Origin of the sequence: Streptomyces sp. NPDC002088 (genome assembly GCF_040296605.1) — a bacterium.
Classification (GTDB): Bacteria; Actinomycetota; Actinomycetes; order Streptomycetales; family Streptomycetaceae; genus Streptomyces.
In genome coordinates this window covers 345,891-574,670 of the sequence record NZ_JBEOXO010000002.1, presented here as the reverse complement: position 1 = coordinate 574,670, position 228,780 = coordinate 345,891, and the positions used below count along the sequence as shown (strand labels likewise).

The 228,780-nt window shown below is 70.4% G+C and carries 206 protein-coding genes, 4 tRNA genes, 7 pseudogenes and 1 riboswitch (2 of these 218 running past the window's edge); of the genes and pseudogenes, 119 read left to right on the top strand and 98 right to left on the bottom strand.

All coding sequences use genetic code 11. The features are described 5' to 3' along the window. A protein-coding gene (locus ABT114_RS06350) for an MFS transporter (RefSeq protein ID WP_351139181.1) crosses the window boundary here: on the top strand, positions 1-312 show its end. It extends 951 nt beyond the left edge of the window; the window shows 312 of its 1,263 coding nt (coding positions 952-1,263); the start codon falls outside the window, past its left edge; it ends in the stop codon at positions 310-312. A 117-nt stretch (positions 313-429) separates the two neighbouring features. Further along, positions 430-936 carry an LppU/SCO3897 family protein gene (locus ABT114_RS06345; RefSeq protein WP_351139179.1) on the top strand — a complete coding sequence of 169 codons (507 nt, stop codon included), beginning with the start codon at positions 430-432 and terminating at the stop codon, positions 934-936. 111 nt (positions 937-1,047) lie between these two features. Here the strand turns inward: ABT114_RS06345 and ABT114_RS06340 are convergent, their stop codons facing one another. Beyond that, positions 1,048-2,490 (bottom strand): CCA tRNA nucleotidyltransferase, encoded by a 1,443-nt coding sequence (locus ABT114_RS06340; RefSeq protein ID WP_351139177.1) that lies wholly within the window; start codon positions 2,488-2,490, stop codon positions 1,048-1,050. Positions 2,491-2,748: 258 nt separating this feature from the next. Between ABT114_RS06340 and ABT114_RS06335 the strand changes: the two genes are divergently transcribed. The 7 genes from ABT114_RS06335 (at position 2,749) to trxA (ending at position 12,463) form a co-directional block, all read left to right on the top strand. Next, positions 2,749-5,148, top strand: coding sequence for a DUF6049 family protein (locus tag ABT114_RS06335; RefSeq protein ID WP_351139175.1), 2,400 nt, complete (start codon positions 2,749-2,751; stop codon positions 5,146-5,148). 44 nt (positions 5,149-5,192) lie between these two features. Further along, positions 5,193-7,442, top strand: a complete 2,250-nt coding sequence (gene murJ / locus ABT114_RS06330; protein ID WP_351139173.1) for a murein biosynthesis integral membrane protein MurJ — start codon at positions 5,193-5,195, stop codon at positions 7,440-7,442. Between the two features lie 117 nt (positions 7,443-7,559). Next, on the top strand, positions 7,560-9,278 hold the full coding sequence (locus ABT114_RS06325) for a protein kinase family protein (RefSeq protein WP_351139171.1): 1,719 nt from the start codon (positions 7,560-7,562) through the stop codon (positions 9,276-9,278). Positions 9,279-9,305: 27 nt separating this feature from the next. Further along, positions 9,306-10,031, top strand: coding sequence for an RNA polymerase sigma factor SigM (sigM, locus tag ABT114_RS06320; protein WP_351139169.1), 726 nt, complete (start codon positions 9,306-9,308; stop codon positions 10,029-10,031). After that, on the top strand, positions 10,028-10,942 hold the full coding sequence (locus ABT114_RS06315) for an anti-sigma factor family protein (protein ID WP_351139167.1): 915 nt from the start codon (positions 10,028-10,030) through the stop codon (positions 10,940-10,942). The genes sigM and ABT114_RS06315 overlap by 4 nt, the downstream gene beginning before the upstream one ends. Before the next feature lie 180 nt (positions 10,943-11,122). Beyond that, complete coding sequence (trxB, locus tag ABT114_RS06310; protein WP_351139165.1) at positions 11,123-12,091, top strand: thioredoxin-disulfide reductase; 969 nt, start codon at positions 11,123-11,125, stop codon at positions 12,089-12,091. 39 nt (positions 12,092-12,130) lie between these two features. Next, on the top strand, positions 12,131-12,463 hold the full coding sequence (trxA, locus tag ABT114_RS06305) for a thioredoxin (protein ID WP_351139163.1): 333 nt from the start codon (positions 12,131-12,133) through the stop codon (positions 12,461-12,463). Between the two features lie 92 nt (positions 12,464-12,555). Here trxA and ABT114_RS06300 read toward each other — a convergent pair whose 3' ends face one another. The 9 genes from ABT114_RS06300 to rpmH form a co-directional block, all read right to left on the bottom strand. Then, positions 12,556-13,173, bottom strand: coding sequence for a GNAT family N-acetyltransferase (locus ABT114_RS06300; RefSeq protein ID WP_351139161.1), 618 nt, complete (start codon positions 13,171-13,173; stop codon positions 12,556-12,558). A 331-nt stretch (positions 13,174-13,504) separates the two neighbouring features. Further along, positions 13,505-14,605 (bottom strand): ParB/RepB/Spo0J family partition protein, encoded by a 1,101-nt coding sequence (locus ABT114_RS06295; RefSeq protein ID WP_351139159.1) that lies wholly within the window; start codon positions 14,603-14,605, stop codon positions 13,505-13,507. After that, positions 14,602-15,675, bottom strand: coding sequence for a ParA family protein (locus tag ABT114_RS06290; protein WP_351139157.1), 1,074 nt, complete (start codon positions 15,673-15,675; stop codon positions 14,602-14,604). Before ABT114_RS06290 ends, ABT114_RS06295 begins: the two co-directional genes overlap by 4 nt. 333 nt (positions 15,676-16,008) lie before the next feature. After that, positions 16,009-16,725: a 16S rRNA (guanine(527)-N(7))-methyltransferase RsmG gene (gene rsmG / locus ABT114_RS06285; protein WP_351139155.1), complete on the bottom strand. Its 717-nt coding sequence runs from the start codon at positions 16,723-16,725 to the stop codon at positions 16,009-16,011. Positions 16,726-16,843: 118 nt separating this feature from the next. Next, entirely contained in the window at positions 16,844-17,356 is a 513-nt protein-coding gene (locus ABT114_RS06280) for a Jag family protein (protein WP_351139153.1), read from the bottom strand. Positions 17,357-17,371: 15 nt separating this feature from the next. Next, complete coding sequence (gene yidC, locus ABT114_RS06275) at positions 17,372-18,649, bottom strand: membrane protein insertase YidC (protein WP_351139150.1); 1,278 nt, start codon at positions 18,647-18,649, stop codon at positions 17,372-17,374. Between the two features lie 3 nt (positions 18,650-18,652). Further along, the gene (yidD, locus tag ABT114_RS06270; protein ID WP_351139148.1) at positions 18,653-19,018 is read right to left on the bottom strand and encodes a membrane protein insertion efficiency factor YidD; all 366 of its coding nucleotides are present in this window, start codon (positions 19,016-19,018) and stop codon (positions 18,653-18,655) included. Next, on the bottom strand, positions 19,015-19,386 hold the full coding sequence (gene rnpA, locus ABT114_RS06265) for a ribonuclease P protein component (RefSeq protein ID WP_351139146.1): 372 nt from the start codon (positions 19,384-19,386) through the stop codon (positions 19,015-19,017). Before rnpA ends, yidD begins: the two co-directional genes overlap by 4 nt. A 20-nt stretch (positions 19,387-19,406) precedes the next feature. Continuing rightward, on the bottom strand, positions 19,407-19,544 hold the full coding sequence (rpmH, locus tag ABT114_RS06260; RefSeq protein WP_005482975.1) for a 50S ribosomal protein L34: 138 nt from the start codon (positions 19,542-19,544) through the stop codon (positions 19,407-19,409). A 375-nt stretch (positions 19,545-19,919) separates the two neighbouring features. Here rpmH and dnaA point away from each other — a divergent pair, with 375 nt between their 5' ends. The 10 genes from dnaA (at position 19,920) to ABT114_RS06210 (ending at position 33,718) form a co-directional block, all read left to right on the top strand. Next, a complete protein-coding gene (gene dnaA / locus ABT114_RS06255; RefSeq protein WP_351139143.1) occupies positions 19,920-21,857 on the top strand; it encodes a chromosomal replication initiator protein DnaA in 1,938 nt (645 codons plus the stop codon). Between the two features lie 927 nt (positions 21,858-22,784). After that, positions 22,785-23,915, top strand: coding sequence for a DNA polymerase III subunit beta (dnaN, locus tag ABT114_RS06250; RefSeq protein WP_351139529.1), 1,131 nt, complete (start codon positions 22,785-22,787; stop codon positions 23,913-23,915). 208 nt (positions 23,916-24,123) lie between these two features. Continuing rightward, the gene (gene gnd / locus ABT114_RS06245) at positions 24,124-24,999 is read left to right on the top strand and encodes a phosphogluconate dehydrogenase (NAD(+)-dependent, decarboxylating) (RefSeq protein WP_351139141.1); all 876 of its coding nucleotides are present in this window, start codon (positions 24,124-24,126) and stop codon (positions 24,997-24,999) included. 39 nt (positions 25,000-25,038) lie between these two features. Continuing rightward, on the top strand, positions 25,039-26,163 hold the full coding sequence (gene recF / locus ABT114_RS06240; protein ID WP_351139139.1) for a DNA replication/repair protein RecF: 1,125 nt from the start codon (positions 25,039-25,041) through the stop codon (positions 26,161-26,163). Next, entirely contained in the window at positions 26,160-26,708 is a 549-nt protein-coding gene (locus ABT114_RS06235; protein WP_351139137.1) for a DciA family protein, read from the top strand. Before recF ends, ABT114_RS06235 begins: the two co-directional genes overlap by 4 nt. A 386-nt stretch (positions 26,709-27,094) precedes the next feature. Then, positions 27,095-29,179 (top strand): DNA topoisomerase (ATP-hydrolyzing) subunit B, encoded by a 2,085-nt coding sequence (gene gyrB / locus ABT114_RS06230; protein ID WP_351139135.1) that lies wholly within the window; start codon positions 27,095-27,097, stop codon positions 29,177-29,179. Positions 29,180-29,221: 42 nt separating this feature from the next. Beyond that, positions 29,222-31,816: a DNA gyrase subunit A gene (gene gyrA / locus ABT114_RS06225; RefSeq protein WP_351139133.1), complete on the top strand. Its 2,595-nt coding sequence runs from the start codon at positions 29,222-29,224 to the stop codon at positions 31,814-31,816. A gap of 18 nt (positions 31,817-31,834) precedes the next feature. Next, a complete protein-coding gene (locus ABT114_RS06220) occupies positions 31,835-32,584 on the top strand; it encodes a DUF3566 domain-containing protein (protein WP_351139131.1) in 750 nt (249 codons plus the stop codon). Positions 32,585-32,720: 136 nt separating this feature from the next. Beyond that, positions 32,721-32,794 (top strand) — tRNA-Ile (locus ABT114_RS06215). A gap of 69 nt (positions 32,795-32,863) precedes the next feature. Then, positions 32,864-33,718 (top strand): alpha/beta hydrolase, encoded by an 855-nt coding sequence (locus tag ABT114_RS06210; RefSeq protein ID WP_351139129.1) that lies wholly within the window; start codon positions 32,864-32,866, stop codon positions 33,716-33,718. A 148-nt stretch (positions 33,719-33,866) separates the two neighbouring features. Here the strand turns inward: ABT114_RS06210 and ABT114_RS06205 are convergent, their stop codons facing one another. Then, positions 33,867-34,217, bottom strand: coding sequence for a DUF6344 domain-containing protein (locus tag ABT114_RS06205; RefSeq protein ID WP_351139127.1), 351 nt, complete (start codon positions 34,215-34,217; stop codon positions 33,867-33,869). Between the two features lie 371 nt (positions 34,218-34,588). Between ABT114_RS06205 and ABT114_RS06200 the strand changes: the two genes are divergently transcribed. Together ABT114_RS06200 and ABT114_RS06195 are read left to right on the top strand one after the other, a co-directional pair. Beyond that, positions 34,589-34,717 (top strand): DLW-39 family protein, encoded by a 129-nt coding sequence (locus ABT114_RS06200; RefSeq protein ID WP_003999697.1) that lies wholly within the window; start codon positions 34,589-34,591, stop codon positions 34,715-34,717. Between the two features lie 165 nt (positions 34,718-34,882). Further along, positions 34,883-36,331 (top strand): hypothetical protein, encoded by a 1,449-nt coding sequence (locus ABT114_RS06195; protein ID WP_351139125.1) that lies wholly within the window; start codon positions 34,883-34,885, stop codon positions 36,329-36,331. On the opposite strand, the gene ABT114_RS06190 is transcribed toward ABT114_RS06195, so the two are convergent. Next, on the bottom strand, positions 36,295-37,731 hold the full coding sequence (locus ABT114_RS06190) for a serine/threonine-protein kinase (protein WP_351139123.1): 1,437 nt from the start codon (positions 37,729-37,731) through the stop codon (positions 36,295-36,297). The genes ABT114_RS06195 and ABT114_RS06190 overlap by 37 nt on opposite strands. A 265-nt stretch (positions 37,732-37,996) precedes the next feature. After that, entirely contained in the window at positions 37,997-38,545 is a 549-nt protein-coding gene (locus ABT114_RS06185; protein ID WP_351139122.1) for a DNA-binding protein, read from the bottom strand. Positions 38,546-38,728: 183 nt separating this feature from the next. On the opposite strand from ABT114_RS06185, the gene ABT114_RS06180 reads away from it, so the two are divergent. Both ABT114_RS06180 and ABT114_RS06175 read left to right on the top strand, forming a co-directional pair. After that, positions 38,729-38,801: transfer RNA gene (locus ABT114_RS06180), tRNA-Ala, on the top strand. 139 nt (positions 38,802-38,940) lie between these two features. Next, positions 38,941-39,105: pseudogene (locus ABT114_RS06175) on the top strand (ATP-binding protein); the annotation flags it as partial. A gap of 396 nt (positions 39,106-39,501) precedes the next feature. Here the strand turns inward: ABT114_RS06175 and ABT114_RS06170 are convergent. The 4 genes from ABT114_RS06170 to ABT114_RS06155 all read right to left on the bottom strand — a co-directional run bounded on the left by ABT114_RS06170 (position 39,502) and on the right by ABT114_RS06155 (position 43,586). Continuing rightward, the gene (locus ABT114_RS06170) at positions 39,502-40,200 is read right to left on the bottom strand and encodes a 4'-phosphopantetheinyl transferase family protein (RefSeq protein WP_351139120.1); all 699 of its coding nucleotides are present in this window, start codon (positions 40,198-40,200) and stop codon (positions 39,502-39,504) included. A 14-nt stretch (positions 40,201-40,214) separates the two neighbouring features. Next, entirely contained in the window at positions 40,215-40,988 is a 774-nt protein-coding gene (locus ABT114_RS06165) for an SDR family oxidoreductase (protein WP_351139117.1), read from the bottom strand. After that, positions 40,988-41,971, bottom strand: coding sequence for a DMT family transporter (locus ABT114_RS06160; RefSeq protein WP_351139115.1), 984 nt, complete (start codon positions 41,969-41,971; stop codon positions 40,988-40,990). Before ABT114_RS06160 ends, ABT114_RS06165 begins: the two co-directional genes overlap by 1 nt. Positions 41,972-42,116: 145 nt before the next feature. After that, positions 42,117-43,586, bottom strand: coding sequence for a PqqD family protein (locus ABT114_RS06155; RefSeq protein WP_351139113.1), 1,470 nt, complete (start codon positions 43,584-43,586; stop codon positions 42,117-42,119). 357 nt (positions 43,587-43,943) lie between these two features. Here ABT114_RS06155 and ABT114_RS06150 point away from each other — a divergent pair, with 357 nt between their 5' ends. The 6 genes from ABT114_RS06150 to ABT114_RS06125 all read left to right on the top strand — a co-directional run bounded on the left by ABT114_RS06150 (position 43,944) and on the right by ABT114_RS06125 (position 51,557). After that, positions 43,944-44,957: a hydroxymethylglutaryl-CoA lyase-like TIM-barrel protein gene (locus ABT114_RS06150; RefSeq protein ID WP_351139112.1), complete on the top strand. Its 1,014-nt coding sequence runs from the start codon at positions 43,944-43,946 to the stop codon at positions 44,955-44,957. Positions 44,958-45,044: 87 nt separating this feature from the next. Then, positions 45,045-45,872 (top strand): fumarylacetoacetate hydrolase family protein, encoded by an 828-nt coding sequence (locus tag ABT114_RS06145; RefSeq protein ID WP_351139111.1) that lies wholly within the window; start codon positions 45,045-45,047, stop codon positions 45,870-45,872. A gap of 44 nt (positions 45,873-45,916) precedes the next feature. Beyond that, positions 45,917-47,647: a non-ribosomal peptide synthetase gene (locus tag ABT114_RS06140; RefSeq protein WP_351139110.1), complete on the top strand. Its 1,731-nt coding sequence runs from the start codon at positions 45,917-45,919 to the stop codon at positions 47,645-47,647. 4 nt (positions 47,648-47,651) lie between these two features. Beyond that, the gene (gene asnB, locus ABT114_RS06135) at positions 47,652-49,430 is read left to right on the top strand and encodes an asparagine synthase (glutamine-hydrolyzing) (RefSeq protein ID WP_351139108.1); all 1,779 of its coding nucleotides are present in this window, start codon (positions 47,652-47,654) and stop codon (positions 49,428-49,430) included. Next, complete coding sequence (locus ABT114_RS06130) at positions 49,427-50,119, top strand: thioesterase II family protein (RefSeq protein ID WP_351139106.1); 693 nt, start codon at positions 49,427-49,429, stop codon at positions 50,117-50,119. Before asnB ends, ABT114_RS06130 begins: the two co-directional genes overlap by 4 nt. A 256-nt stretch (positions 50,120-50,375) precedes the next feature. Next, positions 50,376-51,557, top strand: a complete 1,182-nt coding sequence (locus ABT114_RS06125; protein WP_351139104.1) for an IS701 family transposase — start codon at positions 50,376-50,378, stop codon at positions 51,555-51,557. An 81-nt stretch (positions 51,558-51,638) separates the two neighbouring features. Here the strand turns inward: ABT114_RS06125 and ABT114_RS06120 are convergent, their stop codons facing one another. Continuing rightward, positions 51,639-53,687: a helix-turn-helix domain-containing protein gene (locus tag ABT114_RS06120; protein WP_351139102.1), complete on the bottom strand. Its 2,049-nt coding sequence runs from the start codon at positions 53,685-53,687 to the stop codon at positions 51,639-51,641. Between the two features lie 252 nt (positions 53,688-53,939). Here ABT114_RS06120 and ABT114_RS06115 point away from each other — a divergent pair, with 252 nt between their 5' ends. Both ABT114_RS06115 and ABT114_RS06110 read left to right on the top strand, forming a co-directional pair. Beyond that, complete coding sequence (locus ABT114_RS06115; protein WP_351139100.1) at positions 53,940-54,686, top strand: methyltransferase domain-containing protein; 747 nt, start codon at positions 53,940-53,942, stop codon at positions 54,684-54,686. Positions 54,687-54,803: 117 nt separating this feature from the next. Beyond that, positions 54,804-56,360, top strand: a complete 1,557-nt coding sequence (locus ABT114_RS06110; RefSeq protein ID WP_351139098.1) for a glutamine amidotransferase-related protein — start codon at positions 54,804-54,806, stop codon at positions 56,358-56,360. Here the strand turns inward: ABT114_RS06110 and ABT114_RS06105 are convergent. The 12 genes from ABT114_RS06105 to ABT114_RS06050 all read right to left on the bottom strand — a co-directional run bounded on the left by ABT114_RS06105 (position 56,296) and on the right by ABT114_RS06050 (position 70,115). Next, a complete protein-coding gene (locus tag ABT114_RS06105; RefSeq protein ID WP_351139096.1) occupies positions 56,296-57,594 on the bottom strand; it encodes an aminotransferase class I/II-fold pyridoxal phosphate-dependent enzyme in 1,299 nt (432 codons plus the stop codon). The two genes, ABT114_RS06110 and ABT114_RS06105, sit on opposite strands and share 65 nt — an antisense overlap. A 62-nt stretch (positions 57,595-57,656) precedes the next feature. Next, entirely contained in the window at positions 57,657-59,486 is a 1,830-nt protein-coding gene (locus ABT114_RS06100) for a 2-isopropylmalate synthase (RefSeq protein WP_351139094.1), read from the bottom strand. A gap of 43 nt (positions 59,487-59,529) precedes the next feature. After that, positions 59,530-60,321 carry a thioesterase II family protein gene (locus tag ABT114_RS06095; protein WP_351139092.1) on the bottom strand — a complete coding sequence of 264 codons (792 nt, stop codon included), beginning with the start codon at positions 60,319-60,321 and terminating at the stop codon, positions 59,530-59,532. Beyond that, the gene (locus ABT114_RS06090; protein ID WP_351139090.1) at positions 60,305-60,646 is read right to left on the bottom strand and encodes a helix-turn-helix domain-containing protein; all 342 of its coding nucleotides are present in this window, start codon (positions 60,644-60,646) and stop codon (positions 60,305-60,307) included. The genes ABT114_RS06095 and ABT114_RS06090 overlap by 17 nt, the downstream gene beginning before the upstream one ends. A 133-nt stretch (positions 60,647-60,779) precedes the next feature. After that, positions 60,780-61,772 carry an NADPH:quinone reductase gene (locus tag ABT114_RS06085; protein WP_351139088.1) on the bottom strand — a complete coding sequence of 331 codons (993 nt, stop codon included), beginning with the start codon at positions 61,770-61,772 and terminating at the stop codon, positions 60,780-60,782. Between the two features lie 38 nt (positions 61,773-61,810). Then, a complete protein-coding gene (locus ABT114_RS06080; RefSeq protein ID WP_351139086.1) occupies positions 61,811-63,757 on the bottom strand; it encodes an anthranilate synthase family protein in 1,947 nt (648 codons plus the stop codon). Between the two features lie 27 nt (positions 63,758-63,784). Next, the gene (locus ABT114_RS06075; RefSeq protein ID WP_351139084.1) at positions 63,785-64,456 is read right to left on the bottom strand and encodes an isochorismatase family protein; all 672 of its coding nucleotides are present in this window, start codon (positions 64,454-64,456) and stop codon (positions 63,785-63,787) included. A gap of 35 nt (positions 64,457-64,491) precedes the next feature. Continuing rightward, positions 64,492-65,265: a 2,3-dihydro-2,3-dihydroxybenzoate dehydrogenase gene (locus ABT114_RS06070; RefSeq protein WP_351139082.1), complete on the bottom strand. Its 774-nt coding sequence runs from the start codon at positions 65,263-65,265 to the stop codon at positions 64,492-64,494. Positions 65,266-65,311: 46 nt separating this feature from the next. Then, the gene (locus ABT114_RS06065) at positions 65,312-66,868 is read right to left on the bottom strand and encodes a class I adenylate-forming enzyme family protein (RefSeq protein ID WP_351139080.1); all 1,557 of its coding nucleotides are present in this window, start codon (positions 66,866-66,868) and stop codon (positions 65,312-65,314) included. 50 nt (positions 66,869-66,918) lie between these two features. Beyond that, positions 66,919-67,656 (bottom strand): SRPBCC family protein, encoded by a 738-nt coding sequence (locus ABT114_RS06060; protein WP_351139078.1) that lies wholly within the window; start codon positions 67,654-67,656, stop codon positions 66,919-66,921. Positions 67,657-67,702: 46 nt separating this feature from the next. Next, entirely contained in the window at positions 67,703-68,926 is a 1,224-nt protein-coding gene (locus ABT114_RS06055) for an MFS transporter (RefSeq protein WP_351139076.1), read from the bottom strand. Between the two features lie 205 nt (positions 68,927-69,131). Further along, positions 69,132-70,115: a hypothetical protein gene (locus ABT114_RS06050; protein ID WP_351139073.1), complete on the bottom strand. Its 984-nt coding sequence runs from the start codon at positions 70,113-70,115 to the stop codon at positions 69,132-69,134. Between the two features lie 490 nt (positions 70,116-70,605). Here ABT114_RS06050 and ABT114_RS06045 point away from each other — a divergent pair, with 490 nt between their 5' ends. From ABT114_RS06045 to ABT114_RS05995, 11 genes are all read left to right on the top strand, one after another. After that, positions 70,606-70,974 (top strand): cupin domain-containing protein, encoded by a 369-nt coding sequence (locus ABT114_RS06045; RefSeq protein WP_351139070.1) that lies wholly within the window; start codon positions 70,606-70,608, stop codon positions 70,972-70,974. Between the two features lie 47 nt (positions 70,975-71,021). Next, complete coding sequence (locus ABT114_RS06040) at positions 71,022-72,572, top strand: amino acid adenylation domain-containing protein (RefSeq protein WP_351139068.1); 1,551 nt, start codon at positions 71,022-71,024, stop codon at positions 72,570-72,572. After that, positions 72,556-72,966 carry a hypothetical protein gene (locus ABT114_RS06035; protein WP_351139066.1) on the top strand — a complete coding sequence of 137 codons (411 nt, stop codon included), beginning with the start codon at positions 72,556-72,558 and terminating at the stop codon, positions 72,964-72,966. The genes ABT114_RS06040 and ABT114_RS06035 overlap by 17 nt, the downstream gene beginning before the upstream one ends. Next, on the top strand, positions 72,957-74,123 hold the full coding sequence (locus tag ABT114_RS06030) for a cytochrome P450 (RefSeq protein ID WP_351139064.1): 1,167 nt from the start codon (positions 72,957-72,959) through the stop codon (positions 74,121-74,123). Before ABT114_RS06035 ends, ABT114_RS06030 begins: the two co-directional genes overlap by 10 nt. 60 nt (positions 74,124-74,183) lie before the next feature. Beyond that, complete coding sequence (locus ABT114_RS06025; RefSeq protein ID WP_351139062.1) at positions 74,184-74,447, top strand: hypothetical protein; 264 nt, start codon at positions 74,184-74,186, stop codon at positions 74,445-74,447. Continuing rightward, complete coding sequence (locus ABT114_RS06020; protein WP_351139059.1) at positions 74,440-75,198, top strand: SDR family NAD(P)-dependent oxidoreductase; 759 nt, start codon at positions 74,440-74,442, stop codon at positions 75,196-75,198. The genes ABT114_RS06025 and ABT114_RS06020 overlap by 8 nt, the downstream gene beginning before the upstream one ends. Positions 75,199-75,255: 57 nt before the next feature. Continuing rightward, positions 75,256-76,086 (top strand): hypothetical protein, encoded by an 831-nt coding sequence (locus ABT114_RS06015; protein WP_351139057.1) that lies wholly within the window; start codon positions 75,256-75,258, stop codon positions 76,084-76,086. Between the two features lie 72 nt (positions 76,087-76,158). Next, the gene (locus ABT114_RS06010; protein ID WP_351139055.1) at positions 76,159-77,541 is read left to right on the top strand and encodes an MFS transporter; all 1,383 of its coding nucleotides are present in this window, start codon (positions 76,159-76,161) and stop codon (positions 77,539-77,541) included. Beyond that, entirely contained in the window at positions 77,534-79,651 is a 2,118-nt protein-coding gene (locus ABT114_RS06005) for a molybdopterin oxidoreductase family protein (RefSeq protein ID WP_351139053.1), read from the top strand. Before ABT114_RS06010 ends, ABT114_RS06005 begins: the two co-directional genes overlap by 8 nt. Beyond that, positions 79,648-81,081 carry an FAD-dependent oxidoreductase gene (locus tag ABT114_RS06000; protein WP_351139051.1) on the top strand — a complete coding sequence of 478 codons (1,434 nt, stop codon included), beginning with the start codon at positions 79,648-79,650 and terminating at the stop codon, positions 81,079-81,081. The genes ABT114_RS06005 and ABT114_RS06000 overlap by 4 nt, the downstream gene beginning before the upstream one ends. Beyond that, positions 81,078-82,298, top strand: coding sequence for an NAD(P)/FAD-dependent oxidoreductase (locus ABT114_RS05995; protein WP_351139049.1), 1,221 nt, complete (start codon positions 81,078-81,080; stop codon positions 82,296-82,298). The genes ABT114_RS06000 and ABT114_RS05995 overlap by 4 nt, the downstream gene beginning before the upstream one ends. 69 nt (positions 82,299-82,367) lie before the next feature. Here the strand turns inward: ABT114_RS05995 and ABT114_RS05990 are convergent, their stop codons facing one another. Beyond that, entirely contained in the window at positions 82,368-83,576 is a 1,209-nt protein-coding gene (locus ABT114_RS05990) for an MFS transporter (RefSeq protein WP_351139047.1), read from the bottom strand. 212 nt (positions 83,577-83,788) lie between these two features. Here ABT114_RS05990 and leuA point away from each other — a divergent pair, with 212 nt between their 5' ends. Beyond that, on the top strand, positions 83,789-85,543 hold the full coding sequence (gene leuA, locus ABT114_RS05985; protein WP_351139045.1) for a 2-isopropylmalate synthase: 1,755 nt from the start codon (positions 83,789-83,791) through the stop codon (positions 85,541-85,543). A gap of 90 nt (positions 85,544-85,633) precedes the next feature. Here the strand turns inward: leuA and ABT114_RS05980 are convergent, their stop codons facing one another. Further along, the gene (locus ABT114_RS05980) at positions 85,634-86,350 is read right to left on the bottom strand and encodes a DUF5324 family protein (protein WP_351139043.1); all 717 of its coding nucleotides are present in this window, start codon (positions 86,348-86,350) and stop codon (positions 85,634-85,636) included. A gap of 364 nt (positions 86,351-86,714) precedes the next feature. Here ABT114_RS05980 and ABT114_RS05975 point away from each other — a divergent pair, with 364 nt between their 5' ends. Both ABT114_RS05975 and ABT114_RS05970 read left to right on the top strand, forming a co-directional pair. Continuing rightward, positions 86,715-87,248, top strand: a complete 534-nt coding sequence (locus ABT114_RS05975; RefSeq protein ID WP_351139041.1) for a peptidylprolyl isomerase — start codon at positions 86,715-86,717, stop codon at positions 87,246-87,248. Between the two features lie 103 nt (positions 87,249-87,351). Continuing rightward, positions 87,352-88,206: a rhomboid family intramembrane serine protease gene (locus ABT114_RS05970; protein WP_351139039.1), complete on the top strand. Its 855-nt coding sequence runs from the start codon at positions 87,352-87,354 to the stop codon at positions 88,204-88,206. A 255-nt stretch (positions 88,207-88,461) separates the two neighbouring features. Here ABT114_RS05970 and crgA read toward each other — a convergent pair whose 3' ends face one another. Further along, entirely contained in the window at positions 88,462-88,716 is a 255-nt protein-coding gene (gene crgA, locus ABT114_RS05965; protein WP_351139037.1) for a cell division protein CrgA, read from the bottom strand. 141 nt (positions 88,717-88,857) lie between these two features. Here crgA and ABT114_RS05960 point away from each other — a divergent pair, with 141 nt between their 5' ends. The 6 genes from ABT114_RS05960 to ABT114_RS05935 are packed head-to-tail and all read left to right on the top strand — an operon-like array spanning position 88,858 to position 93,001. Continuing rightward, on the top strand, positions 88,858-89,637 hold the full coding sequence (locus ABT114_RS05960; RefSeq protein WP_351139035.1) for a DUF881 domain-containing protein: 780 nt from the start codon (positions 88,858-88,860) through the stop codon (positions 89,635-89,637). A gap of 39 nt (positions 89,638-89,676) precedes the next feature. Further along, complete coding sequence (locus ABT114_RS05955; RefSeq protein ID WP_351139033.1) at positions 89,677-90,396, top strand: class E sortase; 720 nt, start codon at positions 89,677-89,679, stop codon at positions 90,394-90,396. Between the two features lie 16 nt (positions 90,397-90,412). Next, positions 90,413-90,610 (top strand): hypothetical protein, encoded by a 198-nt coding sequence (locus ABT114_RS05950; protein WP_351139031.1) that lies wholly within the window; start codon positions 90,413-90,415, stop codon positions 90,608-90,610. Then, complete coding sequence (locus ABT114_RS05945; RefSeq protein ID WP_351139029.1) at positions 90,607-91,245, top strand: aminodeoxychorismate/anthranilate synthase component II; 639 nt, start codon at positions 90,607-90,609, stop codon at positions 91,243-91,245. The genes ABT114_RS05950 and ABT114_RS05945 overlap by 4 nt, the downstream gene beginning before the upstream one ends. After that, complete coding sequence (locus ABT114_RS05940; protein ID WP_502987832.1) at positions 91,164-92,237, top strand: class E sortase; 1,074 nt, start codon at positions 91,164-91,166, stop codon at positions 92,235-92,237. Before ABT114_RS05945 ends, ABT114_RS05940 begins: the two co-directional genes overlap by 82 nt. A 14-nt stretch (positions 92,238-92,251) precedes the next feature. Then, positions 92,252-93,001, top strand: a complete 750-nt coding sequence (locus ABT114_RS05935; RefSeq protein ID WP_351139025.1) for a class E sortase — start codon at positions 92,252-92,254, stop codon at positions 92,999-93,001. Positions 93,002-93,103: 102 nt separating this feature from the next. On the opposite strand, the gene ABT114_RS05930 is transcribed toward ABT114_RS05935, so the two are convergent. From ABT114_RS05930 to ABT114_RS05900, 7 genes are all read right to left on the bottom strand, one after another. Then, a complete protein-coding gene (locus ABT114_RS05930) occupies positions 93,104-94,135 on the bottom strand; it encodes a restriction endonuclease (RefSeq protein ID WP_351139023.1) in 1,032 nt (343 codons plus the stop codon). A gap of 204 nt (positions 94,136-94,339) precedes the next feature. Continuing rightward, positions 94,340-96,340, bottom strand: coding sequence for a Stk1 family PASTA domain-containing Ser/Thr kinase (pknB, locus tag ABT114_RS05925; RefSeq protein WP_351139021.1), 2,001 nt, complete (start codon positions 96,338-96,340; stop codon positions 94,340-94,342). Positions 96,341-96,510: 170 nt separating this feature from the next. After that, positions 96,511-97,977 (bottom strand): peptidoglycan D,D-transpeptidase FtsI family protein, encoded by a 1,467-nt coding sequence (locus ABT114_RS05920; protein ID WP_351139019.1) that lies wholly within the window; start codon positions 97,975-97,977, stop codon positions 96,511-96,513. After that, a complete protein-coding gene (locus ABT114_RS05915) occupies positions 97,974-99,413 on the bottom strand; it encodes an FtsW/RodA/SpoVE family cell cycle protein (protein ID WP_351139017.1) in 1,440 nt (479 codons plus the stop codon). The genes ABT114_RS05920 and ABT114_RS05915 overlap by 4 nt, the downstream gene beginning before the upstream one ends. Before the next feature lie 27 nt (positions 99,414-99,440). Then, positions 99,441-101,015 carry a Stp1/IreP family PP2C-type Ser/Thr phosphatase gene (locus tag ABT114_RS05910; protein ID WP_351139527.1) on the bottom strand — a complete coding sequence of 525 codons (1,575 nt, stop codon included), beginning with the start codon at positions 101,013-101,015 and terminating at the stop codon, positions 99,441-99,443. 98 nt (positions 101,016-101,113) lie between these two features. Continuing rightward, complete coding sequence (locus ABT114_RS05905; RefSeq protein WP_351139015.1) at positions 101,114-101,632, bottom strand: FHA domain-containing protein FhaB/FipA; 519 nt, start codon at positions 101,630-101,632, stop codon at positions 101,114-101,116. 10 nt (positions 101,633-101,642) lie between these two features. Further along, on the bottom strand, positions 101,643-102,509 hold the full coding sequence (locus tag ABT114_RS05900; RefSeq protein WP_351139013.1) for an FHA domain-containing protein: 867 nt from the start codon (positions 102,507-102,509) through the stop codon (positions 101,643-101,645). 447 nt (positions 102,510-102,956) lie between these two features. Between ABT114_RS05900 and ABT114_RS05895 the strand changes: the two genes are divergently transcribed. Next, positions 102,957-103,043: transfer RNA gene (locus tag ABT114_RS05895), tRNA-Leu, on the top strand. 102 nt (positions 103,044-103,145) lie between these two features. Here ABT114_RS05895 and ABT114_RS05890 read toward each other — a convergent pair. Together ABT114_RS05890 and ABT114_RS05885 are read right to left on the bottom strand one after the other, a co-directional pair. Next, positions 103,146-105,590, bottom strand: a complete 2,445-nt coding sequence (locus ABT114_RS05890; RefSeq protein ID WP_351139011.1) for an FtsX-like permease family protein — start codon at positions 105,588-105,590, stop codon at positions 103,146-103,148. Beyond that, positions 105,584-106,357, bottom strand: coding sequence for an ABC transporter ATP-binding protein (locus ABT114_RS05885; protein ID WP_351139009.1), 774 nt, complete (start codon positions 106,355-106,357; stop codon positions 105,584-105,586). The genes ABT114_RS05890 and ABT114_RS05885 overlap by 7 nt, the downstream gene beginning before the upstream one ends. Before the next feature lie 219 nt (positions 106,358-106,576). On the opposite strand from ABT114_RS05885, the gene ABT114_RS05880 reads away from it, so the two are divergent. The 5 genes from ABT114_RS05880 to ABT114_RS05860 all read left to right on the top strand — a co-directional run bounded on the left by ABT114_RS05880 (position 106,577) and on the right by ABT114_RS05860 (position 111,470). After that, positions 106,577-107,842 (top strand): sensor histidine kinase, encoded by a 1,266-nt coding sequence (locus ABT114_RS05880; protein ID WP_351139525.1) that lies wholly within the window; start codon positions 106,577-106,579, stop codon positions 107,840-107,842. Further along, entirely contained in the window at positions 107,842-108,474 is a 633-nt protein-coding gene (locus ABT114_RS05875; RefSeq protein WP_351139007.1) for a response regulator, read from the top strand. The genes ABT114_RS05880 and ABT114_RS05875 overlap by 1 nt, the downstream gene beginning before the upstream one ends. A gap of 151 nt (positions 108,475-108,625) precedes the next feature. Next, positions 108,626-110,152 (top strand): DUF2252 domain-containing protein, encoded by a 1,527-nt coding sequence (locus tag ABT114_RS05870; protein ID WP_351139005.1) that lies wholly within the window; start codon positions 108,626-108,628, stop codon positions 110,150-110,152. Between the two features lie 128 nt (positions 110,153-110,280). Next, complete coding sequence (locus ABT114_RS05865; RefSeq protein ID WP_351139003.1) at positions 110,281-111,078, top strand: hypothetical protein; 798 nt, start codon at positions 110,281-110,283, stop codon at positions 111,076-111,078. A 62-nt stretch (positions 111,079-111,140) separates the two neighbouring features. Next, a complete protein-coding gene (locus tag ABT114_RS05860) occupies positions 111,141-111,470 on the top strand; it encodes a rhodanese-like domain-containing protein (RefSeq protein WP_351139523.1) in 330 nt (109 codons plus the stop codon). A 12-nt stretch (positions 111,471-111,482) separates the two neighbouring features. Here ABT114_RS05860 and ABT114_RS05855 read toward each other — a convergent pair whose 3' ends face one another. Further along, positions 111,483-112,676 carry an acyl-CoA dehydrogenase family protein gene (locus ABT114_RS05855; protein WP_351139002.1) on the bottom strand — a complete coding sequence of 398 codons (1,194 nt, stop codon included), beginning with the start codon at positions 112,674-112,676 and terminating at the stop codon, positions 111,483-111,485. A 466-nt stretch (positions 112,677-113,142) separates the two neighbouring features. Between ABT114_RS05855 and ABT114_RS05850 the strand changes: the two genes are divergently transcribed. Genes ABT114_RS05850 through ABT114_RS05840 form a run of 3 tightly spaced genes read left to right on the top strand, consistent with a single transcriptional unit; the run spans position 113,143 to position 115,987 of the window. Beyond that, complete coding sequence (locus ABT114_RS05850; RefSeq protein ID WP_351139521.1) at positions 113,143-113,964, top strand: DUF5819 family protein; 822 nt, start codon at positions 113,143-113,145, stop codon at positions 113,962-113,964. Next, complete coding sequence (locus tag ABT114_RS05845; protein WP_351139000.1) at positions 113,961-115,178, top strand: HTTM domain-containing protein; 1,218 nt, start codon at positions 113,961-113,963, stop codon at positions 115,176-115,178. Before ABT114_RS05850 ends, ABT114_RS05845 begins: the two co-directional genes overlap by 4 nt. Beyond that, on the top strand, positions 115,175-115,987 hold the full coding sequence (locus ABT114_RS05840; protein ID WP_351138998.1) for a TrmH family RNA methyltransferase: 813 nt from the start codon (positions 115,175-115,177) through the stop codon (positions 115,985-115,987). The genes ABT114_RS05845 and ABT114_RS05840 overlap by 4 nt, the downstream gene beginning before the upstream one ends. 4 nt (positions 115,988-115,991) lie before the next feature. Here the strand turns inward: ABT114_RS05840 and paaN are convergent, their stop codons facing one another. Continuing rightward, positions 115,992-117,710 carry a phenylacetic acid degradation protein PaaN gene (paaN, locus tag ABT114_RS05835; RefSeq protein WP_351138996.1) on the bottom strand — a complete coding sequence of 573 codons (1,719 nt, stop codon included), beginning with the start codon at positions 117,708-117,710 and terminating at the stop codon, positions 115,992-115,994. A gap of 159 nt (positions 117,711-117,869) precedes the next feature. Here paaN and ABT114_RS05830 point away from each other — a divergent pair, with 159 nt between their 5' ends. Both ABT114_RS05830 and ABT114_RS05825 read left to right on the top strand, forming a co-directional pair. Further along, positions 117,870-119,384 (top strand): 3-hydroxyacyl-CoA dehydrogenase, encoded by a 1,515-nt coding sequence (locus ABT114_RS05830; RefSeq protein WP_351138994.1) that lies wholly within the window; start codon positions 117,870-117,872, stop codon positions 119,382-119,384. Next, positions 119,381-119,971 carry a TetR/AcrR family transcriptional regulator gene (locus ABT114_RS05825; protein ID WP_351138992.1) on the top strand — a complete coding sequence of 197 codons (591 nt, stop codon included), beginning with the start codon at positions 119,381-119,383 and terminating at the stop codon, positions 119,969-119,971. Before ABT114_RS05830 ends, ABT114_RS05825 begins: the two co-directional genes overlap by 4 nt. A gap of 13 nt (positions 119,972-119,984) precedes the next feature. On the opposite strand, the gene ABT114_RS05820 is transcribed toward ABT114_RS05825, so the two are convergent. Further along, the gene (locus ABT114_RS05820; protein ID WP_351139519.1) at positions 119,985-120,470 is read right to left on the bottom strand and encodes an Lrp/AsnC family transcriptional regulator; all 486 of its coding nucleotides are present in this window, start codon (positions 120,468-120,470) and stop codon (positions 119,985-119,987) included. A 190-nt stretch (positions 120,471-120,660) separates the two neighbouring features. Between ABT114_RS05820 and pdhA (ABT114_RS05815) the strand changes: the two genes are divergently transcribed. From pdhA (ABT114_RS05815) to ABT114_RS05790, 6 genes are read left to right on the top strand one after another with little or no spacing between them, the layout of a single operon-like run. After that, a complete protein-coding gene (gene pdhA / locus ABT114_RS05815) occupies positions 120,661-121,806 on the top strand; it encodes a pyruvate dehydrogenase (acetyl-transferring) E1 component subunit alpha (protein WP_351138990.1) in 1,146 nt (381 codons plus the stop codon). Then, positions 121,803-122,807, top strand: a complete 1,005-nt coding sequence (locus ABT114_RS05810) for an alpha-ketoacid dehydrogenase subunit beta (RefSeq protein WP_351138988.1) — start codon at positions 121,803-121,805, stop codon at positions 122,805-122,807. Before pdhA (ABT114_RS05815) ends, ABT114_RS05810 begins: the two co-directional genes overlap by 4 nt. Then, positions 122,807-124,156 (top strand): dihydrolipoamide acetyltransferase family protein, encoded by a 1,350-nt coding sequence (locus ABT114_RS05805; RefSeq protein WP_351138986.1) that lies wholly within the window; start codon positions 122,807-122,809, stop codon positions 124,154-124,156. The genes ABT114_RS05810 and ABT114_RS05805 overlap by 1 nt, the downstream gene beginning before the upstream one ends. 54 nt (positions 124,157-124,210) lie before the next feature. Further along, on the top strand, positions 124,211-125,212 hold the full coding sequence (locus ABT114_RS05800; RefSeq protein WP_502987626.1) for an NTP transferase domain-containing protein: 1,002 nt from the start codon (positions 124,211-124,213) through the stop codon (positions 125,210-125,212). Further along, positions 125,209-126,603: a molybdopterin molybdotransferase MoeA gene (locus ABT114_RS05795; protein ID WP_351138984.1), complete on the top strand. Its 1,395-nt coding sequence runs from the start codon at positions 125,209-125,211 to the stop codon at positions 126,601-126,603. Before ABT114_RS05800 ends, ABT114_RS05795 begins: the two co-directional genes overlap by 4 nt. Next, positions 126,600-127,697: a potassium channel family protein gene (locus ABT114_RS05790; RefSeq protein WP_351138982.1), complete on the top strand. Its 1,098-nt coding sequence runs from the start codon at positions 126,600-126,602 to the stop codon at positions 127,695-127,697. The genes ABT114_RS05795 and ABT114_RS05790 overlap by 4 nt, the downstream gene beginning before the upstream one ends. Here the strand turns inward: ABT114_RS05790 and ABT114_RS05785 are convergent. Further along, complete coding sequence (locus tag ABT114_RS05785; RefSeq protein WP_351138980.1) at positions 127,630-127,818, bottom strand: ALF repeat-containing protein; 189 nt, start codon at positions 127,816-127,818, stop codon at positions 127,630-127,632. The two genes, ABT114_RS05790 and ABT114_RS05785, sit on opposite strands and share 68 nt — an antisense overlap. A gap of 178 nt (positions 127,819-127,996) precedes the next feature. On the opposite strand from ABT114_RS05785, the gene ABT114_RS05780 reads away from it, so the two are divergent. Beyond that, positions 127,997-128,989, top strand: coding sequence for an NAD(P)H-quinone oxidoreductase (locus ABT114_RS05780; protein WP_351138978.1), 993 nt, complete (start codon positions 127,997-127,999; stop codon positions 128,987-128,989). Between the two features lie 26 nt (positions 128,990-129,015). Here the strand turns inward: ABT114_RS05780 and ABT114_RS05775 are convergent, their stop codons facing one another. Next, positions 129,016-129,660 carry a hypothetical protein gene (locus ABT114_RS05775; RefSeq protein WP_351138976.1) on the bottom strand — a complete coding sequence of 215 codons (645 nt, stop codon included), beginning with the start codon at positions 129,658-129,660 and terminating at the stop codon, positions 129,016-129,018. A 141-nt stretch (positions 129,661-129,801) separates the two neighbouring features. On the opposite strand from ABT114_RS05775, the gene ABT114_RS05770 reads away from it, so the two are divergent. Beyond that, entirely contained in the window at positions 129,802-130,347 is a 546-nt protein-coding gene (locus ABT114_RS05770) for a bacterial proteasome activator family protein (protein ID WP_351139514.1), read from the top strand. Positions 130,348-130,625: 278 nt separating this feature from the next. Here the strand turns inward: ABT114_RS05770 and ABT114_RS05765 are convergent. Beyond that, a pseudogene (locus ABT114_RS05765) lies at positions 130,626-130,892 on the bottom strand (protein kinase domain-containing protein); the annotation flags it as partial. A gap of 332 nt (positions 130,893-131,224) precedes the next feature. Between ABT114_RS05765 and ABT114_RS05760 the strand changes: the two are divergent. Then, complete coding sequence (locus ABT114_RS05760; RefSeq protein WP_351138974.1) at positions 131,225-132,796, top strand: protein kinase domain-containing protein; 1,572 nt, start codon at positions 131,225-131,227, stop codon at positions 132,794-132,796. Positions 132,797-132,899: 103 nt separating this feature from the next. On the opposite strand, the gene ABT114_RS05755 is transcribed toward ABT114_RS05760, so the two are convergent. Further along, complete coding sequence (locus ABT114_RS05755) at positions 132,900-133,916, bottom strand: phosphotransferase (RefSeq protein ID WP_351138972.1); 1,017 nt, start codon at positions 133,914-133,916, stop codon at positions 132,900-132,902. A gap of 286 nt (positions 133,917-134,202) precedes the next feature. Further along, a complete protein-coding gene (locus ABT114_RS05750; protein ID WP_351138970.1) occupies positions 134,203-134,862 on the bottom strand; it encodes a response regulator in 660 nt (219 codons plus the stop codon). Positions 134,863-135,183: 321 nt separating this feature from the next. Here ABT114_RS05750 and pdhA (ABT114_RS05745) point away from each other — a divergent pair, with 321 nt between their 5' ends. From pdhA (ABT114_RS05745) to ABT114_RS05735, 3 genes are read left to right on the top strand one after another with little or no spacing between them, the layout of a single operon-like run. Continuing rightward, positions 135,184-136,392, top strand: coding sequence for a pyruvate dehydrogenase (acetyl-transferring) E1 component subunit alpha (pdhA, locus tag ABT114_RS05745; RefSeq protein ID WP_351138968.1), 1,209 nt, complete (start codon positions 135,184-135,186; stop codon positions 136,390-136,392). Position 136,393: 1 nt separating this feature from the next. Next, on the top strand, positions 136,394-137,386 hold the full coding sequence (locus tag ABT114_RS05740) for an alpha-ketoacid dehydrogenase subunit beta (protein ID WP_351138966.1): 993 nt from the start codon (positions 136,394-136,396) through the stop codon (positions 137,384-137,386). Positions 137,387-137,396: 10 nt separating this feature from the next. After that, positions 137,397-138,824, top strand: a complete 1,428-nt coding sequence (locus ABT114_RS05735; protein ID WP_351138964.1) for a dihydrolipoamide acetyltransferase family protein — start codon at positions 137,397-137,399, stop codon at positions 138,822-138,824. Between the two features lie 86 nt (positions 138,825-138,910). Here ABT114_RS05735 and ABT114_RS05730 read toward each other — a convergent pair. Both ABT114_RS05730 and ABT114_RS05725 read right to left on the bottom strand, forming a co-directional pair. After that, positions 138,911-139,785 (bottom strand): annotated as a pseudogene (locus ABT114_RS05730) (BRO family protein); the annotation flags it as partial. Positions 139,786-139,965: 180 nt separating this feature from the next. Next, on the bottom strand, positions 139,966-140,868 hold the full coding sequence (locus ABT114_RS05725; RefSeq protein ID WP_351138962.1) for a D-alanyl-D-alanine carboxypeptidase family protein: 903 nt from the start codon (positions 140,866-140,868) through the stop codon (positions 139,966-139,968). Positions 140,869-141,078: 210 nt separating this feature from the next. Here ABT114_RS05725 and ABT114_RS05720 point away from each other — a divergent pair, with 210 nt between their 5' ends. Further along, positions 141,079-141,729 carry a GntR family transcriptional regulator gene (locus ABT114_RS05720; protein WP_351138960.1) on the top strand — a complete coding sequence of 217 codons (651 nt, stop codon included), beginning with the start codon at positions 141,079-141,081 and terminating at the stop codon, positions 141,727-141,729. Next, positions 141,726-143,036: an MFS transporter gene (locus ABT114_RS05715; protein ID WP_351138958.1), complete on the top strand. Its 1,311-nt coding sequence runs from the start codon at positions 141,726-141,728 to the stop codon at positions 143,034-143,036. The genes ABT114_RS05720 and ABT114_RS05715 overlap by 4 nt, the downstream gene beginning before the upstream one ends. Positions 143,037-143,195: 159 nt before the next feature. Here the strand turns inward: ABT114_RS05715 and ABT114_RS05710 are convergent, their stop codons facing one another. Continuing rightward, positions 143,196-144,020 (bottom strand): maleylpyruvate isomerase family mycothiol-dependent enzyme, encoded by an 825-nt coding sequence (locus ABT114_RS05710; protein WP_351138956.1) that lies wholly within the window; start codon positions 144,018-144,020, stop codon positions 143,196-143,198. A 179-nt stretch (positions 144,021-144,199) separates the two neighbouring features. Here ABT114_RS05710 and ABT114_RS05705 point away from each other — a divergent pair, with 179 nt between their 5' ends. After that, positions 144,200-144,997, top strand: a complete 798-nt coding sequence (locus ABT114_RS05705; RefSeq protein WP_351138954.1) for a carbon-nitrogen family hydrolase — start codon at positions 144,200-144,202, stop codon at positions 144,995-144,997. Positions 144,998-145,060: 63 nt separating this feature from the next. Here the strand turns inward: ABT114_RS05705 and ABT114_RS05700 are convergent, their stop codons facing one another. Continuing rightward, positions 145,061-145,555 carry an LURP-one-related/scramblase family protein gene (locus ABT114_RS05700; RefSeq protein ID WP_351138952.1) on the bottom strand — a complete coding sequence of 165 codons (495 nt, stop codon included), beginning with the start codon at positions 145,553-145,555 and terminating at the stop codon, positions 145,061-145,063. After that, positions 145,552-146,058: pseudogene (locus ABT114_RS05695) on the bottom strand (helix-turn-helix domain-containing protein); the annotation flags it as partial. The pseudogene ABT114_RS05695 and the gene ABT114_RS05700, both read right to left, overlap by 4 nt. A gap of 105 nt (positions 146,059-146,163) precedes the next feature. Between ABT114_RS05695 and ABT114_RS05690 the strand changes: the two are divergent. Genes ABT114_RS05690 through ABT114_RS05680 form a run of 3 tightly spaced genes read left to right on the top strand, consistent with a single transcriptional unit; the run spans position 146,164 to position 149,735 of the window. Then, on the top strand, positions 146,164-146,490 hold the full coding sequence (locus tag ABT114_RS05690) for a cupin domain-containing protein (RefSeq protein ID WP_351139512.1): 327 nt from the start codon (positions 146,164-146,166) through the stop codon (positions 146,488-146,490). 57 nt (positions 146,491-146,547) lie between these two features. Further along, positions 146,548-147,879, top strand: a complete 1,332-nt coding sequence (locus ABT114_RS05685) for a recombinase family protein (RefSeq protein ID WP_351138950.1) — start codon at positions 146,548-146,550, stop codon at positions 147,877-147,879. A 29-nt stretch (positions 147,880-147,908) separates the two neighbouring features. After that, on the top strand, positions 147,909-149,735 hold the full coding sequence (locus tag ABT114_RS05680) for an NHL domain-containing thioredoxin family protein (RefSeq protein ID WP_351138948.1): 1,827 nt from the start codon (positions 147,909-147,911) through the stop codon (positions 149,733-149,735). Positions 149,736-149,739: 4 nt separating this feature from the next. On the opposite strand, the gene ABT114_RS05675 is transcribed toward ABT114_RS05680, so the two are convergent. The 5 genes from ABT114_RS05675 to ABT114_RS05655 form a co-directional block, all read right to left on the bottom strand. Continuing rightward, the gene (locus tag ABT114_RS05675) at positions 149,740-149,904 is read right to left on the bottom strand and encodes a hypothetical protein (protein ID WP_351138946.1); all 165 of its coding nucleotides are present in this window, start codon (positions 149,902-149,904) and stop codon (positions 149,740-149,742) included. Positions 149,905-149,949: 45 nt separating this feature from the next. Beyond that, the gene (locus ABT114_RS05670; protein ID WP_351139510.1) at positions 149,950-150,987 is read right to left on the bottom strand and encodes a glycosyltransferase family 2 protein; all 1,038 of its coding nucleotides are present in this window, start codon (positions 150,985-150,987) and stop codon (positions 149,950-149,952) included. A 266-nt stretch (positions 150,988-151,253) separates the two neighbouring features. Next, complete coding sequence (locus tag ABT114_RS05665) at positions 151,254-151,508, bottom strand: DUF6458 family protein (RefSeq protein ID WP_351138944.1); 255 nt, start codon at positions 151,506-151,508, stop codon at positions 151,254-151,256. A gap of 117 nt (positions 151,509-151,625) precedes the next feature. Continuing rightward, on the bottom strand, positions 151,626-152,921 hold the full coding sequence (locus ABT114_RS05660; RefSeq protein WP_351138942.1) for a M18 family aminopeptidase: 1,296 nt from the start codon (positions 152,919-152,921) through the stop codon (positions 151,626-151,628). A gap of 108 nt (positions 152,922-153,029) precedes the next feature. Further along, on the bottom strand, positions 153,030-154,871 hold the full coding sequence (locus tag ABT114_RS05655) for an acyl-CoA dehydrogenase (RefSeq protein ID WP_351138940.1): 1,842 nt from the start codon (positions 154,869-154,871) through the stop codon (positions 153,030-153,032). Between the two features lie 123 nt (positions 154,872-154,994). On the opposite strand from ABT114_RS05655, the gene ABT114_RS05650 reads away from it, so the two are divergent. The 4 genes from ABT114_RS05650 to ABT114_RS05635 all read left to right on the top strand — a co-directional run bounded on the left by ABT114_RS05650 (position 154,995) and on the right by ABT114_RS05635 (position 157,953). Continuing rightward, positions 154,995-155,468, top strand: a complete 474-nt coding sequence (locus ABT114_RS05650) for an SseB family protein (protein ID WP_351138938.1) — start codon at positions 154,995-154,997, stop codon at positions 155,466-155,468. 53 nt (positions 155,469-155,521) lie between these two features. Continuing rightward, positions 155,522-155,686 (top strand): hypothetical protein, encoded by a 165-nt coding sequence (locus ABT114_RS05645; RefSeq protein ID WP_351138936.1) that lies wholly within the window; start codon positions 155,522-155,524, stop codon positions 155,684-155,686. A gap of 177 nt (positions 155,687-155,863) precedes the next feature. After that, positions 155,864-156,841, top strand: a complete 978-nt coding sequence (locus ABT114_RS05640; protein ID WP_351138934.1) for a pirin family protein — start codon at positions 155,864-155,866, stop codon at positions 156,839-156,841. A gap of 65 nt (positions 156,842-156,906) precedes the next feature. After that, positions 156,907-157,953, top strand: coding sequence for an AI-2E family transporter (locus ABT114_RS05635; protein WP_351138932.1), 1,047 nt, complete (start codon positions 156,907-156,909; stop codon positions 157,951-157,953). Between the two features lie 37 nt (positions 157,954-157,990). On the opposite strand, the gene ABT114_RS05630 is transcribed toward ABT114_RS05635, so the two are convergent. After that, positions 157,991-160,111 carry a SpoIIE family protein phosphatase gene (locus ABT114_RS05630; RefSeq protein ID WP_351138930.1) on the bottom strand — a complete coding sequence of 707 codons (2,121 nt, stop codon included), beginning with the start codon at positions 160,109-160,111 and terminating at the stop codon, positions 157,991-157,993. A 235-nt stretch (positions 160,112-160,346) separates the two neighbouring features. On the opposite strand from ABT114_RS05630, the gene aspS reads away from it, so the two are divergent. Next, a complete protein-coding gene (gene aspS / locus ABT114_RS05625; protein WP_351138928.1) occupies positions 160,347-162,110 on the top strand; it encodes an aspartate--tRNA ligase in 1,764 nt (587 codons plus the stop codon). A gap of 261 nt (positions 162,111-162,371) precedes the next feature. After that, positions 162,372-163,337, top strand: coding sequence for an intradiol ring-cleavage dioxygenase (locus ABT114_RS05620; protein WP_351138926.1), 966 nt, complete (start codon positions 162,372-162,374; stop codon positions 163,335-163,337). Between the two features lie 61 nt (positions 163,338-163,398). Here the strand turns inward: ABT114_RS05620 and ABT114_RS05615 are convergent, their stop codons facing one another. Together ABT114_RS05615 and ABT114_RS05610 are read right to left on the bottom strand one after the other, a co-directional pair. Further along, positions 163,399-164,328 carry a hypothetical protein gene (locus tag ABT114_RS05615; protein ID WP_351138924.1) on the bottom strand — a complete coding sequence of 310 codons (930 nt, stop codon included), beginning with the start codon at positions 164,326-164,328 and terminating at the stop codon, positions 163,399-163,401. 79 nt (positions 164,329-164,407) lie between these two features. Further along, positions 164,408-164,587: pseudogene (locus ABT114_RS05610) on the bottom strand (ATP-binding protein); the annotation flags it as partial. Between ABT114_RS05610 and ABT114_RS05605 the strand changes: the two are divergent. Genes ABT114_RS05605 through ABT114_RS05595 form a run of 3 tightly spaced genes read left to right on the top strand, consistent with a single transcriptional unit; the run spans position 164,505 to position 165,343 of the window. Then, positions 164,505-164,960, top strand: a complete 456-nt coding sequence (locus ABT114_RS05605; RefSeq protein WP_502987594.1) for a Scr1 family TA system antitoxin-like transcriptional regulator — start codon at positions 164,505-164,507, stop codon at positions 164,958-164,960. The pseudogene ABT114_RS05610 and the gene ABT114_RS05605 overlap by 83 nt on opposite strands. Positions 164,961-164,962: 2 nt before the next feature. Next, positions 164,963-165,145 carry a DUF397 domain-containing protein gene (locus tag ABT114_RS05600; RefSeq protein ID WP_351138920.1) on the top strand — a complete coding sequence of 61 codons (183 nt, stop codon included), beginning with the start codon at positions 164,963-164,965 and terminating at the stop codon, positions 165,143-165,145. 18 nt (positions 165,146-165,163) lie between these two features. Continuing rightward, positions 165,164-165,343: a DUF397 domain-containing protein gene (locus ABT114_RS05595; RefSeq protein WP_351138918.1), complete on the top strand. Its 180-nt coding sequence runs from the start codon at positions 165,164-165,166 to the stop codon at positions 165,341-165,343. A gap of 5 nt (positions 165,344-165,348) precedes the next feature. Here the strand turns inward: ABT114_RS05595 and ABT114_RS05590 are convergent, their stop codons facing one another. Next, positions 165,349-165,714, bottom strand: coding sequence for a PH domain-containing protein (locus ABT114_RS05590; protein ID WP_351138916.1), 366 nt, complete (start codon positions 165,712-165,714; stop codon positions 165,349-165,351). A gap of 284 nt (positions 165,715-165,998) precedes the next feature. Between ABT114_RS05590 and ABT114_RS05585 the strand changes: the two genes are divergently transcribed. After that, on the top strand, positions 165,999-166,967 hold the full coding sequence (locus ABT114_RS05585) for an intradiol ring-cleavage dioxygenase (protein ID WP_351138913.1): 969 nt from the start codon (positions 165,999-166,001) through the stop codon (positions 166,965-166,967). 236 nt (positions 166,968-167,203) lie between these two features. On the opposite strand, the gene metG is transcribed toward ABT114_RS05585, so the two are convergent. The 7 genes from metG to ABT114_RS05550 form a co-directional block, all read right to left on the bottom strand. After that, positions 167,204-168,922: a methionine--tRNA ligase gene (metG, locus tag ABT114_RS05580; protein WP_351138911.1), complete on the bottom strand. Its 1,719-nt coding sequence runs from the start codon at positions 168,920-168,922 to the stop codon at positions 167,204-167,206. A gap of 180 nt (positions 168,923-169,102) precedes the next feature. Beyond that, on the bottom strand, positions 169,103-171,058 hold the full coding sequence (locus tag ABT114_RS05575) for a VWA domain-containing protein (protein ID WP_351138909.1): 1,956 nt from the start codon (positions 171,056-171,058) through the stop codon (positions 169,103-169,105). A 358-nt stretch (positions 171,059-171,416) separates the two neighbouring features. Continuing rightward, positions 171,417-173,360 carry an FUSC family protein gene (locus ABT114_RS05570; RefSeq protein ID WP_351138907.1) on the bottom strand — a complete coding sequence of 648 codons (1,944 nt, stop codon included), beginning with the start codon at positions 173,358-173,360 and terminating at the stop codon, positions 171,417-171,419. A gap of 31 nt (positions 173,361-173,391) precedes the next feature. Continuing rightward, the gene (locus tag ABT114_RS05565) at positions 173,392-174,405 is read right to left on the bottom strand and encodes an endonuclease/exonuclease/phosphatase family protein (RefSeq protein WP_351138904.1); all 1,014 of its coding nucleotides are present in this window, start codon (positions 174,403-174,405) and stop codon (positions 173,392-173,394) included. A 110-nt stretch (positions 174,406-174,515) separates the two neighbouring features. Continuing rightward, a complete protein-coding gene (locus ABT114_RS05560) occupies positions 174,516-175,310 on the bottom strand; it encodes an alpha/beta fold hydrolase (RefSeq protein WP_351138902.1) in 795 nt (264 codons plus the stop codon). A gap of 96 nt (positions 175,311-175,406) precedes the next feature. Continuing rightward, complete coding sequence (locus ABT114_RS05555; protein ID WP_351138900.1) at positions 175,407-176,333, bottom strand: hypothetical protein; 927 nt, start codon at positions 176,331-176,333, stop codon at positions 175,407-175,409. 325 nt (positions 176,334-176,658) lie between these two features. Next, positions 176,659-177,087, bottom strand: a complete 429-nt coding sequence (locus ABT114_RS05550; RefSeq protein WP_351138898.1) for a hypothetical protein — start codon at positions 177,085-177,087, stop codon at positions 176,659-176,661. Between the two features lie 136 nt (positions 177,088-177,223). On the opposite strand from ABT114_RS05550, the gene ABT114_RS05545 reads away from it, so the two are divergent. Both ABT114_RS05545 and ABT114_RS05540 read left to right on the top strand, forming a co-directional pair. After that, positions 177,224-178,432, top strand: coding sequence for a PP2C family protein-serine/threonine phosphatase (locus ABT114_RS05545; RefSeq protein ID WP_351139508.1), 1,209 nt, complete (start codon positions 177,224-177,226; stop codon positions 178,430-178,432). A 62-nt stretch (positions 178,433-178,494) separates the two neighbouring features. Then, a complete protein-coding gene (locus ABT114_RS05540) occupies positions 178,495-179,556 on the top strand; it encodes a hypothetical protein (protein ID WP_351138896.1) in 1,062 nt (353 codons plus the stop codon). Between the two features lie 27 nt (positions 179,557-179,583). Here ABT114_RS05540 and ABT114_RS05535 read toward each other — a convergent pair whose 3' ends face one another. Next, positions 179,584-181,581, bottom strand: a complete 1,998-nt coding sequence (locus tag ABT114_RS05535) for an Ig-like domain repeat protein (RefSeq protein ID WP_351138894.1) — start codon at positions 181,579-181,581, stop codon at positions 179,584-179,586. A gap of 78 nt (positions 181,582-181,659) precedes the next feature. Beyond that, positions 181,660-181,845: a hypothetical protein gene (locus ABT114_RS05530; RefSeq protein ID WP_351138892.1), complete on the bottom strand. Its 186-nt coding sequence runs from the start codon at positions 181,843-181,845 to the stop codon at positions 181,660-181,662. 116 nt (positions 181,846-181,961) lie between these two features. On the opposite strand from ABT114_RS05530, the gene ABT114_RS05525 reads away from it, so the two are divergent. After that, a complete protein-coding gene (locus ABT114_RS05525) occupies positions 181,962-183,305 on the top strand; it encodes a helix-turn-helix domain-containing protein (RefSeq protein ID WP_351138890.1) in 1,344 nt (447 codons plus the stop codon). Between the two features lie 34 nt (positions 183,306-183,339). Here the strand turns inward: ABT114_RS05525 and ABT114_RS05520 are convergent, their stop codons facing one another. Next, positions 183,340-184,122 carry a hypothetical protein gene (locus ABT114_RS05520; protein WP_351138888.1) on the bottom strand — a complete coding sequence of 261 codons (783 nt, stop codon included), beginning with the start codon at positions 184,120-184,122 and terminating at the stop codon, positions 183,340-183,342. A 313-nt stretch (positions 184,123-184,435) separates the two neighbouring features. Here ABT114_RS05520 and thrS point away from each other — a divergent pair. Beyond that, positions 184,436-185,659, top strand: a pseudogene (gene thrS, locus ABT114_RS05515) (threonine--tRNA ligase); the annotation flags it as partial. Between the two features lie 46 nt (positions 185,660-185,705). After that, a complete protein-coding gene (locus ABT114_RS05510) occupies positions 185,706-186,671 on the top strand; it encodes a nucleoside hydrolase (protein ID WP_351138886.1) in 966 nt (321 codons plus the stop codon). 45 nt (positions 186,672-186,716) lie between these two features. Here ABT114_RS05510 and nicT read toward each other — a convergent pair whose 3' ends face one another. Beyond that, positions 186,717-187,844, bottom strand: a complete 1,128-nt coding sequence (nicT, locus tag ABT114_RS05505) for a Nickel transporter NicT (RefSeq protein WP_351139506.1) — start codon at positions 187,842-187,844, stop codon at positions 186,717-186,719. Between the two features lie 29 nt (positions 187,845-187,873). After that, a riboswitch (cobalamin riboswitch) is annotated at positions 187,874-188,056 on the bottom strand. Positions 188,057-188,136: 80 nt separating this feature from the next. On the opposite strand from nicT, the gene ABT114_RS05500 reads away from it, so the two are divergent. Both ABT114_RS05500 and ABT114_RS05495 read left to right on the top strand, forming a co-directional pair. Further along, positions 188,137-188,496 carry an ArsR/SmtB family transcription factor gene (locus ABT114_RS05500; RefSeq protein ID WP_351138884.1) on the top strand — a complete coding sequence of 120 codons (360 nt, stop codon included), beginning with the start codon at positions 188,137-188,139 and terminating at the stop codon, positions 188,494-188,496. A gap of 141 nt (positions 188,497-188,637) precedes the next feature. Beyond that, positions 188,638-190,296 (top strand): glycoside hydrolase family 13 protein, encoded by a 1,659-nt coding sequence (locus ABT114_RS05495; RefSeq protein WP_351138882.1) that lies wholly within the window; start codon positions 188,638-188,640, stop codon positions 190,294-190,296. 12 nt (positions 190,297-190,308) lie between these two features. On the opposite strand, the gene ABT114_RS05490 is transcribed toward ABT114_RS05495, so the two are convergent. Beyond that, complete coding sequence (locus tag ABT114_RS05490; RefSeq protein WP_351139504.1) at positions 190,309-191,004, bottom strand: DUF4142 domain-containing protein; 696 nt, start codon at positions 191,002-191,004, stop codon at positions 190,309-190,311. 283 nt (positions 191,005-191,287) lie between these two features. Between ABT114_RS05490 and ABT114_RS05485 the strand changes: the two genes are divergently transcribed. Next, a complete protein-coding gene (locus ABT114_RS05485; protein ID WP_351138880.1) occupies positions 191,288-191,971 on the top strand; it encodes a DUF6445 family protein in 684 nt (227 codons plus the stop codon). Positions 191,972-191,992: 21 nt separating this feature from the next. Here ABT114_RS05485 and ABT114_RS05480 read toward each other — a convergent pair whose 3' ends face one another. Continuing rightward, positions 191,993-192,508 (bottom strand): FxLYD domain-containing protein, encoded by a 516-nt coding sequence (locus tag ABT114_RS05480; protein WP_351138878.1) that lies wholly within the window; start codon positions 192,506-192,508, stop codon positions 191,993-191,995. 178 nt (positions 192,509-192,686) lie between these two features. Here ABT114_RS05480 and ABT114_RS05475 point away from each other — a divergent pair, with 178 nt between their 5' ends. Further along, positions 192,687-193,856, top strand: a complete 1,170-nt coding sequence (locus ABT114_RS05475; RefSeq protein WP_351138876.1) for a M23 family metallopeptidase — start codon at positions 192,687-192,689, stop codon at positions 193,854-193,856. Positions 193,857-193,868: 12 nt separating this feature from the next. Here ABT114_RS05475 and ABT114_RS05470 read toward each other — a convergent pair whose 3' ends face one another. Next, positions 193,869-194,966 carry a glycoside hydrolase family 26 protein gene (locus ABT114_RS05470; protein WP_351138874.1) on the bottom strand — a complete coding sequence of 366 codons (1,098 nt, stop codon included), beginning with the start codon at positions 194,964-194,966 and terminating at the stop codon, positions 193,869-193,871. A gap of 402 nt (positions 194,967-195,368) precedes the next feature. Here ABT114_RS05470 and ABT114_RS05465 point away from each other — a divergent pair, with 402 nt between their 5' ends. Next, on the top strand, positions 195,369-195,572 hold the full coding sequence (locus ABT114_RS05465) for a cold-shock protein (protein WP_351138872.1): 204 nt from the start codon (positions 195,369-195,371) through the stop codon (positions 195,570-195,572). Between the two features lie 102 nt (positions 195,573-195,674). Here ABT114_RS05465 and ABT114_RS05460 read toward each other — a convergent pair whose 3' ends face one another. The 6 genes from ABT114_RS05460 to ABT114_RS05435 form a co-directional block, all read right to left on the bottom strand. Beyond that, the gene (locus tag ABT114_RS05460) at positions 195,675-195,989 is read right to left on the bottom strand and encodes a hypothetical protein (RefSeq protein ID WP_351138870.1); all 315 of its coding nucleotides are present in this window, start codon (positions 195,987-195,989) and stop codon (positions 195,675-195,677) included. Positions 195,990-196,059: 70 nt separating this feature from the next. After that, complete coding sequence (locus ABT114_RS05455) at positions 196,060-196,437, bottom strand: GvpU-like protein (RefSeq protein WP_351138868.1); 378 nt, start codon at positions 196,435-196,437, stop codon at positions 196,060-196,062. Between the two features lie 173 nt (positions 196,438-196,610). Next, positions 196,611-196,862: an SCO5918 family protein gene (locus ABT114_RS05450; protein WP_351138866.1), complete on the bottom strand. Its 252-nt coding sequence runs from the start codon at positions 196,860-196,862 to the stop codon at positions 196,611-196,613. Positions 196,863-196,935: 73 nt separating this feature from the next. Further along, positions 196,936-198,486 carry a DEAD/DEAH box helicase gene (locus ABT114_RS05445; protein WP_351138864.1) on the bottom strand — a complete coding sequence of 517 codons (1,551 nt, stop codon included), beginning with the start codon at positions 198,484-198,486 and terminating at the stop codon, positions 196,936-196,938. Between the two features lie 152 nt (positions 198,487-198,638). After that, on the bottom strand, positions 198,639-198,842 hold the full coding sequence (locus tag ABT114_RS05440; RefSeq protein WP_007383480.1) for a cold-shock protein: 204 nt from the start codon (positions 198,840-198,842) through the stop codon (positions 198,639-198,641). 294 nt (positions 198,843-199,136) lie between these two features. Continuing rightward, positions 199,137-199,481: a helix-turn-helix domain-containing protein gene (locus tag ABT114_RS05435; RefSeq protein ID WP_351138862.1), complete on the bottom strand. Its 345-nt coding sequence runs from the start codon at positions 199,479-199,481 to the stop codon at positions 199,137-199,139. A 207-nt stretch (positions 199,482-199,688) separates the two neighbouring features. Here ABT114_RS05435 and ABT114_RS05430 point away from each other — a divergent pair, with 207 nt between their 5' ends. Further along, the gene (locus ABT114_RS05430) at positions 199,689-200,219 is read left to right on the top strand and encodes a GNAT family N-acetyltransferase (protein ID WP_351138860.1); all 531 of its coding nucleotides are present in this window, start codon (positions 199,689-199,691) and stop codon (positions 200,217-200,219) included. A 270-nt stretch (positions 200,220-200,489) separates the two neighbouring features. Next, positions 200,490-200,693 (top strand): cold-shock protein, encoded by a 204-nt coding sequence (locus ABT114_RS05425; RefSeq protein WP_037915390.1) that lies wholly within the window; start codon positions 200,490-200,492, stop codon positions 200,691-200,693. A gap of 252 nt (positions 200,694-200,945) precedes the next feature. On the opposite strand, the gene ABT114_RS05420 is transcribed toward ABT114_RS05425, so the two are convergent. Next, entirely contained in the window at positions 200,946-201,284 is a 339-nt protein-coding gene (locus ABT114_RS05420; RefSeq protein WP_351138857.1) for a helix-turn-helix domain-containing protein, read from the bottom strand. Positions 201,285-201,742: 458 nt separating this feature from the next. On the opposite strand from ABT114_RS05420, the gene ABT114_RS05415 reads away from it, so the two are divergent. Both ABT114_RS05415 and ABT114_RS05410 read left to right on the top strand, forming a co-directional pair. Then, positions 201,743-202,099, top strand: a complete 357-nt coding sequence (locus ABT114_RS05415) for a PRC-barrel domain-containing protein (protein ID WP_351138855.1) — start codon at positions 201,743-201,745, stop codon at positions 202,097-202,099. 63 nt (positions 202,100-202,162) lie between these two features. Continuing rightward, positions 202,163-202,336: a hypothetical protein gene (locus tag ABT114_RS05410; RefSeq protein WP_351138853.1), complete on the top strand. Its 174-nt coding sequence runs from the start codon at positions 202,163-202,165 to the stop codon at positions 202,334-202,336. A gap of 24 nt (positions 202,337-202,360) precedes the next feature. Here ABT114_RS05410 and ABT114_RS05405 read toward each other — a convergent pair whose 3' ends face one another. Both ABT114_RS05405 and ABT114_RS05400 read right to left on the bottom strand, forming a co-directional pair. Then, positions 202,361-203,938, bottom strand: a complete 1,578-nt coding sequence (locus ABT114_RS05405; protein ID WP_351138851.1) for a right-handed parallel beta-helix repeat-containing protein — start codon at positions 203,936-203,938, stop codon at positions 202,361-202,363. 172 nt (positions 203,939-204,110) lie between these two features. Beyond that, positions 204,111-205,523 (bottom strand): hypothetical protein, encoded by a 1,413-nt coding sequence (locus tag ABT114_RS05400; protein WP_502987537.1) that lies wholly within the window; start codon positions 205,521-205,523, stop codon positions 204,111-204,113. A 336-nt stretch (positions 205,524-205,859) separates the two neighbouring features. Here ABT114_RS05400 and ABT114_RS05395 point away from each other — a divergent pair, with 336 nt between their 5' ends. Then, positions 205,860-207,119 carry a molybdopterin-dependent oxidoreductase gene (locus tag ABT114_RS05395; protein ID WP_351138847.1) on the top strand — a complete coding sequence of 420 codons (1,260 nt, stop codon included), beginning with the start codon at positions 205,860-205,862 and terminating at the stop codon, positions 207,117-207,119. Further along, positions 207,119-207,583, top strand: coding sequence for a hypothetical protein (locus tag ABT114_RS05390; RefSeq protein ID WP_351138845.1), 465 nt, complete (start codon positions 207,119-207,121; stop codon positions 207,581-207,583). Before ABT114_RS05395 ends, ABT114_RS05390 begins: the two co-directional genes overlap by 1 nt. A gap of 105 nt (positions 207,584-207,688) precedes the next feature. Here the strand turns inward: ABT114_RS05390 and ABT114_RS05385 are convergent, their stop codons facing one another. The 4 genes from ABT114_RS05385 to ABT114_RS05370 form a co-directional block, all read right to left on the bottom strand. Further along, the gene (locus ABT114_RS05385) at positions 207,689-208,306 is read right to left on the bottom strand and encodes a TIGR04282 family arsenosugar biosynthesis glycosyltransferase (RefSeq protein WP_351138843.1); all 618 of its coding nucleotides are present in this window, start codon (positions 208,304-208,306) and stop codon (positions 207,689-207,691) included. Then, the gene (locus ABT114_RS05380; protein WP_351138841.1) at positions 208,303-209,073 is read right to left on the bottom strand and encodes a glycosyltransferase family 2 protein; all 771 of its coding nucleotides are present in this window, start codon (positions 209,071-209,073) and stop codon (positions 208,303-208,305) included. The genes ABT114_RS05385 and ABT114_RS05380 overlap by 4 nt, the downstream gene beginning before the upstream one ends. A 99-nt stretch (positions 209,074-209,172) precedes the next feature. Continuing rightward, positions 209,173-210,180 carry an NAD-dependent epimerase/dehydratase family protein gene (locus ABT114_RS05375; protein WP_351138839.1) on the bottom strand — a complete coding sequence of 336 codons (1,008 nt, stop codon included), beginning with the start codon at positions 210,178-210,180 and terminating at the stop codon, positions 209,173-209,175. 146 nt (positions 210,181-210,326) lie between these two features. After that, positions 210,327-210,941 carry a TetR/AcrR family transcriptional regulator gene (locus ABT114_RS05370; protein ID WP_351138837.1) on the bottom strand — a complete coding sequence of 205 codons (615 nt, stop codon included), beginning with the start codon at positions 210,939-210,941 and terminating at the stop codon, positions 210,327-210,329. A gap of 110 nt (positions 210,942-211,051) precedes the next feature. Here ABT114_RS05370 and ABT114_RS05365 point away from each other — a divergent pair, with 110 nt between their 5' ends. Both ABT114_RS05365 and ABT114_RS05360 read left to right on the top strand, forming a co-directional pair. Then, positions 211,052-211,615 (top strand): peroxiredoxin-like family protein, encoded by a 564-nt coding sequence (locus ABT114_RS05365; RefSeq protein WP_351138835.1) that lies wholly within the window; start codon positions 211,052-211,054, stop codon positions 211,613-211,615. Between the two features lie 243 nt (positions 211,616-211,858). Next, entirely contained in the window at positions 211,859-212,320 is a 462-nt protein-coding gene (locus ABT114_RS05360; protein ID WP_351138834.1) for a DUF7144 family membrane protein, read from the top strand. Between the two features lie 183 nt (positions 212,321-212,503). On the opposite strand, the gene ABT114_RS05355 is transcribed toward ABT114_RS05360, so the two are convergent. Beyond that, positions 212,504-214,075, bottom strand: a complete 1,572-nt coding sequence (locus ABT114_RS05355; protein ID WP_351138831.1) for an amidohydrolase — start codon at positions 214,073-214,075, stop codon at positions 212,504-212,506. A 35-nt stretch (positions 214,076-214,110) separates the two neighbouring features. Continuing rightward, positions 214,111-215,643, bottom strand: coding sequence for an APC family permease (locus ABT114_RS05350; RefSeq protein WP_351138830.1), 1,533 nt, complete (start codon positions 215,641-215,643; stop codon positions 214,111-214,113). Between the two features lie 164 nt (positions 215,644-215,807). On the opposite strand from ABT114_RS05350, the gene ABT114_RS05345 reads away from it, so the two are divergent. The 4 genes from ABT114_RS05345 to ABT114_RS05330 all read left to right on the top strand — a co-directional run bounded on the left by ABT114_RS05345 (position 215,808) and on the right by ABT114_RS05330 (position 219,353). Continuing rightward, positions 215,808-216,443: a TetR/AcrR family transcriptional regulator gene (locus ABT114_RS05345; RefSeq protein WP_351138829.1), complete on the top strand. Its 636-nt coding sequence runs from the start codon at positions 215,808-215,810 to the stop codon at positions 216,441-216,443. A 327-nt stretch (positions 216,444-216,770) separates the two neighbouring features. Beyond that, positions 216,771-217,136 carry a hypothetical protein gene (locus ABT114_RS05340; RefSeq protein ID WP_351138828.1) on the top strand — a complete coding sequence of 122 codons (366 nt, stop codon included), beginning with the start codon at positions 216,771-216,773 and terminating at the stop codon, positions 217,134-217,136. Positions 217,137-217,259: 123 nt separating this feature from the next. Then, entirely contained in the window at positions 217,260-218,438 is a 1,179-nt protein-coding gene (locus ABT114_RS05335; RefSeq protein ID WP_351138826.1) for a magnesium transporter CorA family protein, read from the top strand. Between the two features lie 237 nt (positions 218,439-218,675). Next, complete coding sequence (locus ABT114_RS05330) at positions 218,676-219,353, top strand: HNH endonuclease family protein (protein WP_351138824.1); 678 nt, start codon at positions 218,676-218,678, stop codon at positions 219,351-219,353. A gap of 404 nt (positions 219,354-219,757) precedes the next feature. Here ABT114_RS05330 and ABT114_RS05325 read toward each other — a convergent pair whose 3' ends face one another. Continuing rightward, a complete protein-coding gene (locus ABT114_RS05325) occupies positions 219,758-220,684 on the bottom strand; it encodes a DUF8832 domain-containing protein (protein ID WP_351138822.1) in 927 nt (308 codons plus the stop codon). Between the two features lie 102 nt (positions 220,685-220,786). Next, the gene (locus ABT114_RS05320; protein ID WP_351138820.1) at positions 220,787-221,200 is read right to left on the bottom strand and encodes a hypothetical protein; all 414 of its coding nucleotides are present in this window, start codon (positions 221,198-221,200) and stop codon (positions 220,787-220,789) included. Positions 221,201-221,442: 242 nt separating this feature from the next. Here ABT114_RS05320 and ABT114_RS05315 point away from each other — a divergent pair. After that, positions 221,443-221,613: pseudogene (locus ABT114_RS05315) on the top strand (tyrosine-type recombinase/integrase); the annotation flags it as partial. 50 nt (positions 221,614-221,663) lie between these two features. Here ABT114_RS05315 and ABT114_RS05310 read toward each other — a convergent pair. Then, positions 221,664-221,737 (bottom strand) — tRNA-Gly (locus ABT114_RS05310). 533 nt (positions 221,738-222,270) lie between these two features. Between ABT114_RS05310 and dcd the strand changes: the two genes are divergently transcribed. The 6 genes from dcd to ABT114_RS05280 all read left to right on the top strand — a co-directional run bounded on the left by dcd (position 222,271) and on the right by ABT114_RS05280 (position 226,824). Then, positions 222,271-222,846 carry a dCTP deaminase gene (gene dcd, locus ABT114_RS05305; protein WP_351138818.1) on the top strand — a complete coding sequence of 192 codons (576 nt, stop codon included), beginning with the start codon at positions 222,271-222,273 and terminating at the stop codon, positions 222,844-222,846. Further along, on the top strand, positions 222,843-223,358 hold the full coding sequence (locus tag ABT114_RS05300) for a phosphoribosyltransferase (RefSeq protein WP_351138816.1): 516 nt from the start codon (positions 222,843-222,845) through the stop codon (positions 223,356-223,358). The genes dcd and ABT114_RS05300 overlap by 4 nt, the downstream gene beginning before the upstream one ends. Before the next feature lie 833 nt (positions 223,359-224,191). Next, positions 224,192-225,682 (top strand): ALF repeat-containing protein, encoded by a 1,491-nt coding sequence (locus ABT114_RS05295; protein ID WP_351138814.1) that lies wholly within the window; start codon positions 224,192-224,194, stop codon positions 225,680-225,682. A gap of 3 nt (positions 225,683-225,685) precedes the next feature. Further along, positions 225,686-226,084, top strand: coding sequence for a hypothetical protein (locus ABT114_RS05290; protein WP_351138812.1), 399 nt, complete (start codon positions 225,686-225,688; stop codon positions 226,082-226,084). Positions 226,085-226,147: 63 nt separating this feature from the next. Beyond that, a complete protein-coding gene (locus ABT114_RS05285; RefSeq protein WP_351138810.1) occupies positions 226,148-226,351 on the top strand; it encodes a hypothetical protein in 204 nt (67 codons plus the stop codon). After that, positions 226,348-226,824 carry a hypothetical protein gene (locus ABT114_RS05280; RefSeq protein WP_351138807.1) on the top strand — a complete coding sequence of 159 codons (477 nt, stop codon included), beginning with the start codon at positions 226,348-226,350 and terminating at the stop codon, positions 226,822-226,824. The genes ABT114_RS05285 and ABT114_RS05280 overlap by 4 nt, the downstream gene beginning before the upstream one ends. A gap of 85 nt (positions 226,825-226,909) precedes the next feature. Here the strand turns inward: ABT114_RS05280 and ABT114_RS05275 are convergent, their stop codons facing one another. Both ABT114_RS05275 and ABT114_RS05270 read right to left on the bottom strand, forming a co-directional pair. Then, positions 226,910-227,965 carry a Yip1 family protein gene (locus ABT114_RS05275; protein WP_351138804.1) on the bottom strand — a complete coding sequence of 352 codons (1,056 nt, stop codon included), beginning with the start codon at positions 227,963-227,965 and terminating at the stop codon, positions 226,910-226,912. Positions 227,966-228,034: 69 nt separating this feature from the next. After that, a protein-coding gene (locus tag ABT114_RS05270) for an FG-GAP-like repeat-containing protein (RefSeq protein WP_351138802.1) crosses the window boundary here: on the bottom strand, positions 228,035-228,780 show its 3' portion. Its footprint extends 727 nt past the window's final position; the window shows 746 of its 1,473 coding nt (coding positions 728-1,473); its start codon lies beyond the right edge, outside the window; the stop codon is at positions 228,035-228,037.

Sequence of the window (228,780 nt, the reverse complement as noted above, 5' to 3'; positions counted from 1 at the left end):
GCCGTTCTGGTGCTCGCGCTGTGCCTGCCCTTCGCCGAAGTCCCCATGTTCGCCGCGGCATTCGTCCTGGGGCTCGTCACCCAGGGGGCGAAGATCGCCACGGACACGGTGGTGCAGTCCTCGGCCGAAGACGGCTTCCGTGGCCGGATCTTCTCCGTGTACGACGTCCTGTTCAACGTCGCTTTCGTCGGCGCCGCCGCGGTGGCCGCCGTGATGCTGCCACCGGACGGCCGCTCGGTACCGCTGGTGGTCTTCGTTGCCGTGGTCTACGGAGTGGTTGCTATGACTATGGCCCGCTTTGAGCGCCAGTAAGTGTCACATCAAAGCCACAGAGTGCTCTCGGGAGAGCAAAGTGGCCAGTGGGGCCGGATAACTTACGTGCGTCTTATTTCGCGCCAAGCGCATCCATGTTCTAGGGGGACCCCCAACGTGACAACTCCGCCGCCACCCCAGGGCCAGAACCCGTACGCCCAGACGCCTCCTCCGCCAGTGGGGCAGCAGGCCGTCCAGCCTGGGGTTCCGCCGCAGGGCGCTCCGTACGCCCCGTTCCCCGCCCAGGGGGCTCCGGTTCCTCCGCCCCCGGCCCCGGCCAAGCGCGGAGGCAAGAAGCCGCTGCGTATCATTGCCGGCATCCTCGTCGCCATCATCATCGCCCTCGTGAAGTTCGGCGGGGCGTGGGGGCTGGGCTGGTTCTTCAGCCGCAGTGACGCGGAGACGACCTCGGTCGGCGCGTGCATGCACAACGACGGCACGGACTCCAATGCCGACCTCAACGAGGTCGACTGCTCTTCCAGCGGGGCCCAGTACAAGGTCGTCGAGAAGTTTGACGACACCAGCGACGACACCAAGTGCGAGACCGTCACGGACGCGACGATCTACTACGTCCAGTCCGGCAACGCCCACGACGTGGTGCTCTGCCTCAAGGAAGTCAAGTAAGACCTAGCTCGGCGCAGATGTCAGGGGCGGTGTTTCACGTGAAACACCGCCCCTGACATCTGCGGAACGGGGGCATGTTTCACGTGAAACATGCCCCCGTTTCACGCCCTCTCAGCTCTGCTCGGCCCACCACTCCTTGAGCGCCGCCACCGCAGCGTCGTGCCCCATCGGCCCGTTCTCCAGCCGGAGCTCCAGGAGGTGCTTGTACGCCTGGCCGACGGCCGGGCCCGGGCCGACGCCCAGGATCTCCATGATCTGGTTGCCGTCGAGGTCAGGCCGGATGGAATCCAGCTCCTCCTGCTCCTTCAGCTGCGCGATGCGCTCCTCCAGACCGTCGTACGCCCGCGAGAGCGCGGCCGCCCTGCGCTTGTTGCGCGTGGTGCAGTCCGAGCGGGTCAGTTTGTGGAGACGGTCAAGGAGGGGGCCGCCGTCACGGACGTAGCGGCGGACGGCAGAGTCCGTCCACTCGCCGGTGCCGTAGCCGTGGAAGCGTAGGTGGAGTTCGACCAGACGTGAGACGTCCTTCACGAGCTCGTTGGAGTACTTGAGCGCCGTCATGCGCTTCTTGGTCATCTTCGCCCCGACCACTTCGTGGTGGTGGAACGAGACCCGGCCGTCCTTCTCGAAGCGGCGCGTGCGCGGCTTGCCGATGTCGTGCAGCAGCGCGGCCAGACGGAGGGTGAGGTCGGGGCCGTTCTCTTCCAGCTCGATCGCCTGCTCAAGGACGATCAGGGTGTGCTCGTAGACGTCCTTGTGCCGGTGGTGCTCATCACTCTCCAGGCGCAGCGCGGGCAGCTCGGGGAGCACATGGTCGGCGAGGCCGGTGTCAACCAGCAGACTCAGTCCCTTGCGGGGGTGTGCGGACAGGATCAGCTTGTTCAGCTCGTCCCGCACCCGCTCCGCCGAGACGATCTCGATGCGGCCGGCCATCTCCTTCATCGCGGTGACGACCTCGGGGGCGACCTCGAAGTCGAGCTGGGCGGCGAAGCGCGCGGCCCGCATCATCCGCAGCGGGTCGTCCGAGAAGGAGTCCTCCGGGGTGCCCGGGGTGCGCAGCACTCGTGCGGCGAGATCCTCGCGCCCGCCGTGCGGGTCGATGAACTCCTTCGCCGGCAGCGCCACGGCCATCGCGTTCACCGTGAAGTCACGCCGGACGAGGTCCTCCTCGATGGAGTCGCCGTACGAGACCTCGGGCTTGCGCGAGGTCCGGTCGTACGCCTCGGAGCGGTAGGTGGTCACTTCGATCTGGTAGCCGTCCTTCTGCACCCCGACCGTGCCGAAGGCGATCCCGACCTCCCAGACGGCGTCCGCCCACGGCCGCACGATCTTCAGTACGTCCTCGGGGCGGGCGTCGGTCGTGAAGTCCAGGTCATTGCCGAGCCGGCCGAGCAACGCGTCCCGGACCGAACCGCCGACCAGGGCGAGTGAGAACCCGGCCTCCTGGAAGCGGCGGGCGAGGTCGTCGGCGACAGGGGCGACCCGCAGCAGCTCACTGACCGCGCGGTGCTGCACCTGACTCAGGGCACTGGAGGTGTCTTCGTTGGCGTTCGGCACAACAGAAGAGGGTACGTGGCCCGGACGGGCGGGAGCGCCTCCATTAAGCATGCACGGACATATGCATGGATACATGCACAAGATCTGCCCTTGTGACGTACATCGCTGCTCCTCTTTATACGGGCATATACGGGGCGGCCCGCCGATGTCCTCCGATCTTGTGGAGCAGTCCGCGGCACTTCCCCTCAGCGGACATCGTTACCATGCGTGGACGCACATTCCGACGACCACTGACGACGACGAGGGACGGGCGAGCGCGTGGCCGAGGCGGCAGACTTCCAGGGGATGACTCCCTCACCTGCCCGCCGGTGGCTGCGGCGCACCGGAGCGCTGCTTGCCGGTGCGCCTCTGCTGGCCGGTCTGCTCCAGCTGCCCACCGTCCCGACCGCGCAGGCAGCCGGACAGGACTCCGCACAGGCCGCCTCAGGCTCCCGCACGGTGTCCGTCTCCCTCGACACACTCACCCCGTCCGTGCCCACCGACGGAGACACCGTGACCGTCTCCGGCACGGTGACGAACAACGGCAAGCAGACGGTCAGCGACGCCCATGTCGGCGTGCGGGTGGGGTCTGTACTGACCACCCGCTCGGCGATCGACACCGTCGCCGAACGCACCGGATACCTCCCCGGCACGGACGGCTCGGAGGTCGGCGGTAAGTACGTCGAGGAGTTCTCCAAGCTCACGCCCGGTGTCGCAGAGCACTTCAGCATCTCCGTACCGGTCGACAAGCTGGACCTCGGCGAGGACGGGGTCTATCCCCTCGGCGTCTCGCTCTCCGGGCAGACGGCCGCACAGCCGTGGGAACAGGTGCTGGGCATCCAGCGGACGTTCCTGCCGTGGCAGCCGGACGAGGCGGACACGAGGACGAAGACGACGGTCCTGTGGCCGCTCATCTCGACCGTCCATATGACGGCGGAGACCGGCTCGAACGAGCAGCAGACGCCGGTCTTCCTCAACGACGACCTGGCCAAGGAGATCTCCCCCGGTGGCCGTCTCGACCAGCTCCTGTCCCTGGGGAAGAACCTCGACGTCACGTGGGTGATCGACCCGGACCTGCTCGCGTCCGTCGACGCGATGACGCGCAGCTACCGGGTCCGGGGCGCGGGAGACACCACCACGGCGGGCACCCACCAGGCGGTCGCCAAGCAGTGGCTCGCGGAACTGCAGAAAGCGGTGGCGGACAAGGAGGTCGTGGCCCTGCCCTTCGCCGACCCGGACCTGGCCTCCCTCGCCCACAACGGCACGAGCGTCACCGGCTCGCTCAGCCACCTCAAGGCGGCCTCCGACGTCGTCGCCAACACGGTGGAGCCGATTCTCCACGTGACACCGACCACGGACTTCGCCTGGCCCGTGGAGGGCGCCGTCGACCCCTCGATCGTCAAGGTGGCCACCTCCGCGGGTGCCGACAAGGTGATCGCGCGCAGCGACAGCCTGGTGGAGACCGGTGGCCTGTCCTACACGCCCTCGGCAGCCCGCCCGATCGGGGGCGGCACCACGGCGGTGGTCGCGGACGCGCGGCTGTCCACGGCGTTCCAGGGCGATCTGACGAAGGCCACGGACTCCACGCTCGCCGTGCAGCAGTTCCTCGCCCAGAGCCTCACGCTCAACCTCCAGACGGACAATCAGCGCAGCATCGTCGTAGCCCCGCAACGCATGCCGACCGGAAGCCAGGCCCAGGTGATGGCCGAGGCGCTGACCGCCCTCCAGGGCGGGAACTGGTCCCAGTCCCAGGGGCTCACGGCGGCCGCCAAGGCCAAGCCGGACCCGGGTGCCACCACAAAGATCCCGTCGGCGTCGAAGTACCCCTCCTCGCTGCGCAAGAAGGAGCTGCCGCGGTCGGCCTTCGAGCAGATCGCGAACACGCAGGACAAACTCGACAACTTCCAGGTGATCCTCACCGACGAGTCCCGTGTCGTGACGCCCTTCGGGCGGGCCCTGAACCGTGAGATGTCCACGTCGTGGCGCGGCCGGACGACCGAGGCGAGCATCTTCCGCCAGGAAGTGGAGGCCTATCTCGACACGCTCACCGGCCAGGTCAAGCTGATCGACAAGTCCGACACCAAGCTCTCCGGCCGCAGCGCCACGATCCCTGTGACCGTGCAGAACAACCTGGTTCAGGGCGCCGACCACCTGGTTCTGCGGCTCACCTCGACCAACCCGACCCGCCTCAAGATCGGCGGCAACGCCTACGACGAGCAGCCCATCGCTGTATCCGGCGGGCACAGCCAGACGGTGAAGTTCACCACGTCCGCCAACGTCAACGGCCAGACCACGGTGGTCGCCCAGCTGTACACGGAGGACGGCCAGGAGTACGGCTCGCCGGTGACCTTCGACGTGAAGGTCACGGAGATCACGGCCACGGTGATGCTGGTCATCGGGGGCGGTGTCCTGCTGCTGGTCCTGGCCGGGTTCCGGATGTACACCCAGCGCAAGCGCGCGGCCGCCCGGGAGGACGAGGAGAACGGCCCCGACGAGAGCGGCGAGGCCGGCGAGGCGACGGACGGCCCGGGGAACCCCGATGGCCCCGGGGACCATCTCAAGGAAGAGTCCGGCACCCGGTCCGGGGCAGACGACCCGGAGCAGCCGAGTGACCCGACGCCGGACACCGCAGCGGAAAGCACGGACCCGTCCGGCACGGGTGAGAGAGTGGACCGTTGAGGATGTCGTGGCCGGTGGGCCCGGGACGATGAGGTGGGGTAACCATGAACGCGCCGTACGACGGTGCCCGCGGCCAGGCCGCGGGCAGCTCGGGTCACCACCCCGAGGGCCCGCCGCCCGAGCACGGCCAGGTGCCGCCGCAGCACCCGGCGGACATGTACCTCCAGGACGCCTACGACCAGGATCCCTACCGGGCGCAGGACCTCTCCGCCCAGGACCCGGTCGCCGAGGCGCTCTACGACCGTGCCGCACATCCCCCGCCGCCCCCGGGCACGTACCAGCCGCAGCAGCCGCTGTACGCCCAGCCGCCCCAGTCGCCGTACGCCCCCGACCCGCGCGTGTGGGCGCAGACCCCGGCACCGGAGCCTGCGGGCCCGACCCAGTACCTGCCCTACGGCGAGGACCCTCGTACGACCCAGTTCGTGGGCGTCGACGACCTGGTCACCCAGACCGGTGACGAGCGCTACGAGCCGGACGCCTTCGCCCACCTTTTCCGGGACCAGCAACAGGGCGCCGTACGCCCGCCGATGGAACCTGTGGCCGTGCCTGAGCCGGCCACCGCAGCCGGCGCGGATCTGGGGCGCTTGGGGCAGTACCAGGCCCCCACGCCGCCTCCCGCAGCCGAGGCACCCGCCCCGGCTCACGCTCCCGCCGCGAAGAAGGGCGGGCGGGCGTCGGGCCTGCTGAAGTCGAGCGCCGTCATGGCCGCCGGCACGATGGTCTCCCGCCTCACCGGCTTCGTCCGCTCGGCGCTGATCGTCTCCGCCCTCGGCCTCGGCCTCCTCGGCGACTCCTTCCAGGTCGCCTACCAGCTGCCGACGATGATCTACATCCTCACCGTCGGCGGCGGCCTCAACTCCGTCTTCGTGCCGCAGCTCGTGCGGGCGATGAAGGAGGACGAGGACGGCGGCGAGGCCTTCGCCAACCGGCTGCTGACCCTCGTGATGGTGGCGCTCGGCGTGCTCACCGCACTGGCGATGTACGCCGCGCCCCTCCTGGTGCGCATGCTGTCGGTCGGGGTCGCCAACGACCCCGCGGCCAACGAGGTCGCCGTCACCTTCACCCGCTACTTCCTGCCCTCGATCTTCTTCATGGGCGTTCATGTGGTGATGGGGCAGATCCTCAACGCCCGGGGCCGGTTCGGCGCGATGATGTGGACCCCGGTCCTGAACAACATCGTCATCATCGTGACGCTGGGCATGTTCATCTGGGTGTACGGCACCGCCGGCAACTCCGGGATGACGGCCGGCAACATCCCGCCGGAGGGCCAGCGGCTCCTCGGCATCGGCGTCCTGCTCGGCCTCGTCGTCCAGGCCCTCGCGATGATCCCGTATCTGCGCGAGACGGGATTCCGGCCGCGGCTGCGCTTCGACTGGAAGGGCCACGGCCTCGGCAAGGCCGCGATGCTCGCCAAGTGGACCGTGCTGTTCGTCCTCGCCAACCAGGCGGGCGCCATGGTCGTCACCCAGCTGTCTACCGCCGCCGGCAAGGACTCGCACGTCGAGGGCACCGGCTTCGCCGCCTACGCCAACGCCCAGCTGATCTGGGGTCTGCCACAGGCCATCATCACCGTCTCCCTGATGGCAGCGCTGCTGCCGCGGATCTCCCGCTCTGCGGCCGAGGGCGACGGTGGCGCCGTCCGCGACGACATCTCCCAGGGGCTGCGCACCACGGCCGTCGCGATCGTGCCCATCGCCTTCGGCTTCCTCGCCCTCGGTATCCCGATGTGCACGCTGATCTTCGGCTCCTCCGGCACCAGCGAAGCCACCAACATGGGCTTCATGCTGATGGCCTTCGGCCTGGGCCTGATCCCCTACTCGGTGCAGTACGTCGTGCTGCGCGCCTTCTACGCCTACGAGGACACCCGGACCCCCTTCTACAACACGGTCATCGTGGCCGCGGTCAACGCGGGCGCCTCGGTTCTGATCTATTTCCTGGTCCCGGCCCGGTGGGCCGTGGTCGGCATGGCCGCCGCGTACGGCCTCGCCTACGCGATCGGCGTCGGTGTCGCGTGGCGCCGGCTGCGCAAGCGGCTGGGCGGCGACCTGGACGGCACGCGCGTGCTGCGCACCTACGCGCGGCTCTGCATCGCCTCGGTACCGGCCGCGCTGCTGGCCGGCGCGGCCTGCTACGGCATCGGCCACACGCTCGGCCAAGGGGTCGCCGGCTCCTTCGCCGCGCTGCTGGCCGGAGGTGCCGTCCTGCTCGGGATCTTCTACGTCGCCGCCCGCCGCATGCGGATCGACGAACTGAACTCCCTCGTCGGTATGGTGCGCGGGCGCCTGGGTCGCTGAGACGGGGGTAGGCGCACAACCATCGTCCGCCATCGTGTGTCGTGCATAGCGGCGGACTGTGGGCACAATTGGATCGGCGTCGGACGGCGCGCAACAGATGGGGAGGCAGGGACGACGGTGGCGGAACGGAGCACGGCTGCCGTCGACGTGGCAGACAACAGCGGCGATGAGCCGCTGACCGCACAGGCGGACCAGTCCACGGCCGACGGGGTGGCCCAGAACCGGGAGCGGGACACGGACATCGACGAGGCACAGGGGAGTGGCGGGACTGAGCATCCCGGGAAGGCCTCACCACCCGAGCTGCACAGCGGCCACAAACTCGCCAGACGCTATCGCCTCGAGGAGTGCGTCACCCGTCTGGACGGATTCAGCAGTTGGCGTGCGGTCGACGAGAAACTCCGTCGCGCCGTCGGCGTGCACGTACTGCCCGCGGACCATGCGCGGGCCCGTTCCGTACTGGCCGCGGCCCGCTCCTCTGCGCTGCTGGGCGATCCCCGCTTCGTCCAGGTCCTGGACGCCGTCGAGGAGAACGACCTCGTCTACGTCGTCCACGAGTGGCTGCCCGACGCCACCGAGCTGACCACACTGCTGTCCTCCGGCCCGCTGGAGCCGCACGACGCCTACCAGATGGTCAGCCAGATCGCCTCCGCCATGGCCGCCGCCCACCGCGAGGGCCTCGCCCATCTGCGCCTGAACCCCAACGCAGTGCTGCGTGCCTCCACCGGTCAGTGGCGGATCCGTGGCCTCGCCGTGAACGCCGCGCTGCGCGGCATCAGTTCCGACACCCCGCAGCGCACCGACACCGAGGCGATCGGCGCCCTGCTGTACGCGGCACTCACCCAGCGCTGGCCGTACGAGAACGACGCGTACGGCCTGTCCGGCCTGCCCAAGGACGTCGGCCTCATCGCCCCCGACCAGGTCCGTGCCCACGTCCACCGGGGCCTGTCCGAGCTGGCCATGCGTGCGCTCGTCAACGACGGCGCCACGGCCTCCCGCCACGAAGCCCCGTGCACGACGCCCGAGGAACTGGTGAAGGCCATCGGCGAGATGCCCCGCATCCGCCCGCCGGAGCCCGCGTTCACGGCACCGCCCGAGTACCAGCGCACGACCTACCAGCAGGGCACGTACGGCCGTCCCGCACCGCGTCCCGGTGCCACGCAGCCGGTGCCGACCCCGCCACCCCCGCTGCAGAGCCGTACCGGCAAGGCGCTGAAGTGGGCCGTCTCGGCGCTCCTGATCGCCGCCCTCGGCCTCGGCAGCTGGCAGCTCGCGGACGCCCTGATGGATCAGGGCAACTCGTCCGACGACACAAACCAGACGCAGACGACGGACGACAACGACAAGAACAGCGAGCAGACCAAGCCGGTCAAGACACTGAGCATCCAGGACGCGGCGGAGTACTACCCGGACGGCAAGCCCCAGCACGCCAACGACGTGAAGCTCACCTACGACGGTGACAGCTCCACGTACTGGCGGACGTACTCCTTCAACGGCGGGCCCGTGCTGGCGCCTTACAAGCAGGGCGTGGGCATCGTCTACGACCTCGGCTCCGCACAGGACGTGTCGGCGGCCTCGATAGGGCTGAACTACGGCGGCGACCACACGACGGTGGCCCTTTACGCCGCCGATTCGCTCTCGTCGTCAGCTCCTCTCAGTTCCATGACGCAGATCGCCGAGGCCACGACCTCGGGCAAGGAACTGAAGATCTCCGCCAAGAAGGCGGTGAAGACCCGGTACGTACTCATCTGGCTGACCGCGGCGCCCTACTCGGGCGAGGACGAGTACAGCGGCGCCGGCTACAAGCAAGCCATCACCGACGTGAAGTTCACGGGCTGACGTCTCACCGGAGGGGGAGGGGGTCCGATGGCGGATGGCGCCGGATACGACGGGGTGAGCGACCAGGATCTGCTCGCCCGCCATGTTGAAGGCGACCCGGACGCCTTCGGCGAGCTCGTGCGACGGCATCGCGACCGTCTTTGGGCGGTCGCCCTGCGCACGCTGGGCGACCGCGAGGAGGCCGCTGACGCGGTCCAGGACGCCCTCGTCTCCGCCTACCGGGCCGCCCACACCTTCCGCGGTCAGTCGGCCGTCACAACGTGGCTGCACCGCATTACCGTGAACGCCTGCCTGGACCGCGCCCGTAAGGCCGCCTCCCGTAAGACCTCGCCGGTCGACGACACCGAGCGCCTGGAGCAGCTGCTGGAGCCGCACGAGTCGGCCTCGGCTCCTGCCGAGCGCAACGATCTGCACCGTGAGCTCGTGGAGGCGCTCGGCACCCTCCCGCCCGATCAGCGGGCCGCCCTCGTCCTGGTGGACATGCAGGGCTACCCCGTCGCCGAGGCAGCACGCATGCTCGACGTGCCGACCGGGACAGTGAAGAGCCGCTGTGCCCGGGGCAGAGCCAGACTCCTGCCGCTGCTCACCCATCTACGGCCGGAAAAGGCCGGTGAGAGCGGCGGTCCGGGCGAGGGACGGAACCGGGCGCAGGGGACATCCGTCCCACCGGCAGCGGGACCGCAGGACGCGGATTCCCGCGATCCAGAATCAAGCGACTCAGCTGCTGTGAAGGGCGGAGGTGGGCGAGCGTGACATCCACGACGGACATGGCCGGGCACCCGGACGTCGCGGAGATCTCCGACCTCACCGAGGGCCTGCTCCCGCCGTCCCGTACCTCGGAGGTGCGACGGCATCTGGACGAGTGCGAGCTCTGCGCGGACGTGTACGCGTCGCTGGAGGAGATCCGGAATCTGCTCGGGACGGTCCCCGGCCCGTCCCGCATGCCGGCCGAGGTCGCCGGCCGTATCGACGCCGCCCTCGCCGCGGAGGCTCTGCTCAGCGCCACGGCACCCGATGCCGTGGGCGCCTCGGTGTCGGTGGCTTCGACCCGCTCCCCCTCCGGCGCGGACGACAGCGCGCATGTTTCACGTGAAACACCGACCGCGACGGATCGCCCCGCCGGCCATGCGCGTAACTCCACCGGCCCGGGCCGCAAGGACGGCCGACGGCGTGGGCGCCGCAAGGTGGCCGTCCTGGGTGCCGCCTTCACGGCTGCCGCACTGGGGCTGGGTTCGGTATTGCTGTCCTCGCTGTGGAACGGCACGTCGCCCGGGAACACGGCACAGGGGCACCAGTCCACCGCAGCGGACACCTTCTCCGAAGGAAAGCTGGAGCGGCAGGTCGCGACTCTCCTCGTTCAGGCCTCCGGCGGCTCTCGAACTCCCAACGGCCTGGGCGCGGAGACCGCCCCCGGCACCATCAAGCCGAAGGTCTTCAAGCAGCCCACGGTCCCGGCCTGCATCCAGAAGGGCATCGGCCGCGACGACGCGGCGCTCGCGACCGAGAAAGGCATCTACAAGGGGACGGACGCACTCCTCGTGGTGCTCCCCAGCACTTCCGACAGCACGCGGGTCACCGTCTACATCATGGATGCGACCTGTGTGGGCCACCCGTCGTCCACCACGGCCAAGGTGCTGCTGACCCACTCCTACACGCGTTCCTGAGCACGCACGACGCGTCCGCGGCTTCGTCTCCGTCCTGCGCGGTATCCCGTACGGTGTCGCCTCTGCGTGTGCCCGGACACAGCGGGAATGCGCGCCCCTTAGGATCCGTTGGGTGGGGTGAGAGCTCCGAGAGGGGCTCCCCCGGCCGTTCGACACAGTCCAGAGACGAGGAATCAAGCCGTGAGCGACGTCCGAAACGTGATCATCATCGGCTCCGGGCCCGCCGGCTACACGGCGGCGCTCTACACCGCACGCGCGTCGCTGAAGCCTCTGGTGTTCGAGGGCGCCGTCACCGCGGGTGGCGCGCTGATGAACACCACCGAGGTGGAGAACTTCCCGGGCTTCCGCGACGGCATCATGGGCCCCGAGCTCATGGACAACATGCGCGCCCAGGCCGAGCGCTTCGGCGCCGAGCTCATCCCGGACGATGTCGTCTCCGTCGACCTGGCCGGTGAGATCAAGACCGTCACGGACACCGCGGGCACGGTCCACAAGGCGAAGGCCGTCATCGTCACCACCGGCTCGCAGCACCGCAAGCTCGGCCTGCCCAACGAGGACGCTCTCTCCGGCCGCGGCGTCTCGTGGTGCGCCACCTGTGACGGCTTCTTCTTCAAGGACCAGGACATCGCCGTGATCGGTGGCGGTGACACCGCGATGGAGGAGGCCACCTTCCTCTCCCGGTTCGCCAAGTCCGTGACGATCGTCCACCGCCGGGACACCCTGCGCGCCTCCAAGGCGATGCAGGAGCGTGCCTTCGCCGACCCGAAGATCAAGTTCGTCTGGGACAGCGAAGTCGCCGAGATCCAGGGTGACCCGAAGCTGGCCGGCCTGAAGCTGCGCAACCTCAAGACCGGCGAGCTGTCGGACCTGGCGGTCACCGGCCTGTTCATCGCGATCGGCCACGACCCGCGCACCGAACTGTTCAAGGGCCAGCTCGACCTGGACGACGAGGGCTACCTCAAGGTCGCCGCGCCCTCCACGCGGACCAACCTGACCGGTGTCTTCGCCGCCGGTGACGTGGTCGACCACACCTACCGCCAGGCGATCACCGCAGCCGGTACCGGCTGCTCCGCCGCCCTCGACGCCGAGCGCTTCCTCGCCGCCCTTGCGGACGAGGCGCAGGCCGAGCCCGAGAAGACCTCTGCCTGACCCCCATCCGCCCCACGCATAACCAGTAAGGAGCCCGCTGTGGCCGGCACCCTGAAGAACGTGACCGACGACTCCTTCGAGCAGGACGTCCTCAAGAGCGACAAGCCCGTCCTGGTGGACTTCTGGGCCGCCTGGTGCGGTCCGTGCCGTCAGATTGCGCCCTCGCTCGAGGCGATCGCCACCGAGTACGGCGACAAGATCGAGGTCGTCAAGCTCAACATCGACGAGAACCCGGACACGGCCGCCAAGTACGGTGTCATGTCGATCCCGACCCTGAACGTCTACCAGAACGGCGAGGTCGCCAAGACCATCGTCGGTGCGAAGCCGAAGGCCGCGATCGTCCGCGACCTCGAGGACTTCATCGCTGAGTGACGTTCGGAGCCGTCGAGCCGACGGCACATGTTTCACGTGAAACACGAATGGGCCAACCCGGATGGGTTGGCCCATTCGCATGACAGCCGTCGCTAGAGCGGCCGGAGCGCCGGTTCCTTCTGCACGGCTCCCAGCAGCCGGTCCAAAGCCATCTCGACGTCTTCCTTCCAGGAGAGCGTCGTGCGCAACTCCAGGCGCAGCCGCGGATACGTGGGATGCGGCCGGACCGTCTTGAAGCCCACGGCCAGCAGATGGTCGGCGGGCAGCACGCAGGCGGGCTCTTTCCAGTGAGCGTCACCGAAGGCCTCGATCGCCTTGAAGCCCCGACGCAACAGATCCTTGGCCACCGTCTGCACCATCACACGGCCCAGCCCCTGCCCCTGGTAACCAGGCATGATGAACGCGGTCATCAACTGAACCGCGTCCGGTGAGACGGGGCTTGTGGGAAAGGCTGTGGAGCGAGGGACGTAGGCCGGAGGAGCGTAGAGCACGAACCCCACCGGCACATCGTCGACGTAGACGACCCGGCCGCACGATCCCCAGTCCAGGAGGACGGCGGAAATCCAGGACTCCTTCTCCAAGGCGGGTGTGCCCGCCTTTACCGCGGCCTCACCGCTGACAGGGTCCAGCTCCCAGAAGACACACGACCGACAGCGCCTGGGAAGATCCTGAAGGTTGTCCAGCGTGAGCGGTACGAGCCGACGCCCCATGAAGGCTGTTCCTCGCTTCCCTCGCCCACAGCGTCGCGGGCGGCTGTCAGAGCGCTCCGTTCCCTGAGCAGGCTGCCGACGAAGCCGCCAACCGCGCCCAGCCCCAGTCCCGCGCTCACCAGTCCGGTGCGCCCCATCGTTCGCATGGCCCCCGCCTCCCACCCAGAGGTGCTGCCAGCTGGATGCGCCATATCCCACCCGCATCGTATCCACGATGCGATTCCATCGATACCGCCAGAAAGCAAAGAGCAGGCCGTGTTCCGGTACACACCGGACACGGCCTGCCCTGTCGACGGCCGAGCTCAAATGCCCTGTGCCGACCCAAGGAGGCTCAGTCCTCTGACTCCACGGAGTCGTCCTCCTGAAGGACCTTCTGCAGGACCGGGCCCTCGCCCGGAGCGAGCGTGCCCAGGATCCGTTCGAGGTCCTCCATGGAGGCGAACTCGACGGTGATCTTGCCCTTCTTCTGACCCAGGTCGACCTTCACCCGAGTCTCGAAACGGTCCGAGAGACGGGTCGCAAGGTCAGTCAGCGACGGCGATACCAGGGCGCCGGCCCGGGGCCCCTTGGAACGCGGGGCCTTCTGGGGACGCGAGCCCATGAGGGTCACGATCTCCTCGACGGCCCGCACCGAGAGTCCCTCGGCCACGATGCGATGGGCCAGCCGATCCTGCTCTTCCGAGTCCTCGACGGAGAGCAGCGCACGGGCGTGTCCCGCCGAGAGCACTCCGGCGGCCACCCGCTTCTGGACCGCCGACGAGAGCTTCAACAGACGCAACGTGTTGGAGACCTGCGGGCGGGATCGTCCGATGCGGTCCGCCAGCTGGTCGTGCGTGCAATTGAAGTCCTTCAGCAACTGGTCATAGGCAGCTGCCTCTTCCAGCGGGTTCAGCTGCGCCCGGTGCAGGTTCTCCAAGAGCGCGTCCAGGAGGAGCTTCTCGTCATCCGTGGCCCGCACGATCGCCGGGATCGCCTCGAGCCCCGCCTCACGGCAGGCCCGCCAGCGCCGCTCGCCCATGATGAGCTCGTAGCGTGCGGGACCCAGCTGCCGTACGACGACCGGCTGGAGGAGACCGACCTCCTTGATGGAGGTGATCAGCTCCTGGAGGGCGTCCTCGTCGAATACTTCACGCGGCTGCCGGGGGTTCGGCGAGATGGAGTCGAGGGGGAGCTCGGCGAAGTGTGCGCCCATGGGAGGCGCGGGCGACTCCAGGGCGCCGTTCACCGACAGATCCTCGGTTTCACGTGAAACAGGCGGCAGGGTAGCCACCTTGGCCGCGGCCACCCCACGCTCGGCCGCCAACAGTGGAACCGCAACGGGGGACACGGAGGCCGCGCCCCCCAAAGCGGCCGGAGGCGGCGCCTTCTCCGTCGGTGCAGCAGGGATCAGTGCGCCGAGCCCACGGCCCAACCCCCTCCGTCGGTCACTCACTGGATCCCCTCCACCATGCTTGGATCGCTCTGGGCGCCGATGTGGGCGTGCGTCGCGTCGTAGCTGACACCGACACCCTTCAGCGCGATTTCACGTGCCGCCTCAAGATAGGAGAGGGCACCGCTCGATCCTGGATCGTAGGTCAGCACCGTCTGCCCATAGCTCGGCGCCTCGGAGATACGGACCGAGCGGGGAATGCTCGTCCGTAGCACCTCGTCACCGAAGTGGGTGCGCACCTCGTCCGCGACCTGGGACGCCAGGCGTGTCCGGCCGTCGTACATGGTGAGCAGGATGGTCGACACATGCAGGACGGGGTTGAGGTGCCCCCGCACCAGGTCGACATTGCGCAGCAGCTGACCCAGGCCCTCCAGCGCGTAGTACTCGCACTGGATCGGGATGAGAACCTCCTGGCCCGCAACCAGCGCGTTGACCGTCAGCAGGCCGAGCGAGGGCGGGCAGTCGATGAGGATGTAGTCCAACGGCTGCTCGTACGCCTGGATCGCCCGTTGCAGACGGCTCTCCCGTGCCACCAGGGACACCAGCTCGATCTCCGCACCGGCGAGATCGATCGTGGCGGGGGCGCAGAAGAGACCCTCGACATCAGGAACGGGCTGGACGACTTCCGCGAGAGGCTTGCTGTCGACCAGCACGTCGTAGATGGACGGGACCTCGGCGTGATGATCGATCCCCAGCGCGGTGGACGCGTTGCCCTGCGGGTCAAGGTCGATCACGAGGACTCGGGCACCATGCAGGGCCAGCGAAGCGGCAAGGTTGACGGTGGTCGTTGTCTTGCCCACACCGCCCTTCTGGTTGGCCACCACCATGACGCGGGTCTGGTGGGGCCTCGGCAGACCCTCACCGGCGCGGCCTAGCGCCTCCACCGCCAATTGGGCAGCACGACCGATCGGGGTGTCGTCCATCGGAGGCGGTGTTTCACGTGAAACATCACCCCCCATCGACTCGGTACGGGGACCGGGGACCGGATCGGTCATCGGTCCCGCGATGTTGGCGTCGGACCGCAAGGATTCACTCTCCTCGACTTCAGGCTCGCAATGAACAGAGCCTCCCATGTCTTCGGGGTCGTGAACCAGTGAGCCCTGGGGTTCTGTGGAGAAATCCACCTCTGTGGACAACTCCGTGCCCCCCGCGGGGGACATCTCCACCCCGAAAGCAGGGGTCTCACCGAGAGATCCAAGGGGTTTGCGGTCGCGGGGTTCGGCCGCAGCGCGGCCACGGCTGATGATTCCATGCAGCAGGGAGCGACGTTTCACGTGAAACACGATGCACAGCGGTTGCGGCCGGACCTTCGCGACACTCCGGGTTACGTAGGTTGGGAAGCTTGTGTGGAGTACGTCTCGTCGTCAGGACGGATCAGAGACATCCATCACAGTCGCTCCCCACCATCACCGACGACGACGCGTTCGGCCCGTCCGGGCTGCCTTCGCCCGCTTCGCCGCGAACCGCACACCTCCAGGGCTCTCCCCGACCTCGACCCGGACCACCGTGGACAACGGATCCACCACGCCCTCACCCACATGGAGGATGGATGTCTCGACCGCGCCGAGCTTGCTCAGGGCGGCGGCAGCGCTCTTCAGTTCCTCCTCCGCGGTGTCACCCTTGAGGGCGAGCATCTCCCCGTACGGGCGCAACAGCGGGATACCCCAGGTGGCCAGTCGGTCCAGCGGAGCCACTGCCCGGGCCGTGACCACATGGACCGGCTGCAGTGTGCCCATGACCTCCTCGGCACGGCCACGGACGACGGTCACATGGTCCAGGCCCAGGAGTTCGACGACCTCGGTCAGGAAGTTCGTGCGCCGCAGCAAGGGCTCCAGCAGGGTGATCTTCAGGTCCTCCCGGACCAGCGCCAGCGGGATACCGGGCAGGCCCGCGCCCGAGCCCACGTCGCACACCGTCACCCCCTCGGGGACGACCTCGGAAAGCACCGCGCAGTTCAGCAAGTGCCTCTCCCACAGGCGGGGCACCTCTCGCGGACCGATGAGCCCGCGCTGCACTCCTGCCTCGGCCAGGAGCTCGGCGTACCGGACCGCATCCTCGAAGCGATCACCGAATACGTCACGCGCCACTTCGGGCGCAGGGGGGAGCTCCGTTGCCTCCGTCACGGGGACCGTCCTTCCGTACCGCATCGGCGCTCCGAGCGCCGACCACCAGAACTACCAGGCTGACAAAGATCGGCCCCGTCTGCGCAACAGACGGGGCCGGAGGAACGTTCGTACCGAATCAGTTGGGGAGGACGACGACGAACCGCTGCGGCTCCTCGCCCTCGGACTCGCTGCGCAGGCCCGCCGCCTTGACCGCGTCGTGCACGACCTTGCGCTCGAACGGAGTCATCGGCTTCAGCTTCACCGGCTCACCGGTGCTCTTGGCCTCGGCCGCGGACTTGGCGCCCAGCTCGGAGAGCTCGGCGCGCTTCTTGGCGCGGTAGCCGGCGATGTCCAGCATCAGCCGACTGCGGTCTCCGGTCTCCCGGTGGACGGCCAGACGCGTGAGCTCCTGCAACGCCTCCAGCACCTCGCCGTCCCGGCCGACCAGCTTCTGGAGGTCCCGGGTGCCGGCGTCGCTGATGATCGAGACAGAGGCTCGGTCGGCCTCGACGTCCATGTCGATGTCGCCGTCGAGATCGGCGATGTCCAGCAGACCCTCGAGGTAGTCCGCCGCGATCTCGCCCTCCTGCTCCAGGCGGGTCAGGGTGTCTGCACCCTCGGCAGCGGCGGAGGTGGTGCCTTCCGTCACGGGATGGGCTCCTTCTTACTTCTTGGACGGGGACTTGGGGCGCTGCGGGCCCTTGCGCTGGCCTGACTGGGCCTTGCTGCGGGTGCCGCCGCTAGGCTTCGAGGCGGCGTTCTTCGCAGCGGGGGCGGGCTTGGCGTCCTCCGGCTCGTCGTCGGACTTGCTCAGCGACGTGGTCGGCTGCTCGGTCTCGTCTGCGATCTTCGAGCTGCCGGTCTGACGCTGGGCCTTGGTCTGGCGCTTGGGCTGCTGACGCTTGGGAGCAGCCGCGGGCGCACCGTCCTCGGTCTGAACAGCGACCTGGCTCTCGCCCTTGATCACGGTGCCGTCAGCCTGCGCCGCGAGACCCGCCTTGGTCAGGCCGTTGATGAACTTGCGCTCGAACTCGTTGCGGTCGCGACCCTTCGCCACGATGGCCTTGACGATGGTCTTCTCACTGCGGCGGCGGGTCATGCCGTGGTGCGTGACGTGCTTGTACAGGCGCTCCAGGTACGCAGCCTGAGCCTTGGAACCCGGGGTCGGGTTGTTGCGGATGACGTACATCTGCTGGCCCATGGTCCACACGTTGGTGGTCAGCCAGTAGACGAGGACACCGACCGGGAAGTTGATGCCGAAGACGGCGAACATGACGGGGAAGACGTACATCAGCATCTTCTGCTGCTGCATGAACGGCGTCTTCACCGTCGTGTCGACGTTCTTCGTCATCAGCTGGCGCTGCGTGTAGAACTGCGACGCCGACATCAGGACGATCATGATCGCGGTGACGACCCGGACGTCGGTGAGGGAAGCGCCGAGCGCCTCCACCTTCGACGAGCCGTCGGTGAACTTCGCGGCGAGCGGGGCACCGAAGATGTGCGCCTTACGGGCGCTGTTGAGCAGCGACTCGTTGATGACGCCGATCGTCGAGCCCGTCGCGATGCCGTTGAGCACGTGGTACAGAGCGAAGAAGAACGGGGACTGCGCCAGGATGGGAAGGCACGAGGAGAGCGGGTTCGTACCCGACTCCTTGTACAGCTTCATCATCTCTTCGGACTGGCGCTGCTTGTCGTTCTTGTAGCGCTCCTGGATCTTCTTCATCTCGGGCTGCAGCGTCTGCATGGCCCGGGTCGCCTTGATCTGCTTCACGAAGAGCGGGATCAGGCAGATGCGGATCAGAATCACCAGGGACACGATGGACAGGCCCCAGGCCCAACCCGTGTCGGGACCGAAGACCTCCCCGTACACCGAGTGGAACTGGACGATGACCCAGGAAACGGGTGTCGTGATGAAGCTGAAGAAGCTGGCAATCGTGTCCACTAATCATGCTCCTTGGACATGGGACGGGGTCTCTGCGGCCGGGCTCGAGGGACGGTCTGGCATCCCCTGTCCCTCGGTGGCCGGTTCGGCGGCGGAGGGCCCGCCCTTGCGTGCACGCCAGGCGTTGCGCAGCACTTCGTGCCACCGCGGACGCTTGCGCGGCGGAACATGGTCCACCCCGCCGAGCGACCACGGATTGCACCGCAGAATCCGCCAGGCGGTAAGTGCCGTTCCCTTGATCGCGCCGTGCCGATCGATGGCCGTGTAGCCGTAGTGAGAGCACGACGGGTAGTACTTGCAGACCGGCCCCAGCAAAGGACTGATCGTCCACTGGTACAGCTTGATCAGAGCCAGCAGCGGGTACTTCATCGCGCGCCCCCTCCCAGCAGCCGTTGAAGGGCGGCATCCAGGTCTCGGGCCAGCTGTGCATGGTCGGCGTCACCCGCTCCGGGCAGCGCTCGTACGACTACCAGGCTACCGGGGGGAAACAGGGCGACTCGGTCACGCATCAGATGGCGCAGTCTGCGCTTCACTTTGTTGCGCACGACCGCGCCACCCACGGCCTTGCTCACGACGAAACCCGCACGCGTCGGGGGAGCGCTCTCCCCAGGCGCGTGCGGGTCCGTGGCACCGCTACGAAGGTGGACGACGAGGAGCGGGCGTCCAGCCCGGCGACCTCGTCGTACTGCGGTCGCGAAGTCCTCGCGCCGCCTCAGCCGATGCTCGGTAGGCAGCACGACGTCATGACCTGTGAGATTCAGGCGGACAGGCTGGCGCGACCCTTGCTGCGGCGGTTCGCGAGAATCGCGCGGCCGGCACGGGTGCGCATCCGCAGGCGGAAGCCGTGGGTCTTGGCGCGACGACGGTTGTTCGGCTGGAAGGTGCGCTTGCTCACTCGGGGGCTCCAGAAATAAATCGGTGGTTGCGGGGTGCCGTCCTGGCTGTCACCGTGCGCCCACGAGTAGCTCGCGTTACGCCCCAGTGCACCGCTTTCCGATCACCGGTACGCGATCTGTGCCCATCGGAGGCAGGCGGCAGCAGCCATCGACAACTCGACCTGGTTACGGTACGCGGGGCTACGCCATCCGGTCAAACCAGGAGTCACGGAGAGACACTATCCACAGGCTGGGGACAACAACTTGAACCGCAGCCGTTGCCCTGACTACCGTGGATGAACTCCGATTCGTTCCTTTGTCCCTGCCCGACCCGATGTGAACCCCGACCCGTCCCACAACCACACGTTCGTGGGACCCGTGAGAGAGCGTGCCCTGTGGCTGACGTACCTGCCGATCTTGCCGCAGTGTGGCCACGAGTACTCGATCAGCTTCTCGGCGAAGGCCGCGGACAGGGCGTCGAGGGCAAGGACGAGCACTGGATCCGGCGCTGCCAGCCGCTCGCGCTCGTCGCGGACACCGCACTGCTCGCCGTGCCGAACGAGTTCGCGAAGGGCGTGCTGGAAGGCCGCCTCGCCCCGATCGTCAGCGAGACCCTGAGCCGCGAGTGCGGCCGTCCGATCCGCATCGCGATCACCGTCGACGACTCCGTCGGCGAGCCCCCGGCCCCGCCGACGCCTCCCTCCCAGCCCCAGCCGCGCTACGAGGAGCCCGAGCTCCCCTCCGGCCAGTACGAGGGTTACGGCCGCCACCGCGCCGACCCGTCTCCCGGCACACAGGGCGACCAGCGTCCCCACGCTCGCGGTGACCAGATGCCCACCGCCCGACCCGCGTATCCGTCCGAGTACCAGCGCCCCGAGCCCGGCGCCTGGCCGCGCCCCACGCAGGACGAGTACAACTGGCAGCAGCAGCGCCTCGGTTTCCCGGAGCGCGATCCGTACGCGTCGCCGTCCCGTGACGCCTACGGCTCTGGATCCCAGGACTCCTACGGCCCCACGGGACCGGACGCCTACGGCTCGTCGCAGGACTCGTACGGCCCGCCGTCGCAGGACTACCGCCCGCAGGCCATGGAGCGGCCGTCGTACGACCAGCAACGTTCCGACTACGAGTCGTCACGCGCGGACTACGACCAGCGCGACCCCGTCCGCCGCGACCTGCCCGAGCCGCCCGCCGGCTCCGGTCATGTGCACCGCGGCGGCCCGGTCGGACCCAACCTGCCCACCACCGGCGCGCCCGGCCCGCTGGCCGCGAAGCCCGCGCCGGCGGCCGGCCCTGGCGAGCCCACCGCACGCCTGAACCCGAAGTACCTCTTCGACACCTTCGTCATCGGCGCGTCCAACCGTTTCGCGCACGCGGCGGCGGTCGCCGTCGCCGAGGCGCCCGCGAAGGCGTACAACCCCCTGTTCATCTACGGGGAGTCGGGCCTGGGCAAGACGCACCTGCTGCACGCGATCGGGCACTACGCGCGCAGCCTCTACCCGGGCACCCGCGTGCGGTACGTGAGCTCCGAGGAGTTCACCAACGAGTTCATCAACTCCATCCGCGACGGCAAGGGAGACAGCTTCCGCAAGCGCTACCGCGAGATGGACATCCTGCTCGTCGACGACATCCAGTTCCTGGCGGACAAGGAGTCGACACAGGAGGAGTTCTTCCACACCTTCAACACGCTCCACAACGCCAACAAGCAGATCGTGCTCTCCAGTGACCGGCCGCCCAAGCAGCTGGTGACCCTGGAGGACCGGCTGCGGAACCGTTTCGAGTGGGGGCTGATCACCGACGTCCAGCCGCCCGAGCTGGAGACGCGTATCGCGATCCTGCGCAAGAAGGCGGTCCAGGAGCAGCTCAACGCCCCGCCGGAGGTGCTGGAGTTCATCGCCTCGCGGATCTCGCGCAACATCCGCGAGCTGGAGGGCGCGCTGATCCGGGTGACGGCGTTCGCCTCGCTCAACCGGCAGCCGGTGGACCTGGGCCTGACGGAGATCGTCCTCAAGGACCTCATCCCCGGCGGCGAGGACTCGGCACCCGAGATCACCTCGACGGCCATCATGGGCGCCACCGCCGACTACTTCGGGCTGACCGTGGAGGATCTCTGCGGTACCTCGCGCGGCCGCGCGCTGGTGACGGCCCGGCAGATCGCCATGTACCTGTGCCGGGAGCTGACGGACCTCTCGCTGCCGAAGATCGGGGCGCTGTTCGGCGGCCGTGACCACACGACGGTGATGCACGCAGACCGCAAGATCCGCAATCTGATGGCCGAGCGGCGCTCCATCTACAACCAGGTGACCGAGCTGACCAACCGCATCAAGAACGGCTGAAGGACCCCCTGCCGGAACGGCTGGGGGTCGGCTGTACAACGGCCGGCAGGGCCGCAGACGACGCGTCGAGGGCGCCTCAGGGAGCAGATCCCGGGGGCGCCCTCCGTCGTTCCCGGTGCATGGCCCGCCAGCCTCGAGCCACCCGCTGTTCGATTACCTGCCGGGTTACGGCCACTCTCCACAGATTGGGCAACTTTCTCCCGTCCACACCCTGGGGACTGCGGAGTTGTCCAGATCGTTTCCACAGGGAGCCCTGTTGAAAGACCATCACACCAGGTCAGGTGGTTGTGGATTCGTGGACGAAGGATCTCCACAGGCTGTGGACGGCGAGATGATCCACAAGCTGTGCACGGAGTTGTCCACCGGCAACCCACAGGACCGGGCCTGTTGTCCCCAATGATTCCCGGCTTCTCCACATGCCTGTCCACTGTTCGGCAACGCGACGCGCCTCCTCACTGCGTCGAGTGAAAGGCGTCACACGAAGGTGCCGGGTTGGGCTGTGGGAAAGGCGGGTAAAGCTGGGGACGACGCTGGGGAGAAGTCGCCCCCGTCTGTGCATGGGGTGTGCAGAACTTTCCGTTCTCCACAGAAACCCCGAGTTGTCCACCGCCGTCACCCACAGGGCCCGTGGACAAAAAACCGCCTCTGAGCTGGGAAAACAGGGTTATCCACGGTATCCACAGGCCCTACTACTACTCCCAACTAGAGAGAGCGAAGAATCCGTTTCGAAGGGGGCCCTGTGCACAACTGGCTCCTCGGCGCCCGGCTGCCCCTCGTCACGACTTGACCCCGAGAGGCACCTACTGTCAGTGCCGTGCGTCAGACTGTTCCCCGGTGTCCTTCCCGTCACAGGGGCTGACGACACCGAGACAGACGACGAAGGCCAGGCAGGGCGAGAAGCGCCGGCAACAGCAGGAGGCGGCAACAGTGAAGATCCGGGTGGAACGCGACGTACTCGCGGAGGCAGTGGCCTGGGCGGCGCGCAGCCTCCCGGCCCGTCCGCCGGCGCCTGTCCTCGCCGGCCTTCTGCTGAAGGCCGAGGACGGCCAGCTGAGCCTGTCCAGCTTCGACTACGAGGTCTCCGCACGCGTGTCGGTGGAGGCGGAGGTCGAGGAGGAGGGCACGGTCCTGGTCTCCGGCCGCCTGCTCGCCGACATCTCCCGCGCCCTCCCCAACCGGCCGGTGGAGATTTCCACAGACGGTGTACGGGCGACGGTGGTCTGCGGTTCCTCGCGGTTCACACTCCACACGCTGCCTGTGGAGGAGTACCCGGCACTGCCCCAGATGCCGAACGCGACGGGCACCGTCCCCGGCGAGGTCTTCGCCTCCGCCGTGCAGCAGGTCGCCATCGCGGCCGGCCGCGACGACACGCTCCCGGTGCTCACCGGTGTGCGCATCGAGATCGAGGGCGACACCGTCACGCTGGCGTCCACCGACCGCTACCGCTTCGCGGTCCGCGAGTTCCTGTGGAAGCCGGAGAACCCGGACGCGTCCGCGGTCGCCCTGGTGCCCGCCAAGACGCTCCTGGACACCGCCAAGGCACTCACGAGCGGCGACAGCGTCATCCTGGCGCTGTCCGGCTCGGGCGCGGGCGAGGGCCTGATCGGTTTCGAGGGCGCAGGGCGTCGCACGACGACCCGGCTGCTGGAGGGCGACCTCCCGAAGTACCGCACGCTGTTCCCGACGGAGTTCAACAGCGTGGCCGTCATCGAGACCGCCCCCTTCGTGGAGGCCGTCAAGCGCGTGGCCCTGGTCGCCGAGCGCAACACCCCGGTGCGGCTCAGCTTCGAGCAGGGCGTGCTCATCCTGGAGGCCGGCTCCAGCGACGACGCACAGGCTGTGGAAAGGGTCGACGCCCAGCTCGAGGGCGACGACATCTCCATCGCCTTCAACCCGACGTTCCTGCTGGACGGCCTGAGCGCCATCGACTCCCCGGTGGCCCAGCTGTCCTTCACGACGTCCACGAAGCCCGCCCTGCTCAGCGGCAGGCCGGCGGTGGACGCCGAGGCGGACGACGCCTACAAGTACCTGATCATGCCGGTGCGGCTGAGCGGCTGAGGCGCCGAGAGACCGCGCGTCCCGGCGGCCGACGGTTGTCCACAGCGTCCCCGGTCCCGGTGGAGCACCGGGACCGGCCGCTGAAGCCGCAGGGCGGGGCGTACGTTTGAGCGCGTATGCCCACAGGTGTGCGTGAGCGTCCGGGTTTAGGCTCGGACACAGGTACGAAAGTGCCCCTCACGCCACACCGCAACCTAAGGAACAACTGATGGAGCTCGGTCTCGTCGGCCTCGGCAAGATGGGCGGCAACATGCGCGAGCGGATACGCCGCGCAGGCCACACCGTCATCGGATACGACCGCAACCCGGACCTCGCCGATGTCCACAGCCTGGAAGAGCTTGTGGGCAAGCTCAAGGGCCCGCGCGTGGTGTGGGTGATGGTTCCGGCCGGTGCCGCGACCCAGTCCACCGTCGACGAGCTCGGCGAGCTGCTGGAGCCCGGCGATGTCGTGGTGGACGGCGGGAACTCGCGCTGGACGGACGACGAGAAGCACGCCGAGGAGCTCGCTGCCAAGGGCATCGGCTTCGTCGACTGCGGCGTCTCCGGCGGCGTCTGGGGCCTGCAGAACGGCTATGCGCTGATGTACGGCGGCGACGCCGAGAACATCGCCAAGGTGCAGCCGGTCTTCGACGCGCTCAAGCCCGAGGGCGACTTCGGCTCGGTGCACGCCGGCAAGGTCGGCGCCGGCCACTTCTCGAAGATGGTCCACAACGGCATCGAGTACGCCATGATGCAGGCCTACGCCGAGGGCTGGGAGCTCCTGGAGAAGGTCGACTCCGTCACGGACGTGCGCGAGGTGTTCCGCTCCTGGCAGGAGGGCACGGTCATCCGCTCCTGGCTGCTCGACCTCGCGGTGAACGCCCTCGACGACGACGAGCACCTGGAGAAGCTGAAGGGTTATGCACAGGACTCCGGCGAGGGCCGGTGGACTGTGGAAGCCGCCATCGACAACGCCGTGCCGCTGCCCGCGATCACGGCCTCGCTGTTCGCCCGGTTCGCCTCCCGCCAGGAGGACTCGCCGCAGATGAAGATGATCGCCGCGCTGCGCAACCAGTTCGGCGGCCACGCGGTCGAGACGAAGTAATCAGCACCCGAAGGATCTGGGGGAGGTCGGTTCACGACCATGCACGTCACGCATCTGTCGCTGGCCGACTTCCGCTCGTACGCCCGGGTCGAAGTTCCGCTCGACCCGGGCGTCACCGCTTTCGTCGGCCCCAACGGCCAGGGTAAGACGAACCTCGTCGAGGCCGTCGGCTATCTGGCCACCCTGGGCAGCCACCGTGTCGCCTCCGACGCCCCGCTGGTCCGCATGGGCGCCGACCGGGCGATCATCAGGGCGCAGGTGAAGCAGGGCGAGCGGCAGCAGCTCGTCGAGCTGGAACTCAATCCCGGCAAGGCCAACCGTGCCCGCATCAACAGGTCGTCGCAGGTCAAGCCCCGTGACGTGCTGGGCATCGTACGGACGGTGCTGTTCGCCCCCGAGGACCTTGCCCTGGTCAAGGGCGACCCCGGGGAGCGCCGCCGCTTCCTCGACGAGCTGATCACCGCGCGCTCCCCGCGCATGGCCGGCGTGCGTTCCGACTACGAGCGGGTCCTCAAGCAGCGCAACACCCTCCTGAAGACGGCTGCGCTGGCCCGCCGCCACGGCGGCCGTGCCATGGACTTGTCCACACTCGACGTCTGGGACCAGCACCTCGCGCGCGTGGGCGCGGAACTGCTCGCCCAGCGTCTCGACCTGGTCGCCGCGATCCAGCCGTTGGCCGACAAGGCGTACGAGCAGCTGGCACCGGGCGGCGGGCCGGTCGCCCTCGACTACAAGGCGTCCGCGGCCGTCATCACCGGCCACACGCGCGAGGAGCTCCACGATCAGCTGATGGCCGCGCTCGCCGGGGCCCGCAAGCAGGAGATCGAGCGGGGCGTCACCCTCGTGGGGCCGCATCGGGACGATTTGATTCTCAAACTCGGTCAGCTGCCCGCCAAGGGATACGCGTCCCACGGCGAGTCCTGGTCCTACGCGTTGGCGCTGCGCCTGGCGTCGTACGACCTGCTGCGGGCCGAAGGCAACGAGCCCGTGCTGGTCCTTGACGACGTCTTCGCCGAGCTGGACGCCCGCCGTCGCGAGCGACTGGCCGAACTGGTCGCGCCCGGGGAGCAGGTCCTGGTGACGGCCGCGGTCGACGACGACGTACCGCACGTGCTGACGGGTGCGCGCTATGCGGTGTCCGACGGGACGGTGGAGCGCGTATGAGCGCCGACGGACCGGCTGGGAAGAAGGACCCGAAGAAGGCGCCCGAGCCCTCCGGCGTGGACCTCGCGCGCGTGGCGCTGCGGGCGGCGCGGGAACAGGCACGCGCGCGTGGGGACGCCGCGCAGCAGAAGAAGCAGGCGCGCCGCGGTGGCGGCCTGCGCTCGGGCGCGCGGGCCGACGGCCGCGACCCCATGGCGCTCGGCGCCGCGATCAACCGGCTCCTCACCGAGCGCGGGTGGGAGACCCCGGCGGCGGTGGGAGGTGTGATGGGCCGCTGGCCGGAGATCGTCGGAGAGGACGTGGCCAAGCACTGCGTCCCGGAGAAGTACGACGAGGACGAGCGCGTCCTGGTCGTGCGCTGCGATTCCACGGCCTGGGCGACGAACCTCCGGCTGCTCGCCCCGACCCTGGTGGCCCGCCTGAACGAGGACCTCGGCCACGGCGCGGTGAAGCTGATCAAGGTGTACGGCCCCAACGGTCCCGCCCGTCGCTACGGCCCCCTGCGTGCTCCGGGCAGCACCGGACCCGGTGACACCTACGGGTGACGTGGGGCTGTCGGACGTGGCTGACGTGGGGTGACGTACCTCACGTGACAGGGGCGTGTGGTGGTTCCGTCGTACGACCGCACGCGGTTGCGAATCCTGATCTGACCCCGGAGTAGCGAGGGGTTGACACCCCGAAGCGCTGAGTGCCTCCGTGAGCCTCTTGGAGCCCCCATCCACATATCGGGACCCGGCAGAGACCGGTTCAGGGCGGCACATGCGGACTCAGGTACCGGCAAACCCCCATCACTGTCGGCGCTACCGGTAGACTGGAAGCCAATCCCGCCCCAAACGTGGGGACCGCCCGGGAAAAGCTGAGCAACGCTGATCAAGGCTTACCAACGCAACATGCCGCAGCCGCTCCGGCAACCCGCCGACGAGCCTGGCTCGTGCTGTGCCAGAAAGGGCGCTTCGTGGCCGATTCCGGCAACCCCAACGAGAACATCCCGTCCACCGACGAAGGCGCGAACGACGTGTCCGACACCTCGAACGGCGAGGTCACGGCCTCGTACGACGCCAGCGCCATCACCGTCCTCGAGGGTCTGGACGCGGTCCGCAAGCGACCCGGTATGTACATCGGCTCGACCGGTGAGCGCGGCCTGCACCACCTCGTGTACGAGGTGGTCGACAACTCCGTCGACGAGGCGCTGGCGGGGCACGCCGACACCATCGATGTGACGATCCTGGCCGACGGCGGCGTGCGTGTCGTCGACAACGGCCGTGGCATCCCGGTGGGCATCGTCGCTTCCGAGGGCAAGCCGGCCCTCGAAGTGGTGCTGACCGTGCTGCACGCGGGCGGCAAGTTCGGCGGCGGCGGCTACGCGGTCTCCGGTGGTCTCCACGGTGTCGGCGTCTCGGTCGTGAACGCCCTGTCGGGCAAGGTCTCCGTCGAGGTCAGGACCGACGGGCACCGCTGGACGCAGGACTACAAGATGGGCGTCCCCACGGCGCCGCTCGCCAAGCACGAGGCCACGGACGAGACCGGCACTTCGGTCACCTTCTGGGCCGACGGCGATATTTTCGAGACCACGGAGTACTCCTTCGAGACGCTTTCGCGGCGCTTCCAGGAGATGGCGTTCCTCAACAAGGGTTTGACGATCAAACTCACTGACGAGCGCGAGTCGGCGAAGGCCACGGCCGGGGCGGACGAGGCGGGTGCGGACGAGAAGGACGAGGTCAAGGCCGTCACGTACCACTACGAGGGCGGCATCGTCGACTTCGTGAAGTACCTCAACTCCCGCAAGGGAGACGTGGTGCACCCCACCGTGATCGACCTCGAGGCCGAGGACAAGGAGAAGAGCCTCTCCCTTGAAGTCGCGATGCAGTGGAACAGTGGTTACAGCGAGGGCGTGTACTCCTTCGCCAACATCATCCACACGCACGAGGGCGGTACGCACGAAGAGGGCTTCCGCGCGGCGCTGACGAACCTGGTCAACAAGTACGCGCGCGACAAGAAGCTGCTGCGGGAGAAGGACGACAACCTCACGGGCGACGACATCCGCGAGGGTCTGACCGCGATCATCTCGGTCAAGCTGAGCGAGCCCCAGTTCGAGGGCCAGACCAAGACCAAGCTGGGCAACACGGAGGCGAAGACCTTCGTCCAGAAGGCGGTCTACGAGCACCTCAACGACTGGCTGGACCGTAACCCGGTCGAGGCGGCGGACATCGTCCGCAAGGGCATTCAGGCGGCCACCGCGCGCGTGGCGGCACGCAAGGCCCGCGACCTCACCCGCCGTAAGGGCCTGCTCGAGTCGGCGTCCCTGCCGGGCAAGCTCTCCGACTGCCAGTCGAACGATCCCACCAAGTGCGAGATCTTCATCGTCGAGGGTGACTCCGCCGGCGGTTCGGCCAAGTCCGGCCGTAACCCGCAGTACCAGGCGATCCTCCCGATCCGCGGCAAGATCCTCAACGTGGAGAAGGCCAGGATCGACAAGATCCTGCAGAATCAGGAGATCCAGGCGCTGATCTCCGCCTTCGGCACGGGCGTGCACGAGGACTTCGACATCTCCAAGCTCCGCTATCACAAGATCATCCTGATGGCGGACGCCGACGTCGACGGCCAGCACATCAACACCCTGCTGCTGACCTTCCTGTTCCGCTTCATGCGGCCGCTGGTCGAGGCGGGCCATGTGTTCCTCTCCCGTCCCCCGCTCTACAAGATCAAGTGGGGCCGGGAGGACGCGGAGTACGCGTACTCCGACCGTGAGCGCGACGCGCTGCTCGAGCTCGGCCGCCAGCGTGGCAAGCGCGTCCGGGAGGACTCGATCCAGCGCTTCAAGGGTCTCGGCGAGATGAACGCCGAGGAGCTGCGCATCACCACGATGGACCAGGAACACCGCGTCCTCGGCCAGGTCACCCTCGACGACGCGGCCCAGGCCGACGACCTGTTCTCGGTCCTCATGGGCGAGGACGTCGAAGCACGCCGCGCCTTCATCCAGCGCAACGCCAAGGACGTCCGCTTCCTCGACATCTGAGTCGGTCTCAGCTGACCGCACCAGGAAGGATCCCCACCAGCAATGACCGACGAAAACACTCCCGCCACGCCTGAAGAGGGCGGCGAGATCACCCTTCGCGTCGAGCCCGTCGGGCTCGAGACGGAGATGCAGCGTTCCTACCTCGACTACGCGATGTCCGTCATCGTGTCCCGCGCGCTGCCCGACGTCCGGGACGGTCTCAAGCCCGTCCACCGCCGTGTCCTGTACGCCATGTACGACGGGGGCTACCGCCCCGAGCGCGGCTTCTACAAGTGCGCCCGCGTCGTCGGCGACGTCATGGGCAACTACCACCCGCACGGCGACTCCTCGATCTACGACGCGCTGGTCCGCCTCGCGCAGCCGTGGTCGATGCGGATGCCGCTGGTGGACTCCAACGGCAACTTCGGCTCCCCGGGCAACGACCCGGCGGCCGCCATGCGCTACACCGAGTGCAAGCTGGCGCCGCTGTCGATGGAGATGGTCCGCGACATCGACGAGGAGACCGTCGACTTCACGGACAACTACGACGGCCGCTCCCAGGAGCCGACCGTCCTGCCGGCCCGCTTCCCGAACCTGCTGATCAACGGCTCGGCGGGCATCGCGGTCGGTATGGCCACCAACATCCCGCCGCACAACCTCCGCGAGGTCGCGGCCGGCGCGCAGTGGTGCCTGGAGCACCCGGAGGCGACGCACGAGGAGCTCCTCGACGCCCTCATCGAGCGCATCAAGGGCCCCGACTTCCCGACCGGCGCCCTTGTCGTGGGCCGCAAGGGCATCGAGGAGGCCTACCGCACGGGCCGCGGCTCGATCACCATGCGCGCGGTCGTCGAGGTCGAGGAGATCCAGAACCGCCAGTGCCTGGTGGTCACGGAGCTGCCGTACCAGACCAACCCCGACAACCTCGCGCAGAAGATCGCCGACCTGGTGAAGGACGGCAAGGTCGGCGGCATCGCCGACGTGCGCGACGAGACGTCGTCCCGTACGGGCCAGCGGCTGGTCATCGTCCTGAAGCGTGACGCGGTCGCCAAGGTCGTCCTGAACAACCTCTACAAGCACACGGACCTGCAGTCGAACTTCGGCGCCAACATGCTGGCGCTCGTCGACGGCGTCCCGCGCACCCTCTCGCTGGACGCGTTCATCCGCCACTGGGTGACGCACCAGATCGAGGTCATCGTCCGCCGTACGCGCTTCCGGCTGCGCAAGGCCGAGGAGCGGGCGCACATCCTGCGCGGCCTGCTGAAGGCCCTGGACGCCATCGACGAGGTCATCGCGCTGATCCGGCGCAGCGACACCGTCGAGATCGCGCGCGGGGGCCTGATGGAGCTCCTGGAGATCGACGAGATCCAGGCCAACGCCATCCTCGAGATGCAGCTGCGCCGCCTGGCCGCCCTGGAGCGCCAGAAGATCGTCCAGGAGCACGACGAACTCCAGGCGAAGATCACCGAGTACAACGCGATCCTCGCCTCCCCGGTCCGCCAGCGCGGCATCGTCAGCGAGGAGCTGGCCGCGATCGTCGAGAAGTACGGCGAGGACCGCAAGACCATGCTGGTGCCCTACGACGGTGACATGTCCATCGAGGACCTCATCGCCGAGGAGGACATCGTCGTCACCGTCACGCGCGGGGGCTACGTCAAGCGCACCAAGGCGGACGACTACCGGGCGCAGAAGCGCGGCGGCAAGGGCGTACGCGGCGCGAAGCTCAAGGAAGACGACATCGTCGACCACTTCTTCGTGTCGACGACGCACCACTGGCTGCTGTTCTTCACCAACAAGGGCCGCGTCTACCGCGCGAAGGCCTACGAGCTGCCCGACGCCGGCCGGGACGCGCGCGGACAGCACGTGGCGAACCTGCTCGCCTTCCAGCCGGACGAGACGATCGCCGGCATCCGCGCCATCCGCGACTACGAGGCCGCGCCGTACCTCGTCCTGGCCACCAAGAGCGGCCTGGTCAAGAAGACGCCTCTGAAGGATTACGATTCGCCCCGCTCCGGCGGCGTCATCGCGATCAACCTCCGACAGCTTGAGGACGGTTCCGACGACGAACTGATCGGCGCCCAGCTGGTCTCGGCCGACGACGATCTGGTTCTGATCAGCAAGAAGGCCCAGTCGATCAGGTTCACCGCCTCTGACGACACCCTGCGTCCCATGGGCCGTGCCACCTCGGGCGTCAAGGGCATGAGCTTCCGCGAGGGCGACGAGCTGCTCTCGATGAATGTTGTTCGACCCGGTACGTTCGTGTTCACTGCCACCGACGGCGGGTACGCGAAGCGGACCGCCGTCGATGAGTACCGCGTCCAGGGTCGCGGCGGCCTCGGCATCAAGGCTGCCAAGATCGTTGAGGACCGTGGGTCGCTCGTCGGTGCGCTGATTGTCGAGGAGAGCGACGAAATCCTCGCCATCACGCTGTCCGGCGGTGTGATTCGTACGCGAGTCAGCGAGGTCAGGGAGACAGGCCGTGACACGATGGGCGTCCAACTGATCAATCTGGGCAAGCGCGATGCCGTCGTCGGTATCGCACGTAACGCCGAGGCGGGACGCGAGGCGGAGGAAGTCGACGGCGACGTGGCCGTGGACGAGACCGCCGAGGGTGCCGTGACCACCGGCACGGACGAGGGCGAGGCGCCCTCGGCCGAGTAGCACGAGGAGTGAGTCATCGTGAGCGGAGCCACGGGCGCCGGATCGGCCGGTACCTCGACTGGTACGGAAACGGACGGCGGCCGTGGCTCCGCCGCGAATGCGACAGACTCGCACTCGCCTGACACTCATGGATCCCAGGGGGGAACTGTGACGGACACCCGAGGCCCGCAGACCCAGCAGCACGCGGCTGGAGCGGGCCCGTCCGCTCCGGGCGCGCCGGTGCAGTCGCCGGGCCAGCAGGCGGCGCCTGCCGCGCAGCCGGGCTCGCCGCTGCCCGGAGAGCGCCAGCCCCAGCAGCCCGCCGGGCCCTACCACCCGCCGCAGGCCTACCAGACGACGCCGCCCGCTCCGGCCGCCACCGTGCGTCGGCCCCGCACGGGCGCCCGTACGACGCCCCGCGTCCGTAAGGCCCGCCTGCGCGTGGCCAAGGCCGACCCGTGGTCGGTGATGAAGGTCAGCTTCCTGCTCTCCATCGCGCTGGGCATCTGCACGATCGTCGCCGCCGCCGTGCTGTGGATGGTCATGGACGCGATGGGCGTCTTCTCGACGGTCGGCGGCACCATCTCCGAGGCCACCGGCTCGAACGAGTCGAACGGCTTTGACCTCCAGTCGTTCCTGTCCCTGCCGCACGTCCTGATGTTCACGACGATCGTCGCGGTCATCGACGTCGTCCTGGCGACGGCGCTCGCGACCCTCGGCGCGTTCATCTACAACCTCTCCGCGGGCTTCGTGGGCGGCGTCGAGCTGACACTGGCCGAAGACGAGTGACCTTTGCCGACGGCACGGTTTCAAACCTCCGTCGGCGGTCCTCCTCAGCGGTTCCCGACTATCGATTTTGGGACTGCCCATGTCGTGCGCTAATCTTCAGGAGTCAGCGCGCGGGACACACACCGCAGAGCGCGGCGGGGCTATAGCTCAGTTGGTTAGAGCGCATCCCTGATAAGGATGAGGCCACAGGTTCAAATCCTGTTAGCCCCACAGCAAGAAGACCCCCGGTCCGTCAGGGCCGGGGGTCTTTGCCGTTCACGGACCCGTCAGTATGAGCCCATGCCCATGCCCGAGCCGTCGCCCGCACCCCACGACCTGATCGTCCGACTGCGTGCCGCCGCGAGCGAGCGACGTGCCGGCCGCCCCAAGGGCCCGGAACTACCGCACGTGGCCGACGCCTTCGTCGCCTCCGGGGCCCGGCGCATTCGCGTGCGCCGCTACCGACCCGGCGACGGTCCGCGCCCGCTGCTGGTGTATTTGCACGGCGGCGGATTCGTCTTCGGTGACCTCGACACCCACGACCGGACCTGCCGCCGTATCGCCCACGCGTGCGACCTGGACGTCCTCGCCGTCGACTACCGGCTGGCTCCCGAGCACCCCTACCCGGCCGCCGTCGAGGACGCCGCCGCGGTCCTGCGCCTCGCGCAGCCCGATGCCGTGGCCGGCGACAGCGCCGGCGGGTTTCTCGCCGCCGCGGCGTGCCTCTCGCTCCGCGACGAGGGCGGCCCCCTGCCCGCGGTCCAGGCCCTGATCTGCCCGAACACCGACCTGTCGCTCGAGTACCCGTCCATCGCCGAGAAGGGCACCGGCTACGGCCTGGACGCGGACGCGCTCGCCGTCTTCGTCGACCAGTTCGTCCCGGCCCCAGCCGACCGCCGCGCCGCCTCCCCGCTCCACGCCGACGACCTGTCGGGACTGCCCACCGCCCTGATCGTCACCGCCGAGCACGACGCGCTGCGCGACGAGGGAGGTGCCTACGCCCACCGCCTCGCGGAGGCGGGCGTGGCGGTCCGCCATCGCGTCGAACCCGGGCTCGTCCATGGCTTCATCCAGGGCATGGACCTCACCGACCCGGCCGCGGCGGCCGCCCACACCCGCCTGTTCGCCGACCTGCGGGAGCTGATCCCGCGCTGATCCCGCGCTGATCCCGCGCTGATCCCGCGCTGAGCGGCCGGTCGGCCGTGAAGGAGGGCGACCACAGACGACAGGAGGCCCTCGACCTGATCAGGTCGAGGGCCTCCGCGCTTTCTCGCTGGCGTACGCAAGTTCGCCGGCTGCGCCGTCAGAGCTGCGAGGGCGTGGGCGGTTCGTCCGGAGTGAGGGGGGCGCAGGAGGACGGGGCCGACGCGGCCGCCTCCCTGTCCGTCGTCGGGCGGTGACGGCAGCTGGGGGACTTGCCGTGGGCCTCGGCGTGGATGCGCTGCTTCATCGTGGGGGGCAGGGACCGGGCATGGGACCAGAGCCAGGGGGCCGGTGCCGGAGCCGTCATGTGCGAGGCGCTGCTGTTGCGGGCCGACTCGGGCTGGGCTACGGCCGCGGTGGCGGTCGTCGTGATGAGTCCGAGCGCCGTGCACAGCGCGAGGAAGGCGGTGACGATGGCGGTCCACAGCTTCATGACCTGGTTGCGGGCCATGGCCCCTCACTTTCGGGTTCGGCGATTTGCGTACTTTCCTCATGATGTGTATGGGGATCGCGAAGTGGTGGACCAACGCCCGTGGCGCGTCGATCTTCCGATCAACATCACACGGATGGGTGCAAAGGTCCCGAAAAGCGGAGAAAAGTGGCGAAAAGCTGAGGAGGAGGGAGCAGAAGGGGCGAAGTTGCTGTCCGTCAGGGTGTGATCACCCTCCGATCGGAACAGTCGTCGGAGCGGCTCCATCCGCTTCTATTGCGCAGTCCGGGCAGGGAGTTGGGGGCCCCGACACAGGTCACCGATCGATATCGGTCGGTGTGTATAGTCGGGCGCCAGAGGTCCCCTACGTCAAGGAAAGACGAGGTCGCGCGGTGAAGAAGCTTCTCCTGGTCGCACTGGCCGCCATCGGCGGGCTCCTCGTGTACCGCCAGATCCAGGCGGATCGCGCCGAGCAGGATCTGTGGACGGAGGCGACTGACTCCGTGCCCACGGGTTCGTGAGTCCCGACACCGGATTCTGAACAGACCCCGGCCGCCCTTGCGGTCGGGGTTTTGCGTTGTCTGCGGCCGGGTGTTTCGGACGCTCGTGCGCATTGGCCGGATGACGCGCCGCCCGGCGGGGCAGGATGGGCCACGTTCCGGTCCGCAGCGGCGAGGGGGCGCGTGATGGGGCGGCGTACGACGGGGTGGTGGCGCACCGTGGCCCGGCGGGGGCGTCCGTCGGCACCGGCGCGTGCGGCCGCCGCGGGAGCAGTGCTGTGGACCGTGGTTACGGCCGCGTCGGGACAGGGAGCGGCAGCCGCCCCCCTGACGTCCTCCGCGACCGCCGCATCGGCCTCTGCGACCGCCGCATCGGCCTCCGCGGGCTCGGCATCGGCGTTTGCGGCCTCGGTATCGGCCTCCGGGGGCTCGGCTCCTGGCTACGCCTTCGCGGCCGACGCCCGGACCGTCACGGGCACGACGAGCACCGCCGACGCGGCGCGCCTGGATCCCGGGGAGACGTATCGGAGCACGCTCCCGAAGAGTGGCAAGGTCTACTACCGCCTCGAACTCGACGCCACATCGAGCGCGTACGTCTCCGCCACCGCCGTCCCTGCCCCGGACGCCGCCATCTCCGCCGTCGACGGGATCAGGGTGTCCGTGCAGGACTCCGACAGCCACTCCTGCTCGTACGACTCGGCGATCTTCGGAGCCGCCCGCAGCCCGCATCCCATCGCGGCGTGGGGCGCGCGCGAGGTGTCCCCGGCGAAGACCCTGTGCCAGGAAGCGGGCATGTACTACGTGGTCGTCGAGCGGATCGGTACGACGGGGTCCGCGCCGCAGGACTGGGGCCTGGAACTCGCCGCGTTCTCGGAGCCGCGCCTGGAGAAGGCCGGCGCGACGAGTGCGCCCGAGGCCTGGAACTCCGCCTCCCCCACACCCCTCGCGGACGAGCCCGAGGACCGCAAGGGCGGCGCGGGCTTCGACACGGCCACGACCGTGGGGCAGGGCGTCTGGAGTGCCGACATCGCGCCCGGGCAGACGCTCTTCTACAAGGTGCCCGTCGACTGGGGCCGGCAGCTGTACGCCACCGCCGATCTGGGAAGTGCGAGCAAGGGCAGCGGCTACGCCGTCGGAGCCCTGGCCATGTCGCTGTACAACCCCGTGCGTGCCCACGTCGAGGACGTGGGCACCAACTACGACGGCAGCCAGAAGTCGGCAGCGCTCGCTCCCCTGCCACCGGTCCGGTACGCCAACCGCTACGACGTCGCCGACGCGGTGAGCACCATGAGGTTCGCCGGCTCCTACTACCTGGTGGTGCATCTCGCCGCGCAGGTGGCCGACCGGTTCGGCGAGGGGCCGTTCGGCCTGACGCTGCGCGTGCGGGTCGGCGGCGCGGGGGAGTCGGGGCCTGGGTACGCGGGCCAGTCCCTGCCGCGGGGCGTCTTCGACGTCACGGCGGGGGACCGGGCGGCCGCGGGCGGCGCGGCGGGCGGGGACACCGTGATGAAGGCGGTTGCCGTAGGCGGGATCGGCACGGGCAGCGTGCTGCTGCTGGTGCTCGGGATGTGGACGGCGACAGCCCGGCGCAGGGCCGCTCAGATGCGGGTCAACGCCCAGAACCCCACGGCGTAGCAGGCCAGCGCGAGGAGAAGCAGCGGGACGGCCACCTTCGCGGGCGGGCCGGGGCTGCGCCGGGCACGGTGCCGTGAAATCTCCCGCGCCGATGGTGGAACCTGCGGGACCTGAGCGGTGTACGAAGCAGTAGAGGCATCAGCACGCGGCGGGCGCGAGCGGGAGTGCAGGGCGTGCGTGGGCTCGTAGGGGGAGGCGTGTACGGAGTGCTGGGGCGTGGGTGGTTCAGGTGTTTCAGGCGGAGGAAGGTGGAAGCTGCCGGTGTCCGACATGGACGTCGGGCGGGGTGGGGTGAGGAACGGGGCCGTGGGAGGAGCCTGTGTGGGCTGCGGCGCGGCGCCGTGCGCTGTCGGGTTCGCAGGCGGAGGCGGAGGGAGTGTCGGAGTCGGGCTCAGGCTTTGGCGTGGATCGGTGGGTACGGCGCCCGTACCGGCCCCGGGGGCCACGGTGCCGGTGCTCTGTTCGCCGGTCGGCATACCGGTGTGCGAGCCGGTCTGCGGCGTCTGCGGTGGCTGTGGCGACTGAGGCCCGTCCGGTCCGAACCCCGGGGGGAGAGGGCCGACTTGGTCGAAGATCTCGATCTGGTCGTCGTCGGGGCCGGGTTCCGGCAGCAGCTCGGCGGCTGCGACGAGCGCCTTGCGCGCCCCCGTGGCCGTGCGGAAGCGGGCCTGCGGGTCGGGTTGCAGCAATGTGGCCACGACCTGCCACAACGGCTCCGGTATGCCCTTGGGCGCCCCCGGCGTCCCGTGTTCCGCGAAGTACTGCACGAGGGCCTTGGCGTCGGGCTTGGCGCCCTCCAGCAGATACAGGGCGACCAGTCCTACAGCGAACAGGTCGGCCGTGAAATCCGGTTCCGCGCCCATCATCTGCTCGGGAGCGAGGTAACCGGGCGTCCCCACCACAAGGTTGGTCTCCGTCAGGCGGGGCTCACCCAGCCGCATGGCGATGCCGAAGTCCGACAGGCGCAGCCGGGGCCGGCCCGTCCCGGTGGCTTCCAACAGCACGTTGGCGGGCTTGATGTCGCGGTGCATGACGCCTTCCGTGTGCACCGCGGCCAGTCCGGCCAGAAGCTGATCGAGCAGGGTGCAGACGAAAGCCGGCGGCAGGGGGCCGTAGTCGCCGATCAGGTGAACCAGCGAACCGCCCGCGACCAGGTCCATGGTGAACAGGACCTTGTCGTCGTCGGCGGCCCAGCTCGCCGGCGCGAGTACATGCGGGTGGTCGATCCGCAGCGCCTGCTCACGCACGAAACGCAGCAGCGAGTGCGCGTCGCTCTGCTGGAGGACCTTGGCGGCCACGTAGCGGCGACGGCGGTGGTCCCACGCGCGCCAGACGGCGCCGACCCCTCCGCGTCCGATCGGGTCGACCAGTTCGTACCGGCCGGCGAAGACCTCACCCATGGCTGTGCGCTGCTCCTCCCCCTGCGGCGTCCCCCCTTGCCTCCCCCTCGGCGAGCGTTACGACTCCTCCCGCGCCCCTCTCCTGCCCCCTCTTCTGCCCCTTCTCCTCGGGCCTTTTCGCCTCAGGCCCCTCCTCGTCAGGCCCCTTCTCTACAGGCCCCTGCTCGAGCTCCGGCGAGCAACGCGACCCCCTCGCGCTTCCCTCGCGCCCCGTCGGCAGGTGGCCCGGCTCCCGAACCCCCCGTCGGTGACCGGGCCGTCGGCTTCAGTTCTGGTGGGACTGGTAGTGCGTGACCGCGTCGGAAGTGCGGCCCGCGCCGTAGACCCGGAGGAACTCTGCCAGTTCCGGGTGGGTCGGGGCGAGGGTGTCCGCGGCCTCGATGATGTCGCCGGCGGCGGCCACCGACCGCAGCAGCGACTGGATCTCGCGGACCACCCGCTTGACCGTGGGCGCACCCGAACTACTGGTCGTCTGCGTGGTGTTGCTGAGCACCGAGCCCCCCTGCGACCTCTTGATCTCGTCCATGCGCTCGGTCGCCTCGGCCGCGCTGACGCTGCCGTCCGCGACCTGTCCCGCCAGCTCCTGCAGCAGCTGCACCCGCTGGACCACGGCCGGATTGCCGATCTTCGCCCGCTGACCGCTCATCAGCTGGGACAGCATCGGCGCGGAAAGGCCCAGCACCCCCGCGAGACGAGCCTGGTTAAGACCAAGATCCTCTATGAGCTTACGGAAGAGCGTCCCCAAAGGCTCTCCGTACCAGTTCCGCTGCAGTTCCCGCGCTCTCGCGGTCGCTTCCTGCTGTGCGGCGTCCATTGCGTCTCCCCATCGCTTCCCCAAAAAAAACGGCGGTTCGCTGTAGCGAACCACGTCGAGCATCTTACGGAGAGTGGTCGTCCGGGGGGACCCCCCATTTCTTGCGAGATACCCGGGGCGACCAGGTAGTCTGGTCTGCGGCGCCCACCGGGATGCGGTTCTCCGGTCGGACGCCTTGCTTCCGGGGCCTTAGCTCAGTTGGTAGAGCGCTGTCTTTGCATGGCAGATGTCAGGGGTTCGACTCCCCTAGGCTCCACTTGTGAAATGCCCTCTGACCTGCGGGAACGCAGTTCCAGAGGGCATTTTTCGTGCCCATCGGTGGGCACGCCGGTGCGCACCGGGAGTGGGCGTGGACCTGGATGTCGAGGGTTTACTCGCTCGTGGCATCCCTTGGCTTGTGTGGTTCCGCGATGAGTGTCATGCGCGAGCTGTTGTCGGGTAGGAAGCCGCTGCGCGGTCGGGCCGTGGTCGATCTGCGCCTCGGCCTCTTCGACTACCGGGACAGCCGCGCCTTGTGTCGGATCGCCGACCTGCTGACCGCGTTGAAGGTGCACGCGGTCGACACTGTCCACCTCGTCCAGTTCGTACGGAGTGGTCGGCTTCGTGCGGAGTGGTCGACGCATGGTCCGGGACGCGTGTGGCGTCGGTTGCCGCGAGCCAGACCGTAGGCAGTCCCGGTGGCGCCAGGACGCTGGACACACCGTGCTCGGTGAGCAGCCGGGCCCGTAAGGCCGGCAGTCCGTCGGCGCCGGTGCGGTACACCCGCGCGACGGCGACCAGGTCGGGGCACGGCGGCCGCCCCGCGAAAGCGGTGGTGAGCAGGGTGATCAGCACGACGGCGACCACCACGGGCAGACGGCGGCGCGGGCCGCGACGCAAAGACGTGCACCTGCAACTCCCCTCGCGCGCCCCGCGCCACACCCACCCACCCGCCGTTCGGCCGAGACCCCGGCCGGTCAGCTCCGGCGTACGACCAGGCCTGCGCGGTAGCCCTCAGGTGCGTCCAGGTCGACGACCCGCCAGCCGTCGGGGGGACGGCCCACATCGCTGAGGTCGTCCAGGTCGAGCGGGCGGTGCAGCCCGGCCCCTATGGCCTTGACGTACGCCTCCTTACGGGTCCACAGGCGGGCGAACGTCCCCGGCCGGTCCTCGGTGCGGGCCGCCGCGAGGTGCTTCTGTTCGGCGGGGTGCAGCACCTGGGCGATGTCCTGCACGGAGTCCGGGGACGAGGGCACCCCCTCGATGTCGACGCCCACCGGGTGCGGCGCGAGCGCGATCAGTACGTGCGGGGCGCTGTGGGAGAGCGAGAAGTGCAGGCTCGGATGGCCGTCGAGCACCGGCTTGCCGTGCGGCCCACCGCACCCGACGCAGGGCAGCCGGGACAGCGGTACGGCGCCGGGGTGACCGCCGAGCACCTGCGCGAGCAGCAGCCGCAGCGACACATGGGCGGTGAGGTACGTGTCACGGTCCCGGTCACGTTGGAAGGACGCCGCCCGCCGCCGCTCCTCCTCGTCGAGGAGAAGCGGTGCGTGGCGGGCGGCATGCCGGTGCTCGTCGCGGGCGTCGGCGTGCCAGGTCTCCCAGGGCGAGGCGAGCGCGCGCGGCGGGCAGGGCGCGGCGAGCGCCTCGGGCACGTGGAAGGTGCGGGACGCCATCGCCTGGTCCCCGCTCACAGCCCGCGCACGAGGCCGCCGTCGCAGCGCACCGCGGTCCCGGTGATGTACGAGGCGGGCGCGCCGCACAGGAACGCGGCGGCCGCGGCGAACTCCTCGGGGCGGCCGTAGCGCCGGGCCGGGATCGAGGCGACCGAGGCCTGCTCGACCTCGGCGGCCGTGCGGCCCGAGCGCTCGGCGTTCGCTGCGTCGAGGGCGGCGGTACGGGCGGTTCTGATGCGGCCGGGCAGCAGCAGGTTGACGGTCACGCCGTCCGCGGCGACCTCGGCGGCCAGCGTCTTGAGGTAGCCGGCCAGGGCCGCGCGGCCGAGATTGGACAGCGCGAGGTTCTCCAGCGGGGCGGCGATCCCGCTGGATCCGACGGCGAGGATGCGGCCCCAACCCCGCTCGCGCATGCCGGGCAGGACCTGCGAGATCAGCCGGATGTGCGGGTGGAGCAGGGTGTCGAGTGCCTCTTCGGCGTCGGTGGCGTCGAGGGCGGATGCGGGGGCGGGCCTCGGGCCCGGGCCGTTCAGTACGAGGACGTCGGGGGCGCCGAACGCGGCGGTCGTCGCCTCGTAGAGCCGTGCGGGACCGTCGTCGGCGAGCAGGTCCGCCTCGACGCCGACGGCGCTCGGCAGCTGCGCGGCGATCTCGGCGGCCCGCTCTCCCCGGCGGCCGCAGACCACCGTGTCGGCGCCTTCCGCGGCCAGCGTCCTGGCGATGGCCTCGCCGATGCCACCGGTCGAAGAACAGACCAGTGCGGTACGGCCGTTGAGACCGAGGTCCATCAGCTGACCTCCGTCTCGGTGCGGCTGGGCGCTGATGCGTCAGGGGCGTTTTCGGGGGCCTTGCGACGCCGGAACAGTGTGTGGCCGACGACCGCGAACAGCGCCCCGCCGAGCATGACCAGTGTGCCGACGAGCTGGATTCCGGTGAACGATTCGTCCAGGAACACGGTCGAGAAGAAGGAGCCGAACACCGGGACCGAGAACATCATCACGGTCGCCGACGACGGGCTCACACTGCGCAGTCCGCGGTAGTAGAAGAGGTAGGCGACGGCAGTCGGACCGACGGCGAGGAAGACGACGTTGGCCCAGGTGGTGCCGGGCACCGTCTGCCAGTCCAGGTCGGCCGCGCCCGGTATCGCGAGCACGATCAGCGCGAGGCCGCCGACGCCCGTGCCCCATGCGGTGGCGCGCAGCGGATCGATCCCCGCGACGAGCGACTTCGACAGAATGCTGTACGCGGCCCAGCAGCCCGCGCCCGCCACGAACACGAGGTCGCCGGCGAGCCGCGTCGACCCGGCCGTCTGGCCGCCGAGCCCCAGGAAGAAGATCACCGCTCCGGCCGCGCCCACCGCGAGCCCGGCGACCCGCGTCCAGGACGCCGTCTCCCGGCGCAGCAGGATCAGGGTGGCCGTGGTCAGGATCGGGCTGAGGACGGGCACGATGATGCTGCCGTCGAGCGAGGGCGCGAGCGAGAGCCCCCAGAAGAAGAAGATGTTGTAGCCGGTCACGCCGAGGAGCCCGGCCAGGCCCGCCCGTACGGCGGCGGCGCGGCCGATCGGCTGCGAGCGGTGCCTGAACAGCACGGCGAGGACGATCAGGAGCAGTCCGCCGCCGCCGAAGCGCAGCGCCGCGGCGACCGCGTGCGGCATGTCCTCCACGACCACCTTGGAACTGGCGAAGGCGCTGCCGAACATCACCATGGTGACGAGCAGGTTCAGATACGGCACGGCCGCGGCGCCTGCCGACGCGCTCTGGGTGGTCAACTCCCCTGCTGTCTGGGCTTTTTGCCGTTTGCTTTCCATAACCACGCACCTTACGAGATCACTTGCCGTTGGTAGGGCCGCCGGCCTCCCCGCTCTCGCGTCACCGCCGTGGCGGGGAGATCGACGGCTTGCGCCAGGACAGGTCCTAGCGCCCGGCGACCCGGTCCAGAACCTCCTCGCCCTCGGGATTGCGCTTCACGCGGATGATCTTCTTGTGCGGGTCGCTGTCCATGACGAGCGGCAGGACGCCGGCCTGGGTGCCGAGCTCCGCGGACGGCGACCACAGCGGGCCGTTGTACAGGGCCTGCAGATCGGTCACGCTCAGCCCGCTGATCCGCTCCAGGCGCGCGGCGACGCCCTCGTCCCGGCCGCCGGCCAGCAGGGTCCTGATCTTCTCCTCGTCCTGCAGCAGCTCGGGGTGCTCGGCGGCGAGGTACTCGTGCAGGTTGGCGGCGCGGCCGGCGAAGGGCGAGTACACCACGCAGACCATCTGCTCGGTGTTGATGCCGAAGGCGACCTCGCCGTACTCGGTCGCGGCCGCGCGCATGGCCTCGACGCCCTCGCCGGTGCGGTAGCGGCGCTCCATCTCCTCGACGAGGTGGTCGGGGAAGTGCTTCTTGCGCATCAGCTCGATGGCGAAGTCGACGTACTGGGCGATGCCCTCCCCGTACGTGCGCCCGTACGCGTGCTCGGTGCGCAGGCCGCGCAGATGGGCCATGAGGGCGGGGTTGGCACAGTCGGACTCGGTGAAGTTGAAGGCGATCTCGTCGAACACGAAGTTCAGGAAGTCCGTCAGGAGCCGCCAGTGGGCCCCCGAGGCGTAGCTCGTGTAGTCGTAGATCGAGAAGAACTCCAGGGCGGGGATCTCGGAGGTGACGCCGCGCTCCTGGACCCGCTCCACGTTCTGCGAGCCGTGGACGTCCTCGAAGTACGCCTGGGCCAGGCCGTTCAGGGTCTCCAGGGTGCCCTTGAATCCCTTCCTGGCGTCGGCCGGCTTCTGCCCCGCGCCGCGGGCCAGCTTGCGGATCCACAGGGCGTAGTCGCGCTGCTCCTGCGGGGAGTCGCCAGTGATGATCAGGTCGACGCCGCCGTCGTGGCGGGCGGCCACGCCGAAGGAGTCGGCGACATTCAGGTTGCAGGCGTTGCAGAAGGTGGCGCGGCCGTCGCCGTAGGAGCGGTGACCGCCCATCAGCATGTCGACCCGGTTGAAGTCGATGAGCTTGTGCGGCATGGCGCGGTCCCGGTCGAAGGGGACGACGGCGTCCCGCTCCACGAGGATCAGCTCGACGTCCGGGTCGTCGTAGAGGCCGAGCGCGGCGTAGCTGCGGTCGATGTTCTGCATCACCTGGTACGGCATCCCGCCGTGGCGCATGGTCGTCACGCGCATCCGGAAGGTCTGGCCGTGCCGCTCGGCGAGGGCCAGGTGGACCGCGCGGACGAAGGCGAGGGCGTAGGCGCTGTCCTTGCCGCCGCCGTACGCGACCATCACCGTGTTCGCGCGCAGTTCGTCCTTGTTCGGCAGGGCGTTGTAGAGCGTGGTGGCACACTCCTGGACCGCCGGCACATCGTTCTCGGGAAGCGCTTTTCGCAGGTTATCCAGTATTTCCGTACGCATCGATATCCTTCCTGACTCCGCGGAGCAGGAGCCGGGGGCTTGTTGCGGTGAGAGAGGGTTTCTTCGGGACTCAAACACCCGGGGTTTCTCCTTCCAAGCCCCCGTCGGGAAATCCGTCAAGTGTGCCCAAAAGTAGGTCTCAAGGCGTCCAGAAAACCGCCTCAAGGGAATCTGTCAGGTTTGTTGGCCGATTCTGAAATGCGGCTCTGACCTGGGGATTCATACCCTTGGATGCAATGCGCGGGCATGGGTCACAAAGGGTGAAACGGACAGTGAATCCGGGGCCTGTTGACCGTGTGAGCGGCCACATGCTTTGTTTCTGCCGGTCACGATAAATTGAGCTTCCTGGGACGGAATATGTCTGCTGCACAGAAACTGCTGCCCGAACCACTGAAGGCAGAAATCCTCGACGCGACGCTGCGCGACGGCTCGTACGCCGTCGACTTCCAGCTCGAGGAGAAGTTCGTGTCCGAGCTCCTCAGCCGCCTCGACGGCACCCCGATCCGGCGGATCGAGATCGGTCACGGCATCGGGTACGAGGCGGAACGCGCCGGCATCAAGGCCTGCAACATCAGCCTTGACCGGTGGTGCGAGATCGCCCGCTCGGAGGTGAAGAAGTCCTCCTGGGGCATGTTCGCCCAGCCCGAGTTCAGCCGGCTCACGACCCTGGAGGACCTGGTCGGACAGGGCATGTCGTTCGTCCGGATCGGCGTGGAGGCGGAGCGCGTCGGGGAACACCTCGACTACATCGAGCGCGCCACCGAAATCTGCGGCGAGGTCTATCTGAACCTGATGAAGACGAGCGCCACCCCGGCCGACGACCTGCTCCCGCTGCTCGACGGTGTCACGACCGGCATCGCGGGCCTGTACGTCGTCGACTCCTACGGCTCGATGCTCCCCGACGACGTACGCCGCTACGTGAGCACCGTCAAGGACTCCTTCCCGGTCATCGGTTTCCACGGCCACGACAATCTCGGTCTGGCGAACGTGAACAGCATCGCCGCGATCGAGGCGGGCGCCACGATCGTGGACGGCTGCCTCAACGGAATCGGCCGCGGTTCCGGAAACGCGGAGACCGAGTCGCTGGCCGGAATCATCAGCCGCGGCGAGGGCGACCGGTTCGACTACAAGGAGCTGGCCCGGCTCGCGGAATTCTGCCGCACCGGTATGCAGGTCATCCCGGAGGACCGGAACCTGCATGTGCTCGGCGGCGTGATCGGAATTCACTCCGGATACTTCCCGCTCATCCGTGAGCTCTCCGCCGAGATCGGTGTCGATGTCGCCCACCTCATGCAGACGGCCTCCGACATCGCGGCGCAGAGCGTGGGCAAGGACGACATCCGCGCCGCTGCACGGCAGCTGGCCGCCTGAGCAGTCTCGTACGGAAGTTACGGGAATTGCGAAAGTCCCGGAATTCACTGCAATCGAATCGACACTTGCGACACTGGGAGAGACACGGTGCGACTCGCACGGTTCAAGAAAGACGGCGGCTACCGGATCTTCGCGGCGGACTCCGCGGGCTGGGTGGCGCTGAGCGACATCGAGGGGTTCGAGGACGTCCGTGGCATCACCGAGCTGCTGGCCGGGGCCCGCATTCAGGAGCTGGCCGCGCGGCTGGCGGACGCGGCGCGCGTAGAGGTCCGGATCGAGGACGCCGCGACCATCGTCGACGGCGGTGACATCTGGGGCGCCGGGCTCAACTACCGCGGCCATGCGGGCGACTTGGAGACGCAGCAGCCGACGTCGGGCCCGGGCTCGTATCTGCGTCCCGGCAACTGCCTCATCGGCAACGGCGGCTGGATCGAGCTGCCGACGCAGAGCAAGAGGGTCACGGCGGAGGCGGAGCTGGGCCTCGTCATCGGAAAGGAGTGCAAGAACGTCCGGCGCGAGAACTGGCGGGACGTCGTGGCCGGTGTCACGGCCGTGCTCGACATGACCGCGGAGGACGTCATCCGCGAGAACCCCCGCTACATCCCGTGGGCCAAGGGGTTCGACACGTTCGCCAGCGTGGGTCCGCAGCTGGTGACGCTCGACGAGTTCGACGACGAGCAGCTCGCGTCGCTGCGGGTGTCGACCGTCCGTAATGACGAGGTCGTCGCCTCCGCGCAGGTCTCCGACATGAAGTACGACCTCGGCTATCTCGTCGAGTACTTCACGGCGGGCCGGACCTTCGCGCCGGGCACAGTCATCTGCACCGGCACGCCCGGGGCCGCCGTGATCACTGCCGGGGACTCCATCACGTCGGTGGTCGAGGGTGTGGGCGTGCTCGCCCACACCGTGAAGTGAACGGCGAAGTGACGGGCAGTGACAGGCGAGGGACAGCACGCAATATGAGCGCACAGCAGCAGATATCAGTCGCCGAGGCGATCGAGCGCGTCATCCGGGACCACCCCACGCGCCCGGCCGTGGAGTCCGCGAACGGAGTGCTCGACTACCGCGCATTCGGCGATCACATCGAGAAGTTCACGGCACAGCTCGACGAGTTCACCGCACCCGGCGAGTTCATCGGCATCGAGGCCGTACGGACCTCGGGCTCCGTCATCGCCATGGCGGGCGCGCTGCGGGCCGGCCGCCCCTTCGTCTTCGTCGACCCGCGCGACAGCGTCGCCTCGAACCAGACCAAGATCTCCGCGCTCGGCGTCCGCATGGTCGCCACCACCCCCGCCGGATCCGATGTGCCCGAGCTGATGGTGGCGCGCGAGGAGTGGCGTACGGGCGGGGTGGAGAACCGGATCGCGGCCGCCGGGGATCTCACCGGGGACACGGACCGGATCGGTTACGCCATCCACACCTCGGGTTCCACGGGCGAGCCCAAGTGCGTGCTCGTCCGCGTCGGTCCGCTGGCGGCGGTGATCCGTGACCATGTCCGCGTCCTGGAGGTGGACACCGACACCCGCACCCTTCAGTTCGCCCGCCTCACCTTCGACGGCTGCCTCACCGAGATCCTGTGGACCCTGACCGGGGGCGGGTGCCTGGTGGTGCTCGACGAGTCCCTGCTCGGACCGGGTCCCGTCCTGCGGAACACCCTTGAGCAGTACGGCATCACGCATCTGAAGACGACCCCGTTCGCGCTGACCGCGACCGAGCCGACCGACGCCATGAGCCTGCGGCACGTGATCAACGGCGGTGGCGCGTGCCGGCAGGCCGTGGTGCAGAAGTGGTCTCAGCGGACGGCGTTCCACAACGCGTACGGGACCACCGAGACCACCATCTGCACCTTCCTCACCGGTGTCCTGGACCCCGCGGACTGTGCCGAGTCGGTGCCGCTGGGCGACGTGGTGGGCGACTGCGGCTACGAGATCGCCGCACTGCCCGCCGAGGACGGTGACGCGGCCACCACGGCGGCCACCTCCCGTGGTGAGCTCGTCATCACCGGTGAGAGCGTCGCCGTCGGCTATCTGACCGCGCAGGGTGTGCGACGCTTCGTCGACGAGCGTGGCAACCGCGTCTACCACACCGGCGACATCGTCGAACTCCGCGACGGGCAGGTGCACTTCGTCGAACGCCTCGACCGGCAGCTGAAGGTACGGGGCTACCGCATCGACCCCGGCGAGGTGGAGATCGCGGCCTGCCGGCTGCCGTCCGTCGTGGAAGCGGTGGTGACCGCCGAGGCGTACGAGAGCACCGCGGACGGCGGCGCGGACGCGCTGGTCTGCTACTACCTGGGCTCCGCAGGGCCGCGCGAGGTGCGCGCCCACCTCGCGGCCGTCCTCGACACCTACAAGGTGCCGTCGGTGGTCAAGCAGATCGAGACGGTGCCCTACACCCGCAACGGAAAGGTCGACCGGGACGCCCTGCGGGCGACGCGCACCGGCTCCGCCGAGGCGCCCGCCGCCGCGGACCCGCAGGAACAGATCCTCGCCCTGGTACGGCAGCTGACCGGCGCGGACGACGTCGTCCTCGACGACAACTTCTTCGAGGTCGGAGGCGACTCGGCCTCCACGGTGATCCTCGTCAAGAAACTGAAGGCGCTCGGCTGGATGGACGCCGGTGTCGGCGACGTACTGCGCGCGGACGACCTGCGGACCCTCGCCGACCAACTGCGTGATCGGAGCGTGTGACGCAATGTGTGGAGTGTGCGGGACCTACGCCCCCGATGGCCGGCTCGACCGCGGTGTCGCCGTCGACATGCACGACCGGCTCATCCACCGCGGGCCCGACGAGACCTATTCGCTCAACACCGACGTACTGTCGGCCAAGCTCGTCCGCCTCGGCATGAACGGCATCACGGACGGCTGGCAGCCGGCCGAGGACCGCAGCGGACGCTACGTCGCCATGACGAACGGCGAGATCTACAACGCCCAGGCCCTGCACGCCCGGCTGGGCTCCGCCGGGGGCGCGAACCGGGTGGACGTCGCTGTCGTCCCCGAGCTCGTGGCCCGGTACGGAGTCCAGGGGCTCGGCCTGATCGACGGCCAGTTCGCCACGATCGTCCTCGACCGCGCCGAGAACGATGTGTTCCTGGCCAGGGACCGGTTCGGCATCTGCCCGCTGTACTACGCGGTGACCGGCTCCCAGCTGCACTTCTGCTCGGAGATCAAGCCGCTCGTGCAGTCGGTCCCCGAGGCGTGGAAGGTGGATCTCGGGGCGGTGGACCAGTACTTCTCGCTGGGGAACATCGTCGCGCCGCGCACCCTGGTGCAGGGCGTCGCCGCGGTGCCGCCGGGATCCGCCGTACGGTTCGGGCCCGGCCTCGAGCCTCGTACCGAACGCTATTGGCGCTACGGAGACTTCGCGGCCACCGCCGAACCCATACCGGACGAGGAGATCCGGGACACGCTGCGGCAGGCGGTCAAGGACCGGCTGCACGCCGACGTGGAGATCGGCGCCTACCTCAGCGGCGGCTTCGACTCCACGGCGATCGTCACCGAGGTGTCAGGACTTCGCTCCTCGCCGCTGCGCACCTTCTCCGCGGTCTTCGACGACCCGGCGCTCGACGAGGGACGTTTCCAGCGGGAGGTGGCGGCGACCGTCGGCAGCAAGCACGAGCAGGTGCTGGTCAGCCGGGCCGACATCACCGAGAAGTTCGAGCAGATGGTCCGGCACTGCTGCTACCCGCAGCGTGAGACGTACAACGTGGCCGCCATGATGCTGGCGGACACCGTGCGGGCCACCGGGATCAAGGGCGTCGTCTCCGGCGAGGGCGCCGACGAACTGTTCTTCGGCTACGACTCGTACGCCTTCGACAGCGCGGCACGGACCGGCCGTGGAGCCCGCGCGGAGAACGAACAGGCCTGGGGCCGGGCCGACTTCGGCTGGGAGGTCGACTGGCGCAGACTGGCCGGGCGGCGTACGGACTATCTGACCCCGCAGGTGCGGGAGGCCCTGGTCGGGCAGGAGTTCTGGCGGACCCGGCTCATCCCGTTCTCCGACGAGGAGGTCGCGTCGCTGTCGCGGATGCAACTGCGCTCGGTGGCCGACGTGTACGTCCAGCTGTCCGGGCATCTGCTCGGTGACCACGGCGACTCCATGCTGATGGGCAGCTCGGTCGAGGGACGCTATCCGTTCCTCGGCAACGGCATCGTCGCGCTCGCCCAGCGCACCGGCGACGGGCAGAAGATGGTCGACTTCGAGGGCAAGGCGTGCCTGAAGTCGGCGTACGAGGGCATCGTCCCCGAGTCCGTTCTGCGCCGAGGCAAACACGGGTTCACCGCGTACGACCTGCGCGATGTCACGGACCGGCGCACCTGGGACCGCTGGCGCGACCTCGTCGAGGCCGGGGGGATCTTCCCCACCGGCTGCCTGGACACCGATCCGCGCTCAAGGGCCGCGGAGAAATGGGACTTCAGGCTCAGCGCCATCAGCATCGCCATCGTGATGGACGAACTCGGGCTGGCCCTGTGATCCCCGATGTGGCCGTCTTCCCGGGCGCAGGATCGTTCGGCGGCGAGTTCAAGGAGCTGCTCGCCGGGGTGGGGCGTCCGGCCTGGCTGGTGCGCTACCCGGGGCGGTTCGGCAGGGACTTCGGCCGGCCCGCCGGGTCGTTCGAGGAGGCGGTGACCGCCTGCGCCGACCAGGTGCGGCGCAAGGCGGGGGCCGCACCCCTGCTCGTCGGCCACAGCTACGGGGCGTACCTGGCGTACGCCACGGCCGCTCGCCTGGTGGACCAGGGGCAGGCGGTGGCGGGCCTGGTGGTCATCGGCGCCGACGCACCCCAGGTGGTCTCGGTGGACGAGGCGGCGACCCGGGGCCTGCCGGAGACCGCCGCCTACCTGGAGAGCATCGACCCGGGCCTGCTGCCGCCGGAGGATTCGTCCGACGGGTGGCGGGAGGTCGTGGTGGAGGCCGCGCGAGCGGATCTGCGGTTGCTCAAGGAGTTCACGACGGCGCCGCACCGGGACGTCAGCTGTCCGGTGGCCGTGGCACACGGCGCGTCGGACCCGCTGGTGTCCGAAGCCGGTACCGCGGCGTGGGCGGCGGCCACCAGCGGCGGCTGCACCCGGCAGGTCTTCCCCGGCGGCCACGCCGACCTGCTGGTTTCGCCCCGACTCACCACCTGGATCCGGGAGGTGAGGCAACGGACGGGCGACTGAGCGGGACGGGCGGCCGGTGCGTCCCGTCGGCGCTTCTCCACGCCGGTGCAAGGACAGGGGACCGGGAGAGGTGAGCGCCGCGTCACCTCCCCGAAACATCTCGGCTCAGCGGATCCGCCGGCTGTCCGACGGGTCGTGCGGCGCCACCGGCCGGAGCCCAAGCGGTGTGGTCAGGTCCGCTTGTCCGGGCATCACGCCCGACGGGAAGGTCGGAGCACTGCAAGCCGACCGACCACACGGCAGGGGACGACACCCGATGATTCCGACCGTCACCCACGACAACGAAGCTGTGATCGCCGAGCTGGGCGCGGAGGTGTTCGCCCCGCTGCGTAGGGCGGACCAGCGCAGAACGGCCATGGAGTATCTCCGCGCCATGCTGAGCGTCAACGGCCGCAAGAACGCCCGCAATCTCGCCACCTCCGTCGCGAGCCCGGCGGCGGAACAACGGTTCCACCACTTCGTCGCCAGTTCCTGCTGGGAGTGGCAACCCGTCCGCGAGGCACTGACCGGCTTCCTGGAACGGGTCGCACCTCCCAGGTCCTGGGTCACGCGCCCGCTCGTCCTGCCCAAGACCGGCGACTGCTCGGTCGGCGTGGAGCGCCGGTACGTACCGGAGGCGGGGCAGAGCATCAACGCCCAGCTGGGATGGGGGCTCTGGCAGGTGTCCAACGGGTTCGAGGTGCCCGTGAACTGGTACCTGGACCTGCCCACCAGCTGGCTGTGCGACCCGGTCCGCCGGGAACGCTCCCGCATCCCGGACGACTACGTTCCGCCGGCGACCCTTGAGGACGGGGCGGTGCGCATGGTCCTGGAGACCGTGGGGCGCCGTCCCTCGCGGCTGCGCCCGGTGATCTCGGACGCACGGCACACCGCACTCCCGGCGCTGGTCCGCGGCCTCGGTACGGCGCGCGTCCCCATGCTCCTGCGCATCAACGGCTCGGTGCCTGTCGTACTCGCCGACCGGATGCTGCGCGGCTTCAACTGCTCCCCGCTCCCCGCCCATCAGCTGCTCTGCACGGCGGGCAGCCAAGTCAGGACCTCGCTCAGGCCCGGCGGGAGGGGCTCGGTGGCCGCACTGCGGGTGCTGCTGCCCGGCTACACCGACGCCCCCGGCGGCCGCGGTGCGCTGACCCTGGTCGGCCAGTGGTCCGGCGCCGACCGCTGGCCCGACCAGATGTGGCTCACCGACATCGCGGCCCCCTCCCCCGTACTCCATGAGGCGAGCCGGCTGCCCGAACCGCATGCCGCGGCGCTGGAGCGGGCCGCCGATCTGGGGCTGCGCGACTACGGCGGCCGCTCCTTCCAGGGGTGGCACCGGCACATGACGATGGTGTCGGTGGCCCTGGCCGCCCGGGCCCTGACCACGGCCCCCGGAGCCCCGGCCCCCGAGGTCCCGGTGCCGGGCCTGCCGGGGCAGGGCCGCTTGCTGGCGGCCTGATCCGGGACTCCGCTGCCCGAGGTCCCGGTGACCGGCCTGCCCGGTCAGGGGCGCCGAGGTCCCGGTGACCGGCCCGCCCGGTCAGGGGCGCTTGCTCACCGCCTGGTCCGCCCGCTGCCATGCCGGGTCCGGGTCGTCCGTGGCGTTGGCCGCGTCCGGGAGGTCCGCGGCAGCCAGGAGGGCCACGGCAGTCGGGGTGTCCAGGTGGCCCGGTGCGTCCTTGGGGCCCAGGGACTGCCTGATCCGGTGGATGCGCAGGGCCAGTTGTATCTCCAGGGACCTGGCCTGCTCCTGCCAGCCCGCGCCGAGCAGTTCGGTCACCCGCTCCAGGCGCCGGGACACGGTGTTGGGGTGGATGAAGAGCTGTTCGGCGGCGCGGGTCGGACTGCCGCCGGACAGGAAGTACGCGTCCAGCGTGACGGCGAGATCCGCCGAGCGCTGGGTGTCGAAGTCCAGGACCGGGCCGATGGTGTGGCGGACGAACCCGTCCACGTCCCGCTCCTCGGTGAGCAGCATGGTCAGCGAGCCCAGATCCCGGGCGGAGGCCACACAGGACGTGGCGCCGAGGGTGGCGAGCGCACCCAGAGACCGCAGCGCACGCCGGTACGCCCGGGTCACCGGCTCGGGCCCGGTCACCGGACCGTCGACACCCACGGTCATCGGGCAGCGGGCGGCCGTCGCCTGCTCGATGGTGGCCTGCCCGGCCGCCATGGCGTCCTCGCCCGCGAGGAGCAGGACCACATGGTCGTCGCGGCACACGTGCAGACCCTGCCGGTCGCGGGCGTACGCCCGGGCCCAGGCCCGTACCCGGTCGGTCATCCCGTCCGCGGGCCGGGCCGCGAGCACCACGTACGGCTCCCCCAGGTCGAGGCCTGCCGTGCGGGCCCGGTTCCGCAGTCGGCCGACCGAGCCGGGTCCCGGCGTGAGCAGCGCCTCGAGGAGTTCCTCATGGACCGCCGGGTCCTCGGGTCCGCCGCGGCGCCGCATCACCAGGGCGGTGACACGCGCACAGGCGTACAGGAGCCGGGACGTGTCCTCGTCCAGGGGCTCGTTGCGGTGCAGCACGAGCTGCCCGAGCTGGGCGCGGTCCGAGAAGACCGGGGCCACCCAGTGGTCCGTACCGCAGGCGACGACCCGCCGGTCGGCGTGTGCCTCCAGCGCCGATGCGCGCAGCGTGGCCGGCTCGGGCGGGGTCTGCGGGGGGAGGCCTGCGGTGCTGCGGGTCTTGCCGTCGGCGTCCTCCAACAGGACGCTTCCGTCGAGGAGTTCGGCGATCACGGTCAGCAGCTGCTGTGGTCCCGCGCCGTCGGCCACCTCGTCGAGGAGCGCCGACTGGGCGCGGGCCAGGCGCTGGGCCACCCGCAGTTGCCGTTCCACGGCATGGGCGTCCTGCGCGATGGAGCGGGCCTCGGTGCGGACGCCCTCCATCGATTTCATGGTGTCGAGCGCGGCCGCCGCCATCTCGCCGAGCGCACCCATCTGTGCCACTTCCTCGGGCGTGAAGTGGCGTACGGCGCGGTGTCCCGCGTAGAGGGAGCCGAGGTAGGTGCCGTTGCTGCTCAGGGGTACGACGATGATGGCCCGCAGCCCCTCCGCCTGTACCGTCTCGTCGATCGCCGGGGAGTGCGTGATGGTGCTGTCGTTCAGATAGTCCGGAGTCCAGTAGGGGGCGCCGGTCGAGCTCGCGGCGTTGCCGAGACCGCCCTTGCCCGGCACGATGAAGCCGGGGGTGAGGGCCGAGCAGTGGCCGTCCACGGCCTGCACCGTGCCCGTGCCGGTGGCGGGGTTGTACAGGCTGATGTACGCCATGTCGAGGCTGAACAGGGTGCGGGCGCGGCGGCACGTCAGCCGGAGCAGCTCGTTGAACTCGTGCGGGCGGATGAACTCGCGGGCGGCGTCGAGCAGGGCCGCGTGCCGGGTGTCCCGCTCCTGCCGCCGCTGGAAGTTGCCCTGGATGTCCCAGGCGAGCCGGCGGACCTGTTCGAGCGCGGCCAGGGTCTCGGGGGCCGCGCCTGCTCTGCGGGCGGACGCCACGGGTTCGTCGAACCGGGCGGGGTGGGCTTCGGCCGCCAGCAGCTCCAGATACTCGAGAGCGCCGGCGAAAAGTTTCTGCTCCTGTCGTTCACCCACGGTCGCCCCACCAACCTCTCCGCAAAAACGATCTAGGCAGAGGCCGATGCTAATGCGGGAGTGGTGACCTGAGCACGGCGTCCCAATGGGCGGAACAGATAAGGGAATCGAGATCGGCTCCGGTGTGATCCGGTCACTGTCAAAGCCCTCGAAGAGGTGGCGGGACCGCCTCGACCGGGCCCTTCGCTCTCCTCCAATGTGATGCCCCGGTGCCGACGTCCCGTTCCCCCGTTCTCTCTCAGCGAGGTTCTCGTGCAGCAGGCGCAGCAGACCCAGCAGACCCAGCAGGTTCGGAGCTACGAGCGTTCCCTCGCCCGGTGTGCCGAGTCCCGGACCCGGGCCGACCGCCCCCGTGTCTTCACGATGGAGGGACGCGAATGGGACCTCTTGGACGGGGTGTTCGCCCCCGTCCACTCGCCGTCCACCCGCGTCGGCCTGGAGTTCCTCGGCATGACGGGCCCCGCCGCACCGGCCGTGGCCGACCGTGGCAGCTTCCTCGAAGTGGGCTGCGGTACGGGCCTCATCGCGGTGCTCGCCGCGCTGCGCGGCCACGACCGGGTGGTCGCCACCGACATCAACGCCGAGGCGGTCCGGAACGCGGAGCTCAACATCGCCCGGCACGACGTCGGGGGCCGGGCGCGCGCCGTGCACAGTGACCTGTTCGGCGCCCTGCCGGAGGGCGATCGGTTCGACACCGTCTTCTGGAGCTCCAACTACGTTCTCGCTCCAGCCGGTTACCGCTACCAGCACGACCACGAGCGCGCCTACGTGGACCCCGGATACCTCACTCACAGCCGCTTCCTGGCGGAGGCACCGCACTGGACCACCCCCGGCGGCCGGGCGCTGCTGCACTTCAGCAGCCGCGGCGACATGAGCCAGTTGCGGCGCATCGCGGAGGAGACCGGCAGGGACCTGGTGGAGCTCGGTGTGTCGATCGTCATGGAGAACGACGAGCCCGTGTCGCACTACCTGTTCCAGATCACGGAGCAACTTGACTGACTCTGACCCGACTTGACGGTCATTAGGGCATCGAATCGTCGTCTTCGTACCGCGTGGACATACTCGGCTCCATTCCCACGGCACACCGCCGAAGGAGCGGACCGAGAGGAGACGGACATGGCGCAGGGGAGCCTGCTGGATCGGCTGCTCGGACCGTGCCCGCCGCCGTTCGCCCTGCTGTACCGGCCGGTGTCGGGGTCCCGCGACCACATCGATGTCCTGCTCGTGGGTGACATCACCACCGTGGCGTCCCCGTCCGGCATCCCCCTGCCCGCTCCTTCGGTCGCCGCGGACGGCGGCGAGGGCACCGTCCGGCACGACGTACTGGTCCTGGCGCCGCCCGGGCAGGACGGTGCCGGGCTGCTCGCGCTCACCGTCACCGGCCGGGCCGTACTGCCCCTGCTCGCGCTCGGGGCGCGCGGAGCGCTCCCCGAACTCGACGTGTTCCGGCGTCTGGCGGAGAACGGGAGGGGAGCGTACTGGACGTACCTCATCCACACCGGCGACCGCACACTGGTCGGCACGGGGGTGGCGCCGCACCTCACCCTGCGCGCCGGTGCCGCCGTGCTGCACAGGCTCGGCGGTACCTACCGCGCCACCGGCGAGGACCCGCCCGGCCGCGCCGGGATGCTCGGCCCGCTCGCCGACCGCGCCGACCGCGCCGACACCGACCGGGCCCGCCTGGCTCTCGACGAGGGACTGATGGCGCTGGCCCGGCTCTGCCTTGACGGGGTGCGGGTGCGCGGACCCTGGCTCAGGGAGACGGCGACAGCTGCCAGGACGGAATACGCGGTCGAGGGCCGCTGTCACCGCGATCCGCGTGAGCTGCTCGATGCGGCCCTGCCCGCGCCGGGCTTCGCCGCACTCATCGGACGCGACCGGCACGGCGCCGCAGCGATCGACTCCACTGTCCTCACGCCCGGGGCCGAGAGCACGGCCCGCACGGGCGGTCTCGCCGCGCACCCCCGGGTCAGGGCGGAGCTGGAGGCACGTAACAGCGCACTCGCCGGATTCTGGTTCGGGGACAGGGACGGTCTGCCCCACCGCGGTCTGGCCGGCCGCCGGGCGCTGGTGATCGACGCCGGTGACCGCTTCACCCCGATGCTCGTTCATCAGTTCACCGCGCTCGGGCTCGACCCCAGCGTGCGGCGCCTGGACGAGCCGCACCGCACGACCGGCTACGACCTGCTGGTCCTCGCGGGCGGCCACGGCGACCCGCGGCTGACCAGCCGCCCGGGCATCGCCCGGCTGCGCGACACCGCCGGGCACCGACTGGCCGAGCGCCGCCCCCTCTTCGCCGTCGGCCTCGGCCATCAGGTGACGGCGGGGCTGCTCGGCCTCGGCCTGTTTCGCCGGGACACGCCACGGCGCGGCCTCCAGCGCACCATCGAGCTGGACGGGCGCCGCGAACAGGTCGGCTTCCACGACACGTTCGCCGTGCGCGGCGGCAGCGACCGGTTCGTCGTCCCCGAGCTCGACCGTCCGGTGGAGGCCGACCGCGATCCGCTGACGGGTGAGGTGTACGCGCTGCGCGGAACGTTCTTCGCCTCCGTGCAGTTCCGTCCCGAATCCGTCCTCACCCGTCACGGCGTCCGCATCATGGGCTCGCTCATACAGGATCTGCTTCGTGGCAGCGGTCCCGCAGCAGGGCCAGGAGCGCCCCGATCCGCGTGAACCCGCGCTCCAGGTCCGGGAGCGCGCCGCTGAGGCTCAGCCGGAAGCAGCGGGTGGCGTGACCCGGCAGGCCGGGGACGCCGGCGGTGCCGAAGAAGTGGCGCCCGGGAACGATGAACACCCCTTCTTCCTTCAGCAGCCGATAGAAGTCCAGGTCGTCGAACCACTCATGGTCGACCCAGAGCCAGCAGAACATGCCGCCGTCGCCCTCGTGCAGCCGCCAGTCCACGTCGTCCGGGAGCAGGCTGTGCAGCAGCGCCTCGGCCGCCTGGCGCTTGTCGCGGTAGTAGGGGCTGATCACCTTCTGGGTGAGGACGTCGAGTTCGCCGCTGTCCAGCGCCCGCTCCACGACCGCCTGTATGGTCTGCGGCGCGTGCAGCACGGTGTTGGCCATGAAGGACACCATGGCCGAGACGGCGTCGGCGGGGCCGATCGCGAAGGCGATGCGCTCGCCCGGCAGACCGGCCTTGGAGAGTGTGAAGCAGTTGATCACGCGCGGGTGGTGGACCGGGTCCAGGGCGTCGCCCGTCAGCATCGGGAAGGGCCGCCCGTAGGCGTGGTCCACGACGAGCAGGGCGTCGTGCCGCTCGACCGTGTCGATGAGGTTGTCCAGCTCCGCCGCGGTCAGGCTGCGTCCGGTGGGGTTGCCCGGGCTCGACACCAGCATCATGCCCATGTCCGGAACCTGCTGGAGGGCGTCGGCGTCCAGGGCGTACCGGAAGGACCGCTCACCGTGCGGCACGACGGTCGCGCCGACGCCGACGGTCGCGGAGCCGACCAGGTTGAGGCCCTGGTAGCCGGTGTAGTCGGGGACGCAGGGCAGAACCAGGGGCCGGTGCCCGCTTCCGGCCGGCCCGGTCGGTCCGGTCGGCCCGGTGAACAGGGTGGTGGCGACGAAACACAGCATCTGGCTGCCGGGTCCCACCACGACGTTCTCGGGGCCGATGGACCAGCCGTAGGCGGCGTTGAAGTAGCGCACGACGGCGTCCACCAGGGAGTGCGTACCGCGCGACGGGCCGTAGTGCCCGCCGGACTCGGGGAAGTCCGTGGCCAGGGCCGCGGCCGACAGGCGCTGCCAGGTCTCGAGCACCTCGGGGATGGGTGAGGGGTTGCCCACGCTGAGGTTGGCTCCGGTGCCGTCGCCGGAGGAGCCCGTCGTGGTGGCGATGTCCTCCATGAGGCTGCGGATGCCGGAGGGGCGGGACATCTGGTGTCCCCAGGTGGAGAGCTGCACGGGAGGTACCTCTTTCTCGGGGTCTCGCAGCGGAACGAAGGTCTCGCAGTCGGATCAGGTCCTCAGGCGGATCGGTTGAAGGCCGTGAGGACGGCTCGCAGGGCGGCGGTGTCGGGATCGGCGTCGAGGCCCGCGCCGTGGACCACCCGCTCCGCCAGGCCGAGCTCGGCGAACGCCATTCGCTTCGCGCCCCCGTCGCGCAGGACAGCTCCGGCCGTCAGCGACCGGAGCCGCACGGGGTGGCCGGCCCGGGCGAGGGCGTCCACGAGGGCGGCGGCGGGAGTGTCGCCCGCGCCCTCCAGCTGGAGCAGATCGCCGCCGGCCTGCTCCAGGTCCACGACGGCCAGGACCTCCGGTGTCCGGCCCGCCGAAGGCCCGGTCTTCAGCCGGTGGTCGTGCAGCGTGAGCTGCGGGCGTGCGGGACGCAGATAGGCGGCCTCGAAGATCTCCCACAGCCGGTCGCCGGTGAGTTCGGTGCCGTCCCGGTCGGCGGCCTCCTGCACCAGGCGGGCGAGTTCGGGTCGCAGGGCGCGGGGCACCGTGATCCCGTACAGCTGGTGCAGCACATGGGCCACACCGCCCTTGCCGGACTGGCTGTTGATGCGGACCACGGACTCGTAGGTGCGGCCGATGTCCCGCGGGTCGACGGGCAGGTACGGGACGTCCCAGGGCAGGCTGCCCGGCTCCCGTCCGGTGTCCGCCGCTCGCCGGGCCAGGGCGGCGAACCCCTTGGCGATGGCGTCCTGGTGGGTGCCGGAGAACGCGGTGTGGACGAGGTCTCCGGCGTACGGGTGGCGGGGGTGCACCGGGAGCCGGTTGCAGTACTCGACCGTGGTGCGGATCTCGTCCAGGCGGGAGAGGTCGAGCTGCGGGTCGGTGCCCTCGCGCAGCAGGTTCAGGGCGAGCGTGACCAGGCATACGTTGCCGCAGCGCTCCCCGTTGCCGAACAGGGTGCCCTCCACCCGGTCCGCCCCGGCGCGCAGCGCGAGTTCCGCGGAGGCGACGGCGGTGCCGCGGTCGTTGTGCGGGTGGACGGAGAGGATGACCCCGTCGCGCAGGTCCGCGGCGCGCAGCTGCCGGTCGAACCATTCGACCTGGTCGGCGAAGACGTTGGGCGATGCGGCTTCGACGGTGGTCGGCAGGTTCAGGGTGACCGGGAGCTCGGGGCGTGCGTCCCATACGCGGGACACGCCGAGCGCGAGCCGCAGCGCGAAGTCCGGCTCGGTCACGTTGAAGGTTTCGAGGGTGTACTCGAACCGCACTCGGGTGCCGGGCAGTTCGGCGGCCCTACGGGCGATGTGCGCGGCCGAGTCGAGGGCGAGGCGCTCCAGTTCGTCCGCGCTCATGCCGAAGACGGTCTCCCGCCACTGGCAGGCGGTGGCGTGACACAGGTTCACCATCACGCGCGGCGCGCCCTCGACGGCCTCGAAGGTGCGGTCGATCAACTCCGGCTTGGCGGGCGTGAACACGGAGATCGTCACGTCGTCCGGGATGCGCCGGTGTGTGATCAGATCCCGTACGAAGTCGAACTCGACCTCGCTCGCGGAGGGGTAACCGACCTCGATCTCCTTGAAGCCCATCCGCACCAGGAGATCGAACAGGGTGCGCTTGCGGTGCAGGTCCATCGGCTCGGGCAGCGACTGGTTGCCGTCGCGCAGATCGACCGGGCACCACAGCGGGGCGCGCTCCACGGTCCGCGAGGGCCAGTCGCGGTGCTCCGGCTCGGGCGGCTGCGGGGTGGTCCCGATGTACCGGTGCACGGGCAGCGCGGAGCCGGCCTGCGGATTCCACCAGGGCTGGCCGCAGGCGGGCGGCCCGGTGGGGGTGTGCAGGAGGGTGTGCTCGGGCGGGGCGGGAAAGGGTTCGGGGCAGGGGTCGGCCAGACGGTTCACAGCGGGTTTCTCCAGCCTTGTGGCAGTTGAGGGCGGAGCGGGATCAGCGCGCGGGCAGTGCGGCCGCGGCGGCGATACGGCCGAGCTCGGCTGCGGGTTCCTGTCCCGTGAAGAGGAAGAAGTGCCCGCCGGGGAAGGCCCGGATCTCGGCGCGGGCGCCCGCGCGGGCGGCGGAGTCGGCGGAGCGGCTCAGTACGCCGGGCACGTGGGTGGGGTCCTCGTCGCCGTACCAGAGGTGGTGCGGTACGGGCAGGTCGGGACCGCCGGGATAGGTGTCGGTGAGGTGCATGTCGAGGCCGAGCAGCCGTACGGCAGCGGAGAGCCGGCCGGGATCATCGAACAGGGAGTCCGGCGAACCGCCGAACAGCCGTAGATCGGCGATGAGTTGGGCCTCGGTGCGGCGCGCGAAGGGGGCGTCCGGGCGGCGTTCGGGCGAAATGCCGTCCTGCGGGGCGAACGGCGACGCGGAAAGTACCAGGCCGCGGACGAACCGCTGTTGGCGGGCGGGCAGCGAGGCCGTCACCGAGTGCGCGAACAGCGCGCCCAGGCTGTGCCCGAGCACCACGGTCGGCCGGTCCACCAGCGGATGGGCCCGCGCCTGAAGTCCGCGTAGCGCATCCTCGAAGTCGGTCGGCGGCAGCTCCAGCTTGCCTGCCCGATCGGGCAGTTCGAGCAGGACGAGTTCGCAGTCGGCGGGCAGCTGTGACAGCAGGGGCAGGAAGGCCGCGGCGGAGCCTCCCGCGTGGTGGAAGGCGAGGACCCGTACGGCGGGGTCCGCGGGACCGATGCGCAGCGGCTTCGGGGCGACGGCGCGGTGCTCAGGCGGCGCGGACATCGGCGGCCCTCCGCTCCGGCCACGGGTCGGTCCCGCCTGCCTGCGCCCAGGCGCACGCGACCAGGCCCGCCTGGAGCCGGGACTCGACTCCGAGCTTGACGAATATCTGGCTCATGTGCGACTTCACCGTGCGCTCGGAGATGTCGAGGCGCCGCGCTATCGAGCGGTTCGAGCAGCCGATGCCGAGCAGTTCGAGAAGGGTCCTCTCACGCGCCGACAGCAGGTCGACACGGTCGACCGCGGCGCTCCAGCGGTCCGGGTCGAGAAGGTTCGGGAGGCGTTCGCTCCCGGGGTCCAGGGCGGTCTCCGCAAGGCGGACGATCATCTGTCGCTCCGGTTACATGCGTGTGTAGGGGGTGGTTGGGGCAGGTCACAGCGGTACGTACCGTCGCGACGTGGCCCGTCCGTGATCGTGCCGGGTGCACATATCTGGAGGCCAGCAGGTGGCTGGCGGTCTGTCAGGTACCGTGCCTGTCCATCACGTCGAGGAGGAGTCGCCGGCCGTGGGTCTCCCCCCGCTCCACCCGGCGATGGGCCTCGGCGGCCGCGCTCAGCCGGAGGCGTTCCAGGGAGCGCGGGCGGAGCAGGCCGGCGACGAGGAGGCGGTTGACGGCGGTGGCCGCCTCGGAGAGTTCGGCCGTGGTGGCGTGTGAGATGACGAACCCGCGGATGCTGCACTCCTTCATGTAGAGGGCCCCTGCCGGGAGTGCGGGGCGCGAGGCGGAACCGGCAAGGAGGACGATGCGGCCGCGCGCGGCGAGCAGCGGGACGGCCAGGTCCAGGTCGTTGGTGCCGCTGGTGTCGACGTAGAGGTCGACCCCGTGCGGGGCGTGGGCGCGCAGGTCCTGTGCGAGGCGGTCCGAGCGGTAGTCCACGGCCGCGTCGGCGCCCAGGGCAAGGCAGTACTCCGTATCGCGGGCGGCGGCGGTCGAGATGACCCGGGCCCCTGCCTGGACGGCGAGTGCGACGAGCGCGCTGCCTACGTTGCCGGCGGCCCCGGCCACGACGACGGTCTCGCCGGGGCGCAGCGCACCGTGCGTGAACAGGCCCAGGTAGGCGGTGGCTGCCGGGTGCAGGACGGCGACCGCCTGGTGCGGGTCGACGCCGGACGGCAGGTGGTAGAGGCGGTCGGCGGGCACGAGCGCCTGCTCGGCCGCGGCCCCCTGCCGCCCCTCGTGGCCCAGGCTGTTGCACCACACACTGTCCCCGGCGGCGAACCCATGGGCGCCGGGACCCGCCTGGGCGACCGTGCCCACCAGGTCGCGGCCGATGACGAACGGGAACGGCAGCGGCGTACGGAAGACGCCCGACCGTACGAAGGTGTCGACGGGGTTGACGGTGGTGGCGGTGACGTCCACGAGGACGTCGGTGGGGCCCGGGCGGGGCGAGGGCAGTTCGCCGTAGCGGATGGCGTCCGGGGTGCCGAGCTGTTCGATGTACGCGGCGCGCATGGCCGACGGCTTCCTTCCAGGAGTCGTGAAAGAGCGGGTCAGCCGGTGGCCGACGCCAGGGCTGGGGTGAGGAGCCGGCCCAGGGCGTCGGCGAGGATCCGTGGGCCGTCCGGGGTGAGCAGGGACTCGGGGTGGAACTGGACGGAGGCGAAGGCGGGGCCGCGCAGCGCGTGCACCTCGCCGCTTTCCGCGTCACGGCAGACCTCGACCGGTCCTGCGGCGAGCGGATGCGTGAACAGCTCGCCCTGGTGCACGGCGGCGAAGGTGTTGTAGAAGCCGACCGGCCTGCGCTGCCCGAAGTGGTCGATGGTCTCCTGGCGGCCCTGGCCCGGGCGTTCCTTGCGGATGAGGGGGAGCCCGAGGAGGGAGGACAGCACCTGGTGGCTCAGGCAGACTGCGAACGTGGGTCGCTGCGCGGCGAGTTGGCGGGCGGTCGTCCGGCGCAACGCCGCGATCTTCGGGTGGTCGGTGCGGCGCGGGTCGCCCGGGCCCGGCCCCAGGACGGTGAGGTCGTATGCCGAGGTGTCGAAGGACGTGTCGTACTCGCGGACGGTCACCTGTGCGCCCAGCGAGCGGATCTGCTGCGCGAGCATCGAGGTGAAGGCGTCCTCCGCGTCGACGACCAGGACGCTGCGACCGGCCAGCTCGGCCTTGGGATCGGTGCGTTCACCGGTCCTGGCGAACCAGTACGGGGCCAGGCGGTCGTTGCGTCGCTGAAGGGCCTGGCGCACCTCGGGGTGCGCGGCGAAACGGGCCCGCGGCGCGGGCCCGGTCCGCACGGCGTCCGGGGCGGCCGCGGGGTCGAACGCCCGCCACAGCGTCTGCGTCTTGGCCCGTGTCTCGGCGGCCTCCGCCGCCGGGTCCGAGTCGCGTACGAGCGTGGCGCCCGCGCCGATCTCCAGGCGCCCCTTCGCATCGATGTCGGCGGTGCGGATGAGGATGGCCGAGTCGAGCGTCGGCCCGTCCGCGTCCCGGCCGAGCAGCGCGATGACGCCGCTGTAGTAGCCGCGGCCGCGCTCCTCGTGGCGGGCGATGACCCGGCAGGCGCTGGCCAGCGGGGATCCGGTGACGGTCGGGGCGAAGAGGCTGGCCCGCAGGATGTCGGCGGGCTCGGCCGGGCTGCGGCCCTCGATGAGGTACTCGGTGTGCGCGAGGCTGGACATCTCCTTGAGGAACGGGCCGCGGACGGTGCCGCCTTCGGGGCAGACCCGGCCCATCATCTTCAGTTCCTCGTCGACCACCATGTACAGCTCGTCGCGCTCCTTGGCGTCGCCGAGGAAGGACAGCATGCCGGGCAGGTCGGGGCCGGCCGCCGGATAGCGGTAGGTGCCGCTGATGGGGTTCATGGAGACGATGCCGCCGCGCTGGGTGATGTGCCGCTCCGGGGTGGCCCCGACAAAGGTCCGCTTCCCGGTGTGGACGAGGAAGGTCCAGTACGAGCCACGTTCGTTCTCCAGCAGCCGCCGGAAGGCCGCGGTGACGGGCCGCAGCGAGGACGTGCCCAGTTCGGCGACGAGGCTGCGGCGGATGACGAAGTTGGCGCCCTCGCCCTCGCCGATCTCGTCCTCGACGACGCGCCGCACGGTCTGCGCGTATGTCGCGTCGTCGGGTTCGAAGCGCGGCGCGGACGGCTTCGGGGCGTCCTGGGGCAGGCAGGCGATGACGTCTTCCAGCGGGAGCCGGTGATGGGCGCGGGGCACCAGGGCGAGCAGTGGTTCGCCGTCGTCCCGGCAGTCGTAGCCGCGTTCGGTGATCTGCCGGTAGGGGATCAGCGCGAGCGCGTCGATCACCGGGGCGGCACAGGCGTCGCTCGGCCCTTTCGGCAGGTCCTGGAGCCGGTCCAGGCGTTCGACGTCGCCGATCAGGAGGTCCACGAGCCCGGCGGCGCCGGTCTGCGGGCGGTACAGGAGGGCGAACGGGGGAAGGGCGGCGTGGAGCAGGTCCGCGAGCCCTCCTTCGGCGACCGGCGCCGGGTGCGGAGTCATGGCACATCCTTTGTGTGACAGGCGAGGTCAGTGCGCCGCGGACGCGAGAGCGGGTACGGGTACGGGCAGCAGGGCGTCGAGCACCTCGGCCGTCGCGGGAGTGGCGGCGCAGCGCTCGGCGGCGTACGTCAGTGCCTGTACGTGGTAGTCGCGGGAGAAGTCGGCCAGCGCGTCGGCGACCAGGAACGGCTGGATGTCCCGGGTGAACGCGTCGCAGGCCGTCATCAGACAGCCGACATGCGCGTACACGCCGCAGACGATCAGCTGGTCGCGGCCCGCGGCGGCGAGCCGGTCCGCCAGGTCGGTGCGGGCGAAGGCGCTGTAGCGCCACTTGGTGAGCACCGTCTCGCCGGGCGCGGGCGCCAGCGGGGCCACGATGCTCCGGTCCGCCTCGTCGGCCCGCATCCCCGGCCCCCATACGTCCATCAGGAGCCCGCGCTCGGCGGAGGTCATGCTGCCGGGCTGCGCGGTGTAGTAGACCGGCATCCCGGTGCGGCGGGCGGCGTCCAGCAGGGCGGCGGCGTTGGCGGTGACCGAGCGGCGGGGCTCGGCCTGTGCGGCGTACGGCGCGAGGAAGTACTCCTGCATGTCGTGGACGAGCAGGGCCGCGCGGGACGGTTCGGGCCGCCACCGCACGGCGTCGGCGGGCCAGTCCGCACGCCGGGGCAGCGGATAGGCGGCGATGGGGGAGATGGGCATGGGTTTCCTTTGTTCGTAAGCCGGTCGGGGGGCCGTCAGGCGCGCAGTGACTGGCCGCCATCGACGTAGATGTCCTGCATCGTGATGTGCCGGCTGCGCTCACCGGCGAGGAAGGCGACGGTCTCGGCGACGTCCTCGGGGTCGGCGAGCCGGCCCAGTGGGATGCCGAGCCGGTACGTGGACGGGTCGCCGTCGATCACCTTCTGCCGGGCGTCGGGGCCGTGCCACAGCGCGTACTGCATGGCGGTTTCGACGGATCCCGGCGCAACGACGTTGCACCGCACACCGCTGGCCGCCAGTTCCAGGCCGAGGCACTTGGTGAAGATGGTCGAGGCGGCCTTGGAGGCGGCGTAGGCGGCCATGCCGATACGGGGCAGCGCGGCCGCGTTGGAGGCGACGGTGACGATGCTGCCCCTGCCGCGGGCCGCCATCCGGCGGGCTGCCGCGCGGGAGACGAGGAAGACGCCGGTGGCGTTGATGCGCAGGACTTCCTCCCAGGTCTCCTGGGTCAGCTCGGCGATCGGTCCGGTACGCAGGATGCCCGCGCCGTTCACCGCGACGGTGATCGGTCCGAGTTCGGCCTCGATGCGGTCCGCGGCGGCCTCGACGGCGGCGGCGTCACGTACGTCCAGGGCGAGCGCCAAGTGCCGTTCGTAGCCCGGGAGGTCGGCAACGGCGTCGATGAGCGTGGCGGCGTCGGTGTCGGTGGCGGCGATACGGGCACCGTCCTCGGCGAGCCGGCGGATGACGGCGCGGCCGATGCCACCCGCCGCGCCGGTGACCCAGGCGACGCGTCCTTCAAGTTCCATCTGTGCTCCAGGAGTGGGCAGGTGAGGAGTGCGGGGGTCAGGCCGGTCAACCGGCGAGGAGGCGTCCCAGCTCCAGCCTCTTGATCTTGGTGGTGGCGGTCTGCGGCAGGTCCTCCACGCGCCACTGCACGGGCTCCGCCATGTCCGGCAGCCCGGCTGCCGCGGCCTGCCAGGCCGCCCGGTCCAGTGGGCGGTCCTGCCGGGTGCAGACCACCGGCACCGGCCTGCCCTGCGGGCCCCGCACGATGATGACCTCGGTCAGTTCGGGCAGCTTCGCCAGGAGTGTGTCCTCGGCGGTCAGCGTGGAGCCGAAGCCGTCGATCACGTCGACCTCACGGTCCAGGAGGTACAGGCGGCCGAGGCGGTCGCGGTAGCCGACGTCGCCCATCCGCCACCAGCCGTCCGCGGTGAGCTGCTTCGCGTACCGCTCCGGTTCGTCGAGGAAGGTCACCGCGCGCCCGCCGCTGCGTACGTCGATGAAGCCAGGGTTGTCGGGAGTGACGGGCCTGCCGTCGCGGCTGACCACCCGTACGTCGGTCATGCCGGGGAAGGGGATGCCCACGCGGCGCCCGTTCGCGTCGGCGGTCTGGCGGCGGGTGAAGGCGGAGGCGACGACCGGGCCGGTCTCGCTCTGTCCGTAGAGCTGCACGAACAGCGGGGCCCTGCGGCGCGAGGCGTGCAGCAGGCGGTGCACGGTGCGCGGGTGGATCGCGTCGAACGTACTGGAGAAGTACTTCACCTGGGCCAGCGGAGCGCGCGGGTCGTCCGCCAACTCCTCCCATTCCATGAAGGAGTTGGGATGTGCCTCCAGGATGCCGGGCCGCAGCCGCGCGAACAGGTCGGCGGTGTGCCGCGGCGCGGAGTCCTTGAGGACGAGCAGCGGGAAGCCGCGGTACAAGGAGATGGCGATCGCGCTGATGACCCGGGAGTGGACGAAGGAGACGTGCATGGCCACCGTCTCGCGCCTGCGGACCAGGGCGACCGCGCCGGCCTGCGGCCGGTAACGCGCCTCGAGGGTGCGGCCGGTGTGCACGGCGAGCTTGGGCAGGCCGGTGGTGCCGGAGGTGTGGGTCACCAGTGCCGGGTGGTCGGTGGGCAGGGCGACGGGCGCGACCCGTGCCGTGCCGGCCAGGTCCGCGAGTGCGGTGGCGTCGGGGTGGTGGCCCGTGGCGAGCAGCACGCTGGTGGCGTACTCGTGGACCGTGTCCGGGAGTTCCTGCTCCAGCTTGGTCTGGTCGGTGAGCAGATGGGCGGGGGTGGCACGGCGCAGCAGTTCGGCGACCGAGGCCCCGTCGAGCTGCGGCGACAGCAGGACGGGGACGCCGCCGGCCCGGGCGATGGCGAAGGCCAGGAGCGGGATGTCGAAGCCGTCGCCTTTGTGCAGCACGACGCGTTCGCCGAAGCGCACGCCGGCTGCCGCGAGCCGGGAGGCGAAGTCGTCGACCAGATCGGCGAGCTCGGCGACGGTGACGCGGCGGCCGAGCCCCGGGGCGATGTCCAGATCGTGGTCGAGGGCGACGAGGTTCGCCGGGTGCCGGGCAGCGGCCCGCTCCAGGATCGTGCCGAGGCCGATTCCCTTGTTGCCGATGCGCTGGAGAAACATGATGCTGCCTTTCTCGGGGTGGTCAGCGGATTTTCCGTACGGCTTCACGGCTACTGACCGGAGATGACCTCGGCGATACGCTCAACGGTCTTCCGAAGATCCCGCTCGATCTTCACCTGCCATTCGCGGATGAATTGCGCCCGCTCGGCCCGGCCCATGTCCGCGGTGATGTGCTCGATGCCCTCGGTGGCCCGGCCCATCCGGAAGTGGTGGGTGAGGAGCGTGCCGCCCGGGGCCTCGGCGAGGTCGAAACCCCAGCTGCTCTCCTGCTTGCGGCCCGCGCCGTCGCGCATCGCCCAGCGGAAGGTGCGGCCCGGTTCGGCGGCCGTGACCTCGGCTTCCGTGGTCCATTCGCCGCGGACGACGGGGGCCCAGCCGACGACGTCGGCGGCTCGGTGGTTGGTGCCGCGGAACACGGCACCCACCTCGGCCGCGCGGCCCGCCACCCAGGTTCCGCCGGTGCATTCCGGGCTCCACTCGCCGCTTCGGGGAAGGTCGCTCACCGTGCGGTAGACCTCGGCGGGAGCGGCCGGGACAAAAATCTCCGCACTCGCCAGAAAGAGTTCCTTGTATTCGAACGTCGTGTTCGCATTCGTCATGTGGAGAAGGCTTACAGCTTTTTCCGGGGGGCGCGATGCTTTCGTTCCAGCGTCCAAATGAGGGAAACAGCTCGGGAATCCGTACGGTGCCGCGTCGAAAGGTTCGGCGGAATAAGGGGAGTTCGGGGCCCCGGCGACACGGTCCAGGTCGTCGAGCATCAGGCCGAGGGCCTTGACGAGGCCGGCCACCGGGTTGGCAATCTCCCGTGCCGCGAGGGCCGGTTCCCGCAGGCCTTCAGCGGGCTGACGGGCCCTGGGCCTTACGGGCCGTCGCCGTCAGGAACGCCAGGGCGACGACGGCCAGCGCCGCGCCCAGGCCGTAGGCGGCCGTGGGCCCGTGGGCCAGGGCCAGGCCGCCCGAGGCCGTGCCCGCGCTGATGCCCAGGTAGATCGCGGAGGAGTTGAGCGACACCAGGAGCGGGGCCTGCTCCGGGGCGGCGCTGATCAGCCGGTGCTGCTGCGGTGGGGTCTGCGACCAGCTGCCGCCGCCCCACAGCGCGACGAGGACGCCGACGGCCCAGGCGGGGGCGTCGCCGCGGGCCGCGATCCAGGCCAGCAGCGCCAGCGACCCGGCCATCGCGACATACGCCCCGGTCAACAGGGGCGCGGCGCCCCAGCGGTCGGTGACCACGCCGGCCAGCAGGTTGCCGAGTACGGCCCCGAGGCCGTACAGGAACAGCATCAGGGAGACGTCGCCGGCGTCGACGCCGACCGCGTGCAGGGCGGGCACGGCGTAGGCGTACGCGGTGTAACTGGCGGCCATGCCGAGGGCGGTGAGCGGGAGCACGGCGAGCACCCCGGGGCGGCGCAGCGCGTCGAGCCGCTTGCGTAGCGGCACCCGCGGGCTGCCGGGCAGGGCGGGCACCCGGGCGAGTACGCCGACACCGGCGAGCAGGCTCAGTACGGCGACCAGGACGAGCGCGCTGCGCCAGCCCAGCCAGCGGTTCGCCAGGCCACCCAGCGGAACGCCGAGCGCGGTGGCGACGGTCAGCCCGCCGATGACCACCGCGAGGGCGCGGGCCCGCAGTTCGGGCCTGACCAGGGCGGCGCCGACCGCCCCTGCGTTGGGGGTGTACGCGGCGGCGCCGACCGCGGCGAGTACGCGGGTGGCGAGCAGCACGGCCAGGTTCGGCGCGAGGGCCGAGCCGAGATTGGCCAGGGCCAGCATGCCGAGCGCGCCGACCAGCAGGGCGCGGCGCTCCAGGCGTGCGGTGAGGGTGGCCAGGAGGGGTGCGAGCAGCGCGTAGGCGACCGCGAACACGGTGATCGACTGGCCTGCGGCGGCCTGCGAGACATGCAGCCCCGAAGCCATCGACGGCAGGAAGGCGGCCAGGACGAAGGCGTCGGTGCCGACGGCGAAGGTGCCCAGGGCCAGGCCGAACGTGGCGGTGAGACCGCGGCGCGGCGACTCGGGGGCCTGCCCCGGGTGAGGTCGGCCCTGGGTGGACGTGAGGGACATGTAGGTGCTCCTGCGGATGGGGGACGGCCCTTGGACCGACCGGTCTTAGCGTGGGCTTGTGCGGCGCGGTGCGCGATGCATTCGACGCAGCGCCGAAAGCAGGGCGGGGCACCCCCGTCCAGCTTGTGACGGGTGGCCGAACAGGTCGCGGGGTCACATCGGTGTTGCGTACGGTGCGGGCATCGAGCAGCCGGACTCTTCCTGGTCAGCCGTGGCCCGCGGTCAGCAGTTGGGAGCCGAGCTCGGTCATCAGGTGTTCCACCTGCTTGCCCCGCCGGTGGGTGACGATCAGTCCGGCTCTGCGCAACGCGGCGGCATGGCTGGAGGCCGTCGCCGCCCCGACGCCGAGCCGGCCGGCCAGCTCCGTCGTACTGCACCCGGTGCCGATGGAGCCCAGGGCGTGGGAGCGGGCCCGGCCCAGCAGGGAGGCCAGCGGCGTCTGTTCGGCCGCCGTCGGCGGATCGCTGTGGGGGGTGCGGGCCCCGTACGGGTAGCGCAGGACCGGCACGTCGCCGCCGGTGAGCAGCGCCGGACGCGAGGCCACCGCGCTGGGCGCGAGGAGCAGTCCCTCGGCGGTGTGCCGTGGTGGTGTCGCCGGGGCGGGCGGTGCGAGATACAGGACCTGATCCGCGTACCCGATCTCGTCGTGCAGATGATCGAGGAGCCAGGCCATCCCGTGCCGGGCCAGTTGATGCGCGCGGAAGGCGACGTCCTGTGTCAGGTCGCGGCGGCGCGCGGGCCAGCTCTCGCCCAGCCACAGGCCGAAAGCGGCGCGCAGCGCGTCGATCAGCTCGCCGGCGTCCTCGGCGGACACCGGCGGCCGGGGCTCGGCACGCCCGGTCATCAGCGCCCGCAGCGCCTCCAGCTCCTCTTCGAAGGCAGGACAGTTGGTGCGGTCGAGCAGCGCGGGGGAGAACAGGTCGGCCACGGGCCGGCGGATGGTGCGCAGTGCGGAGGTCAGCCGTTGCAGCACGTACCGGTGAGAACGGTCGGGTAGCGGTCCTGGGGCGCCGGAGTGCAGCGCGGCCCGGGCGAGCAGCTCGTTCAGCGGCGACACCATGAAGCGGGTGTGGGACAGCGCTGCGCCGTCCAGGACCAGCACGGCCCGGCGCAGGGGGCCTGCGTGTCCGGCCGGTGGTGATGCGGTCGGGGCGCGGGAGGGGCTGACGGGCAGGTCCATGACGGTCATGGGCGGGCTCCTTCGATGGTGGTCGGCACCGGGAATCCGTGCCGGGGGTCGCACCGGGTTTCGCGGGCATCCGACGCACAGGTGATTTCGCCGTGTGCGCGGAAATGCGCGTAAGAATGCGCGCGTGAATACGTGCGGAAAGGAGTACGGAAAGGCGATCCGGATCGCCGACCGAGGGCGGCAGGAGGAAGGGGTCCCGCGTGCACCGCACCTCACCGGTACGCGCGGAGAGTTGAGGCAGGTCACAGCGGTGCACGCCGCCCGCTGCACCCCGTGCGGGATCGTCCCTGGTCCCGGGCCCGTACGCCAGTGTGCAGCCGGAATTCCGTCAAGTACCGGACCCCTTCATCAAGTTCTCCGGGCTCCCGGCCATGCCCGTACTTAGGTCCCATTGCCGGGCCCTTTGAATTCGCCGCAGTCTGTTCCGTGTCCGAGCCGAACAGGCTGCGGTGAATTCAATGGGACCGAAACGGAAGACGGTGACGTCGAGATGAAGATCGAATGGGAAAAGAGCGAGGTTCTCCCCGGTGAGGGAATCGCCCTGGAGCGCCGGCTGGCCTTCGGTCAGGAAATGTCCTGTCTCCAGGTGATCGCCCCGGAGTCGGGCGAGCTGAACATGAAGCCGCACTGGCACGAGAACGAGCAGTGGGTCGTGGTGACCGAGGGCACCCTCGTCTTCGAGGTCGAGGGCGTCGAGTACGAGCTGAACGCCGGTGACGTCGCCTACATCCCGTCCCGCAAGCGCCACACGGCCACCCGGGTCGGCGAGGGCGGCGCGATCCTCCTGGAGTTCTCCGCACCCGCGCGTCTTGACCTGGTCCCCGGGTCGATCGTGCCGTCGTCGATGCAGTTCGACTGACCGGCGCCCGCCAGGAGCCCGGAGGAGAGGTCCAGGAGGAGAGGCCGATGCATTCCATCGTCCACGGCCCGGCCGTGTCCGACCGAACGATCCACGAGGAGGTGATCCGCACTGCCGGGCAGTACCCGGACCGGATCGCGGTCCGCGACCGCACCCAAGCGCTGACGTACGCCGAACTGGCGAGCCAGGCACGGCAGATCGCCGTCGGGCTGCGGCGCAGCGGAGTGGGACCCGGCCAGATCGTGCCGGTCATCGCCCGGCGCAGCGCCCAGCTGCCGGTGCATCTGATCGGCGTGCTGATGGCCGGTGCCGCGTACGCCATGCTCGACGTGCGCTGGCCGCAGGCCCGGATCGCCGCCCTGGTCGAGGCCATGGGCGCGGACCTCGTCCTCACCGACGAAGAGGGGGCACAGCGGTCGGCCGGCCTCTCCGTCGAGAGCCGTACCTTCACCGAACTGCGCGAACAGCGGGGCCAGGTGCAGGACGAGACCGCCCCTGAGCTCCCCCAGGTCTCCCCGCAGGACGCCTCCACCGTCTTCTGGACCTCGGGAAGCACCGGCGATCCCAAGGGGGTGCTGTCCCCGCACCGGGCCACGACCCGGCTGTTCACGATCCCCTCCGACCTGCCGTGGGGCGAGGCGCCGGTCCTGGTCAACGCCGCGGCGGTGGCCTGGGACGTGTTCACGCTCGAAGTCTGGTCGATGCTGATCCGGGGTGGCACCCTGCTCGTCCACGACGACGATCTGCTGCTCCCGGCCACCATCCGCAGTTACATCGAGGACGGCGGGGCGAGTCACCTCTTCCTCACGCCTGCGCTCTTCGACGCCCTCGCCGATCTCGACCCGGGCTCGCTGTCCGGACTCGACGTCCTGATGCTGGGCGGCGAGCGACTCTCGCCGGACAGCTGCGCCAAGCTGATGGCGGCCGAGCCGGGCATCGAGATCCACAACGTCTACGGCCCGGCGGAGAGTTGTGCGTACGTCAGCAGCCACCGGGTCACCGAGAAGGACCTGGTCGCCGAGGGCGGCATCCCGGTCGGTCGGCCGGTCCCCGGTTCCGGGATCGTGGTGCTGCGGGACGGGGCCCCGGTGCCGTACGGCGAGGAGGGCGAGATCGCCCTCTCGGGCGCCGGGCTCGCGATCGGCTACCTCAACTCCCCTGAACGTACGGCCGAGTCGTTCCGCGACATCGACCTCGCGGGCGAGCGGCGGCGGGTCTATCTCACCGGCGACCACGGCTGGCTCGACGCGTCGGGGACGCTGCACTTCTCCGGGCGCAAGGACGGCCAGTTCAAGCTCGCAGGGCACCGGATCGAGGCCGGGGAGGTCGAGGCGGCCGCCCGTGCGGTGGGCTGCGGCCAGTCGGTTGCCGTGCCGGTACGGGACCGCACCGGCACCCGGCGCCTGGTCCTCTTCTCCGCGCCGCCCGTACCGGTGACGGAAACGCTCACCCCGCAGCTCGTGACCGACCGGCTGCGCGAGCGTCTGCCCGCCTACATGGTTCCCAGCCGTATCCACTTCGTCGAGGAGTTCCCGCTCCTGGACAACACGAAGATCAACAAGAAGGAGGTGTCCAGGGCTCATGGCTACGACCTCTGAGCAGGTGGCGCTCGCCCTCGACTACGTCCAGGGAAAGCGCCGCACCGAGCGAGTCCTGCAGGCCGCCGACGCCCTCCTCGACCGTTACGGCGACGAGAGCGACCCGCAGCGCCGCGTCCACCTGGCCTACGAGCTGATCCGGCGCAACTTCGCCGAGAACGTGACCGTGGAGTACGACGGGACCGAGTACCGCTCCGGCACCGACGAGCCCGCGGGCGGCGAACTCCGTTACACCGCACGCCTGACAGGCCCGAACGGCGAACCGGGCACGCTGAGCGCCGGCTACACACCGCCGGGCAGCCTGGGCCTCACCGGCCCCGAGTGGCTCGCCGCCATGCGCCTGTTCTCAAGGATCGCGGCGCTCGGCACGGGAGGCAGGGCGATATGCCCGTAACCGCGTCGCCGACGCCCACCGCCACCGAACTCCTCGCCCACCCCGGCTGGTACCGGCAGCTCCCCGCGGACCAGGACGTCCACCTCCTGGCCGACGGTGTGTACGCCGTGACCGGCAACGCCACCGTCCAGGAGGCCATGAACCGGCCCGAGCTGGCCGCGGACCACCCGCTCAAGGCCAGTTCACGGGCGCTCGGCCCCAATGTGCTCGACAGCGACGGCCCGGGCCATCGGGCGTTCCGCGCTCTGCTCGCGCCGATCCTCGCCGCCCGGCAGGTCGAGCGCTGGCGCGACGAGCTGATGCCGGGCCTGATCGACGCCCTGGTCGACGCCGTCGTGGGCACCACGACCGACGACTTCTACGGCACCTACGCACACCGGCTGCCGTACGGAATCGTCACCGCGATCATGGGCGTCGACCGGAGCCTGGAGGGCGAATTCCACACCCTGACCCGGCCGTTGGCGAACCTGCTCGACCACCCGACCGTGGAGACCGAGGCTGCTCGCGAGAGCCTGCCCCGCTTCCTGGAACTCATCGAGGAGCAGCGCTCCGCCGGGGGCCTGGCCCCCGACTCCCTGCTCGCCACCATCGAACGGACCCGGGACCGCAAGGCGATCTCCCTCACCGACAGCGAAGTACGCGCCACAGCGCTTCTGTTCTTCCTGGCCGGCACCGAGACCAGCAGCGCCTTCATCACCTCGCTCGTCTACTGTCTCGGCAACCACCAGGGCGACCTGGCCGAGCTCCTCGACGCCACCGCACGGGAGCAGTTCATCGAAGAGGTGCTGCGCCTGTACCCGCCGGTGCAGACGATCGCCCGGTTCGCGCAGGAGGACCTGACGCTCGGCGGCGTCAAGGTGCCCCGCCACTCCGCCGTCCTCGTCTCCCTCGCCGCGGCCAACCGCGACCCGCGGATCTTCCCCGACCCCGAGACCTTCCGCCCCGGCCGCCCGGTGCGGTCCTCGCTGCCCTTCTCCGCCGGGCCGCACGCCTGCCCCGGAGCCCTGCTCGCCAAGGCCGAGTTCATGCTCCTGCTCGAACGGCTCGTCCGGCGCTGCGCCCGCATCACCGTCACCGACGACCGACACGGCCTGGTGAGCCAGTCGTTCACCCGGCCCGCCGACTTCACGGCGACCTTCATCGCTCGTACCTCTTGAACCCTGTTTGACCATTCATGCCTGTTCGTACCTATTCGTAAATATTCGGAGTCCACCATCATGAGTAACACCGACACCGCCGCCGGCACCCGGACCAAGATGGGGCAGCTGCGCCAGTGGATCCAGCGCCTGCACGACGAGCCCGTCGACGTGGCCGACGACGTCGATCTGATCGACGCGGCCCTGGTGACCAGCCTCCAGTTCGTGGCGATGGTCATCGAGATCGAGCGGCTGCACGGCGAGCGGCTCGCACCCGGTGCCATCCGCATCGACACCATGCGCTCCCTGAAGGCCATCGACGCGGCGGTCTTCCAGGGTGCCTGAGCCGGACCCGACCCCCCGATCCGCCGGCACGGCCGTCGTGTCCGGCACCTCGTCCGGCATCGGAGCCGCCGTCGCCGCCCGCTTCCTCGAACGCGGCCACCACGTCGTGGGCCTGTCCCGGCGGGGCAACCCGCACCTGGCCGCGCACCCCAGCTATCTGGACTGCCGGGCCGACCTCACCGACGAGAACTCCGTACGCGAGGCCCTCGCCACGGCGTCCGAGGTCACCTCGGACGGAGTGTCGGCGGTCGTCCTGAACGCCGGTGCGTCGCCGGGGCCACGGGAACTCGCGGATGTCCCCTGGTCGGTACCGGCCGCGGCGTACGAGGCCAATGTCCACACCGCGCTCAACCTGATGCAGGCCACGCTGCCGCTGCTGCAGCGCAACGGCAGCGGCACGCTGACCTTCGTCGGCGCGAGCCTCGCCAACGGCCTCACCCCCGAACGCTGGGCGTACGCGGCCAGCAAGGCCGCCATGACCACCCTCATGCGCGCCTGCTCCGTGTCCCTGGCCGAGGACCGGATCGTCGCCAACGAGGTGCGGCCCGGGCCGGTCGCCACCCCGATGACGATGGGCGGCGCGCCGGACGCGGAGATCCGCGAGGAGGTCCTCGACGTGATCAACGAGGGCTACCGCACCGACTGGCTGAAGTCGGCGCGCCAGGTGGCCGAGTGGATCGTCTCCATCGCCGAGTTCCCGCCGAACGGCCCCACCGGCCAGATCTTCAACTACAGCCGCAAGCCTCTGTAACCCACATCAGCACATATCAATTTTTGTCAGCACATGACGAAGCAAAGGAAGAAACTCATGTCCCAGCAGATCGCCCACCCCTCCGACGACCAGCTCCTCGACCTGTTCAACTGGGCCTCGCCCGGCATGGTCGTCACCGACAGCCAGGGCCGGGTCGTCATCGCCAACAAGGCGGCCGGTGAGCTCGTCGGCGAGAACGCGGCCGCCGGCCAGGCGCTGCCCGAGGCCCTCGGCATCGCAAACTACGCGGCCCTCGCCGAGGCCGGCCGCCCCGTCGAGAACCGCGCGGTGATCTTCACCGCCGACGCCTTCCCGACCGGCTTCGCCAACATCGGCTTCGGCGAGGTCGACGGCGAGCGCTACGGCTTCTGGGCGCTGCGCCCCGAGACCATCCACCCGACGCCGTCCCCGAGCCCGATCGAGGGCGCGGCCACGGCCGCCTCGTGGATCGGCCGCGTCGATGCGCGCAACGCCGCGTACCAGCCGGTCACGGCCGACTCGGTGGCCCTGATCCAGGGCTACTACGACCACTGCCCGGTCGCCATCCACCTGATCGAGGAGGACGGCACTGTCTCGCACGCCAACTGGAAGGACATCGCGATCGTCGGCGCCACCGAGCAGCCGGACACCTACGTCGGCCACCACATCCGCCACATCTACGCCGACCAGGAGGTCGTCGACGACTTCCTGGGCCGCTGGGGCGAGGACGCGCCGATCATCGACTTCCGCGCCGACTTCCTGAACGGCGGCGAGCGCGTCCCGGTGGTCATCTTCTCCACCGCCAACGTGGCCGACGGCAAGCTCAGGAACACGCGCTGCTTCGTCTTCTCCGACAACGACCCGCGTCGTTCCCGCGACCGCGTCGCCGCCCTCGACCTCGCCTTCTGACCTTCGCTGCGACCGGGCCGGGGGTGCACCGCACCCCCGGCCCACCGCTGCCCGCCGCACTGGAGAAGCCCCATGACATCACCGACAGCACCACGCGCCGAACGCGAAGGCTGGATCAGAAACTGGGATCCGGAGAACGAACAGGCCTGGGAGGGCGGTGGAAAGCGGATCGCCCACCGCAATCTCGCCCTGTCCGTGCTGAGCGAGCACATCGGCTTCTCCGTGTGGAGCCTGTGGTCCGTCCTCGTCCTCTTCATGACACCCGAGATCGGCTTCACCTTCACGCCCGGTGAGAAGTTCCTGCTGATCGTGGTCCCGACCGTGGCCGGCTCGCTGCTCCGGCTGCCCTACAGCCGGGCGGTCACCCGCTTCGGCGGCCGCAACTGGACCCTGTTCGCCACCGCCGTCCTCCTCGTGCCGGCCTCGCTCGCCCTGTACTTCGTGCACCGGCCCGGCACCCCGCTGTGGGTGTTCCTGCTGATCGGTGCCACCGCAGGCACGGGCGGCGGCAACTTCGCCTCCTCGATGACCAACATCACCGCCTTCTTCCCGCAGCGCCGCCAGGGTTGGGCCCTCGGGCTCAACGCAGGCGGCGGCAACCTCGGTGTGGCGGTCGTCCAGGTGATCGGCCTGCTCGTCATCGCCACCGCGGGCGACACCCACCCCGCCTACGTGGTCGCCGTCTACCTGCCCCTGATCGTGGCCGCCTCGGCGCTCGCCGGGTGGAAGATGGACAACGTCGAAGCCGTACGCACCGACAGCGGCGCGCAGCGCGAGGCGGCCCGCTCGTCCGTGACCTGGTGGGTGTCGGCGCTCTACATCGGCACGTTCGGCTCGTTCATCGGGTACGGCTTCGCCTTCGGCCTGGTCCTCCAGAACGAGTTCGGCTCGACCCCGCTCCAGTCCGCCGGGTTCACCTTCCTCGGCCCGCTGCTCGGCTCCGTGGCGCGGCCCGGCGGCGGCTGGCTCGCCGACCGGTACGGCGGCCTGCGCGTGACGTTCTGGAACTTCGTGGCCATGGCCGCGGGCACCGTCGTGCTGCTCGTCGCCTCCCAGAAGCACTCCTTCGCCCTGTTCATCACCGGTTTCACTGTCCTGTTCGTCCTCAGCGGCGTCGGCAACGGCTCCACGTACAAGCTGATCCCGTTCAGCTTCGCGCGCCAGGCCGAGGCCGCGATCACCGCGGGCCAGGACGCCACCGAGGTCTTCGCGCGGGCCCGCAGGCTCTCCGGCGCGGTCATCGCCATCGCGGGCGCGGTCGGCGGTCTTGGCGGCGCCGCCATCAACCTCGCGTTCCGTACGTCCTACGGTGACGGCAGCGGCTCGGGCACCCCCGCCTTCCTCGCGTTCCTCGGCTACTACCTGCTGTGCATGGTGCTGATCCTGGCCGTGAACCGGCGCGAGGCCCGCACCCCGGCGTCCGCCGCCCGCCGCCCGGAAGCCAGCCGTGTCTGAGACCTCCTCGGCGAGGGCGGTCGACACGCACTGCCCCTACTGCGCCCTACAGTGCGGCACCCGGCTGGCCGGGACCCGGCAGGCGGACGTGACGGTACGTCCGCGCGCCGACTTCCCGGTCAACCGGGGCGGTCTGTGCCAGAAGGGCTGGACCGCGCCCACCCTGCTCACCGCACCGGACCGGCTGCTGCACCCGCTGGTCCGCGAGGAGGGCGGGGATCTCGTACCGGCAGGCTGGGAAGCCGCGCTCGACCGGGTGGCCACGGAGATCCGCCGCATCAAGGAGGAGCACGGACCCGACGCGGTCGCCGTGCTCGGCGGCGGCGGTCTCACCAACGAAAAGGCTTACCTGCTCGGCAAGTTCGCCAGGCTCGCGCTCGGCACCAGCCAGATCGACTACAACGGCCGGTTCTGCATGGCCTCGGCCGCGGCCGCTGCGACAGCCGCCTTCGGAGTGGACCGCGGGCTGCCGTTCCCCGTCACCGATCTGGGCGCCTCCGACGTCGTCCTGCTCGCCGGGGCGAACGTTGCCGAGACCATGCCGCCCCTCATGCAGCACCTGAGGACCCCGCGCCTGATCGTCATCGACCCGCGCGCCTCCGCCACCGCCGAACGCGCCGCCCTGCACCTGCGTCCGGCACCCGGCACCGACCTGGCGCTCGCGCTCGGGCTGCTGCACGTCGCGGTGGCCGAGGGCCGCTGCGACGACGCCTACATCGCCGGGCGGACCTCCGGGTTCGCGGCAGCCTGGGAACACGCGGCAGGCTGGTGGCCGGAGCGGGTCGAGCAGGTCACCGGCGTCCCCGCGAGCCTGCAGCGCGAAGCCGTCCGTATGCTCGCCGACGCCGGCCGCGCCCACATCCTCACCGGGCGCGGCGCGGAACAGCACAGCAAGGGCGCCGACCAGGTCAGCGCCTACATCAACCTGGCGCTCGCGCTCGGCCTGCCCGGCCGCGAGGGCAGCGGCTTCGGCGCGCTCACCGGGCAGGGCAACGGGCAGGGCGGCCGGGAGATGGGCCAGAAGGCCGACCAGCTCCCCGGCTACCGCTCGCTCACCGACCCCGCGGCCCGCGCTCACATCGCCGACGTATGGGGCGTGTCCGCCGACACACTCCCGGGCCCCGGCCGCAGCGCCTACGAACTCCTCGACGCACTCGGCACCGAGAACGGCCCCCGCGCCCTGATCGTCCTCGGGTGCAACCCGGCCGTGTCCGCCCCGCGCAGCACCCGCGTCGTCGAACGCCTCGCCGCGCTCGACCTGCTCGTCGTGGCGGACATCGTGCCCTCCGAGACGGCGCAGCTCGCCGACGTCGTCCTGCCCGTCACGCAGTGGGCCGAGGAGGAGGGCACGATCACCAACCTGGAGGGCCGCGTCCTGCGCAGGCGGCAGCTCCTCGATCCGCCCGGTGAGGCCCGCAGCGACCTGCACGTCCTTCAGGGCCTCGCCACCCGCCTCGGCGCCCCCACCGCGCACTATCCCACCCGACCCCGCCTGGTCTTCGAGGAGTTGAGGCGTGCCTCGCGCGGCGGCAAGGCCGACTACTCCGGCATCACCTACGAGCGTCTCGACGCGGGCGAGGCCCTGCACTGGCCCTGCCCCGAGCCGTCCGCCGACGCCCCGCCGCACCCCGGAACCCCCCGCCTCTTCCTGGACTCCTTCGCCCACCCCGACGGCCGCGCCCGGTTCCTGCCGGTCGACCACAGGCCCGCAGCCGAGACCCCCGACGCCGACCACCCGCTCATCGCCACCACGGGCCGGGTCCTCGCCCAGTACCAGTCGGGCGCCCAGACCCGCCGCGTCCCCGAGCTCGACAAGGCGGCACCCGAGGCGTTCGTGGAGGTCCACCCCGACACCGCGGCCCGCAGCGGGCTGCGCGACGGCGACCTCGCGCGGGTGATCTCTCCGCGCGGCACGACCCTGGCCAGGACCAGGTACGACCACCGGTGCCGGCCCGACACCGTCTTCCTCCCGTTCCACTTCGCCGGGGCGGGCCGGGCCAACCTGATCACCAACCCGGCACTCGACCCCAAGACCGGCATGCCCGAGTTCAAGGTCTGCGTGGTACGCCTCGAACCGGTGCCGGAAAGCCACGCGGGAGCCCCATCGTGAGCCGCGATCCGAACCGCGTGGTCATCATCGGCAACGGCCCGGCAGCCCTCCGCCTGACCACCCGCCTGCACACCCTCGGCCACCAGGGACCGCTCACCGTCATCGGCGACGAACCCGAAGGCGCCTACCAGCGCCCCCTGCTGACCTCCCTCGCTTCCGGTGAACTCCGCGCCGACCACCTCCGGTTGCCGCCCCATCCCGCCACGACCGACGTGCGCACCGGCACCGCGGCCACCGCGCTCGACACCGCCCGCCGCCTGATCCGCCTCGGCACCGGCGGCGAACTCCCGTACGACACCCTGGTCCTCGCCACCGGCGCGTGCCCCACGCCACCGGCCCGCGCCACCGCCCTGCTGCACCCCGACGGCACACCCCGCCCCGGCGTCACCTTTCTGCGCACCCGCGCCGACGCCGAACGCCTCACCGGCGCGCGCCTCACCGTCCTCGGCGCGGGCCCGCTCGGGATCGAGACCGCGCTCGCCCTGCGCCGCGGCGGCCGCACCGTGACCCTGGTCCACGAAGGCCCGTATCCGCTGCACCGTCACCTCAGTCACGAGACCGGCGAGTTCCTCACCCGACGCCTGACCGATCTCGGCATCACGCTGCGCGCCGGGCGGACCGTGGTGAGTCACACCCCGGGCCGCAGCCGGCTCGACGACGGGGAGGAGCTGGACAGCGACACCCTGGTGCTGTGCACCGGAGTCCGTCCAAGGACGGGCCTGGCGCGGGCCGCCGGTCTCCGCACGGCGGACGGAATCCTGGTCGACGACCTGCTCCGCACCAGCGACCCCCACATCTTCGCGATCGGCGACTGCGCCGAACTCCACGGCACCGCCGCGGCGGGCATCGAAGCCGCCACAACGCAGGCCGACGCCCTCGCGTACACCCTCACCGGCACCCCGACGCCGTACCCGCCACAGCCACGCATCACCCGCCTGCGCGCACCCGAAATCGACCTCGTCTGGACGGAACAGACCGACGGGCAGGGCGAGTCGAGTATCTCCGTCACCGACCGGACCCGCGCCCGCCGGGCCCGCATCACCGTGCGCGACGGCCGCGTGCAGGGCAGCGAGATCCTGGGCCTGCCGCAGGCCGTGTCCGACGTCACCACCCTCGTCCGGGCCGCCTGGCCGCTGCCGACCGACTGGCCGGGCCTCCTGCTCGGTACCCGCTTCGGCCCGTACACCGAACACGCAGACGACGCCGGCGGCGCGGACGCGCACGCCTGCACCGTCGTCTGCCGCTGCAACAACGTCACCGCCAAGGACCTGACCGCCGCCTGGGAGGCAGGTCACCGCACCGTCACTGAGCTCGCCGCGCAGACCCGCGCCACCACTGGCTGCGGCGGCTGCACCGAGGAGGTCCAAGCGCTGTGCCAGAACCTGACCGCGTCACGTACCGCGTCACACACCGCGGGCAGTCCGCGATGAGCCGCACCCTGGTGATCGTCGGCCACGGCATGGTCGGCCACCGGCTCGCCGACACCCTGCGCCGCGAGGACCGCGACCAGCGCTGGCGCACCATCGTCCTCGGGGAGGAGTCCCGGCCCGCGTACAACCGGATCGCTCTCTCGTCCTGCTTCGAGGGCACGCACCTCGACGCCCTGACCCTGCCCGACGGCCCCGCCCCCGCGGGTCCGGCGCCCTCGGTCGCCCTCGGCACCCGCGTCGTCGCGATCGACCGTGAGGCCGGTGAAGTGGTGACGTCCCCGGGCGGACGCATCGCCTACGACGCCCTCGTTCTGGCCACCGGGGCGCGGCCGTTCGTCCCGCCCGTCCCCGGTCACGACCTGGCCGGCTGCTTCACCTTCCGTACCGCGGACGACGTGCGGGCGATACGCAAGGCCGCCGCACACGCCCGCAGCGGCGTGGTCGTCGGCGGTGGGCTGCTCGGCCTCGAGGCGGCGAGCGCGCTGCGCCTGTCCGGCCTGCGCACCCAGGTCGTCGAGGGCGCCCCGCATCTCCTGGCCGCCCAGATCGACCCGGCGGCGGGCGCCCTGGTCGCCCAGCAGATCGAGCAGCTCGGCATCACGGTGCACTGCGGCACCACCCTGGCCTCCATCGAGGCGGGTCCGGACGGCTCGGTGTCGGCCGTGCGCCTGGGCGACGGCACCGAACTCGCCGCAGATCTGGTGGTGTTCGCCGCCGGAGTCCGACCCGCCGACGAGCTGGCCGGCGCCGCCGGGCTCGACCGAGGTGAACGCGGCGGCTTCCGCACCGACGACCGCTGCCGTACCGCCGATCCGCGGATCTGGGCGGTGGGCGACTGCGCGGCGGTGGCGGGACGGGCGTACGGCCTGCTCGCTCCCGGCTACCGGATGGCGGACGCGGTGGCGAGCCAGCTCCTCGGCGACGACGCGGTGTTCCCCGGCGCCGACACGTCGACGGCGCTGAAGGTGTTCGGCGTGCAGGTGGCGAGCTTCGGCGATGCGCAGGCCCGTACGCCCGGAGCGGTGGAGGTGGCTCTGGAGCGCACCGGCAGCTATCTCAAGCTGGTGCTCGACGCGGAGCTGCGCACCCTGCTCGGCGGCGTCCTGGCCGGCGACACCAGCGCGTACCGCACGTTCCTGCCGCTGGTGGGACAGCCGCTCCCGCCCTTGTGGCTGCGCGAGTCCGAGCCGCACCTGATGTCGTTCGACGCGCGCTGAACACCAACTGGGCCGCCGTACCAGTGAGGTCGGTACGGCAGCCCAGCCCGGATTCCTGTCTGTCGCCTCCTATGCGCCGGTCCTGGCCGGCTCCCCGTCGGCCGGTTCAGCGGCGGCACTCTCCGCCACCGGCCGCCGATCCGGAAGCCGGAACGCCAGACACGCGGCCAGCACGAACACGGCGAGCGCGGCGGCGAACACCGCCCGCAGCCCCTGGGCGTCCGCGAGCACACCGAACAGCGGCGACGTAAGACCGCCCACCGACATGGCGAGGCCGAGGGTGAGACCGCTGGCCGTGCCCGGACGGTTCGGCAAATAGTCCTGAGCCAGGGTCACTTGGGGCGCGAACGGCAGGAACATGGTGACCCCGCAGAGCAGCGTGCACACTTCCAGCACCGCGAACGACGGCGACCACAACACCCCGGCCAGGGCGAGGATGCCCAGCAGATATCCGGCCCGCACGGCCCGCAGCCGCCCCCACCGGTCCGCCACCCAGCCGCCCGCCAGCGTGCCCACCGCACCGGCCGCCGTGAACGACGTCAGCACGGCCGCCCCCGCCCCGGAACCGGCGTGCAGCGTGCGCTGCGCATGCAGGGACACCAGCGCCGTGATGCTCACATAGGGCACCGACCAGCCGACGACCACGGCCACCAGACGGCCGAACGACCGCCATTCGTCCGGTACATGAGCAACTACGGCCTGCACCCCAGCGGCCGCCGCCGTCTCCGTACGCCGGGACCGCAGACGGCGCAGAACCCACAGCACGGCCATCACCACGGCGGGCATGATCAGCAATGGCGTACCGGACAGCCCCATCGACCCGACCACCACCGTGACCAGGGCGGGAGCGAGCGAGGCGCCGAACGTGCCGCCCACGGAGAACACGCTCATCCCCTTCTGGGACCGTCCTGCCGCCACCCGCGCCTCACTGGTCGCCGGCGGATGGAAGGCGGCGAGCCCCACCCCCGCGAGGGCCACGCACAGCCAGGTCAGCACATAGCCGTGCACCAGCCCCACGGCGGAGACCCCGGCCCCCGCCGTGAGGAAGCCCACAGGCACCAGCCAGCCGCGGGGCCTGCGGTCGGCGAGCAGCCCGAACAGCGGCTGGAACGCGGTGGAAAGACCGGTCACCGCAAGGGCGATGCCGGATATCGCCGTATAGCTGTAACCGCGCTGAACCATGAGATACGGAAGGAGCGCGGGAACCGCACCCTGATAGAGGTCATTGACCGTGTGAGTGCTGGTGAGAAAGGCAAGTTGAGCCTTCTTGATAGGCATGGGAAATCCCTTGAGCTGTACGGAAAGTGAAGGGAAATGGATCGGGGCGGGAGCGGCGCCGGCCTCCAGACCAGGCACGTTAACAGCGCTCCGGGCTCTCCCACCCGGCAACTTGACGGATGCCGGGCATCTTTTTGTACCCGCCACCGATCTGCTGTCTAACCTGCTGAACCAGCTGGCCGCGCCCCGATTCGGAGAAGGAAGAACTCCCCATGGAATCCAACGATTTCCCTACACTGAGCACTCCACAGGGCCCCGTGCCGGCCGACGCCCCGCACTGGAACCGCCAGCGTTCCAGCGCCATGCCCAGCCACCGCTACCGTTCCGTACATGACCGCGTGGACCTGCCGCTGACCGGCCGCCGCTGGCCCGAAGCCCGCCTGGAACGTGCCCCGTTGTGGGTCCCGGTCGATCTGCGCGACGGTAACCAGTCCCTTGCTGAGCCCATGGACACGGTCCGCAAGCGGCGCATGTTCGACCTCCTGGTCGCCATGGGCTTCAAGGAGATCGAGGTCGCCTACCCGTCAGCCAGCCAGACCGACTTCGACTTCGTACGCCACCTCGCGACCAGCGGCGCGGTCCCCGACGATGTGACGGTCTCCGTCTTCACCCCGGCCAAGCCGGATCTGATCGACCGCACCTTCGAGGCCATCGAGGGCCTGCCGCACGCCCTGGTGCACCTCTACACGCCGACCGCCCCCACCTGGCGCGACGTCGTACTCCACCGCAGCCGCGCCGAAATACTGAGCCTCATCCACGAATCCGCCACGCAGATGGACCGGCTGGCGGCGGCCCGCCCGGGGGCCGACATCCGGTTCGAGTTCTCCCCCGAGGTGTTCATCCTCACCGAGCCGGACTTCATCCTGGAGATCTGCAACAGCGTCACCGAACTCTGGGACGCCTCGCCGGACCGCCCGGTGGTCCACAACCTGCCGGCCACGGTGGAGGTCGCCACCCCCAACATCTACGCGGACCAGATCGAGTACGCCCACCGCAACCTGGACCGCCGCGAATCCGTCATCCTCTCCGTCCACCCGCACAACGACCGCGGCACCGGCGTCGCCTGCGCCGAACTCGCGGTCCTGGCCGGTGCGCAGCGCGTCGAGGGCTGTCTCTTCGGCAACGGCGAGCGCACCGGCAACGTCGACCTGGTCACCCTCGCCCTCAACCTGCACGCCCAGGGCGTCGACCCGATGATCGACTTCTCGGACATCGACACGGTCCGCGAGACCGTCAGCGAGTGCATCAAGCTGCCGGTCCACCCGCGCCACCCCTACGGCGGGGACCTCGTCTACACCGCCTTCTCCGGCACCCACCAGGACGCCATCAGCAAGGGCCTCGCCCACCACGCCGAGCGCACCGACGACCTGTGGGAGGTGCCGTACCTGCCGATCGACCCCAAGGACGTCGGCCGCACCTACGAGGCCGTCATCCGTGTCAACTCCCAGTCCGGCAAGGGCGGTATCGCCCACCTCCTGCACACCAACTACGGCCTTGACCTGCCGCAGACCATGCGCGCCGACTTCTCCGCGATCGTGCAGCGGGCAACCGACGCCTCCGGCACGGAGTTCTCCCCGCAGCAGTTGTGGGACCACTTCCGCACCACCTACCTGGAGCCCGGCACCCGGGGCAGGATCACCGTCACCTCCCTCACCACGGAGGAGATCGCCACCGACAAGCACCGAGTGACGTGCACCCTCTCGGACGACGGCGCGGCCCCCACCACGTACGAAGGCTTGGGCAACGGCCCGCTCTCCGCCTTCACCGCGGCCCTCGCCCAGGCCGGCATCGAGGTCGACATCCGCGGCTACACGGAACACTCCACCACCACCGGCCCGGACAGCCCCGCCATCGCCTACGTCCAATGCCGCATCGGCGACACCCTGTGGTGGGGCGCAGGGCAGGACACCTCGGTACTGACCGCATCGGTGCGTGCCGTGGTCGCGGCGGTGAACCGGGCGGGCTGAGCAAGACGCAGGGCCCGCGGGCCGGGGCCTGGGCCGAGGGGCGGAAGACCACCAGGTCTTCCGCCCCTCGGTCATGCGGTTCGTCCGGTGTCAGTCGCGGTCCTCGCGGTCCGCGGACTCCTCGTCGGCCTCCTTGGCCTGCACCTCGGGGTCGAGTGCGGACTGGTCGGGGCTGCCGTCCACCGAAGACAGCCGATTCGACTCCGGCACCTCCGTCGCGGCCGGCGGCTCGACCAGCCAGTCCGGGTTGGCCTGCTTGTCCCACCACCTCCACGCGGCGAAGGCACCGCCCGCCAGGACACCCAGGACAGCCAGCACCTTCACGCACCGGCCGGCCTTCGCCCGCCGCTCGTGCTTGCGGGCCAGCTTCTGGATCTCCTGCGGCGTCACCTGGCCGCGCAGCGCGGCCAGCACGGCGACACCGCGCGAGGCGGCCTCGTCCTTGACGGGCCCAGCCACCGCCACCGCCTGCTCGATCTTCGGGCGGGAGTAGTCGGCGGCCTGCCGGGCAGCCTCACGGGTACGGACCGCGGCCTCGTGGGCGGCCTGGTCGACCTTCGGCGGCACATGCGAGCGGGCCTGTGAGCGGGCCTGTTCCAGACGTGGTGCCAGATAGGCGTCGTACTGGACGCGGGCCTGATCCGCGGCCTGAGACACCTTGGGCGCGAGCCGTACGCGGGCCTCGGATGCGTAGTACGCGGCCTTTTCCTTGGCCGTGTCGGCGTAGGGCGCCACCACTTCCGCGGCGTGCAGCACGCTGTCCTTCGCCGTTCCGGTCGCGGCGCGCACGCTGTCGATGCGGGTCACGGGTTCCTCCTCCTCGGTGGCGTACGGTATTTCGACTTTCCACCCTTTTACGGATCATGCCCGCCAACAGACATCGGGGCACGCGAGGGCGGGCATCCGGGTCATGGGAGATGACTCCGGACCATCTCCGATCAAGAGCGTCTCATCAACTGATCGAGTGCAATAACGGATGAATGCGGGGGAACAGGAGCTTGTCGTCGACAATGCCACGGATCGCCGCCGAGCGCCCACGCCCCGGGGAGTACTGGTCCGGATTTCCGCAAGCGGGAGCCACGGATATCCGCTCGGAAGCGGTCCTCGGGCGACGCACTGCCTGGACCGTGCGAGGATCAGGGGGTCACAGGAAGACAACGGAAGGCAGATCGTGGCCGAGCAGCTCTACGCCACCCTGAAGACCAATCATGGCGACATCGAGGTCCGGCTCTTCCCGGACCACGCCCCCAAGACGGTCAAGAACTTCGTCGAGCTCGCCCAGGGCGAGCGTGAGTGGACCAACCCCGAAACCGGCAAGAAGTCCACGGACAAGCTCTACGACGGCACGGTCTTCCACAGGGTGATCAGCGGATTCATGATCCAGGGCGGTGACCCGCTGGGTAACGGCACCGGTGGTCCGGGTTACCAGTTCGAGGACGAGTTCCACCCGGACCTGCAGTTCTCGAAGCCCTACCTGCTGGCCATGGCCAACGCCGGCCCGGGGACCAACGGCTCGCAGTTCTTCATCACCGTCTCCCCGACGGCCTGGCTGAACCGCAAGCACACCATCTTCGGTGAGGTCAACGACGCGGCGAGCCAGAAGGTCATCGACTCCATCGCGTCGACCCAGACCAACCCGCGCACCGACCGCCCGCTCAACGAGGTCGTCATCGAGTCGGTCGTCGTCGAGACCCGCCAGGGCTGACGCCGACACGTCTTGGCAGGGAACCTATTGCCCCGCTCGTCCGTAAGGATGGGCGGGGCAATGCATTGCATACGACGACGCATACGACGACCTAGGGGATGTCATGAACCAGGCTCAAGGCAGTCAGCGGGACGCCCAAAGCCTGCCCGGTTGCTACCGGCACCCCGACCGTGAGACCGGTATCCGCTGCACCCGCTGCGAGCGCCCGATCTGCCCGGAGTGCATGATCAGCGCCTCCGTCGGCTTCCAGTGCCCCGACTGCGTCCGCGAGGCCAACGGCAGCGCGCCCGCGGCCGCCTCCCGGCCCCGCACCATCGCGGGCGGCACCGTCGCCGCCGACCCACGGCTGATGACCAAGCTGCTGGTCGGCGTCAACCTCGCCCTCTTCCTGGTCCAGCTCTCCGTCGGCGACCGCTTCACTGTGCGCTTCGAGCTCATCGGCGATGCCTATGCCCAGGGCCAGTGGTACCGGCTGCTCACCGCGATGTTCCTGCACGGCAGCTACATCCACATCCTGTTCAACATGCTCAGCCTGTGGTGGATCGGCGGCCCCCTGGAAGCGGCCCTCGGCCGCGCCCGTTATCTCGCCCTCTACTTCGTGTCCGGGCTGGCCGGCAGCGCGCTCACGTATCTGCTCGCCGCGCCCACTACGCCCTCGCTCGGCGCCTCCGGCGCGATCTTCGGTCTCTTCGGCGCCACGGCCGTGCTCATGCGCAGGCTCAACTACGACATGCGCCCCGTGATCGCCCTGTTGGTGATCAACCTCATCTTCACCTTCAGCTGGGCCAACATCGCCTGGCAGGCGCACATCGGCGGCCTCGTCGCCGGTGTCGTCGTCGGCTACGCCATGGTTCACGCCCCGCGCGAGCGCCGCACCCTGGTGCAGTACGGCACCTGTGCCCTGGTGCTCGTCGTGGTCGTGGGGATAACGCTGCTGAGGACGTTCCAGCTCACCTGAGCGCACGGTTGTCCACAGCGCGTACCGGATCTTGTGCACACCGTGCGGGAACAGCTGTGCCCCCTGTCACTGACCCGCGTTTCTACAGGTCAGGCAGGGGGCGAACAGATTTTCGGGTGTCGGGGATCCCGTCATACCGACGTCAACCCCCGATGGGTTATCCACAGATCGTCGTTCTTTTTCCCCATGTGGACAAGCTGTGGATAACTCAGCGGATAGCCCTGGGCAGAGCCCTGGGCAGAGCCTTGTGGGGCCCTATTTCCACTGGGTGGAGACGCCGAATCCCGCCGCGATGAAGCCGAATCCAACCACGATGTTCCAGTTGTCCAGCTTGTCGATGGGCAGGGAGCCGTCGGTCACGTAGAAGACGACGATCCAGGCGAGGCCGATGAGGAACATGGCCAGCATGACCGGCGCGACCCAGGCACGGCTGTTGAGCTTGATGGCGGTCGCCTGCTTCGCCGCGGGCGGCGTGTAGTCGGCCTTCTTGCGGATACGTGACTTCGGCACGAGGGTCTCTCCTGTCGATGCGCTGCGTGGCCGCGCAGGGAACTGTGGCTGGCTCGGGGCAGCGTACAAGGGGACACTTAGCACTCCCCCGGGCGTCCGTTAGCGTAGTGCTTCCGCGGCGCCGAAGGAGATAAGGGTACGTTGAGCAATTCTGCCGACTCCCCCGGGACCGGATCCAGTCCTGAGCGCCGGGGCGGTTTCCGGCCCGTGCGCGTGCTGACGGTGGCCGTCTTCGCTCTCGCGGGGCTCATTTTCTTCACCAGCTTCAATACGGCCAAGGGCACCAATATCCGCACAGACACCTCGCTGCTGAAGCTTTCCGACCTCATCCAGGAACGCAGCCGCAAGAACGGTGAGCTCGACGAGTCCAACGCGACCCTGCGCGACGACGTCGAGTCCCTCGCCGAAGGCGACGACGGCAGCACGAAGGCGGAGGACAAGAAGGTGGCGGCGCTGGAGAAGAGGGCAGGCACGCGGAAGCTCAAGGGCGATGCGATCACGGTCACCCTCAACGACGCCCCGGCCAACGCGACCGCCAAGCTCCCCGGCTATCCCGAGCCGCAGCCCGACTACCTGGTCATCCACCAGCAGGACCTTCAGGCCGTGGTGAACGCCCTCTGGCAGGGCGGCGCCAAGGGCATCAAGGTCATGGACCAGCGGCTGATCTCCACCAGCGCCGTGCGCTGCGTGGGCAACACCCTGATCCTCCAGGGCCGCGTCTACTCCCCGCCGTACAAGATCACGGCGGTCGGTGATCCGGAGAAACTGCAGAAGGCGCTCGCGGACGCCCCGGCGATCCAGAACTACATGGTGTACGTCAACGTCTACGGCCTCGGCTGGAAAGTCACCGAGGACGGCACGGTGACTCTGCCCGGCTACTCGGGCACAGTGGATCTGCACTACGCGAAGCCTGTGGAGTAGAAGCACGTGGAGTAGCAGCCGCCGGGGGGCCCTGTGTCGGTGCGTGTGATCGTCAGGACCGTCAGTGAGATCTGCATCACCGTCGGAACACTGATCGTGCTCTTCGTCGGCTACGTGCTGTTCTGGACCGGTGTGAAGGCCGACCACGTCATGGACGACCAGATCGACCAGTTACAGCAGCAGTGGTCGAAGGGCAGCGTCCGGCCGACGGCGACGCCGAGCGCTTCATCCGCGCCGACGCCGGCGCCGAGCGCCTCATCGGCCCCGGCCCCGGCCCCGGCGCCGTACAAGAGCGGCAGGCCCTTCGCGATCATGTACATCCCGCGGCTTGGTTTCACGTGGAACAAGCCGGTCCTCGAGGGCACCGCCACCGGCACCCTGAAGAAGGGCCTGGGTCACTACGCGGGCACCACGCAGCTGGGGCAGACGGGCAACTTCTCCGTGGCCGGTCACCGGCGCACGTACGGCGATCCGTTCAAGGACTTTCCCGAGCTGCGCCGCGGGGACGCGGTGGTGTTGACGGACGGGACGACCTGGTTCACGTATCGGATCGACAAAGGGCCCTACAAAACCGTACCCACGGACGTTGAGGTGATCGACCCTGTGCCACGTAAGTCGGGGTACACGCGTGCCGGCCGCTATCTGACGTTGACCACGTGCGATCCCGAGTGGGGCCACAGTCACCGGCTGATCGTCTGGGCGCACCTGGACTCCACACAGCCTGTGGAGGCAGGCAAACCCGAGGCGCTGCGCCGTTAGTCTGGTGCTGTACGGCGTGAGTCTGGTGCCGTGGTGCGACGGAAGGGACGGCATGTACGGCTGGATCTGGCGGCATCTGCCGGGAAACGCGTGGGTGAGGGCGCTGATCTCGATCGTGCTCGTCCTGGCCGTGGTCTACGTCCTCTTCCAGTACGTCTTCCCGTGGGCCGAACCACTGCTGCCCTTCAACGATGTGACGGTGGACAACCAGTGAGCGCGCGCATTCTCGTCGTCGACAACTACGACAGCTTCGTCTTCAACCTGGTCCAGTACCTGTACCAGCTGGGCGCCGAGTGCGAGGTCCTGCGCAACGACGAGGTGTCGACCGCGCACGCCCAGGACGGTTTCGACGGTGTGCTGCTGTCGCCGGGCCCGGGTACGCCCGAGGAGGCCGGGATCTGCATCGAGATGGTCCGCCACTGCGCCGCGACCGGCGTCCCCGTCTTCGGGGTCTGCCTGGGCATGCAGTCCATGCAGGTGGCGTACGGCGGTGTCGTGGATCGCGCGCCGGAGCTGCTGCACGGCAAGACCTCGCTGGTCGAGCACGGGGGCAAGGGCGTCTTCGCCGGCCTGCCGTCTCCCTTCACGGCGACGCGCTACCACTCGCTGGCCGCCGAGCCGGAGACCGTTCCGGCCGAGCTGGAGGTCACGGCCCGGACGCACGACGGCATCATCATGGGCCTGCGCCACCGTGAACTTCTCGTCGAGGGCGTGCAGTTCCACCCCGAGTCGGTGCTGACCGAGCACGGCCACCGGATGCTGGCCAACTGGCTGGTCGAGTGCGGCTACGCGGGTGCCGTGGCGAGGTCGGCGGGGCTCGCCCCGGTGGTGGGCAGGGCCACGGCGTGACCGCGCTCGGGGACTGGTACGACGAACCGTCGTACGAACCCCCCATCGACGAGGAGACCGTCGCGCTGCGGATGCCCGATCCGTCGGCCAGGGGTGTCGGTGCGGCCGTATCGGCTTTTGCGGCCTCAGCAGCCTCGTCTGCCACTCCAGCCACCCCGGGCGGTCGTGCGGCCCGCAGAAGGGCCGCCAAGCGCCGTGGCGGGCGTCATGGCGGGCGTCATGGCGGCGGCGCGCCGGAGACGGAGACGCCGTCGGAGGGGAGCGTGCCGCGCGCGCCCCTCTCCCGGGTCGAGGCGCGGCGGCAGGCGCGGGCGCGCAGGCCGGGGCCGGCCGTGGTCGCCAGCCGGGCGATAGGCGAGGTGTTCATCACGACGGGCGTGCTGATGCTGCTGTTCGTCACCTACCAGCTGTGGTGGACGAACGTGCGGGCGCACGCGCAGGCGGGCAAGGAGGCGAGCAGCCTCCAGCAGGACTGGGCGAGCGGGAAGCGCGCACCGGGCACCTTCTCGCCGGGGCAGGGCTTCGCCATCCTGCATATTCCGAAGCTGGACGTGGTGGCGCCGATCGCGGAGGGCGTCAGCAACAAGAAGGTGCTCGACAAGGGCATGGTCGGGCACTACAGCGAGGGCGCCCTCAAGACGGCGATGCCCGATGCCAAGACGGGCAACTTCGCGCTCGCGGGCCACCGCAACACGCACGGGGAGCCGTTCCGGTACATCAACCGGCTCCGGGCGGGTGACGAGGTCGTCGTCGAGACGCAGAACACCTACTACGTCTACAAGATGACGTCGATGCTGCCGGTGACCGCGCCGAGCAACACCAGTGTCATCAAGCCCGTCCCCACCGGGTCGGGCTTCACCGGGCCCGGCCGGTACATCACCCTGACGACGTGCACGCCGGAGTTCACCAGCAAGTACCGGCTGATCGTCTGGGGCAAGATGGTCGAGGAACGGCCACGCAGCAAGGGCAAGCCGGATGCACTCGTCAGTTAAGGGCAGATGAAACAGTGGCAGCGACCGCCGACGAGACCGAAGAGCACACCGACGCGCCCGAGTCCGTGTCCGCGCCGCGCCGCCGCGGCCAGGGCCGGATCGCCCTGGCGGTCAGTGTCTTCGGCGAACTGCTCATCACGACGGGCCTCGTGCTCGGCCTGTTCGTCGTCTACTCGCTGTGGTGGACGAACGTCGTCGCCGATCGCACGGCGCACAAGCAGGCCGACAAGGTCCGCGACAGCTGGGCCACCGAGGACACCGGCCCCGGCGCGCTCGACACCAAGAAGGGCATCGGCTTCCTGCACGTGCCCGCGATGAAGAACGGCGAGGTCCTGGTCGAGAAGGGCACCTCCACGAACGTCCTCAACGACGGCGTCGCCGGCTACTACGTCGACCCGGTCAAGGCCACGCTGCCCACGACCGGCAAGGAGGGCAACTTCTCCCTCGCCGCCCACCGTGACGGCCACGGCGCGAAGTTCCACAACATCGACAAGGTCAGGAAGGGCGACCCGATCGTCTTCGAGACCAAGGACAAGTGGTACATCTACAAGGTCTACGCCGTCCTCCCCGAGACCTCGAAGTACAACGTCAAGGTCCTCGGGTCCGTCCCCGAGGAGTCGGGAAAGAAGAAGGCGGGCCACTACATCACGCTGACGACGTGCACGCCGGTGTACACGAGCCGGTACCGGTACGTGGTGTGGGGCGAGCTGGAGCGGGTCGAGAAGGTGGACAGCGACCGGACGCCGCCGAAGGAACTACGTTGATCTGGTTGAGGTCCTCCAAGGCTCTCAGCCACCTAGGATGACGAAGGCCCGAAGCCGCAACTATCCCTTGCGGCTTCGGGCCTCTTTTGTCCTACGTGACGGTCACTCCAGGATCTTCAGCGTTGCTCCGGCGCTCCATTCCTCCAGCAGCCCCCGGTGTACGGCGGCGATGCCGCTCTCGGTCGCGATGTTCAGGGCATCACGGGTGAAGGGGCATGTGGCCACGAAGAGGGCCACTTCCGAGGTGTGCAGAACCTTGGCCGCCCCCACGAACTTCTGGAGCTCAGGGCTGGTGATGGAGAGGTGGGGCGCGAACCTTTTGCACTGGGCGACCAGGCGCCGTCCGTCGACCGTGAGCGCCGTGATGTCGATGCCTCGATCCCTGCCGCCGCCTTGCACGACGACATTGGTGCAGCCGTCGCGGCGCAGGAGGGCGGCGATGTGTTCCTCGAACTCGCGGCCGTTCATGGCGTCCATGGAAGCCATGACGCCGGCGAGGGGGCGGTTCTCTCGTGGGCTTTCGAGCCTCTGCAGCCGGGCGTGATGTTGCTGGAGCCGCCTTTCGATGCTCTGGACGCCTGCCCGGAGAGCGATCAGCTCCCTTCGTTGCTCGCCTGACGTTTCGATCAGCGCGTTGAACATGGGGACGACGGTCTGGCCGAGGATGTGGGTGATGCGTTGGTCGATGCGGTCGTCGAGGGCTGTAGCGTCGAGACGGGCGGAGTTTTCCACAGGCTGTGTGCGGGCCGTGTACTCCGCGTCCAGGAGGTAGACCCGGACCTGTCGTGCGACTTCGCTGTCCCGAAGCAGCATGGCGACGTTGAGGATGGCTCGGCGGGAGTAGATCGCGAGTGAGCGAGTATGGGATTGGATCCCACTGAGGTCCTTGAAGGACCTCAGTTCCTCGCCCGTCAGCAGACGGTAGCCGTTGGTTTCCAGTTCGCTCCTGTGGTCCTTGACGAGCGACTTGATGGCTTCGAGGCCAACCTCGAAGTAAGCCGCGATCATCGCCGTCGTTACATGCATCCCGTCCGGCAGCAGCGACAGCGCCTTCACTCTGTCGAGCACGTCTGTTTGTTCCAGCACGCTGTCGCGCAGGCTCTTCGACTCCAGCAGCACGGATTCGTTGATCATGTTCTGCCCCTCCGTTCTTGGTGTGGCCGTACGGCCAGGGCAGAGCGTTCCGAGTCCCCACCCCATCCGATCCAACGAGTTGTCGCATGGGAAGACACGACCGATAGGGAAACGGGCTTTCGGGGAAGTCGGGAGAGGCCGGACATGACTGAGCCCCGGCGCCCTGAGGAGGGCGCCGGGGCTCAGTCGTAGGACCCGTAGGTGTCAGTCCTCCGTGCGTAGTGAGGTGCCGGTGGTGCCGCCGAAGACGTTGGTGCCGCCGTTGTTGCCGTTGTTGTTGCCCTGGTCCACGGTGACCACGTTGACCGACGTGCCCGAGTCGACCGTGCTGCCCGGGGTCGGGTCGGAGCTGAAGACGATGGCGTTGCCGTCAGTCGAGTTGGTGACGTTGCCGAGCTGGAGGCCCACCTGCTCGAGCATCTGCTTGGCCACCTTCAGGGTCTGGCCCGTGATGCTCGGGACCTGGACCTGGCTCTTCGCCTTGCCGATCTGGATCTGGACTGTGGAGCCCTTGTCGACCTGCTGACCCTTCTCCGGCGTGGTCGCGATGACCTTGCCGACCAGGTTCGGGTCGTCGGTCTCCACCTCGGTGCAGTTGCCGGTCAGGTTGTTCGCCGTCATCTGCGCCTTGGCCGCGTCACAGGTCTGGTTCGAGACGTCGGGGACGGTGGACTTCTCCTCGGCCTTGGCGATGGTGAGGGTGATCGTGGAGCCCTTCTCGACTTCCGCGCCGAGCTCGGGATCCTGCTCGAGGACGGTGCCCACCGCCTCGGAGGACACCTTTTCCGTCGTCTTGACGGTGAACTGGTACTTGTCGGCCTCAAGGGTGGTCTTGGCGTCGTCGAGGCTCTGGCCGACGACGCTCGGCACCGCCACCTTCGGCGCCCCGGTCGAGACGACCAGGTTGACGGTGGAGTTTTTCTGGACCTCGGTCTTGAAATCAGGATCCTGGTCGCAGACGTTGCCCTTGGGCTGGTCTTCGCAGGGCTTCTGCGTGACCGTTCCCACCTCAAGGCTGCTGTTGGTCAACAGGCTCTTGGCATCGGCTTGGGTCGAGCCGATGAGGTTGGGCACCGACACCTTGTCGCTGCCCGCGCCCCCGCCGCCGAACGCCCACTTCCCGATCAGGATCGCGCCCACGAGGACCAGGACGGCCGCGACCACCAGCAGTATCGTCGAGGTGTTCGACTTCTTCTGGCGGCGTCGGTCGGGGCGGTCGTCGCCGTAGCCGTAACCGCCGTCGTCCGGGTTCATGGGCGGCAGCATGGTCGTGGCGCCGGCGTCCGCGCGCAGGGCGGTCGTCGGCTGGTCGTCCGGGTAGCCGCCGTAGCCCACGGAGCTCATCGCAGCCGTGGCCGCGACCGGCTGGCCGTCGAGGCAGGCCTCGATGTCGGCGCGCATCTCGTCGGCCGACTGGTAGCGGTAGTTGGGGTCCTTGACCAGTGCCTTGAGGACGATGGCGTCCATCTCGGGCGTGATCTCGGGGTCGAAGACGCTCGGGGACTGCGGCTCTTCCCGTACGTGCTGGTAGGCGACCGCGACCGGGGAGTCGCCCACGAAGGGCGGGCGGACCGTCAGTAGCTCGTACAGCAGACAGCCGGTCGAGTACAGGTCGGAGCGGGCGTCGACCTGCTCGCCCTTGGCCTGCTCCGGCGAGAGGTACTGGGCTGTGCCGATGACTGCCGCGGTCTGCGTCATCGTCATGCCGGAGTCGCCCATGGCGCGGGCGATGCCGAAGTCCATCACCTTGACCTGGCCGTTGCGCGTCAGCATGACGTTCGCCGGCTTGATGTCACGGTGCACGATGCCGCTGCGGTGGGCGTACTCCAGGCCCTGGAGGATGCCGATGGTCATCTCCAGCGTCCGCTCCGGCAGCAGCTTGCGGCCGGAGTGGAGCAGCTCACGGAGCGTGGAGCCGTCGACGTACTCCATGACGATGTACGGGATCGAGACCCCGTCGATGTAGTCCTCGCCCGTGTCGTAGACCGCCACGATCGCGGGATGGTTGAGCGAGGCGGCCGACTGGGCCTCCCGGCGGAACCGGGCCTGGAAGGAAGGGTCGCGCGCGAGGTCCACGCGCAGCGTCTTCACCGCCACGGTGCGGCCGAGGCGGGTGTCGTGCGCGAGGTAGACCTCAGCCATGCCACCACGGCCGAGCACATGGCCCAGCTCGTACCGGCCGCCTAGGCGACGCGGCTCTTCCATAGCTACCTACCAGCCCTCTCCGTCGGTCCCGGCCCGCACGTTCGTGCGGGCCGGAGGCTGCCGTCCGGGCATACCGTACCCGGATCGCTCTGTGTGACCTGGCCAAGCCCGTAACCCGATACAGGACCGGTATCGCAACGTGCACCGATGTGAAGGTGACGTGAGCGGGGTCACTTCTTGCTGTCGATGACTGCCTTCATCACGTCCCTTGCGATCGGACCGGCGAGACCGCCACCGGTGATGTCGCCGCGGTTGGCGGCGCCGTCCTCGACGACGACGGCCACGGCCACCGGCGCGCTGCCGTCCGACAGCTTGGCGTACGAGATGAACCAGGCGTACGGCTTCTCACTGTTGTTGAGGCCGTGCTGGGCGGTACCGGTCTTGCCACCCACGGTGGCGCCGGAGATCTGCGCCGAGGTTCCGGTGCCGGTCTTGACGACCGTCTCCATCATCTGCTGGAGCTTCTGGGCGGTCTCGGAGGAGACGGCCTGGGACAGCTCCTTGGGCTCGTTCGTCTCGATGACGTCGAGGTTGGAGGCGCGCAGCTGGTCGACCATGTACGGCTGCATCAGCTTGCCGTTGTTGGCGACGGCCGAGGCGACCATGGCCATCTGGAGCGGCGTGGCCCGGTTGGAGCCCTGGCCGATGCCGTCCAGGGCGTTCTGTGGGGCGTTGTCCTCGGGGTAGATGCTCTCGGCGGCGCGCACCGGGGTGTCCAGCTCGGCCTCGTTGAAGCCGAACTTCTTGGCCTGCTCGATCATCTTCTCGTTGCCGACGTTGTCGGCCATCTTCGCGAAGACGGTGTTGCAGGAGACCCGCAGCGCCTCACGCAGGCTGGCGTTCTCGCAGCCGCTGTGTTCGTTGGTGAGCTTCGAGGTGCTCTGCGGCAGCGGGAACGGGTCCGGTGTCTTGGTGGCGTCGTCGATGCCGGCGACCTCGCCGTTCTCCAGCGCGGCGGCTGCGGTGACCACCTTGAAGGTGGAGCCGGGCGGGTAGGTCTCGCGCAGTGCGCGGTTGAGCATCGGGTCGTCGGCGTTGTTCTTCTTCTGGACCTTGTTCCAGGCGGTCTCGTCGCTGCCCGCGGTCCCGGCGAAGGTCGACGGGTCGTACGACGGTGTGGAGACCAGGGCCAGGATCTTGCCGGTGGACGGTTCGATCGCGGCGACGGCGCCCTTCTTGTTGCCCAGGCCCTTGAAGGCCGCCTTCTGCGCGGCGGCGTTGAGGGTGGTGACGACGCTGCCGCCCTCCTTCTTCTTGCCCGTGATCATGTCGAGGGTGTTGCGGAAGAAGAGCCGGTCGTCGTTGCCGGTGAGGATGCCGTCCTCGAGCTTCTCCAGTTGGTTGGCGCCGAAGGCCTGCGAGGAGTACCCGGTGACCGGCGCCCACATGGCGCCGTCCTTCCAGGTGCGCTTGTACTTGTAGTCGCTGTCGCTCGACTCGACGGAGCCGGTGATGGCCTTGCCGTCGACGATGATGTCGCCGCGCGGGGTGGCGTAGCGCGTGATGTTGACGCGGCGGTTGTCCGTGTCGGAGGCCAGGGTGTCGGCCTTGACGTACTGGAGCCAGTTGTCCCGCAGGAGCAGCGTGAGGACCAGGAGGCCGCAGAAGATCGCGATCCGGCGCAGGGGCTTGTTCATGACGGGCGGACCACCTGGGTCATCTCGGCGTCGGGGTTGGATGCGGGGGCGGGGGCCGGGCGGCGCGCGGTGTCGCTGATGCGGATCAGGATGCCGATCAGGGCCCAGTTGGCGATGACGGAGGAACCGCCGTACGCCAGGAACGGCATGGTCATACCGGTCAGCGGGATGAGGCCCATGACACCGCCGGAGACGACGAACACCTGGAGGGCGAAGGCGCCGGAGAGGCCGATGGCGAGCAGCTTGCCGAACGGGTCGCGGGCGGCGAGTGCGGTGCGTACGCCGCGTTCCACGATCAGGCCGTAGATCAGCAGGAGCGCCATGATGCCGGCCAGGCCCAGTTCCTCGCCGAAGGTGGCGAGGATGAAGTCGGAGTTGGCGGCGAACCGGATGAGGTCGGAGTGGCCCTGGCCGAGGCCGGTGCCGAGGGTGCCGCCGGAGCCGAACGCCCACAGCGCCTGCATCGCCTGCTCGGAGTGGCCGGCGACGCCCTGACGGCTGAGGGTGTACTCCTTCATCGGGTCGAGCCAGGCCTGGACACGCTGCTGGACGTGCGGTTCGAAGCTGGCCACGCCGACCGCGCCGCCCGCGGACATCAGCAGACCGAAGACGATCCAGCTGGTCCGCTCGGTGGCGACGTACAGCATGATGACGAACATTCCGAAGAACAGCAGCGACGTACCGAGGTCGGTCTCGAAGACCAGGATCAGGATCGAGATGAACCAGACGACCAGGATCGGGCCGAGGTCGCGGCCGCGGGGCAGGTACAGGCCCATGAAGCGGCGGCTGGCGAGGGCGAGGGCGTCGCGCTTGACCATCAGATAGCCGGCGAAGAACACCGCGAGGACGATCTTGGCGAACTCACCGGGCTGGATGGAGAAGCCGGCGACGGAGATCCAGATCTTGGCGCCGTAGATGTTCTGGCCGAGGCCCGGTACGAGCGGCAGCAGCAGCAGGAACAGCGCGCCGACCATGGAGATGTAGGTGTAGCGCTGAAGTGCGCGGTGGTCCTTGAGGAAGATCAGCACGACGATGAACAGGGCGATGCCCATCGCGGTGTACATCAGCTGGCGGGGCGCGGCGGTGCCGGCCTGCTTGATGGACTGCAGCAGTTTGGACTGGTCCAGACGCCAGATGACGACGAGTCCGAGCCCGTTCAGCAGCGTGGCCAGCGGCAGCAGCAGCGGGTCCGCGTACGGGGCGAACTTGCGTACGACGAGATGGGCGACGCCGGCCAGGAGGCCGAGGCCCAGGCCGTAGCTCAGCAGGCCGGACGGCACCTCGTCGTTGATGGCCAGGCCCACGTTGGCGTAGGCGAACACCGGGATGACGACGGCGAACACCAGCAGTGCGAGCTCGGTGTTGCGCCGGCTCGGGGTGCCGATCGAGCCGATCGTGGACGTGTGGTGCGTCGGCGAGTTGGTAGTACTGCTCATCGTGTGACGGGGCCTCTCACGGCTTGCCTACTGCTTACCGCACAGCGAGACGACCTTCTGCTCCTCCTCCGAGAGGCTGGGGCCGGGGCTGGGAGTGGCGGTCGTGGACGGGGACGGAGACGTGGACGGGGGCGTGGTCGATGCCGACGCGTTCGGCGACGGCGATGCCTTGGACGTGAGGGAGGTGGTGGTGGTTCCCGTGGTGCCTCCGGCCTCGCCCTGGCCCGTCTTGGAGTTGTTCGCGCTCTCGGCGGCGCGGCGCTGTGCTTCCTTCTTGCACGCGGAGGCCTGGACCGACAGCTCGTCGATCTTCTTCTGGGCGGTGCCCTGGCTGCCCTCGGCGATCGTGGCCTGGACCAGCTTCTGCTGGTAGGGCGGGAGGTACTTGAGTTCGATCTCGGGGTGGTCCTTCTCCACCTTCGAGAGGGAAACCCACGCCAGGTCCTGGCTGATGCCGCGGTACAGGGCCACGTGTTCGCCCTTGGTGCCGACGAAGTACTGCGTCTGCGTCCAGCGGTAGCCGCCGTACAGGCCGCCGCCGATGACGGCGAGGGCGAGCACGCTGTAGAGGGATCTCTTCAGCCACCTGCGGCCCTTGCGGGGCTTGACGAAGTCGTCGTCGGTGTAGTCGCCGAAGCTGCCCGCGGGGATGTAGCCGGTGGTGTCGCCGGAGCCGGGCGGGCCGAACTCGCCGCCCCCGCCCTGTCCGGGCACCTGGCGGCCGAGGCCGGAGGCGCGTCCCGCGGGGGTCTGCATGATGCCGTTGTCGTGCAGTTGGTGCTGGTTCTCGGCGACCGCGCCGACCACGACCGGGGTGTCGGACAGCTGTCCGGCGAGGGTGTCGCCGGTGTCCAGGTCGAGGACGTCGGCGATGATGACGGTGATGTTGTCGGGGCCGCCGCCGCGCAGTGCGAGCTGGATGAGCTCCTGCACGGTTTCCTGGGGGCCCTGATAGCTGGCGAGGGTGTCTTCCAGCGTCTGGTGGGAGACGACTCCGGACAGCCCGTCGGAGCAGATGAGGTAGCGGTCGCCGGCCCGGACCTCGCGGATCGACAGGTCGGGCTCGACGTGCTCACCGCTGCCGAGGGCGCGCATGAGGAGCGACCGCTGCGGATGCGTGGTCGCCTCTTCCTCGGTGATGCGTCCCTCGTCGACGAGGCGCTGCACCCAGGTGTGGTCCTGGGTGATCTGGGTGAGGACGCCGTCGCGCAGCAGGTACGCGCGCGAGTCACCGACGTGCACGAGACCGAGCCGCTGGCCGGTCCACAGCAGGGCGGTCAGCGTGGTGCCCATGCCCTCGAGCTGCGGGTCCTCCTCGACCATGGCGCGCAGCTGGTCGTTGGCACGCTGGACGGCGGTGCCGAGCGAGGTGAGGACGTCGGAGCCGGGGATGTCCTCGTCGAGGGCGACGATGGTGGAGATGGCCTCGGAGGAGGCGACCTCGCCGGCGGCCGCGCCGCCCATGCCGTCGGCGATGGCGAGCAGGCGCGGACCGGCATAACCGGAGTCCTCGTTGCCCTCCCGGATCATGCCTTTGTGCGATCCGGCGGCGAAGCGCAGTGACAGACTCATGCGCACCTCGCCCGTCGGCTCCGGGTACATCCGCACGGTGCCCACCCTCCGGTCGGGAGCGCGCCGGGGTCCGGGGTGTGGACCGCCGCTGCGTGCTCGCTCCGCTCGCGCCTATTCATGATGTAGCACTACTTCCGCAGCTCGATGACGGTCTTGCCGATGCGGATCGGCGCGCCCAGCGCAATAGGCGTGGGGGTCGTCAGCCGGCTCCGGTCGAGGTACGTGCCGTTGGTGGAGCCCAGGTCCTCGACGATCCACTGGCCGTCCCGGTCCGGGTAGATCCTGGCATGGCGGCTGGAGGCGTAGTCGTCGTCCAGCACGATCGTGCTGTCGTGCGCCCGGCCCAGGGTGATGGTCTGGCCCTGCAGCGCGACGGTGGTGCCGGTGAGCGTGCCCTCGGTCACGACCAGTTTGGTGGGGGCGTTGCGGCGCTGGCGGCCGCCGGCGGCCTGCTGGCGCTGCTGCGGTGGCGCCGCAGCCTGCCGGGCGGCCTGCTGCTGCGGCCGGGACGCTTCCCGCCGTGCCCCGCGCTGTGTGACACGCGTTCCGAACAGGTCGCTGCGGATGACCTGCACGGCCACGATCACGAACAGCCACAGTACGGCCAGGAAACCCAGCCGCATGACCGTGAGGGTCAGCTCTGACATTGCCCCCGCTTCACCCTTCGGCTTGCCGGTAAATGATGGTGGTGCTGCCCACGACGATCCGCGAGCCGTCGCGGAGCGTAGCGCGGGTGGTGTGCTGCCCGTCCACCACGATGCCGTTGGTGGACCCGAGATCCTGGATCGTCGAGGGCGTTCCGGTCCGGATCTCACAGTGCCGGCGGGAGACGCCGGGGTCGTCGATCCGCACGTCGGCCTCGGTGCTGCGGCCCAGCACCAGGGTCGGGCGGGAGATCTGGTGGCGCGCGCCGTTCATCTCGATCCAGTAGCGGGTGCGCGCGCCCTGCGCGGGGCCGCCGGGAGCGGCGCCGGGGTGCTGGGCCGGCTGCGGGTAGCCGTAGCCCCCGGGGCGGGCGCCGGCACCGGGCGGCGGCGCGGACGGCATGGGGGGCGCGGCGGCGGGGCCGGGCTGCGGGTAGCCGTAGCCGCCCGGGCGCGGGCCGCTCGAGGGCGCGCGGTCGGGGGCCTGCGGTGCCTGCTGGCCGCCGGTGGAGGCGAGCGTACGGCTGCGTACCCGGTACAGGCCGGTGTCCAGGTCCTCGGCCTTCTCCAGGTTGACCTTTATCGGCCCCATGAAGGTGTAGCGCTGCTGCTTGGCGTAGTCGCGCACCATGCCGGCGAGCTCGTCGCCGAGCTGGCCGGAGTAGGGGCTGAGGCGCTCGAAGTCGGGCGTGCTCAGCTCCACGATGAAGTCGTTGGGGACGACGGTCCGGTCGCGGTTCCAGATCGTCGCGTTGTTGTCGCACTCCCGCTGGAGCGCGCCGGCGATCTCCACGGGCTGGACCTCGGACTTGAAGACCTTGGCGAAGGTGCCGTTGACCAGACCTTCGAGACGTTGCTCGAACTTCTTCAGGACTCCCATGGGGCACCTCCTCCGTCGTTGCCGCTGTGTCCGTGCCTTGCCTGGCACTGCTCGTACTGCTTACTGATCGTATCCACGCGCCGGTCGATCGGCTGGTTCCCCCTGTCGGCTCGGTCGATCGGGTGTCGACGCCTGCGAGCTTCCCTGAGGAACTCCTCTACGAACTCCTCTTGCCCAGGATCGTAGAGGGGGCCGCAGACCAGTGTCCCGCACCGGACTGTGGACCCCGACCGGCTCCTGGGGAGATGAGCGGGACCGGTACGAGGTTGATACGTGAACCGTTCCATGTCGATACGTAGCCGGGGCCGCTCCGGTCGGGCAGGCAGTGGTGCCGCTCACCGCCTGCCCAGGGACAAGGGATGTGAACGCACCCCGGACCGCGTGCTAATGTTCTGCGTGTCGGAAGGCGCCGGACCGCAAGGAACGAAGCCCGAAGACGCACCCAATGCGCGGGTGGCGGAATAGGCAGACGCGCTGGATTCAGGTTCCAGTGCCCGCAAGGGCGTGGGGGTTCAACTCCCCCCTCGCGCACCAGACGAAACGGTCGGTACCGGTTACGGTACCGGCCGTTTCGCTATGTGCCGGAGCCGGAGCCGGAGCTGGAGCCGGTGTTCGGTGTGAGGCATTTCTCACCGGTCATTCCCGTACGCCCGCCAGTTCCACCGCCCGTCGGCGCAGGACGAGGGCGGCGGGGACGACGGACGCGATCACGGCGAGCAGCGCGCACGCGCCCACGGCCGCGCCGATGGCCGCCCACGGCAGCTCGATCGTGCCCGGGACCGACAGCAGGCGCAGCGCGCCCCACATCCCCGCGAGGTTGAGTCCGGCGACCAGCAGGCCCAGCAGGGCGCCGACCGCGACCACCATCAGCGCCTCGGCGCCCACCAGCCGCAGGACCTGTCGGCGGGTGGCCCCCGCCAGCCGCAGTACGGCCAGGTCGCGTGCCCGGTCGGAGGTCGCCATGACCATGGTGTTGACCAGGGATATGCCGGTGTAGAGGAGCGCGATGCCGAGGACCAGCAGGAAGCCGAGCCGGGTCGTGCGGTAGGTCTGCGGGTAGGTCGCCCGGATCCACTGGTCCTTGGTGAGGACCTGCGCGCCGGAGGCCCGTACCGCCTTGCGCAGCTCGGCGGCCACGGCGTCGGCGTCGGCCCCGTCCGTGAGGGCGACGTCGACCCGGTCGACCGTCGCGCCCGGAGCGTTGGCCGGGGTGACGTAGACGCCGTTGTTGCCGGTGCCGGTGGTCATCACCGCGGCGATCCGCAGCGTCTTCCTCGTACCGTCGCCGAGCCACACCCGCACCCGCTGCCCCACGGTGTGCCGCTGCCACTCCTCGTTGACGATGATCGACTCGTTGTCGAGGTCACCCGCCTTCCCCGCCGTGAGCGGCAGCCGAGTGTTGACGGCGAGCGAGGCGCGCTCCGCTGTGCGGGCCTCGGACTTGACGAGCGCCACGCCGTCTTCGAGGACGTAGACCGCGCTGGAGGCGGTCGCGGAGATCGTGGCGCCGGGGACGTCGCGCAGCTCGCGCAGTGTGGCCGCGTCGAAGCCGGGGCCGCTCGTGGTGACGACGAACGCGGCGGTCGTCCGCTCCCGCGTCTCGGCCGCCTTCGCGCTGTTCAGCGTCGTGCCCGCGCCCAGGAGGGAGCCCGTCAGGGCGACCATGACCAGGACGGGGGCTGCGATCGCGGCGGTACGGCGGACTCCGGCGGCGGCGTTCTCGCGGACCAGCATGCCGCCGGCCCCGGGCAGCCGCGCCGGCAGCCAGGCGAGGAGCCGGGTCAGTGGGCGCACCACGACCGGCGTGAGCAGCGCGAGCGCGGTGATCAGGAGCATGGGGCGGCTCACGTAGGTCTTGCGGTGAAGGAGGTCGCCCGGGTCGTTCACCAGGGCCAGGCCCAGCGTCACCGCGGCGGTCAGCAGCAGGCCGGTGCCGAAGAGCCATCGGCCCCGGGTCATCGCCTGGCCGTCCACGGACGCCTCGCGCAGCGCCTGGACGGGGTTGGTGCGGCCGGCCCGCCAGGAGGCGGCGATCGCGCCGCACAGGGCGACGAGCAGGCCGGTCCAGAAGGCCAGGTGGTACGGCCAGGTGTGGTCGCCGATGACGAACCAGGCCGGTGCGAGTTCGGCGTCGACCACCCGGTCGGCCAGCAACGGGGCACCGTACGTGCCGAGCGCACAGCCGGTGGCCGAGGCGAGCACCCCGACCGCGAGGGCCTCGGCGAGGACCGTCCGGCGGATCTGCCCCGGGGTCGCACCGGCCGTGCGCAGCAGCCCGAACTCCCGGCGCCGCTGGGCGACCACGAACGCGAAGGTGGATGCCACCACGAACACCGACACGAAGGCGGTGACCCCGCCGGCCGTGCCGAACATGGCGTTCATCGCGGTCAGGGCCTCGCTGTCCCGCTCGGGGTCGGCGTCGGCGGAGCGGCGGGCGTCGCCTGTCAGGACCTGGACGCCCGCGCTTTCGCGTACGGCGGCGCGTACGGCTGCCGCGTCGGCGTCGACCGTCAGCTGGGCGCTCGTAGGGGACAGTCGGGCGGCGCGCGTGTCGGTGTAGAAGACGGCGTCCTCGAAGCCACGCTCGGTGACGGTGCCGACGACCCGCACGGTGCCGCGGTCGGTGCGTACGAGCGTGCCCGGCCGCGCCCAGTCGCCGCTGACGACGACCTCGTCGGCCGTGCGGGGCGCCCGTCCGGCGTCGAGAGTGTACGGGGCGAACGCGGCGGTGGACCAGGGGTGGCCCACCAGGTCGTCGGGGCCGCCCTGTGCCCGTACGGCGAACGACCGGTCCGCCACGACGGTGCCGAGCTTCGCCAGCTTCGCGACGGCCTCGGCGGGGACGGCGCGCGGGTGCGCGAGCCGCTGCACCCGCTCGCCGATCGGGGTGGGCACCCGCAGCGTGTCCGCCCCCTTGACCACGACCGGCGCGGCGGCGAACCGTTCCGGCTTGCGGTCGGGCGCGGCCGACGACGATGCGAGGACCAGGCCCATCACGGCGAGCAGGGCGACACCCAGCGCCAGCGCGACGAAGCTGCCGACGAAGGTGCCCCAGCGGGCGCGCAGGGTGACGCTCAGCACGGGGTGGCCTCCAGTCCGGTCGTGCGCGCGGTTTCCAGGCGGGTCATGTGCGCGGCGATGGCGTCGGCGCCCGCTCCGGCGAGCTCGCCGTTGACGCGTCCGTCGGCGAGGAAGACGACGCGGTCCGCGTAGGAGGCGGCCACCGGGTCGTGCGTGACCATGATGATCGTCTGGCCCTCGCGATCGACCATGCCGCGCAACAGGGTCAGCACTTCACGGCCGGTGTGCGAGTCCAGCGCGCCGGTCGGCTCGTCGCCGAAGAGCACTTCGGGGCGGGTGATCAGGGCCCGGGCCAAGGCCACCCGCTGCTGCTGGCCGCCGGACATCTCCGTCGGCCGGTGCCTGCCCCGTTCGCCGAGCCCGACCTGCTCCAGCGCCTCGCGGACCCGGGCCCGGGAGGGGCGGCGCCCGGCGAGCCGCAGGGGGAGCGCCACGTTCTGCTCGGCGGTCAGCGACGGCAACAGGTTGAACGCCTGGAAGACGAATCCGATGCGCTCGCGGCGCAGCAGCGTCAGCCTGGTCTCGCTCAGCCCCGTCAGCTCGGTCCCGCCCACGGTGACCGTCCCCGACGTGGGCCGGTCCAGGCCGGCCGCGCACTGGAGCAGGGTCGACTTGCCTGAGCCGGAGGGGCCCATGACTGCGGTGAACGTCCCCCTGGGGAAGGAGAGCGAGACGTCGGCGAGGGCGGTCACGGCGTTGTCACCCGACCCGTACCGTCTGCCGACGGAGCACAGTTGGATCGCGTCGTGGTTCTCGATGTTGTTCATGTGTCCCAACTCGTCAGGTGCCGGTCGGTGTCCGCTTGGTCTTCTGGGTCTTTGTCGCGGCTCCACGAAACCGCGCGGGGACACGGCGACGCAGTTGGGCAGGAACGAGACTTGGGGTAGGGCCAGACCTACCTCCCGACCGCTGCCCGGCCCCATGGCCCCCGCCCGAGCGGGCCTTCTACGGTGAGCCGCATGCACCCTCGGAACGTGTGGCAGGCCATGTCCAGGCCCGGCTTCCTGCTGTCCCCGTGGCCGTGGCGTTCGGCCGGGTACCTGCTCACCGGCGCGGTGAGCGGCGTCGTCGCGCTCGTGGGGATCGTCACTTCGGCGGCGGTCGGCGGTGTGCTGGCCGTCGCGCTGGTGGGGCTGCCGCTGCTGCTGCTCACGGCCCTCGCGGGTATTCCGGTGGCCTGGGTGGAGCGGCACCGGCTGCGTCTGGTGGACCTGGACCCGGCGTCCGGCCGGCACCGGCCGCCCGCCACCGCCGGACTGCGGCCCTGGCTGACCATCCGGCTGAGGGAACAGGCGACCTGGCGCGAGCTCGGGTACGCCCTGCTGCTCGCTGGGCTGTTGTGGCCGGTCGACGCACTCGCCGTCACGGTCGGCCTGCTCGTCCCGCTGTCCATGGTGGCGACCCCGCTGCTGATGGCCACGGCCGGTGACGGGCGGGAGGCGAAGGTGCTCAAGCAGTGGACGGTCACCACCTGGCCGACCGCCTTCGCGGTCGCCGTGCTCGGGCTCGTCCTCATGGGCCTGGGCGCCTACGTCCTGGGCGTCGCCGCCGGTGCGCGGGTCGAGCTGACCCGGCTGCTGATCGCTCCGCGCGACGGGGACCTGGGCGCGAGGGTGGTCGAACTGGCCCGTTCCCGGCTGCGGTTGGTGGACGCCTTCGAGGCGGAACGGCGTCGCATCGAGCGCGACCTGCACGACGGTGCCCAACAACGCCTGGTCGCCCTGACGATGACGCTCGGTCTGGCTCGACTGGACGCGCCGCCCGGCCCGCTCGCCGACCAGCTCGCCAAGGCTCACGACGAGGCCGGCAAGGCCCTCGCCGAGCTGCGCGACCTCGTCCACGGCATCCACCCCAAGGTGCTCGCCGACTACGGTCTCGAGGCCGCCGTCGCGGATGCCGCCGACCGCTCCGCGGTCCCCGTGGACGTCGACCTGGAACTGGCCGGCAGGCTGCCCCAAGGGGTCGAGGCAGCCGCGTACTTCGTGGTCTGCGAGGCCCTCGCCAACGTCGCCAGGCACAGTGGGGCGAGGCGAGCGGCGGTGACCGGCGAACACCGTGACGGGCGGCTGTTCCTCCAGGTGCGCGACGACGGCCGGGGCGGCGCGGACCCCGCGGGCGGCAGCGGGCTGACCGGACTCGCGGACCGGGTGTCGGTGCTCGATGGCAGACTTTCCCTGTCCAGTCCGCCGGGTGGACCGACCCTGCTGCGTGTGGAGTTTCCTTGCGAGTGGACCGCCGATCGCTCCGGGTAGTGCTGGCTGAGGACAGCGTGCTGCTGCGGGAGGGACTCATCGGCCTGCTCGCCCGCTGCGGCCACGAGGTGGTCGCAGCCGTCGGCGATGCGCGGGCCCTGGTGGCGGCGGTCGAGAAGCACGCCCCCGACATCGTCGTGACGGACGTACGCATGCCGCCCGGATTCCAGGACGAGGGACTGCACGCGGCGGTCCGCCTGCGCGAGACGCGGCCCACGCTGCCCGTTCTCGTCCTCAGTCAGTACGTGCAGCGGACGTACGCCGCCGAACTGCTGGACTCCGGCGACGGAACGGGCGTCGGCTATCTCCTCAAGGACCGGGTCGGGCAGGTCGAGGAGTTCGTGGACGCGTTGAACGAGGTCGCCGCCGGGGGCACGGTCGTCGACCCCGAGGTCGTACGTCAGCTGCTGCGCCGCCGCCGCGACCCGCTGGAGCGGCTCACCCCGCGTGAGCGGGAGGTACTGGCCCTGATCGCGGAGGGTAAGTCGAACGGCGCGATCGCCCACGAACTGGTGGTCTCCGAGGCGGCCGTGGGCAAGCACATCAGCGGCATCCTCACCAAGCTGGACCTGCCGCCGGCGGTCGAGACGCATCGGCGGGTGCTGGCCGTGCTGGCTTATCTGCGGGCGTGAGGCTCTGGGCGTGAGGACGCGTGTGTGAGGCTCCGGGCGTGAGGCTGTGGGGGGTTGTCCACAGGGAGGTATCTGTGGACAGTGATCCACGGCGAGTTATCCACAGGGTCTGACGCGTTTCGGCCACCGGCGGTACGGTCAGCACGAATTGATGTTCGTGGAAGTTCGTGCGCTGGTGCGGGGGGAGGCGGTCGTCATGGCCGAGGTCGGTGTCGGAGTGGCGGAGTCGGTGGAGCCGCTGGAGCCGGTCGGGTCGGTGGGGTCGGTGGAGCCGGCCGTGGCCCGGCGGCTGCCCAAGGTGCGGGGCTTCGCCGAGTGGCGCGTCGAGGGGGCGCCCGAGGGGTCGCCCAAGGACGAGGGGAAGGCGCTGCGGCGCCGGGTGCCGCGCGCGTCGCATGCCGAGCTCGACCTCGACGGCTCCCGTCCCGACGCGGTCGCCGCGGTGGAGGAGTCCAACCAGGGCCGCATCGAGGAGCTCACGCCGATACGGGTGGGCAGGATGGCGGCCGCCCCCTTCGCGTTCCTGCGTGGTTCGGCGGGCCTCATGGCGTTCGACCTGGCCCGCACGCCCGTGACCCGGATCCGCGCCCAGATCTGCGGCGACGCGCACGCGGCCAACTTCGGTCTGTACGGCGACGCCCGCGGCGGCCTGGTCATCGACCTCAACGACTTCGACGAGACCGTCCACGGCCCCTGGGAGTGGGACCTCAAGCGGCTCGCCGCCTCGCTCGTGCTCGCGGGCCGGGAGGCCGGCGCCGCCGAGGACACCTGTCGCAAGGCGGCGCGGGACGCGGTCGGCGCCTACCGCCGCACCATGCGGCTGCTCGCCAGGCTCCCGGTGCTGGACGCGTGGAACGCCATCGCGGACGAGGAGCTGGTCTCCCACACCGACGCCCACGACCTGCTCGGCACACTGGAGCGGGTCTCCGAGAAGGCCCGGGCCAACACCAGTGGGCGCTTCGCGGCGAAGTCGACCGAGCCGACCGAGGACGGCGGGCGACGTTTCGTCGACGCCCCGCCGGTGCTGCGGGGCGTCCCGGACGCGGAGGCCGCGGCGGTCGCCTCGTCCCTCGAGCCGTACCTGGCCACGCTCTCCGAGGACCGCCTGCCGCTGCTGGCCCGGCACGCGGTGCACGACGTCGCCTTCCGCATAGTCGGCACGGGAAGCGTGGGCACCCGGTCGTATGTGGTGCTGCTCCTGGACCACCGCGGCGAGCCCCTGGTCCTGCAGGTGAAGGAGGCGCGGGCGTCGGCGCTGGTGCCGCACCTGGTGAGCGCCGGCTTCGAGGCGCCCATGGTGGAACACGAGGGCCGCCGCGTCGTCCTCGGCCAGAAGCGCATGCAGGTCGTCAGCGACATCCTGCTGGGCTGGACGTCGGTCGAGGGGCGGCCGTTCCAGGTCCGGCAGTTCCGCAACCGCAAGGGCAGCGTCGACCCGGCCGCGCTCGCCGCCGACCAGGTCGACGACTACGGCCGTATGACCGGCGCCCTCCTGGCGCGCGCCCACTCCCACAGTGCCGACCCGCGCCTGATCGCCGGGTACTGCGGCAAGAGCGAGGAGCTGGACGAGGCGATCAGCGCGTTCGCCGTCGCCTACGCCGACCGCACGGAGGCGGACCACGCCCAGCTGGTGGCGGCGGTGCGGGCGGGACGGATCCCGGCGGAGATGGGGGTGTGAGAGGCGGCGGCGGGCAGGGGGTCCTGTGAAGTACGTCGCCTGCCGGGACCTCTTCGCGCACCGGGTGGCCGCCGACTGTCCCGAGCTGGTGGAGCCGGACCGCCCCGGTGGTGGCCTACGCTGTTCGGGTGACGACCCCGGAAGCTGAGCAGGCGCGACCCGAGGAGCGGCTGGAGCGGGCCGTGCGGGCCGCCGAGCAGGCGCTGATCGAGTACGAGATCGCGGTGGAGACCTTCCGTGTGGAGGTCGAGAACTTCTCGCGCCTCCATCACCAGAAGCTCGGCCCGATGTACGCCCGGCTCGACGAGCTGGAGGCGCAGATCGCCGAGGCCACGGCCGCCCGCACCGGCGACCCCGAGGACGTGCGCAAGGCGCAGGAGGCGCGCGCCCGGGTGCTGCCGATGCCGGGTGTCGAGGAGCTGTTCCACGGCTGGATGGACGGCGACGGTCTGTTCCCGGAGGCCGTGGCGATGCTCACGGACCAGCCGGTGCGGCCTCCGCAGCGGGTGCGCCCCAGCGACGAGGTCCGCAAGCTCTACCGCGAGCTGGCCCGCAAGGCCCACCCCGACCTGGCGCAGGAGGAGGGTGAGCGGCAGCGGCGCGAGGAGTTCATCACCCGGGTCAACGCGGCCTACGCCCGGGGCGACGAGACCCTGTTGCGGGAGCTGGCCGAGGAGTGGGCGGCCGGTCCGGCGCCCGTCGAGCCGGCCCCGAGTCCCAGCGAGGAGCTCTACGCCCGCCTCGAGTGGCTGGCCCAGCGCAAGGAGATGCTCACGCACCTCGCGCGGGAACTGGAGGAGAGCGCGATCGGCGAGATGCTCCGGCTCGCTCCGGACGACCCCGACGCCCTCCTGGACGAGATCGCCGAGAAGCTCCTGGGCGACGTCGCCGCACGCGAGGCGGAGCTGGCCGCGCTGCTGGGATAGCCGTGGCTCCGTCGCGGGATGGTGTTTCAGGTAGCGTCGGAGGCATGAGTTTCGGAGCTGGTGTGCCCACGGTCGAGGTCACGGACCTCAAGGACGGCGACTTCCTGCTGGACGTCCGCGAGGACGATGAGTGGCAGGCGGGCCACGCCGAAGGGGCACTGCACATCCCCATCAGTGAGTTCGTGGCCCGCTACGGCGAGCTGACCGAGGCCGCGCCGCAGGACGGCCGCGTCCATGTGATCTGCCGCTCCGGCGGACGTTCGGCGCAGGTCACGATGTACCTGGTCCAGCAGGGCATCGACGCCGTGAACATCGACGGCGGTATGCAGGTGTGGGCGGCCGCGGGCCGTCCCGTCGTGACGGACGAGGGCCGGCCCGGACACGTCCTGTAGCGGCCTGGAGGGTCAGCCGAGCGGGTGGGCGGCCAGCAGGTCGCCCAAGGTCTCCTCATGGGCCGCCGCCGGGCCGAGTGACAGCTCCAGGTGCTTGGCCCAGGCGTGGTAGCGGTGCAGCGGATAGTCGACGTCCGCGCCGAACCCGCCGTGCAGGTGCTGCGCCGTCTGCACGATCCGCCGTACGCCGTCCGACGCCCAGATCTTGGCGACGGCGACGTCACCGGAGGCGGGCAGCGCGCCCTGCGTCCCGGAGGCGATCCGCCACGCGGCCTGCCACAGCGTGGCCTCCATCGCGCGCAGGTCGATGTAGCGGTCGGCGGCCTGCACGGCGACGGCCTGGAAGGTGGCCACGGGGAAGCCGAACTGCTCCCGTTTGCCGGTGTACTCGCCGGTCATCCGCAGCACGTTCTCGCCCAGCCCGAGCGCGAGCGCACACGTTCCCGTGGTCAGCAGCCGTCGCAGCCACTCCCAGGCGCCGTCGGCGTCGATGACGTCGCGTGCCGCGATTCGCGCGGACTCCAGCCGCAGCTCGGCCAGCCGCTCGCCGGTGGTGGAGACCTGCTCGGCGAGCACGACCGACTCGTGGACGCGGGGCACCAGGGCGAGGACGGTGCGGTCGGCGCCGGTGTGCGCGGGTATGTGCGCAGGCATCTGCGTGGGTACGTGTGCGGGGATGCGCGCGGGTACGTGCGCGGGTACGACCGTGTAGTCGGCGCTGTGCGCCCACGGCACCGCCGTCTGCACCCCGTCGAGGATCCACGCGTCACCGTCCTGCCGTGCGGTCACGGCGAGCTCGGCCGGATCGTGGCCGGTGCGGCCATGGGAGGCGACGGTCAGGACGACCTCGCCCCGCCCCGCCGCTGCGAGCAGATCGGCCTTCAGTTCCGGTCCGCCGTAGGCCTGTACGGCAGCCGCGGCCGCGCAGCTCTCCAGCAGCGGGACCCGGGCCAGTACCTTCGCCGACTCGCGCAGCACCAGGCACAGCGCGATGGCGTCCAGTCCGGCCCCGCCGTACTCGGCGTCGAGCAGCAGGCTCAGCAGGTCCGCGTCGGCGAGCTTGGCCCACAGCGCCCGGTCGAAGTCGTCGGCGACGGCGCCCTGGGTGAGCGCGGGACTGGGCACCCCGTCGGGCGCGACCCCGGCGAACACCCCCCGTGCCGCCTCGGCCGCCGCCTGCTGTTCCTCGGTGAAGGTGAAGTCCACGGTCCCTGTCCTCCCACGCGCACCCCGGCCACGGACCGGGCCGGCGGCCGGATCTGACGGCCTGATCTGACGGAGCGTCAAGATAGAACAGGTTCTAGGAGAAGGGAACGGCAGGAGAAGGGTCGGTAGGAGAAGGGGCGGTCACCCGGGCGTGGAGCGCATCACCGACCGATCGTTCGGCCCTCGGGGTTCGATCGGGGCACGGCCGTCGTAAGGTGTCAGCCGCTGTGGACAGTGTGCGAGCGCCCGGGCGAGGGGCGCGGGCGGTGACCATGGTGAGATGGGGGACGGCCCTGGCACGGGCCGACCGGCCGGGCCGTCGGGGCTGTGCCGGGCGGGCGGGTCTGAGTAACGTTCCCGTGCGACCGCCGCGGTGCGGCGCGCGCGGGCGGTACGGTGCCCTGCGGCCGGGGCCGGAAGGCGGACGGGGATCGGGAAACGGGGCGGAATGGACGCGTACGGCGGAATGGACGCGGCCGGCGGAGGCGGCAACGCCCGGCTCGGGCCGGGCGCCGGGCCCGAGCCGGAGGTGCTGGACGAGACGGCCTCCTGGACGGAACCGGACGACGCGACGCCCGTGCCCGGTACGGTCGCCGCGACCGGCGACCCCGACCCCACGCCCGGCCCGCCCCTCGAACCCCGCACCGGCGTCGCCGCCCTCTCCCCCCGCTACCAGATCGGCGCCGCCCTGGCGCTCGCGGTTGTCGCGGTCGCCGTCTGTGTGCACCTCGGCATGGTGTTCCTGCACGTCGCGCCGTCGAACACGGTCACCAAGAAGCACGGCAAGGCGATAGAGGAGTGGGTCTACCCGGAGTTCGAACAGAACTGGAAGCTCTTCGCGCCGAACCCGCTCCAGCAGAACATCGCGGTCCAGGTCCGCGCCCAGGTCCGCACGGCGGACGGCGAGGTCCGCACCACCGGCTGGTACGACCTGTCCGCCGAGGACGGGCGGGCCATCGACGGAAACCTGCTGCCCAGCCACGTCGACCAGAACCTGCTGCGCCGCTCCTGGGACTTCTTCGCGGCCACGCACGGCGCCGACAACCGTCCGGTAGGGGTGCGCGGCGCTCTCTCCGAGACGTATCTGCGCCGCATAGTGGTGCTGCGGCTGGACCGTGACGGCGCGGCCGGGCGGGACGGCGTCCTCGACAGCGTCCAGGTCCGCACCAGCACCACCAACGTGCGTCCGCCCGAGTGGAGCGGCGAGCAGATCTCGCAGAAGCCGGTGTACCGGGTGCTGCCCTGGTGGTCGGTCCCGGCGGACGAGGCCGAGGGGGCCGTGAAGTGAACCGATTCGCCCTGACGGTGTCCGGCGGCATCGCCCGCGTCACCGAGTCGGCCCTCGGCCCGTACCAGACCGCCGTGATCCGCATCGGCTTCAGCGCGACCTGGCTGCTGTTCCTGCTGCGCGAGTTCCCCCACCGCCAGGAGATGTACGGCCCCGACGGCCCATGGGACTGGGACCTCGCCCAGCAGCTGACCGGGCTCAACGGCGCCTTCACGGCGCTGATGTGGACGGACGGCCGGGTCTGGTTCGAGGCCGTCTACGCGCTCGCCCTGCTGTCGAGCGCGCTGCTGCTGCTGGGCTGGCGCACGCGCGCGATGTCCGTGCTCTTCATGGTCGGCGTGCTGTCGCTGCAGAACCGCAGCGTCTTCATGGGGGACGGCGGCGACAACGTCCTGCACCTGATGTCGATCTACCTGGTGTTCACGCGCTGCGGCCGGGTGTGGTCCCTGGACGAGCGGCGCGTCCGCCTCGCGCGGGAGCCACGCGCGCGTGGAGAGCGGGTGACGGACCGGACCGGCCCTGTGCTGTGGGCGGTGCTCGGGGCGGTGCTGGTCGGGGTGACCGTCGCCGGGCGGCTCGACGGCGACCCGACCGTGCCGGTCCTGCTGTGGGGGGTGTGGCTGGCGTCGGCGCTGTGGTGGGTCGTCGGGCGGCGCGCGAAGTCCGCCGAGCCCCGGATACTGCTCGACGTCATCGCCAACATCGTGCACAACGGCGCCCTGCTCGTGATCATGACCGAGGCCTGTCTGATCTACGCGACGGCCGGCTGGTACAAGATCCAGGGCTCGCGCTGGCAGGACGGCACCGCGGTCTACTACCCCCTGCACCTGGACTACTTCTCGCCGTGGCCCGCGCTCGCCGACCTGATGTCCTTCAGCGGCACGATCGTGATGCTCGTGACGTACGGGACGGTCATCGTGCAGGTCGCGTTCCCGTTCACGCTGTTCAACCGGCGGGTCAAGAACGTCCTGCTGGTGGCGATGATGACCGAGCACGCGGTGATCGCCGTGGTGCTCGGGCTGCCGTTCTTCTCGCTGGCGATGATCGCCGCGGACTCGGTCTTCCTGCCGACGTCGTTCCTGCACCGGCTGGGCGGCTGGGCGGCACGCGCGCGTGGACGGCTGTTTCCGCGCGGCGGCCCCAGCCTGCCGGCGCAGCGGGACCGGCGCACCGCCGAGGACGCCGAGCGCGCCCACGTAGGCTTCACGACATGACCGATCCTGTGGGCGCCCGGCCCGACCCCTTGGGCGCCCGGCCCGACGCCGTGGGCGCTCGGACCGATCCCGTGAGCGTCTGGCACCGGCTCGCCGACGCCGCCGTGCTGCTCGACGGCTTCCACGCCCTCAAGCACGCGGTGCGCTTCGGGGCAGAGGTGCCGGTGGCGGTCACCGCAGACCGGCGGGCGGCGCTCGCGCTGGCCGACGAGCTGGCCCCCGACGTACGGGACACGCTGGACGCGCTGCTGACGGAGGTCTCGGAGGCGACGTACACGTCCCTCGTCCCGCGCCCGCATCCCACCGCCGTGGCCGCCCTTGCCGTACGGCCCTCCCGCGAGGCGAACCTGCGCGCGCTGGCCCGCACGCCCCGCAGCGCGCCCGTCGTCGTCCTCGACAATCCGCGCAATCTGGGCAACGCGGGGGCCGTGATCCGGCTGGCCGCCGGTTTCGGAGCGACCGGTGTGGTCACCACCGGCACGCTCGACCCGTGGCATCCCACGGTCGTGCGCGGCGGGGCGGGGCTGCACTTCGCGACCGCCGTGGAGCGGCTGACCGTGGCAGAGCTGCCGCCCGGGCCGCTGTTCGCCCTCGACCCGGAGGGCGACGACATCCGGGGGCTGAAGCTGCCGGACGACGCGGTGCTCGCCTTCGGCTCGGAGCGCAGCGGCCTCTCCGCCGACCTGCGCGCGCGTGCCGACCACCTGCTGTCCCTGCCGATGCGCCCCCAGGTCTCCAGCTACAACCTCGCGACCAGTGTGGCCATGACGCTGTACCACTGGAGCGCCACCGGGGGCGCCTCGACCTGAGCGGTCAGACCTCCCGCCGCACCTCCACCACCCGGAAGCGGTTGGCGACGAACGCGCCGTCGGTGAGGGCCGCGTTGGCCGCCGGATTGCCGCCCGAGCCGTGGAAGTCGGAGAAGGCGGCCGTCTGGTTGACGTACACCCCGCCGGTGAGGTTCAGGGAGAGCTGGGCGGCCTCCTCCAGGCAGACCTCCTGGACGGCCCTCTCGACCTCCTCGTCGGTGGTGTACGCGCCCACCGTCATCGCGCCCTTCTCGCGGATCGTCCGGCGCAGCAGTTCCACCGCGTCCGACGCCGAGTCGACCGCGACGGCGAAGGAGACGGGCCCGAAGCACTCGTTCATGAAGGCGGCCTCGTCGTCGGCCCCCTCCCAGTACTTCCGCGCGCCGTCCAGCTTCACGATCACGGGCGTACGGACGACCGCTTCGGGGAAGTCCGGGTTGCTGATCTGCCGTGACGCGAGGGCGACTTCGCCCAGCCCCGCGGCCGCCTCCAGGCGGGCCTTCACGTCCGGGTTGACGATCGCGCCGAGCAGGGCGTTCGCGCGCGCGTCGTCGCCGAGGAGGCCGTCCACGGACCGGGCGAGGTCGGCGACCACCTCGTCGAAGGTCCGGGGGCCCTCGTCGGTGCGGATGCCGTCGCGGGGGATGAGCAGGTTCTGCGGGGTCGTGCACATCTGGCCGCTGTACAGCGACAGCGAGAAGGCCAGGTTGGAGAGCATCCCCTTGTAGTCGCCGGTGGACTCGACGAGGACCGTGTTGACGCCGGCCTTCTCCGTGTAGACCTGCGCCTGACGGGCGTTGGCCTCCAGCCAGTCGCCGAACGCCGTGGAGCCGGTGTAGTCGATGATCCGGATCTCCGGGCGGGTGGCCAGGGTCTTGGCGATGCCCTCGCCGGGCCGCTCGGCGGCCAGTGCCACCAGGTTCGGGTCGAAGCCGGCCTCGGCGAGCACCTGGCGGGCGACCTGCACGGTGAGCGCGAGTGGCAGCACCGCGCGCGGGTGGGGCTTGACCAGGACCGCGTTGCCGGTGGCCAGGGACGCGAACAGGCCCGGATAGCCGTTCCACGTCGGGAAGGTGTTGCAGCCGATCACCAGGGCGATGCCGCGCGGCACCGGCGTGAACCGCTTGGTGAGCGCGAGCGGGTCGCGCTTGCCCTGCGGTTTGGTCCACTCCGCGGTGTCGGGGGTGCGGACCTGCTCCACGTACGCGTACGCCACCGCCTCCAGGCCGCGGTCCTGCGCGTGCGGCCCGCCCGCCTGGAGCGCCATCATGAAGGCCTGGCCGCTGGTGTGCATGACCGCGTGCGCGAACTCGTGCGTCCGGTCGCTGATCCGCTTGAGGATCTCCAGGCAGACCACGGCACGCAGCTCCGCGCCCGCGTCCCGCCAGGCCCGCTGACCGGCCTGCATGGCGGGCAGCAGCACGTCCACGTCCGCGTGCGGGTACGTCACGCCCAGCTCGATGCCGTACGGGGAGACCTCCCCGCCCACCCAGTCGTCCGTGCCGGGCTGGCCGAGGTCGAGGCGGGTGTTCAGGACGGCGTCGAAGGCGGCCTTGCCCGCCGCCGCGTCCAGGCTGCCGTTCTCGCCGTAGGCCTTGGGGTGTTCGGGGTGCGGGGACCAGTACGCGCGCGTGCGGATCGCTTCGAGCGCCTGGTCGAGGGTGGGCCGGTGCTTGGCGATCAGCTCGTGGGCGGTTGATACGGCGGTTGATTCGGCGGCCATGCGGGACCAACTCCTCGTCTCAAGAACTCTTCGTCGAGCTCATGACCTGGCAGAAACATGGGCAGGAACAGCCAGTCAGAGTTAGAGTAACCGAACGATCGGTCGGGACAAGGGGGCCTGCCGCATCTGTGGAAAACCCCGTGCGGGAGGATCGCGCACATGACAGCACTCGACCTCAACAGCCCCGTGGCCGTCGTCGGCGCCGGCACCATGGGCCAGGGCATCGCCCAGGTCGCGCTGGCCGCGGGCCACTCCGTACGGCTGTACGACGCCGCCCCCGGACGCGCCCAGGAAGCGGCCGAAGCGATCGGCGCCCGCCTCGACCGGCTCGTCGAGAAGGACCGCCTCACCGCCGCCGACCGGGACGCGGCAGGCGCCCGGCTGCTCCCCGCGCGAGACCTCGCCGACCTCGCGGACTGCGCGCTGGTCGTCGAGGCCGTCGTCGAGCGGCTGGACGTCAAGCAGGAGCTGCTGCGCGACCTGGAGGGCATCGTCGACGACGACTGCCTGCTCGCCACCAACACCTCGTCCCTGTCGGTGACCGCGATCGGCGGCGCCCTGCGCAACCCCGGCCGCTTCGTGGGCCTGCACTTCTTCAACCCCGCGCCGCTGCTGCCGCTCGTGGAGGTCGTCTCCGGGTTCGCCACCGACGTCACCTCCGCCACGCGCGCGTACGAGACGGCCCGCGCCTGGGGCAAGACGCCGGTCGCCTGCGCGGACACTCCCGGCTTCATCGTCAACCGCATCGCGCGGCCCTTCTACGCCGAGGCCTTCGCGGTCTACGAGGCCCAGGGCGCCGACCCCGCCACCATCGACGCGATCCTGCGCGAGTCGGGGGGCTTCCGGATGGGCGCGTTCGAGCTGACCGACCTGATCGGGCAGGACGTCAACGAGTCCGTCACGCACTCCGTGTGGCAGTCCTTCTTCCAGGACGTGCGCTTCACCCCGTCGCTCGCCCAGCGCCGGCTGGTCGAGTCGGGCCGGCTCGGCCGCAAGAGCGGACAGGGCTGGTACGACTACCGCGACGACGCCGAGCGCGCCGAGCCGCACACCGCGGAGAAGACGCAGCCGCCGGCGTACGTGGTCGCCGAGGGCGACCTGGGCCCCGCCTCGGAGCTGCTCGCGCTGATCCGCGAGGCGGGCATCCAGGTGCGCGAGGAGGACGAGGACCACGGCACGCGCCTGGTGCTGCCCAGCGGCGGCCAGCTGGCGCTCGCCGACGGGCAGACCTCCGTGGAGTTCCGGGACGTCGTCTACTTCGACCTCGCCCTCGACTACCGCAGGGCCACCCGCATCGCCCTCTCGGCCTCCCAGGACACCGCCCCGGGGACCCTCGCCGAGGCCACCGGCCTCTTCCAGGCACTCGGCAAGGACGTCAGCGTCATAGGCGACGTGCCCGGCATGATCGTCGCCCGCACGGTGGCCCGGATCGTCGACCTGGCGCACGACGCCGTCGGCAAGGGCGTGGCCACCGAGGAGGACGTCGACACCGCGATGCGCCTCGGGGTCAACTACCCGCTCGGGCCCTTCGAATGGAGCCGCAGGCTCGGCCGCAACTGGGCGTACGCCCTCCTCGACGACCTGCACCTGCGCGACCCGTCCGGCCGCTACGCGCCGTCCCTCGCGCTGTACCGCCACGCGTACGCCACCGACAAGCGGGAGGGCACCCCATGACCACCGCCAAGCGCGACACGTACACGCCGGAGACCCTGCTGTCGGTCGCGGTGCAGGTCTTCATCGAGCGTGGCTACGACGGCACCTCCATGGAGCACCTGTCCAAGGCGGCCGGCATCTCCAAGTCGTCGATCTACCACCATGTCGCAGGCAAGGAGGAGCTGCTGCGGCGGGCCGTGAGCCGGGCGCTGGACGAGCTGTTCGGGATCCTCGACGAGGAGCACGCGCGCGTGGGGCGGGCCGTCGAGCGCCTGGAGTACGTCGTACGGCGCATGGTCGAGGTGCTGATATCCGACCTGCCCTACGTGACGCTGCTGCTGCGGGTGCGTGGCAACACCGGAACCGAGCGGTGGGCCCTGGAGCGGCGCCGCGACTTCGACCACCGGGTCGCCGACCTGCTGAAGGCGGCGGCCGCCGACGGGGACGTGCGCGCCGACGTGGAGGTGCGGCTCGCGACGCGGCTCGTCTTCGGGATGATCAACTCGGTCGTCGAATGGTACCGCCCGGGAGGCGGGGGGATAGCCGAGGACGACGTGGCCGACGCCGTGGTGCGGCTGGTCTTCGGAGGGCTGTGCAAGGCCGAGTGAGTCGCTCGGTCACTCACCCCTGAGGCTCCAGGTCCTCCTCCTCGAACACCAGCAGCGTGCGTGTGCTGAGCACCTCGGGGATCGCCTGGAGCCGGGTGAGCACCACTTCGCGCAGCGCCCTGTTGTCGGGCGTGTGCACCAGCAGCAGGACGTCGAAGTCACCGCCCACCAACGCGATGTGGGACGCCCCGGGCAGCTGTCTGAGCTGCTCGCGCACTGTGCGCCAGGAGTTCTGCACGATCTTCAGTGTGATGTACGCGGACGTGCCCTGGCCCGCGCGTTCATGGTCCACGCGGGCCCCGAAGCCACGGATGACGCCGTCCTCGACGAGGCGGTTGATCCGCGCGTAGGCGTTCGCGCGCGAGACGTGCACCCGCTCGGCGACCGTCCGTATCGACGCGCGGCCGTCGGCCTGGAGGATCTGGAGGATGTCCTGATCGATGGCGTCCAGCGGACGCGGCGGCGGCAGGGCGGTGCCGCCGTCCGGGCGTTCGGCCATTTGTTCAGGTGGCATGTCCCCCCGCCTCTCCGTCATGGACGTACTGCGTCCATCTCAAGTTGTGGAGAACCGTTTGTCCACAGCCTGAGGGCGCATGTAGCCAAAATGTGCCGACGACCGAACAATCGGTAGGTGAGGCGGGTCACAGCCGACACGTCTCCCGTAGCCACTCCCACGAGGAGGTGCCGTCATGACGGTGATGGAGCAGCGGGGCGGGTACCGGCCGGCGCCGCCGCCCGGCTGGCAGCCCCGGACCGACCCCGCGCCGCTGCTGCCGGACGCGGAGCCGTACCGCGTTCTCGGCACGCAGGCCGCCGCGAAGGCCGATCCGGACCTGCTGCGCCGGCTGTACGCGCACGTGGTGCGCGGCCGCCGCTACAACGCGCAGGCCACCGCCCTCACCAAGCAGGGCCGTCTCGCCGTCTACCCCTCCAGCACCGGTCAGGAGGCGAGCGAGGTCGCCGCCGCCCTCGCCCTGGAGGAGCGCGACTGGCTCTTCCCCAGCTACCGCGACACCCTCGCCGCCGTCGTACGCGGCGTGGACCCGGTCCAGGCGCTCACCCTGCTGCGCGGCGACCGGCACACCGGCTACGACCCCTACGAGCACCGCGTCGCGCCCCTGTGTACGCCGCTCGCCACCCAGCTGCCGCACGCCGTCGGCCTCGCGCACGCGGCCCGCCTCAAGGGCGACGACGTGGTCGCGCTCGCCATGGTCGGCGACGGCGGCACCAGCGAGGGCGACTTCCACGAGGCGCTGAACTTCGCCGCCGTCTGGCAGGCCCCGGTCGTCTTCCTCGTCCAGAACAACGGCTTCGCGATCTCCGTCCCGCTCGCCAAGCAGACCGCCGCGCCCTCCCTGGCCCACAAGGCCGTCGGGTACGGCATGCCGGGCCGCCTGGTCGACGGCAACGACGCGGCAGCGGTGCACGAGGTCCTCAGCGACGCCGTACGGCACGCGCGCGTGGGCGGCGGTCCCACGCTCGTCGAGGCGGTCACGTACCGCATCGACGCCCACACCAACGCCGACGACGCGACCCGCTACCGCGGCGCCGACGAGGTCGAGGCCTGGCGGGCGCACGACCCGGTCATGCTGCTGGAGCGCGAGCTGACCGAGCGCGGCCTGCTCGACGAGGACGGCATCCGGGCCGCGCGCGAGGAGGCCGAGGTGCTGGCCGCCGGCCTGCGCGAGCGGATGAACCAGGACCCGGTGCTCGACCCCATGGACCTCTTCGCCCACGTGTATGCCGAGCCCACCCAGCAACTGCGCGAGCAGCGGGCCCTGTTGCGGGCCGAGCTGGAGGCCGAGCGCGACGACCAGGAAGGTGCCCTGCGATGACCACGGTCGCCGTCAAGCCGGCCACCATGGCACAGGCCCTCACGCGCGCGCTCCGCGACGCCATGGCCGCCGACCCCACGGTGCACGTCATGGGCGAGGACGTCGGCACTCTCGGCGGCGTCTTCCGCGTCACCGACGGGCTCGCCAAGGAGTTCGGCGAGGACCGCTGCACGGACACCCCGCTGGCCGAGGCGGGCATCCTCGGCACCGCCGTCGGCATGGCGATGTACGGGCTGCGCCCGGTCGTCGAGATGCAGTTCGATGCCTTCGCCTACCCGGCGTTCGAGCAGCTCATCAGCCATGTCGCCCGCATGCGCAACCGCACCGGCGGGAAGATGCCGCTGCCGATCACCGTCCGCGTCCCCTACGGGGGCGGCATCGGCGGCGTCGAGCACCACAGCGACTCGTCCGAGGCGTACTACATGGCGACTCCGGGGCTCCATGTCGTCACGCCCGCGACCGTCGCCGACGCCTACGGGCTGCTGCGCGCGGCCATCGCCTCCGACGACCCGGTCGTCTTCCTCGAACCCAAGCGCCTGTACTGGTCGAAGGACTCCTGGAACCCGGAGCATCCGACGGACGTTGAACCGATAGGCCGCGCGGTGGTGCGGCGCTCTGGCCGGAGCGCCACACTCATCACGTACGGACCGTCGGTGCCCGTCTGCCTCGAAGCCGCCGAGGCCGCCCGGGCCGAGGGCTGGGACCTCGAAGTCGTCGACCTGCGCTCCCTGGTGCCGTTCGACGACGAGACGGTCTGCGCCTCGGTACGACGGACCGGGCGCGCGGTCGTCGTGCACGAGTCGGGCGGTTTCGGCGGCCCGGGCGGGGAGATCGCGGCCCGCGTCACGGAGCGCTGCTTCCACCACCTGGAGGCGCCGGTGCTGCGCGTGGCAGGGTTCGACATCCCGTACCCGCCGCCGATGCTGGAGCGCCACCACCTGCCCGGCGTGGACCGGATCCTGGACGCCGTGGCGCGTCTGCAGTGGGAGGTGGACAACTGATGGCACAGGTCCTGGAGTTCAGGCTCCCCGACCTCGGCGAGGGGCTCACCGAGGCGCAGATCGTGCGCTGGCTGGTGCAGGTCGGGGACGTCGTCGCCATCGACGAGCCGGTCGTCGAGGTCGAGACGGCCAAGGCGATGGTCGAGGTGCCCTGCCCCTACGGCGGCGTGGTCACCGCCCGCTTTGGTGAGGAGGGCACGGAACTGCCCGTCGGGGCACCGCTGCTGACGGTCGCGGTCGGCGAACCGGCCACGCCCGACGAGGACACGGGGTCCGGCAACGTCCTGGTCGGATACGGGACGGGGACGGCTCCGGCGCGGCGCCGCAGGGTGCCGCCTTCGGCCGGGCCGGTGCCTTCCGAGAGCACGGTGACCTCCAGGAGCGCGGCCGACGTGCGCGTGGCCGCGTCGCCCGTGGCCGAGTCGTCCGCCGAAGGGCCCGTCCCCGTGATCTCGCCCCTCGTGCGCCGGCTCGCCCGCGAGAACGGGCTGGACCTGCGGGAGCTGACGGGCTCCGGACCCGACGGGCTGATCCTGCGGGCGGACGTCGAGTACGCGCTGCGGGCCGCCACCGCACAAGGACGGCCGGCCGAGCCGCACGTGCGGCCGACGCCGGCGCGGACCACGCCCCCCGAGCCGCACGCCCCCGCGACCGCCCTCGGCGGCACCCGTGTCCCCCTCAAGGGCATCCGAGGCGCCGTCGCCGACAAGCTGTCCCGGAGCCGTCGCGAGATCCCGGACGCGACGTGCTGGGTGGACGCCGACGCGACCGAGCTCATGCGGGCCCGCACCGCGATGAACGCGGCCGGGGGCCCGAAGATCTCCCTCCTCGCCCTGCTGGCCCGTATCTGCACGGCCGCCCTCGCCCGCTACCCGGAGCTCAACTCCACCGTCGACTTGGAGGCCAGGGAGGTCGTCCGGCTCGACTCCGTGCACCTCGGGTTCGCCGCGCAGACCGAGCGGGGGCTCGTCGTGCCCGTCGTACGGGACGCGCACGCGCGGGACGCCGAGGCGCTCAGCGCGGAGTTCGCCCGGCTGACCGAGGCGGCCCGTACGGGAACCCTCACCCCCGGGGAACTCACCGGCGGCACCTTCACGTTGAACAACTACGGGGTGTTCGGCGTCGACGGCTCCACGCCGATCATCAACCACCCCGAGGCGGCCATGCTCGGCGTCGGCCGTATCGTCCCCAAGCCCTGGGTGCACGAGGGCGAGCTGGCCGTGCGACAGGTCGTCCAGCTCTCGCTCACCTTCGACCACCGGGTGTGCGACGGCGGCACGGCGGGCGGTTTCCTGCGGTACGTGGCGGACTGCGTGGAACAACCGGCCGTGCTCCTGCGCAACCTGTGATCACGGCGGTGCCCACACGTTCCCTGTGATCAGGCCGGGCCGCATACTCGGGGGGTGACCGCCTACGAGCCCCTCGGTGCACCCGGTGCCGCTGCCGACAGCGCGCCGGGCACGGCCGAGACCGTGTACGGCACCGCCTACGACGCCATCGTGCTCGCCGGCGGGGCCGCCCGGCGGCTTGGCGGGGCGGACAAGCCCGGCGTGCGCGTGGGCGGACGCCCCCTGATCGACCGGGTGCTGGCCGCGTGCGCCCAGGCCCGCACCACCACGGTCGTCGCCGACCCCCGGCCCACCGCGCGGCCCGTGACCTGGGCGCGCGAGGAGCCGCCCGGCGGCGGACCGGTGGCCGCGCTCGACGCGGGCCTTCGGCACACCACCGCCGAGCAGGTCGTCGTACTCTCCGCCGACCTCCCCTTCCTCGGCGAGCCGACCGTACGGCGGCTGCTGGCCGCCCTGCGTGCGAGCGGCGCGGAGGGCGTGCTGCTCACCGACGCCGACGGCCGGGACCAGCCGCTCGTGGCCGCGTACCGGGCGCCCGCGCTGCGCCGGGAACTGGCGGCACTCACCCTTGAGCACGGGGACCTCACCGGCCTGCCCCTGCGCCGGCTGACCGCCGGGCTCGACCTCACTCGCGTCCCCGACCCCGTCGCGTCCTTCGACTGCGACACCTGGGACGACATCGCCACCGCCCGGGCACGCATCAGGGAGCATGGACACGTGTTGGATGAATGGATTTCCGCAGTCAAGGACGAGCTGGGCATCGACCTCGACGTCGACACCGGCGTGCTGCTCGACCTCGCCCGCGACGCCGCCCACGGCGTAGCCCGGCCCGCGGCCCCGCTGACCACCTTCCTCGTCGGCTACGCGGCCGCGCGGGCCGGCGGCGGCCCCGAGGCGGTGGCCGAGGCATCCCGCAAGGCCGTGGCCCTCGCGCTCCGCTGGGCGGACGAGGACAGCGGCGCGGCCGAGCCGGACGCCAAGCCGGGCACCGCGCAGAACGCCAAGCCGGACGCCGAACCCGAGGCCGAACCCGACCCGAGCCCGGACGCCGGATGACCGCCCCCGGCATCCGGGCCGGCGGAAACACCGGGAACGCCGAGGACGCAGAGAACCTCGACGTCGAGGAGGTGCTCGCGCTCGTGAACGACGGCAACCGCCGCATCCCGGGCAGCCAGGGACCCGCGCCCACCGCGCAGCGCGGGGCCCACGGTGCCTCGCGCAAGCCGGACGCCCACCACAGGTCGACCCCCTGGCCCGAGGCCCGTGCGATCGCCGAACGCGCGGGCCGTGCCGCCGCGCGAAGCGCCCACCGCACCCCGGTCTCCGTCCCCCTCGACGCCTCCCTCGGCCTCACCCTGGCCGCTCCCCTCGCCGCCCTCACCGACCTGCCCTCCTTCGACACCTCCGCGATGGACGGTTGGGCGGTCGCGGGTCCCGGCCCCTGGGACGTACGCGACGAGGGCGTCCTCGCCGGCCACGCCCAGCCCGAGCCCCTCACCGACGGCGAGGCCGTCCGTATCGCCACCGGGGCCCGTATCCCGGCGGACACCACCGCGGTCCTGCGCAGCGAGCACGGCCGCACGGACGACAAGGGCCGTTTGCACGCCACCCGCGAGGTTCAGCACGGCCAGGACATCCGCCCCCGCGGTCAGGAGTGCCGCTCCGGCGACCAACTCCTCGCCGTCGGCACCCTGGTGACGCCCGCCGTCCTCGGTCTCGCCGCGGCCGCCGGGTACGACACGCTCACCGCCGTCCCCCGCCCCCGCGTCGACGTACTCGTTCTCGGCGACGAACTGCTCACCGAGGGCCTGCCGCACGACGGTCTGATCCGGGACGCGCTCGGCCCGATGCTGCCGCCCTGGCTGCGCGCCCTCGGCGCCGAGGTCACGGTCGTCCGTCGGCTCAGTGACGACGCCAAGGCACTGCACAAGGCCGTCACGACCTCCGACGCCGACCTGATCGTCACCACCGGCGGCACCGCCGCGGGCCCCGTCGACCACGTGCACCCCACGCTGAGCCGGATCGGCGCCGAGCTCCTGGTCGACGGCGTCAAGGTACGCCCGGGCCACCCCATGCTGCTGGCCCGTACCAAGGACCACCAGCACCTCGTGGGCCTGCCCGGCAACCCCCTCGCCGCCGTCTCCGGCCTGCTCACGCTCGCCGAGCCGCTGCTGCGGACGCTCGGGGCACGCCCTGCCCCCGAGCCGTACACGCTGCCGCTCCAGGAGGCCGCGCCCGGGCATCCGTACGACACCCGGCTCATCCCCGTGGTCCTGCGCGGGGACCGTGCCATGCCGCTGCACTACAACGGTCCGGCCATGCTGCGTGGGATCGCCGCGGCCGATGCCCTCGCCGTCGTACCACCGGGTGGTGCTCGGCCGGGGCAGGAGGCCGAACTCCTCGACCTGCCCTGGGCGACCGCGGGAATCGGGGTGTGTTTCACGTGAAACTTCCGGGCCATGACGCGATCGCCCGCCAAGCGGACGAACATCTCGTGACCCATCGGGTGCAACTCCCGAAGAAAGTGGTGGAGCACCCGTTCCGGCAGGTCGCCCAGCGGCTGTCCCTGGCCTTGTTCCTGCTCGTCGCGACCGCGCTGATCGTCTATGCCGACCACGGTGGTTACCACGACAACTCCGACGGTTCCGTCGACTTCCTCGACGCCTGCTACTACGCGACCGTCACCCTCTCGACCACCGGTTACGGCGACATCACCCCGGTCAGTGACACCGCCCGGCTCACCAACATCTTCGTCATCACGCCCCTGCGCGTGCTGTTCCTGATCGTCCTCGTCGGCACCACCCTTGAGGTCCTCACCGAACGCACCCGCGAGGAATGGCGGCTCAACCGCTGGAGGTCCACGTTGCGCGACCACACCGTCGTCGTCGGCTTCGGCACGAAGGGACGCTCGGCGATCCAGACCGTCTGTGCGGCGGGGTTGAAGAAGGAGCAGGTCGTGGTGGTCGACCCCAGCGGCAAGGTGATCGACGCCGCGACCGCCGAGGGCTATGCGGGAGTCGTCGGCGACGCGACGCGCAGCGACGTGCTGAAGCAGGCCGAGGTGCAGCGGGCGAAGCGGATCATCATCGCGACCCAGCGCGACGACACGGCCGTCCTCGTCACGCTGACGGCCCGGCAGCTCAACCGCGGCGCGAAGATCGTGGCCGCGGTGCGCGAGGAGGAGAACGCGCCGCTGCTCAAGCAGTCCGGCGCCGACGCGGTCATCACCAGCGCCAGCGCGGCCGGCCGACTGCTGGGCCTGTCCGTGCTCAGCCCCGCGGCCGGCATGGTGATGGAGAACCTGATCCAGCAGGGCAGCGGGCTCGACATCATCGAACGGCCCGTCATCAAGGCCGAGGTGGGCAAGAAGCCGCGGGAGACGGAGGACCTGGTGGTGAGCGTCGTACGCGGGCACCGGGTGCTCGGCTACGACGATCCGGCCGTCGGAACGCTGGAGTTGACGGACCGGTTGATCACGATCGTACGGGTGACACCGGGCACCCAGATCGCACCGGACGCCCGCCCGCTGCCGCAGGACTGAGGCCGCGCCGCTCTCGGTCGGCCGGGTACTGGCCGGCCTGGACGAAGGCATGCAGCTCGTCGGCCGACCCGGACAGGGCGGCCTTCGCCGCCGCCTGCACCTCGGGTCCGCCGGCGACCACGTATCAGCCCGACTCGGGCGGCCTCTCGGCCGCCGATGGCCGCTTCGGCTACGCGGCGCGCCGGCCGGCCCCCACGGGACCCACCCCGTTGACCGAGCAGAAGTCCCCGGAGGACCGACACGGTCCTTCGGGGGCTTCTCTCCCGTTGGCGCTCCGCGTCAGGAGTAGCGTCGGGCGCATGTATGCGATCACGATTCCCGAACCTGGCGGACCCGAGGCGCTGGTGTGGGCCGAGGTCCCCGACCCGGTGCCCGGCGAGGGCGAGGTCCTGGTCGAGGTGGTGGCCAGCGCCGTCAACCGCGCCGACATCCTGCAACGGCAGGGCTTCTACAACCCGCCGCCGGGCGCTTCGCCGTACCCCGGCCTGGAGTGCTCCGGCCGGGTCGCCGCGCTCGGCACCGGCGTCTCCGGCTGGAAGGTCGGCGACGAGGTGTGCGCGCTGCTCGCGGGCGGCGGTTACGCCGAGAAGGTCGTCGTCCCGGTCGGTCAGCTGTTGCCCGTACCCGAGGGCGTCGACCTCAGGCAGGCCGCGGCGCTGCCCGAGGTGGTCTGCACGGTCTGGTCGAACGTCTTCATGATCGCCCACCTCCGCCCTGGCGAGACGCTGCTCGTGCACGGCGGCTCCAGCGGCATCGGCACGATGGCGATCCAGCTCGCCAAGGCCGTCGGTGCCAGGGTCGCCGTCACCGCGGGCACCAAGGAGAAGCTGGAGAAGTGTGCGGAGCTCGGCGCGGACGTCCTGATCAACTACCGGGAGCAGGACTTCGTCGCCGAGGTCGAGCAGGCCACGGGCGGGGCGGGCGCCGACGTCATCCTCGACAACATGGGCGCCAAGTACCTGGACCGCAACGTCCGGACCCTCGCCGTCAACGGCCGCCTCGCGATCATCGGTATGCAGGGCGGCGTCAAGAGCGAGCTGAACATCGCCACGCTCCTCAACAAGCGTGCCGCGATCAGCGCGACCTCGCTGCGGGCCCGCCCGCTGTCCGAGAAGACGGCCATTGTCGCGGCCGTACGCGAACATGTCTGGCCGTTGATCGACACAGGTCGCGTACGCCCCGCCGTCGACCGCGAACTCCCCATGAACGAAGCGTCCGCCGCACACCAGATCGTGGAGGAGAGCGGCCACATCGGAAAGGTACTGCTGATCGTTCCCGAGAATCTGACCTAGCACCGACCTGGAACTCAGAACCTGACCTAACCGCGCCGCAGCCGTAGTCCCACGAAGGCGAGGCCGAAGCCGAGGCCGATCAGGACCAGTCCGCTGCCGAGGGGCAGGATCTGAAGTTCAGGTTCGGCGGAGCGGTCGGGTTGCGCGGCGGTCTGCTGGCCGGGCTCGCTCGGGGGAGTGGCGGGCGCCAGACCGGCCTGTCCGGGCGACTCGGTGGCCTGGCCGGCCGCCGAGGCGTCCGGGCCGACGGTGGCGCTCCCGCTGTCCTCACCCTCGTCCGTGCCGTCCGGATACGCCGAGTCCTCGCCCCCGTCCTCGTCCTCCCCCTCGACCTGCGCCGCCGTCTCCTCCGGCCGCCCGGGCCGCTGCCGCCCCTCACCTGCCACGCTTCCGGCCCGGTCCGGTTCGGCGGCCGAAGCGGATGACGAGGCGGAGGCAGATGCAGAGGCAGATGCGGAGGTGGAGGCGGACACCGAGGCGGAGGCGGACGCGGACGTGGATGCCGAGCGGTCGGGGGCGGCGGCGGGGTCGGGGTCGGGCGCGATTTCGTACGACGCAACGGACGGGGCAACGGCCCCGTACGCCGACCCGGTCCCGCAGGCGAAGGTCCCGGACAGCCCCAGCACCCCGCACACGCCCACCGTGCGCAACACGTACCGCCATGGAGTCACGTCGGTGACCCCCTCCCAGTACCCAGTCGTCAGGTTGCCAAGATCGAGGCAATCAGCGTCACACGGGGGGACGATCCCGGCATTCCGGGTTCCGCCGAGGGAGGGAGGTGATGAGGTGTACCGGTGCGAGAGAATGACGGCATGGAGATGCCGAGGAACGAAAGGTCGCCGGAGAACGCCCAGAGAATCCTGGTCGTGGGCCAGGACGGCATGGCACTCGGTGGCATGGACGCGGACGACGACTCCCGTGAGATCCCGGTGACGGAGATGGTGGAGCAGCCCGCCAAGGTCATGCGGATCGGCAGCATGATCAAGCAGCTGCTCGAGGAGGTGCGCGCGGCTCCCCTGGACGAGGCGAGCCGGGTCCGGCTGAAGGAGATCCACGCGAGCTCGGTGAAGGAGCTGGAGGACGGTCTGGCCCCGGAGCTGGTCGAGGAGCTGGAGCGGCTGTCCCTGCCGTTCGCGGACGAGGCGACCCCGAGCGACGCGGAACTGCGCATCGCGCAGGCCCAGCTGGTCGGCTGGCTCGAGGGTCTCTTCCACGGGATCCAGACCACGCTGTTCGCCCAGCAGATGGCGGCTCGCGCCCAGCTGGAGCAGATGCGTCGCGCCCTCCCGCCGGGCGTCGGCCACGAGGGCCCCGAGGACCCGCGCGCGGGCGGCCGCTCGGGCGGTCCGTACCTCTGATCACACCCGCACCAGTAGGGCCCGGCGGTCGTCCGCCGGGCCCATCGCTGCGTTCCCTACACCGAATCCGACGTCCCAGATCGCACAGCCACGCTGACCCGGATGGCCCAGGGCGCCGCAAGCCCGGAAGCCGACCATTACACGATCGAGCTAAAACGACCTCAGGCACGCTCCTCAACAAGCAGTTGCCAGCCCCTACGGCTGACGGCGGCCCATGTCCCCTTCCCCGGTCACCGAGTGAGATTTCCCCCGGTCACTGAGTGGGATTGCCCGTCGACCTCGACCTCGTCCTCGCCGGTGTCGAAGACGGAGACGATATTGGTGTGGGTGAGCTTGGCCACGGTCTGGGCCTCGCGGTGGAAGCGCTCGCGGAAGGTCTGTTCCCGGCCCAGTTCGGTGTGCAGGGTCTTGACCGCGACCTGGCGGTCGAGCACGGCGTCGTAGGCCAGGTGCACCGAGGCCATGCCGCCCTGGCCGAGCAGCTGACAGCGGCCGCCGGCGAGCGCCCGCCCCGCGGACCGGCCGTACGCGCCGTCCTGGCTCATGTTTCCCTGTCCCCCGTAGCCGTCAGGCGCCCTGGCCGGCGTTGATCGAATGTCTCATTCCAGGCCAGTCTGCCCGAGGGCACTGACACGTCAAGCTCGGTGCCCGTTCCGTGACCGTAAGCGAAAGAAGCGTCGCGCAAGCGTTACAGGTGCCGCATCGCCGGTACACGGAATTTGCACGACAGCGCGTGTTGCGGCTTTGATGGCCGGTCCGTCTCGGTCCGGCCGCGGGGGCTGACCCGGGTCGGAGGCTTGCGCTGAGGCTGTAGCGTGGCCGACGGAGACCGTAACAACACCGCGCGCACCGCGGGCAGAAACGACGGCGAGGACTGATGGCACAGCAGCAGCGCGCTCAGGGCCCGTCCGACCCCGAGGCGACTGGCGGCGGAATGTCAGATGCGCCGGAATTGTGGGGTAACGGCGGACTTGTTGGGGATGGCCGGTACCGGCTGACCCACAGACTTGGCCGGGGCGGCATGGCGGAGGTGTTCGCGGCCGAGGACGTGCGCCTCGGCCGCACCGTCGCGGTCAAGCTGCTGCGCGCCGACCTCGCCGAGGACCCCGTCTCCAAGGCCCGCTTCACGCGTGAGGCCCAGTCGGTGGCCGGCCTGAACCACCACGCGATCGTCGCCGTGTACGACTCCGGCGAGGACTTCGTGGGCGGCCAGTCGGTGCCGTACATCGTGATGGAGCTGGTCGAGGGCCGCACCATCCGCGACCTGCTGCTCAACGCCGAGGCGCCCGGGCCGGAGCAGGCTCTGATCATCGTCTCCGGTGTCCTGGAGGCGCTCGCCTACTCGCACCAGCACGGCATCGTGCACCGAGACATCAAGCCGGCGAACGTGATCATCACCCACACCGGCGCGGTGAAGGTGATGGACTTCGGCATCGCGCGCGCCCTGCACGGCGCGCAGTCGACGATGACCCAGACCGGCATGGTCATGGGCACCCCGCAGTACCTGTCCCCGGAGCAGGCGCTGGGCAAGGCCGTCGACCACCGCTCCGACCTGTACGCGACGGGCTGTCTGCTGTACGAACTCCTCGCGCTGCGGCCCCCGTTCACCGGCGAGACCCCGCTGTCGGTGGTCTACCAGCACGTCCAGGACATCCCGACGCCGCCGTCCGAGGCCGCCGAGGGCTGCCCGCCGGAGCTCGACGGGCTCGTCATGCGTTCGCTCGCCAAGGATCCCGACGACCGGTTCCAGACGGCCGAGGAGATGCGCGGGCTGGTCCAGTACGGCCTTCAGATGCTGTACGACCAGGGCGGCCACACCGGCACCTGGAACACCGGCCCGGTGCAGACGCGCGACGGCCGGCACACCCCGTCGGCGGGCTTCGCGAGCACGACCGTACTGCCGCATCCCGGCGACGGCTCCGGCACCACGCAGATCCCGCAGCCGATCCTGCCTGCCGGGTACGGCGGCGGTGACGACGGCGGTTTCGAGGGGCACGGCAACCGGGGCAGCGGCCGCGGCAAGCTGTGGATCCTCGCCGTCCTCGCGGTGATCGCCATCGCGGCGGGCGTCGCTCTGGCGCTGAACGGCGGCGGCGGCGGCGGCGGCGACGGCACCACGCAGTCGCCGACCACCTCGCAGACCAGCACGGACGACAAGTCCAGCGAGAGCCCGAGCGACGAGGCCACCGACGAGCCCACGGACACGGCGACGGACAACAGCGATCAGGGCACCGGGTCGGACTACACGCCGTCGTACACGCCCTCGTACACGCCGTCCGAGACCGCCTCCACCCAGCCGTCGTACGAGCCGAGCGACGACCCCACCACCGACGACCCGTCGGACGAGCCGTCGGACACGGCGTCGGAGCCGGCCACGCCGACCGACCCGGCCGACGGCGGTACGGACGGCGGCAGCACCACGGACGGAGTGACGGGCGGCACCCTCTGACGAACCGTCGGCCGAGCCGACGTCACCGACACGCGCGCGTGGACCCGTTGACCGGGCACCACGCGCGCGTGGCGTTTCACCGTCCGGGCGGGGCGGCCGGGCCTCACCCCGCGAACGCCTCGCACACCGCGTCGTACTCCCGCGTCCACCACACCACGAGCGCCGAGGCCGCGGGGAACTGGGGATCCGCGCGGGTGTCGCCGCGTTCGTAGTGCCAGCGCAGCATCCAGAAGTCGTTCAGGCGCTCCCACCACACGCGGTGCACGGCCGCGGCCAGCTCCGAGGGCGTGGCCCCGGCCGCCCGCCGGTACGCGTGCGCGTACGCCCGCACCTTCGGCAGGTCGAGGGCGCCGACGGGGCGTACGAAGAAGATCGCGGCGGCGCGTACGGCCTCCTCCGCGCGGGGCTGCACACCCAGGCGGTCCCAGTCGACGATCGCGGCCGGGGCGTCGCCCTTGTAGAGCAGGTTGAACGGGTGGAAGTCCCCGTGCACCCAGCCCACCGAGGCCCCGCGCGGGGGCCGCCGGTCCGTGTGCCGCTCCAGGAGGGCGCGGCGCTCGAGCAGCCGGTGCCGGGCCAGTTCGTCGAAGGAGTCGGCGGGGCGGTGCCGGCGTACCCGGGCGAGCAGGTCGTCGATGAGGGCGAACGTGGAGTCCGGATCGGCGCTCTCCACGGGGTGGGGGCTCGTGGCGGGGCGGGTGCGTCCCTTCGGCGGCATCACGCGCTCCAGACAGGCGTGCACGGCGCCCAGGAGTGCCCCGAGCCGCGCGCACTGACCGGTGGTGAGCTGGCCGCCGTGGCGGTGGCGGCCGTCGATCCACGGATGCAGGGCGTAGGCGTGGCCGCCGACGACGGCGACGGTGCGCCCGTCACGGCCGGTCAGCGGAGGGGCCACCGGGACGCCGAGGTCGGCCAGGCGCTGGGTGGCCCGGTGCCGGCGTTCGATCGCGGCGGGGTCGGCGGTGTCGGGGTCGAAGTGGTGCTTCAGGAAGTAGCGGCCGCGGGTGGTGCACAGGCGGTAGCCGCGGTTCAGCAGCCCCTGGTCGACGGGCTCACAGGCGAGAGCGGACCCGGCGGCGTACTGGCGGAGGAGGGCGCTCAACGGGGGCGCATGGGGCACGGGGGGTGGTACACATGGGCGCGGCACGCGGCAGATGCTAGGGCACCGGACAGGCCTGTGAGCTGGGCGTTGTCACACTAAGTCGTGGGCAGTCGCTTCTGGTCACATAGTGTGCTCGAACTGGCGCGGAGGGCCGTTGTCGGTGATGTGCACCGTCACCGACCGGGGGGTCACGCACAGGTGGACCGGCTCGTACGGCTCGCCGTCCACGCGGCTCGGCGCGGGGCCGAAGACCCAAATCGGATAGTCCCGGAAGAGTGAGTCCCTGAAGGGCGACCCGCGCGGCTCACTGCTTCTCGGCCTGTATGCGAGCCACGTAGGCGGCCGCCTGGGAGCGCCGCTGCATTCCGAGTTTGGAAAGCAGACCCGACACGTAATTCTTGATCGTCTTTTCGGCGAGGTGCAGCCGCTCGCCGATCTGGCGGTTGGTGAGGCCCTCGCCGATCAGGTCGAGGATCCTGCGCTCCTGCTCGGTGAGGTGGGCGAGCCTGTCCTCGCCCTTGGCGTCGTCCCCCTTGCGCAGCCGCTCCAGGACGCGGGCGGTGGTCACCGGGTCGAGCAGCGACTTTCCGGCGGCGACGTCCCGGACCGCGGTCAGCAGTTCATTGCCCCGGATGGCCTTCAGGACATATCCGGAGGCGCCCGCCATGATCGCGTCGAAGAGGGCCTCGTCGTCCGCGAACGAGGTCAGCATGAGGCAGGCGACGGAGTCGTCCCGCGACCGGATCTCCCGGCACACCTCCACACCGCTGCCGTCCGGCAGCCTTACGTCGAGCACCGCCACGTCGGGCCGGATGGCCGGAATCCGCACCAGCGCCTCGGCCGCCGTGCCGGCCTCGCCGACCACCTCGATGTCGTCCTCGACCGACAGCATCTCGTGGACGCCCCGACGGACGACCTCATGGTCGTCGAGGAGAAAGACCCGAATTCGTCCCTCTTTGCGCACCTGGTCAGTTTCACACACGAACTCTTCCCGTGACATGGCCGGGCGGGATAACGTGCCGTTGCTCCGGCCTCCTGCAAGGCTGTGACCAGCGACCTTCCCGTCCTTTCCGATTTACTTGGAAATCCAAGCAAAATCGCAGGTCAGGAGGGGTTTCACAGAAATGTGGAGCACTGGGTAACGTGACTGTTGCAGGGCGCTCGCCGGGGCACCTGTCACGCCTGTTCCGGCCGAGTGGCACCCACCCCGTGCCTGGGTACCGGAACAGGTGAGCCGCACTGGCCTACCGGCAACCCCGGGGGCCGGACCGACGGAGGAGCACACGTGACCGTGGAGAGCACTGCCGCGCGCAAGCCGCGACGCAGCGCCGGTACCAAGCGCACCAGCGCCAGCAAGTCACCGGGCACATCGGGTGCAGGGCCCGAACTCGTCCAGCTGCTGACGCCCGAGGGCAAGCGCGTCAAGAACGCTGAGAACGCTGCCTACGACAAGTACGTCGCCGACGTGACGCCCGAAGAGCTGCGCGGTCTGTACCGCGACATGGTGCTCACCCGCCGCTTCGACGCCGAGGCCACCTCCCTGCAGCGCCAGGGCGAGCTGGGCCTGTGGGCCTCGCTGCTCGGCCAGGAGGCCGCCCAGATCGGCTCCGGCCGGGCCCTGCGCGACGACGACTACGTCTTCCCGACCTACCGCGAGCACGGCGTCGCCTGGTGCCGCGGGGTCGACCCGACCAATCTGCTCGGCATGTTCCGTGGCGTGAACAATGGTGGCTGGGACCCGAACAGCAACAACTTCCACCTCTACACGATCGTCATCGGCGCCCAGACGCTGCACGCCACGGGCTACGCGATGGGCGTGGCCAAGGACGGCGCGGACAGCGCGGTGATCGCGTACTTCGGCGACGGCGCCTCCAGCCAGGGCGACGTCGCGGAGTCCTTCACCTTCTCCGCGGTCTACAACGCCCCGGTGGTGTTCTTCTGCCAGAACAATCAGTGGGCGATCTCAGAGCCGACCGAGAAGCAGACCCGGGTGCCGCTCTACCAGCGCGCACAGGGCTACGGCTTCCCGGGCGTACGCGTCGACGGCAACGACGTCCTGGCCTGCCTGGCCGTCACCAAGTGGGCGCTGGAGCGGGCCCGCAACGGCGAGGGCCCGACGCTGGTCGAGGCGTACACCTACCGCATGGGCGCGCACACCACCTCCGACGACCCGACCAAGTACCGGGCCGACGAGGAGCGCGAGGCGTGGGAGGCGAAGGACCCGATCCTGCGTCTGCGCGCGTACCTCGAGTCCTCAAACCACACGGACGAGGGATTCTTCGCGGAACTCGAAGCGGAGAGTGAGGCGTTGGGCAGACGAGTGCGCGAAGCGGTCCGCGCCATGCCGGACCCGGACCACTTCGCCATCTTCGAGAACGCGTACGCGGACGGGCACGCGCTCGTCGACGAGGAGCGGGCCCAGTTCGCGGCCTACCAGGCGTCGTTCGCGACTGAGTCCGAAAGCGGCTTCGCCGCGGGTGAGGGGGGCAACTGACATGGCGGAGACCGTGACATCCAAAAGCATGGCGATCGCCAAGGCGATCAACGAGTCGCTGCGCCGCGCCCTGGACTCCGACCCGAAGGTCCTCGTCATGGGTGAGGACGTCGGCAAGCTCGGCGGCGTCTTCCGTGTGACGGACGGACTGCAGAAGGACTTCGGCGAGAGCCGCGTCATCGACACCCCGCTCGCGGAGTCCGGCATCGTCGGCACGGCGATCGGCCTCGCCCTGCGCGGCTACCGCCCGGTGGTGGAGATCCAGTTCGACGGTTTCGTCTTCCCGGCGTACGACCAGATCGTCACGCAGCTCGCGAAGATGCACGCCCGCTCGCTGGGCAAGATCAAACTCCCGGTCGTCGTACGGATCCCCTACGGCGGCGGCATCGGCGCGGTCGAGCATCACTCCGAGTCCCCCGAGTCGCTGTTCGCGCACGTGTCGGGCCTGAAGGTCGTCTCCCCGTCGAACGCCGGCGACGCCTACTGGATGATGCAGCAGGCCATCCAGAGCGACGACCCGGTGATCTTCTTCGAGCCCAAGCGGCGCTACTGGGACAAGGGCGAGGTCAACACCGAGGCGATCCCCGGCCCGCTGCACAAGGCACGCGTGGCCCGCGAGGGCACCGACCTCACCCTCGTCGCCTACGGCCCGATGGTGAAGCTCTGCCACGAGGTCGCCGACGCGGCCGCCGAGGAGGGCAAGTCGCTGGAGGTCCTGGACCTGCGCTCGATCTCCCCGCTGGACTTCGACTCGATCCAGAAGTCGGTGGAGAAGACCCGCCGTCTGGTCGTCGTCCACGAGGCGCCGGTGTTCTTCGGCTCGGGCGCGGAGATCGCCGCCCGGATCACGGAGCGCTGCTTCTACCACCTGGAGGCCCCGGTGCTCAGGGTCGGCGGCTACCACGCCCCGTATCCGCCGGCGCGCCTGGAGGAGGAGTACCTGCCGGGCCTGGACCGGGTACTCGACGCCGTCGACCGTGCCCTGGCGTACTGAGGAGAGGGTCGTGACGACGATGACCGAAGCGTCCGTACGCGAGTTCAAGATGCCCGACGTGGGCGAGGGACTCACCGAGGCCGAGATCCTCAAGTGGTATGTCCAGCCCGGCGACACGGTGACGGACGGCCAGGTGGTGTGCGAGGTCGAGACCGCCAAGGCGGCCGTCGAACTCCCCATTCCCTACGACGGAGTGGTCCGCGAGCTGCGCTTTCCCGAGGGCACCACGGTGGACGTGGGCACGCCGATCATCGCGGTGGACGTGGCGGGCGGGGCGCCGCCCGCCGAGGCCCCGGCCGCTCCTCCCGCCGAGCCGCAGCAGGAGGAGCCGAAGCCCCAGGGCCGCCAGCCGGTCCTCGTCGGCTACGGCGTGGCCGAGTCCTCCACCAAGCGCCGCCCCCGCAAGGGCCTGGAGGCCCCGGAGGCCCCGGTCCAGGAGGCCTCGGCGGCGGTCCAGAGCGAACTGAACGGCCATGGCAGCCCGGCCGCCACCGTCGAGCAGCGTCCGCTGGCGAAGCCTCCGGTGCGCAAGCTGGCGAAGGACCTGGGAGTGGACCTGGCGCGGGTGGTTCCGTCCGGCCCGGACGGCATCATCACGCGTGAGGACGTGTACGCGGCGGCGGCTCCCGCCCAGCCGGCCCCCGCTACCGCCCCCGTCACCGCCCCCGAGCCCGTGGCTCCGGCGGCTCCGGCGGCTGTGGTTCAGGTTCCGGCGCCGGTCGCGACGTACGACGGTGCCCGCGAGACCCGTATCCCGGTCAAGGGTGTCCGCAAGGCCATCGCCCAGGCCATGATCGGCTCGGCGTTCACCGCGCCGCACGTCACGGAGTTCGTGACGGTCGACGTGACCCGCACGCTGAAGCTCGTCGAGGAGCTGAAGCAGGACAAGGAGATGCAGGGTCTGCGGGTGAACCCGCTCCTGCTGATCGCCAAGGCCCTGCTGGTGGCCATCAGGCGCAACCCGGACGTCAACGCCTCCTGGGACGAGGCCAACCAGGAGATCGTCCAGAAGCACTACGTCAACCTGGGCATCGCGGCCGCGACCCCGCGCGGTCTGATCGTGCCGAACATCAAGGACGCGCACGCCAAGACGCTGCCGCAGCTGGCCGAGGCGCTGGGCGAGCTGGTGTCGACGGCGCGCGAGGGCAGGACCTCGCCGGCGGCGATGCAGGGCGGGACGGTGACCATCACCAACGTCGGTGTCTTCGGCGTCGACACGGGCACGCCGATCCTCAACCCGGGCGAGTCCGCGATCCTCGCCGTCGGTGCGATCAAGCTCCAGCCATGGGTCCACAAGGGCAAGGTGAAGCCCCGTCAGGTCACCACGCTGGCGCTGAGCTTCGACCACCGGCTGGTGGACGGAGAGCTCGGCTCCAAGGTGCTGGCGGATGTGGCGGCGATCCTCGAGCAGCCCAAGAAGTTGATTACCTGGGCGTGAGGGCCGCCGCGACTGGATAGGGTCAAGGCAGAGGGGCCGGCCGCAACTTCGTCTTGCGACCGACCCCTCTCTCTTCGTAGTCCGGGTCAGGGACGGTTGAGCACGTAGATCGGCGTCCCATCCCCGCTGCCGCCCTGGGATTGGATGCAGGCGTGCTTGCGCAGCATGCGCAGGCATTCGTTGACCCGGTGCACCGAGAGCCCCGTACGGGCCGCGATGGAGTCGAGCGGCTGACGCAGCTCACCCTTCTCGAGCAGGACCGGGACGATCACCACCGCCACCGCCCAGACGTCCGACGTCACGGACAGCCGCTGTCGCCAGTCGGCCAGTACGGACTCCGTGGTCGGGTTCGCGGAGAAGTCGGTGGTGGGCGCCGGACGGTCGAGGCCCAGGACGTCGAGCCGGTTCGCGATGCGCTCCATGGCCAGGGCGATGGTTTGCTGCGCTGCGAGGGTTTCGCGCTGCATTTCCACCATGGTCCGCTGCATCTCGACCATGGTCTGCTGCATTTCCACCGTGCTCCGCTGCAAGGCGAGCGATTCGTGCTGAGCGACAGCGAGTTGTTCGTCCGCCTGAAGGTTGCGCTCTTCGAGCCGGACGATGGCCTCGGCAACCTGCTCCGGCATGGCGTACGCGATGGGAGCGCCCGGCTCGGCGGGCTGCACCTCGGCCTTGTCGAGCGTGTAGGACCCCTCCACTGTTTGAAGGGGGCGCAGGCGGGCTTGGTGCAGCCGTTGACGAGGAGGATCAGGCCTTGGAGATCGAGAAGTTGCAAGTCTCGTCGCCACTCCCTACCTGCGGGAATGCTGAGACCGTAACTTCCAGTCACTGTCTCAAGACTTTCTCGATGCTCCTCTGGTACATGGTCGAGGAGCGCCTTCCGGGGCGTCGTGTACCCCAACTTCTTGCAGACGTCCACCGCCGGGAACCAGTGGCTTCCGTCTGGTGTTGTTCGCCCGCGTCGGGCCGCTTGCTGGGTTCGTTCATGTGAACCACCTCCGCTGCGGAACGTAGGGCGGAGAAAATCGAATATGCCAGTCAGCGCAATGATGTTCATCATTGCGAGTGAATCGAACGGGAAAGCAGTGAAGGGGACCTGCCGCTTTCGCGGGAGGTCCCCTTCACGATCACGCCGAGCGTGTCAGCCGAGCTTCGCGAAGCCGTAGTTGAGGAGCTTCGTCGCGTCCGTGGCGCGCTGCGTCGCGTTCGTGTCGGCGAGAACCGTGCCGATGACGGTCTTGCCGTTGCGGGTCGCGGCGAAGACGAGGCAGTACTTCGCCTCGGTGCCGGAGCCGGTCTTCACGCCGATGGCGCCGCTGTAGCTGCTGAGCAGCGTGTTCGTGTTGGTCCACGCCGACATGGTGCGGGTGCTGCCGGTCTTGGTGACCGTCTTCGCCGTGTACTTCTTGGTCTTGACGACCGTACGGAACGTGGAGTTCTTCATCGCGCTGCTGGCGAGCTTCGTCAGGTCCTTCGCCGTCGAGTAGTTGGCGCCGTTGCCGATGCCGTCGAACGAGTCGAAGTGTGTGTTCGTCAGGCCGAGGCTCTTCGCGGTGGTGTTCATCTTGCCGATGAACGACTTCACGCGCGCGGCCCGCGTCGAGCCGCTGCCGTACTTGTCGGCCAGCGCGTACGCGGCGTCGCAACCGGACGGCAGCATCAGCCCGTACAGCAGCTGGCGGACGGTGACCTTGTCGCCGACGATCAGGTGGGCGGACGAGGCGCCCTTCGAAACGATGTAGTCGCTGTACGCCTTCTGGATGGTGACCTTGGCGTCCAGGTTGAGGTTGGTCTGTGCGAGCACGACCTTCGCGGTCATGATCTTCGTGGTGGAGCCGGTGGACAGCTTGGTGTCCATGCCCTTGCCGTAGAGCTTCGCGCCGTTCGCGTTGTTCATCACGTAGCCGGTCTTGGCCACGATCGAGGGCGTGGTGACCGCCTGCGCGGGTGCCGCGGTGAGGGCTCCGGTGGCCAGCACGGCGCCGGTGGTGACGGCGACGGCGGCGGCACGACGGAAGCGGATGCCCTGAATGCCCTTTATCAAGTGAGGTACCCCGAATACGTTGAATGGCCCTGACATGCGGCCGAGTTGCAGGGGAAAAGTGGGTGGGGCCGCAAGTGTGTGACACGTAAGTAGCACACATAGTTGTGCTGTTGCTGGGGGGACTTCTCGATGGAGTGAAGGACGCGCCGGCCGGCGTCCGCATGGTGAAACGAGCAACTCTTGCGTACGTGTTGTATCTATCCTGTAGGCATGAGCCTGGCCGTGAAGCAACCTCCCGCCACCGACCGCGTCTACACCCATGTCAAGCAGGGCGTACTGGAGCGCCGTTACGAGGGCGGGACCCTGCTCACGGAGGGCGAGCTCGCCGAGGCCGTCGGGGTCTCGCGCACACCGGTGCGCGAGGCGCTGCTGCGGCTGGAGGTCGAGGGCCTGATCAAGCTCTACCCGAAGAAGGGCGCCCTCGTCCTGCCCGTCTCCGCGCAGGAGATCGCCGACGTCGTGGAGACCAGGCAGCTGGTCGAGGAGCACGCGGCACGCAAGGCGGTGCCCGCGCCGGCCGGCCTCGTCGAACGGCTCGAGGAGCTGCTGGCCCAGCAGAAGGCCGAGGCCGCCGCCGGTGACCTGGCCGCCGCCGCCGTCACCGACCGCTGTTTCCACGCCGAGATCGTCCGCAGCGGCGGCAACGAGATCCTCTCCCGCCTCTACGACCAGCTCCGCGACCGCCAGCTGCGGATGGGCGTCGCCGTGATGCACTCTCACCCCGACCGGATCGCCAAGACCCTCGCCGAGCACGAGGAGATCCTCGCTGCGCTGCGCTCCGGGGACGCGGACGCGGCCGTCGCCGTCGTCCACCGGCACGTCAGCTGGTTCTCCCACCTGGCCCGGGGTGAGGTCCGATGAGCAGCAGCTCCAGGACCGCGATCGCACTCCCCGGAGATCCGCCGGGCGGCCGACGTGCCATCGCCGTCTGGTCCATCGGCGTCGCGGTCTACTTCGTCGCCGTCATCTTCCGTACGTCCCTGGGCGTGGCCGGCCTGGACGCGGCCGACCGCTTCCACGTGGGCGCCTCCGCGCTCTCCACCTTCTCCATCCTCCAACTCCTGGTGTACGCGGGCATGCAGATACCCGTGGGGCTGCTGGTGGACCGGCTCGGCACCAAGAAGGTGCTGACCATCGGGGTCGTGCTGTTCACGGCCGGACAGCTGGGCTTCGCGTTCTCACCGTCGTACGGCACGGCGCTCGCGTCGCGGGCGCTGCTCGGGTGCGGTGACGCGATGACGTTCATCAGCGTGCTGCGGCTCGGCACGCGCTGGTTCCCGGCGCGGCGCGGCCCGCTGGTCGCGCAGCTCGCAGGTCTGGCCGGCATGGCGGGCAACCTGGTGTCGACGCTGGTGCTGGCCCGGCTGCTGCACGGCATCGGATGGACGGCGGCGTTCGCGGGCAGCGCGCTCGCCGGTGTCGTGGTGCTCGTCCTGCTGCTGCTGTTCCTGAAGGACCACCCCGAGGGGTGCGAGCCGGAGCCGTTCCCGCACCAGGGTGCGGCCTACGTCCGCCGCCAGATCGCTGCGTCCTGGCGGGAGCCGGGGACGCGGCTGGGGCTGTGGGTGCACTTCACCACCCAGTTCCCGGCGATGGTGTTCCTGCTGCTGTGGGGGCTGCCGTTCCTGGTCGAGGCACAGGGGCTCACCCGGGCCACCGCCGGGGAGCTGCTCACCCTGGTCGTGCTGTCCAACATGGTGATCGGCCTGGTGTACGGCCAGATCGTCGCCCGGCATCACGAGGCCCGGCTGCCGTTGGCGCTGGGGACCGTGGGGGCTACGGCTGTGCTCTGGGCGGTGACGCTCGCGTGGCCCGCTGCGCATGCGCCGATGTGGCTGCTGATTGTGCTGTGCGTGGTGCTCGGGGCGTGTGGGCCGGCGTCGATGCTCGGCTTCGACTTCGCGCGGCCGGCGAATCCGCCGGAGCGGCAGGGGACCGCGTCCGGGATCACGAACATGGGGGGTTTCGTCGCCTCGATGACGACGCTGTTCGCGGTGGGCGTGCTGCTGGATGCCACGGGGGACGACTACACCGTTGCCTTCTCCACGGTGTTCGTTCTTCAGGCGCTCGGGGTCAGCCAGATTCTGCGGCTGCGGAAGAGGGCGGCGAGGCGGGAGCGGGAGCGGTTGGTCGCCAGTCGGGTGGAGACGGTGCACGTCCCTGCGTGATGGGCGTGATGGGCGTGACGGGCGTGACGGGCGTGTCGGGCGTGGCGGTGCCCTGTGCCGGTGCGGGCGGGTGGGTTTCGCAGCCCGGCGCTTACGGGGTGCCGCCCTTCCGCGGGACGGGTGCCGCCCCAGGCGGCACGCATGCCCGCGGCCCAACGACTACTTGGTCACCTTGAAGTTCCGCAGGATCGCCTCCGTGAGCTCCGGATCCCCCTCCGCCTTCACCCGGTCCGACACCGCCTCCGGTGTCACGCGGCCGCAGGCCAGGCGGACGTAGGTCTCCCAGTCGAGGGTGAGAGTGGCGGCGGGGCCGAGGGCGGGGGCCGTTTCCAGGGTGCCGCGGCCCTGGATGTCGACACGGATCGTGCGCAGGAACTCGATGGGACCGTGGACGTCGAAGACGACCGCCGAACTGCGGGGTGCCTTGGCCTTGTCGGCCACGACCTGGGGGAGTTCGGCGAGCAGGACGTCGCGGGCGATGTGCGCGCCGGGGGAGTCCAGGTTTCCGGGGCGGCCGAGGGCGGTCCGCAGGTCCTGTTCGTGCGCCCAGACGTTGAACGCGTGGGTACGCATGGACTCTTCGAGGGTGATCTCGGTGCTGAGGTGGCCGCGTACCTTCGTGCCGGGGTCGCGGGACTCGTTGCGCAGCTGGCGGTTGCGGCGGATGACCGTGTACTCCAGCTCCGACGTCATCTCCGGCGCCGTGTGGTGGCGGCGGACGTCGACCTGCATCTCCATGTAGCGCTGGTGTTCGTTGGTGACGTGGAACAGGTCGCGCGGGAGGGTGTGGATGGGGCGCGGGTCGCCCAGCATTTCGTTGTCCAGGCCGATGACGTGGGAGACGATGTCGCGGATGGACCAGCCCGGGCAGGGGGTCCGCCGGTTCCACTCGCCCTCCACAAGCGGCTGCACCAGCTCGGATATCGCTTCGATGGAGTGGGTCCAGGCGTCGGCGTAGGGCTGGAGGGTGGGATGCAGACTCACGGAACGGGACCCCTCGGCGGTCGGTACACGGGCGGTTTGTGGCAGCGTTGCCAGCGGGACGTGGCTGTCGGCGGGTGTCTTGGAACGCTAAGTTACGCTGCTGTGAGGCACCCCGGCAGGCCTTTGGTGTGACGATCGTAGGCCCGTGTGGACGACTCGAATGCCAGGACGGTGGTAGTGTGCGCGCCTCTTTGATCCAGATCGCCGTGGACGATGATGAATCGGTCGAATCGCGTCGAGCGCGGGTGGCCTCCCTGGTACGGGATCAGGCCGATGCCGCAGACCTGGTGATGCTGCCTGAACTGTGGACCACGGGCGCCTTCGCCTACGAGCGGTTCGGCAGCGAGGCGGAGCCGCTCGAGGGGCCGACCTACGAGGTGATGGCGAAGGCCGCGAGCGATGCGGGCGTGTGGCTGCACGCGGGTTCGATTCCGGAGCGGGACCCGGACGGGCCGCTGTACAACACCTCGCTCCTCTTCTCCCCCTCCGGCGACCTGGCCGCCGCCTACCGCAAGGTCCACCGCTTCGGCTTCGACAAGGGCGAGGCCGTGCTCATGGGCGCGGGTACGGAACTGGTCACGGCGCGGCTGCCCGAGACGACCGTCGGTCTGGCCACCTGCTACGACCTCCGTTTCCCCGAACTCTTCCGCGGCCTCGTCGACGCCGGTGCCGAGGTTCTCCTGCTTCCGGCCGGCTGGCCGGCACGCCGCCGGTCGCACTGGACGCTGCTGGCTCAGGCGCGGGCGGTGGAGAACCAGGCGTTCGTGCTCGCGTGTGGAACGGCCGGGACGCACGCCCGAGTTCCTCAGGCGGGTCACTCGATCGTGGTCGATCCGTGGGGCGAGGTGCTCGCGGAGGCCGGCCCCGACGAGGAGGTCCTCACGGTGGAGTTCGACCCCGCCCGGGTCGCCACGACCCGGGAGCAGTTCCCCGCGTTGAAGGACCGGGTGCTGGGGCTGGCGACGCCCCGCCGCTGAACCCCGGGCGGGTGGGCAGCCCCGCCCCCTCGGCCTCAGTGGCCCGGCCTCAGTGGCCCGGCCTCAGTCGTCCCCCCGCTCCTTCTCCGCCAGATGGATCACGCACACCCCCACCGCGATCAGCAGTGCCGGGTCCGCGTCCTCCCGTACGACGTCGACGCCGTACGTCTCCCGCACGTGCAGCCACCGCCGGGAGACTACGGCCAGCAGTTCCCCCTCGTACTCGACGGCGAACTCGCGGTCGAGGATCTTGCCGCTGACGTCCAGCTCCGTGCCGTCCACGAGCGACACCCGGTAGTGGTTGCGCAGCAGCGACAGCCGCTTGCGCCTGATCGTCGCGAGCGGCTCGCCGTCCCGTTCGATCACCATCGTGTCCCGCAGCGCGAACATCTTCCGATGGATGTCGATCAGGACGCGTCCACGCGTGTCCTTCAGCTCGAAGGTGTCGCGCAGCCGCATCGCCTTGCCGTCGACGAGGAACACCTTGTTGCCGCGGTCGTCCTCGATCCAGTAGTCGTCGCCGAAGCCGAGCAGCCGGTCGCGTACGAGGAATCTCATGCGCTTACCGCTTCCCCGGCGGGCGGTCCGAAACGCCGTCGGTACGCCGACGGGCTCAGTCCGGTCTCGCGCCGCAACCGCGCCCGCAGGTTCGCCGCGGTCCCCAGACCGCTGCGCATCGCCACCACGTCCAGCCGTTCCTCCCCGTGCTCGATGAGCCGGCAGGCGAGTGCGACCCGTTCTCCGGTGAGCCACGCGAGGGGGGTCGTGCCGAGCTGCGCCCGGAAACGCCGGTGGAGCGTGGCCGGGCTGACGGCCGCCCGCGCCGCGAGGTCCACGACGGTGAGCGGTTCGCCGAGCCGCTCCTGCGCCCGGGCCAGCAGCGGCCCGAGGGACTCGTCGGGTACGTCGGGCAGCGGCCGCTCTACGAACTGGCGCTGCCCGCCGTCGCGGTGCGCGGCGAAGACCAGCCGTCGACTGACGGCATTGGCGATCTCGGCGCCCTGATCGCGCCGCACGATGTGCAGCCCGAGATCGAGCGCGGCCGCGCTGCCGGCGGCGGTCCATCGGCCCCGACCAGCACCGCCGACCCCGCCCCGAGCAGCACCGCCGACCCCGTCTCCCTCTCCACTGCCCTTGCCTCCTTCACCGACCTCTGGAGCCCCCGCATCGTCACCGCCGTCAACGACTACGACGTGCGCATCGCCAAGGTCGAAGGCCAGTACGTCTGGCACGTCCACGACCACACGGACGAGTTCTTCCTGGTCCTGGAGGGCGAGTTGACGATCGCCCTGCGGGAGGCCGGCGGCGAGCGCAACGTCGTACTCCCCAAGGGCTCGGTCTTCACCGTCCCGCGCGGCACGGAACACAAGCCGATCGCCCCGGCAGGCGCGTCGATCCTGATGTTCGAGCCCACCGGCACCCTCACGGTCGGCGATTGCCACGACGAGGTCCCGGACCATGTGGATGCCACGACGGGTCACGCGTTGGGGTGAGTTCATTACCTTCGACTCTGCTGTTCGTTCACAGAGTGATCAACTCTGGGAGGGGACTTGCAGCAACACGATGCATGTGTCGAATATGCCGACCTCTATCTGAGGCTCTCGCTGGATCGGGACGGCAAGACGGCGATTGAGCGGCAGGAGGCCGACTGCCGGGCCTGGGCCGGCTCGCATGGCTTACTGGTCCGCAAAGTGCATGCCGACCGAGGGCGGTCCGGCTACAAGGAGGTGAGCCGAGAGGGCTTCGATGCCGCGAGAGCGGCTGTCACGTCGGGTGCGGTGCGAACGCTGATCGTGTGGAAGATGGACAGGCTCAGCCGCAAGGGCATCGCTGAGGTCGGTCCTCTGCTGGACGAGTTCGACAATGTCGGCGGCCGTCTCGTTTCCGTCATGGACGAGTTGGACTCGCGTTCTCCGGGGGCCAGGCTCGCCATTGCGTCCCTGTCGGAGTGGGCTCGTGTCGAGTCGGAGACCCAGGGGGAGCGCATCCGCCATGCCAAGCAGTACTTGCGCAGCCGGGGGAAGTGGATCGGAGGGTCGCCCCCCTACGGACTGTGCGTCGACCCTGATTCAGGGCGACTGACCCCGGATGCGGAGACTTCTGTGTACGCGCGTCTGATCGCGGACGAGGCACTCGCGGGCAGCCCTCTCGTAAGGATCGCGAGGCTGCTCAACGAAAACGGGGTTCCTTCACCCCGGGGCGGGCTCTGGCAAGTGGGCTCACTGTCCCAGCTACTCAAGGCGCCGGCATTCGCGGGTTTGCTTCCGGAGACCGAGACCGTATGGGACGAGGAGCGCGGCCGTCGCAAATACACCGGGGTGGTGAAGCCCTACCAGGACTCGGCGACCGGAAGTCCGGTAGTCGTGGGTGAGGGAATCGTCACCGTTGAGGAGCGGAAGCAGATCATTGCCGCTCTGGAGTCCAGGACCCGGCTCAGGGGCAATGGTGAGAAGTACCCCGTCCGGGCGTCAGCGCACCTGCTGACAGGACTTCTCTACTGCGGAATCGACGGATGCGGAATGCGCATGAGCATGAACGGCGAGTCGTACGTCTGTCAGGGCGTGCGGCTGGGGCACACCTGTCCTGGCGCGCGGGCGCTTGCGGCGCCTGTCGAGAGGGCGGTGGTGGAAGCCTTCATCGACAGGATCTCATCCCTCCCCGCAGGGCATCCGACGCGCAAGGCGATGGCTGACCAGGATGTTCCGTTCGACCGCGCAGATCTGACGGCTCTGTGGAGGCGAAGCGATGTGGGAACCAGGCGGGGACTTTTGTCCGCCGCCATCGAGCGGGTCTCGGTCGCGCGGGCCGAGGGACGGGGGCGGCGGTTCGATCCGGAAAGACGACTGGGGATCATCTGGGCCGGGGAAGGTCGGGCGGAATAGGGCTCAGGGGGGTGTGGTTGGCTTGAACCATGGCAAAGCGAGCACGTGTCCGGGCCCCAGAACTGACAGGTAAGGGTGGCTGGATCAACACAGTCGGTGGACAGCTCGGCCTCACTGATCTCCGAGGCCGCATCGTAATTGTTGATTTTTGGACATTTTGTTGCGTGAACTGTCTGCACGTCCTGGACGAGCTGCGGGAGCTGGAGGAGAAGCACCGGGACACAGTGGTGATCATCGGGGTGCACTCGCCGAAGTTCGTGCACGAGGCGGAGCACCAGGCGGTGGTCGACGCCGTCGAGCGGTACGGGGTCGAGCATCCGGTGCTGGACGACCCCGAGCTCGCCACCTGGAAGCAGTACGCGGTGCGGGCCTGGCCGACGCTCGTGGTGATCGACCCCGAGGGGTACGTCGTCGCGCAGCACGCCGGTGAGGGGCATGCGCACGCGATCGCCCGGCTGGTGGAGGAGCTGGAGGCCGAGCATGCGGCGAAGGGGACCCTGCGGCGCGGGGACGGGCCGTATGTGGCACCGGAGCCGCAGCCCACGGTGCTCCGCTTCCCCGGCAAGGCGCTCGCCCTGCCGAACGGGAACCTGCTGGTCAGCGACACCACCCGGCATCAGCTGGTGGAGCTGGAGGCGGATGGGGAGTCGGTCGTACGGCGTATCGGATCCGGTGCGCGGGGCTTGGTGGACGGGACGGCCGAGGCAGCCGGATTTAATGAGCCGCAGGGGCTCGCACTGCTCGACGCGGACTCGGTCGTCGTCGCGGACACCGTGAATCACGCGCTGCGCCGCCTGGATCTGGCGACCGGTGAGGTCACGACTCTCGCGGGGACGGGCCGGCAGTGGTGGCAGGGTTCGCCGACCTCCGGGCCGGCGCGGGAGGTGGACCTGTCCTCGCCGTGGGACGTGGCCGTGTTCAACGGGCGCGTCTGGATCGCCATGGCCGGTGTGCACCAGCTGTGGGCGTACGACCCGGCCGACGCGACGGTCGAGGTCGCGGCCGGTACGACGAACGAGGGACTGGTGGACGGGCCCGACACCGAGGCCTGGTTCGCGCAGCCGTCCGGGCTCGCCGCCACCGAGGACCGGCTGTGGCTCGCCGACTCCGAGACGAGCGCGCTGCGCTGGGTGGACCTCGACGGAGCCGTGCACACCGCCGTCGGCACCGGACTGTTCGACTTCGGGCACCGCGACGGAGAGGCCGCACAGGCCTTGTTGCAGCACCCGTTGGGTGTCACCGCGCTGCCCGACGGCTCGGTTGCGGTGAGCGACACGTACAACCACGCGCTGCGCCGCTACGACCCGGCGACGGGCGAAGTGACCACGCTGGCCACGGACTTGCGGGAGCCGAGCGACGCGGTGCTCGTCGGGGACGACATCGTGGTCGTCGAGTCCGCCCGGCACCGGCTGACCCGGCTGCGGCTGCCCGCGGAGGCCGTACGGGTCGAGGCGGTCGCCCATCGCACCCAGCGCGCGGCCTCCGAAGTCGCCCCCGGCGGACTCCAGCTGGACGTCATCTTCCAGGCCCCGGCAGGCCAGAAGCTCGACACCCGCTACGGCCCGTCCACCCGGCTGCTCGTTTCCTCGACCCCACCGGAGCTGCTGCTCGCCGGGGAGGGCGCGGGAACCGATCTCTCCCGTGCCCTGGAACTGAACCCGGCCGTCACGGAGGGCGTCCTGCACGTCTCCGCGATGGCCGCCTCCTGCGACGACGACCCGGCGAACGAATATCCCGCCTGCCACGTCCACCAGCAGGACTGGGGCGTCCCGGTCCGCCTCACCGAGGGCGGGGCGGACCGGCTGCCGCTGGTCCTGGCCGGGATGGACGACCAGGAGACGGCACAGGACGCCTGACGGCTCAGCGGCGGCGCGGGCGTGGTGCCAGTTTGAACAGGGCCACCCCGGCCGCCACCAGCGTGGTGGCGGCCACCATCAGCGCCATGCTGTTCATCCACATCCCGGTGGCGGCCAGCGTGGCGCCTCCGGCGCCGGTGGTGCCGGCGCCGATCACTCTTCCGTACATCGTCGTTCTCCTATGGGCGTTGGTGCGAAGGCGTGGGGGGCGGGCTCAGGTGGCCACCCACTTCTCCTCGCTGCGGCGCAGCAGGCCCCACAGCGAGGAGAAGTAGACGGCGTGCTGGAACAGGTCGTAGAGCATCTCCGGGATCATCAGCGCGGCCACCAGGACGGCCAGGGGTCCGGCGCGGCGTACGGAGACGGTCTTCTCGACCACGAAGATCAGGCCGATCGCGGTCCAGAACGGGGACAGGCCGGGCAGGCCGTAGACCGCCGTGGACATGATCATGAAGGTCAGGTAGACGAGGAAGGACAGCGCGCCGAAGCCCATCAGGAACTGCTGCATGAAGTAGCGGGCGGTGACCCGGGTCCAGCCGTAGTCGCGGAGGTTCTCCAGGGCGCCGCGCTGCCAGCGCAGCCGCTGGTGCCACAGCTTGGGCAGGGTGGGCATGACCTCGGTGGTGACCGCGCAGCCCGCCGGTGACATGGCCCGGTAGCCGAGGGTCTTGACCGCCTTGGTCATCTCGTCGTCCTCGGTGAGCGAGGCCAGACTGTAGTAGCCGGTGCCGCCGCCGATCAGGCCGGAGCGGCGGGCGGCGCGCACCTCGCGCAGCACCCGGGCCCGGAACACGGTTCCGGTGCCGGTGAGCACCTGGGCCCTGCCGCCGTTGCGTTCCAGCTCCCAGGCGTAGCGCTGGAACTCCATGCGCTGGAGCAGGCCGAGGAGTCCACCGCCCGCCTCGCCGTAGAAGACGCCGCCGACGGCGCCGACCTTGCGGTTGAAGGTGGCGAGGGCGGTCTCGGTGAACGAGGGGTTCAGGACGGTGTCCGCGTCCTGCACCAGCAGCAGGTCGCGGTCGTCGAGGTGGGGCAGTATCCAGGCGATGGCCTGGTTGAGCGCGCCGGCCTTCTTGTGGGTGTTGCCCTGGGTGTGGAAGACCTGCGCGCCGTGGGCGGCGGCGACGGCGGCGGTGTCGTCGGTGCAGTTGTCGGCGACCACCACGATGAGGTCGGGCCGCCGGGTCTGGTCCCAGAGGCCGTCGATGGCGGCGGCGATGCGGTCCTGCTCGTTGTGGGCCGGGATCAGCACCGCGAGGCGGGGTCTTTCGGACGGTTCCTCCCGGGCGGCGTGGGCGCGGCGGGCGGCATGGCGCCGCGCACGTCGTGCCCGCGGGCCGCCCGCGCTCGCGGTGAAACCGTCCGATATCACCGCTCCGTCGCGCACGGCAGAGCCCCCCGTCGTGAAACTGCGTCGCCCTCAGGGCTCCAGAGTCTTCACGATATCCACACAACCCGACAAGTCGCCCCGAGTAACGGAGTGCTCACGGTTGTCTGTGTTTGCCCTGTGACTACGGCTCATACGCCGTATCCGTCGGAATAGCCGTCCCGGTGGTGATGGTGCCGTTCCTCCTCGATGACGGTCGTCGTCGGCGGCGGTACGACCACCCGCCTGCGCTTGGCGATACCGCTGAACGTCGCCACGCCGATCAGCCCGACGAGCATCAGGATGATCCCGACCAGGTCGAGGTTGACCCCCTCCATCTGCCAGTCGGTCGCGAACGTGAGGATGGCTCCCACGGCGATGAGGATGATGCACCCGCCGAGGCCCATGAGTGTCGCCTCCCTGTCCGGTCCGGTCGTTCCGGTCCGCGACACCGAGTACCCCCGCACCCGACACCCATGCGGCCAACACCCATGCGGCCAACACCCATGCGGCCACCGGCCGTTCTACCCCTCCAGGAACGCCACCAGCGCGTTCGCCAGCAGGTGCGGGTCGTCCACGCCGCACAACTCCCGTGCGCTGTGCATCGACAGGATCGCGACACCGATGTCGACGGTCCGGATGCCGTGCCGGGCCGCGGTGATCGGGCCGATGGTCGTGCCGCACGGCATGGAGTTGTTGGAGACGAAGGACTGGAAGGGGACGTTCGCCTTCTCGCAGGCGGCGGCGAACACCGCGCGGCCCGAACCGTCCGTCGCGTAGCGGTTGTTGACGTTGACCTTGAGGATGGGGCCGCCGTTGACACGCGGGTGGTGCGTCGGGTCGTGCCGCTCCGCGTAGTTGGGGTGGACCGCGTGACCCGTGTCGGAGGACAGGCAGACGGTGCCGGCGAAGGCGCGGGCCCGGTCCTCGTACGACCCTCCGCGCGCGAACACCGAACGCTCCAGCACGCTGCCCAGCAGCGGGCCGTCCGCGCCCGTGTCGGACTGCGAGCCGTTCTCCTCGTGGTCGAAGGCGGCGAGTACGGGGATGTACGGCAGGTCCGCCACGGCCGCCACGGCCGTCAGCGCCGCCGTACCGGCGTGCACGGACAGCAGGTTGTCCATGCGCGGGCCGGCCAGGAGGTCCTCGTCGCGGCCCAGGTAGGCCGGCGGCTCCACGGAGTGCACCATCAGGTCCCAGCCGGTCACCTCGCCCGCCGGAAGCGCCGACTCCTCCTCCAGGAAGGCGATCAGGTCGCCGTCGCGCACGTCGTCGCCCAGACCCCAGATGGGCTGGAGGTGCCGCTGCTTGTCGAGCTTGAGGCCCTCGGTGTTGACCGCGCGGTCGAGGTGGATGGCGAGCTGCGGGACCCGCAGCAGCGGCCGGCCGATGTTCACCAGGCGCGTCGAACCGTCCCGCAGCGTCAGCCGGCCCGCCAGGCCCAGGTCGCGGTCGAGCCAGGAGTTCAGCAGCGGCCCGCCGTAGATCTCCACGGCCACCTGCCGCCAGCCGTGCGCCCCGGTGTCGGGCAGCGGCTTGACCCGCAGGTTGGGCGAGTCGGTGTGGGCGCCGACGATCCGGAAGGGGGTGTGCGGCGCGACGCCCTCGGGGACGTACCAGGCCACGATCGCACCGCCGCGCAGCACGTACTTGCCGCCGCTCGTCCCGTCCCAGGCGTCCGTCTCCGAGACCTGCCGGAAGCCGGCCTTCTCCAGCCGCTCGGCGGCGTTCGCCACCGCGTGGTACGGCGACGGGCTCGCCGTCAGGAAGGACATGAGGTCGTCGGTGTGGCCGCGGTCGAAGCGGGAGGGTTCGCTCATGGGGTTCACCTTAACGACGTACGAGGGCCCGCTCCCTCTCACCGGGAGCGGGCCCTCGTGAGGGCTGTGTGGGGTCCGTGTCCGTTGACCGGATCCGACGGGAACGGGCTAGAACGCGGCCTCGTCCAGCTCCATCAGCTCCAGGTCGACGTCCGAGGCCACCTTGCGGGCCAGGGTGACGCCGGGCAGGACGTTGGCCGCGAAGAACTTCGCCGCCGCGATCTTGCCGGTGTAGAACGCCACATCCTTGGAAGACACAGCCTTTGCTGACGCCGTCTGGAGCTTCTCGGCGGCGATCGCGGCGCCCTTCAGCAGCAGGTAGCCGACGATGACGTCACCGGAGGCGAGCAGCAGGCGCGTGGTGTTCAGGCCCACCTTGTAGATGTTCTTGACGTCCTGCTCGGTCGACGCGAGGTCGGTCAGCATCAGGCCGACGATGGCCTCCAGCTCGACGGCCGCCTTGGCGAGGTGCTCGCGGGCACCCGCCAGCTCCTCGCCGCCCGTGCCGAGCGCCAGGAACTTCTTGATGTCCTCGGCGAGGGAGTTCAGCGCCGCGCCCTGGTTGCGGACGATCTTCCGGAAGAAGAAGTCCTGGCCCTGGATCGCGGTGGTGCCCTCGTACAGGGTGTCGATCTTGGCGTCGCGGATGTACTGCTCGATCGGGTACTCCTGCAGGAAGCCGGAGCCGCCGAACGTCTGGAGCGACTGGGCGAGCTGCTCGTAGCCCTTCTCGGAGCCGTAGCCCTTGACGATCGGCAGGAGCAGGTCGTTGAGCGCGTGCTCGGTGGAGGTGTCCTCGCCGCCCGCCTCCTTGACCGCGATCGCGTCCTGGATGGAGGCGGTGTAGAGGACGAGGGCGCGCATGCCCTCCGCGTACGCCTTCTGCGTGATCAGCGAGCGGCGCACGTCCGGGTGGTGGGTGATGGTGACCTTCGGCGCGGCCTTGTCCATGAAGTTCGCCAGGTCGGGACCCTGGACGCGCTCCTTGGCGTACTCCAGCGCGTTGAGGTAGCCCGTCGACAGCGTGGAGATGGCCTTCGTGCCGACCATCATCCGCGCGAACTCGATGATGCGGAACATCTGACGGATGCCGTCGTGCTTGTCGCCGATCAGCCAGCCCTTGGCGGGGTGCTGGTCGCCGAACGTCATCTCGCAGGTGTTGGAAGCCTTCAGGCCCATCTTGTGCTCGACGTTCGTGGCGTAGACGCCGTTGCGCTCGCCCAGCTCGCCGGTCTCGAAGTCGAACAGGTACTTCGGGACGAGGAAGAGGGAGAGGCCCTTGGTGCCGGGGCCGGCGCCCTCCGGCCGCGCGAGCACGTAGTGAAGGATGTTCTCCTCCATGTCGTGCTCACCGGACGTGATGAACCGCTTCACGCCCTCGATGTGCCAGGTGCCGTCCTCCTGCTGGACCGCCTTGGTGCGCCCGGCGCCGACGTCCGAACCGGCGTCCGGCTCGGTGAGCACCATGGTGGAGCCCCAGGTCCGCTCGACCGCGATCTGCGCGATCTTCTTCTGCTCCTCGGTGCCCTCGTCGAAGAGGATGCCCGCGAAGGCCGGGCCGGAGGAGTACATCCACACGGCCGGGTTCGCGCCGAGGATCAGTTCCGCGTACGCCCAGATCAGGGACGGCGGGGCGGTCGTGCCGCCGATCTCCTCGGGCAGACCGAGCCGCCAGTACTCCGACTCCATGAACGCCTTGTAGCTCTTCTTGAAGGTCGCCGGGACCGGAGCGGTGTTCGTCTCCGGGTCGAAGACCGGCGGGTTGCGGTCGGCGTCCGCGAAGGACTCCGCCAGCTCGTTCTCCGCGAGGCGCGTCAGCTCCTCGAGGATGCTCTTCGCGGTCTCGGTGTCCATCTCCTCGAACGGGCCGCTGCCGTACAGCTTGTCGCGGCCGAGCACCTCGAAGAGGTTGAACTCGATGTCGCGGAGATTCGACTTGTAGTGCCCCATGGCGACGGCTCCGTAAACAGGAAGAGAGAAATACCAGCAAGTAGCTACTCAACGATGATGCTACCCGTCGGTAATAAGAAGCAACCCCGATTGGGTCATCTGTGACTCAGTACTCTTTGCGGCATGTACGGCTACGACCAGAGCGCAGGTGCACAGCAGGGGTACGTCCCGCCGCAGCAGCAGATGCCCGGCGGTGTCGGCGGTTACGGCCAGCAGCCACCGCTCTACCCGGAGCCGTCGCCCCCGTCCCTCGCGGACGCGGTCCGCGCCTTCACCACCGGCCAGCTGGCCGCCGAGGACTTCCAGCAGGTCTTCGCGACCTCCAAGGTCTACTGCCCGCGCGGCGACAACCCGGGCTTCCTCGCGCTGCACAACACCCAGCAGCCGGTGATCCCGATGTTCACCTCCCTCAAGGAGCTGCGCCGGTACGCGGGCAAGGAGTCCAAGTACTTCGTGATCACCGGCGCCGAGGTGATCGACCTGCTGCCGACCGGCTACGGCTTCGTCCTGGACATGGAGGGCGAGCATCGGATGGTCTTCGACGCGAAGGCCGTCGAACAGATGGTCGAATTCGCGATGCGCCGGATGTATGGCTGAGCCGTCTTCCTGAATCTCCCCTTCCGCTCGCCGGGCTCGCCTACTGTGCCCGCGTGGCCTCGACCGACACCTCGCCGCTGGTCCTGCGCGACCGGCGGCGTTCTGCTGCCCGGCTGCGGGCCGGCGTGCTGCTGCTGGACGCGGGCGGAGGGCGGCGCCGGATACCTGTGGCGGCGATCGAACGCGTGGACGTGTCCGGTTCCGGGGGCGCCGACTGACGGTCGTCCTGGCCGGGACGGGTCCGCAGCCGCCCGCGTTCTCCCTCACCTCCCGCAGTGCACCGGCTCTACGGGAGTTCGCTGACGGCCCGGCGGGAATGTTCGCCGGGCTCTCTCCGTTAGGAGTGGCAGAAAGTTCAATGCTCAACTAAACTGGGTGCACAAGGAGGTACCGACATGCCTGCAGTGACCGTCGAGAACCCGTTGACGCTGCCCCGCGTGGCCGCCCCCGCCGACGCGGTGGCTCGCCCCGTGCTCGTCGTGACGACCGCGCCGAGCGGTTTCGAGGGTGAGGGCTTCCCGGTGCGCCGTGCGTTCGCCGGGATCAACTACCGCCACCTGGACCCGTTCATCATGATGGACCAGATGGGCGAGGTGGAGTACGCGCCGGGCGAGCCCAAGGGCACCCCCTGGCACCCGCACCGTGGCTTCGAGACCGTGACGTACATCATCGACGGGATCTTCGACCACCAGGACTCCAACGGCGGTGGCGGCACCATCACCAACGGCGACACCCAGTGGATGACGGCCGGCTCCGGCCTGCTGCACATCGAGGCGCCGCCGGAGTCCCTGGTCATGTCCGGCGGTCTCTTCCACGGCCTTCAGCTGTGGGTGAACCTCCCGGCCAAGGACAAGATGATGGCCCCGCGCTACCAGGACATCCGCGGCGGCAACGTCCAGCTGCTCAGCACCCCCGACGGCGGCGCGCTGCTGCGGGTCATCGCCGGTGAGCTGGACGGCCACCAGGGCCCCGGCATCACGCACACGCCGATCACGATGGTCCACGCGACGCTGGCGGCGGGCGCCGAGCTCACCCTGCCGTGGCGCGAGGACTTCAACGGTCTCGCGTATGTGCTGGCTGGGCGGGGTTCGGTGGGCGCGGAGCGCCGGCCGATCCAGCTGGGCCAGACCGCCGTGTTCGGCACCGGCTCCTCGCTGACCGTCCGCGCGGACGAGAAGCAGGACTCCCACACGCCGGACCTCGAGGTCGTCCTCCTCGGCGGACAGCCCATCCGCGAGCCGATGGCCCACTACGGCCCGTTCGTGATGAACACCCAGCAGGAACTGCAGCAGGCCTTCGAGGACTTCCAGAAGGGCCGCCTGGGGACCGTCCCGGCGGTGCACGGAATGACCGAGGGCGGGCCGCAGGCCTGACAGTCCGTCACCCGGGCGGGCCGTCCTGACGGGACGGCCCGCCCGGTGCGTGATCGGGTGGAGGCGTGCACCTGCTCCCCGATCCCGTCAGGCGGCTCGCCGCCTGGTGCGTCGTCGTCCTGCTCGTCGCCGGGGTCGGCTACGTCGGGATCCGGCTGTGCGCCGAGTTCCGTACGGCCGTGACGCCGGTGCTGCTCGCTCTGCTGGGGACCGCGTTGCTCGGGCCCCTGCACCGCCGCCTGGTGACGGCCGGGGTCAACCGGTCCGTGGCCGCCGCCGTCACCTGCGTCGCCGTCGTGGCCGTGGTCGGCGGGGCCGTGTACATCGTCGTCGCGGCGCTCATCGACACCGGGGACGAGATCATCGCCTCGCTCAAGCGGGCGGCGCAGGGGATCGCCGACCACTTCGGGGCCGCCGGGACCTCGCTGGACGACCTCGCCACCAACAGCAAGGACCTGCTCGCCAAGTTCGGTGGGACCGCCGCCTCCAACGTCATCAGCGGGGTCAGCGTCGTCGGCGAGACCATCGCCATGGCCGTACTGGCCCTGCTGCTCGTCTTCTTCTTCCTACGGGACTCCCACCGGACCCCCGACCTGCTCAAATCACTCGCTCCGCGCGGTGCCGCCGACACCGTGGAGACGATGGCGCGGCGGGCCTTCGAGGCCGTCGAGGGGTTCATGCGCGGGACGACCTTCATCGCGCTGATCGACGCGATCTGCATCACCGTCGGGCTGCTGGTCCTGCGCGTGCCGGGTGCCGTCGGGCTCGGCGCGCTCGTCTTCGTCGGCGCCTACATCCCCTACCTCGGCGCCTTCCTCTCCGGGGCCGTGGCCGTGCTGGTCGCGCTCGCCGACCGCGGGTTCGTCATCGCGCTGTGGGCGCTCGGGGTGGTGCTCGCGGTGCAGGTGCTGGAGGGGCATGTGCTCCAGCCGATGATCCAGAGCCGGACCGTGCAGATGCATCCTGCGGTGGTGATGCTGACGATCACCGCGGGCGCGTCCGTGGCCGGGATCCTGGGCATGCTGCTGGCGGTGCCGTTGACCGCGGCCGCCTTCGGCGTCCTGCACGAGCTGCGCATGCGTTACGCGTCGCCCGAGCCGTCGGATCCGTAGCGCGGGCCCTACGCCCTTCAACGCCGTCACCCAGGCCCTACGGCTCTTCTGTGCCCTCCTGCTCGTGGAGTTCGAACCAGATGCTCTTGCCCTCGCCGCGCGGTGCCACGCCCCAGGTGTCCGCGAGCAGCTCGATGAGGAGGAGGCCGCGGCCGGAGGAGGCCAGTTCGCCCGGTGTGCGCTTGTGCGGGAGGTCGTCGCCGGTGTCGGTGACCTCCACCCGTATCCGCCGTTCGCCCGGAAGGCCGGTCACCTCGGCGACCAGCAGTGCGTTGGTGTCGGTGTGCACGAGGACGTTGGTGAGCATCTCGGAGACGAGCAGCACGGTTGAGTCCACCTGTTCCGTGGAGGGCCAGTCGTGCAGCAGATCGCGCAGTTGCTGCCGGCCCTCCGCGATCCGCTCGGGCTCGACCTGCGCGACCGTGAGCGCCGTGCGGCGCACCGCGGGCCGTACGGCGACCGGGGCGCCGCGCCGGCACCTCGCGCCGTGCCGGCTGAGCAGCAGGACGGCGATGTCGTCCTCGCGCCGGTCGGAGAGCGGCCCGGTGGTGTAGTGGGAGGAGGGTCCGTGCACGGCTTGGACGAGCGCGTCGGCGAGCTCCTCCAGGTCGCCGTCGTGGTCCTCGAGGGTGGTGCGGATGCGCTTCCAGCCTGTGGACAGGTCGTGGCCGCCGGTCTCCAGCAGGCCGTCCGTGCAGATCATCAGCGTCTCGCCGGGTTCCAGGGCGAGCCGGGTGGTCGGGTAGTCGGAGTCCGGGTCGATGCCGAGGGGCAGGCCGCCGGCCGTGGCGCGGACCAGCACGGTTCCGTCCGCCATGCGGATCACCGGGTCCAGGTGGCCGGCCCGGGCGGTCTCCAGGACCCCGGTCGCGGGGTCGACCTCGACGTACAGACAGGTCGCGAAGCGCAGGTCGGCGGGGTCGTCGGTGTGGGTGAGGCCGCAGAAGAAGCGGGACGCGCGGGACAGTACGGCGTCGGGGCGGTGGCCCTCGGAGGCGTACGCCCGCAGGGCTATGCGGAGCTGGCCCATCAGGCCCGCCGCCCGCACGTCGTGCCCCTGTACGTCGCCGATGACGAGGGCGAAGCGCCCGCTGGGCAGCGGGATCATGTCGTACCAGTCGCCGCCGACCTGGAGGCCGCCGCCGGTGGGGACGTAGCGGGCGGTGAGGTTCATGCCGGGGATCTCGGGGCCCAGTGTGGGCAGCATGGAGCGCTGGAGTCCGTCGGTCAGCTCGCGCTCCGACTCGGCCGTGCCGGCCCGGGTCAGGGCCTGCGCGAGCATCCGGGCCACCGTCGTCAGCACGGACCGTTCGTCCGGAGTGAACGCCACCGGGTAGGCGAAGGCCGCCAGCCAGGCGCCCATCGTGCGGCCGCCGACGGTCAGTGGCAGGTACGCCCAGGAGTGGCGGCTGAACCGCTCGACGAGCGGCCAGGTGACCGAGTAGCGCTCCTTGTACTCCTCGGGCGAGGACAGGTACACGGCCCGGCCGGTGCGGACGACCTCCGCGGCCGGGTAGTCCGTTTCCAGGGGCATGTGCGAGAAGGGTGCCTCGTCCGGCAGCTGCCCGTGGTGGCCGATGATCGTCAGCCGGTCGCCCTCCACGCCGAACACCGCCAGGCCGTCCGGTGAGAAGCCCGGCATCGACAGGGTCGCCGCGACGCGCAGCACCTCCTCCGTGGACCGCGCCTCGGCCAGCGCCCGGCCGGCGTCCAGCAGGAACGCCTCCCGGGAGCGCCGCCAGTCCCCAATGACCGCGCTGCGCCCGGCCGGAGTGCTCGGCGACGGCTCGGCGACCTCTTGAAGGGTGCCGATCAGCTCGAACGCCCGCCGGGCGGGGTCGTAGCTCGGCTTGGAGCGGCTGCGCACGGTGCGGATGATCCGGCCATGCTCGTCCATGATCCGGACCCGTACCTCGGCGAGGGTGCCCTCGGCGACGGCGAGCCGGACCACTCCGGTGATCTCGTTCCAGTCGACCGGGTGGAGGCGGGCGCGCGCCTGGGCTTCGGTGAGGGTGGTCTGTTCGGTGGGCAGCCCGAGCAGCCGGGCCGCCTCCGCGTCGACGGTGACCAGCCCGGTTGAGGTGTCCCAGTGCCACATCCCGGTCGCGAGGGCGGCGAGGACAGTCCCCACGTCGGGCAGGGGCTCACCAGTGCGCATTGCCCCACTTTATGAACAAACGATCCGAGAATGCCAACGATGGGTACGGAGGTGCACCCCGGCGCCCGGGCCAACGGACCCCGGCCAACGGACCCCGGCCCCCGCCACCCGGGTCGACGGACCCCGACCCCCCCGGGTTAATGGTGGGGAGGCGATCGCGAGGTGGCCGGTACGCTTGGGTGAAGTTGTTTCACGTGAAACACGACCCCGATCCGCGAAGGCTGGATGAACGACGATGCATCGGTACAGGTCCCACACCTGCGGCGAGCTCCGCGCCTCTGACGTCGGCACCGACGTCCGGCTGAGCGGCTGGCTGCACAATCGGCGCGACCTGGGCGGCATCCTCTTCATCGATCTGCGCGACCACTACGGCATCACGCAGCTCGTGGCCCGCCCCGGCACGCCCGCGTACGAGGCCCTCGACAAGGTGACCAAGGAGTCGACGGTCCGCATCGACGGCCGTGTCGTCTCCCGAGGCACCGAGAACGTCAACCCCGACCTGCCCACCGGCGAGATCGAGGTCGAGGTCGGCGAGGTCGAGCTGCTCGGTGCCGCCCAGCCGCTGCCCTTCACGATCAACGCCGAGGACGGGGTCAACGAGGAGCGGCGCCTGGAGTACCGCTTCCTGGACCTGCGCCGCGAGCGCATGCACCGCAACATCATGCTGCGTACGGCGGTCATCTCGGCGATCCGTCACAAGATGACGGCGCTGGGCTTCAACGAGATGGCGACCCCGATCCTGAGCGCCACCTCCCCGGAGGGTGCCCGCGACTTCGTCGTCCCGTCCCGTCTGAACCCGGGCAAGTTCTACGCGCTGCCGCAGGCCCCGCAGCAGTTCAAGCAGCTGCTGATGATCTCCGGCTTCGACCGGTACTTCCAGATCGCGCCCTGCTTCCGCGACGAGGACGCTCGCGCCGACCGGTCGCCGGGCGAGTTCTACCAGCTCGACGTGGAGATGTCCTTCGTCGAGCAGGAGGACGTCTTCCAGCCCATCGAGAAGCTCATGACGGAGCTGTTCGAGGAGTTCGGGAACGGTCGTCACGTGACGTCGCCCTTCCCGCGCATCCCGTTCCGTGAGGCGATGCTGAAGTACGGCTCCGACAAGCCGGACCTGCGCGCCCAGCTGGAGCTGGTCGACATCACCGACATCTTCGAGGGCTCGGAGTTCAAGGCGTTCGCGGGCAAGCACGTGCGCGCTCTGCCGGTGCCGGACGTCTCGTCGCAGCCCCGCAAGTTCTTCGACCAGCTCGGTGACTTCGCCGTGACGCTGGGCGCGAAGGGCCTGGCCTGGGTCCGCGTCGCCGAGGACGGCTCGCTGACGGGCCCGATCGCGAAGTTCCTGACCGAGGAGAACGTCGCCGAGCTGACCAAGCGCCTGTCGCTGGCCGCCGGCCACGCCGTGTTCTTCGGCGCGGGCGAGTTCGACGAGGTCTCGAAGATCATGGGCGCGGTGCGGGTCGAGGCCGCGAAGCGGGCCGGCCACTTCGAGGAGAACGTCTTCCGCTTCTGCTGGATCGTCGACTTCCCGATGTACGAGAAGGACGAGGAGACCGGCGCGATCGACTTCTCGCACAACCCGTTCTCGATGCCGCAGGGCGGCCTGGAGGCCCTGGAGACCCAGGACCCGCTGGACATCCTGGGCTGGCAGTACGACATCGTCTGCAACGGCGTCGAGCTGTCCTCCGGCGCCATCCGGAACCACGAGCCGGACATCATGCTCAAGGCCTTCGAGATCGCGGGCTACGACCGTGAGACCGTCGAGGAGAAGTTCGCGGGCATGCTCCGCGCCTTCCGCTTCGGCGCTCCCCCGCACGGCGGCATCGCCCCCGGCGTCGACCGCATCGTCATGCTCCTCGCGGACGAGCCGAACATCCGCGAGACGATCGCCTTCCCGCTCAACGGCAACGCCCAGGACCTGATGATGGGCGCGCCGACGGAGCTGGAGGAGGCGCGGCTGCGTGAGCTGCACCTGACGGTGCGCAAGCCGCAGCCGAAGTAGGCGCGAGCAACGGGAGTGGCCCGGAACCGGATGTCGGTTCCGGGCCACTTCTGCCTTCGGGTCCCCATGCCTTTGTGTTCTCCGGCGACTCAACGGCACGCTGACGGACCTCGTCGCCGCGTACAACAGGCAGTAGAGCAGGCATGAGTGGGGCCGGGGCCCGGGAACAGTTCGTTCCCGAGCCCCTTTTTCTGCGCTCACATGGCAATGCACAGTTCTTCCCCACGCTCCTGACAGGCTTCTTACCTAGCGTCGCCGCCCATGACGGGAATTCAAGGACCAGCGCACAAACGGAACATGACCCGACGCAAGGTCGTCGTGGCGGGCGGAGCGGCCGTGGCCGTGGCGAGCGTGGGCGGCGGCATCGCCGTGAACGCCTTCGCGAGCGAGACGAGCGACAGCTCGACCTCGTCGGACGCCTCCACGGAGACGTGCTACAAGCTCACCTCGGAGACCACTGAGGGCCCCTACTACATCGACGCGGACAAGCTCCGCCAGGACATCACCGAGGACAAGGAAGGCATCCCGCTGACCCTGACCCTCAAGGTGATCGACTCCGAGACCTGCAAGCCGATCAAGAACGCGGCCGTCGACGTCTGGCACTGCGACGCGCTGGGCATCTACTCGGGCTACGAGAGCCTGTCGACCGGCGCCGGTGGTGGCGCCCCGACCGACGCGCCCTCGGGTACGCCGTCCGACGCGCCCACGGGTGAGCCGCCGTCGGGCGCGCCGTCCGGCGCCCCCGGCGGTGGCGGCGGCGGTGGCCACCAGGAGCCCACCGACGACGAGCGCTACCTGCGCGGCACCTGGAAGACCGACAAGAGCGGTCACGTCACCTTCAAGACGATCTTCCCGGGCTGGTACCAGGGCCGCTGCGTCCACATCCACGTCAAGGTGCACGTGGACGGCGAGTGGACCGACGCCGGCTACGAGGGCGGGCACACCTGCCACACCGGCCAGTTCTTCTTCAGCGAGGAGTCCGTCCTCGCCTCCGCCGAGGTCGAGCCGTACTCCACGAGCACCACCACCCGCACCACGCTCACCGAGGACACGATCTACGACCAGAGCGGTACGACGGGCGGCCTGCTCAAGCTCAAGTACAACAAGAAGAAGATCGAGAAGGGCGTCCACGCGTCGATCACGATGGGCGTCGACCCGGACGAGACCCACGACGGCACGGACGACGCGGTCCAGCCGGGGGCGTCGGCGTCGGCTTCGGCGTCGTAATTCCGAGTAGGTAGGTGAGAGCGCCCGGGACGGTGAAAGTCCCGGGCGCTTTCGGTGTGCGTCAGGCTTCGGCCTGGTCCGCGGTGTCCACTGCGTCCTCGGCGAAGAGGTCGTGCACGCACTCCGCATGGGGCGTCCGGTCCAGCCAGCGGTTGAGGAGGTCCAAGTCGGTGCAGCCGGCGATGCGTTCCCGGGCGTCGTCCGGGACGGAGATGCCGCGCGCCTCCAGGAAACGGAGGATGGCCTTGGCCTCGCCCCTGGCCTCGCCCTTGGCCTCGCCCTTGGCCTCGCCGTCGAGGTAGACCTCTTCCAGGATGGTGCCCCGGCCGGGGAAGAAGTTGGTGAAACCCATCAGCTTTCTCCATGTCTGTCGGGCCGGAGTGTCTCCCAGGCCGATCTCCAACAGGCCGCCGAAGTACTGGGCGGTCTCCGTGTCTGTTGTCTTGAGTGCGCCGACCAGGGCCTCCAGTATGGCCGTGGCGTTCGGATTGCGGCTATGCGTGATGGCGGAGAACGTCGCCATTGCCAGGTTCCGACCGGCCGTGCGCTGGTCGGTGATCATCGGTACGTTGTCCGGGCCCAGGACCAGGGGATGTGTGCTCTGGGTGGTCCAGCCCCGGACCTCGCAGGTGAACGGTCCGGTCGCCCACCGTGCGGTGGGCCGGTCCTGGCAGGTCACGAGAAGGAGCACCGGAAGGCAGAACTTCTCCTGTAAGTACGTCACGTAGTACGGCCAGCTCGTCACCTTGCGCTTGTCGCGCCGCCCCTGTGTCTCGATGGCGAGCAGGAAGTGGTCCCCGTCGGACGGCTCCACGCGCAGGACGGTATCCACTCTTCGCTCCAGCGGCTGGATCTCCGTCACGTCGGCGCTGAGGACCGCCACCGATGCCTTGGCGGACATCGGCACTCCGAGGAGGTCGAAGACAGGGGTGAGGAGCTCCGGCCGGTCCTGGAAGATCCGATGAGAGGCCTCGTGTGTGGATGTGACCATGCGCGCAACCTAGGTGGATCAAGGGCCGGTGGGTCCGGCGAGCGGAATGGGTTCACTCATTCGGGTAAGGCAAAAACGTTCACGCCGCTCCGGTCAGCTCGCACCATACGTACTTGCCCCGGCTGCCCTCTCTGGCCAACGGTTGCCAGCCCCACAGGTTGGCGCACGCTCGGACGATGGCCAGGCCGCGGCCCTCCTCCGGGTCCTCGGTGAGGCGGTCCAACTGGCGCGGGGGGTCGGGTGGTTCGGGGGCCGCGTCTCACGCGAAGGGTGAGGCTCCGTACACGGCGGTGCTGCATGAGTCCGTCCTGCGTACACGCGTGGCTGATCGGCGCGTGGCCCGTGCTCAACTGGACGAAGTCCTGAAGCAGTCCGAGCGGCCCGGAGTCACCGTGCGCATCGTGCCGTTCGATGTCGATGGGTTCGCCGGAGCGAGCGCGGCGCTGCTGTACGCGGGCGGTCGTGTAGCTGCGCTGGACACCGTGCAGAAGGACATTCCGTCCGGCTCGGCCTTCGTGGACGCGGCCGCACAGCTTCAGGCGATGCGAACACTCTTCCGTGAAGTGGAGTCGGCATCGCTTGAGCCCGCACAGTCGCGGGACTTCATCTATCGCCTCGCGAAGGAGCTGTAGAAGTGATCCAGTGGCAGAAGTCATCCTTCTCGAGTGGCTCGGACGGGGCATCGTGCGTCGAGCTCGCCCACGCCGACACTTCCCTGCTCCTCCGCGAAAGTGACGATCCCACCCGAATAATCCCCGTCGCCCCCACTGCCCTGGCGGCCCTCCTCCATCGAGTGCGCGTCGAGGGTCGCTGCTAGACGAAGGAACTGTAGGCCGTGATCCAGTGGCAGAAGTCCTCCTTCTCCGGCCCCGGAGACGGCAACGAGTGCGTCGAGCTCGCCCACGCCGACACTTCCCTGCTCCTCCGCGAGAGCGACGCCCCCACCCGAATAATCCCCGTCGCCCCCACCGCCCTGGCGGCCCTCCTGCGTCGGGTGCGCAGTGAGGGCCGCTGACGGGGCTACTTCGCCACGAACTGCGTCAGGATCGCCTGGACCTCGTAGATGTCCACACCCTTCGTGAACGTCTTCTCGATCGGGGTCGGCGAGCCGGAGATCCAGATCTTCAGCTCGGCGTCGAGGTCGAACGTGCCGGCGGTCTCGACCGCGAAGTGGGTGATGCTGCGGTACGGGACGGAGTGGTACTCCACCTTCTTGCCGGTGATGCCCTGCTTGTCGACCAGGATGAGACGGCGGTCGGTGAACAGGATGGTGTCGCGGATCAGCAGGTACGCGGCGTGTACCTGCTCCCCCTGACCCAGCAGACGTGCGAAGTCCTGCTCCGCCTGCGCCGTGTCGATGCTGTGTGCGTTACCGAACAGTGCCATGGATGGTCCCCCTCTTTACAAGATCTCCGCAATGTATACCGGGGTGGGGAGGCCGCCCAAGGGGCGTGCTGCGGTCAGATGCGTCGGTCAGATCAGCCAGAGCGGCCGTTGCCGCCGAGGAGCGTGCCGTCCTTCTGGGTGAGGTTGACGGAGGCCGCCGTGAAGACGTGGTGCTGGTGTGGCGAGGCGCCCCAGCGGCGATTTCCGGCCCCTCTTGGCGGAGCGCGGGAAAGTACGCCCTTTTCTCAGCTCACTGACAGGGTTCTTACCTAACTTCCCGGCGCATGACAGACAACAAAAAGCCTCAAGCGCCACAGGAATCACGAGAGCTGACGCGTAGAAACGTCGTCGTCGCCGGTACGGGGGCCGTCGCCGCGGTGGGCCTCGGCGGCGCCTTCGCGGCGAACGCCTTCGCCGGGGAGAACGGTGGGAGAAGAGAGACCCCGGCCGCGGGCGAGAGCAGCGGCGAGAGCTGCTACCGGCTGACCTCGGAGGCCGTCGAAGGCCCGTACTACATCGACGCGGACAAGATCCGCCGGGACATTACCGAGGACCGGGAGGGCATCCCGCTCACGCTCGCCCTCAAGGTGATCGACTCGGAGACCTGCAGACCGATCCGGAACGCCGCCGTCGACATCTGGCACTGCGACGCGTCGGGCGTCTACTCCGGCTACGAGAACCAGGGCAGCGGCGGTGGCGGCGGCCCCGCGCCCACCGGTGAACCCCCGACCGGCACACCCACCGGCGCACCGCCCTCAGGTGGGCCCGGTGGCGGAGGTGGCGGGCACCAGGAGCCCACCGACGACACGCGGTACCTGCGCGGCACATGGCATACCGACCGGCACGGGCACGTCACCTTCAAGACGGTCTTCCCGGGCTGGTACCAGGGCCGCTGCGTCCACATCCATGTCAAGGTGCACGTGGACGGCGAGTGGACCGACGCCGGCTACGAGGGCGGGCACACCTGCCACACCGGCCAGTTCTTCTTCGACGAGGAGTCCGTCCTCGCCTCCGCCGAGGTGGCGCCGTACTCGGCCAACACCACCACGCGCACCACGCTCACCGAGGACACCATCTATGACCAGAGCGGCACCCAGGGCGGCCTGCTCAGGCTGAAGTACGACAAGCGGCACATCGCCAGGGGTGTCCGCGGGTCGATCACGGTGGGCGTCGACCCGGACGAGACCCACGACGGCCAGGACGCCCCACCCCAGCCGAGCGCGTCGGCGAGTCCGTCCGCGTCGGCGTCGTAACCGGCGGGGCTGCTCTACCGGGCGGAGGCACGGAGGGTCATCGGCCCTCCGTGCCTCCGCCGCCGAGTTCACCGCCGGTCGGCCGGACGGCGTATCTCCGGACGGGCGTGTGACGTACGCGCTGCTCGCGGAGCTCGCGACGCGGCGCATCGAGAAAATCGAGAAGGCAGAGGGATGAGGAACGGGCCCCGGCTCGGTGGAGTCGGGGCCCGCTCTACGTCAGACAGGTGCGGCTGTTACTCCGCGGGCTCGCCGCCGAAGCGCTCCTTGTAGCTCTCCAGGTCCTCGTCCGTGAGCTTGGCGAAGAGCACCGGCGGGACCGTGAAGGGGGTGCCGGCCGGGACCGCGGTGAGGGACCGGGCCTCGGCCTCGCTGATCCAGGCCGCCGTGTCGTCCGGGAGAGAGAAGGCCGTACGCATCTTCGCCGCCGTCGACGGGATGAAGGGCTCCGAGACCACCGAGTAGAGGTGGATGAGGTTCATCGCCGTGCGGAGGGTGAGGGCCGCGCCGTCCTTGTCGGTCTTGATCTCCAGCCAGGGGGCCTTCTCCTCCAGGTAGGAGTTGCCCGCCGACCAGAGCGCGCGCAGGGCGGCGGCCGCCTTGCGGAACTGGAGGCTCTCCATGTGCGACTCGTAGTCGGCCAGGAGCGTCGCGATCTCCTCGCCGAGCTTCGTCTCGGCCTCGCCCGGCTCGCCGCCCGCGGGGACGTCGTCGCCGAAGCGCTTGCGGGAGAAGGACAGCACCCGGTTGACGAAGTTGCCCAGGGTGTCGGCCAGGTCCTTGTTCACCGTCGCCGTGAAGTGCTCCCAGGTGAAGGACGAGTCGTCCGACTCCGGGGCGTTGGCGATCAGGAAGTAGCGCCAGTAGTCCGCCGGGAGGATGGCCAGCGCCTGGTCGGTGAAGACGCCGCGCTTCTGGGACGTGGAGAACTTTCCGCCGTAGTACGTCAGCCAGTTGAAGGCCTTGACGTAGTCGACCTTCTTCCACGGCTCGCGCACGCCGAGCTCGGTGGCCGGGAACATCACCGTGTGGAACGGGACGTTGTCCTTCGCCATGAACTCGGTGTAGCGGACGGTGTCGTCGGCCTCGTACCACCAGGACTTCCAGTCCCGGTTCTCCGGGTCCTGGTCCGCCCATTCCTTCGTCGCGCCGATGTACTCGATCGGGGCGTCGAACCAGACGTAGAAGACCTTGCCCTCCGCCGCCAGCTCCGGCCAGGTGTCCGCCGGGACCGGGACGCCCCAGTCCAGGTCACGGGTGATCGCGCGGTCGTGCAGGCCCTCGTTCAGCCACTTGCGGGCGATGGAGGAGGCCAGCTGCGGCCAGTCGGCCTCGTGGCGGGACACCCACGCCTCGACCTCGTGCTGGAGCTTCGACTGGAGGAGGAAGAGGTGCTTCGTCTCGCGGACCTCCAGGTCCGTCGAGCCGGAGATCGCCGAGCGCGGGTTGATCAGGTCCGTCGGGTCCAGGACGCGGGTGCAGTTCTCGCACTGGTCGCCGCGGGCCCGGTCGTAGCCGCAGTGGGGGCAGGTGCCCTCGACGTAGCGGTCCGGGAGGAAGCGGCCGTCGGTGGGCGAGTACACCTGGCGGATGGCGCGCTCTTCGATGAAGCCGTTCTCGTTCAGCTTGCGGGCGAAGTGCTGGGTGATGTCCCGGTTCTCGGGAGACGAGCTGCGGCCGAAGTAGTCGAAGGCGAGCGCGAAGCCGTCGTAGACCGCCTTCTGCGCGTCGTGCGCCTGCGCGCAGAACTCGTCGACCGGGAGGCCCTGCTCCTTCGCCGCCAGTTCGGCCGGGGTGCCGTGCTCGTCCGTCGCGCAGATGTACAGGACGTCGTGGCCGCGCTGGCGGAGGTACCGGGAGTACACGTCCGCCGGGAGCATGGACCCCACCATGTTGCCCAGGTGCTTGATCCCGTTGATGTACGGAAGGGCGCTGGTGATGAGGTGTCGAGCCATCGCGGGCTGCTCCCAAGTCGCTACGTGGGGTGACGATCGTCGGTTCTCTGGTCGTCGGTGAACCTTGAAATCGTAGCTGACATGGGTAGGCCGCCCGCTTCCCGTTTTACGGGGTGGGAAGCGGGCGGCCTTCGGTCCGGGGCTGCGGTCCCGGGTTGCGGTCCCGGGTCGCGGTCCGGGTTACGGGCGCCAGGTCGCCAGTACGCCCTCGTACAGCTCCGTGTCCGTGAGCTCGCGCGGGGTCTGGCCGGCGTGGAAGAAGGACGCGTTGTCGGTCTTCAGTTTGCGGAGGTAATCGAAGGCCTTGTTCTCCGGGTCGCCGAAGGCGACGAAGGAGAAGAAGAGGGCCGGGTGGTTCTTCGCGGCGTCCGTGAGGGACTGGGTCGCCGGGGTCTTGGCGTCCGGGGCGCCGTCCGTCTGGAAGACGACGAGGACGGGGTCCGTCGTGCCGGACTTCTCGTAGTCGGTGACGATCTCTTCCACGGCCGCGTGGTAGCTCGTACGGCCCATGCGGCCGAGGGAGGCGTGCAGCTCGTCGATCTTGTTCTCGTGGTCGGGGAGGGTGAGGTCGGCGGTGCCGTCCACCTCCGTGGAGAAGAAGACGACGCGGACCGTGGCCTCGGGGTCGAGGGTGGCGGCGAGGGCGAGGGTCTGCTCGGCGAGGGCCTGGGCGGAGCCGTCCTTGTAGTACGGGCGCATGCTCGCGGAGCGGTCGAGGACGAGGTAGAGCTTCGCGCGGGTGCCTGTGAGGTTGTTCTTCTCCAGGGTCGCTGCGGCGGCCTGGTAGGCGCTGGTGAGGGCGGGGGCGTCGGTCTTCAGGCGGGTGAGGGGGGTGGCGGGCTGGCCGGCCTCGGCTTCGCCTTCAGCCGGGTTGTTCCCACCCGCACCACCCGTGCTGCTTTCGTGGTCGGGTGCGGGTGGCCCCTGCGGGGTGTCCTCGCCGTCGGCGGCCACGGGTTCGATCACCGGCTCGGGGGCGGGGGCGGGGGCGGGGGCGGCTGCGTCGGCGGTAGCGGGCTCGGGCTCCGCCTTCGGCGTCACCTCGGCGGTGGATGCGGCTGCGTCGACGGTGACCAGTTCCGGTGCGGAGACCGGCTCGGGCTCGGAGACCGGCTCGGCCTCCGCGGCGAGCGGCTCCGGGGTCTCGGCGACGAGCTCCGGCTCCGGTTCGCTCACGGGCTCGGGGGCCGGCTCCGCCTTCGGCGTCACCTCGGCGGTGGGCTCCTGTGCCGCGGGCTCCTCGACGCTCGGCTCCTCGGCCACGGGCTCCTGGGCCTTCGGCTCCTCGGCCACGGGCTGCTCGGCCACGGGCTGCTCGGCCACGGGCTGCTCGGCCTTCGGCTCCTCAGCCTTCGGCTCGGGCTCCGGGTCGGGCGTAGCCTCGGAGGTCGGCTCAAGGGTCGGCTCGGGCGTTGCCTCCGCAGCCGTTGGCTCAGCGGCCGGTTCGGCCACCGGCTCCTGCTCCAGCACAGGCTCCGGCGTTGGCTCAACCTGGGTCGTCGGCTCCGGCTCCAGCACAGGCTCCGACTCCAGCTTCGGCTCAGTTTCGGCCACCGGTTCTGTCGGTGCCTCGGTCACCGGCTCGGCCTCGGCTACCGGCTCTGACGGCGCTTCGGTAACCGGTTCGGTCGTCGGCTCCTGCTCCAGCACAGGCTCCGACTTCAGCTCCGGCTCAGTTTCGGCCACCGGTTCTGACGGCGCCTCGGTCACCGGCTCGGCCTCGGCTACCGGCTCTGACGGCGCTTCGGTAACCGGTTCGGTCGTCGGCTCCTGCTCCAGCACAGGCTCCGACTCCAGCTCCGGCTCAGTTTCGGCCACCGGCTCTGACGGCGCTTCGGTCACCGCCTCGGCCACCGGCTCCGGTACAGGCTCCGCGGGCGGCGTCGGGTTCGTTTCTACCGATTCCGCCGGCTTCGGGACCGTTACGTTGTCGAAAGCCGCCGCCACCAGTTCATGTTCGTTGTGCCCCTCGGCCGTGCGCGGCTCGGGTACCTGGGCGGTCGCCGCAGGTTCCTGCTTTGCTTCCTGGGCGGGGACCGTCTCCTGCGAAGGAATCCGTTCCGCACCCTCTGTTTCGGCGGCACGATCCTTGCGTGACCGGCCGAATGCGTTCCGCAGGAGAGTCAGAATGCCCATGTGCGCAACCCTTCGCGTGAGTTGATGCCCGTCAATCCCTGGCCAGGACGGACACGTAAGGTTAGCGGCCCCGGATGGAGATCTTGGGCAGGGGTGAGTGGCGTCAGGCCGTCCGTGTCAACACCGCCTTCCCGGCCACGCCGCCTTCACGGCGAACCCCGTGCCACGGACGGGCTCTTCGGGGTCGCGGCCAAGGGGGCGCGGCGTGGGGACCTGAAGCCGAACGGGCCCAGTACGGCGCCCAGTACGGCCCCAGTACAGCCCAGTAGGGCCCCAGCCCGGTACGGCCCGGTACGGCCCGGTACGGCCCGGTACGGCCCGGTACGGCCCGGTACGGCCCGATATGGCCCGGTACGGCTCAGTGCGGCGACGCGATCGCCCGCGCCGCCGCCACCTCCTGGCGTACCGGCTCCAGGACGCTGTCCGCCGGGCCCGTGAGGTCCGTGCGGACGGCGATCAGGGTTTCCGCCTCCCGGACGCCCTCGGACAACTCCCGCAGTTGAAGTGCCACCTGGGACACCTCGGCCGGTGACGGCGGTGCGGCTCCGTGCTTGACGCGGACCCGGGCCGCCGTGGTCGCGTCCACGATGCGTTCGACGGCGACGACGAGGGGCCACCAGGCGGCGGCGCGGCGGCCGGTGGGCGGTGGTTCGGTCAGGGCGCGCTGGAACTCCGTACGGATGCCGGACAGGTCGCGGTAGAGGCGGCGGCGCATACGGGCGCGGGCGGCGGGGTCGGTGGTGTCGAGGAAGGCGGACTCGACGTAGCCGGCGGTGTCCGCGACCGCGTCCGCGAGGCGGTCGCCGACGCGGGTGTGCCAGCTCTCCGGCCAGAGGAGGTAGCCCGCCGTCAGCGCGATCGCGCAACCCATCAGGGAGTCCACCAGGCGCGGCAGGAGCAGGGCCGTGCCCAGGTGGTTGAGGATGTCGGAGAGGAGCAGGATCACCGGGGTGATGGCCGCCGTCTGGTAGCCGTACCCGCGTGGGGTGAGGGCCGGGATCAGCGGGGCCAGCAGCATCATCGTCGGTACGTCCCACCAGCCGCGCGGCACCTCCGCCAGCACCGCCGCCGCGACGACCAGGCCGGCCACCGTGCCCAGCGCGCGCAGCATCGCCCGGGAGAAGACGGAGCCGAAGTCGGGCTTGAGGACGAAGGTGACGGTGAGGGCGACCCAGTAGGAACGGGGGACCGTGATGATCGACACCAGGGCCTGGGCGATGCCGATGCACAGGGCCAGCCGCAGGCCGTAGCGCCAGGAGGCGGCGGAGAGGGCGACGTAGCGGGCGGCCCGGGCGGTGCGGATGCCGAGTGTGGCGGGACGGCCCAGGCGGTCGTCGATGCCGCGGGGGTCCACGTCGGGGGAGGTGACCACTTCCGCGGCGTGGCGCAGGGCGTGTTCGATGGCCCGGCCGGTCTCGCCGGTGGGCGTGGGGAGGTCGAGACCTATCGGGCCGGTGTAGCCCGTCTCCACGGCCTGGGCGAGGTGGCGGACCGCCTGGGGGACCTCGGGCGGGAGGGGCCTGCCGGTCTGGTGGGCGGCGGGGGCGGCCTCGATGACCGGGGTCGTGGCGTTCAGCTGGGCCAGCAGGCGGGTGAGCTCGGGGCTGCGGCCGTGGTGGCGGGCGCGGTGGGCGAGGATGAGGTCGTACGACTGGTTCAGCGACTGGGTGACGGTGTGCCGGGCCTCGTCGTACTCGCCGGGTACGTCGCTGCCGCACGCGGCGAGCAGGACGGCGACGGCGCGGTAGCTGTCGGCGACCGCGGCCCGTTCCGGCACCCCGGAGCGCAGCGGCCAGGCGAGCAGGGCGAGGAGCAGGACGAGCAGGCCGCCGCCGGTGATCAGGGCCGGGGCCAGCCACCACTGGCCCGGCAGGGGCAGGCCCGCGCCGATCACGGAGTCGAGCAGCAGAAGCAGGCCCGACACGGAGGCCACGGCACCGATCGTCGAGATCATCCCGGAGACGAGTGCGATGCCGGTGACGGTGGCGACGGCGATCCAGCCGTGGCCGTACACGAGGGTGCCCAGGGTGATGCCGACGGCGCCGAACAGCTGCGGGATCGCGATGTTGAGGATCCGCATGCGGTACGCGTCGGCGGTGTCGCCGATGACGCCGGACAGGGCGCCCATGGAGGCGATGGCGCCGTACGCGGGCTGCCCGGCCAAGAGTCCGATGGCCAGCGGGAGCGCCATCGCGATGGAGGCGCGGGCGACGGCGGAGCGGTTGACGGGGGACTGCTGGGGTTTGAGGTTCCGCACCAGCCAGTCGGGAGGGGTGAGGCCGATGGGGAACTCTCGGGACATGGGCCCATTATGGGCACCCAGCCCGGGGCCGTCAGGGCTGGTGGGGCGTGATGTGGAGCGTGATGTCGACGAGCAGCGCGCGGTGGTCGGTGTCGGCGAGGTCCAGGAAACGGGCGCGGGCGGCGGAGAAGTCCGCCGACACGAGCACGTGGTCGATCTGGGCGCCGAGGGTGGGGGCGGTGCGGGCCGGCCAGCTGGGGGTGCGGTCGGAGCCGGTGAGGCGGGCGGCGTCGCGCAGACCGGTGTCGAGGATGCGGCGGAAGGCGGCGTGGTCCTGGGAGGCGTTGAAGTCGCCGGCCAGGACGGTGGGCGCCTTGCCGTCCCCGGCGGCGAAGTCGCGCAGGCGGCCGAGTTCACGGCGCCAGAGGCCGAGCTGGCCGGGGAGCGGGGGCATGGGGTGGGCGAGCTGGAGCCGTACGGCGTGGCCGCGCACGTCGGCGACGGCACCGGGCATGCCCATCGTGCCGGGGACCCCGTCGGTGCCCTTGAGGGGGAAGCGGCTGAGGATGACGGACCCTTCGGAGCCGCCCGCCTCGACGGCCTGCCGGTAGGGGTAGACGGTGTCGAAGGCGTCCGTCAGCGTCGCCTGGCACACGTACTCGCACTCCTCCACGAACACCACGTCTGGCTTCTCGCGCCGGACGGCACCGACGAGGGCGCCGGTGGCCCGCCCGAACTCGACGTTCGACGTCAGCACGCGGAACGAGGCGACCGGGGCGCCGCCGGGATCGTCGCTCTTCCCGTACGGCTCGATGAACCACGCCAGCAGCCCGAGTACGACGAGCCCCCACACCAGGCCGGTCCACCACCGGGCGAGCAGCGCCAGCAGCAGTCCGGCGCCCGTGGGCAGGAGCAGCCACGGCAGGAAGGCGAGCAGCTGGGGCACCGGCGTGATCCCGTCACTGTCGGCGACCCGGCATCCGACGACCACGCTCACCGTGGCGAGCAGCAGCCCGCCACAACCGATTCCGAACCGTCGCCGCCCCCTCCGCCGCGGGGGCGTGTCACCGGGAGTCGTCGTCCACTCGGCAGCCGCAGTGTCCAAGTCCCGGCCTCTCCCTTGAGGGGTGGATGTCCGAATCCTCCCTCAAAGACGGTGGCTGTGGGCGGAAAGTTGCGTGCTCCCGCGGTCACGAAAGGTGCGTGCGGCCGCGGTCACGGTCGTGCGTCCACCCGCTCCAGGAACTTCCCCAGCACCGCGTTGAACTCCCCCGCCCGTTCCAGGTTCGGCATGTGTGCCGTGCCCTCGATCACGTGGAGGGTGGAGTCGGGGAGGAGCGCGTGCATCGACTCCGCGTCCGAGACCGGGGTGTACTCGTCGTCCGCTCCCACGACGACCAGGGCGGGGACCGTGACCCGGGTCAACAGGTCCTGGTAGTCGGGGCGTTCGGCGCGGCCGCGGAGGGCTGCGGCGGCGCCCTCGGGAGAGGTGGCCGTCATCATGCGGTGGACGTGGGACTTGACGGCCGGGTCCGCGTAGGGGGCGACCATCTTCTCCAGGACCTCGTCGGCGTAGCCGCGCATGCCCTCGCGCAGGAGGCGGTCCGCCATCGCGTTGCGGGTGACCTTGCCCTGCGGGGTCTCCGCCGCCGGGAACGTGTCCGCGAGGACCAGGCCCCGGACTCGGTCGCCGAAGCCGGCGTAGCACTCCATCGCGATCTGGCCGCCCATCGACAGGCCGGCCAGGACGCAGGTGTCCACCTTCAGGTCGTCCAGGAGCGCCTCGATGTCCTGGGCGAAGCGGGACAGCGGGGTGATGCCGGGGACCACCGGGGAGGCGCCGTAGCCGCGCAGGTCGGGGGCGACGACGCGGCGCTCGGGCGAGAACGCCTCGATCTGCGGGGTCCACATCGTGCGGTCGAAGGGGTGGCCGTGGACGAGGACGAGGGGGATGAGAGGGGCCCGGGAGGTATCCGGGCCTTTGTCCTCGTACGAGAGGAAGGGCGGCATGGGTTCGACCCTAGGGGGCGCCAACTCCTCGGTGCAATGAGATCTTCACACCGGGCCCCGCCTTCACCGTGGACCCGGGCCGGACCCCCGACGCGGTCAGACCTGGTCTCGCGTCGGTTCCTGAGGCCGAGTCGGGGTGGGCGTTGCGGACGTTCGCCGGCGTCGCGCGAGGCGCAGGGCGTGGAGGTGGCGGGTGAGCCAGGTGGCGGCGGCCACCGTCAGGCCCAGGGTCAGCAGGAGCCACGCGGCCGTGCGGAGGGTGGACGTGAGGGCGTCGTAGACCACGCCGGCAGCCGGGCGGGAGACCTCGTCGGGCAGGTCGCCCAGGGTCAGGCGGCGGCCCAGGGCGACCGCGACCCCGAGGAGGGCCCCGCCGAAGGCGGTGCCGAGGGCGGTCGCGGTGACCGCGCGGCGGCGGTGGACGGCCACGGCGATGCCGGTGACGGCGAAGACGCATGCGGCGACGGGGAGCCAGAAGCCCGCGATTTCGAGCACGTGGAATCCCTTTCGGAGGCGGCCCAGGTCCTGGGCGGCGAGGACGGCGACCTCGGTGTGCTGGACCGGGATGCGGTTCGCGAACGGCACGTGGTCGTGGGCGAGTTGGCGTTTCACCTGGGCGGTGACCGGGGCGAGGTCGACGGTGACCGCGCGGTCGCGCTCGCCTCTCAGGGCCCGCAGGACGGCGTCGTGAGTGGCCCGGTTGCCCTCGTCCCACGCCGTACGGAAGGCCTGGGTCCGGGTGAACGAGCGCACCGCCTCGTGCACGAACGGGGCCACCGTGCCCCGTATCGGGCGCACCTCGGTCTCACGCCGGTCGACCTCGCGCATGATGCCGGCGCCGACGGTGTCCGCCACGGCGTCGCGTACGTCCGGGTCGGCGGCGAGCGGCGCCATCGTGGTGACGTACCGGCCGGTGTCCGCGAGCCCGTACGCCGCCCAGGCCGCCAGCGCGCCGAACGGCGCCAGGAGGCACGCCAGCGCGATCAGTACGGCCGACAGGCTGGTACGGAGTGGTCGGGACACCCTTCCAGAGAAGGGGCCGCAGGTGCGGTGCGCGAGCGGTGTGACTGCGTATGGGTGCACAGGTCTCACAGGTCGAGCCGAACAGGGATCCCTTGGCGGAATTAGATATTCCGCTCTCCGGTGGAGAGTTCACCCGAACGGGTGTTTCCTGGTTCTGAGGGACGGTTTCAGCATCTCGGGTTCCTGCACCTGGACCTGGAACACGTCCGGATCCTCGTCGGGTGACCGGGTCTGGCTCCCCGTCGCCCGGTGAGTGGAGGGATGAGGGAAACGCGTGGGTCCCGGCAACAGCCGGGGCCCACGCGCCGTTCAGGACGATGCGGAATCAGGAGACGCGATGGCCCTCCGCGTCCTCGTGCGTGTAGTAGCGGTAGAAGAACACGAGGAAGCAGGCCGCCGAGACCGCGACCGCCATGCCTGTCGACCGCAGGACGCTCGCGCCGGTCTGGCTGTACAGGAAGCCGAACGCGCCGCCCGCGAACGCGGTCCACACCAGGGCGTGCTGCTCGCGTTTCATGTGCGGGGCGAGCGCGCGCACACCGATGTACAGCGCGATGAACACGATCGCCGTCACGAAGCCGAACAGGAGGTTCCAGCCCGTGATGGGACCGCCGCTGCGGCGGTTGGCCGCGGCCCAGTAGCCGTAGACGAGCCCCAGCGCGACGGGCACCGCCCACTTCGCGACCATGTGCGTGCGTTCACCGAGGATGTCCGGTGATCCGCGCATTCCCGGTGTGGGTGCCGCATGAGCCATGAGAGCGCTCCTCTCTCTCCTCGCCCCCGCTACCAGGGCACACCTGGGGAGAGGCGCTGGCAAGTCGGCGGAGATGCAGCGCGCCCACCCCCATGTTTCGCTGGGCACCGTGAGTGACGGCGCCCGAGGCCAGCGGATGCTCGTCCGGTATCCCCGGGCCGGGCGGCGGGACATCGCGCACCGGCAGAATCTGCTGCGCGTACGGGGCCGCAGTCTGGCCTGGCTGCCCCCGCTGCTGCTGCTCGTCTGCGTCACGGTGGCCGACTTCGGCACCGGTGGCGAGTTCCGGATGATCTCCTGGATCGTGCTCGTGCCCGGCATCGCCGCCGCGATCTGCGGAGTGTGGGGCACGGCCGTGTTCGGGATGCTCGCGCTCATCACGTACGTCGCCGCGGACAGCGCCTGGCCGTACCAGTACCAGACCGGCCTGCCCGACTTGATCCTCGTCGCCGCCGGCGGCGTCCTCGCCACGCTGGCCTGCGGAGTCCGGTTGCGCGGTGAGCAGCGGATGCTGCACATGATGCGCATCGCCGAGACCACCCGCCGCACCGTGCTGCGCCCGATGCCACCGGGCTGGGGCGACCTGGAACAGGCGGCCGTCTACCTCGCCGCCGACCTCGACGCCCGCGTCGGCGGTGACTTCTACGACATCCAGCCCAGCCCGCACGGCACCCGCGTCCTGCTCGGCGACGTCCAGGGCAAGGGACTGGGCGCGGTGGAGGCGGCGGCCGCGCTGCTGGGCACCTTCCGCGAGGCGGGGTACCACGAGGCGGACCTGGCGACGGTCGCCGCGCGTCTGGAGACGCGGATGCTGCGCCACCGCGGGCACACCGCGGCCCTCGGCCGGAGCGACGGCGACCGTTTCGCCACCGCCGTGCTCCTCGGCTTCCCCGTGGCCGGGCCCGCGGTGGTGGAGGTCGCCATCTTCGGCCACGACCCGCCGCTGGCCGTAGGGCCCGACGGCGTACGGTCCCTGCCGGACGGGGACGGGCTGCCGCTCGGCCTCTGCGAGCTCACGGGCGCCGACGGGATGCCGACCGTGCGCCGGGTGCCCCTCGCGCCCGGCGAGACCCTGTTGTTGGTCACCGACGGCGTGACCGAGGCCCGGGACGCGGCCGGGGTGTTCTACCCGCTCGTCGACGAGGTGGCCCGCGCGGTCGCCGTGGACCCGCGCACCGCCGACCCCGACCGACTGGTCGCCTTCGTCCGGGACGGCACGCTCCGGCACAGCGCGGGGTACCTGGCCGACGACACGACGATCTTCGCCGTACGGCCGCGACCGAGGGCCGTCGAGACTCCTGTACGCGGACGTTCGCAGTCCTCAGGCCCCCCTTTGCAGTCCTGAGGCCCCCCTTTGCAGCCGCAGCGGTTACCGTGCTGCCGTAGGTGATCGACAGGGGAGGGACCATGCCCGGAACCGTGCTGCTGCTCGCGGCCTCGCCCGTGGGCAAGGGATGTCTGGTGGACGCGGCGTCCGTGCTCCCCGTGCTCGCGGCCGTGCCGCCCGCCGTGCTGGCGGGCGCGGACACCGCGAACGTCGTCGAGCTGGCCGACCCGCTGGAGCCGCAGGCGGTGCTCACCCGGCTGCGCGCGGCCGCGGCGGCCCCCGGTCCGCTGACCGTGTTCGTCACCGGCCAGCTCCAGCTCGACCGCCGCCAGCGGCTGCCCCATCTGGCGCTGGCGCGCACCACCCCGGCGACCGTGCGCTACACGGCGTTCCCCTGGCACTGGTTCCGGGAGGAACTGCGGCTGCGGGCGCCCGGCGCGACGACGCTCGTGCTCGACCTGCACGCGGACGCGGAGACCTGGGAGCACCTGCGCACCGCGCCGCTCGACTGCGGGCGCAACAACGCCGTCTATGGGCGTGTCGCGCCGCCGCCCGGGCGACGGGCGGTGGCCGTGCCGACGTACATGAAGGCGGTCGCGACGATTCTGCGCAGCGGGCACCGGCCGCCGCTGGAGCAGCTGCACCAGCAGGCGTGGGGGAGGCTGGCCGGTGCGGGGGAGGCCGGCGGCATCGTGCTGGCCACGCACACGCCGGTGGCCGGTGATCCGCACGCCTCCATCACCGCCGCCGTCCAGTCGGGGCGGCACGCCGAGGCCGACGCGCTCGCCGCCCGCTGGCAGCATGCCGCAGTCCAGACTCACGGGCCCGCCTCCGACGAGGCCCTGCACTGGGCCGAGGTCCGGGCGGACCTGGCGATGTTCGCGGGCGACGCCGAGCGCAGCTGCCGTACCTGGCTCGCGGTGGCCGGGACCCGGCTGGCGGCCGGGCAGGCCCCGGACGCGCCGGCGGTGGAGGCGGCCGTCGACCGGGCCCACCACCAGTGGGGGAAGATCCGCGACAAAGCACGGGCCCGGGAACTCGGGCCCGCGCTCGCGGAGTTGCGCGGCCGGGTGCCCGGCCGGCGCGAGGGTGCGCTGGGACATGTCCAGCGACAGCTGCGTCAGCTTCAGACGCAGGAGTGAGCGACCTCAACCCCCGCGTCTGTCGCCTCACTTGGTGAAGATGAAGTACTTCCAGCCGCCGTACGTCGTCGCGTTGACGTTGTCACCGGACTTCGTGTCGATGTAGTTGGAGCGGACGCGGAAGCGGACGCCCGTCGGCGGGGTGTCGTCCAGGACGACCGAGTCCTTGCCGGTGGAGCCGAGCGACCAGTACTGGGTGTACGTGGTGTGCCAGGCGCCGCTGTAGAACTCCTGGATCTGCATCTGGTACTTGCGGCCCTTGTACGCCGTCATCGTCGTGTTGACGACGGGGTCCTTGGTCTTGTGGAAGTAGGAGTAGGTCGCGTTCCACGCCCGCGCGGTCTTGTAGGCGCCGCTGAGCGACGTCGAGACCTTGACCTTGGTGTAGACCGTGGCGGTCGCCGACTTCGCCGCGTACCGCGTGTCGCCCGTGAACTTCGCGGTGAGCTTGGTGTCGCGGGTCAGGTGCAGCGTGGCCGTCAGGTTGCCGCTGGAGTTGACCGTGCCCTTCTTGACCAGGGCGTTGGGCTTGTCGGAGCCGTACGGGTCGGCCCAGATCTCCACGGTGCGGTTCTTGTAGGTGGTGCCGAGGTGCGCGGTGAACGTCACGTCGGTGCCGTAGCCGTACACCTTGCCGGCGTTGTTCAGCGTCACCGTGGTCGCGGTCTTGGCGACGGCCACGGAGTCGGACGCGGTGGCGCCCGTGTGGTCGGCGTCGCCCGCGTAGGTGACGGTGTACTTCACCGTGCCGCCGGCCGGCGGGGTGTCGGCGAAGGAGTACGAGCCGTCGTCGGCGACCGTGGCGGTGCCGAGCGCCTTGCCGGCGGGCGACTCGTCGTCGGTGCGGGTGACGGCGACCGTGGTGCCCGCGGGGAACGCGGCCTCGGACGTCAGCTTGCCCGTGACGGTCAGCGCCTTGCCGCGGGTGCCGGTGGCCGGCGCGTCGGCCGTCAGCGTGGCGGCGGTCTTGGTGGGGTCGTCGTAGACGCGCAGCGAGTAGTTGTCCGCGCTGTCGATGGACACCGCGAACAGCTCGCTGCCGTCCGGCGCCCAGGCCAGGCCCCGCGCGGCGAGGGTGTCGGAGGCGCTGCTGCCGGTGCTGCTGCCGAACTCGTACTCCTTCAGCGGCAGCGAGGTGCCCGGCTTGAAGACGTGGACGTCGGGCTCGTACCAGGAGTTGGTGCCCGCCGCGACGACGCCGTTCGGGGCGATGTCCACGGCGTTCGGGTACGTGTTCGTCTCGTACTTGCCGTCCTTGGACAGGTCCGTGAGCTTGTAGACCGCCTGGTAGTACGGGGCGCCGCTGGCCGTGACGACGTCCTGGCCGTCCGGCGTGACCGCCATGTCCGTGAGGTTGCCGCCGCCGGTGTCGCCCGGGTCGAAGGCGTACGCGGTCTGGGTCGGGGTGCCCGAGGAGACGTCGTACACCGCGAGGACGACCGGGCTCTGGCCGGGCGCGCCCGCGACGAGCGTGTTCGGGGCGCCGGCGGAGGCGTTCAGGATCGGGGCGGAGTACCAGGTGTTGACGGGGGCCTGGGCGAGCGTGACGACCGGGTCGGTGCCGGTGAGGTCGAGCGAGCCGATGTTGCCCTTGGCGGCGCCGCCGTAGCCGAACCAGAGCTTGCCGCCCGCCTCGGCGAGGTACTGCGGGTCCGCCGTGCCGGTGGAGTAGCGGTGGGCCTCGGTCGCGGTCGCCGTGTCGATGGCGACGATCGCGTCGGCGTCGCCCACGGCCGCGTAGAGGGTGGCGGAGTCGGCGGACAGTTCCAGTCCGCGGACGCCGGGCAGCGAGCCGACGGTCGCGACGACCGTGCCCGCGTAGTCGGTCACGACGACCTGACCGCTGGTCGGGTCGCTGATGAAGACCCGGTGGTGGACTCCGTCGACGACCATGTCGCCGGTCGCCTTCAGGGGCAGGAGTGTGCTGGAGTCGGCTGCCGCCGACCCGGCGCCGCCCGCGACCAGCGCGACGGAGCCGAAGAGAACCGCGAGTGCTGTCGCGGCGGGAAGAGTGCGTCTGCGCACGTGTTTCGAACCCCCCGGAACGAAAGTGGAATCAGACTGCGCAGATTAGGTCACGGTACTGACATCGAGGTGAACTGGTCAGTAAGAGGCTGGTGAGAACAGTGAGAGCGGTGCGGCAGGTGCGCTCGCGGGCGGGCGGGGTGCCCGCGGCCCCTCTTCCGCGGCCCGCGCCGGTCCCGCGTTCGCCGCGAGGATCAGGGTCGCCGTGGCGAGCACGGCTGCCGCGAAGCCCCTGGCGTAACGCGCGGATGTGGGTCCGGGCACGGCGACCTCGCAACGGGTGACAGTGAAGTGTTAAGCGTGTTTAAGTCGCGGTTTAACCTAGGGCGTGTCATGGTCGAACCGCAAGAGTTCCAGGGGTGGTTGGGGGTAGCGGGGGCGTGGGCGAGAGGGACGAGCCCGAGGTCATCGGGCGTCGCGTGCAGCGGCTGCGCAGCGAACGCGGGCTGACCCAGCGGCAGCTGGCCGAGCCGACGTACACGCCTGCCTACATTTCCACCCTGGAGGCCGGACGGGTGCGGCCCTCCGACGAGGCGCTCAGGCACATCGCCGAGCGGCTCGGGGTCGATTTCGGTGAGCTGGCCACCGGGCGGTCCGCCCGGCTCGTCACCGATCTGCGGCTGCGGCTGACCGAGGCCCAGCGCACCCTCGCCACGGGCGAGGCCGAGGAGGCGGCCGAGCGGTACTCCGTCCTGCTCGCGGAGGCGGAGGCGGAGGGACTGGCCGAAGTGCAGGCCACCGCGCTGCTGGGGCTCGGGGAGTGCGGGATAGAGACCGGTGACCTGGGGACGGCCCGGGAGTGCTTCGAGCGGGCGGAGGCGTGTCTCGCCGATGCTCCGCTGCCGGCCAGGGTGCCCGCGCTGCGTGGGCGGGCCCTGTCCCACTACCTCGCCGGTGAACTCCGGTACGCCGTATACCTGCTGGAGTCCACCCTCGACGAGCTGAACCGCGCCGGACTGCACGATCCCGACGCGCTGCTCCTGCTGTACGCCTCCGCCATCGGGCCCTACATGGACCTGGGTGCCCACGCCCGCGCCGCCCAGGCCGCCGAGTTCGCCCTCGCCCTGGCGCCCCAGGCCGGCGACCCCGCCCTGGTCGCCCACATGCACCGGTCGGTCGCCCGCACGCTGCTCGCCGAGGGCCGGCTCGCCGAGGCCGACGCCTCGCTCGCCAAGGCCGCCGAGCTCTACCGGCAGCTGCAGATCCGTACCGAGCTCGCCAACTGTCACTGGATGCGCGGCTATGTCTCCGCGCAGAACGGTGACCTGGAGCGGGCGGAGGGCGAGCTGCGGGAGGCCATGGCCATGCTCGCCGCCAAGCGCGCCGCCCTCTACAGCAGCCAGGTCGCCGTCGAGCTCGCCGACGTACTGCACCGGCGGGGAAAGTCCGAGGAGGCCGCCGCCCTGCTGCACGACGTGCTCGGCGACCTCTCGCCCGAGCGCGGCGCCGTGCACGCGGCAGGTGCGCACCGCCTCCTCGGCATCATCGCCGACGACGCCCGTGACACCGAGGCCGCCGAGGAGCACTACGTGCGCGCGCTGAGCCTGCTGGAGCGGGCGGGAGCCGCCGGCGACCTCGCCGACCTGTGCCGGCTCCTCGGCGACCTGCTGCGCCGCACCGGGCGGGTGGAGGCGGCGCTGGACGCGTACCGGACGGGGCTCGGACACCGTACGGCGCCCGGCACGACGACACTGGGACCGGCGCCCGCCCAGCCGCCGCTGTGAGAAGCCGACGGATCCGTACGAGGAGCGGTAGGCGTCAGACCTGCGCCCGGCCCTGCTTGCGGATCTCCGTCAGGCGCTGGGCGCCGAGTTGTACGGCAGCCTGGGTGGCGTCGTTCGGTACGTCGCCCATCCCGCCGTTGGTGAGGGCGAACGCGTCCGGGCCGACGCGGACGGCGGCGACGTCCAGGGAGAGGGTGGCGGGGTCGCCGTCGAGTGTCTGGCCCTCCGGTCCGGTCACCGCGGTCACCGTCACCCGCAGGCCCTGCCGGGCGTCGCCGACCTCGGGCAGCGCCTCGTCGGAGACCTGGACGTCCAGTACGGCGCCCGTCGTCGACGTGGCAGTGAACCGCGCGCACTTCTGCGGCATGGTGCTCAGCCAGGCCAGCCAGCTGTCCACCGCCGCCGGCGACTGGGCGGAGATCTGGTAGCGCAGCTGCGCATCGGCGTCGGTGTCGTCGAGGCCGGTCACCGCGCGGGCGGGGGCACCGAGGATTTCGTCGGCGTAGAGGGCGTCGAGCAGACGCCGGCACTCGGCCACCGAGGTCTTCGCCTTCAGCAGTCCGTCCCGCCAGGTCGCGGCCCCACGCGTCGGGACCCAGGAGCCGCCCAGGTCGGTGTCCGTGATGAGGGCGTCGTGGGCCTGGGCGTCGGTGAGGGCGGAGCCGGCCGCGGAGGAGGCGTGGGCGGAAGGGGCCGCGGAGGAAGCCGGGACTATGGGGGCGTGGGGGGCTCCCTCGGCGGCGCCCAGGCAGGCAGAGGTGGTCAGGAGCGTGGCGGTGGAGAGGGCGGAGGCGAGGAGAGTGCGCACGCGGGTCATCGGGGTTGCTCCAGGGGGTGCGTCGAGGGTCCGTCCTTTCACGGCAACACCAGGGGTACGGGGGCACCAGCGCGGCGGGCCGTACGGGTGAGCGGGGTGGGGCCACCGGTCCCCGCCGGAAAACCGTTCGCCCCTTCCCCACCCCACCGCTACGGTCATCCCATGCAGTGCGCCATCCCGTCCCTCACGACGACGCCGGAACGTGTCCCGGCGCGCTGACAGCTGACGTAGATGTCCGAAGCCCCGGGGTGAGCGCCCCGGGGCTTCGGCGTGTGGTGCTCGCTCCCGACGGGACTCGGCAGGAGAGGAGCCCACCATGCACGACCACCGACGTCTCGGCCGCGAGCTCGAACTGTTCGACACCGATCCGCTGATGGGGTCGGGGCTGCCGTACTGGCTGCCCGACGGGGCGATCGTCCGGTACGGCCTCGAGGAGTACATCCGCGAGGCCGAGCGTGCCGCCGGCTACCGGCACGTGTACTCGCCGGTCCTCGGCAAGCGCGAGCTGTACGAGATCTCCGGGCACTGGGACCACTACAGCGACGACATGTTCCCGCCGATGCAGCTGGGCGCGGAGCAGGTCGTGCTGCGGCCCAGCCTCTGCCCCCACCACGCCCTCATCTACCGCTCACGCTCGCACTCCTATCGCGAACTGCCCCTGCGTATGGCCGAGTTGGGCGGCATGTACCGCTCCGAGCTGTCGGGTGTGCTGGGCGGGCTGACCCGGGTACGGGCGATCCATCTCAACGACGCGCACATCTTCTGCACCCTCGACCAGGCCGTCGAGGAGGCTCGCGCGGCCCTGGAGCTGATCGGCCGGGCCTACGCCGACCTGGGCATCCGCGCCTCCCGGTACCGGCTCTCCCTGCCGGGGGCGGGCGGCAAGTACGTCGCCGGCCCGGAGCTGTGGCGCCGGGCCACCGCGCTGCTGAGGGAGGTCATGGAGGGGTCCGGGCTCGCGTACGAGGAGGCCGAGGGCGAGGCCGCCTTCTACGGGCCCAAGATCGATGTGCAGATCGAGGACCGGGCCGGCCGCGAGGCCACCCTCTCCACCGTCCAGATCGACTTCCACCAGCCCGAACGCTTCGACCTGCACTACATCGGCGCCGACGGAGCCAAGCACCGGCCGGTCATGGTGCACCGCAGCGTCATCGGGAGCGTGGAGCGCGCGGTCGCGCACCTCATCGAGGAGCACGGCGGTGCGTTCCCGGCGTGGCTCGCGCCCGTGCACCTGGTCGTCCTGCCGGTGTCGGAGGCGCAGGAGGCGCCGGCGCGGGACCTCGTACGGCGGGGCGCCGAGCGCGGGCTGCGCGCCGAGTGCGCCGGGGAGGGGAGCCTGGGGGCGCGGATCCGGGCGGCGCGGCTCGTGCCGTACGTGGCGGTGATCGGGGAGCGGGAGGCGGGCGGCGGTCTGGTGGACGTACGGCTGCGGGACGGGCGGCGGATCGGGGCCCTGCCCGGCGCCGAGCTGGTGGAGCGGGTCGTGGCGCGGGTGGCGGGCCGGGGCAGCGCGCTGTGGGATGGAGACGATGCGTAGGGTCGCTCGCGTGGGGCCTGCGCAGGCCCGGTGAGAGGAGCCCGCCGTGTCGAACGGTTCGATCGTGCCCGTGATCATCGACTGCGACACCGGCGTCGACGACGCCCTGGCCCTGCTGTTCGCCGTCCGCCACCCCGCGATCGATCTGCGCGCGGTGACCTGCGTGGCGGGGAACACGGACGTCGACGGGGTGGTCCGCAACACCCTGACCGTGCTGGAGCTGGCGGGCGCTCCCGACATCCCGGTGGCCCGTGGCGCCGAGCGGCCGCTGATCGAGCCGGTCCGCGCGGCACGGCACGTGCACGGGGAGGACGGCATGGGCGACCTCGGCCTGCCCGCGCCGACCCGCACCCCGGTCGACGTGGACGCGGTGACGCTGCTCCGGCGGGAGATCCTCGCCTCACCGCGTCCGGTCACGCTGATCCCGACGGCACCCCTGACGAACATCGCGCTGCTGCTGCGTACGCACCCGGAGGTGACCCGCAACATCGAGCGGATCGTGTTCATGGGCGGCGCGGTGGCCACGGGCAACGCCACGCCGGTCGCGGAGTTCAACGTCTGGCACGACCCGGAGGCGGCGGCGGTCCTGCTGACCGCCGGGGTGCCGATCACCATGTACGGCTTGGACGTGTTCCAGCGGGTCGTCGTGCCGGGGGCCGACGTACGACGGCTGCGCGCGAGCGCGGAACCGGGCGCCCGGCTGGCCGGCGACCTGCTCGCGCGCCGCCCGTCCGCCCCCGCCGCCGACGGTGACGACCCGGCCGGCGGCCTCGGCGACGCGGGCGCGGTCTGCGCGGTCGCCGACCCGGCCGGTATCAGCACTCACCTGCTGCCCGTCGAGGTCTCCCTCGCCCCCGGTCCGTCCCGAGGCCAGACGATCGTCGACCGCCGCCCGCGCCCCGGCGAGTCCGAGATCCACGAGAGCGCTCGCGAACAGGCCCTCGTGGACGTGGCGTTGGACGTGGACGTGGCGCGGTACGTGAAGCTCTACCTGGCGACGGTGGAGGGCTGAGCGCGAGCCCGACGACAACGGGGGGCTCCGCCGGTTGGTGCCGGCTCAGTTGGTGTCGGCGGGCCGTACCGCCCACCGCTCCTCCACCTTCGCCAGCCGCCAGTACGCCACCGCCGCCGCCCATACGACGACGAACAGGCCGACGATGACGTAGCCGACGCTGTCCAGGTTCAGGCCGGCGATCCAGCCGGTGACGTCGTCGCGCAGGTCGAGCTTCTCGTGGAGGACGCCGACCAGTTCGATCGTGCCGATGAAGAAGGCGACGGCGATGGACAGGCCGGTGATGGTGAGGTTGTAGAACACCTTGCGGACGGGGTTCGAGAACGCCCACTGGTAGGCGAAGTTCATGAACGTGCCGTCGAGGGTGTCGAACAGGCTCATGCCCGCGGCGAAGAGGAGCGGCAGGCACAGGATCGCGTACCAGGGCAGGCCCGCCGCCGCGCCCGAGCCGGCCATCACCATCAGTGTGACCTCGGTGGCGGTGTCGAAGCCGAGGCCGAAGAGGAAACCGAGGGGGTACATCTGGCCGGGGCGGGAGATGGACTTGGTGAGGCGGCCCAGAATGCGGTTCATGAAGCCGCGGGAGTCCAGGTGCTGTTCGAGTTCCTTCTCGTCGTACGTTCCTGCCCGCATCGCCTTGAAGACCTTCAGGATGCCGAGCAGGGCGACCAGGTTGAGGGCGGCGATGAGATAGAGGAAGGTGCCGGAGATCGTCGTCCCCATGAAGCCGAGGACCTGGTGGGTGCTGGAGTCCTCGTTCATCACCCGGCCGGCGAGCTGCGTGCCGCCCGCGATCAGCAGCGCGAGCAGCACCACCACGCTGGAGTGCCCCAGCGCGAACCAGAAACCCACCGACACCGGCCGCTTGCCGTCGGCCATCAGCTTGCGGGTGGTGTTGTCGATCGCGGCGATGTGGTCGGCATCGAAGGCGTGCCGCATGCCGAGGGTGTAGGCGGTGATGCCGAGGCCGACGCCGAAGGCCTTGGCGCCGACCTCGTAGTGCTCCGGCACGACGAGGAGGAAGAGGATTCCGAAGGCGACGACGTGCAGGACGGCGATCACCGCCATCAGCCCCGCTGTCTTGACGGTGTCCTCGCGCCGCCACTTGAAGGACGTCGCAGACGTCTCCGGCGTCGTCCCGGCGGCCGTGGGGGCAGCGTTGGGCAGGGTCATCCGGTTCACGCTCCAGCACCTCGTGGATCACTTCGTGAGATGCCGTGGCCGGTCTCCTGGCTTACGGGTCGTACGTTTCCGCCCCTGCCTTCCCGGTCGTACGACCAGTGGCCCGGCTGGTGCCGGACGGGACGGGAACTCCCCGATCACAGTGGCGAGGGCCGCTCCGGCATCACACCGGCTTCCCGAACACCACGGCCCGCCCACCGTAGGGGTGCGAGGCGTCCCCTGCATAGCTGCATACCTGCGCAGGTATTCAAGATCACATAGTGGTGCCTGCGAGGATGGCGCCATGCATCTCGTCCCGGCCGACCGCGCCGACCGCCGCACGATCGACGGCCACCGGGTGTGCGACGCGATCGCCGCCATCGGCGAGCCCGGTCACGTCCGCACCTGGGCCGACCGCTTCTCCCTGCTCGCCGACCCCAAACGCCTCGCCCTGCTGTTGGCCCTGCACCGCACCGGCCCTCTGGCCGTCTCCGACCTGGCGATCGCGACCGGCATGAACGACCCGGCCGTGTCGCAGGCACTTCGGCTGCTGCGGGCGGCCGGCGTCGTGGAGGGGGAGAAGGAGGGGCGGGTCGTGCGGTACCGGGTGGTGGACGAGGACGTACGGGCGCTGCTCAAGCACTGTTCCGCGGACGGGGGATGACGCACGGGCGCCCCGGCAGGCGAGGGTGTCGGACGCGTCCACGCAGGGAATGGCCCCCTCCGGACGACGTAAAACGTTCCCCTTCCGGGCAATGTGGACAGGCTTTCCGGTGTTGCCCGACCACGTCCCAAAGGAGACCGCGTGCCTGATCTGCCCGACCTCTCCTCCCGGAACCCCGACTGGTGGCGCCAGGCCGTCGTCTACCAGGTCTATCCCCGCAGCTTCGCCGACGCCGACGGCGACGGGCTCGGCGACATCCGGGGCGTCACCGAGCGCCTGACCCACCTCGCCGCCCTCGGTGCCGACGCCCTGTGGCTCAGCCCCTTCTACCCCTCCGAACTCGCCGACGGAGGCTACGACGTCGCCGACCACCGGGACGTCGACCCGCGCCTGGGCACCCTCGACGACTTCGACGCCATGGTCGCCGAGGCGCACCGGCTGGGCCTGAAGGTCATCGTCGACATCGTCCCCAACCACACCTCGCGCCGGCACCCGTGGTTCGAGGAGGCGCTGCGCTCCGGCCCCGGGTCCGCCGCCCGCGATCGGTACGTCTTCCGCGACGGGCGGGGTGCGCACGGCGAACTGCCGCCCACCGACTGGCAGTCCGTCTTCGGCGGCAGCGCGTGGCGACGCGTCCCGGACGGGCAGTGGTACCTGCATCTCTTCGCCCCCGAGCAGCCCGACCTGAACTGGGACCACGAGGAGGTCCGCGCCGACTTCCGCACCACCCTGCGCTTCTGGTCCGACCGCGGTGTCGACGGCTTCCGCGTCGATGTCGCGCACGCACTCACCAAGGACCTCACCGAGCCGCTGCGGGACGTCGGCGACGTCGGCGCGACCGGCGAGGAGGCCCTCGACCACGTGCCGCCCGGCAGCCATCCGTACTACGACCGCGACGAGGTCCACGAGATCTACCGCGACTGGCGCAAGATCTTCGACGCCTACTCCCCGCCCCGCACGGCGGTCGCCGAGGCCTGGGTGCCGGGCGCCCGCCGCGCGCTGTACGCGCGCCCGGACGAACTCGGCCAGGCCTTCAACTTCGAGTACCTGCAAGCGCGATGGGACGCCGACGAGCTGCGCCAGGTCATCACCGACTCCCTCGCCACCGCCCGCGCGGCCGGCGCCTCCGCCACCTGGGTGCTGTCCAACCACGACGTCGTACGGCACGCCTCCCGGCTGACGCTCCCGCCGGGCACGGACGAGAACACCTGGCTGCTGTCCGGCGGTCACGCGCCCGCCGTCGACGCGGACGCCGGGCTGCGGCGGGCCCGGGCGGCGACCCTGCTGATGCTGGCGCTGCCCGGATCGTCGTACCTCTACCAAGGTGAGGAACTCGGCCTGCCCGAGGTCGCCGACCTGCCCTTCGAGGTCCTCCAGGACCCCATCTGGGAGCAGACGGGCCACGTCCGCAAGGGCCGCGACGGATGCAGGGTGCCGCTGCCGTGGACGCCGACGGGGCCGTCGTACGGCTTCGGGGCGGGTGGCGCCTGGCTGCCGCAGCCGGCGTCCTTCGCGTCGTACGCCGTCGCCGCACAGGACGGTGTGGCGGGCTCGACCCTGGAGCTGTACCGCACGGCCCTGCGGCTGCGCCGCAAGCTGCTGGAGGGCGAGGGCCTGACCTGGGCGGAGGACACCCCGGCCGGGGTGCTGGCCTTCGCGCGCTCCGGCGGCTGGCGGTGCGTCACCAACCTGACGGACGCACCGGTTGTGCTGCCGCCCGGGGAGGCGCTGCTCAGCAGCGCACCGCTGGACGGCGACGGGCGGTCGCTGGGACCGGACACGACCGTCTGGCTCGCGTAGTCGCCAGAGAACTCACCCTCCCGTCGGCAGGGCGACCGGGCTGGAGGTGGCATTCGGCGGCGGCGTGAGGACCACCTCCGGCTGACCCGCGACCGGGGGCGGCGGGGTGACGTCCGAGGCGGGCAGCTTCGGCGGGGTGGTCTGCTGGAAGAGGGCCTGGTCGAAGTCGACCAGGCCGGTCTTCTCCATGACCGTGATGTGGTCCAGGACCGTGTCGTTGGCCTGGTCGGCCAGGGCGCGCACCAGCGTGTTCTTGGTCGTGGACCGGATCTTGGCGACCGTGTTGAAGATCGAGCCGTGCGTGATGCGCAGGATGTTGGCGAAGTCGGAGTCGAACTGCTTGCCGCTGTCCGCGTTCAGCTGGTTGACGAAACCCTGCTGCTGCGGGCTCGCCACGTTGGGAAGCGCGATGTTCAGCATCGGGGCGATCTTCCGGCAGGTGGTGTCCAGTGCCGCGTGCCCGTCGATCAGGTGCTGACTCGCCGTGAGGACCCCCTTCGACTGGCCCTTCTGCAAGCCGATCTGACCGACCGGGTACTCCCACAGGCCGGCCGCGCGCACCTTGACCACGAAGTCCCGGTCCGCCTCCGTCAGCGGCCCCCACTGGGTCTGGGCGATGACGCGCGAGGACGAGCTCGACACGGTGCTGAGCCCCAGCATCGAGGGGTATGCCAGTGCGGCGAGTGTCAGGCTCAGGGCACCGCCCACGAAGATGGTTCCCATCGCGTTCCGCGAAAAGCGCACCGTGCCTCCTGCCCGGTCGGGGATACCGCCCCACCGGCAGGGCGGGGAGCGGGTCGGACGCACTGGAATACGGACGCGGGGGTGGATCCCACCTCTAGGTTCGGTAAAGAAATGGCAAAGCCGCCGTCGCGGCAGCTCGAACGATTCGCCGGGCAGCCGCCGTTGACGAAACGTTGACCGGCTCGCGGCCGAGTCCAGACCAGTTCGCGGGAGAGTCCTGGCGAACCCCGGACCTACATTCGGCCCCATGCCCCCACAGCCCCGGCGCGTCCCCACCGCGCTTCCCGTCCTCCCCTACCGCAAGCCCACCAAGGGCCGCGACTACTGGGTCCTGGACGACGTCCTGCCGGACGTCGACGCCGTACGCGAGCGTTGTCTCGCCAAGGACGACTGGGTCAAGGGCTATCCGTACACCTCGGAGACCTGGCCGGGGCTGCGGACCATGCCGGGCCTGGAGCCGGGTGAACTCGCCCGCGTCGAGCACCTGGTGAAGAAGGCGACCGGGGCCAAGGAGCTGTGGGTACAGAAGGCGCCCGGCGGGGGCACCCTCAACCACAACTGTGTGCAGGTGGTGGGGGAGGGCGAAAGCACGCCCCGGCCGCACAGCGACTCGCGCGCCTTGTGCCGGTACGCCGCCGTGCTCTACCTCAACCCCGGCGTCCCCAAGGACTGCGGAACCAGTTTCTACCGGCAGTCGCTGCCGGGCGGCCGCCTCGGCGGCAATGTCGTCCAGGCCCCGCACAACAACCTCGTCGAGGCGCTGGGAACGCGGTTCGTCGCGCCCGACGCCTTCGAGGAGGACGTACAGGTGCCGCACAAGTACAACCGCCTCCTCCTCTACCACGCCAACCTCGTGCACAGTGCGACCGGTTACTCCGGTACGACGCTGGAGGAGAAGCGGATGACGGCCGTCTTCTTCTGGATGGCTTGAACGGTCGGTTGATCACGGGCCTCAGTACCGCAGCGCCCTGCGGACCTCCGTCTTCACCTCGCCGGACAGCTTGTGCGTGCTGCGCGCGGTGGCCGTACGGGACGTGCCGGCCGCCACGTCGGAGACGGTGACGACGACCGTGTCGATCAGTTTGCCGCCGGAGTCCTTGAAGACGACCTGTACGGCGAAGGACTTGGCGGAGTCCGCGGTGTTCTTCGCGGTGACCTCGACCGTGGTGCGGCCGTCCGCGGCGGTGGCCGGGGTGCCGAGCCGTACGTCGTCCTTGGCGTCGATGCCGTTCTTGACCTCGTCGAGCTTCCGGCCGGCCGCCGCCGTCGCCGACGCGATCGCCTCCGAGGCCTGCGCCGCGATCGAGGACATCGCGGCCGTCGCCTCGGCGCCCGCCGACTCGAGGGCGGAGGCGGCCTTGCTGGCCGGGGACGACGGAGTGCTGTCGTCGGAGCAGCCGGTCAGTGCGGTGGCCAGGACCGCCGTCAGCACAGCGCCCGTCGCCCAGCGCGCCCGGTAACGGGCCATGTCGCCTCCATCGTTCGATTCGCTCGCTCCTCCCTCCAGTGAAGGGCCGCACGGGAGCGGCCGCATGCCGGGCCCGACCGTCCGGTTTACTGCCCGGTGTGGGCCGTTCGGGCGGAACCTGGGGCGGGTGCACGGCCGCCTCGTGGGGTCGGGGTGCCGGGCATCCGACGATCTGACCATGCGACGAGACCGCCCCCGACGACTCCTGCGCCGCGGCGGCGTGGCTCTGGCCGCGCTGCTGGTCGCGCTCCTCCTGTTCGCCCCGCAGGCCGAGGGCCGCGTGCGCGCCCGCGACGACGCCCGTCCCGGGCCTGCCGACGCCGGCCGGCCCCTCGACCCGTTCGACCGGCTGCTCCGCACCACCGCCCGGCAGACCACGGCCTACGAAAAGGCCTGTCGGCGCGCTGACCTGCTGCGGGGTGAGGTGTCCCGCCTGCGCACGAAGACGCAGGACGCGGAAGCACGGGCTCGGGCACGTGCGCGTGCGCGTGAGCTGGCACTGGCGCCGGCACTGGTGCCGACGGTGCCGCGGGGGACGGTGCCGACGGTGCCGCGGGGGACGGTGCCGACGGTGACGCGGGGGACGGTGCCGACGGTGACGCGGGGGATGGCGCGGGGGACGGTGCCGACGCTGGAGCGGGGGACGGCGCGGGGGATGGCTCGGGCGATGGAGGCGGGTGCCGGTGCGACCATTCTCCCGCCCACCGCCCTGTCCACCGTTCTGTCCACTGCCCTGTCCACCGCTCCGTCCACCACCCCGGACCTGCGAACCCTCCGCGCCGCCCTCGACCAGGCGGTCACCGAGCTGCGCGCGGCCGAGCGCAGTCGGGCCGGTATCCGCAGGAAGCTGTGGCGGGCGCTGGAGCCGGCCGGGTCCGGTACGGCGGGGCCCGCGGCCGGCTGCGCGCTGGGCGAGCGGAGCAAGAAGCCCCGTCGCGTCACGTCCCGCTGGCGGACACCGACCATCGACTACTGGCTGTCCGCCGGGTACGCCGCCGCGGGAGCCCACTGGCGGCACCGCCACACCGGCCAGGACTTCGCCGTCCCCACGGGCACCCCGGTGTACGCCGTCGGCCCCGGCACCGTCTCCGTCGTCACCTGCGGGGACGGTTTCGGCAACCAGGTCGTGATCCGGCACCGCGACGGCTACTTCACCCAGTACGCGCACCTGTCCCGCATCAACGTACGCCCCGGCCAGAAGGTGGCCGCGGGCCAGCGCGTCGGAGCCTCCGGTGCCACCGGCAACGTCACCGGCCCGCACCTGCACTTCGAGGTGCGCGTCACCCCGTACCTGGGGTCGGCGGTGCCCCCGCTGCCGTGGCTGCGACGGCACGGCGTACGCATGTGACGCACTGTCACGTCACCGCGGCCTGCCCGTCGCGCCCATCAGCGAGCGGTAGACGGCGGACGCCCCGGGATTGCCGGAGCACCGCCACACACCGTGCGGGCAGTAGTCGCTGATGGCCTGGTACAGCGGCCGCTGCTGCGCGAACCAGTCGAGCATGCCACGCATGTACACGGGGTTGTCGCCGTTGCGGTACAGCCCCCACTCGGGGTACGAGACGGGCTTGCCGTGTGCCCGCGCGAACCGCACCTGGTCGCGCAGGCCGTACGGCTCCGCCACCTGCTCGGCGAAGGACATCCCTTGGGGCTGGTCGTAGGCGTCCATGCCGATGACGTCGACGACGTCGTCGCCCGGGTAGCAGCGGGTCCAGGGGACGGCGTCCAGGCCGCGGCTGGGCGCGAAGTCGAAGCGGAACCGCTGCCCGGGCACGGACCGCATCGCGGTGACGATGTTCCTCCAGTACCGCTGCCACGCCTGCGGGTCGGGCCCGCAGCGGTGGCTGTAGGTGATGCCGTTCATCTCCCAGCCGAGCACGACGACCGTGTCCGGCACGCCGAGCCGGACCAGCCGCTCGGCCAGGACGCGGAAGTGGTCGTCGTAGCGGCCCTCCGCGCCGAGCCGCAGCTCGGCGCGGACCGTCGGGTCGGGCAGGCCCGCCTCGGTGCGCTCCAGCATCGGCACGTTGAGCACGAACAGGCGGTCCGGGCGCGCCCTGCGCCACTGCGCCCAGAGCTCCAGGTAGCCGGGGGCGCCCTCGATGTTGCTCCACCGGTCGCCCGGCAGGTACACGTGTCCGACCCGCGGTGCCGACGCATGCCCCAGCCAGGCCGCGAGCTCCGCGACCCGGCGTACGCCGTCGGAGCCGTAGCCGACGTACGCGCCGAAAGCGGGCGGCGGCCCGGTGGACGCCGCCGCGGTCGGGGTGCGGGACGGCTGCCCGGCGGGCGGCGCCGCACTCGAAGTGCGGGACGGCCCCCCGTGGGTCGCCGTCGCGCCCGTGGCGGGGGACGGCTCCCCGCCGGGTGTGCACGCCGACCCCGCCAGCACGCCGAGCACGGCCAGCATCGTGAGGAGGCCGAGCACCGGCCGGCGGCACATCCCGTCCGAGGCCACGAGGGCGCCTTTCTGCCAAGGGGTTCATGAGGACGGGGAAATGATGTCCCACCCCCGGCCACCCCCGGCCGTCGCCGGGCCGCTCCCGTGATCGACCTCCCCCGAACCGGTGAAGCCGCCGGCCCGTGGCACGGCAATTGAATCCCGTACTGAACGAGCGAATTAAGCGTCCGGCGTCCCACGCCGACAGAAGTCCGTACACCGGGCTCGGACGGTGGTTCCGTGCTACGGTCGAAGTGAGTTGCAGTCTTGGTTCCCAACGCATTTCGAGCACCACTGCCGGTCCGGTTCGGCGGCGTGTCTCTGAATTTTCCGGTCTCTCCCGGACGGGGCAATCATCACGGCGACGTGGAGGTATCACACGGTGTGACACCTCCGGTACGGCCCTGAAGGAGAATTTGTATGGCTACCGGAACCGTGAAGTGGTTCAACTCGGAAAAGGGTTTCGGGTTCATTGAGCAGGACGGCGGCGGTCCGGACGTCTTCGCCCACTACTCGAATATCGCCAGCCAGGGCTTCCGTGAGCTTCAGGAAGGCCAGAAGGTGGAGTTCGACATCACGCAGGGCCAGAAGGGCCCGCAGGCGGAGAACATCCGTCCCGCCTGACGCGGAGCACGAAACAGACTGAAGACAACGGCCCGGAAAGCGGAGACGCTTTCCGGGCCGTTGTCTTTTCGGGCGATGTCGATGCCGATGCCGCCCGTGCCGTCAGCCGGGCTCGTCGGTGTGCGCGCGCCGGGCCTGGGAATGGCTGGTGAGCAGCCAGGTCGACTCGACGGACGGCTTTCCGGTGACGTGCCCGGTGTCCACCGTCAGGTGGAGCAGCGTGCCGCGCCCGTCCATCCCCGTGGGATAGCTGCGCGGCTCGTCGCAGCGGAAGTTGCGGCGCAGGAGCTGGGCGACCAGCTGCGCCGTGTCGGGATGCTCGGCGACGATACGGACCTCGGCGAGCCCGCTCATGAGGTCTTCGGGAACATCCGGGATGTCTTCGTTGCCACAGATGCGGCAGGGCCACCAGCGCATGGCTTCACCTCACCTCCACGGTACTCCCGTGAGGGCCGACCACCGCCTCTTCTTCCTGTCGGCCGGCCGACTACTGATCCGAGTAGCCCATGTCCCCGATGGTCCAGGCGCTCACGTCCTGCAGCGCCACGCGGTACATGCCGCCCGTGTCGGGGATGCCGAAGCTGCCCTGGAGAATGCGCGCGACGTGGAAGTGGAGGTGCGTGGGCCGGTCACCGCGCTGCGGCTGCTCGCCACCTCCGTCGGACGGGGTGAACGCGGCGGCGAAGTGCGCGAGCTGCTCGGAGTCCCGCAGAACCTCCGCCACGCGCTCCTTCCACAGGGTCTCGGGGGCCAGCCGGCCCGTGATGACGGCACCAGGGACCACCACCGTGAGGGACATGTGACTGCTGTGCTCCGACTCCACCATGGCGGCGATGCCGACAAGCAGATCATCAGGGTGTGACATGGGTGAGGAGCCTAGTCCAACGCGGCGGTACGACAGGGGACAAAACGGCCGGGACGAAATGGTTGGGACGAAACCGCCGGGATGAAACGGCCGGGACAAAACGGCCGGGACAAAACGACGGGCCGGCCGGTCCGGGAGTACCGGAGCGGCCGGCCCGAGGTGACCGGTGGGGCTCAGCCCAGCTGTACAGCCGCCGAGTGGCAGGTGAAGCCGAGCCGGACGAGCGCCCTCTCCACCTCGGCCGCGGTGAAGTCGCGGCGGTCCTGCTTGGTGATCACTTCCCCGACCTGCTTGACGGGGTAGACGCGTCCGCTGATGGTCACGGACACCACTCCCGAGACGGGCTCGGGCTGGATGCCCTGCATCGACTGCTCTACTTCGCTTTTGACCAGGTCGAACGGGAATCGGGCGATGACGCAGCGCATGATGCCTCCGCTGGTTTGAAGGGGAACGCCGGAACGGATTGATCTACCGAGGGTCGTGCCGAGGCCGGTCGGGTCAGCGACCGCTTCCCTGGGCGGAGGAGCGACCGCCGCCCTGGGCGGAGGGGCGACCGCTTCCCTGAGCGGAGGCGGAGGAGCGGCGGCGGGCGGCCTGGCCCGGACGGCCGCGTCCGCGGCTGCCTCGGCTCCCGTTTCCGCTTCCGTTTCCGCTCCGGCGCGCGGAGGATCCCGCACCTTGGGGGCGTTCGACGACCGGGGGAGCGAGGGTGACGGGCACGCCCGAGGGGGCCTGGGCGCCGGTGATGCGGTTCAGCTCGGCCTCGCCCGAGCGGACCTTGGTGGTCTGCGGGGTGATCCCGGCGTCCGCCATCAGGCGGGTCATCGCGCGGCGCTGGTGCGGCAGGACCAGGCTGACCACGGTGCCGGACTCGCCCGCGCGGGCGGTACGACCGCCGCGGTGCAGGTAGTCCTTGTGGTCGCTGGGCGGGTCGACGTTGACGACGAGGTCGAGGTTGTCGACGTGGATGCCGCGGGCCGCGACGTTGGTGGCCACCAGGACCGTCACATGGCCGTCCTTGAACTGGGCCAGGGTGCGGGTGCGCTGAGGCTGGGACTTGCCTCCGTGCAGGGCCGCGGCGCGGACACCGACGGCCAGCAGCTTCTTGGCCAGCCGGTCCGCCGCGTGCTTGGTGTCCAGGAACATGATCACTCGTCCGTCGCGGGCGGCGATCTCCGTGGTGGTGGCGTGCTTGTCGGCCTCCTCCACGTGCAGCACGTGGTGCTCCATCGTGGTGACGGCGCCCGCGGACGGGTCGACCGAGTGGACGACCGGGTCGTCCAGGTAGCGGCGTACCAGGAGGTCGACGTTGCGGTCGAGGGTGGCCGAGAACAGCATCCGCTGGCCCCCCGGGCGCACCTGGTCGAGCAGGGCGGTCACCTGCGGCATGAAGCCCATGTCGGCCATCTGGTCGGCCTCGTCGAGGACGGTGATGGCGACCTGGTTCAGGCTGCAGTCGCCCCGGTCGATGAGGTCCTTGAGCCGGCCGGGCGTCGCGACGACGACCTCGGCTCCGCCGCGCAGCGCGCTCGCCTGCCGGCCGATCGACATGCCGCCGACCACCGTGGCGAGCCGCAGGCGCAGCGCCTTGGCGTACGGGGTGAGCGCGTCGGTGACCTGCTGGGCCAGTTCCCGGGTGGGTACCAGGACCAGGGCCAGCGGCTGGCGGGATTCGGCCCGCTGTCCGTTGGTGCGGGCCAGCAGGGCGAGGCCGAAGGCGAGCGTCTTGCCCGAGCCCGTGCGGCCGCGCCCCAGGACGTCCCGGCCGGCCAGCGAGTTCGGCAGCGTCGCCGCCTGGATCGGGAACGGCGTGGTCACGCCTTCGGCGCCGAGCGCGGTCAGGAGCCGTTCGGGCATCTCGAGATCGGCGAACGCCTCGACCGCCGGCAGTGCCGGGGTGCGGGTGACCGGGAGTGCGAACTCCGCGGGGCGCGCGCTGGAGGTGGTGGTACGGCCTCCGTGATTGTTCCGCCCGGTGGTTTTGGCCGACCGGGAAGAACCGCTACGGGAGCGGGTGGGGGCGTATTTCTTGCGAGCTGTGCGGTCCATTCAGAACCCTTCCTCGATGCGGCACGTATCGAGGAATTCCTGTCGTCGGCGTCGAGCCGTACGAGGATTCGCAAGAATGAGCCGTAGAAAATGCAATGAGCTGGGGCCCGCACCCAAAAGTGCGGGCCCCAGCCACGTAGTACGCGTCAGCGTCAGGCGGGAACGATGTTCTCGGCCTGCGGGCCCTTCTGGCCCTGCGTGACGTCGAAAGTCACCTTCTGGCCCTCCTGAAGCTCGCGGAAGCCGGAGGTGGCGATGTTCGAGTAGTGGGCGAACACGTCAGCGCCGCCACCGTCCTGCTCGATGAAGCCAAAACCCTTTTCCGCGTTGAACCACTTCACGGTGCCAGATGCCATATTGAATCTCCCTTGGGGCATTGCCCGAGTCCGCACCTTGCAGACCCGGAGTCGCAACGATGGCAAACAAAAAGAGTGCTCGTCGACGGAAGGTCGGGAGAGCACTCGAAGTCTCTGGTAACCAAAACTGCAACTGGTATCACGTTAGCACAGGTCGAGGCACACTTCCCATGTGTTTTTCCATTTGTCATCCGTTGGAGCGGCAAACCTCGCGAAGCCCTGCATGTATTTCTGCAGTCGCCGGTATAGATATCTGCGGGGCTCCAGTCGGCTCCAGTCGGCTTCGGTCGGCCTTCAGCGGGCTTCGTCCGCGGCGGAGTCGTCGGCCTGCCGGCGCATCGCCTCGTTCAGGCGGAGGGCTTCGTCGAGCTGGTCCTCGAGGATGATGATGCGGCAGGCGGCCTCGATGGGGGTGCCCTGGTCGACGAGCTCACGGGCGCGGGCGGCGATGCGCAGCTGGTAGCGGGAGTAGCGGCGGTGGCCGCCTTCCGAGCGGAGCGGGGTGATCAGCTTGGCCTCGCCGAGGGCCCGGAGGAAGGCGGGGGTGGTGCCGAGGACGGCGGCGGCACGCCCCATGGTGTACGCGGGGTAGCTGTCGTCGTCGAGGTTGTCGATGCCGGGGGAGTTCTCGGTGGGCATAGCACCTTCGTCGCTGGAAACCTACCGCCACTGAAGTCCAAAGCCTACTTCCGCCGCAGCAGAGTATCCACTCCCCGGCTCCGAAGGTGCCGGGTGCCTCCTCCTCGGCCACCGCTGACGGCGATGCCGCAGCTCACACCCGGCGCTCGGTCGACTTCGTTGATCGGCTGTGGCGTGTGGGACAGCTGGGTGGGATAGCAATGACACGTGATACGCGGAGAGAAGGTCGGGTTGCGGACTCGGCAAGACAGTGACGTCCCGGTGTTCCAGACGGAGTTGTACGAGGACGTGGTGATGCGCTCACGCTCCGACTCCCTCCCCTGGCGGCCCCTCCCGCCTCAGGCGCCGGAGTCTCCCTCCGCGGCGGCCGCGCCGTCGGACGCGACGGCGTACTTCTCGGTGGTGGAGCTCGAGTCGCAGAAGCTGGCCGGCGAGGCCCTGCTGTGGGGCATCGACACGCACAACAGGTCGGCTCACCTCGGGATGTCGCTGCTCCCCGCGTTCCGGGGGCGCGGGCTGGCGGGCGACGTGGTCCGGGTGCTGTGCGAGTACGGCTTCGCGGTACGGGGCCTGCACCGGCTCCAGGTCGAGACCCTCGCCGACAACACCCCGATGATCGCGACCGCGACCAGGGCCGGCTTCACCGTCGAGGGCACCCTGCGGCGCTCCGCCTGGGTGTACGGGGCGTTCGTCGACGTGGTCGTCCTCGGTCTCCTTGCGGAGGAATGGGCTCCGTAGGGCGCCTGTCCGACAGGCTCCGCCGTGCGCAGGTGTATATCTGTGTCCACGGAAATAGATATTCGGACAATTTCCGGTGAGAGTTCTGCCGGGTGGGGTATGTTGCGTCGATATCTCTACGTGGTCGGCTTGCGTCGTGCTACGGTTGAGCGCAGTTGCAGTTGTGGTTCCCAAAAAAGTGGCCGGTTCTTCCGGGCGGGGCAATCATCACAGCGGCGTGGGGTTCGCACAGTGCGGGCCTCCGGGTACCGTCCCGTAAGGAGAATTGACATGGCTACTGGCACCGTGAAGTGGTTCAACGCGGAAAAGGGCTTCGGCTTCATCGAGCAGGACGGTGGCGGCGCCGACGTCTTCGCCCACTACTCGAACATCGCCACCCAGGGCTTCCGTGAGCTGCAGGAGGGCCAGAAGGTGAGCTTCGACGTCACGCAGGGCCAGAAGGGCCCGCAGGCCGAGAACATCGTTCCCGCCTGACGCGTACACGTACTTCCCAGCTGGGGCCCGCACCGTGAGGTGCGGGCCCCAGCTGTTTGCTTTTCCGGGTGCTCCAGATTTCCAGCTTTCCGGTTAATCGGATGCGCCGGCTTCGGCTGTATCCGCTGTTCGGGTCGCTCTCGTGGTTCCCCGTGCGGCTCATTACAGCCGGAAATTCCTTGATGCTGATGCGTACCGTATCGAGGCAGGTTCTTCATGAACTGTTCAACTCGAAGCGGCGCACGCCGCGCGTCAGCGGTCGGTCTCCGTCCGTGCTTCGGCCGCTGCCCGCCGGTACTCGGCGTTGAGGCGCTGGGCTTCCTCGAGCTGGTCTTCGAGGATCACGATGCGGCAGGCGGCGTCGACGGACATGCCGCTGTCGACCAGCAGGCGGGCGCGGGCGGCGATGCGCAGCTGGTAGCGGGAGTAGCGGCGGTGGCCGCCCTCCGAGCGCAGCGGCGTGATCAGGCGGGCTTCGCCGATCGCGCGCAGGAAGTTGGGTGTGGTGCCGAGAAGCTCGGCGGCTCGGCCCATGGTGTAGGCGGGATAGTCGTCGTCGTCGAGTCGACCGTATGAGCTCTCTGCTGTCATTTCACCTCTTTGGGGCACGCGTGGAGGGGCCCTGGCGCCTGCGGCACCAGAGCCCCGAAGGAAATACAACACCATCTGCCAGCCTTCAGTGCGGCTGGCTCTCTGTATCCGCAGACCTACCCAGGAGAGGGCTCGGCTGCGGGCTTCGTGGATGCCTGACCGGGGACCACCTTCCAATCCGGGGTCTTACGGTGCCCGGACAGCGCGCTGCGCGCCCGGGCCATCCTGATGGCGTCTGGATCCTCCGATCCTCACTTGACCTTGCCGATGAGAGAAACGCTAACCAGGCAACCGCCCAATGTCTACCCTGGCAAGCATAGATTTCAGTGCCTGTGTGACGCAGATATGTGCCTGTCGACCCTCGGACGGCACCTCCGACCGCTCTAAAATCCGCCCCAAATCCGACATTGGGGGCAGGATGGAAGGGCACCCCGCACCCCTGCGTTGGGAGGTCAGTGATGTTCGAGGCGGGCGACATCCGTGAGTGGCGCGGGCACGACGTGGTCGATCCGAAGGGCCGCAAGGTGGGCCCCCTGGAGTCGGTCTACGTGGACACCGCGACCGACAAGCCCTTGTTCGCGACGGTCACCATGGGCCTGCCCACCCGCCGCCGTCTGGTCTTCGTCCCGCTCGTCGGCGCGACCGTCGGCCCGGGCTACCTGAAGGTCACCCATGCCAGGGCCCTGGTCAAGAAAGCTCCCTCGATCGACACCGACGGCGTGCTGGCCGCGGAAGCGGAGCCGGCCGTTTTCACGCACTACGGACTGGACTACGCGCCCGGTGCCGGCGGCGAACGACGCCTCGCCCGCCGCTGACACGGGGAACCACGGGGAACCGCAAGGAGAAGGCCACAAGGAGAAGCGGAGAAAGGAGGACGGATGAGCCTGTTCCTGCTCCTGATCATTGTGGCGATCGTTCTGGGAATCATCGGGGTCGCCGCCCACGGCCTCTTCTACCTTCTGATCATCGGCGTCGTCGTCCTGGTCGCCGACCTCGTCTACGGGGCGATGCGGCTTCGCCGGCGAGGCGGGCGCCACCATCGCCTCCGCTGACGTCCGGGCCGTCGGTGGCGTCGGCTACGGCGTCACCCGACTGCCGCCGAAGGTCACCACGAGCTGGCCGTCCGTGGCGAAGGACCAGCCCAGGGCGCCGGCGTACGAGGAGCACCGGGACCCGTTCGTGCCGGTCCAGAACTGGTTCGAGCTGTCGGCGTCACCGATGGTCTTGTCGTTCGACCCGCTGACACCGAACCGGCACGAGGTGTTGTTCCGGAACACCGAGGTCCCGGCGTCCCACGAGAAGTTGCGCTCGGCGTTGTCGATGCTGGCGTTGTTCGAAATGGTCATCGAGCCGGGGTTGCTGTTGTAGGTGAACCCGTGATGGCCGTTGCCGTAGGCGATGCTGTGCTGGACGACGTGGTCGACCGCGATGTCGTCGCCGCCGAGCTTGTAGCCGTTGCGGTCACCGTTGGAGTTCACGGTGCCGTCGCTCAGGGTGCCGTTGTCGTAGGAGAGGGAGTACTCGACGGTCACCGGGCCGATGGCACCCGTGTCGGTCTTGGTGTAGAGGTCCCAGCCGTCGTCGATGTTGTTGTGGGACACGGCGTAACGGAAGACGTTCCCGGTGCCGGTGGTGAGCTTCGCGGCGAAACCGTCCGCGTCCTCGCCGTCGGAGTCGGCGTTGTCGTGCGATTCCGCGCTCAGGATCAGGTTGTTGGACGGCCACTGGCTGCTGGGGGTGCTGGAGGAGATCCGGCCGAGCTGCAGCCCCGAGTCGCGGTTGTACGCCGTCACCGTGCGCTCGATGACGTTGTTGCTGCCGCCGACGTAGATCCCGTTGTCACCGGCGTGCTCGACGACGAGGCCGTAGACGTGCCAGTACGAGGCGTTCAGCTGGAGCCCGCGGTTCGAGGAACTCTCGCTCTGGGCCGAGAAGTTCAGCACCGGGGTCTCGCCCGGGTAGGCGGACAGGGTGGTGCGGGCGCCGGCCGTGCCGTCGGTGCCGGCCGGGATGGTGATCGTCGACGAGTAGGCGTACGTCCCGCCGCGCAGGTAGATCGTGCCGCCGGAGGTGATGCGGCCGATCGCCGAGGTGAGCGTCGTCGGGGCCGACGCCGTTCCGGCCGCGCTGTCGGTGCCGTTCGGGGCCACGTACAGCGCCGTGCTCGACGGGGGCGTGGTGGTGGAGCTGTCCTCGACGTCGAGGTAGTCGACGTTGGGCAGGCCGGCCGCGGTGGTGGGGTTCAACCGGATGGTGTTGCTGCCCGCCGTCAGCGGCACCGAGAGCGTCTTCGTGACCCACGTCCCCCACGCGCCGGTGGTCTCGAACGACGCCGACGTGGCCGCCGAGCCGTTCACGGTGATGTCCGCGGGCCGTGCGGTGGTGGTTCCGTTGGCGAAGCGGACGCTCAGTGTCGCCGTGCCCGCGGTGGCGGCGTTCACGGTGAACTGCGCATAGGCGCCGACCGCGTTGGTGCCGTTGCAGAACCCGCTGCCGGAGTAGCCGGTCCAGTCGGAGTCGATGGTGCCGGTGCAGACCGCCGGGGAGCTCTCGGCCTCATAGCGGGTGGTCGCGGCCTGCGCCGTGGTGCCGGACAGCGCGACGAGTGCGCCGGCCACGAGGCCGGCGGACGCGATGACTGATCTCAGGTGCATCGTTCGTCTCCAGGTTCGGTTCGTTGGTTCGTATGACCAAGGTTCGGTCCGGAGATGGAAAGCGCTTTCCCGGGACGCTAGGCTCTTGCTATGAACGCGTCAATAGACGCGTACGTGATTCATATTCACGAACATGAACGCGAAGGGGAGGGTGGCCGGTGGACTCCGGCCCTCACCAGCCCGTCAGCAGCAGGTGGTTGAGGAGCAGGGCGAGGGCGGCCTGTGCGGTGAGCCAGGCGCGGGGGCGGGTGAGGAGGGCGCACGCCGGCAGCATCCACAGCGCGAACGGGAGCCAGATGCGTTCCGTCTCCGCCTTGCTCATCCCGGACAGGTCGGCGACGAGCAGTGCGAGCACGGCGGACAGCACGAGCACGGCGAGGCGGGCCTCGCCGGCAGCGGGGAGGTCTGATGCGGGGAGGTTCGATGCGGGCTTGGTGCCGCGACTGCGGACGAGTGTGACGCAGGCCCGGTTCAGTCCCGCCGCCGTCGCGAGGCCGGTGAGGAGAACGGCGCACGCCAGGTTCGCCCACACCCAGTAGCCGTAGGGACGGACGCCGCCGACTCCTTCGTAGTAGCGCTTGATCAGTAGGCGGTACGCCTCCCACCAGTTGAAGCCGGCGAGCGTGAACACGAGGGGGACGACGGCGAGTCCGGCGAGCAGGAAGGGCAGCACCCGGACCAAGGAGCCGCCCCGGGGCCGGACCCCGTCGCGCGCCGCGACCAGCACACCCCCCGCGATCAGCGCGAACAGCGTGAGTCCGTACGAGAGGTAGCAGGTCAGGCCGAACAGCAGGCCTGAGCCGAACGCCGTCGCCCGCGCCCGGTGTCCCGTCCCCACGAGCGCGAGCGCGAGCAGTGCCACGGCCCAGGCGGCGACCGCCGTGAAGTATCCGTCGGCCGAGGCGCCCACCCACACCGCGGCCGGTGCCAGCACCAGGAACGGTGCCGCCCGCCGGGCGAGGGCCTCCCCGGCCTGCACCCGCACCGCCACCAGCACGGCCACGCACGCCGTGGTGCCGACGGTGATGCACCAGGCCCCGGCCCAGCCCCCGCCGCCCAGGCCGATCCGGTCGAGCAGCACGAAGGTGAGGGCCGCGCCGGGCGGGTGTCCGGCGATGTGCGCGGGCCAGGGGTCGGGAGAGCCGCTCAGGATGTGGCCGTCGAAGCCGCGCAGGGCGTCCGGGATGTCGTGGAAGCGGTCGATGACCCGCAGATACTCGTTGCGCGTGGTGAGCCGGCCCGCGACGCCCCGCTGCCAGCCGTCGACCAGCGCGAGCGACCACGTCCAGGCCAGCGCCGTACCCCAGGCCGCGGCGAGCAGCGCCCGCCACGGCGGCCGGGCGGCCAGGACCGGCCCGTACGCCACCACGGCGACCGCGACGGCCACGGCGGCCGGGGTGCCCGGTCCGACGTGCGGGTCCCACTCCGCGAACAGCGGCGGCCAGTGGACGAACAGCGTGTGGCGGGCGTGCTCGATGTGGCGGCCGACCAGCACCGCCGCCACGACAAGCAGGGCGGCGGCCACCGCGGTGGTCAGCGCGGTGGTCAGTGTGGCGCGGAGGCCTCGGAGACGAGCGTGGATCACGCCGGGAACGCTAGGGCCTGTCCGGCGGATCATGCCGCAGCCGCGGGGGCAGGCGCGCACATCTGCCGCGTTGTCGTCACTCGCCGACTCCCCACTCTCGGCTGCGCTCGAGCGGGGGGACCCCCATTGCGTCGACTTCCTCCTCCGCTTTGCCGCCGCATGCGCCGGCCCCCGCTCACCGGCGCTCATCAGCCATCGTTGCTTCTCTGCGACGTGACCTGCCGGACAGACACTGGGCCGAAAGGCGGCGGATTACGTCACACCCAGCCGGGACGTCAGCGTTTCGTCATGAGTCGCGCACCCTTCCGAGGGCCGGTCCCGGCCTACCGTCGGGCAATGCGCGCTCAACGGTTCGGCCCGCGGCTCCCCTCATCGCCCGGCTTCTGGCGCAGTCCCCTGCGCGGCCCCTGGTTCACCTCCGTGCTCGGCGTCGTCCTGCTCGGCGGGATCACGGTGATGTTCGTGACGGGGCTGGTGTCGTACGCCGCGTACAACCCGAACCTGGACCCGGTGAACGACCAGACCCCGGACAAGGGGCTCCTCGGCTTCTACCTCTTCTCGTGGCCGGTCGGCCCGGTCTGGCTCTACCGGCTCACCCAGGGCGTGCACGTCACGCTGGGAATCACCCTCGTCCCCGTACTGCTGGCGAAGCTGTGGTCGGTCGTGCCCAAGCTGTTCGCCCTGCCGCCCGCCCGCTCCCTCACCCACGCGCTGGAGCGGCTCTCGCTGCTCCTGCTGGTCGGCGGCGCGCTCTTCGAGTTCGTGACGGGCGTGCTCAACATCCAGCTCGACTACGTCTTCCCCGGCTCCTTCTACCCCCTGCACTTCTACGGGGCCTGGGTGTTCTTCGCCGCGTTCGTCGCGCACGCCGTACTGAAGACGCCCGCGGCCGTACGCAATCTGCGCCGGATGCGCGGCAAGGAGAACGAGACGGCGAAGGAGGAGGGCGAGCTGGTGGCCCCGGACCCCGCCGAGCCCACCGTGTCACGGCGCGGGGCCCTCGGGCTGGTCGGCGGTGGCTCGCTGCTGCTGTTCGGCACGACAGTCGGGCAGAACTTCGACGCGCCGTTGCGGGAGACCGCCCTGCTCGCACCGCACGGCGGTGCCGATCCGGGCAGCGGTCCCGGCGGCTTCCAGATCAACAAGACGGCCGCGTACGCAGGGATCGACGCGCGCGAGACGAGCGGCGACGCGTGGCGGCTGGTCGTCGCCGGACGTACCGGCCCGGTCCGGCTGAGCCGCGCGGAACTGCTGCAACTGCCCCTGTACAGCTCGGCATTGCCGATCGCCTGCGTGGAGGGGTGGTCGACGTCCAACCAGTGGTGGCGGGGCGTACGGCTACGGGATCTCGCCGCGCTCGTCGGGCACGACGACGCGCCCGACGTATTCGTGGAGTCCCTCCAGCGGCATGGCGCCTTCCGCCGGGCCGCGCTGCGCGCCAACCAGGTGAGCGACCCGCGCTCGCTCCTCGCCCTGTACGCCAACGGCGAGGACCTGACCCCGGACCACGGCTACCCGGCGCGGATCATCGTGCCGGCCGCTCCCGGTGTCCTCAACACCAAGTGGGTGGCCCGGATGACGTTCGGAGACCTGTGATGCCTTCTCTGAAGCCTCCTCGGCTCGTGGTCGGCAGCCCGCTTCAACTGCTGCTGCTCGTCTGCTCGTTCGCCCTCGCCGGGTACGCGGGTGTGCGGCTGCTCGCGGGCGACTGGTTCCGGGTGGCGCTGTGGTTCGTCGGTGCGGCGCTGATCCACGACCTGGTGCTGCTGCCCCTGTACTCGGCGGTGGACCGTGTCTTCATCGGGGCGGCGGGACGCCACCGTCGACGCGTCGGGTACGTCCGGGTGCCCGCCGTCCTCTCCGGGCTGCTTCTGCTCGTGTGGTTCCCGTTGATCAGCGGGCGGGCGGCAGGGCGCTACGAGTCCGCCACCAGCCTGTCGGTGGACGGCTTCCTGGCCCGCTGGCTGCTGATCACGGCCGTACTGTTCGGCGGCTCGGCGCTGCTGTTGGTGCTGCGGCTGCGCAGGGCCACGAAGGAATGGCCGCCGGTGGTCCACTGACCCTCGGCGCGCCGGCCCGCACGTGCCACGTGCCGGAGAAGGGCCGGGGTGCCGAGGCGGGCCCAGGGGCACAAAGTGGTGCCTCGGTCACCTCGCGCGAGGTGGTCATCGGCGGGTGACCGCCTCGAGCCGGCCCAGCTCCGCGGCGAAGCGGCTGTGGGGCGCCGACGCGGCGACGGCGGCGGCGTCGCGGGCCGTGTCCACGTCCCGCAGCCGCGGCAGATCGTGTACCCGCAGTCCCGCGGTGACCAGCCGCTCACGCTGTACGGCACCCGTCGTCGGCGTCGACATCGGCACACCCCGCAGCAGGCCGGGGTCGGGGTCGGCGAGGCCCAGTGCCCAGAAACCGCCGTCCTCGGCCGGTCCGAAGCACGCGTCGCAGTCGGCGAAGTCCACGGTGAGCAGCTCGGGGGTCACCTGGGGGGTGTCCATGCCGATCAGCAGAGCGGGGCCGGCGCATCCGCCGAAGGCGGCGGCCAGTCGCTCGTCGAGGCCGCCCGCGCACTGCGGCACGACGTCGAAACCGGGCGGCAGCCAGGGACCCGGTCGCCCCTCCAGGACCAGGACGCGGCGCTGCGCGGGTGTCGCCGCCACGGTGCGCAGCGTGTCCACGAGGGCCGCCTCGGCGAGCTGCGCGGCTTCCCGGGGCGTGAACGGCGGCGTGAGCCGCGTCTTCACCCGTCCCGGCAGTGGCTCCTTGGCGATGACGAGAAGGGTGGTCACCGGGAGTTTTCCCCTTGAACGGGTGCCGTGGGTGGCGCCGGTGGCGCCGGTGGCGCTGGTGGCGTCGGTGGCACCGGCGCTGTGGGCGCTTCGGCCAGGACGCGCCTCATGTCCCGTACCGCCTGCCAGGTGCCGCGCCAGGTGCCGGTCACCTTCGAGGCACCGGCGCGCGGCAGGTAGGGCACGTCGTGTTCCGTGATGCGCCAGCCGGCGTCGGCGGCGCGGACCACCATCTGGAGGGGGTAGCCGCTGCGCCGGTCGGTGAGGTCGAGGCCGAGCAGCGCCGAGCGGCGGGCGGCGCGCAGGGGACCGAGGTCGTGCAGGCGCAGGCCGGTGCGGCGGCGCAGCATCCGGGCGAGCGCGAGGTTGCCGGCCCGGGCGCGCGCGGGCCAGCTGCCCCGGCCCTGCGGGCGGCGCCGCCCGAGCACCAGATCGGCCTCGCCGTCCCGTACTTCGCGGACGAAGGGGACGAGCAGCGCCGGGTCCAGCGAGGCGTCGCAGTCGCAGAAGCACACGATGCCGGCGGTGGCGGCGGTCAGCCCCGCGTGGCAGGCGGCGCCGAACCCGCGGCGCGTCTCGTGGACGACGGTCGCGCCGAGCCCGCGGGCGAGTTCGGCCGAGCTGTCCGTGGAGCCGTTGTCCACGACGAGGGCGCGCCAGCCGGGAGGGATGCGTGCCAGCACCCAGGGCAGGGCCTCGGCCTCGTTCAGGCAGGGCAGGACCACATCGACGTCCGATGGTGCGGGAGAGGTCGTCACGGTCTTCACCCTAAGGACGCGAAAGCCGCATATCGGGCTCCTGCTCCTTGAAAAGCCCGTAAACCACAGGCACACACACGGTTCTGGAGACGCTCACCGGGTGCACGCTCATCCGGCTTCCCCGCGCAACCGCGCCCCCGCGAACTCCCGCATCCCCTCCTGGAACCCGACCCCGGCCTTCCAGCCCAGCTCGGCCCGCAGCCGGGAGGAGTCCGCCGTGATGTGGCGTACGTCGCCCAGCCGGTACTCCCCGGTGACGACGGGCTCGGGCCCGCCGTACGCGGCCGCCAGCGCCCGCGCCATCTCGCCGACGGTGTGCGGCTCGCCGCTGCCGGTGTTGTACACGGTCAACGCCCCGTCCCGGGGTTCGGCCGCGAGCGCGGCCACGTTGGCCGCCGCCACGTCCCGTACGTGCACGAAGTCCCGCCGCTGCGCGCCGTCCTCGTAGACGTGTGGAGCCTCGCCGCGGGCGAGCGCGGAGCGGAAGAAGGAGGCGACGCCCGCGTACGGGGTGTCACGGGGCATCCGGGGCCCGTACACGTTGTGGTAGCGCAGCGACACGGCCGAACCGCGCGTCGCGCGGGCCCACGCGGCGGCGAGGTGCTCCTGGGCGAGCTTGGTGGTCGCGTACACGTTCCGGGGATCGGCCGGGGCGTCCTCGCCGACCAGCCCCGGCGTCAGCTCCGCACCGCAGCGCGGGCACCGGGGCTCGAACCGCCCGGCCGCCAGGTCGGCGACCGCCCGAGGCCCCGGCCGCACCACCCCGTGCCGCTCGCACAGGTACCGTCCCTCCCCGTACACCACCATCGACCCGGCCAGTACGAGCCGCCGTACCCCCGCCTCCGCCATCGCCGTGAGCAGTACAGCCGTACCGAGGTCGTTGCGGGAGACGTACTCCGCCGCGTCGGCGAAGCCGCTGCCCAGCCCGACCATCGCCGCCTGATGGCACACGGCGTCCACCCCGGACAGGGCGCGGGAGACCGCGGCCGCGTTCCGGACGTCCGCGCCCGGGTCCTCGCGCACGTCGAACACGACGGACTCGTGCCCGTGCTCCGCCAGCGCCTCGACGACATGGGACCCGATGAACCCGGCACCGCCGGTGACCAGTACACGCATGCCTGGCACGCTAGGCTCCGGCCCTCGGCGGTCACAGCGCCACGCCGGGCAGGTCACCGGTCCGTAAGACCTGGGCCGGCCGTTGCCCGATCCTGATCGACTGCCCGGCAAGCGAAGCGGCGGAGATCAGCCGCCGACTGCCGGCCTCATGCGCCGAGGCCGTCGAGCAGCAGGGCGAGCCCTCCCAGGAACTCCTGGTCGGCGCCGACGTTCCGGGCGTGCCGGGCGGTCTCGGTCATGTGCGGGAACTCCGCGGGCGGCAGCTCGGTGATGGCCACCGTGCCCGAGCCGGACAGGGCCCCCAGGTGTTCCAACTGGATCGCTCCGATGACGTAGCTGAGCAGGCCGCGCAGCGCGACGACCCGCCGCTCGCCCTCGATGCCCGCCTCGGTGAGGACGGCGAGCACGGTCTCCGACCAGCGCAGCACTCCAAGGGAGTGGTGCCGATGGGTGATGGTGAGGGGGACGACCGCAGGATGGGCGCCCACGGTGTCGCGCAGGCGCCGCGCCATGACCTCGATCCGTTCGCGCCATGACGCGTCGGGGCCCGGCGGCTCGATGTCCACGGCGCTCAGTACGAGCTCGACGACAAGCCTTTCGAGCTCCTCGCGATCGTGCACGTAGCGGTAGAGCCCCATGGTGCTCATGCCCAGCTCCTGGGCGACGGCGCGCATCGACAGCCCGGCGAGCCCGCCGCGATCGATGACGGCGAGGGCGGCCGAGGCCAGCTGATCCTGGGTGAGCGAACGTGGGCGCGGCATGACGGTTGACAGCGTACGGCATACGCCTAAGGTGGTAGGAGTACGCCGTACGCTTACGGAAGGGAACGCCCATGCGCATGTCCCGCAGTCCGGTGGAGCCCGGTTCCACCGTGAAAGAGCGAAGTCTGGCCACTGTCTCGGGCGATCAGGTCGCCGTTCCCGCCCCCGACCGGCTGATCCACCTCCAGTTCCGGCGGTTCGCCGGCTGCCCGGTCTGCAATCTGCATCTGCGGTCCGTGGTGCGGCGGCACCAGGAGATCGAGGCCGCCGGGGTACGCGAGGTCGTGGTCTTCCATTCACCCGCCGAGGAACTGCTGCGCCACACCGCCGATCTCCCGTTCGCCGTCATCGCCGACCCCGCCAGGCGGCTGTACACGGAGTTCGGTGTGGAACGGTCGTTTAGGGCCCTGCTCCTCCCGCGCGCCTGGGCACCGATCGTCCGGGCGGTCCTGAGCGGCGTACGGGAGGTCGCCCGCGGGCGCGAGCACCTGCCCTCGAGCAGCCCGAACGGCGGTCGGCTGGGGCTTCCCGCCGACTTCCTCATCGCGCCCGACGGCCGCGTCCTCGCCGCCAAACACGGCGAGCACGTCTACGACCAGTGGTCGGTCGACGAACTGCTGGAACTGGCAGCCCGCACACCGCGAACGCCCCCTGCGAATCCCGCGACTCGGTAAGGGAGGCTCGCACGGACGAACGGGCGGCCGACCGAGCGGCGGACGCCGTACGGTACGAGGTGATCAACGCCCGCTACGACGCGCACCTCTGATGACGCGGTACGCGGCGGCCCGGACGGCGGCCTTCACCGGCAGGTCGATGACACTGCCGCGATGGCGACGCGGGTTGCAGTCGCGGTGCCGAAGGATTGCGGTGATCCTGTCAGGAGAGCGTGGCCGGCTTCGCACGGGCAGTGTGCGTCGGTGACCGCGCTGTACAGGAAGGCTGTGGCCATGACAGCGATGCCGAACAGGACACGGCAAGGGCCCGGGGGGCCCGACAGCAGCGAACTGATCGACGGCGCGTCCTTGTTCGCCGGGTCCGCGTTGATGCTCAGCGGGCCGCTCAGCATCCTTATGGGCGCATCCGCCATCGCAACGGACAGCTTGTTCCGCGCGTCCCGGTACGCCTACCGGTTCGATCTGACCGCTTGGGGCTGGATTCACCTTGTGGTCGGAGTGGTGCTCGTCGTTGCCGGCCTGGGAGTTCTGACCAACAAGAGCTGGGGTCGCGGGGCCGGCATAGCGGTGGCAGGGATCAGCCTGATCACCCAGTTCATGTTCGTTCCGTACTATCCGGCGTGGTCCATCCTCGTGATGACACTCGACCTCCTGATCATGTTTGCGCTGACGAGGTTCCACATCGGAACCAACGGCGGTCGTTGAATCCGGACGGGACCACCCCCTGGCCTCACTTGCCGGGTTCTGGGCCGTACCACTCGAGTGCCTGGCCGGTGAGGGCGGTTCGGGGCGCGGCGTGGGGCTTCCGATCGGAGCCGGGTGCCCGGCAGTGGGCCTCGCCGTCCGTGGACCGGTCGAGGCCCGCATGCGGATCGGGCCGTGGCCGGCTCAGATGCCTCGGTGCGTGATGTGTCCGCCGGTCACCGTGAGGGCCACCGACGCTTCGGTGATCTCGTCGGCGGGTGCTTCGACAAGGTCGAGGCTCAGGGCGGTGAGGTCGGCGCGGAACCCCGCGGTGATACGTCCGGCGACGGTGGCCTCGCCGGCAGCGAGAGCGGCGTGGGTGGTGCAGCCCTCCAGGGCCTGGGCGCCGGTGAGTCCGGCGCGGGCGGAGGCCGCTCCGCGGGGTGTGCGGGCGGTCGCCAGGACGGTGCGGGCGTCGTAGTGGGCGATGGGCCAGTCCGAGCCGAGGGCGACGATCGCGCCGGCGTCCCGGAGGTCGCGCAGGCGCCAGGCACGGGAGGCGCGTTCCTCGCCCAGACGCAGGGACCACTCGTCGGAACCGTCGGCCTGGGTGTACTCGGTGTGCGGGGGCTGCATGGAGGCGATGACGCCGAGGCGGGCGATGCGTTCCAGCGTGTCGTCGGGCGCCGATTCGACGTGCTCCACGCGGTGCGCGAGGCGACCGCCGGGCCCCAGTGAGGCGACGGTGTCGAGGACGTGGCGTACGGCCGCGTCGCCGATCGCGTGGGTGGCCGTACGCACCCCGGCACGGTGCAGGTGACGTACGGCATCGCTGTACGCGGCCGGGTCGGGCCAGAACGCGTCGGTGCCCTGGCCGTGGCAGTCCGGGTGCTCCAGCCAGGCCGTGCCGCCCTCGACCGTGCCGTCCATGAAGAACTTCACCCCGCTCACCCGCCAGTGCCGCCCCCCGCGGCCCTGCAGGGCGACGAGTTCCTCCAGCGCCCGCTCGTCGGCGCCGGGCATGCACCAGGGATGGAAGCCGAGCCGCAGCGGGAGGACGGTCTCCTGCGCCACCGCCTCGATCAGGTCCAGGTCGCCGAGGTCCATGACATGGGCACCGGTCAGCCCGGTCGCCGCCATCGAGGACAGCAACTCGGCCAGCCGGGCCCGGCGTCCGGCGTACGACGGCTTGGGCAGGACGGCGACGACCAGGTCCATCGCGGCGTGCTCGACCAGGTGTCCGGTGAGCCGTCCGTCGGCGTCGGTGGCGAGGTGCGAGCGCTGGGCGAAGGTCCGGGGACCGGTGATGTCCGCGGCCTTGAGCGCCGGCTCGGTGACGAGGGCCGAGTGGCCGTCGTACAGACGAAGGAAGGCCGGTGCCTCCTCCAGTACGTCCTCGATCAGGGCGCGGTCGACGGGCCGGCCGCCGAAGACGTTGTGGTCCAGGCCGAAGCCGAGGACCCAGCCGTCCGTCCGCTCCGCCGTGGCGAGCGCCGCCCGCAGCCCGTCGAGGTCGCGGACCGTGCTCAGGTCCAGCCCGATGGCCAGGTCCAGGCCCCACACCGGGTGGCTGTGGCTGTCGACCAGGCCGGGCGTCAGCCAGGCCCCGGCCAGGTCGACGACCTCGGTGCCGGGTCCTCGCCAGTCGCGTACGTCGCTCTCGTCGCCGACCGCGGCGATCAGCCCGTCGCGTACGGCGACCGCGCGGGCGTACGGGCGTCGCGGGTCGAGGGTGCGGACGTGGGCGCCGGTGATGACGAGGTCGGCGGTGGGCATGAGGTGGGCCTCTCCTTTGCTGGGGGTGCTCGTCTTTACGGGTGGAGGTTGCTCAACGGCTGTTCGGCGTCCGCTCGTTCGGCGTCTGCCTGTTTTGTGTCCGCCTGTTCGGTGTCCGAGGCGAAGGCCGCGTAGACCTCCGGCCGGGCCCGGCGCAGCTGCCGCGCGAGTGCGAGGCCGGCCAGGAAGGTGGCGGGGACGATCGCCGCGAGCAAGGTGTTGACCGTCGTGGACGCGCCGGTGAACAGGTCGAGGTGCGTGATCACCAGGACGATGGCGGTGGCGAGGAGCGCGGCCGCGACGACGGGAGCGACGACCGTGCGCCAGACGCCCTCGCCATGGCTGACGCGCCGGAAGTAGCAGGGCACGGCGAGGGCCGCCAGCAGCTGAAGCGCCAGCAGGCCGAGCATGCCGGGGGTGTTGACCCACAGCAGCAGCTGCCCGTACGGGTCCGCGCCGGCCGCCCAGAACCCGAGGACGACCACCGCGCCGAGGACGGTCTGGGCGATGCCGACGACGTAGGGGGAGTTGTGGCGGGGGTGGACGCGGGACAGCGCCTTGGGCAGGATCCCCTCCTCGGAGAGGGCCAGGCCGTAGCGGTTGATGGCGTTGTGGAAGGCCAGCAGGGAGGCGAGGACGCTGGTGACGATCAGGACGTGCATCAGGTCGGCCGCCCAGGGTCCGACGTACGTCGTGACGGCGGCGAAGAACAGCCCCACGGGGTCGTTGCCGGCCGCCTCGACGACGTGCGCGTCGCCGAAGGCCTGGATGGCGATCCACACGATGAACGCGTAGAACAGGCCGAGGAATCCGACCGCGAGGTAGGTGGCACGCGGCACCGTGCGGGCGGGGTCGCGGGCCTCGCGGCGGTAGATGACGGTCGACTCGAAGCCGGTGAACGCGGCGAAGGCGAACGCCAGCACCGCCGCCATGCCGGGCACCAGGACGTTTCCGGGGGCGAAGGAGGCCAGGGACAGGCCGTCCGCGCCGCCCTTGACGAGGACGCCGCCGGCGAGCAGCACGAGGATGCCGGTCTCGGCGGCCAGCAGCACGCCGAGCACCTTGGCGCCGAAGTCGATCGACCGGTAGCCGCCGTAGCCGATGAGCAGCAGGCCCGCGAGGGAGACGGGCAGCCAGGGGATGTCGGCGCCGAACAGGGCGTGCACGGTGTCCTGGGTGGCGGTGCCGAGGAGGCCGTAGACGCCGATCTCCATGCCGTTGTAGCCGATCAGCGCGAGCAGCGCGGCGCCGATGCCGGCCGGGCGGCCGAGGCCGCCAGTGACGTACGCGTAGAAGGCGCCGCTGCTGCTGATGTGGCGGGTCATGGTGGTGAAGCCGACGGCGAAGACGGCGAGGGTGAGGCCGGCCAGGAGGTAGCCGACGGGTGCGCCGATGCCTCCGAGCAGGATCGCGAGCGGGGCGACGCCGGCCATCACGGTGAGCGGGGCGGCGGCGGAGACGACGAAGAAGGTGATGTCGGCGGTGCCGAGCGAGCCGGAGCGCAGGGAAGGGGCGGGGGCCGCGGTACCCCCGGTGGAACCGGACGCTGTGGAGTGGGTGGTGGGCATGGGAAAGCCCTTCTGGAAGGGGGCGGGAGGGGCGACCGGGCGGGAGGGGTGCCCCCGGACCCGTAAACCTAAAGGCTTTCGGTTTCGGCAATGTAGCCTTCACGTCAGCATCTGGAAAGACCCCTCAAGACCTCCGGCGAAACCCTCAAGGGGGACCACACGTCATGGGACGGCCGCGCACGCCCCTGCTCGACCGGGAGCGGATCACCGCCACCGCACTCGAACTCATCGACGCGCAGGGAGAGTTCAGCGTCCCGCAGATCGCGCGCCGGCTCGGGGTGCAGACCGGCTCGGTGTATCACCATGTGGATGGACGGGACGGCATCGTCGAACTGGTCCGCGAGCGGATCACCGAGGGTATCGACGCCGCCGCCCTGGACCTCAGGCCCTGGGGCGCGGCCCTGGCGGCCTGGGCCCGCTCCTACCGAGCCGCTTTCGCCGCCCACCCGCGGGTCATCCCGCTGCTGATGACCTCACCCGTACGGGCCCCGCGCGTCCTCGAGCAGTACGAGCGTGCCGTCATCCTGCTTCTCGACGCGGGCTTCCCCCTGCCGGACGTCATGCCGGTCGTCATCGCCTTGGAGAACCTGGTCCTCGGCTCCGCCCTGGATCTCGCCGCCCCCGAGGCCATGTGGGAGATCGCCGACGACGCGGCAACCCCTCGCCTGGCCGAAGCCCTCGGCGCGATCGGCGCCCATCGCGCCGACCGCGCCTTCGACCTGGCTCTGGAGGGGTTCCTCGCGCACGCCCGACGTGGGCTGGAGACGCACGCGTCGGCCCGGAGCGATTCCCGGCCGTGACCTGCGCCGTCGACTGAATGAGCGATGACGAACGGGAACCGGGACGGGGCGTGCCTGGCCGGTCGCTCCGCGACGGTCGGTCGTCAGGCGGGGGTGTCCGACGGCGTGACCTCGCTGCGGAGGCTGCGCGTAGCACCACGAACCGAGGCTTGCTCCAGGGCCGGCCGGGGTGTGACCGCGGACTGCTGCATTGGCATCACGGACGTCACCGGGGCGGGGGAATGCAGCGCCGACCGGCGAGCGGGACATCCCGGATAAGTGTGACTATCGCACCACGGTGACATGGCGACTCCGGGCCGTCACCGCATCCGGTAGGAGGACCAATTGATGAACCTCACCCTGAGGCGCCTGCTCGGCGTGACCGCGGCGGTGGCCACGGGCGCCACGGCGCTGCTCGGCACCGGCGCCGGCACCGCCGCCGCCGCAGGCAGGGCACACTGCGACCGCGCCGAACGGGCCATTTGGATAGGCGACCCCAGCCGCAACATGACCGCCCACCGCTGCAGCCTGCCGGACAGCAAGCGCCGCTGGTACACCGTCGAGATCGACACCCTCGTAGAGTCCCACTACAAAACGGAGTATCTGAACGGACGCGTCGACCGGACCGAGACCCTGCACAACAGAACCATCAGGTGCCTGGGCTACACGTCGGAGAAGGGCACGGTGAACTGGTTCGGCTGCGTACCCCGCTGACCCACCCGCCGAGGGATCCCGAGTCGTCGCCCCTGCCCCTCAGCCTGTCGGATCTCCTTCAAGAGGCAGCGAGGCAGGCGTGTGGCGCCGGGTTCGGCTCCTGGGGATGCTGCCGTGGGGCCGGTGAAGCGGTCAGCTGACCGGCAGGTCCTGGAGCCGGCGGGTATCCCGCCCGACCGCTTCGCTCACGTCACCACCCCGGCCGGCATTACCTTCACCATCCCGCGCGGCTGGTCGGCGGTGGACGTCAGCCCCGCCCACCAGCCGGGCGCGGACCAGCAGGCCGACGACCAGCCGGAAACGGCGTCGGGACCAACGGTGAGGACCATGATCGTAACGGTGGTGTCGATGCCGGAGGTGACCGTCACCCGTACGGACGTGTCTGAAGCACGTGAGCGGCTCGCCACGGCCCGCTTTCTGCTCGTCGACGTCGAGCTGCCAGAAGAAGCGCCGGCGGATGGAGAGCCTGTGGCCCGTCAGCTCGGCCTGGAGGCTGACGACCTGGCCTGGCTCGGCAGGAAGGACGAGCCCGCGCGCGTCGATTTCCTGGGGGACAGGGCCGGCTTCGTCGTGCCCGTGGTCCATGACGACCGGATCGCTCACATCCACGCGCTGGTGACCGAGCAGTTCCTGGTCACCGTTCACCATGGCCAGGCGGGCCTGGCGTCGAGCATCTCCGCGCAACTGCGGCACGAGAGGCCTCCCGACGTCGTGGCCATGCTCTTCCTGCTGCTCCAGGAGGCGTTGGCGACCTTCCACCGGGCCGCCGTGCAGGACCTGCTGCTGGTGGAGGAACTCGAGGACGACATGTTCCAGGAACGGCGCCCCGAGCAGGTCTACCGCCTGGCACAGCTGCGACGGCGCGCCGCCCTCCTGCACCACTCGCTGCTTCCCTACCTCCAGGCGGTGGACGAGGTCTTCACCCGCCGGATGATGAACCGCAGCTTCCCGGAGGAGCGGCAACAACTCGCCCGGGAGTTCCAGCACGCGGCGAGGCTGGTCCTTGCGAATATCGAGTCCCTCCAGGATGCCGCCCGTCGTGCTTTCGCCAGCTACTCCTCCCTCGCCGCGGGCGAGCAGAACGGCGTGATCAACCGGCTGGCCATCGTGTCGACGATCTTTCTGCCGCTGACGTTCCTGACCGGATTCTTCGGTATGAACTTCGCCTACCTGACCGACGAGCTGGAGAGCAAGGTCGTCTTCTGGCTGCTCGCCGTGGGGCTTCAGGTGGCCGCCCTGTTCGTGGCCTTCTACGTGCTGCACCGCACCCGCATCTGGCGGCGACTGCGGGACGAGGACTAGGACTGTCCGGCCGATCATGTGCTGATCCGAGCGATGCCGAGTGGGAACGTGCGATCATTTGCGGCCGGTTCAGGCGCTGACCTGAGCGGTGGTGTGTACGCAGTGACCGCTCCCGCATGGCTCGTCCTCGACCGGGTGTCCTCTGACACATCTGTACGGTGAACTCAGGCGTCCAGATGGCTCATTCGTTCGAGTCGAACCCCTCGAACGAGGTACACGCAGTCAATTCTGCGATGCGTGATCAAAAACCTCAGGCGCGCCGCGATTGCCGCCGCCCTCCTCCTCGTGCCCTTCGTGGCACCCGCCCAGGCCCACGCGCAGGACCGTTCCGCCGAGGCGTACACGCTCCCGATGACGGCGGCGGTGTACTACCTGCCGCTGGCGGCAGAGGTGCGCGACGGCTACGCGCGCACGAGCTTCAAGCACTGGAACGCGGGCAAGATCCCCACCGACGGCTGCAACACCCGGATGGAGGTGTTGCTCTCCGAGGCGGTCGACGCACCCGCAGTCCTCCCGGGCTGCAAGCTTTCGGGAGGACGTTGGTGGTCGTACTACGACGCGAAGTGGCTCACCTCGGCCTCCGCCCTGGACGTCGACCACATGGTGCCCCTCGCCGAGGCCTGGGACTCCGGGGCGTCGCAATGGACCGCCGAGCGGCGTGAGGCGTACGCCAACGACCTCGACGCGCAGACCTCCCTCGTCGCCGTCTCGGCGGCCTCGAACCGCAGCAAGGCCGATCAGGACCCGGCCGAGTGGCTGCCGCCGGCCGTCGATGTCACCTGCCGGTACGCCTCTGAGTGGATCGCGACCAAGCTCCGCTGGGGCCTCACTGTCGACGCCGTCGAGTCCGAAGCACTCACCCAACTCGCGGACGCCTGCCCCGGAACCACCGTGACCTACGAACCCGCCCCATAGAACCGTGGCCCCGACCCGAACAACTGGGCGGGGCCACCGAATGAACCTCCAGGAAGGGCCTTTGAGGTCTGGCCTCATCCTTGTCAGGTCGATCACGGGGAGTCGGGGACGTCGGTCAACCGGCGGGTGTGTGGTTCGCACCCGTTGCCGCGGGGGTGGCCGGATAGGGGTCCCGGGACCACTGGGTCCCGGGACGCCGAATGGCTCCGCACCCACCCCCCTCACAACCTTCTGATCCGTAGCTCAATGTGGAGCGGTCGCGAGCGGTCATACCGGCCGCGCTACGGCCCCGGAGAGACACTGCCGGACGGGATCGGTTGCTGCGGTTGCTGTACTTCGCTGCTGTACCCAGCGCCTGGGCCTGAGGGCGGGGCGCCGCCGCCTGGACGGCGCCCCGTCGGGCGTCAGCCGACGTGCAGGGTCAAGGCGGCGGTGTGGAGCTTGCCGCCGGTCTGGAACTGCAGGAACAGCCGCCAGTTGCCCGAGGTGGGCAGCTCGGCGTGGAAGGCCAGGTCCGGGCCGCCGTTGTCGCCGGTGACCTTGGTGGTCGGGTGGAGATGGGCGAACGCCTGGTCGCCCTCGTGGAAGGCGGTCAGGTGGGCGTAGGTGTCCAGGTAGGGCTGCAGGTCGGTGACCGGCTTGCCGTCCTTTGACACGGTGACGGTCAGTGGGTGGGCCATACCGGCCATCGGCTCGCCCTTGACGGTGACGGTGTATCCGTCGACCTCAGCGGTGGTGGCTGCCGCGGGCAGCGGGGTCTTCGTGGCGTTCCCGGGGACGGTGACGGTGCGGCTGAGGACAAAGTCCTTGCCCTTCCCTGCCCCGCTGTCGGGGGTGAAGCTGGCGAACGTGCGCCAAGAGCCGGGGGCCAGGGAGGCCAGGTCGGCCGTCCAGGTGCCGTCCGAGGCCATCGTGGGGTGGATGTGCTGGAAGCCGGTCAGGTCGGAGCGGATGGCGTAGAAGTGCATCCGCTTGGTCTGGTCGAGGGCGAAGCCGGTGACCGGCTTGCCGTCCGGGCCGGTGACCGTGAACCGGTACGCGGCCTGCTCGCCGGACGGCAGGGTCGCGTCCTTCGAGGTGAGGCGGTAGCCGTCCTGAGTGTCGGACAGCCCGTTGCCGTCAGCCGCGTGGTCCATGCCCGGCATGTCGCCCATCGAGGGCGACGCGCTCTGCGACGACGACGCGGAGGGCATGGTGCCGTGGTCCATGCCGGGCATGGACGAGGAGCCGCCGGAGGAGCCGCAGGCGGCCAAAGTCAGCGCGAGAGCGGCTGCCGTACCGGCCACGGCGACAGCGCGGCGGTGCACGGTGAAACGAGACGAAGCGAACATCGAATGGTGGTCTTCCGGGTGGGCGCACCACACCGGTGGCGCGCGGAAACGAACAGGACACGGGGCCGAACCGGCCGTTGCCGAAGTTCGGCATCGTGTCTGTCACGTCCGCGCGATGCACACCTGGAGCAGGAGATCTCGTCCGCCGGACGGCGGCCCCCGCCGCCCCATCCGGCCGGCAGCCGCCCGAAGTTCGGCTGGCATCCAGACGGCCAGCACCGCGACGGCGGCCATGGCGATCAGGCCGGGCGCCGGCAGGGGGACCCGCTTGGACGCCGGCGTCGACACGCACAGCACCCCGGACATCCCCGGAGCATCCACGTGACGCACGCTCAAGCCCGGCTGATGCGCGTCCGGCGCATGGGCCATGGTCGCTGCGGCGACGTCATGGCCGTCGGGCATCGGCGAGGACATCGCCGGCATCGCCCCGTGGCAGCCCCCAGCGGCGGTTACCGGAGCGCCATGCATGAGGAACAGGCCGAACAGGACCGCGCACACCGCCAGCAGCCGGGCCACGCCCCGGTTGCCTGCCTGTCCGCTACCCACAGCCGTTCCCCTTCCTTGCTCGCTGTCCGCGTACCGCCCTACTCGCACAATACCCGGGCAGGGTATTGCTCGCCCGGTCTCCTTCGCATCCCAGGCCCCGCCCGGACTGTTGGTCAGGGCGCGATGCGTACTCAGACGACCCGAACGGGCTCCCGGACTTCGCAGATGCCTCGGACTCCTCGCGCTGTTGCAGCGAGCATCCCGGTTGCCCGAGGGCTTCCGCTTCTACGATCTTGGCAGCGCTGATCTATCAGCACTCCGACGACGAGCGACAGGAAGAGGTCGCCGCCGGTCTCGACGTAACCGTCCGGAAGGCTCGGGCGGCGGCCACCGAGAAGGCGCCCGACAAGCGTTCTGGCACGGATCTGGCACGCGACAACTGATCACGGCGGACAGCAAAAAGGCCCGGGTTCTCTGACCTGGGCCTTAGTCGTGGAGCGGGTGACGAGAATCGAACTCGCGCTCTCAGCTTGGGAAGCTGATGTTCTACCATTAAACTACACCCGCGTAAGACGCCGGTCGGAACCGGTGTCGGAACGCTCCGTCACTCTACCTCATCCCAGACCCCGGGCGTTGAAGCCTGCGGGTCTGAGTGCGTTTCAGGGGAGGGATCGGGCTGCGGGGGGCCGGAGTTGGGGCGTACGGTGGGGGATCGGAAGAGGACTGGAAGAGGGTCGGGCGGGGTCGGGGTGCCGCCTGGAGGGCCGTCCCGTTCGTCCCGTAATGTGGCTTTCGTTGTCCGGCGAGCAGCAGCCGGACGCGGCTCTTTGGGGAAGGGACTCTAGGACTTGATGGAGCGCACCGTCGTCCGTTGTGCCGATGGGCACGTGTTCAGCACCGCTTCGTTCCCGATGCAGCAGGCCGAGCGGCTCGGTCCCGGACGGCTTGTCCGGTGCCCTCGCTGTGCCCGGCTTCGCAGTGTCGTGCCGGTGACCCTCGAGAAGCGGTAGCCGACAAGCGGTAGCCGACAAGCGGTACCAGCCCGGCGCGCGGAGTCGTCCGATTGTGGTCGCTCCGCGCGCCTTGCGTATCCTCGGGACGTGCTTCTCTCAGACAAGGACATCCGGGCCGAGATCGACGCCGGACGGGTACGGATCGAGCCCTACGACGAATCCATGGTGCAGCCGTCCAGCATCGACGTGCGCCTCGATCGTTTCTTCCGGGTGTTCGAGAACCACCGGTACCCCCACATCGACCCCTCCGTCGAGCAGGCGGACCTGACGCGCCTTGTGGAGCCCGAGGGGGACGAGCCGTTCATTCTGCATCCCGGGGAGTTCGTGCTCGCCAGCACGTACGAGGTCATCACGCTTCCCGGCGATCTCGCGTCCCGGCTCGAGGGGAAGAGCTCGCTCGGGCGGCTCGGGCTCGTCACGCACTCCACCGCCGGGTTCATCGACCCCGGGTTCTCCGGGCATGTGACGCTCGAGCTCTCCAATCTCGCGACCCTGCCCATCAAGCTGTGGCCGGGGATGAAGATCGGGCAGCTGTGCATGTTCCGCCTCAGCTCGCCGGCCGAGTCCCCGTACGGCAGTGAGCGGTACGGGTCCCGGTACCAGGGGCAGCGCGGACCGACGGCCTCCCGGTCCTTCCTCAACTTCCACAGGACGCAGGTATGAGCGCCGCAGACGTACGGGAGAACCTCACCTACGAGCGGTTCGGCGTCGCCATCCGCGAGCTCGCGCAGACCATCGCCGACGACGGGTACGAGCCCGACATAGTGCTCTCCATCGCGCGCGGCGGCGTCTTCGTCGCCGGTGGGCTCGCCTATGCCCTCGACTGCAAGAACCTTCATCTGGTCAATGTCGAGTTCTACACCGGGGTGGGGACCACCCTCGAGATGCCCGTCATGCTCGCCCCCGTCCCCAATGCCATCGACTTCAGCGACAAGAAGGTGCTCATCACCGACGACGTCGCCGACACCGGCAAGACGCTGAAGCTCGTGCGCGACTTCTGCCTCGACACCGTCGCAGAGGTGCGCTCCGCGGTGATCTATGAGAAGTCCCACTCCCTCGTGAAGTGCGAGTACGTGTGGAAGCGGACCGACGACTGGATCAACTTCCCGTGGAGTGTCTTGCCTCCAGTACATAAGTCGGGAGAGGCGCCCAAGGAGAACAAGGAAGCGGTCTGACCTGCACGTTCTGCGTAGACGGCGAAGGCCCCCGATCCATCTGGACCGTGGGCCTTCGTGCTGGAGGCGCTAACCGGATTTGAACCTGTGGCCTCATCCTTATCAGGTCGATCACGAACGCCGTGCTCACCGCGTGGATCTCCACGTTCGTAGGCCCGAACTCCGTGTCGAAGTCATTGCGGTCCTCACCCAACCGCGCTGCGATTCTGCGCGCTCGGTCAATGTGCTCATGGGTCCACCCCCGGTGACCTTCCCTCGCATTGATCACAGCGAGAACCAAGTTCATGGCACCCAGTAGCGACAACTCTTCCGGAGGACATGAGGGAACCTCCGCCCTGGGCGCCATGACGGCCGCAGCGGACTTCGCTGCCTGCTCCGCCTGTTCCATGTGTTGCTGCCGCATGAAGGCGTGCGCCATGCGGAACAGGCTCGCCACGACCTCCAATGGTTGGCCCGCGAGCTCGGCTGCTTGAAGCGCTCGGTCCGCCGCAACCCATGCCGCGTCGGCCTGGTCCTGTCGGGTGAAGCTCGCGGCTGCCACCTGGTATGCCTTGGCGCGCAGGGCGTGAAGTTCCGAGCGATCGCCGGCAGGGGCGTGACGTACTGCGGTCTCGATGCTTGGAAGCAACCAGACAAGGTGATCGCTCAGCGCGTCGTAGCTCGATGCGTGCGCGAGGGACCATGCCTCGTCCACGCGCTGGCGAAAGTCGGCAAGCGAGGGGACTGGTTCCGCGGGCGCCTGGTCGAAGAGGCTACCCAGGGCTGGGTGCCCGGTAAGGGAGTGGCTGCGCACGCGTGCCTACCCGGGCAAGGAGGACGACGACCGGGTCGCCGTGGCCAAGATCGCCGCCGCTGGCGGTCCGGGTGTGAAGGCCGCGGCGAGCGCGGCACTCGACGGCACCGGGGACGACGTGGCGCACTTCCTGGAGGTCGGGCAGTACGAGGCGCGGGAGGACGACGATCGCGTCGCGGTCAGCGAGGCCCTCGCCACCGGCGGCCCGGAGGTCCAGGCCGCGGCGCAGGCCGTGCTGTCGGGCCCGCCGACCGGACTGCGTTCCTTCCTGGAGATCGGCCTGTACAAGGCGCGGCAGCGGGACGCCAACTCCGCCGCCCACATCGCCGAGGTCAGCACCCTGCTCCAGGCCGCCTACAAGTCGGCGGCCCTCGCGCAGAAGGATGCCGCTGAGGCGCAGAAGGTCGCCGCGGAGGCTCGTAAGAACGCCGCCGAGGCCACCAAGTGGGCCAACAAGGCGAAGGCGTCCTCCGACCAGGCGAACACGTACGCCGAGCAGGCCGACAAGTCGGCCGACCAAGCCGCGGACTCCGCCGCCGAGGCGGCTGCGTCGGCCAAGACGGCCAGGAACGCGGCCGCGTCGGCCCAGCAGTCCGCCCAGTCGGCCGCCCGCTCGGCGCAGTCCGCCCAGCACTCCGCCGGAGTCGCAAGGGGGTACGCCGCGCAGGCGGACCAGTCTGCCTACGAGGCGAAGTTGTCGGAGCTGGCGGCGGGGAAGGACGCCGCCGCGGCCGCCCAGGCCTACGCCGACGCGCTGACGATCACCGCCGAGAAGCTCGTCACGGAACTGAAGGAGCAGATCGAGAAGGAACTCCAGGAGGCCAGCAAGCCGATCTCGGACCAGGAGCTGCGCGAGGCGCTGGAGAAGCGGCTGGTCACGTACCGTCACGCGAACTGGGGCGACATCAAACCGGGTGAGACGCTTCTGGTCTGCGGCTCCGACGGAGCCGGCGGCATGGGCTGTATCACCAGCACGTACCTGGACCGCCTCATCGCCTGGTACGTCGGCGCGGATGAGATCGAGAAGTGCATCACCAAGCCGGACGTCTCGTGCTTCGAGGGCCTCGCGATGTCGGCCCTGCACCTCAAGCTGAAGGGGGTGAAGGCGCCCTGCGTGAAGAGCCTGAGCGGCATGGCGACGATGTCCCTGTCCGCGTTCGCGTCGTCCGCCGAGTGCAAGCTGTGGAAGAACCTCGAACCCGACGACAAGCCCATCCCGCTGGAGAAGGTGCCGCTCGAGAAGCTGGACGACCTGCACGAGGCGACCGGACGGTTCGTGTACGTGGTTCTGCCGGGCGGTGAGCTGCGGGTCACCCGGCTCGGCAGCATCTACGGGCACATCGACCTCGCGCAGGGAGAGCAGGTCATCGCCGCCGGTGAGCTGAAGCTCTACCAGGGCAACATCAAGTCCATCGACAACAGGTCGGGTCACTACCAGCCGAAGGGACCGGAGGCACGGGCCGCCGCCGAGCAGGCCTTCCGTGACGCCGGTTTCGAAGTCGGCGAGAAGAGCTACAAGGAACGGTGGTAACGGATGCCTCGATCGGAGTCGCAACGGATGTACGAACTGCTCGTCGACGGATTCCACCAGGTGTCCGGGATCCTCGACCAGCGGAAGTCGACACTCGTTGCGGACCCGGTGCTGGCGGAGCTGGCCGCCCGGGTGGCCGCGGCACCGGATCCGGAGTCGGACGAAGTGAAGCGGGCCCTCCTGTACGCCCTCGACTCCCGGGAACTGTCCGGGGCCGCCGAGATCGTCCAGTACTTCGCTCACCGGTTCCGGTGGGCCTGGCTGCGCGGTGAGGTGGAACGGCGCTATCTCGACTGCCTCACGCAGGTCAACCGCAGGCTCATCCGGCACTACGAGAGGATGCTGGAGGCATTCTCCTCGGACTGGGAGGACAGGGACCTGTTCCCGAGCCTGGACCACTGAGCACAGGACAGGGCCCCGCCGGATCACTTGGATTCGGCGGGGCCCTCTCAGGTCAAGTACTTCATGGACAACTTCTCGCAGGCTCTGACATCGCCGGAGAAGACGTTCGACTGGAAGATCTGTGGCACCCAGGCCAAGGGCTTCGCCAAAAAGGTCAACGGCAAGATGGTGGTGATATTCGTGGCGAAGGAAGGGCCCTACCAGGGCAAGATCCTGAGCTCGATGGTGCCCGGCGCCAAGAACATGACGAAGTGGGGCCTCTGGTGAGCTCGCTCAAGGAGGCCATCAGCTGGAGCGGTCCCGCAGTCGTCGTTCTCTTCACGCTCGGGCGAGTCGAATCCTCCTTGCAGGAGGGCGAGTTCGACCTGCCCGGCACGCGTCCGGACGAGGTCGAGCTCTTCGGGATCTCCTCTGAGCCCTGGGAGAGACAAGCGGTCGTCTGGGAGTACGACCTCACCTTCGAGGACGGACACCTGGACGACCAGGATTTCCCTGCCTATCTGCGGGAGTGCCTGCGGAAAGCGTCTGTACACGCGGAGGGAATCGCGTGGTTGACGTTCGAGGGAGCCTTTCATTTCGACCACCTCTTCACGGACGACATCGCGGACCAGATCTACGGTTACTGCGTGGCAGGGGACGAGCCTGTGGTCACCTGGGATCACGAGATCATGAAGAGTGATCGATGGAAGCGTGAGATCAGGCAGGTGCGATCGGTTCTGGACCGCTCTTTCCCGGGGTAGCCGACTTCCCGGGATGAGTGAGTGAGAACAGAGAAGGGCTCCCGGCCGAGGCCGGGAGCCCTTCGTCGTCGTAGCGCGAAAAAACCTAGAAAGTGCCCAGCTTCACGATCGACAGCAGAGCGATCAGCTGGATCGCCGAGGCGCCCAGCGCCTTCGGCCAGGGCAGGTCGTGGGAGGCCTTGACCATGAGGGTCAGGAGGGCGCCGGCCGCCACCCACGTCGCCCAGCCCAGCAGCTGTACGAACGACGCGTCGCCGCCGAAGAACATCGCGACGACCAGACGCGGGGCGTCCGTGAGGGACATGATCAGCATGGAGAGGCCGACCGTCGGCTGCCACGCGCCGTCGCCGCCGAGCTGGCGGGCCAGGGTGTGGGTGACCACGCCCAGGATGAAGGAGCTCAGCACCAGCGCCACGGCCGTCGTCAGGACGATCGGGATCGCGTTGGAGAGTGTGGCGTTGATGGCGTCCTCGCGGGCGCCGTCGAAGCCGAAGACCGCGAGCAGGCCGTAGAGGAAGGTGACGACGAGGGCGGGGACCCACATCGTGTAGTCGCGCATCCGGAGGAAGGTCTGGTTGGGGGCGGTCACGATGCCCCGCAGCAGCTCCTTCCAGTGCAGCGGCGGGCCGATCGGGGCCGACGGGGCCGTCGAGCCCGCGTGGTAGGTGTCGCCCTGGTTGTACGCGGGCTGGTTGTCGATCGAGAACGCCTGGGTGTGGCCCGGGTTGTTCGCCGCGTACGGGTCGTGCGGGGTGCCCGGGCCGGGGGCGTACGGGTCGTCGCTCCCGAAGTACTCCGGTTCGCCGCCGCCCGGGCCGCCGTTCGCCTGCGGCCACTGGGAGCCGCCACCGCCTCCGCCACCGTACGGCGGCTGCTGGCCGCCCCGGTACTGCGGCCGCTGCTGCGGGTACGGCTGCTGCGCCGGCGGGTAGCCGTACGACGGCCCCGAGGGCCGCGCCGACTGTCCCTGGGGCGCCTGCTGCCCGTACGGGGGGTGTTGCGGTCGCGCTTGCGGGGCGCGGTCGTCCCGGCCGCCGCGTCCGATCCTGAATCCAGCCACGCCTTCGAACGTACCTGGTCCCGGAGAGTGACGTGCGGGGTCGGGCCTTCCGGAACCGGCTTTGCTGCCGAGCTGTGACATCCCTTAAGGGAGGCAGGCGCATCCCTTAAGGGAGAGGTCAGGGCCTCAGTCAAGCGAGTTGTCAGGGCCTCAGTCCGCGAAGTTCGCGCCGAAGAACGGTGTGCCCGTCGTCGAGACGCCCGCGTCGGCCGGCCAGATGCTGCGCGCGCCGGTCGCGGTGATCTTCGTGCCGTTGGACGGGAGGTAGGTGATGGAGCCGTCGCCGCTGTTCTCGCCCGAGCCCGCGATCAGGTCGGCCTTGCCGTCGCCGGTGACGTCGTCGAGCTTGACGTCGAGGCCGAAGTTGTCGTTCTTCTCGTCGTTGCCGGGGACGCTCGGGTCGTTCTGGCCGAAGGCCTGGGCGCCGGTGATGGTGTCCAGGCCGTTCGCGGAGCCGTAGAGGACGGTGAGCATGCCGGTGTGGGCGACGCCGTTGAGGGTCTCGCCGGGGGCGCCGATCACCAGGTCCAGGTAGCTGTCGCCGTTGATGTCGCCGAGGTCCAGCTCGTAGCCGAAGCCGTCGGCCGTCTCCGAGGAGCCGGGGACGCCCGCGGTGTCCTGGGTGATGCCGGTGGCCGAGCCCGGGCCGCTCGCCGTGCCGTAGGTGACCCACACCTTGCCGCCCTTGGCGGAGTCGGGGATGGTCGTGCCGTCGTCTGTCGTGGAGTCCCACTCCGCGCCGCTGACGATGTCACCGTAGCCGTCGGCGTCGATGTCACCGATCGCGGTGATCACGCCGGGCTTGAGCGCCTTGGCGGAGGCCACGCTCAGGCCGCTGGCCGAGCCGGGTATCCAGTAGTTGCGGTTCCAGCCGTACTGCGTGCTCGTCTCGTAGC

What these genes read in the sequence shown, in the direction of transcription:
- murJ (WP_351139173.1), top strand. Translation starts at nt 5,193, where the DNA reads ATGAACGCGCCGTACGACGGTGCCCGCGGCCAGGCCGCGGGCAGCTCG.
- sigM (WP_351139169.1), top strand. Translation starts at nt 9,306, where the DNA reads ATGGCGGATGGCGCCGGATACGACGGGGTGAGCGACCAGGATCTGCTC.
- ABT114_RS06300 (WP_351139161.1), bottom strand. Translation starts at nt 13,173, where the DNA reads ATGGGGCGTCGGCTCGTACCGCTCACGCTGGACAACCTTCAGGATCTT.
- ABT114_RS06290 (WP_351139157.1), bottom strand. Translation starts at nt 15,675, where the DNA reads ATGGGAGGCTCTGTTCATTGCGAGCCTGAAGTCGAGGAGAGTGAATCC.
- yidD (WP_351139148.1), bottom strand. Translation starts at nt 19,018, where the DNA reads ATGAAGTACCCGCTGCTGGCTCTGATCAAGCTGTACCAGTGGACGATC.
- gnd (WP_351139141.1), top strand. Translation starts at nt 24,124, where the DNA reads ATGGAGCTCGGTCTCGTCGGCCTCGGCAAGATGGGCGGCAACATGCGC.
- recF (WP_351139139.1), top strand. Translation starts at nt 25,039, where the DNA reads ATGCACGTCACGCATCTGTCGCTGGCCGACTTCCGCTCGTACGCCCGG.
- ABT114_RS06235 (WP_351139137.1), top strand. Translation starts at nt 26,160, where the DNA reads ATGAGCGCCGACGGACCGGCTGGGAAGAAGGACCCGAAGAAGGCGCCC.
- gyrA (WP_351139133.1), top strand. Translation starts at nt 29,222, where the DNA reads ATGACCGACGAAAACACTCCCGCCACGCCTGAAGAGGGCGGCGAGATC.
- ABT114_RS06210 (WP_351139129.1), top strand. Translation starts at nt 32,864, where the DNA reads ATGCCCATGCCCGAGCCGTCGCCCGCACCCCACGACCTGATCGTCCGA.
- ABT114_RS06205 (WP_351139127.1), bottom strand. Translation starts at nt 34,217, where the DNA reads ATGGCCCGCAACCAGGTCATGAAGCTGTGGACCGCCATCGTCACCGCC.
- ABT114_RS06195 (WP_351139125.1), top strand. Translation starts at nt 34,883, where the DNA reads ATGGGGCGGCGTACGACGGGGTGGTGGCGCACCGTGGCCCGGCGGGGG.
- ABT114_RS06190 (WP_351139123.1), bottom strand. Translation starts at nt 37,731, where the DNA reads ATGGGTGAGGTCTTCGCCGGCCGGTACGAACTGGTCGACCCGATCGGA.
- ABT114_RS06185 (WP_351139122.1), bottom strand. Translation starts at nt 38,545, where the DNA reads ATGGACGCCGCACAGCAGGAAGCGACCGCGAGAGCGCGGGAACTGCAG.
- ABT114_RS06170 (WP_351139120.1), bottom strand. Translation starts at nt 40,200, where the DNA reads ATGGCGTCCCGCACCTTCCACGTGCCCGAGGCGCTCGCCGCGCCCTGC.
- ABT114_RS06165 (WP_351139117.1), bottom strand. Translation starts at nt 40,988, where the DNA reads ATGGACCTCGGTCTCAACGGCCGTACCGCACTGGTCTGTTCTTCGACC.
- ABT114_RS06155 (WP_351139113.1), bottom strand. Translation starts at nt 43,586, where the DNA reads ATGCGTACGGAAATACTGGATAACCTGCGAAAAGCGCTTCCCGAGAAC.
- ABT114_RS06150 (WP_351139112.1), top strand. Translation starts at nt 43,944, where the DNA reads ATGTCTGCTGCACAGAAACTGCTGCCCGAACCACTGAAGGCAGAAATC.
- ABT114_RS06140 (WP_351139110.1), top strand. Translation starts at nt 45,917, where the DNA reads ATGAGCGCACAGCAGCAGATATCAGTCGCCGAGGCGATCGAGCGCGTC.
- asnB (WP_351139108.1), top strand. Translation starts at nt 47,652, where the DNA reads ATGTGTGGAGTGTGCGGGACCTACGCCCCCGATGGCCGGCTCGACCGC.
- ABT114_RS06125 (WP_351139104.1), top strand. Translation starts at nt 50,376, where the DNA reads ATGATTCCGACCGTCACCCACGACAACGAAGCTGTGATCGCCGAGCTG.
- ABT114_RS06110 (WP_351139098.1), top strand. Translation starts at nt 54,804, where the DNA reads ATGGCGCAGGGGAGCCTGCTGGATCGGCTGCTCGGACCGTGCCCGCCG.
- ABT114_RS06095 (WP_351139092.1), bottom strand. Translation starts at nt 60,321, where the DNA reads ATGTCCGCGCCGCCTGAGCACCGCGCCGTCGCCCCGAAGCCGCTGCGC.
- ABT114_RS06090 (WP_351139090.1), bottom strand. Translation starts at nt 60,646, where the DNA reads ATGATCGTCCGCCTTGCGGAGACCGCCCTGGACCCCGGGAGCGAACGC.
- ABT114_RS06085 (WP_351139088.1), bottom strand. Translation starts at nt 61,772, where the DNA reads ATGCGCGCCGCGTACATCGAACAGCTCGGCACCCCGGACGCCATCCGC.
- ABT114_RS06080 (WP_351139086.1), bottom strand. Translation starts at nt 63,757, where the DNA reads ATGACTCCGCACCCGGCGCCGGTCGCCGAAGGAGGGCTCGCGGACCTG.
- ABT114_RS06075 (WP_351139084.1), bottom strand. Translation starts at nt 64,456, where the DNA reads ATGCCCATCTCCCCCATCGCCGCCTATCCGCTGCCCCGGCGTGCGGAC.
- ABT114_RS06070 (WP_351139082.1), bottom strand. Translation starts at nt 65,265, where the DNA reads ATGGAACTTGAAGGACGCGTCGCCTGGGTCACCGGCGCGGCGGGTGGC.
- ABT114_RS06065 (WP_351139080.1), bottom strand. Translation starts at nt 66,868, where the DNA reads ATGTTTCTCCAGCGCATCGGCAACAAGGGAATCGGCCTCGGCACGATC.
- ABT114_RS06055 (WP_351139076.1), bottom strand. Translation starts at nt 68,926, where the DNA reads ATGTCCCTCACGTCCACCCAGGGCCGACCTCACCCGGGGCAGGCCCCC.
- ABT114_RS06050 (WP_351139073.1), bottom strand. Translation starts at nt 70,115, where the DNA reads ATGACCGTCATGGACCTGCCCGTCAGCCCCTCCCGCGCCCCGACCGCA.
- ABT114_RS06045 (WP_351139070.1), top strand. Translation starts at nt 70,606, where the DNA reads ATGAAGATCGAATGGGAAAAGAGCGAGGTTCTCCCCGGTGAGGGAATC.
- ABT114_RS06040 (WP_351139068.1), top strand. Translation starts at nt 71,022, where the DNA reads ATGCATTCCATCGTCCACGGCCCGGCCGTGTCCGACCGAACGATCCAC.
- ABT114_RS06035 (WP_351139066.1), top strand. Translation starts at nt 72,556, where the DNA reads ATGGCTACGACCTCTGAGCAGGTGGCGCTCGCCCTCGACTACGTCCAG.
- ABT114_RS06030 (WP_351139064.1), top strand. Translation starts at nt 72,957, where the DNA reads ATGCCCGTAACCGCGTCGCCGACGCCCACCGCCACCGAACTCCTCGCC.
- ABT114_RS06025 (WP_351139062.1), top strand. Translation starts at nt 74,184, where the DNA reads ATGAGTAACACCGACACCGCCGCCGGCACCCGGACCAAGATGGGGCAG.
- ABT114_RS06015 (WP_351139057.1), top strand. Translation starts at nt 75,256, where the DNA reads ATGTCCCAGCAGATCGCCCACCCCTCCGACGACCAGCTCCTCGACCTG.
- ABT114_RS06010 (WP_351139055.1), top strand. Translation starts at nt 76,159, where the DNA reads ATGACATCACCGACAGCACCACGCGCCGAACGCGAAGGCTGGATCAGA.
- ABT114_RS05995 (WP_351139049.1), top strand. Translation starts at nt 81,078, where the DNA reads ATGAGCCGCACCCTGGTGATCGTCGGCCACGGCATGGTCGGCCACCGG.
- ABT114_RS05990 (WP_351139047.1), bottom strand. Translation starts at nt 83,576, where the DNA reads ATGCCTATCAAGAAGGCTCAACTTGCCTTTCTCACCAGCACTCACACG.
- leuA (WP_351139045.1), top strand. Translation starts at nt 83,789, where the DNA reads ATGGAATCCAACGATTTCCCTACACTGAGCACTCCACAGGGCCCCGTG.
- ABT114_RS05970 (WP_351139039.1), top strand. Translation starts at nt 87,352, where the DNA reads ATGAACCAGGCTCAAGGCAGTCAGCGGGACGCCCAAAGCCTGCCCGGT.
- ABT114_RS05930 (WP_351139023.1), bottom strand. Translation starts at nt 94,135, where the DNA reads ATGATCAACGAATCCGTGCTGCTGGAGTCGAAGAGCCTGCGCGACAGC.
- pknB (WP_351139021.1), bottom strand. Translation starts at nt 96,340, where the DNA reads ATGGAAGAGCCGCGTCGCCTAGGCGGCCGGTACGAGCTGGGCCATGTG.
- ABT114_RS05920 (WP_351139019.1), bottom strand. Translation starts at nt 97,977, where the DNA reads ATGAACAAGCCCCTGCGCCGGATCGCGATCTTCTGCGGCCTCCTGGTC.
- ABT114_RS05915 (WP_351139017.1), bottom strand. Translation starts at nt 99,413, where the DNA reads ATGAGCAGTACTACCAACTCGCCGACGCACCACACGTCCACGATCGGC.
- ABT114_RS05910 (WP_351139527.1), bottom strand. Translation starts at nt 101,015, where the DNA reads ATGTACCCGGAGCCGACGGGCGAGGTGCGCATGAGTCTGTCACTGCGC.
- ABT114_RS05905 (WP_351139015.1), bottom strand. Translation starts at nt 101,632, where the DNA reads ATGTCAGAGCTGACCCTCACGGTCATGCGGCTGGGTTTCCTGGCCGTA.
- ABT114_RS05900 (WP_351139013.1), bottom strand. Translation starts at nt 102,509, where the DNA reads ATGGGAGTCCTGAAGAAGTTCGAGCAACGTCTCGAAGGTCTGGTCAAC.
- ABT114_RS05885 (WP_351139009.1), bottom strand. Translation starts at nt 106,357, where the DNA reads ATGAACAACATCGAGAACCACGACGCGATCCAACTGTGCTCCGTCGGC.
- ABT114_RS05880 (WP_351139525.1), top strand. Translation starts at nt 106,577, where the DNA reads ATGTCCAGGCCCGGCTTCCTGCTGTCCCCGTGGCCGTGGCGTTCGGCC.
- ABT114_RS05870 (WP_351139005.1), top strand. Translation starts at nt 108,626, where the DNA reads ATGTTCGTGGAAGTTCGTGCGCTGGTGCGGGGGGAGGCGGTCGTCATG.
- ABT114_RS05850 (WP_351139521.1), top strand. Translation starts at nt 113,143, where the DNA reads ATGGACGCGGCCGGCGGAGGCGGCAACGCCCGGCTCGGGCCGGGCGCC.
- ABT114_RS05840 (WP_351138998.1), top strand. Translation starts at nt 115,175, where the DNA reads ATGACCGATCCTGTGGGCGCCCGGCCCGACCCCTTGGGCGCCCGGCCC.
- paaN (WP_351138996.1), bottom strand. Translation starts at nt 117,710, where the DNA reads ATGGCCGCCGAATCAACCGCCGTATCAACCGCCCACGAGCTGATCGCC.
- ABT114_RS05830 (WP_351138994.1), top strand. Translation starts at nt 117,870, where the DNA reads ATGACAGCACTCGACCTCAACAGCCCCGTGGCCGTCGTCGGCGCCGGC.
- ABT114_RS05825 (WP_351138992.1), top strand. Translation starts at nt 119,381, where the DNA reads ATGACCACCGCCAAGCGCGACACGTACACGCCGGAGACCCTGCTGTCG.
- ABT114_RS05820 (WP_351139519.1), bottom strand. Translation starts at nt 120,470, where the DNA reads ATGGCCGAACGCCCGGACGGCGGCACCGCCCTGCCGCCGCCGCGTCCG.
- pdhA (WP_351138990.1), top strand. Translation starts at nt 120,661, where the DNA reads ATGACGGTGATGGAGCAGCGGGGCGGGTACCGGCCGGCGCCGCCGCCC.
- ABT114_RS05810 (WP_351138988.1), top strand. Translation starts at nt 121,803, where the DNA reads ATGACCACGGTCGCCGTCAAGCCGGCCACCATGGCACAGGCCCTCACG.
- ABT114_RS05805 (WP_351138986.1), top strand. Translation starts at nt 122,807, where the DNA reads ATGGCACAGGTCCTGGAGTTCAGGCTCCCCGACCTCGGCGAGGGGCTC.
- ABT114_RS05795 (WP_351138984.1), top strand. Translation starts at nt 125,209, where the DNA reads ATGACCGCCCCCGGCATCCGGGCCGGCGGAAACACCGGGAACGCCGAG.
- ABT114_RS05780 (WP_351138978.1), top strand. Translation starts at nt 127,997, where the DNA reads ATGTATGCGATCACGATTCCCGAACCTGGCGGACCCGAGGCGCTGGTG.
- ABT114_RS05770 (WP_351139514.1), top strand. Translation starts at nt 129,802, where the DNA reads ATGGAGATGCCGAGGAACGAAAGGTCGCCGGAGAACGCCCAGAGAATC.
- ABT114_RS05760 (WP_351138974.1), top strand. Translation starts at nt 131,225, where the DNA reads ATGGCACAGCAGCAGCGCGCTCAGGGCCCGTCCGACCCCGAGGCGACT.
- ABT114_RS05740 (WP_351138966.1), top strand. Translation starts at nt 136,394, where the DNA reads ATGGCGGAGACCGTGACATCCAAAAGCATGGCGATCGCCAAGGCGATC.
- ABT114_RS05720 (WP_351138960.1), top strand. Translation starts at nt 141,079, where the DNA reads ATGAGCCTGGCCGTGAAGCAACCTCCCGCCACCGACCGCGTCTACACC.
- ABT114_RS05715 (WP_351138958.1), top strand. Translation starts at nt 141,726, where the DNA reads ATGAGCAGCAGCTCCAGGACCGCGATCGCACTCCCCGGAGATCCGCCG.
- ABT114_RS05700 (WP_351138952.1), bottom strand. Translation starts at nt 145,555, where the DNA reads ATGAGATTCCTCGTACGCGACCGGCTGCTCGGCTTCGGCGACGACTAC.
- ABT114_RS05680 (WP_351138948.1), top strand. Translation starts at nt 147,909, where the DNA reads ATGGCAAAGCGAGCACGTGTCCGGGCCCCAGAACTGACAGGTAAGGGT.
- ABT114_RS05675 (WP_351138946.1), bottom strand. Translation starts at nt 149,904, where the DNA reads ATGTACGGAAGAGTGATCGGCGCCGGCACCACCGGCGCCGGAGGCGCC.
- ABT114_RS05665 (WP_351138944.1), bottom strand. Translation starts at nt 151,508, where the DNA reads ATGGGCCTCGGCGGGTGCATCATCCTCATCGCCGTGGGAGCCATCCTC.
- ABT114_RS05660 (WP_351138942.1), bottom strand. Translation starts at nt 152,921, where the DNA reads ATGAGCGAACCCTCCCGCTTCGACCGCGGCCACACCGACGACCTCATG.
- ABT114_RS05655 (WP_351138940.1), bottom strand. Translation starts at nt 154,871, where the DNA reads ATGGGGCACTACAAGTCGAATCTCCGCGACATCGAGTTCAACCTCTTC.
- ABT114_RS05650 (WP_351138938.1), top strand. Translation starts at nt 154,995, where the DNA reads ATGTACGGCTACGACCAGAGCGCAGGTGCACAGCAGGGGTACGTCCCG.
- ABT114_RS05640 (WP_351138934.1), top strand. Translation starts at nt 155,864, where the DNA reads ATGCCTGCAGTGACCGTCGAGAACCCGTTGACGCTGCCCCGCGTGGCC.
- ABT114_RS05630 (WP_351138930.1), bottom strand. Translation starts at nt 160,111, where the DNA reads ATGCGCACTGGTGAGCCCCTGCCCGACGTGGGGACTGTCCTCGCCGCC.
- aspS (WP_351138928.1), top strand. Translation starts at nt 160,347, where the DNA reads ATGCATCGGTACAGGTCCCACACCTGCGGCGAGCTCCGCGCCTCTGAC.
- ABT114_RS05620 (WP_351138926.1), top strand. Translation starts at nt 162,372, where the DNA reads ATGACGGGAATTCAAGGACCAGCGCACAAACGGAACATGACCCGACGC.
- ABT114_RS05615 (WP_351138924.1), bottom strand. Translation starts at nt 164,328, where the DNA reads ATGGTCACATCCACACACGAGGCCTCTCATCGGATCTTCCAGGACCGG.
- ABT114_RS05605 (WP_502987594.1), top strand. Translation starts at nt 164,505, where the DNA reads ATGGCCAGGCCGCGGCCCTCCTCCGGGTCCTCGGTGAGGCGGTCCAAC.
- ABT114_RS05590 (WP_351138916.1), bottom strand. Translation starts at nt 165,714, where the DNA reads ATGGCACTGTTCGGTAACGCACACAGCATCGACACGGCGCAGGCGGAG.
- ABT114_RS05585 (WP_351138913.1), top strand. Translation starts at nt 165,999, where the DNA reads ATGACAGACAACAAAAAGCCTCAAGCGCCACAGGAATCACGAGAGCTG.
- metG (WP_351138911.1), bottom strand. Translation starts at nt 168,922, where the DNA reads ATGGCTCGACACCTCATCACCAGCGCCCTTCCGTACATCAACGGGATC.
- ABT114_RS05575 (WP_351138909.1), bottom strand. Translation starts at nt 171,058, where the DNA reads ATGGGCATTCTGACTCTCCTGCGGAACGCATTCGGCCGGTCACGCAAG.
- ABT114_RS05570 (WP_351138907.1), bottom strand. Translation starts at nt 173,360, where the DNA reads ATGTCCCGAGAGTTCCCCATCGGCCTCACCCCTCCCGACTGGCTGGTG.
- ABT114_RS05560 (WP_351138902.1), bottom strand. Translation starts at nt 175,310, where the DNA reads ATGCCGCCCTTCCTCTCGTACGAGGACAAAGGCCCGGATACCTCCCGG.
- ABT114_RS05550 (WP_351138898.1), bottom strand. Translation starts at nt 177,087, where the DNA reads ATGGCTCATGCGGCACCCACACCGGGAATGCGCGGATCACCGGACATC.
- ABT114_RS05545 (WP_351139508.1), top strand. Translation starts at nt 177,224, where the DNA reads ATGCTCGTCCGGTATCCCCGGGCCGGGCGGCGGGACATCGCGCACCGG.
- ABT114_RS05540 (WP_351138896.1), top strand. Translation starts at nt 178,495, where the DNA reads ATGCCCGGAACCGTGCTGCTGCTCGCGGCCTCGCCCGTGGGCAAGGGA.
- ABT114_RS05520 (WP_351138888.1), bottom strand. Translation starts at nt 184,122, where the DNA reads ATGACCCGCGTGCGCACTCTCCTCGCCTCCGCCCTCTCCACCGCCACG.
- nicT (WP_351139506.1), bottom strand. Translation starts at nt 187,844, where the DNA reads ATGACCCTGCCCAACGCTGCCCCCACGGCCGCCGGGACGACGCCGGAG.
- ABT114_RS05500 (WP_351138884.1), top strand. Translation starts at nt 188,137, where the DNA reads ATGCATCTCGTCCCGGCCGACCGCGCCGACCGCCGCACGATCGACGGC.
- ABT114_RS05485 (WP_351138880.1), top strand. Translation starts at nt 191,288, where the DNA reads ATGCCCCCACAGCCCCGGCGCGTCCCCACCGCGCTTCCCGTCCTCCCC.
- ABT114_RS05480 (WP_351138878.1), bottom strand. Translation starts at nt 192,508, where the DNA reads ATGGCCCGTTACCGGGCGCGCTGGGCGACGGGCGCTGTGCTGACGGCG.
- ABT114_RS05475 (WP_351138876.1), top strand. Translation starts at nt 192,687, where the DNA reads ATGCGACGAGACCGCCCCCGACGACTCCTGCGCCGCGGCGGCGTGGCT.
- ABT114_RS05465 (WP_351138872.1), top strand. Translation starts at nt 195,369, where the DNA reads ATGGCTACCGGAACCGTGAAGTGGTTCAACTCGGAAAAGGGTTTCGGG.
- ABT114_RS05460 (WP_351138870.1), bottom strand. Translation starts at nt 195,989, where the DNA reads ATGCGCTGGTGGCCCTGCCGCATCTGTGGCAACGAAGACATCCCGGAT.
- ABT114_RS05455 (WP_351138868.1), bottom strand. Translation starts at nt 196,437, where the DNA reads ATGTCACACCCTGATGATCTGCTTGTCGGCATCGCCGCCATGGTGGAG.
- ABT114_RS05450 (WP_351138866.1), bottom strand. Translation starts at nt 196,862, where the DNA reads ATGCGCTGCGTCATCGCCCGATTCCCGTTCGACCTGGTCAAAAGCGAA.
- ABT114_RS05445 (WP_351138864.1), bottom strand. Translation starts at nt 198,486, where the DNA reads ATGGACCGCACAGCTCGCAAGAAATACGCCCCCACCCGCTCCCGTAGC.
- ABT114_RS05440 (WP_007383480.1), bottom strand. Translation starts at nt 198,842, where the DNA reads ATGGCATCTGGCACCGTGAAGTGGTTCAACGCGGAAAAGGGTTTTGGC.
- ABT114_RS05435 (WP_351138862.1), bottom strand. Translation starts at nt 199,481, where the DNA reads ATGCCCACCGAGAACTCCCCCGGCATCGACAACCTCGACGACGACAGC.
- ABT114_RS05425 (WP_037915390.1), top strand. Translation starts at nt 200,490, where the DNA reads ATGGCTACTGGCACCGTGAAGTGGTTCAACGCGGAAAAGGGCTTCGGC.
- ABT114_RS05420 (WP_351138857.1), bottom strand. Translation starts at nt 201,284, where the DNA reads ATGACAGCAGAGAGCTCATACGGTCGACTCGACGACGACGACTATCCC.
- ABT114_RS05415 (WP_351138855.1), top strand. Translation starts at nt 201,743, where the DNA reads ATGTTCGAGGCGGGCGACATCCGTGAGTGGCGCGGGCACGACGTGGTC.
- ABT114_RS05410 (WP_351138853.1), top strand. Translation starts at nt 202,163, where the DNA reads ATGAGCCTGTTCCTGCTCCTGATCATTGTGGCGATCGTTCTGGGAATC.
- ABT114_RS05405 (WP_351138851.1), bottom strand. Translation starts at nt 203,938, where the DNA reads ATGCACCTGAGATCAGTCATCGCGTCCGCCGGCCTCGTGGCCGGCGCA.
- ABT114_RS05395 (WP_351138847.1), top strand. Translation starts at nt 205,860, where the DNA reads ATGCGCGCTCAACGGTTCGGCCCGCGGCTCCCCTCATCGCCCGGCTTC.
- ABT114_RS05390 (WP_351138845.1), top strand. Translation starts at nt 207,119, where the DNA reads ATGCCTTCTCTGAAGCCTCCTCGGCTCGTGGTCGGCAGCCCGCTTCAA.
- ABT114_RS05375 (WP_351138839.1), bottom strand. Translation starts at nt 210,180, where the DNA reads ATGCGTGTACTGGTCACCGGCGGTGCCGGGTTCATCGGGTCCCATGTC.
- ABT114_RS05370 (WP_351138837.1), bottom strand. Translation starts at nt 210,941, where the DNA reads ATGCCGCGCCCACGTTCGCTCACCCAGGATCAGCTGGCCTCGGCCGCC.
- ABT114_RS05355 (WP_351138831.1), bottom strand. Translation starts at nt 214,075, where the DNA reads ATGCCCACCGCCGACCTCGTCATCACCGGCGCCCACGTCCGCACCCTC.
- ABT114_RS05350 (WP_351138830.1), bottom strand. Translation starts at nt 215,643, where the DNA reads ATGCCCACCACCCACTCCACAGCGTCCGGTTCCACCGGGGGTACCGCG.
- ABT114_RS05345 (WP_351138829.1), top strand. Translation starts at nt 215,808, where the DNA reads ATGGGACGGCCGCGCACGCCCCTGCTCGACCGGGAGCGGATCACCGCC.
- ABT114_RS05340 (WP_351138828.1), top strand. Translation starts at nt 216,771, where the DNA reads ATGAACCTCACCCTGAGGCGCCTGCTCGGCGTGACCGCGGCGGTGGCC.
- ABT114_RS05325 (WP_351138822.1), bottom strand. Translation starts at nt 220,684, where the DNA reads ATGTTCGCTTCGTCTCGTTTCACCGTGCACCGCCGCGCTGTCGCCGTG.
- ABT114_RS05300 (WP_351138816.1), top strand. Translation starts at nt 222,843, where the DNA reads ATGAGCGCCGCAGACGTACGGGAGAACCTCACCTACGAGCGGTTCGGC.
- ABT114_RS05290 (WP_351138812.1), top strand. Translation starts at nt 225,686, where the DNA reads ATGCCTCGATCGGAGTCGCAACGGATGTACGAACTGCTCGTCGACGGA.
- ABT114_RS05285 (WP_351138810.1), top strand. Translation starts at nt 226,148, where the DNA reads ATGGACAACTTCTCGCAGGCTCTGACATCGCCGGAGAAGACGTTCGAC.
- ABT114_RS05275 (WP_351138804.1), bottom strand. Translation starts at nt 227,965, where the DNA reads ATGTCACAGCTCGGCAGCAAAGCCGGTTCCGGAAGGCCCGACCCCGCA.